The organism is Burkholderia territorii (genome assembly GCF_001718335.1).
GTDB lineage: Bacteria > Pseudomonadota > Gammaproteobacteria > Burkholderiales > Burkholderiaceae > Burkholderia > Burkholderia territorii.
The window spans coordinates 2164688-2393424 of the sequence record NZ_CP013366.1 but is presented as its reverse complement, the minus strand read 5'-3'; the positions used below and the strand labels follow the sequence as shown (position 1 = coordinate 2393424).

General features: G+C 66.2%; 201 protein-coding genes, 13 tRNA genes, 3 rRNA genes and 3 pseudogenes (2 of these 220 running past the window's edge). 147 read left to right on the top strand and 73 right to left on the bottom strand.

The window, feature by feature from the left end; genetic code table 11:
- From nuoH to WS51_RS21540, 14 genes are all read left to right on the top strand, one after another.
- Positions 1-692, top strand: partial view of an NADH-quinone oxidoreductase subunit NuoH gene (nuoH, locus tag WS51_RS21605; protein ID WP_059448007.1) — the 3' portion only. The gene continues 376 nt to the left of window position 1, outside the view; the window shows 692 of its 1068 coding nt (coding positions 377-1068); its start codon lies off the left edge, out of view; the stop codon is at positions 690-692.
- A gap of 15 nt (positions 693-707) precedes the next feature.
- Positions 708-1196, top strand: coding sequence for an NADH-quinone oxidoreductase subunit NuoI (nuoI, locus tag WS51_RS21600; protein WP_011885529.1), 489 nt, complete (start codon positions 708-710; stop codon positions 1194-1196).
- A gap of 114 nt (positions 1197-1310) precedes the next feature.
- Positions 1311-1961 carry an NADH-quinone oxidoreductase subunit J gene (locus tag WS51_RS21595; protein ID WP_059448006.1) on the top strand — a complete coding sequence of 217 codons (651 nt, stop codon included), beginning with the start codon at positions 1311-1313 and terminating at the stop codon, positions 1959-1961.
- Positions 1962-1979: 18 nt separating this feature from the next.
- Positions 1980-2285: an NADH-quinone oxidoreductase subunit NuoK gene (gene nuoK / locus WS51_RS21590; RefSeq protein WP_004185739.1), complete on the top strand. Its 306-nt coding sequence runs from the start codon at positions 1980-1982 to the stop codon at positions 2283-2285.
- A gap of 17 nt (positions 2286-2302) precedes the next feature.
- On the top strand, positions 2303-4357 hold the full coding sequence (nuoL, locus tag WS51_RS21585; RefSeq protein WP_059448005.1) for an NADH-quinone oxidoreductase subunit L: 2055 nt from the start codon (positions 2303-2305) through the stop codon (positions 4355-4357).
- 16 nt (positions 4358-4373) lie between these two features.
- Positions 4374-5864 carry an NADH-quinone oxidoreductase subunit M gene (locus tag WS51_RS21580; protein ID WP_059448004.1) on the top strand — a complete coding sequence of 497 codons (1491 nt, stop codon included), beginning with the start codon at positions 4374-4376 and terminating at the stop codon, positions 5862-5864.
- A 36-nt stretch (positions 5865-5900) separates the two neighbouring features.
- Complete coding sequence (nuoN, locus tag WS51_RS21575; RefSeq protein ID WP_174905840.1) at positions 5901-7355, top strand: NADH-quinone oxidoreductase subunit NuoN; 1455 nt, start codon at positions 5901-5903, stop codon at positions 7353-7355.
- Positions 7355-7651 carry a DUF2818 family protein gene (locus WS51_RS21570; protein WP_059448002.1) on the top strand — a complete coding sequence of 99 codons (297 nt, stop codon included), beginning with the start codon at positions 7355-7357 and terminating at the stop codon, positions 7649-7651. The genes nuoN and WS51_RS21570 overlap by 1 nt, the downstream gene beginning before the upstream one ends.
- A gap of 40 nt (positions 7652-7691) precedes the next feature.
- Positions 7692-8282: an NUDIX domain-containing protein gene (locus WS51_RS21565; RefSeq protein WP_059448001.1), complete on the top strand. Its 591-nt coding sequence runs from the start codon at positions 7692-7694 to the stop codon at positions 8280-8282.
- 136 nt (positions 8283-8418) lie between these two features.
- On the top strand, positions 8419-8841 hold the full coding sequence (locus tag WS51_RS21560) for a DUF1178 family protein (RefSeq protein ID WP_059448000.1): 423 nt from the start codon (positions 8419-8421) through the stop codon (positions 8839-8841).
- Positions 8842-8893: 52 nt separating this feature from the next.
- Entirely contained in the window at positions 8894-10090 is a 1197-nt protein-coding gene (locus WS51_RS21555; protein ID WP_059808471.1) for an acyl-CoA dehydrogenase family protein, read from the top strand.
- A gap of 19 nt (positions 10091-10109) precedes the next feature.
- Entirely contained in the window at positions 10110-11243 is a 1134-nt protein-coding gene (locus WS51_RS21550) for an acyl-CoA dehydrogenase family protein (protein ID WP_069229763.1), read from the top strand.
- Between the two features lie 34 nt (positions 11244-11277).
- Entirely contained in the window at positions 11278-11739 is a 462-nt protein-coding gene (locus WS51_RS21545) for a MaoC family dehydratase (RefSeq protein ID WP_059447997.1), read from the top strand.
- The gene (locus WS51_RS21540; protein WP_059447996.1) at positions 11736-12212 is read left to right on the top strand and encodes a MaoC family dehydratase; all 477 of its coding nucleotides are present in this window, start codon (positions 11736-11738) and stop codon (positions 12210-12212) included. Before WS51_RS21545 ends, WS51_RS21540 begins: the two co-directional genes overlap by 4 nt.
- Before the next feature lie 54 nt (positions 12213-12266).
- On the opposite strand, the gene WS51_RS21535 is transcribed toward WS51_RS21540, so the two are convergent.
- Both WS51_RS21535 and WS51_RS21530 read right to left on the bottom strand, forming a co-directional pair.
- Positions 12267-12959 (bottom strand): glutathione binding-like protein, encoded by a 693-nt coding sequence (locus WS51_RS21535; protein ID WP_059502762.1) that lies wholly within the window; start codon positions 12957-12959, stop codon positions 12267-12269.
- A 157-nt stretch (positions 12960-13116) separates the two neighbouring features.
- Positions 13117-13908, bottom strand: a complete 792-nt coding sequence (locus tag WS51_RS21530) for an oxepin-CoA hydrolase, alternative type (RefSeq protein WP_069229762.1) — start codon at positions 13906-13908, stop codon at positions 13117-13119.
- 211 nt (positions 13909-14119) lie between these two features.
- Between WS51_RS21530 and WS51_RS21525 the strand changes: the two genes are divergently transcribed.
- A complete protein-coding gene (locus WS51_RS21525; RefSeq protein WP_059502594.1) occupies positions 14120-14776 on the top strand; it encodes a glutathione S-transferase family protein in 657 nt (218 codons plus the stop codon).
- Positions 14777-14822: 46 nt separating this feature from the next.
- On the opposite strand, the gene WS51_RS21520 is transcribed toward WS51_RS21525, so the two are convergent.
- Complete coding sequence (locus WS51_RS21520) at positions 14823-15995, bottom strand: pyridoxal phosphate-dependent aminotransferase (protein WP_059868782.1); 1173 nt, start codon at positions 15993-15995, stop codon at positions 14823-14825.
- A gap of 32 nt (positions 15996-16027) precedes the next feature.
- Complete coding sequence (locus WS51_RS21515; protein WP_059447991.1) at positions 16028-16534, bottom strand: putative toxin-antitoxin system toxin component, PIN family; 507 nt, start codon at positions 16532-16534, stop codon at positions 16028-16030.
- 57 nt (positions 16535-16591) lie between these two features.
- Here WS51_RS21515 and yaaA point away from each other — a divergent pair, with 57 nt between their 5' ends.
- On the top strand, positions 16592-17374 hold the full coding sequence (gene yaaA / locus WS51_RS21510) for a peroxide stress protein YaaA (protein ID WP_069229761.1): 783 nt from the start codon (positions 16592-16594) through the stop codon (positions 17372-17374).
- Between the two features lie 88 nt (positions 17375-17462).
- Positions 17463-18617 (top strand): M14 family metallopeptidase, encoded by a 1155-nt coding sequence (locus tag WS51_RS21505; protein WP_059447989.1) that lies wholly within the window; start codon positions 17463-17465, stop codon positions 18615-18617.
- A gap of 81 nt (positions 18618-18698) precedes the next feature.
- Here the strand turns inward: WS51_RS21505 and WS51_RS21500 are convergent, their stop codons facing one another.
- The 4 genes from WS51_RS21500 to WS51_RS21485 form a co-directional block, all read right to left on the bottom strand.
- Positions 18699-19352, bottom strand: a complete 654-nt coding sequence (locus tag WS51_RS21500) for a BspC domain-containing protein (RefSeq protein WP_059447988.1) — start codon at positions 19350-19352, stop codon at positions 18699-18701.
- A gap of 136 nt (positions 19353-19488) precedes the next feature.
- Positions 19489-20163: an energy-coupling factor ABC transporter permease gene (locus WS51_RS21495; protein WP_059502585.1), complete on the bottom strand. Its 675-nt coding sequence runs from the start codon at positions 20161-20163 to the stop codon at positions 19489-19491.
- Between the two features lie 75 nt (positions 20164-20238).
- Positions 20239-21075, bottom strand: a complete 837-nt coding sequence (locus tag WS51_RS21490; protein ID WP_059846353.1) for a response regulator transcription factor — start codon at positions 21073-21075, stop codon at positions 20239-20241.
- Between the two features lie 210 nt (positions 21076-21285).
- On the bottom strand, positions 21286-22503 hold the full coding sequence (locus WS51_RS21485; RefSeq protein WP_059542496.1) for a DUF2863 family protein: 1218 nt from the start codon (positions 22501-22503) through the stop codon (positions 21286-21288).
- A 562-nt stretch (positions 22504-23065) separates the two neighbouring features.
- Here WS51_RS21485 and WS51_RS21480 point away from each other — a divergent pair.
- The 8 genes from WS51_RS21480 (at position 23066) to WS51_RS21450 (ending at position 29868) form a co-directional block, all read left to right on the top strand.
- Positions 23066-24598: ribosomal RNA gene (locus WS51_RS21480) — 16S ribosomal RNA — on the top strand.
- Between the two features lie 63 nt (positions 24599-24661).
- Positions 24662-24738, top strand: a tRNA-Ile gene (locus tag WS51_RS21475).
- Between the two features lie 40 nt (positions 24739-24778).
- Positions 24779-24854: transfer RNA gene (locus WS51_RS21470), tRNA-Ala, on the top strand.
- A 347-nt stretch (positions 24855-25201) separates the two neighbouring features.
- Positions 25202-28082 (top strand): 23S ribosomal RNA (locus WS51_RS21465).
- A gap of 133 nt (positions 28083-28215) precedes the next feature.
- A 5S ribosomal RNA gene (gene rrf, locus WS51_RS21460) occupies positions 28216-28328 on the top strand.
- The 16S, 23S and 5S rRNA genes sit together here with 2 tRNA genes alongside, the layout of an rRNA operon.
- 290 nt (positions 28329-28618) lie before the next feature.
- Positions 28619-29023 carry a Cu(I)-responsive transcriptional regulator gene (cueR, locus tag WS51_RS21455; protein ID WP_059506511.1) on the top strand — a complete coding sequence of 135 codons (405 nt, stop codon included), beginning with the start codon at positions 28619-28621 and terminating at the stop codon, positions 29021-29023.
- A 215-nt stretch (positions 29024-29238) separates the two neighbouring features.
- Complete coding sequence (locus WS51_RS31300) at positions 29239-29385, top strand: DUF3563 family protein (protein WP_081053322.1); 147 nt, start codon at positions 29239-29241, stop codon at positions 29383-29385.
- A 114-nt stretch (positions 29386-29499) separates the two neighbouring features.
- On the top strand, positions 29500-29868 hold the full coding sequence (locus tag WS51_RS21450; RefSeq protein ID WP_059543987.1) for a hypothetical protein: 369 nt from the start codon (positions 29500-29502) through the stop codon (positions 29866-29868).
- Between the two features lie 15 nt (positions 29869-29883).
- On the opposite strand, the gene WS51_RS21445 is transcribed toward WS51_RS21450, so the two are convergent.
- Both WS51_RS21445 and WS51_RS21440 read right to left on the bottom strand, forming a co-directional pair.
- Positions 29884-30729 (bottom strand): 23S rRNA (adenine(2030)-N(6))-methyltransferase RlmJ, encoded by an 846-nt coding sequence (locus WS51_RS21445; protein WP_069229760.1) that lies wholly within the window; start codon positions 30727-30729, stop codon positions 29884-29886.
- 111 nt (positions 30730-30840) lie between these two features.
- Positions 30841-31812 (bottom strand): potassium channel beta subunit family protein, encoded by a 972-nt coding sequence (locus WS51_RS21440; RefSeq protein ID WP_069229759.1) that lies wholly within the window; start codon positions 31810-31812, stop codon positions 30841-30843.
- Positions 31813-31972: 160 nt separating this feature from the next.
- Between WS51_RS21440 and WS51_RS21435 the strand changes: the two genes are divergently transcribed.
- Positions 31973-32761: a 3-hydroxybutyrate dehydrogenase gene (locus tag WS51_RS21435; RefSeq protein WP_059536022.1), complete on the top strand. Its 789-nt coding sequence runs from the start codon at positions 31973-31975 to the stop codon at positions 32759-32761.
- Between the two features lie 141 nt (positions 32762-32902).
- Here WS51_RS21435 and WS51_RS21430 read toward each other — a convergent pair whose 3' ends face one another.
- Positions 32903-34102 (bottom strand): amino acid aminotransferase, encoded by a 1200-nt coding sequence (locus WS51_RS21430; RefSeq protein WP_059771380.1) that lies wholly within the window; start codon positions 34100-34102, stop codon positions 32903-32905.
- Positions 34103-34352: 250 nt separating this feature from the next.
- On the opposite strand from WS51_RS21430, the gene uvrB reads away from it, so the two are divergent.
- From uvrB to WS51_RS21405, 5 genes are all read left to right on the top strand, one after another.
- Positions 34353-36443, top strand: a complete 2091-nt coding sequence (uvrB, locus tag WS51_RS21425) for an excinuclease ABC subunit UvrB (protein WP_069229758.1) — start codon at positions 34353-34355, stop codon at positions 36441-36443.
- Between the two features lie 218 nt (positions 36444-36661).
- The gene (locus WS51_RS21420; protein ID WP_059449465.1) at positions 36662-37213 is read left to right on the top strand and encodes an iron transporter; all 552 of its coding nucleotides are present in this window, start codon (positions 36662-36664) and stop codon (positions 37211-37213) included.
- Between the two features lie 55 nt (positions 37214-37268).
- On the top strand, positions 37269-37601 hold the full coding sequence (locus WS51_RS21415) for a cupredoxin domain-containing protein (protein ID WP_006760846.1): 333 nt from the start codon (positions 37269-37271) through the stop codon (positions 37599-37601).
- Positions 37602-37659: 58 nt separating this feature from the next.
- Positions 37660-38502, top strand: a complete 843-nt coding sequence (locus WS51_RS21410) for an FTR1 family iron permease (RefSeq protein WP_059501247.1) — start codon at positions 37660-37662, stop codon at positions 38500-38502.
- Complete coding sequence (locus WS51_RS21405; protein ID WP_059449468.1) at positions 38499-39896, top strand: 4Fe-4S binding protein; 1398 nt, start codon at positions 38499-38501, stop codon at positions 39894-39896. The genes WS51_RS21410 and WS51_RS21405 overlap by 4 nt, the downstream gene beginning before the upstream one ends.
- Before the next feature lie 286 nt (positions 39897-40182).
- On the opposite strand, the gene hemP is transcribed toward WS51_RS21405, so the two are convergent.
- The 3 genes from hemP to WS51_RS21390 all read right to left on the bottom strand — a co-directional run bounded on the left by hemP (position 40183) and on the right by WS51_RS21390 (position 42020).
- A complete protein-coding gene (gene hemP / locus WS51_RS21400) occupies positions 40183-40428 on the bottom strand; it encodes a hemin uptake protein HemP (protein ID WP_059449469.1) in 246 nt (81 codons plus the stop codon).
- A gap of 137 nt (positions 40429-40565) precedes the next feature.
- Positions 40566-41048 carry an SRPBCC family protein gene (locus WS51_RS21395; RefSeq protein ID WP_059449470.1) on the bottom strand — a complete coding sequence of 161 codons (483 nt, stop codon included), beginning with the start codon at positions 41046-41048 and terminating at the stop codon, positions 40566-40568.
- 99 nt (positions 41049-41147) lie between these two features.
- Positions 41148-42020, bottom strand: coding sequence for a pirin family protein (locus WS51_RS21390; protein ID WP_059545041.1), 873 nt, complete (start codon positions 42018-42020; stop codon positions 41148-41150).
- 122 nt (positions 42021-42142) lie between these two features.
- Here WS51_RS21390 and WS51_RS21385 point away from each other — a divergent pair, with 122 nt between their 5' ends.
- Positions 42143-43120, top strand: coding sequence for a LysR family transcriptional regulator (locus WS51_RS21385; protein WP_059449472.1), 978 nt, complete (start codon positions 42143-42145; stop codon positions 43118-43120).
- Between the two features lie 420 nt (positions 43121-43540).
- On the opposite strand, the gene WS51_RS21380 is transcribed toward WS51_RS21385, so the two are convergent.
- The 9 genes from WS51_RS21380 to WS51_RS21340 form a co-directional block, all read right to left on the bottom strand.
- Complete coding sequence (locus WS51_RS21380; RefSeq protein WP_069229757.1) at positions 43541-43969, bottom strand: ExbD/TolR family protein; 429 nt, start codon at positions 43967-43969, stop codon at positions 43541-43543.
- A gap of 13 nt (positions 43970-43982) precedes the next feature.
- Positions 43983-44714, bottom strand: coding sequence for a MotA/TolQ/ExbB proton channel family protein (locus WS51_RS21375; RefSeq protein WP_059449473.1), 732 nt, complete (start codon positions 44712-44714; stop codon positions 43983-43985).
- A 34-nt stretch (positions 44715-44748) separates the two neighbouring features.
- The gene (locus tag WS51_RS21370) at positions 44749-45480 is read right to left on the bottom strand and encodes an energy transducer TonB (RefSeq protein WP_059805408.1); all 732 of its coding nucleotides are present in this window, start codon (positions 45478-45480) and stop codon (positions 44749-44751) included.
- 218 nt (positions 45481-45698) lie between these two features.
- A complete protein-coding gene (locus WS51_RS21365) occupies positions 45699-45935 on the bottom strand; it encodes a (2Fe-2S)-binding protein (protein WP_011885486.1) in 237 nt (78 codons plus the stop codon).
- A gap of 150 nt (positions 45936-46085) precedes the next feature.
- On the bottom strand, positions 46086-46949 hold the full coding sequence (murI, locus tag WS51_RS21360) for a glutamate racemase (protein WP_069229756.1): 864 nt from the start codon (positions 46947-46949) through the stop codon (positions 46086-46088).
- A gap of 46 nt (positions 46950-46995) precedes the next feature.
- Positions 46996-47472: a bacterioferritin gene (gene bfr, locus WS51_RS21355; RefSeq protein ID WP_006482753.1), complete on the bottom strand. Its 477-nt coding sequence runs from the start codon at positions 47470-47472 to the stop codon at positions 46996-46998.
- A gap of 191 nt (positions 47473-47663) precedes the next feature.
- Positions 47664-49187: a fumarate hydratase gene (locus tag WS51_RS21350; protein ID WP_059449476.1), complete on the bottom strand. Its 1524-nt coding sequence runs from the start codon at positions 49185-49187 to the stop codon at positions 47664-47666.
- A gap of 34 nt (positions 49188-49221) precedes the next feature.
- Positions 49222-49824, bottom strand: a complete 603-nt coding sequence (locus tag WS51_RS21345; RefSeq protein WP_059449477.1) for a TIGR00645 family protein — start codon at positions 49822-49824, stop codon at positions 49222-49224.
- 113 nt (positions 49825-49937) lie between these two features.
- Positions 49938-50855, bottom strand: a complete 918-nt coding sequence (locus WS51_RS21340) for a DMT family transporter (RefSeq protein WP_060023329.1) — start codon at positions 50853-50855, stop codon at positions 49938-49940.
- Between the two features lie 315 nt (positions 50856-51170).
- On the opposite strand from WS51_RS21340, the gene acs reads away from it, so the two are divergent.
- The 3 genes from acs (at position 51171) to WS51_RS21325 (ending at position 55602) form a co-directional block, all read left to right on the top strand.
- Positions 51171-53153 (top strand): acetate--CoA ligase, encoded by a 1983-nt coding sequence (gene acs / locus WS51_RS21335; RefSeq protein ID WP_069229755.1) that lies wholly within the window; start codon positions 51171-51173, stop codon positions 53151-53153.
- Positions 53154-53238: 85 nt separating this feature from the next.
- Positions 53239-53583: a DUF4212 domain-containing protein gene (locus tag WS51_RS21330; protein ID WP_059546760.1), complete on the top strand. Its 345-nt coding sequence runs from the start codon at positions 53239-53241 to the stop codon at positions 53581-53583.
- 3 nt (positions 53584-53586) lie between these two features.
- Entirely contained in the window at positions 53587-55602 is a 2016-nt protein-coding gene (locus WS51_RS21325) for a sodium:solute symporter family protein (protein WP_069229754.1), read from the top strand.
- Between the two features lie 87 nt (positions 55603-55689).
- On the opposite strand, the gene WS51_RS21320 is transcribed toward WS51_RS21325, so the two are convergent.
- Positions 55690-55780, bottom strand: a tRNA-Ser gene (locus WS51_RS21320).
- A 222-nt stretch (positions 55781-56002) separates the two neighbouring features.
- Between WS51_RS21320 and WS51_RS21315 the strand changes: the two genes are divergently transcribed.
- The gene (locus tag WS51_RS21315) at positions 56003-56623 is read left to right on the top strand and encodes an HAD family hydrolase (RefSeq protein ID WP_069229753.1); all 621 of its coding nucleotides are present in this window, start codon (positions 56003-56005) and stop codon (positions 56621-56623) included.
- 52 nt (positions 56624-56675) lie between these two features.
- Here the strand turns inward: WS51_RS21315 and WS51_RS21310 are convergent, their stop codons facing one another.
- Positions 56676-57788 (bottom strand): fatty acid desaturase, encoded by a 1113-nt coding sequence (locus tag WS51_RS21310; protein WP_059769972.1) that lies wholly within the window; start codon positions 57786-57788, stop codon positions 56676-56678.
- A 222-nt stretch (positions 57789-58010) separates the two neighbouring features.
- On the opposite strand from WS51_RS21310, the gene WS51_RS21305 reads away from it, so the two are divergent.
- Positions 58011-59048, top strand: coding sequence for an AraC family transcriptional regulator (locus WS51_RS21305; RefSeq protein ID WP_059546754.1), 1038 nt, complete (start codon positions 58011-58013; stop codon positions 59046-59048).
- An 89-nt stretch (positions 59049-59137) separates the two neighbouring features.
- Here WS51_RS21305 and WS51_RS21300 read toward each other — a convergent pair whose 3' ends face one another.
- Both WS51_RS21300 and WS51_RS21295 read right to left on the bottom strand, forming a co-directional pair.
- The gene (locus WS51_RS21300; protein WP_069229752.1) at positions 59138-60187 is read right to left on the bottom strand and encodes a lactonase family protein; all 1050 of its coding nucleotides are present in this window, start codon (positions 60185-60187) and stop codon (positions 59138-59140) included.
- Entirely contained in the window at positions 60174-61535 is a 1362-nt protein-coding gene (locus WS51_RS21295; protein WP_069229751.1) for an MFS transporter, read from the bottom strand. The genes WS51_RS21300 and WS51_RS21295 overlap by 14 nt, the downstream gene beginning before the upstream one ends.
- Positions 61536-61861: 326 nt before the next feature.
- Between WS51_RS21295 and WS51_RS33040 the strand changes: the two genes are divergently transcribed.
- The 4 genes and pseudogenes from WS51_RS33040 to WS51_RS31270 all read left to right on the top strand — a co-directional run.
- The gene (locus WS51_RS33040) at positions 61862-61987 is read left to right on the top strand and encodes a hypothetical protein (protein ID WP_257785636.1); all 126 of its coding nucleotides are present in this window, start codon (positions 61862-61864) and stop codon (positions 61985-61987) included.
- Positions 61988-62126: 139 nt separating this feature from the next.
- Positions 62127-62579, top strand: a complete 453-nt coding sequence (locus tag WS51_RS32895) for an SDR family oxidoreductase (RefSeq protein WP_236872373.1) — start codon at positions 62127-62129, stop codon at positions 62577-62579.
- A gap of 16 nt (positions 62580-62595) precedes the next feature.
- Positions 62596-63582, top strand: a complete 987-nt coding sequence (locus WS51_RS21285) for an acetyltransferase (RefSeq protein ID WP_069230025.1) — start codon at positions 62596-62598, stop codon at positions 63580-63582.
- Positions 63583-63694: 112 nt separating this feature from the next.
- A pseudogene (locus tag WS51_RS31270) lies at positions 63695-63850 on the top strand (deoxyribodipyrimidine photo-lyase); the annotation flags it as partial.
- Between the two features lie 197 nt (positions 63851-64047).
- Here WS51_RS31270 and WS51_RS21280 read toward each other — a convergent pair.
- Both WS51_RS21280 and WS51_RS21270 read right to left on the bottom strand, forming a co-directional pair.
- On the bottom strand, positions 64048-65280 hold the full coding sequence (locus tag WS51_RS21280) for an MFS transporter (protein WP_060273360.1): 1233 nt from the start codon (positions 65278-65280) through the stop codon (positions 64048-64050).
- Between the two features lie 295 nt (positions 65281-65575).
- Positions 65576-66517, bottom strand: a complete 942-nt coding sequence (locus WS51_RS21270) for a LysR substrate-binding domain-containing protein (RefSeq protein ID WP_069229749.1) — start codon at positions 66515-66517, stop codon at positions 65576-65578.
- A gap of 121 nt (positions 66518-66638) precedes the next feature.
- Between WS51_RS21270 and WS51_RS21265 the strand changes: the two genes are divergently transcribed.
- Positions 66639-67682 carry an alpha/beta hydrolase family protein gene (locus tag WS51_RS21265; protein ID WP_069229748.1) on the top strand — a complete coding sequence of 348 codons (1044 nt, stop codon included), beginning with the start codon at positions 66639-66641 and terminating at the stop codon, positions 67680-67682.
- Between the two features lie 142 nt (positions 67683-67824).
- Positions 67825-68586, top strand: coding sequence for a 4'-phosphopantetheinyl transferase family protein (locus WS51_RS21260; RefSeq protein WP_059502971.1), 762 nt, complete (start codon positions 67825-67827; stop codon positions 68584-68586).
- A 21-nt stretch (positions 68587-68607) separates the two neighbouring features.
- On the opposite strand, the gene WS51_RS21255 is transcribed toward WS51_RS21260, so the two are convergent.
- Positions 68608-69528: a glutamate/aspartate ABC transporter substrate-binding protein gene (locus tag WS51_RS21255; protein ID WP_059846137.1), complete on the bottom strand. Its 921-nt coding sequence runs from the start codon at positions 69526-69528 to the stop codon at positions 68608-68610.
- A 225-nt stretch (positions 69529-69753) separates the two neighbouring features.
- On the opposite strand from WS51_RS21255, the gene hutH reads away from it, so the two are divergent.
- From hutH to WS51_RS21205, 10 genes are all read left to right on the top strand, one after another.
- Positions 69754-71277: a histidine ammonia-lyase gene (hutH, locus tag WS51_RS21250; RefSeq protein WP_059546725.1), complete on the top strand. Its 1524-nt coding sequence runs from the start codon at positions 69754-69756 to the stop codon at positions 71275-71277.
- 4 nt (positions 71278-71281) lie between these two features.
- Positions 71282-71977, top strand: a complete 696-nt coding sequence (gene hutC, locus WS51_RS21245; protein WP_044847652.1) for a histidine utilization repressor — start codon at positions 71282-71284, stop codon at positions 71975-71977.
- A 39-nt stretch (positions 71978-72016) separates the two neighbouring features.
- On the top strand, positions 72017-73705 hold the full coding sequence (gene hutU, locus WS51_RS21240) for a urocanate hydratase (protein WP_040144611.1): 1689 nt from the start codon (positions 72017-72019) through the stop codon (positions 73703-73705).
- A gap of 2 nt (positions 73706-73707) precedes the next feature.
- Positions 73708-74346, top strand: coding sequence for a HutD/Ves family protein (locus tag WS51_RS21235; RefSeq protein WP_069229747.1), 639 nt, complete (start codon positions 73708-73710; stop codon positions 74344-74346).
- Positions 74347-74350: 4 nt separating this feature from the next.
- Positions 74351-75577, top strand: coding sequence for an imidazolonepropionase (gene hutI, locus WS51_RS21230; protein WP_069229746.1), 1227 nt, complete (start codon positions 74351-74353; stop codon positions 75575-75577).
- 15 nt (positions 75578-75592) lie between these two features.
- Positions 75593-76969, top strand: a complete 1377-nt coding sequence (locus WS51_RS21225; protein WP_059452041.1) for a formimidoylglutamate deiminase — start codon at positions 75593-75595, stop codon at positions 76967-76969.
- A gap of 57 nt (positions 76970-77026) precedes the next feature.
- Positions 77027-77824 (top strand): N-formylglutamate deformylase, encoded by a 798-nt coding sequence (gene hutG, locus WS51_RS21220; RefSeq protein ID WP_059452040.1) that lies wholly within the window; start codon positions 77027-77029, stop codon positions 77822-77824.
- Between the two features lie 740 nt (positions 77825-78564).
- Entirely contained in the window at positions 78565-79371 is an 807-nt protein-coding gene (locus tag WS51_RS21215; protein WP_059769975.1) for a gamma-glutamyl-gamma-aminobutyrate hydrolase family protein, read from the top strand.
- 12 nt (positions 79372-79383) lie between these two features.
- Positions 79384-80721, top strand: coding sequence for a glutamine synthetase family protein (locus WS51_RS21210; protein WP_059790244.1), 1338 nt, complete (start codon positions 79384-79386; stop codon positions 80719-80721).
- Between the two features lie 38 nt (positions 80722-80759).
- Complete coding sequence (locus WS51_RS21205; RefSeq protein WP_069229745.1) at positions 80760-82166, top strand: aspartate aminotransferase family protein; 1407 nt, start codon at positions 80760-80762, stop codon at positions 82164-82166.
- 18 nt (positions 82167-82184) lie between these two features.
- Here WS51_RS21205 and cysC read toward each other — a convergent pair whose 3' ends face one another.
- From cysC to WS51_RS21190, 3 genes are all read right to left on the bottom strand, one after another.
- Complete coding sequence (cysC, locus tag WS51_RS21200; RefSeq protein ID WP_060271673.1) at positions 82185-82724, bottom strand: adenylyl-sulfate kinase; 540 nt, start codon at positions 82722-82724, stop codon at positions 82185-82187.
- A gap of 269 nt (positions 82725-82993) precedes the next feature.
- Positions 82994-83068 (bottom strand) — tRNA-Val (locus WS51_RS21195).
- An 83-nt stretch (positions 83069-83151) separates the two neighbouring features.
- The gene (locus WS51_RS21190) at positions 83152-83634 is read right to left on the bottom strand and encodes an Lrp/AsnC family transcriptional regulator (RefSeq protein ID WP_059451797.1); all 483 of its coding nucleotides are present in this window, start codon (positions 83632-83634) and stop codon (positions 83152-83154) included.
- 191 nt (positions 83635-83825) lie between these two features.
- On the opposite strand from WS51_RS21190, the gene WS51_RS21185 reads away from it, so the two are divergent.
- From WS51_RS21185 to WS51_RS21170, 4 genes are all read left to right on the top strand, one after another.
- The gene (locus WS51_RS21185; protein WP_069229744.1) at positions 83826-85040 is read left to right on the top strand and encodes an amino acid aminotransferase; all 1215 of its coding nucleotides are present in this window, start codon (positions 83826-83828) and stop codon (positions 85038-85040) included.
- A 30-nt stretch (positions 85041-85070) separates the two neighbouring features.
- On the top strand, positions 85071-85457 hold the full coding sequence (locus WS51_RS21180; RefSeq protein ID WP_059451796.1) for a RidA family protein: 387 nt from the start codon (positions 85071-85073) through the stop codon (positions 85455-85457).
- Positions 85458-85674: 217 nt separating this feature from the next.
- Positions 85675-86712 (top strand): porin, encoded by a 1038-nt coding sequence (locus WS51_RS21175; RefSeq protein WP_069230024.1) that lies wholly within the window; start codon positions 85675-85677, stop codon positions 86710-86712.
- A gap of 92 nt (positions 86713-86804) precedes the next feature.
- The gene (locus WS51_RS21170; RefSeq protein ID WP_069229743.1) at positions 86805-88223 is read left to right on the top strand and encodes an amino acid permease; all 1419 of its coding nucleotides are present in this window, start codon (positions 86805-86807) and stop codon (positions 88221-88223) included.
- A 36-nt stretch (positions 88224-88259) separates the two neighbouring features.
- On the opposite strand, the gene WS51_RS21165 is transcribed toward WS51_RS21170, so the two are convergent.
- Complete coding sequence (locus WS51_RS21165; protein ID WP_069229742.1) at positions 88260-89162, bottom strand: LysR family transcriptional regulator; 903 nt, start codon at positions 89160-89162, stop codon at positions 88260-88262.
- Between the two features lie 173 nt (positions 89163-89335).
- Here WS51_RS21165 and WS51_RS21160 point away from each other — a divergent pair, with 173 nt between their 5' ends.
- The 3 genes from WS51_RS21160 (at position 89336) to WS51_RS21150 (ending at position 93929) form a co-directional block, all read left to right on the top strand.
- Positions 89336-91090, top strand: coding sequence for an acyl-CoA dehydrogenase family protein (locus tag WS51_RS21160; RefSeq protein ID WP_069229741.1), 1755 nt, complete (start codon positions 89336-89338; stop codon positions 91088-91090).
- Complete coding sequence (locus WS51_RS21155; protein WP_069229740.1) at positions 91087-92325, top strand: CaiB/BaiF CoA transferase family protein; 1239 nt, start codon at positions 91087-91089, stop codon at positions 92323-92325. The genes WS51_RS21160 and WS51_RS21155 overlap by 4 nt, the downstream gene beginning before the upstream one ends.
- A gap of 191 nt (positions 92326-92516) precedes the next feature.
- Complete coding sequence (locus WS51_RS21150; RefSeq protein ID WP_059451790.1) at positions 92517-93929, top strand: MFS transporter; 1413 nt, start codon at positions 92517-92519, stop codon at positions 93927-93929.
- Positions 93930-94104: 175 nt separating this feature from the next.
- On the opposite strand, the gene WS51_RS21145 is transcribed toward WS51_RS21150, so the two are convergent.
- Positions 94105-94380, bottom strand: coding sequence for an oxidative damage protection protein (locus WS51_RS21145; protein ID WP_009692666.1), 276 nt, complete (start codon positions 94378-94380; stop codon positions 94105-94107).
- Between the two features lie 49 nt (positions 94381-94429).
- Positions 94430-95809, bottom strand: coding sequence for an amino-acid N-acetyltransferase (gene argA, locus WS51_RS21140; RefSeq protein WP_059503515.1), 1380 nt, complete (start codon positions 95807-95809; stop codon positions 94430-94432).
- A 23-nt stretch (positions 95810-95832) separates the two neighbouring features.
- Here argA and hrpA point away from each other — a divergent pair, with 23 nt between their 5' ends.
- The 5 genes from hrpA (at position 95833) to WS51_RS21115 (ending at position 103935) form a co-directional block, all read left to right on the top strand.
- On the top strand, positions 95833-100026 hold the full coding sequence (hrpA, locus tag WS51_RS21135) for an ATP-dependent RNA helicase HrpA (protein WP_069229739.1): 4194 nt from the start codon (positions 95833-95835) through the stop codon (positions 100024-100026).
- A gap of 177 nt (positions 100027-100203) precedes the next feature.
- Complete coding sequence (locus WS51_RS21130; RefSeq protein ID WP_059451787.1) at positions 100204-101193, top strand: YVTN family beta-propeller repeat protein; 990 nt, start codon at positions 100204-100206, stop codon at positions 101191-101193.
- A 16-nt stretch (positions 101194-101209) separates the two neighbouring features.
- A complete protein-coding gene (locus WS51_RS21125) occupies positions 101210-102184 on the top strand; it encodes a sterol desaturase family protein (protein WP_059451786.1) in 975 nt (324 codons plus the stop codon).
- 111 nt (positions 102185-102295) lie between these two features.
- A complete protein-coding gene (locus WS51_RS21120; RefSeq protein ID WP_059451785.1) occupies positions 102296-103123 on the top strand; it encodes an EI24 domain-containing protein in 828 nt (275 codons plus the stop codon).
- Positions 103120-103935, top strand: coding sequence for a competence/damage-inducible protein A (locus WS51_RS21115; protein WP_059451784.1), 816 nt, complete (start codon positions 103120-103122; stop codon positions 103933-103935). The genes WS51_RS21120 and WS51_RS21115 overlap by 4 nt, the downstream gene beginning before the upstream one ends.
- A gap of 137 nt (positions 103936-104072) precedes the next feature.
- Here the strand turns inward: WS51_RS21115 and WS51_RS21110 are convergent, their stop codons facing one another.
- On the bottom strand, positions 104073-104537 hold the full coding sequence (locus tag WS51_RS21110) for a rhodanese-like domain-containing protein (protein WP_059503511.1): 465 nt from the start codon (positions 104535-104537) through the stop codon (positions 104073-104075).
- Between the two features lie 406 nt (positions 104538-104943).
- Between WS51_RS21110 and glnA the strand changes: the two genes are divergently transcribed.
- The 4 genes from glnA to WS51_RS21090 all read left to right on the top strand — a co-directional run bounded on the left by glnA (position 104944) and on the right by WS51_RS21090 (position 111448).
- A complete protein-coding gene (gene glnA, locus WS51_RS21105) occupies positions 104944-106359 on the top strand; it encodes a type I glutamate--ammonia ligase (RefSeq protein WP_040144590.1) in 1416 nt (471 codons plus the stop codon).
- 160 nt (positions 106360-106519) lie between these two features.
- Positions 106520-107662, top strand: a complete 1143-nt coding sequence (glnL, locus tag WS51_RS21100) for a nitrogen regulation protein NR(II) (protein ID WP_059451782.1) — start codon at positions 106520-106522, stop codon at positions 107660-107662.
- A 46-nt stretch (positions 107663-107708) separates the two neighbouring features.
- Positions 107709-109241, top strand: coding sequence for a nitrogen regulation protein NR(I) (gene ntrC / locus WS51_RS21095; RefSeq protein WP_059770336.1), 1533 nt, complete (start codon positions 107709-107711; stop codon positions 109239-109241).
- Between the two features lie 80 nt (positions 109242-109321).
- Positions 109322-111448, top strand: coding sequence for a prolyl oligopeptidase family serine peptidase (locus WS51_RS21090; protein ID WP_069229738.1), 2127 nt, complete (start codon positions 109322-109324; stop codon positions 111446-111448).
- Between the two features lie 19 nt (positions 111449-111467).
- Here WS51_RS21090 and xth read toward each other — a convergent pair whose 3' ends face one another.
- Complete coding sequence (gene xth, locus WS51_RS21085) at positions 111468-112244, bottom strand: exodeoxyribonuclease III (RefSeq protein ID WP_187273190.1); 777 nt, start codon at positions 112242-112244, stop codon at positions 111468-111470.
- Positions 112245-112414: 170 nt separating this feature from the next.
- Between xth and WS51_RS21080 the strand changes: the two genes are divergently transcribed.
- Positions 112415-112491: transfer RNA gene (locus WS51_RS21080), tRNA-Met, on the top strand.
- Between the two features lie 82 nt (positions 112492-112573).
- On the opposite strand, the gene WS51_RS21075 is transcribed toward WS51_RS21080, so the two are convergent.
- Positions 112574-113266: an aspartate/glutamate racemase family protein gene (locus WS51_RS21075; RefSeq protein WP_059545781.1), complete on the bottom strand. Its 693-nt coding sequence runs from the start codon at positions 113264-113266 to the stop codon at positions 112574-112576.
- Positions 113267-113428: 162 nt separating this feature from the next.
- Here WS51_RS21075 and dinB point away from each other — a divergent pair, with 162 nt between their 5' ends.
- Positions 113429-114634: a DNA polymerase IV gene (gene dinB / locus WS51_RS21070; protein ID WP_059503501.1), complete on the top strand. Its 1206-nt coding sequence runs from the start codon at positions 113429-113431 to the stop codon at positions 114632-114634.
- Between the two features lie 66 nt (positions 114635-114700).
- On the opposite strand, the gene WS51_RS21065 is transcribed toward dinB, so the two are convergent.
- The 4 genes from WS51_RS21065 to fixL form a co-directional block, all read right to left on the bottom strand.
- Positions 114701-116788 carry a M3 family metallopeptidase gene (locus WS51_RS21065; RefSeq protein WP_059450469.1) on the bottom strand — a complete coding sequence of 696 codons (2088 nt, stop codon included), beginning with the start codon at positions 116786-116788 and terminating at the stop codon, positions 114701-114703.
- Positions 116789-117041: 253 nt separating this feature from the next.
- Complete coding sequence (gene folD, locus WS51_RS21060) at positions 117042-117899, bottom strand: bifunctional methylenetetrahydrofolate dehydrogenase/methenyltetrahydrofolate cyclohydrolase FolD (protein WP_060329705.1); 858 nt, start codon at positions 117897-117899, stop codon at positions 117042-117044.
- 231 nt (positions 117900-118130) lie between these two features.
- Positions 118131-118769, bottom strand: a complete 639-nt coding sequence (gene fixJ / locus WS51_RS21055) for an oxygen response regulator transcription factor FixJ (protein WP_006493245.1) — start codon at positions 118767-118769, stop codon at positions 118131-118133.
- Positions 118766-121282 carry an oxygen sensor histidine kinase FixL gene (gene fixL / locus WS51_RS21050; protein WP_059450467.1) on the bottom strand — a complete coding sequence of 839 codons (2517 nt, stop codon included), beginning with the start codon at positions 121280-121282 and terminating at the stop codon, positions 118766-118768. Before fixL ends, fixJ begins: the two co-directional genes overlap by 4 nt.
- Between fixL and WS51_RS33210 the strand changes: the two are divergent.
- The 4 genes and pseudogenes from WS51_RS33210 to lpdA form a co-directional block, all read left to right on the top strand.
- Positions 121202-121419, top strand: a pseudogene (locus WS51_RS33210) (hypothetical protein); the annotation flags it as partial. The gene fixL and the pseudogene WS51_RS33210 overlap by 81 nt on opposite strands.
- A gap of 136 nt (positions 121420-121555) precedes the next feature.
- The gene (aceE, locus tag WS51_RS21045; protein ID WP_059806843.1) at positions 121556-124252 is read left to right on the top strand and encodes a pyruvate dehydrogenase (acetyl-transferring), homodimeric type; all 2697 of its coding nucleotides are present in this window, start codon (positions 121556-121558) and stop codon (positions 124250-124252) included.
- Positions 124253-124321: 69 nt separating this feature from the next.
- Entirely contained in the window at positions 124322-125968 is a 1647-nt protein-coding gene (aceF, locus tag WS51_RS21040; protein ID WP_069229737.1) for a dihydrolipoyllysine-residue acetyltransferase, read from the top strand.
- Between the two features lie 311 nt (positions 125969-126279).
- A complete protein-coding gene (lpdA, locus tag WS51_RS21035; protein WP_069229736.1) occupies positions 126280-128049 on the top strand; it encodes a dihydrolipoyl dehydrogenase in 1770 nt (589 codons plus the stop codon).
- 220 nt (positions 128050-128269) lie between these two features.
- On the opposite strand, the gene WS51_RS21030 is transcribed toward lpdA, so the two are convergent.
- On the bottom strand, positions 128270-128836 hold the full coding sequence (locus tag WS51_RS21030) for a phasin family protein (protein WP_059450463.1): 567 nt from the start codon (positions 128834-128836) through the stop codon (positions 128270-128272).
- A 654-nt stretch (positions 128837-129490) separates the two neighbouring features.
- Here WS51_RS21030 and pbpG point away from each other — a divergent pair.
- On the top strand, positions 129491-130642 hold the full coding sequence (gene pbpG / locus WS51_RS21025; protein WP_059806837.1) for a D-alanyl-D-alanine endopeptidase: 1152 nt from the start codon (positions 129491-129493) through the stop codon (positions 130640-130642).
- A gap of 93 nt (positions 130643-130735) precedes the next feature.
- On the opposite strand, the gene WS51_RS21020 is transcribed toward pbpG, so the two are convergent.
- On the bottom strand, positions 130736-131545 hold the full coding sequence (locus tag WS51_RS21020) for an IclR family transcriptional regulator (RefSeq protein WP_059503553.1): 810 nt from the start codon (positions 131543-131545) through the stop codon (positions 130736-130738).
- A 182-nt stretch (positions 131546-131727) separates the two neighbouring features.
- Here WS51_RS21020 and WS51_RS21015 point away from each other — a divergent pair, with 182 nt between their 5' ends.
- From WS51_RS21015 to iscX, 12 genes are all read left to right on the top strand, one after another.
- Positions 131728-132450: a (Fe-S)-binding protein gene (locus WS51_RS21015; RefSeq protein ID WP_059450460.1), complete on the top strand. Its 723-nt coding sequence runs from the start codon at positions 131728-131730 to the stop codon at positions 132448-132450.
- 33 nt (positions 132451-132483) lie between these two features.
- Positions 132484-133896, top strand: a complete 1413-nt coding sequence (locus tag WS51_RS21010; RefSeq protein WP_069229735.1) for a lactate utilization protein B — start codon at positions 132484-132486, stop codon at positions 133894-133896.
- 127 nt (positions 133897-134023) lie between these two features.
- A complete protein-coding gene (locus tag WS51_RS21005) occupies positions 134024-134251 on the top strand; it encodes a hypothetical protein (protein WP_059800736.1) in 228 nt (75 codons plus the stop codon).
- A gap of 102 nt (positions 134252-134353) precedes the next feature.
- Positions 134354-134836 carry a low molecular weight protein-tyrosine-phosphatase gene (locus WS51_RS21000; RefSeq protein ID WP_059450457.1) on the top strand — a complete coding sequence of 161 codons (483 nt, stop codon included), beginning with the start codon at positions 134354-134356 and terminating at the stop codon, positions 134834-134836.
- Positions 134837-134952: 116 nt separating this feature from the next.
- The gene (iscR, locus tag WS51_RS20995; RefSeq protein WP_009691731.1) at positions 134953-135492 is read left to right on the top strand and encodes a Fe-S cluster assembly transcriptional regulator IscR; all 540 of its coding nucleotides are present in this window, start codon (positions 134953-134955) and stop codon (positions 135490-135492) included.
- 63 nt (positions 135493-135555) lie between these two features.
- The gene (locus WS51_RS20990; protein ID WP_059503485.1) at positions 135556-136779 is read left to right on the top strand and encodes an IscS subfamily cysteine desulfurase; all 1224 of its coding nucleotides are present in this window, start codon (positions 135556-135558) and stop codon (positions 136777-136779) included.
- A 68-nt stretch (positions 136780-136847) separates the two neighbouring features.
- Entirely contained in the window at positions 136848-137255 is a 408-nt protein-coding gene (gene iscU, locus WS51_RS20985) for a Fe-S cluster assembly scaffold IscU (protein WP_009691729.1), read from the top strand.
- A 64-nt stretch (positions 137256-137319) separates the two neighbouring features.
- On the top strand, positions 137320-137643 hold the full coding sequence (gene iscA / locus WS51_RS20980; RefSeq protein WP_011885413.1) for an iron-sulfur cluster assembly protein IscA: 324 nt from the start codon (positions 137320-137322) through the stop codon (positions 137641-137643).
- A gap of 94 nt (positions 137644-137737) precedes the next feature.
- A complete protein-coding gene (gene hscB, locus WS51_RS20975) occupies positions 137738-138265 on the top strand; it encodes a Fe-S protein assembly co-chaperone HscB (protein ID WP_059450473.1) in 528 nt (175 codons plus the stop codon).
- Between the two features lie 54 nt (positions 138266-138319).
- Entirely contained in the window at positions 138320-140188 is a 1869-nt protein-coding gene (hscA, locus tag WS51_RS20970; RefSeq protein WP_069229734.1) for a Fe-S protein assembly chaperone HscA, read from the top strand.
- 84 nt (positions 140189-140272) lie between these two features.
- Positions 140273-140614 carry an ISC system 2Fe-2S type ferredoxin gene (gene fdx / locus WS51_RS20965; RefSeq protein WP_057925227.1) on the top strand — a complete coding sequence of 114 codons (342 nt, stop codon included), beginning with the start codon at positions 140273-140275 and terminating at the stop codon, positions 140612-140614.
- Positions 140615-140658: 44 nt separating this feature from the next.
- The gene (gene iscX, locus WS51_RS20960) at positions 140659-140868 is read left to right on the top strand and encodes a Fe-S cluster assembly protein IscX (protein ID WP_040144569.1); all 210 of its coding nucleotides are present in this window, start codon (positions 140659-140661) and stop codon (positions 140866-140868) included.
- Between the two features lie 135 nt (positions 140869-141003).
- On the opposite strand, the gene WS51_RS20955 is transcribed toward iscX, so the two are convergent.
- From WS51_RS20955 to WS51_RS20940, 5 genes are all read right to left on the bottom strand, one after another.
- Positions 141004-141750, bottom strand: a complete 747-nt coding sequence (locus tag WS51_RS20955) for a glycine zipper 2TM domain-containing protein (protein WP_069229733.1) — start codon at positions 141748-141750, stop codon at positions 141004-141006.
- 346 nt (positions 141751-142096) lie between these two features.
- Positions 142097-143623, bottom strand: a complete 1527-nt coding sequence (lysS, locus tag WS51_RS20950) for a lysine--tRNA ligase (RefSeq protein ID WP_059450453.1) — start codon at positions 143621-143623, stop codon at positions 142097-142099.
- A 75-nt stretch (positions 143624-143698) separates the two neighbouring features.
- Positions 143699-144803 (bottom strand): peptide chain release factor 2 gene (gene prfB, locus WS51_RS31250; RefSeq protein WP_147956413.1). Its coding sequence is split into 2 segments (ribosomal slippage): positions 143699-144721 and positions 144723-144803, totalling 1104 coding nucleotides; the frame shifts between segments, so codons are not numbered across the junction.
- A gap of 139 nt (positions 144804-144942) precedes the next feature.
- Positions 144943-146640 carry a single-stranded-DNA-specific exonuclease RecJ gene (gene recJ / locus WS51_RS20945; RefSeq protein ID WP_059503483.1) on the bottom strand — a complete coding sequence of 566 codons (1698 nt, stop codon included), beginning with the start codon at positions 146638-146640 and terminating at the stop codon, positions 144943-144945.
- A 10-nt stretch (positions 146641-146650) separates the two neighbouring features.
- Positions 146651-147727, bottom strand: a complete 1077-nt coding sequence (locus tag WS51_RS20940) for a hypothetical protein (RefSeq protein ID WP_059503482.1) — start codon at positions 147725-147727, stop codon at positions 146651-146653.
- Positions 147728-147880: 153 nt separating this feature from the next.
- Here WS51_RS20940 and WS51_RS20935 point away from each other — a divergent pair, with 153 nt between their 5' ends.
- The 9 genes from WS51_RS20935 (at position 147881) to ftsB (ending at position 158939) form a co-directional block, all read left to right on the top strand.
- A complete protein-coding gene (locus WS51_RS20935; RefSeq protein WP_059450450.1) occupies positions 147881-149134 on the top strand; it encodes a lipoprotein-releasing ABC transporter permease subunit in 1254 nt (417 codons plus the stop codon).
- The gene (gene lolD / locus WS51_RS20930) at positions 149127-149885 is read left to right on the top strand and encodes a lipoprotein-releasing ABC transporter ATP-binding protein LolD (protein ID WP_081051465.1); all 759 of its coding nucleotides are present in this window, start codon (positions 149127-149129) and stop codon (positions 149883-149885) included. Before WS51_RS20935 ends, lolD begins: the two co-directional genes overlap by 8 nt.
- 61 nt (positions 149886-149946) lie before the next feature.
- A complete protein-coding gene (locus WS51_RS20925) occupies positions 149947-150735 on the top strand; it encodes a TatD family hydrolase (RefSeq protein WP_059450448.1) in 789 nt (262 codons plus the stop codon).
- A 54-nt stretch (positions 150736-150789) separates the two neighbouring features.
- Positions 150790-153279: a DNA internalization-related competence protein ComEC/Rec2 gene (locus WS51_RS20920; RefSeq protein WP_069229732.1), complete on the top strand. Its 2490-nt coding sequence runs from the start codon at positions 150790-150792 to the stop codon at positions 153277-153279.
- Between the two features lie 232 nt (positions 153280-153511).
- On the top strand, positions 153512-154357 hold the full coding sequence (locus WS51_RS20915) for an alpha/beta fold hydrolase (protein WP_069229731.1): 846 nt from the start codon (positions 153512-153514) through the stop codon (positions 154355-154357).
- 174 nt (positions 154358-154531) lie between these two features.
- The gene (locus WS51_RS20910; RefSeq protein ID WP_059503475.1) at positions 154532-156190 is read left to right on the top strand and encodes a CTP synthase; all 1659 of its coding nucleotides are present in this window, start codon (positions 154532-154534) and stop codon (positions 156188-156190) included.
- Positions 156187-157041, top strand: a complete 855-nt coding sequence (gene kdsA / locus WS51_RS20905; protein ID WP_040144558.1) for a 3-deoxy-8-phosphooctulonate synthase — start codon at positions 156187-156189, stop codon at positions 157039-157041. The genes WS51_RS20910 and kdsA overlap by 4 nt, the downstream gene beginning before the upstream one ends.
- Positions 157042-157147: 106 nt before the next feature.
- Positions 157148-158431 (top strand): phosphopyruvate hydratase, encoded by a 1284-nt coding sequence (gene eno / locus WS51_RS20900; RefSeq protein ID WP_011885396.1) that lies wholly within the window; start codon positions 157148-157150, stop codon positions 158429-158431.
- An 82-nt stretch (positions 158432-158513) separates the two neighbouring features.
- Positions 158514-158939 (top strand): cell division protein FtsB, encoded by a 426-nt coding sequence (gene ftsB, locus WS51_RS20895; RefSeq protein ID WP_069229730.1) that lies wholly within the window; start codon positions 158514-158516, stop codon positions 158937-158939.
- A gap of 103 nt (positions 158940-159042) precedes the next feature.
- Here ftsB and WS51_RS20890 read toward each other — a convergent pair whose 3' ends face one another.
- The 3 genes from WS51_RS20890 to WS51_RS20880 form a co-directional block, all read right to left on the bottom strand.
- Positions 159043-159402 carry a hypothetical protein gene (locus WS51_RS20890; protein WP_069229729.1) on the bottom strand — a complete coding sequence of 120 codons (360 nt, stop codon included), beginning with the start codon at positions 159400-159402 and terminating at the stop codon, positions 159043-159045.
- Positions 159403-159538: 136 nt separating this feature from the next.
- Positions 159539-160489 (bottom strand): Hsp33 family molecular chaperone HslO, encoded by a 951-nt coding sequence (hslO, locus tag WS51_RS20885; RefSeq protein ID WP_069229728.1) that lies wholly within the window; start codon positions 160487-160489, stop codon positions 159539-159541.
- Between the two features lie 25 nt (positions 160490-160514).
- Positions 160515-161039, bottom strand: coding sequence for a gamma carbonic anhydrase family protein (locus WS51_RS20880; RefSeq protein ID WP_059450440.1), 525 nt, complete (start codon positions 161037-161039; stop codon positions 160515-160517).
- A gap of 145 nt (positions 161040-161184) precedes the next feature.
- Between WS51_RS20880 and WS51_RS20875 the strand changes: the two genes are divergently transcribed.
- The 11 genes from WS51_RS20875 (at position 161185) to WS51_RS32590 (ending at position 170525) form a co-directional block, all read left to right on the top strand.
- Positions 161185-162042, top strand: coding sequence for a ferritin-like domain-containing protein (locus tag WS51_RS20875; protein ID WP_069229727.1), 858 nt, complete (start codon positions 161185-161187; stop codon positions 162040-162042).
- Between the two features lie 205 nt (positions 162043-162247).
- Positions 162248-163138 (top strand): alpha/beta fold hydrolase, encoded by an 891-nt coding sequence (locus tag WS51_RS20870; RefSeq protein WP_059545801.1) that lies wholly within the window; start codon positions 162248-162250, stop codon positions 163136-163138.
- An 81-nt stretch (positions 163139-163219) separates the two neighbouring features.
- A complete protein-coding gene (locus tag WS51_RS20865; protein WP_059450437.1) occupies positions 163220-164050 on the top strand; it encodes a 3',5'-nucleoside bisphosphate phosphatase in 831 nt (276 codons plus the stop codon).
- A 72-nt stretch (positions 164051-164122) separates the two neighbouring features.
- The gene (locus WS51_RS20860) at positions 164123-164755 is read left to right on the top strand and encodes an L-threonylcarbamoyladenylate synthase (protein ID WP_059450436.1); all 633 of its coding nucleotides are present in this window, start codon (positions 164123-164125) and stop codon (positions 164753-164755) included.
- Positions 164756-164800: 45 nt separating this feature from the next.
- The gene (locus WS51_RS20855) at positions 164801-165463 is read left to right on the top strand and encodes a site-2 protease family protein (protein WP_059450435.1); all 663 of its coding nucleotides are present in this window, start codon (positions 164801-164803) and stop codon (positions 165461-165463) included.
- 8 nt (positions 165464-165471) lie between these two features.
- Entirely contained in the window at positions 165472-166674 is a 1203-nt protein-coding gene (locus WS51_RS20850) for a tryptophan--tRNA ligase (protein WP_059450434.1), read from the top strand.
- A gap of 9 nt (positions 166675-166683) precedes the next feature.
- A complete protein-coding gene (locus WS51_RS20845) occupies positions 166684-167286 on the top strand; it encodes a class I SAM-dependent methyltransferase (protein ID WP_069229726.1) in 603 nt (200 codons plus the stop codon).
- Positions 167287-167333: 47 nt separating this feature from the next.
- On the top strand, positions 167334-168236 hold the full coding sequence (dapA, locus tag WS51_RS20840; protein ID WP_059450432.1) for a 4-hydroxy-tetrahydrodipicolinate synthase: 903 nt from the start codon (positions 167334-167336) through the stop codon (positions 168234-168236).
- Positions 168237-168347: 111 nt separating this feature from the next.
- Positions 168348-169493 (top strand): outer membrane protein assembly factor BamC, encoded by a 1146-nt coding sequence (gene bamC / locus WS51_RS20835; protein ID WP_059503465.1) that lies wholly within the window; start codon positions 168348-168350, stop codon positions 169491-169493.
- Positions 169494-169497: 4 nt separating this feature from the next.
- Positions 169498-170274 (top strand): MBL fold metallo-hydrolase, encoded by a 777-nt coding sequence (locus WS51_RS20830; RefSeq protein ID WP_059503463.1) that lies wholly within the window; start codon positions 169498-169500, stop codon positions 170272-170274.
- 113 nt (positions 170275-170387) lie between these two features.
- Positions 170388-170525: a hypothetical protein gene (locus tag WS51_RS32590; protein ID WP_167357976.1), complete on the top strand. Its 138-nt coding sequence runs from the start codon at positions 170388-170390 to the stop codon at positions 170523-170525.
- 65 nt (positions 170526-170590) lie between these two features.
- On the opposite strand, the gene WS51_RS33205 is transcribed toward WS51_RS32590, so the two are convergent.
- Both WS51_RS33205 and WS51_RS20825 read right to left on the bottom strand, forming a co-directional pair.
- The gene (locus WS51_RS33205; RefSeq protein WP_011657350.1) at positions 170591-170836 is read right to left on the bottom strand and encodes a hypothetical protein; all 246 of its coding nucleotides are present in this window, start codon (positions 170834-170836) and stop codon (positions 170591-170593) included.
- Between the two features lie 54 nt (positions 170837-170890).
- The gene (locus WS51_RS20825) at positions 170891-172111 is read right to left on the bottom strand and encodes a cupin domain-containing protein (protein WP_059503461.1); all 1221 of its coding nucleotides are present in this window, start codon (positions 172109-172111) and stop codon (positions 170891-170893) included.
- Between the two features lie 32 nt (positions 172112-172143).
- Here WS51_RS20825 and WS51_RS20820 point away from each other — a divergent pair, with 32 nt between their 5' ends.
- Entirely contained in the window at positions 172144-172704 is a 561-nt protein-coding gene (locus WS51_RS20820) for an FKBP-type peptidyl-prolyl cis-trans isomerase (RefSeq protein WP_069229725.1), read from the top strand.
- Here WS51_RS20820 and WS51_RS20815 read toward each other — a convergent pair.
- The 4 genes from WS51_RS20815 to WS51_RS20800 all read right to left on the bottom strand — a co-directional run bounded on the left by WS51_RS20815 (position 172684) and on the right by WS51_RS20800 (position 179759).
- On the bottom strand, positions 172684-173955 hold the full coding sequence (locus WS51_RS20815; RefSeq protein ID WP_069229724.1) for a hypothetical protein: 1272 nt from the start codon (positions 173953-173955) through the stop codon (positions 172684-172686). The two genes, WS51_RS20820 and WS51_RS20815, sit on opposite strands and share 21 nt — an antisense overlap.
- Positions 173936-176593 carry a DNA mismatch repair protein MutS gene (mutS, locus tag WS51_RS20810; RefSeq protein WP_069229723.1) on the bottom strand — a complete coding sequence of 886 codons (2658 nt, stop codon included), beginning with the start codon at positions 176591-176593 and terminating at the stop codon, positions 173936-173938. Before mutS ends, WS51_RS20815 begins: the two co-directional genes overlap by 20 nt.
- 628 nt (positions 176594-177221) lie before the next feature.
- Positions 177222-178844: an NAD(P)/FAD-dependent oxidoreductase gene (locus WS51_RS20805; protein WP_059770292.1), complete on the bottom strand. Its 1623-nt coding sequence runs from the start codon at positions 178842-178844 to the stop codon at positions 177222-177224.
- 111 nt (positions 178845-178955) lie between these two features.
- Positions 178956-179759, bottom strand: coding sequence for an inositol monophosphatase family protein (locus WS51_RS20800; protein WP_006751612.1), 804 nt, complete (start codon positions 179757-179759; stop codon positions 178956-178958).
- Positions 179760-180039: 280 nt separating this feature from the next.
- On the opposite strand from WS51_RS20800, the gene WS51_RS20795 reads away from it, so the two are divergent.
- Positions 180040-180864 (top strand): RNA methyltransferase, encoded by an 825-nt coding sequence (locus WS51_RS20795; RefSeq protein WP_069229722.1) that lies wholly within the window; start codon positions 180040-180042, stop codon positions 180862-180864.
- Positions 180865-181170: 306 nt separating this feature from the next.
- Complete coding sequence (cysE, locus tag WS51_RS20790; protein WP_059450419.1) at positions 181171-181944, top strand: serine O-acetyltransferase; 774 nt, start codon at positions 181171-181173, stop codon at positions 181942-181944.
- A 39-nt stretch (positions 181945-181983) separates the two neighbouring features.
- Here the strand turns inward: cysE and WS51_RS20785 are convergent, their stop codons facing one another.
- The 4 genes from WS51_RS20785 to WS51_RS20770 all read right to left on the bottom strand — a co-directional run bounded on the left by WS51_RS20785 (position 181984) and on the right by WS51_RS20770 (position 184730).
- Entirely contained in the window at positions 181984-182784 is an 801-nt protein-coding gene (locus tag WS51_RS20785; RefSeq protein WP_059450418.1) for a UDP-2,3-diacylglucosamine diphosphatase, read from the bottom strand.
- Between the two features lie 27 nt (positions 182785-182811).
- Positions 182812-183303, bottom strand: coding sequence for a peptidylprolyl isomerase (locus tag WS51_RS20780; RefSeq protein WP_059450417.1), 492 nt, complete (start codon positions 183301-183303; stop codon positions 182812-182814).
- Between the two features lie 88 nt (positions 183304-183391).
- Positions 183392-183967, bottom strand: coding sequence for a peptidylprolyl isomerase (locus WS51_RS20775; RefSeq protein WP_069229721.1), 576 nt, complete (start codon positions 183965-183967; stop codon positions 183392-183394).
- A gap of 40 nt (positions 183968-184007) precedes the next feature.
- A complete protein-coding gene (locus WS51_RS20770) occupies positions 184008-184730 on the bottom strand; it encodes a tetratricopeptide repeat protein (RefSeq protein WP_059503345.1) in 723 nt (240 codons plus the stop codon).
- A 234-nt stretch (positions 184731-184964) separates the two neighbouring features.
- Between WS51_RS20770 and cysS the strand changes: the two genes are divergently transcribed.
- From cysS to tilS, 4 genes are all read left to right on the top strand, one after another.
- Positions 184965-186362, top strand: coding sequence for a cysteine--tRNA ligase (cysS, locus tag WS51_RS20765; RefSeq protein ID WP_059450414.1), 1398 nt, complete (start codon positions 184965-184967; stop codon positions 186360-186362).
- A gap of 43 nt (positions 186363-186405) precedes the next feature.
- Complete coding sequence (locus WS51_RS20760) at positions 186406-187275, top strand: DNA-3-methyladenine glycosylase family protein (protein WP_059503341.1); 870 nt, start codon at positions 186406-186408, stop codon at positions 187273-187275.
- A 99-nt stretch (positions 187276-187374) separates the two neighbouring features.
- Entirely contained in the window at positions 187375-188346 is a 972-nt protein-coding gene (locus WS51_RS20755) for an acetyl-CoA carboxylase carboxyltransferase subunit alpha (protein ID WP_006478433.1), read from the top strand.
- 43 nt (positions 188347-188389) lie between these two features.
- Positions 188390-189796, top strand: coding sequence for a tRNA lysidine(34) synthetase TilS (tilS, locus tag WS51_RS20750; RefSeq protein ID WP_069229720.1), 1407 nt, complete (start codon positions 188390-188392; stop codon positions 189794-189796).
- Positions 189797-189928: 132 nt separating this feature from the next.
- Here the strand turns inward: tilS and WS51_RS33200 are convergent.
- Positions 189929-190166: pseudogene (locus WS51_RS33200) on the bottom strand (hypothetical protein); the annotation flags it as partial.
- Between WS51_RS33200 and WS51_RS20745 the strand changes: the two are divergent.
- From WS51_RS20745 to WS51_RS20680, 14 genes are all read left to right on the top strand, one after another.
- Positions 190149-191402 carry an aspartate kinase gene (locus WS51_RS20745; protein WP_069229719.1) on the top strand — a complete coding sequence of 418 codons (1254 nt, stop codon included), beginning with the start codon at positions 190149-190151 and terminating at the stop codon, positions 191400-191402. The pseudogene WS51_RS33200 and the gene WS51_RS20745 overlap by 18 nt on opposite strands.
- A gap of 110 nt (positions 191403-191512) precedes the next feature.
- A tRNA-Ser gene (locus tag WS51_RS20740) sits at positions 191513-191606 on the top strand.
- Positions 191607-191791: 185 nt separating this feature from the next.
- Positions 191792-193165, top strand: a complete 1374-nt coding sequence (locus tag WS51_RS20735; protein WP_069229718.1) for a glycosyltransferase family protein — start codon at positions 191792-191794, stop codon at positions 193163-193165.
- 449 nt (positions 193166-193614) lie between these two features.
- The gene (locus WS51_RS20730; RefSeq protein WP_069229717.1) at positions 193615-195141 is read left to right on the top strand and encodes a complex I subunit 4 family protein; all 1527 of its coding nucleotides are present in this window, start codon (positions 193615-193617) and stop codon (positions 195139-195141) included.
- Positions 195142-195423: 282 nt separating this feature from the next.
- Positions 195424-196311, top strand: coding sequence for a ubiquinol oxidase subunit II (gene cyoA / locus WS51_RS20725; RefSeq protein ID WP_059450408.1), 888 nt, complete (start codon positions 195424-195426; stop codon positions 196309-196311).
- A 3-nt stretch (positions 196312-196314) separates the two neighbouring features.
- Positions 196315-198321 (top strand): cytochrome o ubiquinol oxidase subunit I, encoded by a 2007-nt coding sequence (cyoB, locus tag WS51_RS20720; RefSeq protein WP_069229716.1) that lies wholly within the window; start codon positions 196315-196317, stop codon positions 198319-198321.
- The gene (cyoC, locus tag WS51_RS20715; protein WP_059450406.1) at positions 198321-198929 is read left to right on the top strand and encodes a cytochrome o ubiquinol oxidase subunit III; all 609 of its coding nucleotides are present in this window, start codon (positions 198321-198323) and stop codon (positions 198927-198929) included. Before cyoB ends, cyoC begins: the two co-directional genes overlap by 1 nt.
- Positions 198930-199262 carry a cytochrome o ubiquinol oxidase subunit IV gene (gene cyoD / locus WS51_RS20710; RefSeq protein WP_011352504.1) on the top strand — a complete coding sequence of 111 codons (333 nt, stop codon included), beginning with the start codon at positions 198930-198932 and terminating at the stop codon, positions 199260-199262. It begins immediately after the preceding gene.
- A 511-nt stretch (positions 199263-199773) separates the two neighbouring features.
- Complete coding sequence (locus WS51_RS20705; RefSeq protein ID WP_059450472.1) at positions 199774-200133, top strand: hypothetical protein; 360 nt, start codon at positions 199774-199776, stop codon at positions 200131-200133.
- A gap of 201 nt (positions 200134-200334) precedes the next feature.
- On the top strand, positions 200335-202197 hold the full coding sequence (locus WS51_RS20700) for an extracellular solute-binding protein (RefSeq protein WP_059503327.1): 1863 nt from the start codon (positions 200335-200337) through the stop codon (positions 202195-202197).
- A gap of 52 nt (positions 202198-202249) precedes the next feature.
- Positions 202250-203293 carry a microcin C ABC transporter permease YejB gene (locus WS51_RS20695; RefSeq protein WP_059503325.1) on the top strand — a complete coding sequence of 348 codons (1044 nt, stop codon included), beginning with the start codon at positions 202250-202252 and terminating at the stop codon, positions 203291-203293.
- Between the two features lie 75 nt (positions 203294-203368).
- Entirely contained in the window at positions 203369-204466 is a 1098-nt protein-coding gene (locus WS51_RS20690; protein ID WP_069229715.1) for an ABC transporter permease, read from the top strand.
- Positions 204463-206088, top strand: a complete 1626-nt coding sequence (locus tag WS51_RS20685; RefSeq protein WP_059846082.1) for an ABC transporter ATP-binding protein — start codon at positions 204463-204465, stop codon at positions 206086-206088. The genes WS51_RS20690 and WS51_RS20685 overlap by 4 nt, the downstream gene beginning before the upstream one ends.
- 128 nt (positions 206089-206216) lie before the next feature.
- Complete coding sequence (locus tag WS51_RS20680) at positions 206217-206891, top strand: C40 family peptidase (protein WP_059450400.1); 675 nt, start codon at positions 206217-206219, stop codon at positions 206889-206891.
- A 142-nt stretch (positions 206892-207033) separates the two neighbouring features.
- Here WS51_RS20680 and WS51_RS20675 read toward each other — a convergent pair whose 3' ends face one another.
- Complete coding sequence (locus tag WS51_RS20675; protein ID WP_059450399.1) at positions 207034-207960, bottom strand: patatin-like phospholipase family protein; 927 nt, start codon at positions 207958-207960, stop codon at positions 207034-207036.
- 279 nt (positions 207961-208239) lie between these two features.
- On the opposite strand from WS51_RS20675, the gene gltX reads away from it, so the two are divergent.
- From gltX to WS51_RS20630, 9 genes are all read left to right on the top strand, one after another.
- On the top strand, positions 208240-209649 hold the full coding sequence (gltX, locus tag WS51_RS20670) for a glutamate--tRNA ligase (RefSeq protein ID WP_059450398.1): 1410 nt from the start codon (positions 208240-208242) through the stop codon (positions 209647-209649).
- Between the two features lie 127 nt (positions 209650-209776).
- A tRNA-Ala gene (locus WS51_RS20665) sits at positions 209777-209852 on the top strand.
- Between the two features lie 140 nt (positions 209853-209992).
- Positions 209993-210068: transfer RNA gene (locus WS51_RS20660), tRNA-Glu, on the top strand.
- 83 nt (positions 210069-210151) lie between these two features.
- A tRNA-Asp gene (locus WS51_RS20655) sits at positions 210152-210228 on the top strand.
- A 63-nt stretch (positions 210229-210291) separates the two neighbouring features.
- Positions 210292-210367: transfer RNA gene (locus tag WS51_RS20650), tRNA-Glu, on the top strand.
- Between the two features lie 82 nt (positions 210368-210449).
- Positions 210450-210526 (top strand) — tRNA-Asp (locus tag WS51_RS20645).
- A 65-nt stretch (positions 210527-210591) separates the two neighbouring features.
- Positions 210592-210667 (top strand) — tRNA-Glu (locus WS51_RS20640).
- Between the two features lie 73 nt (positions 210668-210740).
- Positions 210741-210817 (top strand) — tRNA-Asp (locus WS51_RS20635).
- A 316-nt stretch (positions 210818-211133) separates the two neighbouring features.
- Positions 211134-211598: a GNAT family N-acetyltransferase gene (locus WS51_RS20630; protein WP_059503318.1), complete on the top strand. Its 465-nt coding sequence runs from the start codon at positions 211134-211136 to the stop codon at positions 211596-211598.
- Positions 211599-211637: 39 nt separating this feature from the next.
- Here the strand turns inward: WS51_RS20630 and WS51_RS20625 are convergent, their stop codons facing one another.
- The gene (locus tag WS51_RS20625; protein WP_069229714.1) at positions 211638-212516 is read right to left on the bottom strand and encodes an AraC family transcriptional regulator; all 879 of its coding nucleotides are present in this window, start codon (positions 212514-212516) and stop codon (positions 211638-211640) included.
- Between the two features lie 307 nt (positions 212517-212823).
- Here WS51_RS20625 and WS51_RS20620 point away from each other — a divergent pair, with 307 nt between their 5' ends.
- Positions 212824-213237, top strand: coding sequence for a gamma-glutamylcyclotransferase family protein (locus WS51_RS20620; RefSeq protein WP_069229713.1), 414 nt, complete (start codon positions 212824-212826; stop codon positions 213235-213237).
- Between the two features lie 118 nt (positions 213238-213355).
- Here the strand turns inward: WS51_RS20620 and aceB are convergent, their stop codons facing one another.
- Together aceB and WS51_RS20610 are read right to left on the bottom strand one after the other, a co-directional pair.
- On the bottom strand, positions 213356-214948 hold the full coding sequence (gene aceB, locus WS51_RS20615; RefSeq protein WP_069230023.1) for a malate synthase A: 1593 nt from the start codon (positions 214946-214948) through the stop codon (positions 213356-213358).
- Between the two features lie 67 nt (positions 214949-215015).
- Positions 215016-215777 (bottom strand): haloacid dehalogenase type II, encoded by a 762-nt coding sequence (locus WS51_RS20610; protein ID WP_059448366.1) that lies wholly within the window; start codon positions 215775-215777, stop codon positions 215016-215018.
- 154 nt (positions 215778-215931) lie between these two features.
- On the opposite strand from WS51_RS20610, the gene WS51_RS20605 reads away from it, so the two are divergent.
- Together WS51_RS20605 and WS51_RS20600 are read left to right on the top strand one after the other, a co-directional pair.
- Positions 215932-216837 carry a LysR family transcriptional regulator gene (locus tag WS51_RS20605; protein WP_059503313.1) on the top strand — a complete coding sequence of 302 codons (906 nt, stop codon included), beginning with the start codon at positions 215932-215934 and terminating at the stop codon, positions 216835-216837.
- A 159-nt stretch (positions 216838-216996) separates the two neighbouring features.
- The gene (locus WS51_RS20600) at positions 216997-217431 is read left to right on the top strand and encodes a universal stress protein (protein ID WP_059464423.1); all 435 of its coding nucleotides are present in this window, start codon (positions 216997-216999) and stop codon (positions 217429-217431) included.
- A 220-nt stretch (positions 217432-217651) separates the two neighbouring features.
- Here the strand turns inward: WS51_RS20600 and aceA are convergent, their stop codons facing one another.
- The 3 genes from aceA to WS51_RS20585 all read right to left on the bottom strand — a co-directional run bounded on the left by aceA (position 217652) and on the right by WS51_RS20585 (position 221506).
- Positions 217652-218959, bottom strand: a complete 1308-nt coding sequence (gene aceA / locus WS51_RS20595; RefSeq protein WP_059503311.1) for an isocitrate lyase — start codon at positions 218957-218959, stop codon at positions 217652-217654.
- A gap of 379 nt (positions 218960-219338) precedes the next feature.
- Entirely contained in the window at positions 219339-220877 is a 1539-nt protein-coding gene (locus WS51_RS20590; RefSeq protein ID WP_059503309.1) for a DEAD/DEAH box helicase, read from the bottom strand.
- Between the two features lie 359 nt (positions 220878-221236).
- A complete protein-coding gene (locus WS51_RS20585) occupies positions 221237-221506 on the bottom strand; it encodes an acyl-CoA-binding protein (protein WP_059503307.1) in 270 nt (89 codons plus the stop codon).
- A gap of 147 nt (positions 221507-221653) precedes the next feature.
- Here WS51_RS20585 and tsaB point away from each other — a divergent pair, with 147 nt between their 5' ends.
- The 4 genes from tsaB to WS51_RS20565 are packed head-to-tail and all read left to right on the top strand — an operon-like array spanning position 221654 to position 224901.
- Positions 221654-222421 carry a tRNA (adenosine(37)-N6)-threonylcarbamoyltransferase complex dimerization subunit type 1 TsaB gene (tsaB, locus tag WS51_RS20580; protein ID WP_069229712.1) on the top strand — a complete coding sequence of 256 codons (768 nt, stop codon included), beginning with the start codon at positions 221654-221656 and terminating at the stop codon, positions 222419-222421.
- A complete protein-coding gene (gene rimI, locus WS51_RS20575; protein ID WP_059448359.1) occupies positions 222418-222918 on the top strand; it encodes a ribosomal protein S18-alanine N-acetyltransferase in 501 nt (166 codons plus the stop codon). The genes tsaB and rimI overlap by 4 nt, the downstream gene beginning before the upstream one ends.
- Positions 222905-223945 (top strand): uracil-DNA glycosylase, encoded by a 1041-nt coding sequence (locus tag WS51_RS20570; RefSeq protein WP_069229711.1) that lies wholly within the window; start codon positions 222905-222907, stop codon positions 223943-223945. The genes rimI and WS51_RS20570 overlap by 14 nt, the downstream gene beginning before the upstream one ends.
- Complete coding sequence (locus WS51_RS20565; RefSeq protein ID WP_069229710.1) at positions 223942-224901, top strand: DUF1853 family protein; 960 nt, start codon at positions 223942-223944, stop codon at positions 224899-224901. The genes WS51_RS20570 and WS51_RS20565 overlap by 4 nt, the downstream gene beginning before the upstream one ends.
- Before the next feature lie 17 nt (positions 224902-224918).
- Here WS51_RS20565 and thiD read toward each other — a convergent pair whose 3' ends face one another.
- Together thiD and lplT are read right to left on the bottom strand one after the other, a co-directional pair.
- Positions 224919-225728, bottom strand: a complete 810-nt coding sequence (gene thiD, locus WS51_RS20560; protein ID WP_069229709.1) for a bifunctional hydroxymethylpyrimidine kinase/phosphomethylpyrimidine kinase — start codon at positions 225726-225728, stop codon at positions 224919-224921.
- Positions 225729-225786: 58 nt separating this feature from the next.
- Complete coding sequence (lplT, locus tag WS51_RS20555; RefSeq protein ID WP_059846072.1) at positions 225787-227094, bottom strand: lysophospholipid transporter LplT; 1308 nt, start codon at positions 227092-227094, stop codon at positions 225787-225789.
- 218 nt (positions 227095-227312) lie between these two features.
- On the opposite strand from lplT, the gene alr reads away from it, so the two are divergent.
- Positions 227313-228383, top strand: coding sequence for an alanine racemase (alr, locus tag WS51_RS20550; protein WP_059448354.1), 1071 nt, complete (start codon positions 227313-227315; stop codon positions 228381-228383).
- Between the two features lie 11 nt (positions 228384-228394).
- On the top strand, positions 228395-228737 hold the beginning of the coding sequence (radA, locus tag WS51_RS20545) for a DNA repair protein RadA (protein WP_044847946.1). It continues 1034 nt past the right edge of the window; the window shows 343 of its 1377 coding nt (coding positions 1-343); its start codon is at positions 228395-228397; the stop codon falls past the right edge of the window.

Here is a 228737-nt window from a genome sequence, read left to right as displayed (position 1 = left end):
TGCTGTATGCAATGGCGATTTCGTCGATCGGCGTGTATGCGGTGATTCTCGCCGGCTGGGCGTCGAACTCGAAGTACGCGTTCCTCGGCGCGATGCGTGCCGCGGCACAGATGGTCTCGTACGAAATCTCGATGGGCTTTGCGCTCGTGCTCGTGCTGATGACGGCCGGCAGCCTGAACCTGTCGGAAATCGTCGGCTCGCAGCAGCACGGCTTCTTCGCCGGCCACGGCGTGAACTTCCTGTCGTGGAACTGGCTGCCGCTGCTGCCGGCGTTCGTCGTCTACTTCGTGTCCGGCATCGCCGAAACGAACCGCCACCCGTTCGACGTGGTGGAAGGGGAGTCGGAGATCGTCGCGGGTCACATGATCGATTACTCGGGCATGGCGTTCGCGCTGTTCTTCCTCGCCGAGTACATCAACATGATCGTGATCTCGGCGCTGGCCGCGACGCTGTTCCTCGGCGGCTGGGACGCACCGTTTGAATTCCTGTCGTTCATTCCGGGCATCTTCTGGCTGGTGCTGAAGGTATTCGCGCTGCTGTCGGTGTTCATCTGGGTGCGCGCGACGTTCCCGCGCTACCGGTACGACCAGATCATGCGTCTGGGCTGGAAGGTATTCCTGCCCGTCACGGTGATCTGGGTGGTCGTGGTCGGCTTCTGGATGATGTCGCCGCTGAACATCTGGGTGAAGTAAAGATCGGACGAAATCATGACGGCAATCCAACACTTCTTTAAGACCTTCTTCCTGACGGAACTGCTGAAGGGGCTCGCGCTGACCGGTCGTTACACGTTCCGGCGCAAGTTCACCGTGCAGTTCCCGGAAGAGAAGACCCCGATTTCGCCGCGTTTCCGCGGGCTGCACGCGCTGCGCCGCTATGAAAACGGCGAAGAGCGCTGCATCGCGTGCAAGCTCTGCGAGGCCGTGTGCCCCGCGATGGCGATCACGATCGAATCGGAAACGCGCGCGGACAACACGCGCCGCACGACGCGCTACGACATCGACCTGACGAAGTGCATCTTTTGCGGTTTCTGCGAAGAGAGCTGCCCGGTCGATTCGATCGTCGAGACGCAGATTCTCGAGTACCACGGCGAAAAGCGCGGCGACCTGTATTTCACGAAGGAAATGCTGCTCGCGGTGGGCGATCGCTACGAGAAGGACATCGCCGCGGCGAAGGCCGCCGACGCGCCGTATCGTTGATTGTGTTTGCAGTGCCGGCCCGGCATCAACGGGCCGAGCCGCCGCGACGGGTGCGGCACGCGAGAGCGTCCCGCAAGCCGCGCCTGACTATGGCCTAACGATGAACCGGTAATCATGGAATTCACGACCGTACTGTTCTACATCTTCGCGCTGCTCCTGGTGGTATCAGGGCTGAAGGTGATCACTTCGCGCAACCCGGTGGCGTCTGCGCTTTTCCTTGTGCTGGCGTTCTTCAACGCTGCCGCGATCTGGATGCTGCTGGAGGCGGAGTTCCTCGCGATCCTGCTGGTGCTGGTGTACGTGGGCGCCGTGATGGTGCTGTTCCTGTTCGTCGTGATGATGCTGGACATCAACATCGATTACCTGCGCCGCGACTTCAAGCGCTTCGTGCCGATGGCGACCGTCGTCGGCGCGATCATCGTGGTCGAGACCGCGCTGATCCTGTGGCGCGGCTACGGCGACACGAACACGGTGCACGCAATGGCGACGGGCGCGATGGCCGACTGGTCGAACACGCGACTGATCGGCAAGGTGATCTACACCGACTACATCTTCGCGTTTGAAATCGCCGGCCTGGTGCTGCTGGTCGCGATCATTGCCGCGATCGGGCTGACCGAGCGCAAGGGCAAGGACAGCAAGCGCCAGCGCGTGTCGGATCAGGTCAAGGTGCGCCGCGGCGACCGCGTGCGCCTCGTGAAGATGGAAGCGGACAAGCCGCAGCCGGAAACGGCGCAGAGCGAAGCCGGTACGAGCACCAACGGCTAAGCGGAGGAAAGGAAAACCATGCTGACTCTTGCTCATTACCTCGTGCTCGGCGCGATCCTCTTTGCGATCGCGATCGTCGGGATCTTCCTGAACCGCCGCAACATCATCATCATCCTGATGGCGATCGAACTGATGCTGCTGGCGGTGAACACCAACTTCGTCGCGTTCTCGCACTATCTCGGCGACGTGCACGGCCAGATCTTCGTGTTCTTCGTGCTGACCGTCGCCGCAGCGGAAGCCGCGATCGGTCTCGCGATTCTGGTGACCCTGTTCCGTAAGCTCGACACGATCAATGTCGAGGATCTCGATCAGCTCAAAGGTTAATTTCAGGCAACGCTGTTATGTCAACGACACTCAATGAAAACCTGCTGCTGGCGATTCCGCTCGCTCCGCTGGCCGGCTCGCTGATTGCGGGGCTGTTCGGGAACGCAGTGGGGCGCAAGGGCGCACACCGGATCACGATCCTCGGCGTATTGATCGCGTTCCTCCTGTCGGCGAAAGTCTTCGTCGACGTGATGGGCGGCGCGAGCTTCAATGCGACCGTCTACGAATGGATGAACGTCGGCTCGCTGAAGCTCGAAGTCGGCTTCCTCGTCGATTCGCTGACCGCGATGATGATGGTCGTCGTGACCTTCGTCTCGCTGATGGTGCACGTGTACACGATCGGCTACATGTCGGAAGAAGACGGCTACCAGCGCTTCTTCTCGTACATCTCGCTGTTCACGTTCTCGATGCTGATGCTCGTGATGAGCAACAACTTCCTGCAGCTGTTCTTCGGCTGGGAAGCGGTGGGTCTGGTGTCGTACCTGCTGATCGGCTTCTACTTCACGCGTGAGAGCGCGATCTACGCGAACATGAAGGCGTTCCTCGTGAACCGCGTGGGCGACTTCGGCTTCCTGCTGGGCATCGGCCTGCTGCTGGCGTTCGCGGGTTCGATGAACTACGGCGAAGTGTTCGCGAAGCGTGCCGAGCTCGCAAGCCTGCACTTCCCGGGCACCGACTGGGGCTTGCTGACCGTCGCCTGTATCTGCCTGTTCATCGGCGCGATGGGTAAATCGGCGCAGTTCCCGCTGCACGTGTGGCTGCCCGACTCGATGGAAGGCCCGACCCCGATCTCCGCGCTGATTCACGCGGCAACGATGGTGACGGCCGGCATCTTCATGGTGTCGCGCATGTCGCCGCTGTTCGAGCTGTCGGATACCGCGCTGTCGTTCATCACGGTGATCGGTGCGATCACGGCGCTGTTCATGGGCTTCCTCGGGATCGTCCAGAACGACATCAAGCGTGTCGTCGCGTATTCGACGCTGTCGCAGCTCGGCTACATGACCGTCGCGCTCGGCGTGTCCGCTTACCCGGTCGCCGTGTTCCACCTGATGACGCACGCGTTCTTCAAGGCGCTGCTGTTCCTCGGCGCCGGTTCGGTGATCATCGGCATGCACCACGACCAGGACATGCGCAACATGGGCGGCCTGCGCAAGTACATGCCGATCACGTGGATCACATCGCTCGTCGGTTCGCTCGCGCTGATCGGCACGCCGTTCTTCTCGGGCTTCTACTCGAAGGACTCGATCATCGACGCGGTGAAGCTGTCGCACCTGCCGGGTTCGGGCTTCGCGTACTTCGCGGTCGTCGCGAGCGTGTTCGTCACGGCGCTGTACTCGTTCCGCATGTACTTCCTGGTGTTCCACGGCGAAGAGCGCTTCCGCAAGCCGAAGCATCCGGAATCGCCGATGGGCATGGCGGCCGCGCACGGTCACGACGATCACGGCCATGGCCACGGTCATGACGACCACGCGCACGAGCCGCACGAGACCCCGTGGGTCGTGTGGGTGCCGCTGGTCCTGCTGGCCATTCCGTCGGTGATCATCGGCGCGATCGCGATCGGCCCGATGCTGTTCGGCGACTTCTTCCAGCACGGCGTCGCATTCGACAAGGTGATCTTCATCGGCGAAAACCATCCGGCGCTGGCCGAGATGGCCGAAGAGTTCCACGGCTGGGTGGGCATGGGCCTGCACTCGGTGTCGGGCCTGCCGGTGTGGCTGGCGCTCGCCGGTGTCGTCGTCGCGTGGTTCCTGTACCTGAAGCGTCCGGAGCTGCCGGCGTCGATCCGCCGCGCGTTCGGTCCGATCTACACGCTGCTCGACAACAAGTACTACATGGACAAGATCAACGAAGTGGTGTTCGCCCGTGGTTCGGTGGCGATCGGCCGCGGCCTGTGGAAGGAAGGCGACGTCGTCGTGATCGACGGCCTCGTCAACGGCAGCGCCCGGTTCATCGGCTGGTTCGCCGGCGTGATCCGCTTCCTCCAATCCGGTTACATCTATCACTACGCGTTCGCCATGATCATCGGCATGCTGGGGCTCCTGACCCTGTTTGTAACGCTCGGCGGCAAATAAGGCGGGGGGACAACTAATGCACGCTTTTCCGATTCTCAGTACCGCGATCTGGTTGCCGATCGTTTTCGGCCTCCTCGTGCTCGCGGTGGGTAACGACAAAAATCCGGGGACGGCCCGCTGGGTCGCGCTGATCGGTTCGCTGCTCGGTCTCGCGGTCACGATCCCGCTGATCACGGGCTTCGACTCGAGCACGGCTGCGCTGCAGTTCGTCGAGAAGTCGACCTGGATCGAACGCTTCGACATTGCATATCACCTCGGCGTCGACGGCATCTCGATGTGGTTCGTCGTGCTGACCGCACTGATCACCGTGATCGTCGTGATCGCCGCATGGGAAGTGATCACCGAGAACGTCGCGCAGTACCTCGCGGCGTTCCTGATCCTGTCCGGGATCATGATCGGCGTGTTCTCGGCGGCCGACGGCCTGCTGTTCTACGTGTTCTTCGAGGCGACCCTGATTCCGATGTACATCATCATCGGCGTGTGGGGCGGCCCGAACCGCGTGTATGCGGCATTCAAGTTCTTCCTGTACACGCTGGCCGGCTCGCTGCTGATGCTGGTCGCGCTGATCTATCTGTACACGCAGACGCATTCGTTCGATCTGGCGACGTGGCAGAACGCGAAGATCGCAATGACGCCGCAGATCATGCTGTTCATCGCATTCTTCCTCGCATTCGCGGTGAAGGTGCCGATGTGGCCGGTGCACACCTGGCTGCCGGACGCGCACGTGGAAGCGCCGACGGGCGGCTCGGTCGTGCTGGCGGCGATCATGCTGAAGCTCGGCGCGTACGGTTTCCTGCGTTTCTCGCTGCCGATCACGCCTGACGCGAGCCACTTCCTGGCACCGGTCGTGATCACGCTGTCGCTGATCGCGGTGATCTACATCGGCCTCGTCGCGATGGTGCAGGCCGACATGAAGAAGCTGGTCGCGTATTCGTCGATCGCGCACATGGGCTTCGTCACGCTCGGCTTCTTCATCTTCAACCAGCTCGGCGTCGAAGGCGCGATCGTCCAGATGATCTCGCACGGCTTCGTGTCGGGCGCGATGTTCCTGTGCATCGGCGTGCTGTACGACCGCGTGCACTCGCGCCAGATCGCCGATTACGGCGGCGTCGTGAACGTGATGCCGAAGTTCGCGGCATTCGCGATGCTGTTCTCGATGGCCAACTGCGGCCTGCCGGGTACGTCGGGTTTCGTCGGCGAGTTCATGGTGATTCTCGCGGCCGTCCAGTACAACTTCTGGATCGCGTTCGGCGCGGCATTCACGCTGATCCTCGGCGCTGCCTACACGCTGTGGATGTACAAGCGCGTGTACTTCGGCGCGGTGGCGAACGATCACGTTGCCAAGCTGAAGGACATCGGCCGTCGCGAATTCACGATGCTGGCCGTGCTCGCCGCGTTCACGCTGCTGATGGGCCTGTATCCGAAGCCTTTCACCGACGTGATGCACGTTTCCGTGGAAAACCTCCTCTCCCACGTCGCGCAGTCGAAGCTGCCGCTGGCCCAGTAATCGCGAGCGGAGGAAATCAAGATCATGAACGCACCTATGAATGTCCTGTTGCCTGACGCGCTGGTGATGGTCGCCATCGTCGTCGCATGGCTGAACGACACCTTTACCGGTGCCGCCGGCCGCCGCCTGACCTATCTGATCGCGGTGGTTTCGTCGATCGTCGCCGGCGTGTGGTTCGCGGTTCAGGCGCTGGACCCGCAGCAGTATTACTTCTTCTCGCGGATGGTCGTCGTCGACTCGTTCGCGAGCATGATGAAGGCCGTCGTGTCGCTCGGCTTCGCGGTCTCGCTCGTCTATTCGCGCAAGTACCTCGAAGACCGCGACATGTTCCGCGGCGACGTGTTCCTGCTGGGCATGTTCTCGCTGCTCGGTCAGCTGGTGATGGTGTCGGGCAACAACTTCCTGACGCTGTATCTCGGCCTCGAACTGATGTCGCTGTCGCTGTATGCCGTCATCGCGCTGCGCCGCGATGCCGCACAGTCGAGCGAAGCCGCGATGAAGTACTACGTGCTGGGCGCGCTCGCGTCGGGCTTCGTGCTGTACGGCATCTCGATGCTCTACGGCGCGACCGGCTCGCTCGAGCTGGGCGAGGTGTACAAGGCGGTCGGCGGCAACACCGATGCGGCCGTCCTGATGTTCGGCGTGATCTTCATCGTCGCCGGTATCGCATTCAAGCTCGGCGCCGTGCCGTTCCACATGTGGGTGCCGGACGTCTACCAGGGCGCACCGACCGCGATGACGCTGTTCGTCGGCGGCGGCCCGAAGGTTGCCGCGTTCGCGTGGGGCTTGCGCTTCCTGGTGATGGGCCTGCTGCCGCTCGCACAGAACTGGCAGACCGCGCTCGTGATCCTCGCCGCGCTGTCGCTGATCGTCGGTAACATTACCGGTATCGTCCAGCGCAACATCAAGCGGATGCTCGCATACTCGGCGATCTCGAACATGGGCTTCGTCCTGCTTGGCCTGCTCGCCGGCATCGTGAAGGGCGACGCGACCGCACCGGCGAACGCGTACAGCTCGGCGATGTTCTACGCGATCGTCTACCTGATCACGACGCTCGGCTCGTTCGGCGTGGTGATGCTGCTCGCACGCCGCGATTTCGAAGCCGAAACGATCGACGACTTCAAGGGCCTCAACAAGCGCAGCCCGGTGTTCGCGTTCGTGATGATGGTCATGATGTTCTCGCTGGCCGGTATTCCGCCGACCGTCGGCTTCTACGCGAAGCTTGCGGTGCTCGAGGCGACCGTCAACGCAGGGCTCACGTGGCTGGCCGTGCTGGCCGTGATCACGTCGCTGTTCGGCGCGTTCTACTACCTGCGCATCGTCAAGCTCATGTACTTCGATGCACCGCAGGATGCGACCCCGGTCACCGGCGATTTCTGCAAGCGCACGATCCTCGTGCTGAACGGTATCGCAGTTGTCGTGCTCGGCCTGATCCCGAGCCCGCTGCTGACGGCCTGCCTGCAGGCAATTCGTCACACGCTGCCGCTGTAATGTCGGCAGCCGGCTGGTTTATCGTGCTGTTGGCGCTTGCGGGCGCCAACGTGCCGTTCCTGAACCAACGCCTCTTCGCCGTCGTGCCGATCGGTGCGACGAAGAAGAATGCGTGGGTTCGGATCGGCGAGCTGATCGTGCTGTATTTCGTCGTCGGCGCACTCGGCTTCTGGCTCGAATCGCGCGCCGGCAACCGCTTCGAACAAGGCTGGCAGTTCTACGCGATCACGTTCAGTCTCTTCGTCGTGTTCGCGTTTCCCGGCTTCACGTTCCAGTATCTCGTCAAACGACGCTGACGGCTCCGGCCGTCGCGTGCTCATTCCTCCGGAGCTGCCGATGGCCGAACTACCCAATCACGACGCCGCACTGACCGAAACCTGCCTCGAGAGCGAGGCGATTTTCGACGGCGCGTTCCTCAAGCTGAAGCGCGATACCGTCCGCTTGCCCGATGGCAAGCAGGCCACGCGCGAATACGTCCAGCACCCCGGCGCGGTGATGGTGATCCCGCTGTTCGACGACGGCCGCGTGCTGATGGAAAGCCAGTATCGCTATCCGATCGGCAAGGTCATGGCCGAATTCCCGGCCGGCAAGCTCGATCCGAACGAGGGCGCGCTTGCTTGCGCGGTGCGCGAATTGCGCGAGGAAACCGGCTATACGGCGCGCGAATACGTGTTCCTGGCGCGGATTCACCCGATCATTTCCTATTCGACCGAATTCATCGACCTGTATCTCGCGCGTGGGCTGACCGCCGGCGAGCGCAAGCTCGACGAAGGCGAGTTCCTCGAAACCTTCACGGCGACGCTGCCCGACCTGCAGGAGTGGGTGCGCACGGGCCAGATCACCGACGTGAAGACGATCATCGGCGCGATGTGGCTCGACAAGGTTTTGTCCGGCACCTGGCCGCTCGGCCCGGTCGAGAAGCCCTGACGGCGCGTCAGCGGCGGGTGGAGCGCCGCGTTACAATCCTGTGACGCGGCCGCTGTCCGGCCGCGCGATCCTGGTTTAGCACGATCGTTCACAAAAGCGCGTTTTGCGCTACACTCGCCACACGCCCTGATTCAGCATGAAGGTCCTCGATTTACAGTGCCCGCACGGTCATCGGTTCGAAGGCTGGTTCGCTTCCGCCGATGAGTTCGAAGCGCAGTTGTCCCGCAATCTGGTCGAATGTCCGGTGTGCGGGACGACCGAGATCACCCGGATGCCGTCGGCGCCGCGCCTGAACCTGTCGGGTGCGACGCAGGCGCAGCCGGCCGATCCGCGTGCGTTGCAGGCGCAGGTGATGCGCGCACTGCGCGAGGTGCTGGAGAAGACCGAGAACGTGGGCGAGCGCTTCGCCGAGGAAGCGCGGCGCATCCATTACAACGAGGCGCCGGCGCGGAGCATTCGTGGCGTCACGACGCCGGAGGATGCGCAATCCTTGGTCGAAGAAGGCATCGACGTGATGCCGCTGCCGATTCCTGCCGCGCTGAAAGAACCGCTGCAATGACGTACGCAGTGTGTCCTGGGCCGGGGACGGCCGCGGCCAGGAGACACTGCGCATGGATCTGGATTATTCCCCCGCCGACGACGCATTCCGCGCCGACGTCCGCGCCTGGCTCGAGGCCAATCTGCCTCACGCACTGCGCGCCAAGGTACTCGATCACAAACGACTCGACCGCGAGGATTTCGCGAGCTGGCACCGGATTCTCGGCCAGCGTGGCTGGTCCGCACCCGCGTGGCCGCCCGAATATGGCGGTCCGGGCTGGAACGCGACGCAGCGTCACATCTGGGATGAGGAGTGCGCACGCATCGGCGCGCCGACCGTGCTGCCGTTCGGCGTATCGATGGTCGCGCCGGTGCTGATGAAATACGGCAGCGAAGCGCAGAAGCGCCACTATCTGCCGCGCATTCTCGACGGCACCGACTGGTGGTGCCAGGGCTATTCGGAGCCGGGCTCCGGGTCGGATCTCGCATCGCTTCGCACCCGCGCCGAACGTCACGGCGACCACTACGTCGTCAACGGCCAGAAGACATGGACCACGCTCGGCCAGTACGCGGACATGATGTTTTGTCTCGTACGCACCGATCCCGCGGCGAAGAAGCAGGAGGGCATCTCGTTCCTGCTGATCGACATGAAGACGCCCGGCATCACGGTGCGCCCGATCATCACGCTCGACGAGGATCACGAAGTCAACGAAGTGTTCTTCGAGGACGTCAAGGTGCCCGTCGAGAATCTCGTCGGCGATGAAAACCGCGGCTGGACTTACGCGAAATATCTGTTGGGCCACGAGCGCACCGGCATCGCGCGCGTCGGCGCGTCGAAGCGCGAGCTCGCATTCCTGAAGCGCGTGGCGTCGAACCAGCGCAAGAACGGCAAGCCACTGCTCGCCGATCCCGTGTTCGCCGCGAAGGTCGCGGCGCTCGAAGTCGAGCTGATGGCGCTCGAGGTGACGGTGCTGCGTGTCGTGAGCCGCGAGACGAGCGGCAAGGGGCCGGGCCCGGAGGCATCGATGCTGAAGATCAAGGGCACCGAGGTGCAGCAGGCGCTCACCGAGCTGATGTTCGAGGCGATCGGGCCGCTCGCAGCGCCGTTCGACGTGCCTTTCCTCGAGGGCGAGCGCGAACACAGCTGCGCGGGCGACGACGATGCCGCGCCGCTCGCCGCCTACTATTTCAACTACCGGAAGACGTCGATCTACGGCGGTTCGAACGAGATTCAGAAGAACATCATCGCGCAGATGATCCTGGGGCTGTGATCAGGGAACGGAGACAACCATGGATTTCAGCTTTACCGACGAGCAGCAACAGTTTGCCGACGCGCTGCGCCGTTATCTCGGCGAGCAATACGGTTTCGACGCGCGCCAGGCCATCGTGCGAAGCGATGCCGGCGTGTCGGACACGCAATGGAGCGCATTCGCGGAGCTGGGCCTGACCGCGCTGCCGGTGCCCGATGCACAGGGCGGTTTCGGTGGCGGCCCGGTCGACATGCTGGTCGCGATGCAGGAGCTCGGCCGCTCGCTCGTGGTCGAGCCATACTGGGCGACGGCGGTCGGCATCGAGGCACTGCGTGTCGCCGGTTCGGGCACGGGCGACGATGCCGCGTTGCTGGAAGCGGTCGCCCAAGGGCAGAAGCGCCTGGCCGTGGCATTCCACGAACCGCGGGCACGCTACGACCTGTACGAACTCGACACGCACGCGCGCAATCAGGGCGGCACGTATCGGCTGACCGGGACCAAATCGGTCGTTCAGCACGGCGCCCAGGCGCATGCGTGGATCATGCCCGCGCGTGTCGATGGCGGCGGCATCGGCCTGTTCGTCGTCGAGCGCGATGCGCCGGGAGCGAAGGTCGTCGACTACCGGACGATCGACGGCCAGCGCGCCGCGACGATCGAGCTGCACGACACGCCCGCACGCCAGTTGACGGGCGGCGCACGCGATGCGGCCGCACTCGAGCAGATCGCCGATTACGCGACCTTCCTGCTCTGCGCGGAAGCCGTCGGCGCGCTCGACGAGCTGAATCGCGCGACGGTCGAATACACGAAGACGCGCGAACAGTTCGGTGTGCCAATTGCACGTTTCCAGGCGCTGCAGCACCGGATGGTCGACATGCTGATTCACGCGGAGCAGGCGCGCTCGCTGACTTACCTGGCTGCGGTGCGTTACGCGAGCGGCGACGCCGATGCGCGCCGCAAGGCAGTGTCGGCCGCGAAGGCGCGGGTCGGCGCGGCAGCGCGCTTCGTCGGCCAGCAGGCGGTGCAACTGCACGGCGGCATGGGCGTGACCAACGAGGTCGCCGCCGCACACCTGTTCAAGCGGCTGTCGATCATCGAGACGACACTCGGCGACACCGATCATCATCTTGCGCGCATCGCGGCACTGCCGGAATTCGCGCTGACCGACGCAGCATGACGGCGGCGCGTGCGCGCGCCATGGGAGACAGACAGTGGGTATCAGTTACGAAGATCTGGAAGTCGGCAGTACGACCGAAATCGGCCGCTATACGTTCGAATCGGACGACATCAAGGCGTTCGCGCAACGCTACGATCCGCAACCGTTCCACCTCGACGAAGCGGCCGGCAAGGCATCGCCGTTCGGTGGCCTGGTGGCAAGCGGCTGGCATACGTGTTCGGTATTCATGAGCCTGCTCGTCAAGAAGCTGGGACCGGATTCGACCAGCATGGGTTCGCCCGGAATCGACTCGATCCGCTGGCTCAAGCCCGTGCGCGCGGGCGACACGATCACGATGTACCAGAAGATCCACGACAAGCGCGTATCGGAGAGCAAGCCCGATCGCGGCATCGTGTCGACCGAGTGGATCGGCGTCAACGGCGCCGGCGACACGGTGATCACCGTGCATACCAAGGTGATCTTCGGCCTGCGTCATCCGCAAGGAGCGGGCGCATGACGGACGTGACACTGCCGCTGATCGCGTCGGCGCAGGCGCTGCACGAGCGTGTTGGCGCGGAGCCGCTGGCGAGCGGCTGGGTCGAGATCGACCAGCGCCGCGTCGATGGTTTTGCCGACGCCACCGGCGATCATCAGTGGATTCACGTCGATCCCGAACGGGCGCGGCGCGAGTCGCCGTTCGGCGGCCCGATCGCGCACGGATTCCTGACGCTGTCGCTGATTCCCGCGCTGATGACCGACGCGATGCGCTTCGAGCAGAAGATGGGCGTGAACTACGGACTGAACCGCGTGCGGTTCCTGAAGCCGGTGCCGGTCGGTGCGCGCGTGCGTGCGCTGTTCGCGGTGAAGGAGGCGGCAGAGGCCGCGCGGAGCGGCGTGCAGGTGACGTGGTCGGTGTCGATTCAGGTCGAGCGTCCGGACGTGCCGTTGCTCGTTTGCGCGGCGGAATTCATTACGCTGCATTACTTCTGACGATGCGCGCGGCGGCATCGACGGATGCCGCCGCGTCGCACGCTGCGTGCTTCGTCAGTGCTTCGCGTATTGCGTCGCGCCGAACAGCATCTCGCGGGCCTTGTCGTCCTGCAGCGGTTTGCGCAGCGACGCGAGTACCTCGACGCCGCGCTGCACGGCTGCACGCGCGGCAATCGTTTCGTGCCAGCGCTTCACGTTCGGCAGCTCGTCGAGCACGATGCCCTGGTTCTGCCACGAGCGCGTCCACGGGAACGTCGCGATGTCCGCGATCGTGTACGTGTCGCCGGCGAGATATTCGGATTCGCCGAGGCGCTTTTCCATCACGTTGTACAGGCGCTTCGCTTCGTTCGTGTAGCGATTGACCGCATAGTCGATCTTCTCCGGCGCATACAGCCGGAAGTGATGCGCCTGCCCGAGCATCGGGCCGACGCCGCCCATCTGGAACATCAGCCATTCGAGTGTCGCATAGCGCTCGGCCGGCTCGGTCGGCAGGAATTGACCGGTCTTTTCCGCCAGATACACGAGGATCGCGCCCGATTCGAACAGCGAGATCGGCTTGCCGCCGGGGCCGTCCGCGTCGACGATCGCGGGGATCTTGTTGTTCGGGCTGATTTTCAGGAATTCGGGCTTGAACTGGTCGCCCGCACCGATATCGACCGGATGCGCACGATACGCGAGGCCCGTTTCCTCGAGCATGATGTGTACCTTGTGGCCGTTCGGGGTCGCCCAGCTGTAGACGTCGATCATCGTCAACTCCTTTGTTGCATGCGCGAAAACGGCGCCGGCGGGGCGCCGCGACAGGCGGTCATTAGAGCATGGATCGATGCGGGCTGCAGGCGACGGAAACGGGCAGCGTGCGCGTGCGCGTCGTCGCAACGGCGCAAGCGCCGCTGCGGCGTGCAGCTCAGCGCTTGTAGCGCGGCTGGCGTTTCTCGAGGAATGCGGTAATGCCTTCCAATGCATCCGCATGATGCAGCGACGCGACGAAGTGATCGCGCTCGGTGCCCAGATGTGCATCGAGCGGCTGTGCGGTCGCATCGTCGAGCAGCGACTTGATGCGCGTGAGCGCATTCGGCGAGATGCCGGCAAGCGAGTCGGCCCACGCGAGCGCGTCGGATAGCGCGGCACCGGGCGCGGCGAGCCGATTGACGACACCGAGCGCATGCAGGCGCTCGGTCGCGACGGGCTTGCCCTCGAACAGGATTTCGGCGGCAAGCGCCCGCGGCAGTGCGCGCGCGAGGAACCACGAGCCGCCGCCGTCGGGCGTGAGGCCGACGCGTGCATACGACATGACGAACTTCGCGTCGTGCGCGGCAACGATCAGGTCGCATGCGAGCGCGAGCGAAAAGCCCGCGCCGGCCGCCGCACCTTCGACGGCCGCGATCACGGGCTTGGTCGTTTCGCGGATCGCCGTGATCCATGCGGCGAGCTGATCGATGCTGTCGGCCTGGTAGGACGGGTCCTTCGAGCGGTTCTCGAGCAGCCGGTTCAGGTTGCCACCCGCGCAAAAGAAACGATCGGCGCCCGTAAGCACGACCGCGCGAATGGCGGGATCGCGCTCGGCGGTGGCGAGCGCTTCGACGCCGGCCGCATACATGTCGGGATGCAGCGCGTTGCGCGCGCCGGGATTGGACAGCGTGAGGACGAGCGTCGATTCGCTCTCGAGCGGACGCGAGGCCAGCAGTTCAGCACTCATGCGAGTGTGTCTCCATCGGATGGCGAGGCTGCGGCACCGCGCGCTACGCGGGCGCACGCGCATACCCGTGAGGATGCTGCCGCAGCGGATGCATTGTTGTCGTGACGGACGCGAAACTGCTTTAGACTAGCACGAACGTGCTTTTCAGCGCGACGCATCCCGATGCGGCCGGCGTCGGCTCGGCCGTGCTTCAGCAACGAAGGAGACTCCGATGCTACAGCTGTGCGGTATTCCGTTGTCCAACTATTACAACAAGGTGAAGTTCGTTCTGCTCGAACACGGCATCCCGTTCGAGGAGTCGGCATGCAGCCTGCCGATCTGCGATCCCGCACTGCTCGCCGATTCGCCGCTCGGCAAGATTCCGTTCCTGAAGACGGAAGAGGGTGCGCTGTTCGAATCCCAGGTGATCGTCGAGTATCTCGCCGCACGTTATCCCGACAAGGCGATTTTCCCTGCCGGACCGTTCGCAGCAGCGAAGGTGCGCGAACTCGTCGAGACGCTCGAGCTGTATCTCGAATGGACCGCGCGCGAGGTCTATACGGAGGCGTTTTTCGGCGGCAAGGTCAGCGACGGCATGAAGGCGCATGTCGAAAAGCGCCTGCCGCGCGCGATCGACGCGTTCAAGCAGATGACGCGGTTCTCGCCCTACGTGCTCGGCGACACGTTCAGTCTTGCGGACATTGCCGCGGCGATCCATCTGCCGGTGATCGGAATGGCGACGAAGGCCGTCTTCGGCCGCGATTTCCTGCTCGATGCCGGCATCGACTGGAAGGCGCACGCGAAGCTGGTCGGCGAGCGGCCGGCCGCGCAGCGCGTGGCGGCCGATCGCAAGGCCTATGTCGAGGCGACGAGCGCCGCACGTTCGTAAGCACGGGCGCGGGCGCGGTGCCGCACCGCGCCCGCCCATCCACGAATTACAGGCGTGCGAGCCGTTCGAGCGCGGATGCGAGCGTGCTTTCCTGTTTCGCGAAGCAGAAGCGCACGACGCCCGATTCGTGCGGCTCGTGATAGAACGCCGACACCGGAATTGCCGCCACGCCGATCTCCGACGTGAGCCACTTCGAGAATTCCGCTTCGGGCAGATCGCTGATCGCCGAATAGTCGACGCACTGGAAGTACGTGCCGGGGCACGGCAGCAGCTTGAAGCGCGTGCGCTCGAGGCCGGCGCGGAAGAAGTCGCGCTTCTTCTGGTAAAAGTCGGGCAGCGTGAGGTACGGTGCCGGATCGCGCAGGTAGTCGGCGAGCCCGATCTGCATCGGCGTGTTCACCGTGAACACGTTGAACTGATGGACCTTGCGAAACTCCGCGGTCAGTGCGGCAGGCGCCGCGACATAGCCGACCTTCCAGCCCGTCACATGGTAGGTCTTCCCGAAGCTCGACACGATGAAGCTGCGCGCGGCCAGTTCCGGGTAGCGCGCGACGCTTTCATGCCGCGCGCCGTCGTAGACCATGTGTTCGTACACTTCATCCGACAGGATCAGCACGTTGGTGCCGCGCACGATCTCCTCGAGCTTGCGCATGTCGGCCTCGCGCCACACGGTGCCGGTCGGGTTGTGCGGCGTGTTGATCATGATCAACCGCGTTTTCGGCGTGATCGCCGCGGCCAGGCGATCGAACGGAATCGTGTAGTCGGGCGCGTCCAGCGTAACGAACACGGGCTTGCCGCCCGCGAGCTCGATCGACGGCAGATAGCTGTCGTAGGTCGGCTCGATGACGATGACTTCGTCGCCCGGATGGACCGCGCACAGGATCGCCGTCAGCAGCGCCTGCGTCGCGCCGGCCGTGACCGTGATCTCGGTGGCCGGGTCGTAGCGTCGGCCGTAGACCTGCGCGATCTTGTCGGCGATCGCGTCGCGCAACGGCGCGACGCCGGCCATCGGCGGATACTGGTTGTGACCGTTGCGCATCGCGGCCGCGACCGCGTCGACGATGCGCGGGTCGCAGTCGAAATCCGGGAAGCCTTGGCCGAGGTTCACGGCGCCTTTCTCGGCGGCGAGCGCGCTCATGACCGTGAAGATCGTCGTGCCGACGTTCGGCAGGCGCGAGGGGAAAACGGGAGTCGTAGGCATGTCGGAAGGAGCGTTCATCGATACGGTCGCAAGCGGTGGCGCCGGGCTCGTCAGGCCGGCGTGGTAGTGGTGGCGGTGACGGCCAACGCGGCATCGAGCGCGCAGGCTTCGGTAAATGGCGCGGGCTGCGCGATCCGGAAGCCGAAGTCGCGCGCGGTGCGCTTTGCGAGCTTGAGCAGCGCGCGATCTTTCGACACGAGCCAGTCGGCCTGCGCGGCGCGCGCGAGCTCGAGAAACTTCTGGTCGTCGCGGTCCTTGCACTTCGGCAGGGGTGGCGCGCCGGCATCCACGGGCGGCGGCTCGACGAGGCTCGTCAGGCGTGCGACGGTCGCGAGCGCTTCGGCCTTGTCGATCGCGCGCGCCTGAAACTGCGGATAATCGAGCACGAGTTCGAGTTCGTTCAGGCAGCGGCCGTCGATGACGGCGGCCAGCGTGCCGCGTTCGAGCGCGGCCCGGATCGGGCGCGTGGCGGGGTCGTCGAATACGAGTATGTCGATCCAGACGTTCGAGTCGAGCACGACGCGATGTGCGGCATGCGGGGCGAGGGAGCGGGTCATTCGTTACAATCGGTGGTTTTCGTCTGACCGCAAGGCACGGCGTGCCAGCGAGCCTCTATGATAATCGTTCTCTCCCCAGCCAAATCCCTCGACTACGATACGCCCGCCCACGTTCCGTCTTACACGAAGCCTGCATTCATCGACGAAGCGTCGGAACTGATCGACGGCCTGCGCAAGTTGTCGCCGCAGGACATCTCGACGCTGATGGACATCTCCGACCCGCTCGCCCGGCTGAACTTCCAGCGCTATGCGGATTGGTCGCCCGTCTTCACGACGGCCAACGCGAAGCAGGCGGTGCTCGCGTTCAACGGCGACGTGTACGAAGGGTTCGATGCCAAATCGCTGTCGGCCGCCGATCTCGACTATGCGCAGCAGCACGTGCGCGTGCTCTCTGGCCTCTACGGGCTGCTGCGTCCGCTCGATCTGCTGCAGCCGTACCGGCTCGAGATGGGGACCCGTTTCGCGAACGCGCGCGGCAAGGATCTGTATGCGTTCTGGGGCGACCGGATCACGCGGGCGCTGAACGAGCAGCTCGAGACGCGCAGCGGCGCGGCGCGCGTGCTGATCAACTGCGCGTCGACCGAGTACTTCAAGTCGGTCAAGCCGAAAGTGCTGGCCGCGCCGATCGTCACGCCGGTGTTCGAGGACTGGAAGGGCGGCCGCTACAAGATCATCAGCTTCCATGCGAAGCGTGCCCGTGGGCTGATGGCGCGCTACATTGTCGAGAACCGCATCGCTGAACCGGCGGCGCTGAAGGATTTCGCGGTGGAAGGCTACAAGTTCGATGCCGCTGCGTCGAACGATTCGACTTACGTATATCGCCGGCGAATCGGCGAGTGACCAAGCCGGCCGTTCACGAGACGGCCGGCGCATGCATGAGGCCGGACACGCGGCACACCGCCGGTTCCGGTCGACAGTGGAGAGATAGATGACCCTTTCGATCACCAGCAATTTCGACGCGGGCGCCATCGATGTCGTGTCGTGCGACAGCCCCGATGCGATCCGGCTGCGCGTACGCGGCGACAACCGTTCGGAATTCGCCCAATGGTTCTACTTCCGGCTGACCGGCGCACGCGGTGAGCGGTGCGTGATGTCGTTCGAGAATGCGGCCGAATGTGCGTATCCGTCGGGATGGCGCAACTACAGCGCGGTCGCGAGCTACGATCGCGTCGACTGGTTCCGCGTGCCGACGACGTTCGACGGTAAGACGATGACCATCGACCATACGCCCGAGTTCGACAGCATCTACTACGCGTATTTCGAGCCATATTCCGAAGAGCGCCATGCCGCGTTCCTCGGCGCGGTCCAGCAATTGCCGCAGGCGAGCGTCGTAGAGCTCGGCCGTACCGTCGAAGGCCGGCCGATGTCGCTGCTGACGCTCGGTACGCCGGAGGTCGACGGCGCACCGAAGAAGAAGGTATGGGTCATCGCGCGCCAGCACCCGGGCGAGACGATGGCCGAGTGGTTCGTCGAGGGGCTCGTCAAGCGACTGGCCGGTTGGGGCGACTGGGCAGGCGATCCGGTGGCGCGCAAGTTGTACGACCGCGCGACGTTCTACATCGTCCCGAACATGAATCCGGACGGCAGCGTGCACGGCAACCTGCGCACCAACGCGGCGGGCGCGAACCTGAACCGCGAGTGGATGGCGCCCGATGCCGAGCGCAGCCCCGAAGTGCTGGCCGTGCGCGATGCGATCCATGCGATCGGCTGCGACATGTTCTTCGACATTCACGGTGACGAGGATCTGCCGTACGTGTTCGTCGCGGGTTCGGAAATGCTGCCGAGCTTCACGGAGCAGCAGGGCAAGGAGCAGGCCGCATTCATCGATGCGTTCAAGGTCGCGAGCCCGGATTTCCAGACCGAGCATGGTTATGCGGCGAGCAAGTACAAGGAAGACGCGCTCAAGCTCGCGTCGAAGTACATCGGCCATCGGTTCGGTTGCTTGTCGCTGACGCTCGAGATGCCGTTCAAGGACAATGCGAACCTTCCGGACGAGCGGGTCGGCTGGAACGGCGAGCGCAGCGCCGCGCTCGGCGCGGCGATGCTGGCGGCAATCCTGGTGCACGTCGAGACGTTCGCGTAAGCGTTCCGACGTCGATATGAAAAAGCCGGCGCATCGTGCGATGCGCCGGCTTTTTTGCTTTCGTCGTTGCTGCTCCGCGGATCAGGACTTCTTCGCGGTTTTCTTCTTCACGGCTTTCTTCTGGCCGCTTGATTTCTGCGTTGCGACGGCTTTCTTGCCGGTGCGGCCGGATGCCTTGGCCTTGCCCTTGCCGCGGTGCGACTTGCCCTTGAACTTCTTCGTCGACGACGACGGACGCTCGACACGCGGCTTCAGTGGCGGCACCGGATCGTTCCAGCTGAACGCAAGCATTTGCTGCCCGACATAGCCGCATCGGAACTTCAGCGGTGTCGGGTCGCTGCCGTCGCTGTGGACGCCGAGGCCGTCAACGGTGACGATGTTGTCGACCTTCACGCGCTGCTTGCCCTGATCGAACGAATCGTTCCATGGCGTGATCGTCGCGTTGCCGCTTTCGAACGCGTTCGGCGCGAAGTCGACGCGATCGAAGGCCGTCGACGTGCTGGCGATGAAGCTGCCGTGCGCCGCACAATCGGCGACGATCGGATCCGCATGCATCTCGTTGACGAATTTGTTGATCAGTTCGGAGCGCTGGTCGAGGAGGTCGGCGAATACCGGTGCCGGAAGCGCAAGCGACAGGCCCGCGACACAGGCTGCCAGCTTGCCGAACGCCCGGAAAATCCGAAGCGAGGCAGGTGAGCTGTCCATCTGGTTATTGGTGAGGAGCGAATGAGACATCGGGCACGTATAGATGCCCGATGAAGAACAGGAGTTCAATCTTAGCGTAAAAAAGTTGCGTGGCAGTAGATGTCGCACTCTCCCGCACTGCGCAAGCGGATCGTCACATGCGTCGCTTGCACCGGGGCCGGCATGTTCAGGCGCGCGGGCCTCCGAGGCGATAGCGCCGAACGTCGAACGTCGTGACCCACGCCGGACGATAGATGGCGATGAGCGCGGTGGCCATGCCCGTGAACCACGCTTCGCCGAGCGCGAGCAGCGCAGTGTTGAGCAGATAGCCTGCGGGAATGACGACGGGCACGCCGTCCGCGAGAGCAAGCTGGACACCGGCCGCGGCTGCGGCGACTGCGATGATCGCGATGGCCGGTGACAGGAATCCCTGGCCGGTGATGAACGACGCGAGATTGTGCGGGAGCCACGCGATCGCGGCGCGTTGCAGTAACGCAGATACGGCGACCGGGAGCGCGCCGTAGATGAGGTAGGTGACGCCGATGCCCTGCCACGGCGCATCGAAGACGACCGCGGCGACGGCCGTGACGGCACCCATCGCGATCAGCGCAAGCGTCCAGTCGAACAGCGTGACGAGCAGTGTCGCGCCGAGCAGGTGCATGACGATGCCGTCGTCGAGCCACGCATTCGAGGCCCAGAGCACCGTGATCGCTGTGACGAGCGCGAGCCAAACGTGCTGGAGCGTTGCATCCTGGAGGCGGACGAAGGGCCGATTCCAGAGCGCGAGCGCGAGCAGCGCCACGGCGGCGATCCAGCCACCGACGCCAACCCAGAGCGGAAGCGGTGTGAAAAGAAAACCCATGCGTTCATATTACTCGTTGAGCATCAAACGTGGGAATTCGCACATGTCGGCCGTCGCAATATCGACACTGTCCGATCAGCGCTCGCGCCGAAATCGCGCTGGCGGTTCGGCCGCGAGCGGCAGATCCCGCGTGCCGGTGTTCGCGGCGGGCAGCGGATATGGGCGGTCGTTCCGTTGTGTACGCAGCGGAACCGGGCCGCGTTCGCCGATGACCGGTTTGCTCGCATGGTCTCGGTTCGCCAGCAACACTTCGAGATGCGGCGACAGCCACCCGTTGTAGATCGCGACGGCGGCGGCGCGGTTCGCCGCGCCTAGTTGCTGAAAGATGCTGGCGAGGTGGATCTTCACGGTGCCTTCGCTGATGCCGAGCGTGCGAGCGATCATCTTGTTGGTGCTGCCCATATGGACGAAGCGCATGATCTGCGCCTGCCTCGGTGACAGGAGGCTACTTGGCGGGCGGCGCGGCAGCGATCCGGCGAGCGTCTGGAAATGGGCGTCCTGGCGAACCGCGGCAGCGGAGGGCAGCAGGCTCAGTGCGATGGGCGGGATGTAATGGCCGCCCAGCAGAACCATTTCGAGCGCCCGCACGATCAGGTGCGGCCGCGTGGAGTGCGGAATCACACCCGCGACGCCATAGTTGTAGAAGCGCTGGATGGCTTCCGGCGTGGATTCGTCTATCAGTAACGCGGCCGGCGTCGGCGAGCAGGCGCTGCAGAGCGCCTGGAGTTCGCAGTGACGGTGTACGTCCAGCCAGTTGATGGCAACGAGGTCGAAGCGCTGGGTGCGCAGCAGCCGGCGCGCCTGGAAACCATCGGGCGCATCGTTGATGCTGGCGTGACGGTCGATCTGCCGTAGCAGAGCCTTCAGTCCGTCACGCCGTTCGGCGTCTGAGTTCAGCACCAGGAACCGCATATTCAACCTCCGTAAGGTGAGTCATTGAGCTGCCGTTGGCATGTGTTTGATCCGATAATGACAAAAACCTTACACGAAGTCTGCTTGGCTGAACGGCTTAGGAGAAGTCTGAAATTTCGTTTGACCGAGATGCGGACGAGAAAAAAGCCGCTCCGGCAGGAACCGGGAGCGGCTTCGTCGGGCAGGCTCTGGGGGCCTGCCGCGTGTCCATCAGTGGAAGTGCGGCTGGGCCGGCGATGCATCTTCCGGCATTTCCGCGTGGACGATCTCGCCGAGCGGATCGGCATAGAGCGGCACGCCGCAGTCGTCGCAGTATTCCGGCTCGAAGCGGCCTGCGTGCCTGCGGACGTCGGTTACGCCGCATTCCTTCAGCAGACTCACGATCTCCTCGAGCGGCCCCTCGATCGGTGCTTCGCCTTCGAGCGTCGCGCTATCGATCGACACGTCGCCGTTTTCACGACCGTAGAGCGGCCACACGACGCCATAAATCACATCGTTGCTGGCGCGTCGCGTGAACCCGACGCGATACTCGTCGATCCGTCGCTCGCCGAAGCCCGCGACCACGGCGCGCAGCTCTTGCGGTGCTGCACCAAGTGTGTCGAAAAGGTAACGAATGGCCGTTCGGACCGTGTGCGGACGGATGCGTTCGTCCGCATCGCGGCAGGCCGAATAGTACGCGTCCGGAAGCAGGCATTCGAATTCGCAACCAGGGAGCGCAACCGACAGGTTCGGCCCGCCTTGGGCGGCCCATTGCTCGAGACACTGGCCGCGTTCGATCCGGTTGCCGTGCTCCTCTTCCTGCCAGCGGAACAGTGGTGCGCCGGCAGGAGCGGCGACGACGGCGAGCAGGAAGCGTGGGTCGGCCAGGATCGGCGAGGTTTCGGGCAAATCGCCGAAGCCGAGCTTGGCGGCGTGCTGGCCGAGTGCGGCGTGCGCGAGCTGCTGGGCGAGCCGGTAGGTCTCGACGTGGTGGCGCGGCAGTTGGTCGATGCTGTACAGGAACGGGGCCAGCCCGACCAGCGTACCGGTCGCGAGTACGTGTGCCTGCAGGTGCGTGCGCAATGCGTCGGCGACGTCGGCTTTCAGCGGGCCTGACGGAATCATGTAGCGCGTCCACGCAAGCACGGGCACGGCGACGAGCAGCGCGTCATACGGCTGGCCGTCGTGCTCGATCACCATCGACTCACTATGCGTCTCCGCCATGTCGGCGAGCGCGCCGTAGGCGTCGGGGTGGTTCTGCTGCAGATGGTCGAGTGCTGCGTCGAGCGTGGTCTGGTTGCCGTTGCGGACAATCTTGGCGAGTAGCGCATCGAGCTTCGCTTCCCAGAAGCGATCCTCGATGCGGCTGCCAGAGGCGAAGAGCGCAAGCGACAGGCCGACCAGTTTGTCGGCGTCGGGGGGGAGGCGTTTGGCGATTCGCTGGCGCATATTAAATACGTATAGAAAGAGGCGAAGAACCTCACATTCTAGTCCGTTCTTTGCGCGATAAGCGGTCTCGTGCTCTGGCAGGGCCGGGAGGCCGAATCGGTAGGGAAGAAGAAAAATCCATCAAACCCTTGCGCGATTGCCGTGAGGTGCATAGAATCACGCCTCTTTCGCGCTAACGGCAACGCGGCGCGGAGGAAGAAGGGAAGCGGTGCGGTTGGGCTGGCTGTAGAACCCCCGACGCACACGAAGTTGAACCCCGGTCGTCGCAACGAAGCAGTTCAAAAAGTTGTTGACGAACCGAGAAACGCGGTTCATAATCTCGCTTCTCTGCTGCTGAAAACGCAGCGCTGCTGAGAAACTCCAGGTTTCCCGCAGAAATGCTCTTTAAAAATTAACAGCCGATAAGTGTGGGCGCTTGATGGTAGCGAGCTGATCCTCGGATCAGATAGCAAAAGTATCAAGAGTCTCACACTAAAGTAAGTCAGGTTTATGAAGTGATTCATATTCCTGTCAGCTTTGAGTGAGCGACCGGTTCGAAAGAACCGAAAACAGTAACAGGTTTGAACTGAAGAGTTTGATCCTGGCTCAGATTGAACGCTGGCGGCATGCCTTACACATGCAAGTCGAACGGCAGCACGGGTGCTTGCACCTGGTGGCGAGTGGCGAACGGGTGAGTAATACATCGGAACATGTCCTGTAGTGGGGGATAGCCCGGCGAAAGCCGGATTAATACCGCATACGATCTACGGATGAAAGCGGGGGACCTTCGGGCCTCGCGCTATAGGGTTGGCCGATGGCTGATTAGCTAGTTGGTGGGGTAAAGGCCTACCAAGGCGACGATCAGTAGCTGGTCTGAGAGGACGACCAGCCACACTGGGACTGAGACACGGCCCAGACTCCTACGGGAGGCAGCAGTGGGGAATTTTGGACAATGGGCGAAAGCCTGATCCAGCAATGCCGCGTGTGTGAAGAAGGCCTTCGGGTTGTAAAGCACTTTTGTCCGGAAAGAAATCCTTGGCTCTAATACAGTCGGGGGATGACGGTACCGGAAGAATAAGCACCGGCTAACTACGTGCCAGCAGCCGCGGTAATACGTAGGGTGCAAGCGTTAATCGGAATTACTGGGCGTAAAGCGTGCGCAGGCGGTTTGCTAAGACCGATGTGAAATCCCCGGGCTCAACCTGGGAACTGCATTGGTGACTGGCAGGCTAGAGTATGGCAGAGGGGGGTAGAATTCCACGTGTAGCAGTGAAATGCGTAGAGATGTGGAGGAATACCGATGGCGAAGGCAGCCCCCTGGGCCAATACTGACGCTCATGCACGAAAGCGTGGGGAGCAAACAGGATTAGATACCCTGGTAGTCCACGCCCTAAACGATGTCAACTAGTTGTTGGGGATTCATTTCCTTAGTAACGTAGCTAACGCGTGAAGTTGACCGCCTGGGGAGTACGGTCGCAAGATTAAAACTCAAAGGAATTGACGGGGACCCGCACAAGCGGTGGATGATGTGGATTAATTCGATGCAACGCGAAAAACCTTACCTACCCTTGACATGGTCGGAATCCTGCTGAGAGGCGGGAGTGCTCGAAAGAGAACCGGCGCACAGGTGCTGCATGGCTGTCGTCAGCTCGTGTCGTGAGATGTTGGGTTAAGTCCCGCAACGAGCGCAACCCTTGTCCTTAGTTGCTACGCAAGAGCACTCTAAGGAGACTGCCGGTGACAAACCGGAGGAAGGTGGGGATGACGTCAAGTCCTCATGGCCCTTATGGGTAGGGCTTCACACGTCATACAATGGTCGGAACAGAGGGTTGCCAACCCGCGAGGGGGAGCTAATCCCAGAAAACCGATCGTAGTCCGGATTGCACTCTGCAACTCGAGTGCATGAAGCTGGAATCGCTAGTAATCGCGGATCAGCATGCCGCGGTGAATACGTTCCCGGGTCTTGTACACACCGCCCGTCACACCATGGGAGTGGGTTTTACCAGAAGTGGCTAGTCTAACCGCAAGGAGGACGGTCACCACGGTAGGATTCATGACTGGGGTGAAGTCGTAACAAGGTAGCCGTATCGGAAGGTGCGGCTGGATCACCTCCTTTCCAGAGCTATCTCGCAAAGTTGAGCGCTCACGCTTATCGGCTGTAAATTAAAGACAGACTCAGGGGTCTGTAGCTCAGTCGGTTAGAGCACCGTCTTGATAAGGCGGGGGTCGTTGGTTCGAATCCAACCAGACCCACCATTGTCTGGCGGTAGTACACCTGAGGGTATCTGTACTCAATGGGGGCATAGCTCAGCTGGGAGAGCACCTGCTTTGCAAGCAGGGGGTCGTCGGTTCGATCCCGTCTGCCTCCACCAATTGCGATGATCGTTAGCGCTTTAGCGCTTACGAGCATCTCACTCCCGAAGGGAGCCCCAATGGATAATGTTTGATTGGGTTCGAGAGAACGAATCGAATCTTACCCATTGGCGATTGAGCCAGTCAGAGCGGTACGAAAGTATCGGCTGTCGTTCTTTAACAATCTGGAAGAAGTAAGTAATTTGGATAGCGGAAGCGTCTTGAGATGGACGTGGAAACTATCCGGGTTGTGATTGTATCGATGTATCTCAAGATGATTCGAACTTCATTGTTCGACTCAATTGGAATACGGCACAACGCGAGAACTCAACCTGTAGCGACTGTCGAAGAGACAGACTCGTTATAGGGTCAAGCGAACAAGTGCATGTGGTGGATGCCTTGGCGATCACAGGCGATGAAGGACGCGGTAGCCTGCGAAAAGCCCCGGGGAGCTGGCAAACAAGCTTTGATCCGGGGATGTCCGAATGGGGAAACCCACTCCGTATGGAGTATCCATGGCTGAATACATAGGCCATGCGAAGCGAACGCGGTGAACTGAAACATCTAAGTAACCGCAGGAAAAGAAATCAACCGAGATTCCCAAAGTAGTGGCGAGCGAAATGGGATGAGCCTTGCACTCTTTATTTGTATTGTTAGCCGAACGCTCTGGAAAGTGCGGCCATAGCAGGTGATAGCCCTGTAGGCGAAAACAGTATGAAAGAACTAGGTGTGCGACAAGTAGGGCGGGACACGTGAAATCCTGTCTGAAGATGGGGGGACCATCCTCCAAGGCTAAATACTCGTGATCGACCGATAGTGAACCAGTACCGTGAGGGAAAGGCGAAAAGAACCCCGGGAGGGGAGTGAAATAGATCCTGAAACCGCATGCATACAAACAGTCGGAGCCTCGTAAGGGGTGACGGCGTACCTTTTGTATAATGGGTCAGCGACTTACGTTCAGTAGCAAGCTTAACCGTATAGGGCAGGCGTAGCGAAAGCGAGTCCGAATAGGGCGTTCAGTTGCTGGGCGTAGACCCGAAACCAGGTGATCTATCCATGGCCAGGATGAAGGTGCGGTAACACGTACTGGAGGTCCGAACCCACTAACGTTGAAAAGTTAGGGGATGAGCTGTGGATAGGGGTGAAAGGCTAAACAAACCTGGAAATAGCTGGTTCTCTCCGAAAACTATTTAGGTAGTGCCTCGTGTCTCACCTTCGGGGGTAGAGCACTGTCATGGTTGGGGGGTCTATTGCAGATTACCCCGCCATAGCAAACTCCGAATACCGAAGAGTGCAATCACGGGAGACAGACATCGGGTGCTAACGTCCGGTGTCAAGAGGGAAACAACCCAGACCGCCAGCTAAGGTCCCCAAATATAGCTAAGTGGGAAACGAAGTGGGAAGGCTAAAACAGTCAGGAGGTTGGCTTAGAAGCAGCCACCCTTTAAAGAAAGCGTAATAGCTCACTGATCGAGTCGTCCTGCGCGGAAGATGTAACGGGGCTAAGCTATATACCGAAGCTGCGGATGCGTGCTTGCACGCATGGTAGGAGAGCGTTCCGTAAGCCTGCGAAGGTGCCTTGTAAAGGGTGCTGGAGGTATCGGAAGTGCGAATGCTGACATGAGTAGCGATAAAGGGGGTGAAAGGCCCCCTCGCCGTAAGCCCAAGGTTTCCTACGCAACGTTCATCGGCGTAGGGTGAGTCGGCCCCTAAGGCGAGGCAGAAATGCGTAGCTGATGGGAAGCAGGTCAATATTCCTGCACCATTGTTAGATGCGATGGGGGGACGGATCGCGGAAGGTTGTCCGGGTGTTGGAAGTCCCGGTCGCTGCATTGGAGAAGGCGCTTAGGCAAATCCGGGCGCGTAATTCAAGGGTGTGGCGCGAGCTCCTTCGGGAGCGAAGCAATTGGAAGTGGTTCCAAGAAAAGCCTCTAAGCTTCAGTCTAACGATGACCGTACCGCAAACCGACACAGGTGGGCGAGATGAGTATTCTAAGGCGCTTGAGAGAACTCGGGAGAAGGAACTCGGCAAATTGGTACCGTAACTTCGGGATAAGGTACGCCCTTGTAGCTTGACTGGCCTGCGCCAGGAGGGTGAAGGGGTTGCAATAAACTGGTGGCTGCGACTGTTTAATAAAAACACAGCACTCTGCAAACACGAAAGTGGACGTATAGGGTGTGACGCCTGCCCGGTGCCGGAAGATTAAATGATGGGGTGCAAGCTCTTGATTGAAGTCCCGGTAAACGGCGGCCGTAACTATAACGGTCCTAAGGTAGCGAAATTCCTTGTCGGGTAAGTTCCGACCTGCACGAATGGCGTAACGATGGCCACACTGTCTCCTCCCGAGACTCAGCGAAGTTGAAGTGTTTGTGATGATGCAATCTACCCGCGGCTAGACGGAAAGACCCCATGAACCTTTACTGTAGCTTTGCATTGGACTTTGAACCGATCTGTGTAGGATAGGTGGGAGGCTATGAAACCGGAACGCTAGTTTCGGTGGAGCCGTCCTTGAAATACCACCCTGGTTTGTTTGAGGTTCTAACCTTGGCCCGTGATCCGGGTCGGGGACAGTGCATGGTAGGCAGTTTGACTGGGGCGGTCTCCTCCCAAAGCGTAACGGAGGAGTACGAAGGTACGCTAGGTACGGTCGGAAATCGTGCTGATAGTGCAATGGCATAAGCGTGCTTAACTGCGAGACCGACAAGTCGAGCAGGTGCGAAAGCAGGTCATAGTGATCCGGTGGTTCTGTATGGAAGGGCCATCGCTCAACGGATAAAAGGTACTCTGGGGATAACAGGCTGATACCGCCCAAGAGTTCATATCGACGGCGGTGTTTGGCACCTCGATGTCGGCTCATCTCATCCTGGGGCTGTAGCCGGTCCCAAGGGTATGGCTGTTCGCCATTTAAAGAGGTACGTGAGCTGGGTTTAAAACGTCGTGAGACAGTTTGGTCCCTATCTGCCGTGGGCGTTGGATATTTGAAGGGGGCTGCTCCTAGTACGAGAGGACCGGAGTGGACGAACCTCTGGTGTACCGGTTGTCACGCCAGTGGCATCGCCGGGTAGCTATGTTCGGAAGAGATAACCGCTGAAAGCATCTAAGCGGGAAACTCGCCTTAAGATGAGATATCCCCGGGGACTAGATCCCCTTGAAGGGTCGTTCGAGACCAGGACGTTGATAGGTCGGGTGTGTAAGCGCAGTAATGCGTTCAGCTAACCGATACTAATTGCCCGTAAGGCTTGATCCTATAACAAGTCTGTCTCGCGCCAAGATGAGCGCGTCGGACAAGTTGGATTCTCGTGTGTGATACACACAACTCAAGATTACTGCTTCTTCCAAGATTGGTTCTGTTGGCCACGCCAGCAGGACAACCCCCTTTGCCTGATGACCATAGCGAGTCGGTCCCACCCCTTCCCATCCCGAACAGGACCGTGAAACGACTCTACGCCGATGATAGTGCGGATTCCCGTGTGAAAGTAGGTAATCGTCAGGCTCCCTAAGCCAGAAACCCCCGCCCGACCAGGCGGGGGTTTTTGCATTTGAGCGGCGCAAACAGGCGAGACGGCAACGAACCGTCCATGTCTTGCACACTGCATGCTGTCTCGAGTCCGCAGACCCACCGCAATCTTTCTCAATAAACTCATTCGAATTGGCGTCGATTCCGCCGTCAGCGCTCGCGCCGGAACGAGGCCTCGCGATTTGATACGATCGAAGTGTCGTCGATGGCTGCTTGCCTCGGCGTTCATATCAGATGTGGTGCTTGATGGAGAGCGAGGGCAGGGAATGAATATCGGCGACGCGTCGCGCGAATCCGGCGTCAGCGCAAAAATGATCCGGTACTACGAACAGGTCGGGCTTCTTGCGCCGAGCAAGCGTAGCGACGCCGGATACCGGATCTACGGATCGGACGAAGTCCACATCCTGCGTTTCATCCGCCAGGCGCGGCGGCTGGGATTTCTCGTCGAGGATATCCGCAAGCTGCTAATGCTGTGGCAGGACCGCTCCCGCGCCAGCGTCGAGGTGAAGTCGATCGCCCTCGAACATGTGGCCGAACTCGACAAGCGCATCGCTGAATTGAGCGACATGCGCAACACGCTCGCCGATCTCGCCGCGCACTGCCATGGTGACGATCGGCCTGAATGCCCGATTTTGGCGCGCTTGGCCGAACCGGTCGATGAACCAGATTAGTGCATGCCCTCCAGGTCGAAAGTGCCCTGCGATTCAATTCTCATAAAAATCAATGGGTTAACGCGGATGCTTCATAAGCCATTCCAAAACGGAATGGAGTCCATGCACGCATTTCACTAGCATCTTGGTGCGGCATCGCTATAATTCGGGATAACCCTATACGGGAAATCCCTGAATCTCGATTCGCCAGGGGTCCCCCTTCCTTGGAGAACATCATGATCGCCTACATCGTTGAAAAGCTGAGCAACTGGTTCGAATCCGCAGAACGTGAACGCCGTGAGGCATACCTGGCCTCGTCGTCGGACATCGTCCAGCTCGAGAGCCGCATCCGTTCGCTCGAAACCAACGGCTACTCGCTGTAATCCGAGTCACCGTCAGGTGCCGTGTGGCACCGAACGAAAAGCAAGCCCCGTATTGACGGGGCTTTGTTTTTTTGTGCGGTTGATCTGGCGAAATAGTCCGCGCGGCGCTATGGTATGGGCCTGTTTTTCAACCGGAAGAATACGACCATGCGCTTGCGTCTCGATGTGCGTCACGTTTTCCGCGCGCGTCTCGTTCTGGGGGCCGTCGTGCTCGCTCACGGCGTGGCGGCCGGTGCGGCGACGTCGTCCAAACCGCTGATTCTCGATACGCAACGCGGGATTCAGGATGGCAAGGGCGGCCTGGTGTTGCAGACGGCTCCGTTATCGTCCGAGCCGATCGTCGAGCCGGCAGGCATGAGAGCGCCAGTCGGGCAGGGATCGAATTCATCGATCCCGCTGTTTGTCGCGCCGTATATCAATGTACCGGGCTGGGGCGCGTCGCCGGCCAATCAGCCGCGACCTACGCCGAGACCGCAACCTTAACGTCAGGACGTCCGTTCAGTTCCCGCGATGCTCGATCTGGCACCGGGCGCCGCTATCCTGTCCCAGGTGTTCGACGAGATAGGGCAGCGCTTCATTCATGCTCTGCGCGAGCCTGTACGGCGGATTCAGAATGAACATTCCGCTGCCGTAAAGGCCCAGGCCGTCTGCCGGCGGATTCGATACCGTCAGCGTCAGATGCAGCCAGTTGTTCGGCTGCAGGCGCTTGAGCTGTTCCGGAAAACGCTGCGACTCCGCCCTCGCGACCTGCGGATACCAGATCGCATAACACCCGGTCGCGAAACGCTTCAGGCATTCCGTTACGCAAGTCACCGTGCGCGCGTAGTCCTTCTTGTCCTCATAGGACGGATCGATCAGCACGAGTGCACGGCGCGGCGGGGGCGGCAGCAGCGCCTTGATGCCCTCGAAGCCGTCGCCGGCAAAAATCATCGCGCGGCGCCCCGCGTCGCGAAAGTTGTGACGCAGCACGTCGATTTCCGTCGTGTGCATTTCGAACAGGCGCATCCGGTCCTGCTCGCGCATCGATCGCCATGCGAGATACGGGGAGCCCGGGTAGTAGCGCAACTCGCCATCGTCGTTCAGCGCACGCACCTCATCGACGTAATCACCGAGCACCTCGGGCAGGTCCTTCTCGTTCCACAGCGGCCCGATCCCGGTGTCGAACTCTCCGGTCTTCGCGGCATAACCGTCGCGCAGCGAATACACGCCGGCGCCGGCGTGCGTGTCGATGTACCAGTACGACTTGTCCTTCTTGTTCAGGTAGCGCAGCAGTTGGACGACGACGGCGTGCTTGAGCACGTCCGCGTGGTTGCCTGCATGAAAACCGTGACGATAACTGAGCATGGCTGGCTGCCTGAAACGAAGGATGAATCGATGAAAACGGACGATCGCGCGTGGCCGGCGGGCCGCGCACCGATGCGGCCGCGTATTGTACGCGAGTGGGCATGAGTCGCCTTACTCATATGCGTCGCCGACGGCTTCCTCGATACGCTGCTTGACCTCCGGCGTCAGCTTCGGGGCAACGTCCAGCGCGCGCATGTTGTCGTCGATCTGCTCGATCCGCGACGCGCCCGTAATGACAGAACTCACGCGCGGATTCGCGAGCACCCATGCGATCGCGAGCTGGGCGGTGCTGCAGCCAAGCTCGGCCGCGATCGCGCCGAGCCGCTCGACCACGTCGTTGCTGGCCGGATCCGTCAGCCGCGCGCGCAACCAGTCGTAGCCCGGCAGTTGCGCGCGGCTGCCCGGCGGTACGCCGTTGCGGTACTTGCCGGTGAGCAGCCCCGATGCCAGCGGGCTCCAGGTCGTCAGGCCGAGGCCGTAGTCGTCATACAGGCGCGCGTATTCCTGCTCGACGCGGGTGCGGTGGAACAGGTTGTACTGCGGCTGCTCGACGACCGGCTTGTGCAGATGGTGCCGCTCGGCAATTTCGTACGCGGCGCGGATCTCGTCGGCGCTCCATTCGGACGTGCCCCAGTACAGCGCCTTGCCGCGTACGATCATGTCGCTCATCGCCCAGACGGTCTCCTCGATCGGCGTGTTCGGATCGGGGCGATGGCAGTACACGAGGTCGACGTAGTCGAGCTGCAGCCGCCGCAGCGAGCCGTCGATCGCATTCAGCAGATATTTCCGGTTCAGCGTGTGGTACTGGTTCGGCGCTTCCGCGAGCCCCCAAAAGAACTTCGTGGACACGAGGTAGCTCACGCGCGGCCAGCCGAGCGACTTGAGCGCGTGGCCCATGATTTCCTCGGATTTACCACCCGCGTAGACCTCGGCGTTGTCGAAGAAATTGACGCCCGCATCGCGGGCCGCTGCAAGGCACTCGCGGGCAACCCGCTGATCGACCTGGTTGCCGTAGGTGACCCACGAGCCGAGCGAAAGCTCGCTGATCTGCAGGCCGGAGCGGCCTAGCCGTCGATAGTGCATGAGAATCTCCGCAACTCGGAACCGACCTTTAGCTTAGACGTTTTGCGCGCGAACGGCGGGGCCGATCGTGCACAATAGCGGCTGGCCCGTCCGCATGACCGCAATGAAAGCGGATGCAGCGGGGCGCGCTTTTTCGATCCGATAACGGAAGGAGACGGACATGGCAGCAGATCTGAGCGGCAAGACCGCAGTCGTCACGGGCGCCGCGAGCGGCATCGGCAAGGAAATCGCACTGGAGCTCGCGAAGGCGGGCGCCGCCGTCGCGATCGCCGACCTGAACCAGGACGGCGCAAACGCGGTTGCCGACGAGATCAACAAGGCGGGCGGCAAGGCGATCGGCGTCGCGATGGACGTGACGAGCGAGGAAGCGGTCAACAGCGGTATCGACAAGGTGGCCGAAACGTTCGGCTCGGTCGACATCCTCGTATCGAACGCGGGCATCCAGATCGTCAATCCGATCGAGAACTATTCGTTCTCCGACTGGAAGAAGATGCAGGCGATCCACGTCGACGGCGCGTTCCTGACGACCAAGGCCGCGCTCAAGCATATGTACAAGGACGATCGCGGCGGCGTCGTGATCTACATGGGTTCGGTGCACTCGCACGAAGCGTCGCCGCTGAAGTCGGCGTACGTGACGGCCAAGCACGGGCTGCTCGGCCTCGCGCGCGTGCTGGCGAAGGAAGGCGCGAAGCACAACGTGCGCTCGCACGTCGTGTGTCCGGGCTTCGTGCGCACGCCGCTGGTCGACAAGCAGATTCCGGAGCAGGCGAAGGAGCTCGGGATCAGCGAAGAGGAAGTGGTGAAGAAGGTGATGCTCGGCAACACGGTCGACGGCGTGTTCACGACGGTGCAGGACGTCGCGCAGACGGTGCTGTTCCTGTCGGCGTTCCCGAGCGCCGCGCTCACGGGCCAGTCGGTCGTCGTCAGCCACGGGTGGTTCATGCAGTAACGGTAACGGCCGTCGGTTCGGGCAGCAGCGCCGTTCGTGCTGCAGCCCGCCTTTGCCGGCAGTGTAGCGGCATGAAAAAACGCGCTCCGGGGAGCGCGTTTTTTGTTTCGGCACGGCGGGCTGCTGCCCGCCGACGCCGGCTTACTTCAGCACCGCTGCGATCGCATTGGCGACCGCATCGAGGTTGCGCGTGTTCAGCGCGGCAACGCAGATTCGGCCGGTGCCGACCGCGTAGATGCCGAATTCTTCACGCAGGCGATCGACTTGTGCCGAGGTCAGGCCCGAATACGAGAACATCCCGCGCTGCGCGTTGATGAAGCTGAAGTCGCGATCGATGCCGCTCGCCTTCAGGCGCTCGACCAGGCCGTTGCGCATCGCGCGGATACGGTCGCGCATTTCGCCGAGTTCCTGCACCCACGAAGCGTGCAGTTCCGGCGACGCGAGCACGGCCGCGACGACGGCGCCGCCATGGGTCGGCGGGTTCGAGTAGTTCGTGCGGATCACGCGCTTCAGTTGCGACAGCACGCGCGTCGCTTCGTCCTTGCTCGACGTGATGATCGACAGCGCGCCGACGCGCTCGCCGTACAGCGAGAACGACTTCGAGAACGACGACGACACGAACGCATTCAGATCGGCAGCGGCAAACAAGCGCACGGCGGCGGCATCGGCCTCGATGTTCTCGCCGAAACCCTGGTATGCGATGTCGAGGAACGGCACGAGGTTGCGCGCCTTGACGACGTCGACGACCTGTTGCCATTGCGCTTCGGTCAGGTCCACGCCGGTCGGGTTGTGGCAGCACGCGTGCAGCACGACGATCGTACCTGCCGCATAGCCGTTCAGCGCCGACAGCATGCCTTCGAAGTTCACGCCGTTGGTGGCGGCGTCGTAGTACGGATAGGCGACGACTTCGAAGCCGGCCGCCTCGAACAGTGCGCGGTGGTTTTCCCAGCTCGGATCGCTGATCGCGACCTTCACGTTCGGGTTCACGGTGCGCAGGAAATCGGCGCCGATCTTCAGCGCGCCCGTGCCGCCCAGCGCCTGCGCCGTGACCACGCGGCCCGCGGCGATCAGCGGCGAATCGTTGCCGAGCAGCAGCTTCTGCACCGCGGCGTCGTACGCGGCGATCCCGTCGATCGGCAGGTAGCCGCGCGGCAGGCCGGCGTCGACACGCGCCTTTTCCGCGTCGCGAACGGCGCGCAGCAGCGGAATCTTGCCTTCTTCGTTCGTGTACACGCCGACGCCGAGGTTGACCTTGGTCGGGCGCGTATCGGCGTTGAAGGCTTCGTTCAGGCCCAGGATCGGGTCGCGGGGAGCAAGCTGGACAGCGGAGAAGAGCGACATGATGATTCGGCAGTAGTAAAAAGAGGGTCAGGCTTCCAACCGGCGGGGCGGGCGCAGCGAACCGCGCGCCGACGGGCACGGCGCCGGAAAGCGCAGCAGCCTGACATTGTAGCGAATTCACGCTGCCCGGGGCGGCGATCGCGCGGCGAATTGCAATTCGGGAAGGCTGCCGCGCGTCAGGAGCCGTCAGCGGTTCGCAACGCCGCGAAGCGCTAGAATGTTTTTTTTGCTCTCGCTCCGGCCGCCCTCCATGTCCGCACATCCCGCCGAAGTCGGCGACGCACTCGACGAGTCGAAATTCGTGACCTTCGAAGGGTCGCCGTTCCAGTTGTACCAGCCGTATCCGCCTGCCGGCGACCAGCCGAGCGCGATCGACACGCTCGTCGAAGGCGTCAACGACGGCCTCGCATTCCAGACGCTGCTCGGCGTAACCGGTTCGGGCAAGACCTTCACGATGGCGAACACGATCGCGCGGCTCGGCCGCCCGGCAATCGTGTTCGCGCCGAACAAGACGCTCGCGGCGCAGCTCTACGCGGAATTCCGCGAGTTCTTCCCGCGCAACGCGGTCGAGTACTTCGTGTCGTACTACGACTATTACCAGCCGGAAGCGTACGTGCCGCAGCGCGACCTGTTCATCGAGAAGGATTCGTCGATCAACGAGCACATCGAGCAGATGCGGCTGTCGGCGACGAAGAGCCTGATGGAGCGCCGCGACGTGGTGATCGTCGCGACGGTGTCGGCGATCTACGGTATCGGCAACCCGTCCGAATACCACCAGATGATCCTGACGCTGCGCACCGGCGACAAACTCGGCCAGCGCGACGTGATCGCGCGGCTGATCGCGATGCAGTACTCGCGCAACGAACAGGACTTCCAGCGCGGCACGTTCCGCGTGCGCGGCGACACGATCGACATCTTCCCGGCCGAACACGCGGAGCTGGCCGTGCGCGTCGAACTGTTCGACGACGAGGTCGAGACGCTTCAGCTGTTCGACCCGCTGACCGGGCGCGTGCGGCAGAAGATTCCGCGCTTCACCGTGTATCCGTCGTCGCACTACGTGACGCCGCGCGACACCGTGATGCGCGCGGTCGAGACGATCAAGGAGGAATTGCGCGAGCGCCTCGAGTTCTTCCATCGCGACGGCAAGCTCGTCGAGGCGCAGCGCCTCGAGCAGCGCACGCGCTTCGATCTGGAGATGCTGCAGGAGCTCGGCTTCTGCAAGGGCATCGAGAACTACTCGCGACACTTCTCGGGCGCCGCGCCGGGCGAGCCGCCGCCGACGCTCGTCGACTACCTGCCGCCCGATGCGCTGATGCTGCTCGACGAATCGCACGTGCTGATCGGCCAGCTGAACGGCATGTACAACGGCGACCGCGCCCGCAAGGAAAACCTCGTCAACTATGGTTTCCGGTTGCCGTCGGCACTGGACAACCGGCCGCTCAAGTTCCCGGAGTTCGAGCGCAAGATGCGCCAGGTGGTGTTCGTGTCGGCGACGCCGGCCGACTACGAGCAGCGCGTGACAGGGCAGATCGCCGAGCAGGTCGTGCGGCCGACCGGGCTCGTCGATCCGGAGATCGAAGTGCGCCCGGCGAGCTCGCAGGTCGACGACGTGCTGACCGAGATCAACGCGCGCGTGAGTGCCGGCGAGCGCGTGCTCATCACCGTGCTGACGAAGCGGATGGCCGAGCAGTTGACCGAGTTTCTGGCCGACCACGGTGTCAAGGTGCGCTACCTGCACAGCGACATCGACACGGTGGAGCGGGTCGAGATCATCCGCGACCTGCGGCTCGGCACGTTCGACGTGCTGGTCGGGATCAACCTGCTGCGCGAAGGCCTCGACATTCCGGAGGTGTCGCTCGTCGCGATTCTCGACGCCGACAAGGAAGGCTTCCTGCGCGCCGAGCGCTCGCTGATCCAGACGATCGGCCGCGCGGCACGCAACGTGAACGGCAAGGCGATTCTCTACGCCGACACGATGACCGAATCGATGAAGCGCGCGATCGGCGAGACCGAGCGGCGCCGCGCGAAACAGATCGCGTACAACGAGAAGATGGGCATCACGCCGCGCGGCGTCGTGAAGCGCATCAAGGACATCATCGACGGCGTCTACAACGCCGACGACGCACGCGCCGAGCTGAAGGAAGCGCAGCAGCGTGCGAAGTTCGAGGACATGTCGGAAAAGCAGATCGCGAAAGAGATCAAGCGTCTCGAGAAGCAGATGGCCGACTATGCGAAGAACCTCGAGTTCGAAAAGGCCGCGGCCACGCGCGACCAGCTTGCGCTGCTGCGAGAACGCGTGTTCGGCGCGAACGTGGGCGACCACGTCAACGGCGGCCGGTAAATCTTTCCCAACATCGCTGAAACCTTCCGGTAACACCGTTGTAAGCCTTGTCGTATCAGGGGTTTACACGGTGTCTCGTTTGTTCCGAAGCCGGTTCGGTGCTAAACTCGCAAGTATTGAGAATAGTTCGCATTAACGTTATTCGTTGCGTTAGTGTTTCCGGCGCGCGGTCCTGGCGGGCGGCGGGCAAGTCACCAGACAAATAACAAGGAGTGTCCATGTTGGGTTCTTCGTTCATCCGCACGTCGGTTGCGGTAGCGGCGGCGCTTGCCGCGATGTCGGCCTCGGCGGCCGAATATCCGATCGGCAAGCAGCAGATCCAGGGCGGCATGGAAATCGGCGCGGTGTACCTGCAGCCGATCACGATGGATCCGGAAGGGATGATGCGCAAGGCGTCGGATTCCGATATCCACCTCGAGGCGGACATCCACGCGGTCAAGAACAACCCGACGGGTTTCGCGGAAGGCGACTGGATGCCGTACCTGCAGGTCACGTACAAGCTGACGAAGCAGGGCGACGCGAAGTGGAAGGCCGAAGGCGACCTGATGGGCATGGTTGCGAGCGACGGCCCGCACTATGGCGACAACGTGAAACTGGCCGGCCCGGGCAAGTATCACCTGACGATGACCGTCAAGCCGCCGATGCAGTCGGGGCACATGGCGTTCGGCCGTCACGTCGACAAGGAAACGGGCGTGGGCCCGTGGTTCAAACCCATCACCCTCGAATACGACTTCCCGTTCGCCGGCATCGGCAAGAAGGGCGGGTACTGATCGGTGTCATCACGGACGGCGTGCCTCGGCACGCCGTCGGCGTAGAGAACCCAGAATGAAATTTCCCCAGAAAATCGTTGCCGCGGCCGCCGCGCTGTGGCTTGCCGGTGCGGCGCACGCCGCCGACCTGCCGACGTTCAAGCTCGAGATGACGGACGGCAAGCTGAATCCAGCCCGCATCGAAGTGCCGGCCGGCCAGCGCTTCAAGATCGAGATCAGGAATACCGGCAAGGGCGCCGCCGAATTCGAGAGCGTGCAGTTGCGCAAGGAGAAGGTGCTTGCGCCGGGCGCCGATTCGTTCGTGGTCGTCGCCCCGCTGTCGCCGGGCGAATACAAGTTTTTCGACGATTTCCACCAGCAGGCGCAGGGCGTGATCGTCGCGAAGTAATGCGTTTTATCTGCGTGCGGGCGCACGCGTGTCTTGCCCCGCGCGTCAGGAGGATTCAATGGGTCAGATCTTGTTCATCGTATGGCGGGAGAGCGTCGAAGCGCTGCTCGTCGTCGGCATCCTCTATGCATGGCTGAAGAACGGCGACGACGACGCGCGCCGCGGCCTGCCCTTTCTGTGGACGGGCGTGGCAGTCGGCCTGCTGATGGCGATCGGTCTCGGCGCCGCGCTGGTCGGCTTTACCGAAGTGTTGTCCGGCGATGCGCAGGACTATTTCCAGACCGCGATGGTGCTGATCGCGTGCGTGCTGATCGTGCAGATGGTGCTGTGGATGCGCCGGCACGGCCGCACGCTCAAGCGTGACATGGAGCAGTCGCTGCAGCAGAGCACGCGCGACTCGAACTGGTGGGGCGTCGCCGTGCTGGTCGCGCTCGCGATCGCTCGCGAAGGCAGCGAAACGGTGATCTTCCTGTACGGCCTCGGCTTCGGTCAGTCGGGGCATGTGGACGGCAGTCAGATGCTCGCGGTCGTGATCGGCCTGGGCCTCGCGTTCCTGACGTTCTATCTGCTGCAACTCGGCGGCAAGTACTTCTCTTGGCGGCATTTCTTCCGCGTCACCGAAGTGATGCTGCTGTTCCTCGGCGCGGGCCTGTTCCAGACCGGTGTCGACAAGCTGATCGACAAGGAAATCCTGCCGCTCGGCATTTCGCAGGTCTGGGATACGTCGGCGATTCTCGACGACTCCGGCACGTTCGGCTCGCTCGTCGCGACGCTGACGGGCTACCGGGCGCATCCGGCACTGACCAATCTGATCGCCTATGCGGTGTACTGGGCGGTGGTCTGGCTGCTGATGAAGCGCGCGAGCCGTCGTCCCGCCGTTCCTGCGGGTCGCGCGGCATGAGCGTGGTCGCCGCAGCCAAGCCGGGCTGGCTCGCGCAGGCCGGCCAGTGGATGCAGCGCCACGGCGCAGTGATCCGCGGTATCCAGTGGGCCGTCGTCGCGGTCTATGCGTTCCTGATCATCGTGCCGGCGGTGTTGCCGCTGCCCGACGATTCCGCGCATCTGTGGAGCAACCTCACACTGATCGCGCAGTTCGTGTTCTGGGGCATCTGGTGGCCGTTCGTGCTGCTGTCGATGGTGATGCTCGGCCGCGTCTGGTGCGGCGTGCTGTGTCCGGAGGGCGCGCTGACCGAATTTGCAAGCAAGTTCGGCCGCGGCCGCGCGATTCCGCGCTGGATGCGGTGGGGCGGTTGGCCGTTCGTCGCATTCGGGCTCACGACGATCTACGGGCAGATGGTGAGCGTGTACCAGTACCCGCTCGCGGTGCTGTTCGTGCTCGGCGGCTCGACCGTCGGCGCGATCGTGATCGGCGTCCTTTACGGGCGCGAGAAACGCGTGTGGTGCAAGTACCTGTGCCCGGTCAACGGTGTATTCGGGTTGCTCGCGCGGCTCGCGCCGATGCGTTACAAGGTCGACGAGGATGCGTGGCGTCGCTCGTACAAGAACGGCGAGCACGGGCATCGCGTGATTCCGATCAATTGCGCGCCGCTCGTGCCGTTGCGCAACATGAAGGGCGCTGCCGCATGCCATATGTGCGGCCGTTGCAGCGGGCACCGCGACGCGATCGCGCTGTCGTGGCGCTCGCCGTCGGACGAGGTCGTGAGCCTCGGCGCGCAACAGGCAAATCCGTGGGACACGGCGCTGATCCTCTACGGGCTGCTGGGCGTCGCGATCGGTGCGTTCCACTGGACGGTCAGCCCGTGGTTCGTGCAGATCAAGCAATGGCTCGCGGGCTGGCTGATCGATCACGACATCACGTGGCCGCTCGAGACGAATGCACCGTGGTTCCTGCTCACGCACTATCCCGATCGCAACGACGTGTTCTCGTGGCTCGACGGCGGGCTGATCGTCAGCTACATCGTCGGCACGGGGCTCGTGTACGGCACCGCGCTGCTCGTGCTGCTGGCCGGCGCAACGCTGATGCTCGGCCGTTTCGACCGCGTGCGTCTTCATCATCTCGCGCAGGCGCTGATCCCGATCGCGGGAGCCGGCGTGTTCCTCGGGCTGTCGGCGACGACGCTGTCGCTGCTGCGGGCCGAGCACGTGCCGCTCGGCTGGGCGAGCGACGTTCGCATCGCGATTCTGGTCGGCGCGAACGTATGGAGCGGCTGGCTCGCGTGGAAGGTGACGGGGCGCTATGCGGCTTGGCCGCGCCGACTGGCGGCATTCGCGTGGTTCGCGGCTGCCCTGGCAGTGATCGACAGCGCGTGGTGGCTGATGTTCTGGGGATTCTGACGCGGTCTGGGCGGCCTTCCAGCCAGGCTGCGGAACACGCCGAAGCTGCAGCGCCGACAGCCGCGACGTCTTTGTTTTTGCATCCAGACGCCCAATAAAAAAGCGACACGTCGAAGGACGTGTCGCTTTTTTTCTTCCGGGTGCGAGAACCAAAAAAAGTGGCTTGGCTTGCTGCAACGGCTGCTTGAGTGTGTTTGCACGAAGGGGTCTAGATCTCGCGTGCAAGCCGTTACGCTGGCTACTGCCCAACACCTCTCAGGGAGGTGGTCCCCACAATACTCTGTCGTTACTTCGTCAGGATCAGTTTGCCGAGCCGCGTGGCACGCAACTGATACGTCTCTCCGTTGTGCGCGATGCTGATGTGGCTGTGGCCTTGCAGCAGCGCATCGCTGCTGAGGGTCCGGGTGCCGCCATCGCGGGTGTCGGCAGGTTTCGCCGGCGTCGTGACCGCTGCCGTTTTCTGGCGGTTGGCGCTCGCGGTGCCGGTCGTGCGGCGCAAGGTCAGCGTGGTCGGGCGCGTGGTGTCGGTCATTCGGTTGATCGGTGACTGTCGATACGATGGAATGAATTCTAAATGATAACTATTCCCATTTACAAAAACTCTTTATCGATCGTTGTGACAAATCCGATAGTCTGAATCAAAGGGCGGCCCGCAGGCCGCCGCCAGCGTCAGTGGAGCGGGTCGGGGTCCTTGCGGCCCTGTGCGTATTCGCGAATCAGCCGCACCGTGTCGATGTCGGACGTGCGATACGCTTCCTTGACGATGCCGTGCGTCTGGCGCGCTTCCTCGCTGTCGTCCGTGACGGTCAGCGTCGTGCGGTATTCGAAGCGCAGGAACAACTCGTGATCGTCGCGCTCCTCGATCGTCATCGTCAGCGAGCCGCCGATTTCGCCGCTCGCTGCATGGATGTCGTAGCGCACTTGCTGGTTCGGGATGAACGTCACGCGGTCGCGCACGGTTGCATGCCCGTAGTGCAGCTCGCGTTCGAGCGTGGTGTCGGTCCGTTCATGGACGACACAGCTGTCGAGGCCGATCACGAACAGCTGCGGCTGTTCGGCGCGCAGCACGAGGCCTTCCCAGAGTTGGTCGCGGGTGAGGGACGGCACGGCCGGATCGTCGGAGTTGATCTGGATCAGATGTTCGAAGTTCAAGGGGACGAGTTCCTTCTGGTGGCGGGCGGCCACGTGGTTCAAGAAGTTATTGTGACGCAAAACCGGCGGCTTCGCGGCACCTGCGGCCCCGATCGGACGTCACGCGTCGATGCAGCCCATGCGGCCCGTCTGGTAGTCGACGACGGCCTGCCGGATCTCTTCCTCGGTATTCATCACGAACGGGCCATAGCGGACGATCGGCTCGTTGAGCGGCACGCCGCCGATCAGCAGCAGGTCGAGCGGCGTGTCGCCGGCCTCGAACGTCACGGCGTCGCCGTCGTCGCCGTAGACGATCATGCGCCGCGCATCGATTTGCTGCCTGTCGGGCCCGTAGCGGCCGGTTCCGTCGAGCGGGTAGGCGAACACGCGATAACCTGCCGGCACCGGCTGCGTGACCGTTGCGCCCGGCCGCAGCATGAAATGCTGGTAGAGGATCGGCGTGCGCGTCTCGATTGCCGCGCGCACGCCGAACGCTTCGCCGGCGATCACGCGGACCTGCGCGCGGCCGTCGGGCGACGTCGCGCTCGGGATGCGCTCGGCCGGGATCTCCTGGTAGCGTGGTGCGATCAGCTTGTCGCGCCGCGGCAGATTGACCCACAGCTGAAAGCCGTGCGAGCGGCCACCGGCCTGCGCGAATTCGGGATCCGGCATTTCGCTGTGGACGACGCCGGCGCCGGCCGTCATCCACTGCACGTCGCCCGGGCCGAGCGTGCCGGCATGGCCGGCCGAGTCGCGATGGCGAAAGTGCCCGTCGAGCACGTAGGTGACCGTCTCGAAGCCGCGATGCGGGTGGGCGGGCGCACCCTTGGCTTCGCCAGGGGCATAGTCGACGGGACCCATTTCATCGAGCAGCAGGAACGGATCGAAATCCATCAGCAGCCGTGTCGGAAACGGGCGGTGAACCACGAAGCCGCCGCCTTCGGTCGTGCGAAGTGCCGGGTACGTGCGGTCAAGCGAGCGAGCGGTCGTCATGCAGAAGCCCTCGATGTCATCGGAATAGCGTCATTTTTGAAACATAGCGCTATTATATTGGGCGTTTTACGGTCCGATTTGCGGCGGTTCGCAATGGATTGTTCTGAAATTGGAACGATGACATGAACATCGATGCACACAACCTGAACGACCTCATGTACTTTTCGCAGGTCGTCGAACACGGCGGATTTTCGGCTGCGGAACGCGTGCTGGGGATCTCGAAATCGCGTTTGTCGCGGCGACTGACCGAACTCGAAGCGGCGCTCGGCGTGCGCCTGCTGCAGCGCTCGACGCGCAAGCTCGCGCTGACCGAGGCGGGGGAACTGTTCTACCAGCATTGCCAGGCGATGCTCGCCGAAGCACAGGCGGCGATGAACGCCGTCCAGCAGTTGCGCGCGTCGCCGCGCGGCTCGGTGCGCGTGAGCGTGCCGGTCACGTTGTCGCAGACGATGCTGTCGCGCATCCTCCCCGAATTCCTGCACCGCTATCCCGAGGTGAAGGTGCATATCCGTGTGACGAATCGCGTGATCGACCTCTTCGAGGATTCGATCGACGTGGCGTTGCGTGTGCGTTCGGAGCCGCCGCAGAACGCGAACATCGTGGTGCGGCCGCTGTGGCGCACCGAGCAGATGCTGGTCGGCGCGCCGAGCCTGCTGAACCAGAATGCGCCGCCGCTCGTGCCGGACGATCTGGCGCACTTCGAGACGCTCGATACGCCGAGCGTCGATGGGCGGCACGTGTTCAACCTGATCGCGCCGGACGGCACGCGGCACTTGCACGAGCACGATCCGCGGCTGGTGACGGCCGATCTGATGACGATCCGCGAGGCCGTGCTCGACGGCCTCGGCATCGCGGCGCTGCCCGAAATGATGTATGGCAACGCGCTGCGCGCGGGGCAGTTGTCGCCGGTGATGCCGGGGTGGACCCTTCCGGTGCCGCAGCTCTATGCGGTGTTCGTGTCGCGGCAGGGCATGCCGCCCGCGGTGCGCGCATTCGTCGACTACCTGGTCGAGAAACTCGACCACGGCGAATACAAACAGCCGGGGTGCCCCGAGCGCGCGAAGCAGGAAGCGGCGACGATCGATGCTTCGGGCACCTGAATGCAAGATGCCCGTCGTGGCAAATTTGTTTTGTCATTGAAGCGCGGCCGGCAATCGCAAGTTTCAATCGCGCGGACCTTGAATGCGCACGCGGGCAGGCCTATATTGAAATCCCATTTCGCGAAGGAAGTTCTGAGCGGAATCAGGTGGCCGCATATGTTGCGAGCCAGATAGGGCAGAACGCGCAGTCCGTGCAGACCACGGTAGCCGCATTTGCGTTGCTCGAGGCGCAACCGATACCGCCGAAGAGCCCGCCGCCCGAAGGCGCCCGCGTGCGCATGAAAAAAGGCCTTCATCTGGCGATGAAGGCCTTTTACTTTGGGTGCTACCGGCGAGGTGCGGCCGGCTAGGTGCGGCCGGCTAGGTGCTACCGGCGAGGCGCGGCCGGCGAGGTGCGGCCGGTGAGACAACGCGCGTGCGTTACTTCGCCTTCGCGGTCGGCTCCGTCACGAAGCCGAGCTTCGTCAGGCCGCCGGCCTGCGCATCGGACATCACTTCGGCCACACGCTCATACGCGACCTTGCGGTCGGCGCGCAGGTGCAACTCCGGTTGCGGTTGATGCTGTGCCGCCTCGGCGATGTGCGCCTGCAACTGCTCGCGCGTGACCGTCTGGTCGTTCCACAGGATCGTGCCGTTGCCCTGGATCGCGACGTCGACCGTCTCCGGCTTTTCGTCGACGGGCTGGCTGCTTGCGTGCGGCAGGTCGATCTTCACCGCGTGCTGCATCGCCGGAATCGTCACGAGGAAAATGATCAGGAGTACGAGCATGACGTCGACGAGCGGCGTCATGTTGATCTCGCTCATCACGCCATCGTCGTCGTCATCGCTGAAGCCGGTGTTCATTGCCATGGTTCACCCCGTCTCAGCTGGCGCGCGAGGCAAGGCGCAGGCCGTCGCGGGCCGACGACGACGCGAGGCGCGCACCCGTCACGAAGTAGGCGTGCAGGCCGTGCGCGAAGCGGCGCAGCTTGCTGACGACACCCTTGTTCGCACGGGTCAGCGCGTTGTAGCCGAGCACTGCCGGAATCGCGACGAACAACCCGAAGGCCGTCATGATCAGCGACTCGCCGACCGGGCCCGCGACCTGGTCGATCGACGTCTGGCCGGTTGCGCCGATCGCGAGCAGTGCGTGGTAGATGCCCCAGACCGTGCCGAACAGGCCGACGAACGGCGCCGTGCTGCCGATCGACGCCAGAATCGCAAGGCCGGCCTGCATGCGCGAGATGCCTTCGTCCATCGTGTCCTTCAGGCAGCGCGTGACCCAGTCCGACACGTCCATGCGGTCGTGCAGGTGCGGTTGCGTCTGATGGTGGTGATCGGCGGCTTCCTTGCCCGACAGCGCGAGCGCGAGGAACGGGTTGTCGCTCGGCGTCGATGCGGCGAGCCCGAGCTTCTTGATGCCGTCGTCGAAATCGTCCGAATGCCAGAATGCCTGCTCGGCATTCTTCGTGAGACGGTTCAGGCGAACCACGTTCCAGCCCTTGACGATGATCACGATCCACGACAGGACCGACATCACGAGCAGCGTGATCGCGATGGCGCGCGTGACGAAATCACCTTGCGCCCAGACGTGCGCGATACCGTAGCTTTGCATGTTTGTTTCCTTTGAATCTTCCGAATGAGGCAGGTTAATCGTCGAGCGTGAAGTTGAACGGCAGCGTATGGGCGGCGCGAATCGCTTGCCCGTTCTCGAGGTACGGCGGGCAGGTGCTGGCGCGTGTCGCCTCCAGCGCTGCCTCGTCGAGGCGCGGGTAACCGCTGCTCTTTTGCAACTCGACGCTTTCGATCTTCCCCGTCAAGCCGATGACGAAGTGAACATACGCCGTGCCCGTTTCGCCGCGGCGACGCGACATCGACGGATAGGTCGGCTTCACGAAACTGCACTTGAGCGCCGACACGTTCTTCGGCGCGCTGACCTGCATCGTCTCACGGGCCGGGCCGGGCGCGGCCGCCGGTGCAGCGGGGGCGGCCGCGGGCGCGGTGGGCGCGGGTGCCGGATCGGCTGCCGGGGCGGGCGTCGGAGACGGTGATTGTGCGACCGGCTGAGGCGTCGGCTTGACTGCTTTCTGTACCGGTTTCGGTTCGACCTTCGGCTTCACGCGCGGCGTGGGCTTGGGCGGCGCGGGTTGTGCGGCCGATTCGACCGCGACCGGCTGCGCGGGCGGCGCAGGCGCGATGAGCTGCGCGGTGATCGACTGGACTTCGACCGTTTTCGGCGGCGGCGCGTTGCGATGAAGCCACGCGGCCGTCAGCATGATCGCATGTGCGGCAAGCACACCGACCGCGACGGTGATGACCCGGGGATTCATACGTGAGACAGCCGGCAGGACGCCGGCAGGAGCGGATTGCGAAGCCTGCATGTTAGCTTGAAAGTACGACGTCGCACCCGGGGCGCGGCGGGTGAATCGGTGTTACTTGCGGAAGATCAGCAGCGAAATGCACACGGTGGTCACGAATCCGATCAGCAATTCCATGACAGGCTCCTTGGCAGGTAAGCCGCTGGCTCGCGCGAAAGGTGGCTTGCTGACGGACGGACATCAAATGCGGCCGCAGCCGCAACGGGTACGCTCGGTGCCGCTCAGGCGGCCTTGCGGTCGTAGAACGTCACCGGAATCGGATGAGCGTGATGCTCGACGCCGCACCGGCTCGCGCAGACGCCTTGCTCGGCCATCAGGTCGCGCACGGACTCCTCGCACTTGCCGCAGCACGTAGCCACGCCGAGTTCGAACTGGAGCTCGTCGAAAGAGCTCACGCCTTCGGCCAGGGACGCGCGAATCTTGCGATCGGATACAGACTTGCACACGCAGACGATCATGATGAGTTGCGATAGCTAACGTTAATGCGAATTATTATCATTAAATTTGCGAACGTTGACAAGCCTGGGTGCGGCTTTTTTTAAGGCCATCAGACCCTTGTAACGACAGGCGGCGCGGGAGAGGGCGAACCGGCGGCGTGCCGGCCCGCGTCAGAAGGTCGCGCAGGCGTGCGCGTTCGGCGAGGAAATGGTGACGGATTCGACGGGCGCGTCGAGGCCGAGCAGCGACGACGCAAGTGCGCGCAATTGCAGCCCGTCGCTGGTCGAGCAGAAGCGGGGCGGCGCGGCACGTGTGCCGGCCGGCGCGCGCAGGCCGCGTTCGTCGAGCACCCGCGCGAGCTGCCGGGCGATGGCATCGCTCGTGTCGACGATCGTCAGACGGTCGCCGACAAGCTCACGAATCGTTTCCGTGAAGAACGGGTAGTGCGTGCAGCCGAGCACGAGCGTATCGGCGCCTTCGTCGAGCATCGGCTGCAGGTAACGCTCGAGCAGCGCGCGCAACGCGGGCGAGTTCGTGTCGCCGCGCTCGATCGCTTCGACGAGCCCGTGGCCAGGCTGGCAGATGAAGCGCCGGCCGGCGCCGTAGCGGTCGAGCAGCGCCTGGAAGCGCGGGCTGTTCAGCGTCGATTGCGTGGCAAGGACGCCCGCGACACCGGTCGCGGACAGCGCGGCGGCCGGCTTGATGCCCGGCTCGACACCCACGAGCGGGATCGCCAGGCGCTCGCGAATGGCCGCGATCGCCCGCGCCGTTGCGGTGTTGCACGCGATCACGAGCGCTTTCGCGCCTTCGCGGGCGAGCCACTCGCCGATGGCCAGCGTGCGCTCCGTAATGAATGCCTCGTCGCGCGGACCATAAGGCGCATGCTGCGAGTCGGCGACGTAGACGAACGACTCGCCGGGCAGGTGCGCGCGCACGGCGCGCAGCACCGACAGGCCGCCGAGCCCCGAATCGAAGATGCCGACGGGGGCGTCGGGGCGGACCCGGGAAGCGGCTGGCTGGTTCGTCGTCGTCATGCGGAATGCGAGGTGGCGATCGTGGCGGGCGTGGCTAGCGTGGCGCTTACTCGGGCGAACCCATCATCGTCTGCTGGTAGTTCTGCAGGCCGACCTTGCCGATCAGGTCGATCTGCGTTTCCAGCCAGTCGATGTGCTCCTCGGTGTCGTCGAGGATCTTTTCGAAGATTTCGCGCGACACGTAGTCACGCACCGATTCGCAGTATGCGATCGCTTCCTTGCACGTGGACTGCGAGATCTGCTCGAGCTTCAGGTCGCACTTCAGGATCTCTTCGGTTTCCTCGCCGACCAGCAGCTTGTGCAGGTCCTGCAGGTTCGGCAGGCCGTCGAGCATGAACACGCGCTCGATCAGCCAGTCGGCGTGCTTCATTTCGCCGATCGATTCGTCGTATTCGTGCTTGCCGAGCTTGTCAAGGCCCCAGTGCTTGTACATGCGCGCATGCAGGAAGTACTGGTTGATCGCCGTGAGTTCGTTCTTCAGTTGGGCGTTCAGGTATTCGATGACTTTCTTGTCGCCTTGCATGGCTGTTCCTTGTTCAATGGGGCTTCAGAAACCGAACGATAATCGCTCGAACGAGAAAAGCCAAGCCTCGAAGCCTTGCCGGGCCTGCCTTTCGCGGGTAATGAGAATCAGCGCCGGATAAGGGGCCGCGCGCAATAACGAGAATGAGAAGTAAAAAGGCCGGACATCCGTCCGGCCTTTCGTCGCCGTGCTTAAGCGGTTGCGACCGGGATCTTGCCGATCTTCGCCTGCCACTCCTTCGGACCGGTCTGATGCACCGACGTGCCCGACGAATCGACGGCCACCGTCACCGGCATGTCCTGCACGTCGAATTCGTAGATCGCTTCCATGCCGAGGTCTTCGAATGCGAGCACCTTCGCGCCGCGAATCGCCTTCGACACGAGGTAGGCCGCACCGCCGACCGCCATCAGGTACGCCGCCTTGTGCTTCTTGATCGCATCGATCGCGACCGGGCCGCGTTCGGCCTTGCCGACCATCGAGATCAGACCCGTCTGAGCGAGCATCATCTCGGTGAACTTGTCCATCCGCGTGGCCGTCGTCGGGCCTGCCGGGCCGACCACTTCGTCACGCACCGGATCGACCGGGCCGACGTAGTAGATCACGCGGTTCGTGAAGTCCACCGGCAGCTTCTCGCCCTTCGCGAGCATGTCGGCGATGCGCTTGTGCGCCGCGTCGCGGCCCGTGAGCATCTTGCCCGACAGCAGCAGCGTCTGGCCCGGCGTCCAGCTCGCGACTTCTTCCGGCGTCAGCGTGTTCAGGTCGACGCGCTTGCTGGTTTCCGTATTCGGCTCCCACTGGACCTTCGGCCACGCGTCGAGCGACGGTGCCTCGAGCTTCGCGGGGCCCGAGCCGTCGAGCACGAAGTGCGCGTGGCGCGTGGCCGCGCAGTTCGGGATCAGGGCGACCGGCTTCGACGCCGCGTGCGTCGGCGCAGCCATGATCTTCACGTCGAGCACGGTCGCGAGGCCGCCGAGGCCCTGCGCGCCGATACCGAGCGCGTTGACCTTCTCGTGCAGTTCGACGCGCAGTTCCTCGATCCAGTCCTTCGGGCCGCGCGCGATGATTTCCTGGATGTCGATCGGCTCCATCAGCGATTCCTTCGCCATCAGCATCGCCTTTTCGGCCGTGCCGCCGATGCCGATCCCGAGCATGCCCGGCGGGCACCAGCCGGCGCCCATCGTCGGGACCGTCTTCAGCACCCAGTCGACGATCGAGTCGGACGGGTTCAGCATCACGAACTTCGACTTGTTCTCCGAGCCGCCGCCCTTCGCCGCAACCTGCACGTCGACCTTGTCGCCCGGCACGATCTCGTAGTGGATCACGGCCGGCGTGTTGTCCTTCGTGTTCTTGCGGGCGCCTTCCGGCGGATTGACGATCGATGCGCGCAGCACGTTGTCCGGGTGCGTGTAACCGCGGCGCACGCCTTCGTTGATCATGTCGGTGAGACCCATCGTCGCGCCGTCCCAGCGCACGTCCATGCCGACCTTCACGAAGATCGTGACGATGCCGGTGTCCTGGCAGATCGGGCGGCGGCCTTCCGCGCACATGCGGCTGTTCGTGAGGATCTGCGCGATCGCGTCCTTCGCGGCCGGGCTCTCTTCCAGCTCGTACGCGCGGCCGAGCGCCTGGATGTAGTCGAGCGGATGGTAGTAGCTGATGTACTGCAGCGAATCCGCGATGCTCTGGATCAGGTCTTCCTGTTTGATGACGGTCATGGCTGAGACTCTGTGAGGACTGTGGGGAATACGTTTATGCGTTGGCCGCTTCGGCCGATGCGCGGGACACGGCCGGGGCGGGCGCATGCGGCTCGTGGAAATGGGCCGGGTGCGTGTGGGTCGTCAGGCGGTCGACCCACGCCATCACGAGCGCCGACACGAGGAACGACACGTGGATGATCACTTGCCACATGATCGCGTGCGTCGTGTGCTGGTCCGGGTTGATGAAGGTCTTCAGCAGGTGGATCGACGAAATGCTGATCAGCGCCATCGACAGCTTGACCTTCAGCACGCCCGCGTTCACGTGGTCGAGCCACTCGGGCTCGTCGGGATGGCCCTCGATGCCGAGGCGCGACACGAAGGTTTCGTAGCCGCCGACGATCACCATGATCAGCAGGTTCGAGATCATCACGACGTCGATCAGGCCGAGCACCGCGAGCATCACGCTGATCTCGTCGAGGGCGGTCGCGTGCGACAGCAGGTGCCAGACTTCCTTCAGGAACAGGAACACATAGACGGCCTGCGCGACGATCAGGCCCAGATACAGCGGAACCTGGAGCCAGCGGCTCATGAAGATCAGTGCGGGCAGCGGGCGCAGGGGACGACGGGTGGAGCCGGGCGAATGCGGGGCAGACATGGTGGAGAGTCGGCGCTGGGCGCGGGTATCGAGGGTAATCTTGAAAAAGGCGCGCTATTGTAACGCGTCGGCCGGCGCGACTGCAGCGACGCGCCGGGGCTGCCGGGGACGGATCAGGACGCCGTGGCTGCCACGCGCTTCACGCGCAGGCTCGCGAGCACGATGCCGGTGACGACGCAGGCGAGCGCGATGCCGTGCGCGAAAGTGGGACGTTCGCCGAGGAACGCGATGCCGTACGCGGCGGCCGCGACCGGCAGCACCGCGCTGAACACGCCGGCGAGGCTGCCCGGCACGTGCCGGATGCCTTTCATCCACAGCCAGAACGAGAAGATGCTGGCCGACAGCCCGTACCAGACGACGAGCGCCCACGTACCGGCCGGCACGCTCGCGTAATCGAAATGCCACATCGCCGTCGCGCCGAGCGGCAGCATCAGGCACAGGCCGAACAGGTGCGTGTACGCGCAGATGTCGATCGGCGCGAGCGTCTGCGTGAGCCGGCGCGACAGGATCACGTAGATCGATTCGCAGCATACCGCGCCGAGGATCAGCAGGTTGCCGGTCAGCGAGCCGGCCGCTGCGCCGCCGGCGCCGTGCGCGGATGCACTGCCTGCACTGCCGTTGGCGAGGTTGATCGTCACGACGCCGGCGATTGCGAGCGCGATCGACACGAGCGCACGGCCGTTCGGTTTTTCACGCAGGATCAGCCACGCGAACAGCGCGACGATCGCCGGGATCGTGCTCGTGATCACGCCGGCGGCGACCGCGCTCGTGCGCTGCACGCCGTTGAGCATCAACAGCGTGAACATGAAGGTGCCGAAGAACGCCTGCAGGAACAGGTTCAGCCATTCCGCGCGCCGCACCGCGCGCATCTTCACCGGGCTGAACAGCGGCCACAGCACGGCGATCGCGATCACGAAGCGCAGCGTGGCGAGGATGGCGACCGGGACGAAGACGACGATGGACTTGCCGATACCGACGTTGCTGCCGACAAACAGCATCGACAGGATGAGGAAGAGGGCGTAGCGATTCAAGCTGGAATCCGGGAGGCGAGTTCAGTTAGGATTGTAGGGTCGCGGTTGTAACAGCGTAAAGCAGACCGCAAGGCGGCGCCGCCCGGCGTGCGAAACGGCGATGCCGCGTAAGTGACGGGTAAGTTCGAGCGCTTATCGTGGATATCGCCGAGCCGCACGTCCGCCGTCATGTGACGTGGTGCGGCGCAGCATCGCGTGCAGCCTCCGGGCCGCGCGCGGGTGAGTGGGAGACAGCGGCGCGCAAGCGCCGGCCAAGACGCGGCGCGCATGATCGCGCCGCCATGCAGAGGATTCATGTTCACCAAGGGGTAGTCGATGTCTGCGATTGAATCGGTTCTTCACGAAACCCGTCAGTTTGCGCCGCCCGAGGCGCTCGAGAAGGCGGCGACCATTTCCGGCATGCCGGCCTACCGCGCGCTGGCCGCCGAGGCCGAGCGGGATTACGAAGGCTTCTGGGCACGCCTCGCGCGCGAGGGCCTGACCTGGCACAAGCCGTTCACCAAGGTGCTCGACGAGAGCAATGCGCCGTTCTACAAGTGGTTCGACGACGGCGAGCTCAACGCGTCGTACAACTGCCTCGACCGTCACGTCGAAGCCGGCAACGGCGAACGCGTCGCGATCATCTTCGAGGCCGACGACGGCACCGTCACCCGCGTCACCTACGCCGATCTGCTCGCGCGCGTGTCGCGCTTCGCGAATGCGCTGAAGAAACGCGGCATCGGCAAGGGCGATCGCGTCGTCATCTACATTCCGATGTCGATCGAGGGCATCGTCGCGATGCAGGCCTGCGCGCGCATCGGCGCCACGCACTCGGTCGTGTTCGGCGGCTTCTCCGCGAAGTCGCTCAACGAGCGGCTCGTCGACGTCGGCGCGGTCGCGCTCATCACCGCCGACGAACAGGCGCGCGGCGGCAAGACGCTGCCGCTCAAGAGCATCGCCGACGAGGCGCTCGCGATGGGCGGCTGCGAGGCCGTGAAGAGCGTGATCGTCTACCGCCGCACCGGCGGCAAGATCGACTGGCACGCCGGGCGCGACCTGTGGATGCACGAGATCGCCGACGGCGAGTCCGACACGTGTGCTCCGGAATGGGTCGGCGCCGAGCATCCGCTGTTCATCCTCTATACGTCGGGCTCGACCGGCAAGCCCAAGGGCGTGCAGCACAGCACCGGCGGCTACCTGCTGTGGGCCGCGCAGACGATGAAGTGGACCTTCGACTGGAAGCCCGCCGACGTGTTCTGGTGCACGGCCGACATCGGCTGGGTCACTGGCCACACGTACATCACCTACGGCCCGCTCGCGTGCGGCGGCACGCAGGTCGTGTTCGAAGGCGTGCCGACCTATCCAGACGCCGGCCGCTTCTGGAAGATGATCGACGCTCACAAGGTCACGGTGTTCTACACCGCGCCGACCGCGATCCGCTCGCTGATCAAGGCCGCGGAAGCCGACGACCACGTCCATCCGAAGAGCTACGACCTGTCGAGCCTGCGCATCATCGGCACGGTCGGCGAGCCGATCAATCCGGAAGCGTGGATGTGGTACCACAAGCACGTCGGCCAGGAGCGCTGCCCGATCGTCGACACGTGGTGGCAGACCGAAACCGGCGGCCACATGATCACCCCGCTGCCGGGCGCGACGCCGACGGTGCCGGGTTCGTGCACGCTGCCGCTGCCGGGCATCATGGCCGCGGTGGTCGACGAAACGGGCCAGGACGTGCCGAACGGGCAAGGCGGCATTCTCGTCGTCAAGCGTCCGTGGCCGGCGATGATCCGCACGATCTGGGGCGACCCGGAGCGCTTCAGGAAGAGCTATTACCCGGAGGAACTCGGCGGGCGGCTGTACCTCGCCGGCGACGGCACGGTGCGCGACAAGGACACCGGCTACTTCACGATCATGGGCCGCATCGACGACGTGCTGAACGTGTCGGGCCACCGGCTCGGGACGATGGAGATCGAGTCGGCGCTGGTGTCGCACGAGCTGGTGGCGGAAGCGGCGGTGGTCGGCCGCCCGGACGACACGACGGGCGAGGCGGTGGTCGCGTTCGTGGTGCTCAAGCGTTCGCGTCCGGAAGGCGAGGAGGCCGCGGCGCTGGCCAAGACGCTGCGCGACTGGGTGGGCAAGCAGATCGGTCCGATCGCGAAGCCGAAGGACATCCGCTTCGGCGACAACCTGCCGAAGACGCGCTCGGGCAAGATCATGCGGCGCCTGCTGCGCTCGCTCGCGAAGGGCGAGGCGATCACGCAGGACACCTCCACGCTCGAGAACCCGGCGATCCTCGAGCAGCTGGCCGAAGTGCGCTGATCGCACCGGTTGCGCACGTTGCGCGCACGAGCCCCTGCGCGGCAATCCCGATTGCCCGTGCAGGGGCTTTTTGCTAAATAACGGCATGACCGTTTCATCCCGTCCGGCGCCTGCCGCGCCGCCGCCCGTTCCCGAGCTGCTCGCGCGTGCCCATGCGCGCTATTGGCGTTTCAACGTCGTGTTGATCGTCGTGCTGATGGCAATCGGCTTCACGGTGTCGTTCGTCGTGCCGTTCTTCGCTCCCGCGCTCGCCGGCATTCGCTTCGCCGGTTTCAGCCTCCCGTTCTATATCGGCGCGCAGGGTGCGATTCTCGTGTATCTCGTGCTGATCGTCGTGTACATCGGCCTGATGCAGCGCGCCGACCGCGTGCTGCGGCGCGCGTACGACGACCATGCGGCGCAGGCCGCCGATGCGCACCATGCGCGCTGATCCATGCTGACGCATCGACTGATTCGCGCATACGCGCTTTACACGCTCGGTTTTCTCGGGTTCGTGCTGCTGTTGTGGCGGATCGAGCGTGCGACCGGCTCCGGCGTGTGGATCGGCTACGTGTTCCTGTTCGTGCCGATTGCCGTGTATGCGGTGATCGGGCTGCTGTCGCGCACGTCCGATCTGGTCGAATACTACGTCGCCGGGCGGCGCGTGCCGTCCGCGTTCAACGGGATGGCGACGGCGGCCGACTGGCTGTCGGCGGCGTCGTTCATCGGGTTGGCCGGCTCGCTGTACGCAACCGGCTACGATGCGCTCGCGTACGTGATGGGATGGACCGGCGGATTCTGCCTCGTCGCGTTCCTGCTCGCGCCGTACGTGCGCAAGCTCGCGCGCTACACGATTCCCGATTTTCTCGGCACGCGCTTTTCCAGCACCGCCGTGCGTGCGCTCGCGGCCGGCGCGGCGATCCTGTGCTCGTTCGTTTATCTGGTCGCGCAGATCCAGGGCATCGGGCTGATCGCGACGCGCTTCATCGGCGTCGACTTCGCGATCGGAATCTTCTGCGGGCTCGCGGGCATTCTCGTGTGCTCGTTTCTCGGCGGGATGCGCGCGGTCACGTGGACGCAGGTCGCGCAGTACATCATCCTGATCAGCGCGATCCTGATTCCCGTGTCGCTGATCGCGATGAAGAACGGGCTCGGGCCGGTGCCGCAGTTCAATTACGGCAAGCTGATGGAGCGCGTGGCGGCGCGCGAGGCACAGGTGCGCGACGCAGCCGAGGAGCAGCAGGTGCGCGATGCGTATCGCCGGCAGGCCGCGGTCGTGCAGACGCAGCTCGATCGTTTGCCCGAGTCGTATGCGGATGCGCGCCGCCGGCTCGTCGACCAGCTTGCGGACTTGCGGCGCCACAACGGGCCGCTGCGCGAGATCAATCAGCGCGAGCGCGAACTGGCCGACTTCCCGCGCGACGCGACGGCGGCGCGCGTGATGTGGACCCAGGCACGCGACGACCTGCTGGCACGCGCCGAGCCGCCCGTGCCGATGCACGAGCCGTTTCCCGCGGCGAACGACGACGAGCGCAAGCCGCGCGAGCGCAATTTCCTCGCGCTGCTGCTGTGCCTGTCGCTCGGCACCGCGAGCCTGCCGCACATCCTGACGCGCTACAACACGACGACATCGGTGGCATCCGCGCGGCGTTCGGTCGGCTGGACGCTGTTCTTCATCGCGCTGTTCTACCTGAGCGTGCCGGTGCTCGCGGTGTTGATCAAGTACGAAATCCTCACCAATCTCGTCGGGCGGCCGATCGCCGAATTGCCCGCGTGGGTCACGCAGTGGCATCACTTCGAACCGGACCTGATCAGCGTCGTCGAGGTGATTCGCGACGGCATCGTGCACTGGTCGGAGATCCAGATGCAGCCGGACATGGTCGTGCTGGCCGCGCCGGAGATCGCAGGGCTGCCGTACGTCGTGTCGGGGCTGATCGCGGCCGGTGCGCTGGCCGCTGCGCTATCGACGGCGGACGGGTTGCTGCTGACGATCGCGAATGCGCTGTCGCACGACGTGTATTACTGCATGGTCGCGCCGGATGCGTCGAGCCAGCGGCGCGTGACGATCTCGAAGGTGTTGCTGCTGGGCGTTGCGCTGTTCGCGTCGTATGTCGCGTCGCTCAATACGGGGAAGATTCTGTTCCTGGTCGGGGCGGCGTTTTCGCTCGCGGCATCCAGTTTCTTTCCGGTGCTCGTGCTTGGGGTGTTCTGGAAACGCACGACGACGCGCGGTGCGATTGCCGGGATGCTGACGGGGCTCGCGGTGTGTGTGTATTACATCGTGTCGACGTATCCGTTCTTCACGCAGCTGACCGGGTTCGCCGGGCGGACGTGGTTCGGGATCGAGCCGATCAGCTCGGGCGTGTTCGGCGTGCCAGCGGGATTCGCGGTGGCGATCGCGGTGAGTCTGCTCGATCGGCAGCCGGATGAATATACGCAGGCGTTGGTGGATTACATTCGGCATCCGTGAGAGCGGGGGCTCGGGATGCGGGAGATCGCGGTGGGAAAAAGAAAAGCCCCTTGATTTCTCAGCGGAATCAAGGGGCTTCACGTGTCCTGGCGGAGAGAGGGGGATTCGAACCCCCGATAGGCGATTAACCTATACACGCTTTCCAGGCGTGCGACTTAAACCACTCATCCATCTCTCCGGAAGACCGAGAGTATAGCAAACTCTGGCGGCGGATCGCCACTCCCTTTGGCGATCAGTGGAAATCGGCGGCAAGCCGCCGACCGCGGCGCGCGCGACGGCGCTGCCCTGCCCGGATTGCGGCGGCACAGAAGAGCCGTGCCGCCATTCACGCCCGTGCCCGGACGCACGGCCGCGCGAGTCTGCTATCTTCCCGGGCATCTCAGCGCTTTCCCGCCTCTCCATGACCGACCGCATCGTCGCCGCATTCGATTTCGACGGCACCATCACGACCACCGACAGCTTCCGTCATTTCGTCCGCTACGCGGTCGGCACGCCGCGTTTCGCATGGGCCGGCCTACGCGCGCTGCCGTGGCTCGTCGCGATGAAGGTCGGCCTGTTGTCGCGCGGCGATGCGAAGGCGAAGTTCGCGTGGTTCGCACTCGGGCCGATCCGCGAAGACGCGCTGGACGCGCTTGCACGCAGCTTCGTCGACGGCTACCTGCCGAACCTCGTGCGCCCGGACATGCTGGAACGGGTGCGCGAACATCAGGCGCGCGGGCATGAAGTCGTGCTGGTGAGCGCGTCGCCGTCGCTGTATCTGGAGAAGTGGGCGCGTACGGTCGGCATCGATACGGTGCTCGCGACGCGCCTCGCGTTCGAGCGCGGCACGTTCACCGGACGGCTGAACGGCGAGAACTGCTGGGGCCCGCAGAAGGTCGTGCGCCTGCGCGGCTGGTGGGGCAACCGGCTGCCCGCGAAACTGTTCGCGTACGGCGACAGCCGCGGCGACAAGGAAATGGCCGAACTCGCGAACTGGGCGTGGATCCGCGGGCACGGGCCGATGCCGCCGATCGGCGACTGAAGGGCCGACAGACCGGCGGAGCCACCACGGCGGGCAACGCCGCGCGCCGCCGTTACGCGTCGGCCGGCTGCGTGCTTCGCACCCCGCGCACCGGACGATACGCGCCCCAGCGATTCGCACGCTTGAACGTGCCCACGTCGTTGAACCGCACGCCGACTTCACGCAGCGCCTTGTGCGCGGTGCGCGCGGTCAACTGCCGAATGTAGAACGGATCGCGCACCACGAAGTGATGGATCGCATGCGTGCTGCCGAAGTTGAAGCAGAACAGCTGGAACGGCAGCATCCACCATGGATTGAGCACCTGCGTCTGCTGGATCACGTTGCGCGAATCGATGTCGCCGAAGTAATGCATGTTCGAGCTGACGAAGTTGATGCAGAAGCTGCGCACGAAATTCGGCCCGAGCCACACGACCGCGAGAAAATCGACGACGTGCATCGTGCGCGCGACGACGGCCGGCACGCTCACCGCATAACCGAACGCATGCAGCGCGAACAGCCCGGCGTGGTAGACGATGAACGCATGCCACAGCGCGTAATACGCGTGACCGATCGGCATGTAGGACGACACCTGCTCGATGCGCAGTTGCGCGCGCTCGGCCGCATCCTGCACTGGCTGCGCGGCCACGTACTGCCGGACCTTGCGGCGCATCGCGTCCGGCCGCAGCACGACGGCGAGCATGCCGTCCGCGATCATCAACAGGCGCTTCACGCCCCAGCGTTCGCCGTTGGTGATGCCGAATTCCTCGAGATCCGACTCGCCTCCCGACACCTTGTGGTGATGCAGGTGCATGCGGCGGCGCGTCCACGGATTGATCGTGCCCGGCCGCGTGAGCCAGCACAGCGCCATCATCAGGTGATAGGCCCACGGCGTCTTCTTGAAGTACATCAGGTGGATCAGGTCGTGCTCGAGTTCGTGGATCAGCGACGTGACGAATGCGGCGAGCGGCAGCGCGACGTACCACGCGATCGCGCCGCGCGCATACAGCCACGCGATCGCAAGCATCGCGCTCACCGACACGGCCATCACGGTCGCGCCGACGAGGTTCTGGTTGTCGAGCAGCGGAAAGCGCGCGCGGATCGCGTCGCTCGCGGCGTTGACCTCGCGGCGGACGTACGCGACCTTGTCTGCGTCATGTCGAAAGACGGTTCGTGCGGGTTGGCTCATCGAGCGGAATCCGTGCGGAAAGGGTGGGGCGCAATGCCGATGTGGAAAGCATAGGCGTGCGCTGCCATGCGCGCGAGGGCCGCTGGTGCCAAACATGGTGTCATTTCGGGCCACGATGACCGACGGGCTGTCGCCGTCGTGCGCCGCCGCTAGAGGCATGCCGCGGTGTCATTGCGGGCCAGCGACGCTACAATCCGCCGAAACCGCTCCGGAGTCCGCCGCATGGCCCTGTCCGTTCCGGATGCCGCGCGCCAGTTGAACAAGGCGACGGTATCGTCCGCGTATGCGCTGTTCATGCTGATGCTCGCCGAGGAGCGCGGCATCGACGGCGGCCGGATTCTCGCCGGCTCAGGCGTCGAGCGCGACTGGCTCGCCCGGCCCGATGCACGCATCACGCCGCTGCAGCAGGCCACGATCGTGTTCAACCTGCTCGATGCGACGAACGATCCGTCGATCGCGATCGAGATCGGCCTGCGCAGCAGTCTCACGAAATCCGGACTGATCGGCTTCGGGCTGATGAGTTGCGCGACGCTCGGCGAAGCGATCGCGCTCGGCATCCGCTATCTGCCGACGCGCGTGCCGTTCTTCTCGGTGCGGCTCGTGCAGCTCGACGGGATCGTCGACATCGACGTGCTCGAGGCGTTTGCGCTCGGCCGGCTGCGCCAGTTCGCGGTGGAAAATTTCCTGGTCGAGACGGCGATCCTGTTCAACTCGCTGCTCGATCCCGCGCCGGGGCGCACGCTGCAGTCGCGCGCGGAGCTGCATTTCGAATGGCCGGAACCGCCGTGGTTCGAGCGCTATCGCGCGCGGCTGCCGCGCTGTCATTTCAACGCGAGCGCGAACCGTATCCGCTGCGACGCCGCGCTGCTCGACGAGCCGATCGGCACCGCGAACGCGCAGACCGCGCAGATGATCGTCCAGCAATGCGAGGCCGAGCTCGCGCGGCTCGGCTATGCGGAAAGCATCGTCGAGCGCGTGCGCAACCTGCTGATCTGCGGCGACGCCGGTTATCCGTCGGTGGACGACGTCGCGCGCGAGCTGCACGTGTCGGCGCGCACGCTCAAGCGCAAGCTTGCGGAATTCGGTGCGACCTATTCGGCGCTGCTCGACGAGATCCGGCTGCGCGATGCGCTCCGGTTGCTCGAGGGCACGCGTTTGCCGATCGACGAGATCGCGGCGCGGGTCGGCTATACCGACCGCGCCAATTTCACGCGTGCGTTCAAGCGCTGGACCGGCGTCGCGCCGAGCGAGCGGCGCTGACGGCGTGCCGGGCGGCGCGGGCCGATGTCGGTCGTGCGCGCGGCATCGATCAATCAATGGATCGTGCCATCCATCGGTCATTCAATCCGTCAGATGATCGCGACCCAGTTCGCGCCGCGACCGCCGGCCACACGCGCGCGCAACGACAACGCGCCGTCATCTGGCGCGATCGCGTAGACCGCCACGTATTCCGACTGCTCGCCGCATGCGACGAGCCAGCGCCCCGACGGATCGATCGCGAAGCCGCGCGGCTGCGTTTCGATGGCCGTCGCGTGCGCGGGTTCGAAGGTGCCGTCCGCATCGCGGCGATAGCAGAGCAACTGGCTCGACGTGCGTTCGCTGACGTACGCGAAACGCTCGTCCGGCGTCAGATGGAGATCGGCGGCCCACGCGGCTGGCACGGTCGGCGCGGGCGGGCGTGCATGGCCTTGCGCGAGATCGACAACGGCCGGGTGGCGCGCGCTGACCTGCGCGTTGCCGAGGCGGCCGCTGTCGGGCTCTCTCGAGAAGGTGGCGAGCGTGGCCTGGAATTCGCTGACCGCGACGAGCGTGTGGCCGTCGCGCGCGAAGCGCAAGTGACGCGGGCCGAAGCCGCCCGGCACGCGCGTTTCGCCGTGCTCGAGCACGCGCAGGCCGTCTGCATCCTCGACCAGCGCGAACGTGAAGATTCGGTCCGAGCCGAGCGAGCTCACGTACGCGAACCGATTGTCCGGCGACACGACAACGGCATGTGCGTTCGCGATGCCGTGCGCGACTTGCAGCGGCGCGCCGTCGCCGTCGCGCACGCGAGCGGCGTCGTAGAGGCTCAGCGAGTTGCCGCCATACGATGCGCCGAGCAGCCAGCGGCTGCCGCGATCGAGCGACAGATAGGCGAGGCTCGCGTCGATCGCGGTTGCGCCGATGCGGGCGAGCGCACCGGTGGTCGTCGCGACACGGAATGCGACGATCGTCGGCGTTTCGCCGCGCGTCGCGACGTACAACCGCGCGCGATCGGCCTGCACGGCGATCGGCATCGCGACGTCGCCGGCCGGGTAGCGGGCGAGCGGCGCGAGCGCGCCGTCGGACGCGAGCGAGAACGTGGCGAGGTCGCCGTCGACGGCATTCGAGACGACGACGGTCAGGCGGTCAGTGTTCGGCATGGCGGAGCATCGAGGTGTTCGTGAAGGACTCGTCGGCGGGCAGCCCGCGCGGCGGATCGCTGCGCCGGTGCGTGCGGGCGAACAGCGCGGCAACCGCGGCGACGACGGACGCGATCGCGAGCGCATACAGGCCGCCCGTGATCGAACCCGTATGTTGCTTCAGATAGCCGAAGGCCGTCGGTGCGACGAAGCCGCCGAGGTTGCCGATCGAATTGATCAATGCGATCACGGCCGCGGCCACGCGGGTGTCGAGATAGCCCTGCGGGATCGGCCAGAACAGCGACGACGCGGCCTTGAAGCCGAGCGCGGCGAAGCAGATCGATGCGAACGACCAGACCGGATCGCGCGACGTCGACGCGAACAGCCCGCACGCGGCGAGCACGAGCGCGAACGACAGCCAGCGCTGCGGATGCTTCCACTTCGCGGACAGCACCGCGAAGCCGTACATCGCGCCGATCGCGATCATCCACGGAATCATGTTGTAGAGACCGACCTGGAAATCGGTGAGGCCGCCCATCTTGCGGATGATGGTCGGCAGCCAGAAGGTGGCCGCGTAGATCGTGAGCTGGATCGAGAAATACAGGAAGCAGAACAGCACGATCTGCGGATCGCGCAGCAGCGTGGCGGCCGATACGTGCACCTTCGAGCGCACGTCGCGGGTCGCGCGTTCTTCGTCGAGCGCGTTCTGGAGCGCCGCGCGTTCGTCGGCGGTGAGCCATGTCGCGTCGCGGATGTGCGACTTCAGCAGCAGCCAGCTCGCGCCGCACAGCGCGACCGAGAACATCCCTTCGATCAGGAACATCCACTGCCAGCCCTGCAGGCCGAAGCCGTGGATCGACAGCAGCGCGCCGGTCACGGGCCCGGACAGCACCGACGCGAACGCGGAGCCGCCGAGAAAGATCGCCATCGCCTTGCCGCGCTCCTGCGGCGGCAGCCATTGCGACAGGTACAGCACGACGCCGGGGAAGAAACCGGCCTCGGCCGCGCCGAGCAGGAAGCGCAGCACGTAGAACGACGTGTCGTTCCACACGAACGCCATCGCGGCGGCGACGATGCCCCACGTCGCCATGATCCGTGCAAGCCAGATGCGCGCGCCGTAGCGTTGCATCAGCAGGTTCGACGGCACTTCGAACAGCGCGTAGCCGACGAAGAACAGGCCGGCACCGAGTCCGTACGCGGCCGCGCCGATACCGATCGACGCCTCGAGGTGGCGATCGACGAAGCCGACGTTGACGCGGTCGATGTAGTTCGCGATGAACATGATCAGCACGAGCGGCAGCACGTGCCATTTCACTTTCGAGACGGCGGACGCGAGCGGGTCGCGGCCGGGCAGGGCAGGTGTGGCCAAGGGAGTCTCCGGTCGGGCGGCGGACGGGGCGATGGCCCGCGTCGGCGTCGAGGGTGGCGATTTTTGTAGTACGTCGTCGTATGACATGGTACGCGTTAGATTTGCGTATGACGTCGCGGGTTTACCCGGAATTTCGTCAAATATCTGCGGGCGTCATGAGGATGTTGTTCGTCGCATCACATCAGATGACATATGACATAAAGCACGCACGGCGCTGGCGGGCGGCCGGCTGACGGCGCCCGCGAGGCCCAAGACAACCAGGCGAAAAAACACGTTGCTGAAGGACAAGAGCGTCGTGATTTCCAGGATCGGGGGCGGGGCTCGGCGTGAAGCTCGCGGTCGAGGCGGCACGCGAGGGTGCGCGCGGCGTGGTCGTCGCGGCACGCACGATGGAAAAGCTCGACGATGCGCAAGCCGGATCCGCGCACTCGGCGTCGCGTGCGAAATGCTGAAGGTGCGAACCGACATCGCCCGGCGCGCGCAATGCCGGCGGCTCGCAACGCAGGCGATCGAGCGTTTCGGCCACTGTGCATTCGTGCACGGCACGTTTCCGGAGGCGGTCGACGAAGCCGACTCGCCGGCTGGCGCGCGGTGTTCGGCACCAACGTGTTCGGCACGATGACGCTCGCACCGAAATTCGTCCCGCACATGAAGCGGCACAAGCGCGGCGCAATCGTGACGATCGATACGCAGGCGGCCCGCAAGCCGTTTGCAGGGCAATCCGGCTACGCTGTATCGAAGCGTGTGCTCGCGGTTACGGCAAAATACCTTGCACGCGCGCTCGGCGTGCACGGGATTCGCGCGAACGGCATTCACATGAGCTGGATGCGAGACGTGCCGCCGCGGACGCATTTGCGGCCGGCGGCCGCCGAGTACGGAGTGACGCAAGACGAGACCATCGTGCCGATCGCGTCGAACATAGCGCTCGCGAAGCTGCCGGCCGACGACGACTGCGCGCGTGCCGCGCTGTTCGTCGCATCGGATGACGCGAACGCGGTGACCGGCGCGACGCTGCACGCGAACGGCGGCGACTTCATGCCCTGAGGAAAAGAGACGGATGATGCAGGAACGGGAACCCTACCGCGGACGACATTTCTTCGCGTTCAACGGCGACGCGGACGGTCTGTGCGCGCTGCAGCAACTGCGGCTCGCGGAGGGCGAGCGCGGCACGCTCGTGACCGGCGTGAAGCGCGACATCCGGCTGCTCGAGCGAATCGACGCGCGGGCCGGCGATCGCGTGACCGTGCTTGACGTGTCGCACGACCAGAATCGCGACGCCTGCGCGCGGCTGCTGCGCGCAGGCGCGGCGGTCCGCTACTTCGACCATCACTTCGCGGGCGAGCTGCCGGGCGATCCGCGTTTCGACGCGTACATCGACACGTCCGCCGACATCTGCACGAGCGCGCTCGTGAACCGCCATCTCGGCGGCCGTCATGTGCGGTGGGCGATCGTCGCGGCGTTCGGCGACGAACTGCCGGCGCTCGGCGACGCGCTCGCGCGCGAATACGGGCTCGACGACGTCGAGCGCCGCACGCTCGCCGAACTCGGGCTCTACCTGAACTACAACGCCTACGGCGAGTGCGTCGGCGATCTCCATTTCGATCCGGCGGTGCTGGCCGATGCGATGCTGCCGTGTGCGGACCCGCTCGACTTCGTGCGCGACACGCCGGTGTTCGCCGCGCTGCGCGACGGCTATCGCGACGACATGGCGCGGGCCTGCGCGCTCGCGCCCCTGCGCGACGTGCCCGGCGCGACACTGATCAGGATGCCGGATCATCCATGGGCGCGGCGCGCGACGGGGATGCTCGCGAACGAGCGGATGCGCAATGCGCCGCATGCGGCGCTCGCGGTGCTGTCGCCGCGTGCGCAGGGCGGGCTCGTCGTCAGCGTGCGCGTGCCCGACGGCCGGCCGATCGGCGCCGACGAATTCTGCCGCGGTTTTCCGACCGGCGGCGGGCGCAAGCGCGCGGGCGGCATCAATCATCTGCCGGAAACCGAGTTCGACGCCTTCGCCGAGCGTTTCGAGGCGGCCTTCCGTCTCGACTGAACGCCACAGGCCCGCAACGCCGGACGCGTACCGTGCGGTGATCCCGTGCCGCGCGCATCGATCGGACTCGGCTACGCGGCAATACCGTTCGCTTTTCCGTTTCCTGACCGAGGTGCCCGCGAAGTCGTCCGTTGCTCCTGCCGTCGTATGGTTCCGCGACGATCTGCGCGTGACCGACCAGCCAGCGCTCACGCGCGCGGTCGCGTCGGGCGGGCCGCTCGTGTGGGTGTACGTCGACGACACGCGCGCAGGTGCCGCGCATGCGCTGGCCACGCTGCCGAAGGGTCGACAGGTGTCACCCGGCGTCACCAGCCGCGGCCGCCGCTCCACGCGCGCGGTGCGGCTTGCCGTATCAGTTGCAGAACGCGACGTGCTCGAGCAGTGCAAGCGCGACGCCCGAGTCGAAGTAGGCCGCACCGCACCACGCGACGAACGCGAGCACGCCGACGGCCAGCGCCACGCGCATCATGCCCACGCGGCCTTGCCCGGCACCGGGCGCGCGATGCGCGCGTCGTCGATCGGCAGGTGCAGCACCGCGGCGAGCACGCCGAGCGCGATCGAGCCGATCCACAGCGGCAGATACGAATGCGTCGCGTCGTAGACGAGCGCACCGAGCCAAACGCCGAAGAAGCTGCCGAGTTGGTGCCCGAAGAAGACGAAGCCGAACAGCGTCGCGATGTAGCGCACGCCGAACACCTGCGAGATCACGCCGTTGGTCAACGGCACGGTGCCGAGCCACGTGAAGCCCATCACCGCCGCGAACACGTAGACGCTCGCGGGCGACAACGGCGCCGCGACGAATGCGGCCATCGCCAACGCGCGGACGAGGTACAGCACCGACAGCACGTACTTGCGCCGCAGCAGGCCGCCGAGATGGCCGCATGCATAGGTGCCGGCCACGTTGGTCAATGCGATCAGCGCGAGCGCGACGCTGGCGTGGCGCGCCGGCAGGCCGTGATCGAGCAGATAGGCGGGCAGGTGGGTCGCGATGAACGCGAGCTGGAACCCGCACGCGAAGAATCCCGCGTTCAGCAGCCAGAAGCCGCGATGCGCGAACGCTTCGCGCACCGCCGCGCCGATCGACTGGTCGGGGCCGTCGGCGCGGCTCGCGGCGTGCGCGGGCCGGTCGCGCACCAGCACGGCGAGCGGCGCGAGCAGCGCGGCGACGAGCGCGAGCGCGACGAATGCATGCTGCCAGCCGATGCCGCCGATCAGCACCTGTGCGACCGGCACCATGCAGAACTGGCCGAGCCCGCCGATCGCGCCCGCGACACCGAGTGCCCAGCCGCGCCGCTCGGGCGGGAACAGCCGGCTCAGCGCGCCGTAGATCGATGCGAAGGCCGAGCCCGACAGCGCGATGCCGATGACGAGCCCCGCGCCGAGCGTAAACACGCCGGCCGACGCGGCGAACGCCATCGTGGCGAGCCCGGCTGCATACAACAGCATGCCGGCGACGATCACGCGCACCGAGCCGAACCGGTCGGCGATCATCCCGGTAAACGGTTGCGCGATGCCCCATATCAGGTTCTGCAGCGCGAGCGCGAGCCCGAACGCTTCGCGCGACCAGCCGTGGTCGAGCGTGACGGGGGCGAGGAACAGCCCCTGCACGTGGCGGATGCCGAGGGCGGCGCCCATGATCAGGCCGCCCGCCAGCACCGGCAGCCAGCGGCGCCGGGTGTCTCGTTCGATCGGGGTCATGCGGGTCTCCGGATGAATGCGCGCGGCGCGACGCCGCGTTCGATCCGATTAGACGATTCCGTCGCGGCACGCTCAAGCAATCATTCGGTCGCGTTCGCATGCGTGTGGGGAATGCGAGGCGGTTCGGACGCGGGGCCGGTCGCGAAGGCGGAACGGGCCGGATCCGTGGAGTCGCTGCGACGCACCGCACACTGCCGATGCAGCGCAGCGGCCATCGGCGCCGCGCCTGCGGCTGCGCGCGTATGGCGCGCAATGCCGCACCGCCATCGGCTCGATGCGGACACGCGCTCGCGGCTTACCGCCGTGCCGCGTCGTACGCGCGCATTGCCGCGTCGCATTCGGCCGCTTCCGCGAGAATCCAGTCGCGCACGTCGGCGACTTCGCGGCGCGGGGCGGGATCGTGCCGGAACAGCCAGTAGCCGTACGCGTCCGACAACGCCTGCGAATGCGGGCCGAGCACCGCGAGCCGGCCGTCCGCGAGCATCGGCGCGACGAGCGCGAGCCTGCCGAGCGCGACACCCTGGCCGGCGATCGCGGCGTGGATCACCTGATCGTACTGGTTGAAGCGCAGCACGCCCTTCGGCCGCGCATCGCCGAGCCCGGCCGCGTGCAGGTACGTACGCCACTGCAGTTGCGTTTGCGGCGGGCCGTCGAACTCGAGCAGCACGTGCTCGGCGATCGCGGCCGCGTCGGTCACGGGCCGCGCGGCCAGCGCCGGGTGCGCGACCGGCACGACGACCTCGTCGAACAGGTGCAGCGCGCCGGCGGGCGCACGCTCGCGCGGGCAATAGCGGATGCCGAGGTCGATGCCTTCCGCACGCAAATCGAGTACCTTGTCGTTCGCGGCCACGCGCAAGTCGACGTCGGGCACGCGCGCCTGCAGGCGCCCGAGCCGCGGCAGCAGCCACAGCGCGGTCACGCCGATGCTCGCGGTGATCGTGACGGGCTGGCGCTCGCGCGTGGTGGCGAGCGACGCGACGGTGTCCTGCAGGCTCAGCAGCGCGGCGTCGGCGGCGCGAAACAGCCGCTCGCCTTCCGGCGTGAACGCGATCTTGCGATAGCCGCGCCGCAGCAGCGTGACGCCGAGATGCGCCTCGAGCGCATGCACCTGGCGGCTGACCGCCGACTGCGTGACGCACAGGTCCTGCGCGGCGAGCGTGATGCTCATGCGGCGGCCGACGGCGACGAAGCCGCGCACGAGATCCAGCGACGGGAGACGGACGAGCGGCGTTGACATGCGTATGGCTCATGCGAACGGAGCAGCAAGATTGGTTGAGAACGCCGGGCGCGTCAAGTTCAATGGAGACTGGCCGACCAGCGGCGGGCGCCGCGTGATGCGGCGCCGCACAGGAGACGGGATGACGATTTCGAATGAAGCAGCCGGCACGGATCGGGCAGCGTCGCGCGCGACGGACACGTTGCCGCCGGAGCCCGTGACGCTGACCGCGGCCGACGGTTATGTGCTGCGCGGCTACGTGTGGCGGCATCGCGGCAGCGGCGCCGCGCGGCCCGTGACGGTCGTCAATTGCGCGACGTCGGTGCGCTGCGACTACTACTTCCGCTTCGCGGCCTGGCTTTTCGCACACGGGCGCGACGTGCTCGTCTACGACTATCGCGGGATCGGCGGATCGCGCCCCGCGCGGCTCGCGAAGCTGCGTGCGAACTGGCTCGACTGGGGGCGGCTCGATTGCGAGGCCGCGCTGCAGTACGCGCGCGACGCGTTTCCCGGCCAGCCGCTCGACGTCGTCGCGCACAGCATCGGCGGCTGCCTGCTCGGGCTCGCGGCGTCGAACGCGTACGTGCGCCACGCGGTGACCGTCGGCGCGCAATATGCGTACTGGCGCGACTATCGGCAGCAAGAGCGGTGGCGCATGTGGTGGAAGTGGCATGTGGCAATGCCGGCGCTTGCGGCCGTGTTCGGCTACGTGCCCGCGAAACGGCTCGGCTGGATGGAGGACACGCCGCGCGGCGTCGCGTTGTCGTGGGTGCGCGCGCAAGCGCGCTTCGAGGACGCGTACACGCACGGCCCGCTCGCCGAACCCGCGGCGAGCCGCGCCTCACTGCCGGCGCGCTTTGCGCGGCTGCCGGCGCGGATGCTCGCGATCGGCCTCGACGACGACGGGTTCGGCACGGTCGAAGCGATCGAGCGGCTGGCCGGCTACTACACGGGCAGCGACGTCACGCATCTGCGGATCGCGCCGCGCGACATCGGCGTCGACGCAATCGGTCACTTCGCGTTCTTCCACAGCCGCTTCACCGACACACTGTGGCCCGTCGCGTTGTCGTGGCTGCAACACGGCGCGCTGCCGGCCGATGCGCCGGGCCGCGTGCACGCGCACCGTCCGGCGCAGCGTGCGCGGCCGGCGGACGGCAGCGTGCCGGATGCCGTCGCGCACGGGTGAGCGCGCACGCGGGCACGCCGTCGCGTCGATCGGGCGGCCGCGCCGGCTGCCGCTGACGACGAACGCGTTCGCAATGCATCGGCGTGTGCGTCGCGCGATCGATTAACATCGGATGTTTCGTTCGACTGGCTGCCCGTTGCCGATGTCCATTCCGCCCGATTCCGCGAAGTCCGCCGACCTGTCCCGCGCGTGGCAAATGCACCTGCTCGACGTGCCGGCTGCCGCGTCGCGTGCCGGCGTGCAGGTCGCGCGCATCGATTTCGACTGGCACGTGCCGCTCGCATCGCCTGCCTATGCGGCTCTGAGCGACGCCGAGCGCGCGCGCGCCGCGCGCTACCTGCGGCACGAGGATGCAGTGCGCAGCGCCGCGACGCGCGCCGCGCTGCGCGACGTGCTAGGCGCGGCGCTCGACGTGGCGCCGAAGGACATCGTGATCGTCGTCGACGAAGCGGGGCGGCCGTCGCTCGACGCCGCGCATCGCGCATCGCTCGATTTCAACGTGTCGCATGCGGGCGATCACGCGCTGATCGCATGGACGCCGGCGGGCCGTGTCGGCGTCGATATCGAAAGCTGCAATCGATCCACCGACTGGCGTGCGCTGACGCGCGAAGTATGCGCGAGCGCCGAGGCCGCGTATCTCGACAGCCTGCCGCTCGCCGCGCGTGCCGACGCGTTCATGCGCATCTGGTCCGCGAAGGAGGCGTTGCTGAAGGCGCTCGGCACCGGCATCGTCGGCGGGCTGCGCGCGTTCGCGGTCGTGCCGCCGCGCGATGCGCAGACACACGATACGCCTGCGACGACGATCGTCGAGCCGGCCGCGCCGGCGGCCGGCGTGGCCGCGTTCGATGCGGGCTGGCTCGACGCGGCGCCCGGCTACGCGGCGTGCGTCGCGTGGGCACGCTGAACCCGCTTCGGCACACGACGCTCACTCGAGCGGCACGTCGTTCGGCGCCGCGTAGCGCGCCTTGATCACATCGCTCATCGGGAAGTCGAACGCAAGGCCTTTCGGCGGCACCGGCTTCATGAACCACTTGTCGTACAGCGCGTTGATCTCGCCGCTCTTCATCAGCTGCACGAGCACGCCGTCGACGAGCGCCTTGAACTGCGGATCGTCCTTGCGCAGCATGAACCCGTACGCTTCCGACGATTGCGGCGTGCCGACGATCGTCCACTCGGCCGGCTTCGCCGCGAGCTGGCGCACGCCGGCGAGCAGCACGTCGTCCATCATGTAGGCGGCCGCGCGGCCCGATTCGAGCGTGAGGCGTCCTTCGCCGTAGTCCTTCGCGCTGATGATCTGCATGTTCATCTTCTTCTCCTCGTTCATCTTGCGCAGCAGGCGTTCGGACGTCGTGCCCTGGTTCGTCACGACCGTCTTGCCGGCGAGATCGGGGAAGTCGCGGATGCCCGAGCTCGTGCGCGTGAGCAGGCGCGTCGTCGCGACGAAGAAGGTCGTCGAGAACGCGACCTGCGCGTGACGCGCGGCGAGGTTGGTGGTGACCCCGCATTCGAGATCGACCGTGCCGTTCTGCACCAGCGGAATGCGGTTTTGCGACGTGACCGGGATGAAGCGCACCTGCAGGTCCGGCTTGCCGGTGCGCGCCTTCACGGCGGCGATCACGCGATCGCACAGATCCTGCGAGAAGCCGATCACCTTGCCGTTCGTGTCGACGTAGGAGAACGGCACCGACGTTTCGCGGTGGCCGATCGAGATCAGGCCTCCTTGCCGGATTTTCTCGAGCGTGCCGGACAGCGGTTCCGCGGCGAGCGACGCGCCGCACGCGAGCGCGCACGCGGTGAGGAGCAGGCTGCGGCCGAGGCGGGCGGTCAACCGGGGCGGGCGAGTCATGGCGGATCTCCGTGGCGGGTCATGAGGAAGTGTTGATCCGTATGTTGCCAAATACAAAATAATTGCAACATATGTTAACTACGGAGTCCGCGGAGCCGGCCCGGCGGGCCGCGCCGGACATCAGGGAAACTCCCGAGTCGAAATCGTGAAAAACGGGGTTGTCTAGACAAGTTGCGATGGCTACACTTCAATCCATCCCGAACTTGTCTAGACAGGATTGCTCACATGATTACGTTGACCCCCGGCCACCTGACCCTCCCGCAACTGCGCAAGATCGCTCGCGAATCCGTGCAGCTCCAGCTCGACCCGGCGAGCTTCGCGAAGATCGACGCAGGCGCGAAGGCCGTCGCCGACATCGCGGCGAAGGGCGAGCCGGCATACGGCATCAACACGGGCTTCGGCCGCCTGGCCAGCACGCACATCCCGCACGACCAGCTCGAACTGCTGCAGAAGAACCTGGTGCTGTCGCACGCGGTCGGCGTCGGCGAGCCGATGGCGCGCTCGTCGGTGCGCCTGCTGATGGCGCTGAAGCTGTCGAGCCTCGGCCGCGGCCACTCGGGCATCCGCCGCGAGGTGATGGACGCGCTGATCACGCTGTTCAACGCCGACGTGCTGCCGCTGATCCCGGTGAAGGGCTCGGTCGGCGCATCGGGCGACCTCGCGCCGCTCGCGCACATGTCGGCCGTGCTGCTGGGCGTCGGTGAAGTGTTCATCCGCGGCGAGCGCGCCAGCGCGCTCGACGGTCTGCGCGTCGCGGGCCTTGCGCCGCTCACGCTGCAGGCGAAGGAAGGCCTCGCGCTGCTGAACGGCACGCAAGCTTCGACGGCGCTCGCGCTCGACAACATGTTCGCGATCGAAGACCTGTACCGCACCGCGCTCGTCGCCGGTGCGCTGTCGGTCGACGCCGCAGCCGGCTCGGTGAAGCCGTTCGATGCGCGCATCCACGAACTGCGCGGCCACCAGGGCCAGATCGATGCGGCCGCGTCGTACCGCGAGCTGCTCGAAGGTTCGCCGATCAACCAGTCGCACCGCGACTGCGACAAGGTGCAGGATCCGTACAGCCTGCGCTGCCAGCCGCAGGTGATGGGCGCGTGCCTGGACCAGATGCGTCATGCGGCCGACGTGCTGCTGGTCGAAGCGAACGCCGTGTCGGACAACCCGCTGATCTTCCCGGATACCGGCGAAGTGCTGTCGGGCGGCAACTTCCACGCGGAACCCGTCGCGTTCGCGGCCGACAACCTCGCGCTCGCCGCGTCGGAAATCGGTGCGCTGTCCGAACGTCGCATCGCGCTGCTGATCGACGCGACGCTGTCGGGCCTGCCCCCGTTCCTGGTGAAGGACGGCGGCGTGAACTCGGGCTTCATGATCGCGCACGTGACGGCCGCGGCCCTCGCATCGGAAAACAAGACGCTCGCGCACCCGGCATCGGTCGACTCGCTGCCGACCTCGGCGAACCAGGAAGACCACGTGTCGATGGCGACGTTCGCGGCACGCAAGCTCGCCGACATCGCGGACAACACGAAGCACATCCTCGCGATCGAACTGCTGGCCGCCGCGCAAGGCGTCGACCTGCGCGCGCCGCACCACACGAGCCCGAAGCTCGCGCCGGTGATGGAAACGATCCGCAGCAAGGTCGCGCACTACGAACTCGACCACTACTTCGCGCCGGATATCGCGGTGATCGCGAAGCTCGTCGGCGAGCGAGCGTTCGCGAAGGTCGCGCCGTTCTCGTTCGCGTCGGAACAGTAAGCCCATGAGCGCGCCGGTCTACCAGGAGATCAAGGATTTCATCCTGGGCCGCATTCACGCCGGCGAGTGGGCGGAGGGCGACCAGGTGCCCTCCGAGAACGAACTGGCCCGCGAGTTCAAGGTCGCGCGCATGACCGTCAACCGCGCGCTGCGCGAGTTGACGGCCGAGCAGGTGCTCACGCGCATGAAGGGCGCCGGCACCTACGTCGCGCGGCCGAAGTACGAGTCGACGCTCGTCGCGATCCGCAGCATCTCGGAGGAGGTCGACGCGCGCGGGCATGCGTACCGCGCCAGCGTGCTCGGCCTCGAGACGATCCGCGCCGACGAGGCGCTCGCCGACGAGATGCAGATGGCCGTGCGCGCGAAGCTGTTTTATTCGCAGGTGTTGCACTTCGAGAATGACGAACCCGTCCAGCTCGAAGAGCGGTGGGTGAATCCGGCCGTCGCGCCGGATTATGCCGAGCAGGATTTCACGAACACGACGCCGAACCTCTACCTGATGCGCGCGGCACCGCTGCAGCGCGTCGAGTACCGGATCGAAGCGGCGGCCCCGGCGCCCGAGCGGCGCGAGCAGCTGCGGATGGACGACGTCGAGCCGTGTCTGGTTTTACATCGGCGTACCTGGTCGCAGGGCGTCGTCGCCTCGGTGGCGAATTTGTGGCACCCCGGCAGCCGTTATCGCTTCACCGGGCATTTCTGATTCCTATTTGATATTCACTTTCCCTCGGGAGCAGCCGTCATGAACCATCCGAAACACATCGATCCCCGTCTCGATCCGACGCGCACGATCCGCGCGCCGCGCGGCAGCGAGAAGGTCTGCAAGACGTGGCTGGCCGAAGCCGCCTACCGGATGATCCAGAACAACCTGGATCCGGAAGTCGCCGAGCATCCGCACGCGCTCGTCGTGTACGGCGGCATCGGCCGTGCGGCGCGCAACTGGGAATGCTACGACCAGATCCTCGCGTCGCTGAAGGATCTCGAGGAAAACGAAACGCTGCTGATCCAGTCGGGCAAGCCGGTCGGTGTGTTCCGCACGCACAAGGATGCGCCGCGCGTGCTGCTTGCGAACTCGAACCTGGTGCCGCACTGGGCGACCTGGGATCACTTCCACGAGCTCGACCGCAAGGGCCTGATGATGTATGGCCAGATGACGGCCGGCAGCTGGATCTACATCGGCAGCCAGGGCATCGTTCAGGGCACCTACGAAACGTTCTTCTCGGTCGCGAACCAGCACTTCAACGGCGATCCGTCGGGCCGCTGGATCCTGACGGGCGGTCTCGGCGGCATGGGCGGTGCGCAGCCGCTGGCGGCGACGATGGCCGGCTTCTCGATGATCGCGGTCGAATGCGACGAGACGCGCATCGACTTCCGGCTGAAGACGCGCTACGTCGACAAGAAGGCGACGACGCTCGACGAAGCGCTCGGCATGATCGACGAAGCGAAGCGCACCGGCAAGCCGGTGTCGGTCGGCCTGCTCGGCAACGCGGCCGACGTGTTCGCGGAACTCGTCCAGCGCGGCATCACGCCGGACTGCGTGACCGACCAGACGAGCGCGCACGATCCGATCAACGGCTACCTGCCGCAAGGCTGGACCGTCGCGCAATGGCGCGAAGCGCAGAAGGTCGATCCGCAGAGCATCGTGAAGGTCGCGAAGCAGTCGATGGCCGTCCAGGTGCGCGCGATGCTCACGCTGCAGGAACGCGGCGCGGCCACGCTCGACTACGGCAACAACATCCGCCAGATGGCGCTGGAGATGGGCGTCGAGAACGCCTTCGACTTCCCGGGCTTCGTGCCGGCCTATATCCGCCCGCTGTTCTGCGAAGGCAAGGGCCCGTTCCGCTGGGTCGCGCTGTCGGGGGATCCGGAAGACATCTACAAGACCGACCAGAAGGTGAAGGAGCTTATCCCCGACGATCCGCACCTGCACAACTGGCTCGACATGGCACGTGAGCGCATCGCGTTCCAGGGCCTGCCGGCACGGATCTGCTGGGTCGGCGTGAAGGATCGCTATCGCCTCGGCCAGGCATTCAACGAGATGGTGAAGAACGGCGAACTGAAGGCCCCGATCGTGATCGGCCGCGACCACCTCGACACCGGTTCGGTCGCGAGCCCGAACCGCGAGACGGAATCGATGAAGGACGGCTCGGACGCCGTCAGCGACTGGCCGCTGCTGAACGCGCTGCTGAACACGGCAGGCGGCGCATCGTGGGTGTCGCTGCACCACGGCGGCGGCGTCGGCATGGGCTTCTCGCAGCACTCGGGCGTCGTGATCGTCGCCGACGGTACCGCCGATGCGCACGAGCGTCTTGGCCGCGTGCTGCTGAACGATCCGGCGACGGGCGTGATGCGCCATGCGGATGCCGGCTACGAACTCGCGCAGCAGACGGCCCGCGAAGCCGGCCTGAAGCTGCCGATGCTCGGCCGCTGAGCATGACGGCGCTCGACCAGGCGCCGGTGCACGCAACGATGATCCGCGCCGCGGATCTCGTTGCGTCGCCGTGGAAGAACGGCGGCGGCGTGACGCGCGAAATCGCGGCATGCTTCCCCGCAGCGACTGATGCCGCAGCGCCGGCGGGCGCCTCGCTCGATACGTTCGCGTGGCGCGTGAGCGTCGCGGACGTCGGCGCGCCCGGCCCGTTCTCGCGTTTCGACGGCGTCGACCGCACGCTCGTGCTGCTGTCCGGCGCGGGCATGACGCTGGAGGAGACGGGCGGCGCGCGCCATGTGCTCGACACGCCGCTCGCCCGTGCGGATTTCGCCGGCGAAACGGCGATCGACGCGACGCTGCACGACGGCGCGACGCGCGACTTCAACCTGATGACGCGCCGCTCGGCCGCGCGCGGGACGCTGCACGTATGGCGGGCGGGCACGCACCGTGTCGAGCGCGCCGATACCGTGCTGCTGTTTTGCGCGACGGGCGCCGTCGGCATCGAGATCGGCGGCGCGCACCACGCACTGCAGGAAATGGACACGCTGCGGCTCGACGGGCCGCAGCGTGCGTTTGACGTCGTCGTGAGCGGAGGCGGCGCGCTGCTGGCCGTGTCGCTCACCGTCGGCGAACGAGACTGAACGCATGAAACCGAGAGTCTGGCATCACCTGAGGCTGTGTCCGCACGGCCATCCCGACGAAACGATCGACGACGCGGCGATTGCCGTCGACGAAACCGGCACGATCGTGTGGCTCGGCGCGTTTTCCGCGTTGCCGCACGGTTATGCGCACTGGCACAGGGAGGACCTGCACGGCGCGTGGGTGACGCCGGGCCTCGTCGACTGCCATACGCACCTCGTGTACGGCGGCACGCGCGCCGACGAGTTCGCGCAGCGCCTGGCCGGCGTCAGCTACGAGGAAATCGCGCGGCAGGGCGGCGGGATCGTGTCGACGGTGCGCGCGACGCGCGCGGCCGACGAGACGGCGCTGTTCGTGCAGGCCGCCGCACGCCTGCAGCCGTTGCTCGCCGAAGGCGTGAGCGCGATCGAGATCAAGTCGGGCTACGGGCTCGACCTCGCGAGCGAGCGCAAGATGCTGCGCGTCGCGCGCCAGCTCGGCGAGCGCTTCCCGGTCACGGTCTACACCACGTTCCTCGGCGCGCACGCGCTGCCGCCGGAATACGCGGGCCGCGCGGACGAATACATCGACGAAGTGTGCGAGCGGATGCTGCCGGCACTCGCCGACGAAGGCCTCGTCGACGCGGTCGACGTGTTCTGCGAACGCATCGGCTTCTCGCTCGCGCAGACCGAGCGCGTGTTCGAAGCCGCGACGAAGCGCGGCCTGCCGGTGAAGCTGCACGCGGAGCAATTGTCGAACGCGGGCGGCACCGCGCTTGCCGCGCGTTATCGCGCGCTGTCCGCCGACCACCTCGAATTTCTCGACGAAGCCGGGATCGAGGCGATGAAGGCGGCCGGCACGGTCGCCGTGCTGTTGCCCGGCGCGTATTACTTCATTCGCGAAACGCAATTGCCGCCGATCGAGCTGCTGCGCAAGCACGGCGTGCCGATCGCGCTCGCGACCGATCACAACCCCGGCACGTCGCCGCTCGAATCGTTGCTGCTGACGATGAACATGGGCTGCACGCTGTTCCGCATGACGGTACCCGAGGTGCTGCAAGGCGTGACGCGCCATGCGGCCGCGGCACTCGGCCGCGCGGATCGGCACGGCGCGCTCGAGACCGGTCGGCAGGCGGATTTCGCGGTCTGGTCGGTCGGCTCGCTGTCGGAGCTCGCCTACTGGATCGGCCGGCCGCTCTGCGAGCAGGTCGTGCACGGCGGGACGACGGTGTTTCGCCGGATGAACGGCGAGTAACAGACGAGACTCACGATGACCGAAATGACGCTGTTCGCGGACCATGCCTGGCTGCCCGATGGCTGGCGCCGCAACGTGCTGCTGCGCTGGGACGCGGCCGGCACGCTGACCGAGGTGACGCCCGACGCCGACGCGCCGGCCGGCGTCGCGCGCGCGGCCGGGCCCGTGCTGCCCGGCATGCCGAACCTGCATTCGCACGCGTTCCAGCGCGCGATGGCGGGGCTCACCGAATACCGCGCGAATCCTGCCGACAGCTTCTGGAGCTGGCGCGACCTGATGTACCGCTTCGCGCTGAAGATCACGCCCGACGCGCTCGCGGCGATCGCGCGCTGGCTGTACGTCGAGATGCTCAAGTGCGGCTACACGTCGGTGTGCGAATTCCACTACGTGCATCACGCGCAGGACGGCTCGCGCTATCCGCAGATCGCGGAACTCGGCACGCGCGTGATCGACGCGGCCCGCGCGGCCGGCATCGGCATCACGATGCTGCCCGTGTCGTACCAGTTCGCCGGCTTCGGCAACAAGCCGCCGCGCGACGACCAGCGCCGCTTCATCAACACGCCGGACGGCCTGCTCGAACTGCTCGACGCGATGCGCCGCGTCGCGCCCGAGCACGGCGGCCTGCGCTACGGCGTCGCGCCGCACTCGTTGCGCGCGGTGTCCGAGAACGGATTGCGCGTGCTGCTCGGCGGGCTGCCCGACGATGCGCCCGTGCATATCCATATCGCCGAACAGACCGCCGAGGTCGACGATTGCGTGCGTGCTTACGGCGCGCGGCCCGTGCAATGGCTGCTCGATCGCTTCGACGTCGATGCGCGCTGGTGCCTCGTGCATGCGACGCACGTCGATGCGGCCGAAACTGCCGCGCTCGCGAAGCGCCGCGCGGTGGCCGGCCTGTGCCTGACCACCGAGGCGAACCTCGGCGACGGCGTGTTCCCGGCCGTCGACTATCTCGCGCAGGGCGGCGTGATCGGCGTCGGCTCCGACAGCCATGCGTCCGTCGACTGGCGCTCGGAGTTGCGTCTGCTCGAATACGGGCAGCGGCTCGTGCATCGCGCGCGCAACGTGCTCGCAAGCGACACGCAGGCTCGTGTCGCCGACCGGCTGTTCGACGCGTCGCTCGCGGGCGGCGCGCAGGCCAGCGGCCGGCGCATCGGCGCGCTGCGCGAAGGCTGCCGCGCCGACTGGCTCGTGCTCGATCCCGATCATCCGGCGATCGCCGAACATGACAGCACGGCATGGCTGTCGGGCGCGGTGTTCGCCGAGCACGGCGACACGCCGGTGCTCGACGTCTACACTGGCGGCGAGCGCGTCGTGAGCGGCCGCCGCCATCGCGACGAAGCCGTCGCGTATGCCGACTATCGCGCCGCGCTGGCGCAACTGCTGCGCTGAACGCGCGGCCCCGGCGCGCCGCGTGCGCGCGCCGGCAGACTCTTACGGTGATGCGACATGACTGAACAACCGGCTGTTTTCACGCTGAAGCAGGGCACGCTGCCGCTGCTGATCTCGATTCCGCACGCAGGCACCCACATTCCCGACGACATCGCGGCCACGATGACGCCCGACGCGCGCTTCGTCGACGATTGCGACTGGCACCTGGAGCGGTTGTATGGTTTCGCGGCGACGCTCGGCGCGTCGATCCTCGTGCCGTCGCACGCGCGTTACGTGGTCGACCTGAACCGCCCGCCCGACAACGAGAACCTGTACCCGGGGCAGGACACGACCGGGCTCGTGCCGGTCGACACGTTCGACAAGACGCCGCTGTATCCGGCGAACGCGTTGCCCGGCAACGACGAGATCATGCGCCGCCGCGACCGCTACTGGCGCCCGTATCACGACGCACTGCAAGGCGAGATCGCGCGGTTGAAGCGCGAGCACGGCCGCGTGCTCGTGTGGGAAGCGCATTCGATCCGCTCGCACGTGCCGCGCTTCTTTGAAGGCCGCCTGCCGGACTTCAACTTCGGCACGTCGGGCGGCGCGAGCGCGGCGCCCGGCCTGGCCGAGGCGCTGGCCGAATGCGTGATCGCGCACGGCGGCTATACGGCCGTCGCGAACGGGCGTTTCAAGGGCGGCTACATCACGCGTCACTACGGCGTGCCCGCGACCGGCGTCGAGGCCGTGCAGCTCGAGCTGTCGCAGATCACCTACATGGAAGAGACGCGTCCGTACGCGTACGACGAGGCGCGGGCGGCCCGCATCGTGCCGCTGCTGCAGACGCTCGTCGAAACGGCGCTCGCGCACCGCTGAACCGCCGGCGCGTGCTGCGTGCGGCGGCGCGGCGCTACCTCGCGCTTGCGGCCCGCCGGAAGGCACGGCGCGCGCCGACGCAGCGCACAAAACGGCATCGACCGCCCGGGTCGATGCCGTTTTTTTCATCCGATCGAATGTCGGGATCGACACCTGAAAATTTGACGCAATTTTTAGGTGATATAAGCTGAATGTCAGGAAGTCGTCACGCGCGCCGGCCGCGACGGCGTCGATCAGCGCCGCACTGCGCCGGAACCCGCTGCGTGGCAGCTTGCCGACGTGCCGCCGCGCGGCGTTGCCGCCTTCCGTTTCATCGCGACACGTGACCTGCCTTCATCAGTCAGTCGAGTACGATCGTGAAAGCCGCCAGCCCTTCGATACGCCGGACCCGAAGTCCGTCGGCGGGCGCGTCGCCTCAGGCCGGGCCGATCCGGCATGCTGATCGCGGCACGCGCACCGCCCTCATACGCGAGCCTCGTTTCTTCGCCGTGCCCCATTGCGGCTTGCGCCGCTTCAACCTCGTGACCGCGCACGTGTTCAGCGCGGTGCAGTGCGACGGCAGCGCTTCATTGTTGCCCTAGCGTCCGTTTCCGCTTTCGCATCGGGTCGCAACGCCCGTTGCCGTGCCGTTCGCGCGCCACGGCACGGTGCACGCACGCGCACGCGCGCGGGCGGCGCGACCGCGCATTGCGATCGTCCCGCCCGTGCGCACGCGTCGCACGTTCACCGTGGAGGCGATCATGCGACCGCGCCCGTTCGTAGCCGTCACCGCCGACCGTGTCATGCGCGGCGCCCATCCGAACCACACGGCCGGCGAGAAGTATCTCGTCGCGGTGGTCGACGGTGCCGGCGCGCTCGCCTTCGTGCTGCCCGCGCTCGGCGCGCGCCAGCCGGTCGACGCGATCGTCGCGTCCATCGACGGGCTGTTGCTGACCGGCAGCTATTCGAACGTCGAGCCGCATCACTACGGCGGCCCGGCGAGCATGCCGGACACACTGCACGACCCCGCGCGCGATGCGACCGCGCTGCCGCTGATCCGCGCGGCGATCGACGCGGGTGTGCCCGTGCTCGCGATCTGTCGCGGCATGCAGGAGCTGAACGTCGCGTACGGCGGCACGCTGCATCAACGGCTCCATGCGAGCGCGGGTTTCCACGATCATCGCGAGCGCGACGGCGATCCGCTCGAGCGGCAGTACGGCCCCGCGCATCGCGTGCAGCTCGCGCCGGGCGGCCTGTTGCAACGGGTCGCGCGCGGCGCGCACGACGCGATGGTCAATTCGCTGCACGACCAGGGCATCGCACGGCTCGGTGCGGGGCTCGCGGTCGAAGCGAGCGCGCCCGACGGGCTCGTCGAAGCCGTCAGCGTGCGCGGCGCGCGCGCATTCGCGCTCGGCGTGCAGTGGCATCCCGAATGGCGCCATGCGGAACAGCCGCTGTCGCGCGACATCTTCGCGGCATTCGGCGCGGCGTGCCGCGCGCGCATGACACACCGCATTCATGCGGCCGGCGGCGCCATGCCGTCGCCGGCCGCATCCGACATCGACTGAACGAGGCCGATCATGCAACCCGAACTGAGCGAATTCCTGAGGCAGCACCGCATCACCGAAGTCGAGGCGATCATTCCCGACATGGCCGGCATCGCGCGCGGCAAGATCATTCCGCGCAACAAATTCGAGTCCGGCGAGTCGATGCGGCTGCCGCAGGCCGTGATGGTGCAGACCGTCACCGGCGACTATCCGGAGGACGGTTCGCTGACCGGCGTGACCGACCCCGACATGGTGTGCGTGCCCGATCCGTCGACGATCTGCCTGATTCCGTGGGCCGTCGATCCGACCGCGCAGGTGATTCACGACTGCGTGCATTTCGACGGTTCTCCGGTCGAGATTTCGCCGCGCTACGTGCTGCGCCGCGTGCTCGACCTGTACAAGGCGAAAGGCTGGAAGCCGGTCGTCGCGCCGGAGCTCGAGTTCTACCTGGTCGACATGAACGCCGACCCGGATCTGCCGTTGCGTCCGCCGGTCGGGCGCACGGGCCGCGCGGAGACGGGCCGTCAGTCGTATTCGATCGAGGCCGTCAATGAATTCGATCCGCTGTTCGAGGACATCTACGAATATTGCGAGATGCAGGGCCTCGACATCGAGACGCTGATCCACGAGGTTGGCGCCGCGCAGATGGAGATCAACTTCGTGCACGGCGACGCGCTGTCGCTCGCCGACCAGGTGTTCCTGTTCAAGCGCACGGTGCGCGAGGCGGCACTGCGGCACAACATGTACGCGACGTTCATGGCCAAGCCGATGGAAAACGAGCCGGGCTCCGCGATGCATATCCACCAGAGCCTCGCCGATGCGCGCACCGGCCACAACCTGTTCGCCGACGAGGGCGGCGTGGCGTCGCCGATGTTCCAAAGCTATCTCGCGGGGCTTCAGAAATACACGCCCGCGCTGATGCCGATCTTCGCGCCGTACATCAACTCGTACCGTCGGCTGTCGCGCTTCATGGCCGCGCCGATCAACGTGCAGTGGGGCTACGACAACCGCACGGTCGGCTTCCGCATCCCGCAGTCGACGCCGGTCGCGCGGCGCATCGAAAACCGGATTCCGGGCGTCGACTGCAACCCGTACCTCGCATTCGCGGCGACGCTCGCGGCCGGGTATCTCGGGCTGACGCAGCAGCTCGCGCCGACCGAACCGATCGCGTCCGACGGCTACGACCTGCCGTATCAGCTGCCGCGCAATCTCGAGGAAGGCATCTCGCTGATGGCAGCGTGCACGCCGCTCGCCGGCATTCTCGGCGACAAGTTCGTGAAGGCGTATCTGGCGCTGAAGGAAACCGAATACGAAGCGTTCTTCCGCGTGATCAGCTCGTGGGAACGCCGCCATCTGCTGCTGCACGTGTAAGCGTGCGCACAACCGCACGACGGAAATACGGAGGCAACATGACCGAACGAAGCGAAGCCGCACCGCGCACGACGCACGCGCGCTCGAGCGCCGAATACCGCGCGCTCGACGCCGCGCACCACATCCACCCGTTCTCCGACATGGGCGCGCTCAATCGTGCGGGCAGCCGCGTGATCGTGAAGGCCGACGGCGTCTATCTGTGGGACTCCGACGGCAACAAGATCATCGACGGGATGGCCGGCCTCTGGTGCGTGAACGTGGGCTACGGCCGCAAGGCGCTCGCCGATGCCGCGTATCGCCAGATCCAGGAACTGCCGTTCTACAACACGTTCTTCAAGACGACGCACCCGCCGGTGATCGAACTGTCGGCGATGCTCGCCGAAGTCACGCCGGCCGGCTTCAACCATTTCTTCTATTGCAACAGCGGCTCGGAAGGCAACGACACCGTGCTGCGACTCGTGCATCAGTACTGGCGCGTGCAGGGCAAGCCGCAGAAGAAATACGTGATCTCGCGCAAAAACGGCTATCACGGCTCGACGATCGCCGGCGGCACGCTCGGCGGGATGGGCTACATGCACGAGCAGATGCCGTCGAAGGTCGAGCACATCGTGCACATCGACCAGCCGTATTTCTTCGGCGAAGCGCAGGCCGGCGAGACGCCTGAGGCGTTCGGCCTCGCGCGTGCGCAGCAGCTCGAGGCGAAGATTCTCGAGCTCGGCGCGGAGAACGTCGCCGCGTTCATCGGCGAGCCGTTCCAGGGCGCGGGCGGCGTGATCTTCCCGCCGTCGACGTACTGGCCGGAAATCCAGCGCATCTGCCGCAAGTACGACATCCTGCTGGTGGCCGACGAAGTGATCGGTGGCTTCGGCCGCACCGGCGAATGGTTCGCGCACCAGCACTTCGGCTTCGAGCCGGACCTCATCACGATGGCCAAGGGCCTGACGTCGGGCTACGTGCCGATGGGCGCGGTGGGCATCCACGAGCGCGTCGCGCGCCCGATCATCGACAACGGCGAATTCAATCACGGACTCACGTACTCGGGCCATCCGGTCGCGGCGGCGGTGGCGGTCGCGAACCTGAAGCTGCTGCGCGACGAAGGCATCGTCGAGCGCGTGAAGCGTGATATCGGGCCGTATTTCCAGCGTCGGCTGCGCGAAGCGCTCGGCGATCATCCGATCGTCGGCGAGATCGCCGGGGCCGGGCTGGTCGCCGGCGTCCAGCTCGCGCGCGATCGCGAACGGCGCGAGCGGTTCGATGGCAGCGTCGATATCGGCACGATCTGCCGCGACTTCTGCTTCAACGGCAACCTGATCATGCGTGCGACGGGCGACCGGATGCTGTTGTCGCCGCCGCTGGTGATCCGGGAGGCGGAGGTCGACGAGATCGTCGACAAGGCGAAGCGCGCGTTTGACGCGACGGCGGAACGAGTCGGACGGTTGAAGTAAACGAAAGCCGCGCCCGGATCACGCGTGATCGAAGCGCTCGTGATCAAACTCGATGATGCGCGCGACGCATGCGGAGATGGACATCGTTGCGGTCTCGACGATGAGGTCGGGCGTATCAGGAACCTCGTAAGGATCGGAGATGCCGGTGAACTGACGCGTCTGGCCGGTCACGGCTTTCGCATACAAGCGTTTTGGATCGCGCGCGGAGCAGGTCGCGATATCGGTCTTCAGATAGATTTCGACGAACCGCTCGTCGCCGATGGTTTTGCGCGCCAGTTGCCGGTCGGCGGCATACGGGGAAATCAGTGCGACGATAACCGTGATCCCCTGATTGTTCAGCAGCTTGGCGATTTCGGCTGTGCGCCGACAATTTTCGGCTCGATCCTCGCGTCTGAATCCGAGATCGTGCGAGACGCCGGAGCGCAATTCGTCGCCGTCGAGAATGCAGACAGGAAGGTTGCGCGCGCGCAGACGTGCGGCGATCTCACGCGAGAGCGTGGACTTGCCGGCGCCGCTTAGGCCCGTCAACCAGAGTGTGTGTGAATTCGGCAATGTCATGGGTATGTCGTGACGATTTGAGTCCGCCACGCAATTGGCGTCGCGATCCCCGCTCGCCTTGATTGAATTTGGAAGTCGGTTCGGTTCGGCCGTCATTCCGGGTGATTCTAGTCAGCCGTTATCTGTTCACCCATTACCAGTCCATTACCGATTGTTACGACATAACCGATGGCGACGACTGGTATCTCGAGTTTGCCGCTTGGCGCGGATATGCGCGGCCGCAAAAACGAAAAGGGCCTGCGTCGTGAGACGCAGGCCCTTGAATTCTTTGGTGGGCGGTACTGGGATCGAACCAGTGACCCCTGCCGTGTGAAGGCAGTGCTCTACCGCTGAGCTAACCGCCCAAAGAAGCTGAAATTATGTCAGAGCTTTTTCGGTTCGTAAAGCACTTTCTTCAAATATTTTTCAGACCGGTGCAGGAAGTTCGTCAGCTGCCCGTCGACGGCTCGACGAGATCGAGGATCGAACCGTCGCGCTTGAGCGTCGCGAGCACGATGCTCGAATTGATCGACATCACGCCCGTCGCGCGGTGCAGGCGGTTGATCACGAAGTCGGAGTAGTGATCGAGGTCGCGCGCGCGCACCGTGAGCACGTAATTGGAGCCGCCCGTCACGATCTGCGCGGCGATGACTTCCGGCCATTCCTGGATCGCCTCGACGAAGCGGTCGTGCCATTCGGGCACGTCCGGCCGCATCGACACATGCACGAGCGCCTCGAACGCGACGCCGACCTTCTTCGGCTCGATCGTGCAGCGGTAGCCCGAAATGGCGCCGCGCTCCTCCAGCAACTTCACGCGCCGCAGGCACGCGGACGGCGACAGCGCGACCGCGTTCGCGAGGTCCTGATTGCTGATGCGCCCATCCCGCTCGAGATGCCGGAGGATCCGCATGTCGGTTCGATCCAGATTCATTTCGCAGAATCCCGTAATTTTTGAGATGACAGTCGCAGACTCTACTGCAAAGGACGCGATTCGTCATCGAAAAGTGAAGCTCATTCTATTTCGTCCTCGATAACATGCGCCCCATGCCTCGACCGCACGGCCTGACGCGCCGTCACGCCGCCGGCCGACCCGCCGCCTTCAACTTCTACCGTCATTCCGTCATGTACGAACACGTTCCCGCCTATCCGGGCGACCCGATCCTGTCGCTGTTCCAGGCGTTCCAGCAGGATGCCCATCCGCACAAGGTCAATCTCAGCATCGGGCTCTACTACGACGATGCGGGCCGCATTCCCGTGCTGGAGAGCACGCGTCTCGCGGCCGAGCGCGTGCGCGAAGCCGGTGCGCCGCATACGTATCTGCCGATGGAAGGGCTCGCCGCGTATCGGCAGGGCGTGCAGCGCCTCGTGTTCGGCGCAGATTGCGCGGCGCTCGCGCAAGGGCGGATCGCGACGCTGCAGACGCTCGGCGGCTCGGGTGCGCTGCGGCTCGGCGCGGAGTTCGTGAAGCGCTATTTTCCCGACAGCGCGATCTGGATCAGCGATCCGACGTGGGACAACCATCGCGTGATCTTCGCGGCGGCCGGCCTCGACGTGCACACGTATCCGTACTACGACGAAGCGCGCAACGACCTGCGCGTCGACGCGATGCTCGCGGCGCTCGACGCGCTGCCCGCGCGCAGCGTCGTGCTGCTGCAGCCGTGCTGCCACAACCCGACGGGCCTCGACCTCGGCCGCGACGCATGGCGCGCGGTGATCGACGTGCTCGCGCGCCGCGGGCTGATTCCGTTCCTCGACATGGCGTACCAGGGTTTCGGCGACGGCCTCGACGACGACGCATGGGCCGTGCGCGCGATCGTCGAAGCGGGACTGCCGGCGATCGTCGGCAACTCGTTCTCGAAGAACTTCTCGCTGTACGGCGAGCGCGTCGGCGGCCTGTCGATCGTCTGCGGGAGCGCGGGCGAAGCGGCGACGGTGCTGAGCCAGTTGCAGGCCGGCGTGCGCCGCACCTATTCGAGCCCGCCGCTGTTCGGCGCGCAGCTGGTGTCGGCCGTGCTGAACGACGACGTCCTGCGTGCGTGTTGGGAAGACGAGGTAGCCGAAGTGCGCACGCGCATCAAGCGCATGCGCGGCGCGCTGAAGGCGCGACTCGACGCACGCCTGCCGGTGCCCGCGTTCGATGCACTCGTCACGCAGCGCGGCATGTTCAGCTACACCGGCATCGCCGCGACCGACGTGGACCGGCTGCGCGCGTCGCACGGCGTCTACCTGCTGCGCTCGGGCCGCATGTGCGTCGCGGGCCTGAACGACGCGAACGTCGATCATGTCGCGAACGCGATCGCCGACGTGCTCGGCAACAAGTCGCGCCAGGCCGCCTGAGCGGCCGATTCCGAACCGAAGGAGCACACGATGGCAGATACGATCCCGGTCGACTTGCCCCAGCTAGCGCAGCCGTTCTCGTGGGCGACCCGCGCGGGCGGGCTGATGTTTACCGGCCACGGGCCGGTCGATGCGTGCGGCGCGATCGCCGGCGACACGATGGCCGAGCAGGCGCGCATCACGCTCGGCAATCTCGCGAAGGCCGTCGCGGCGGCCGGCGCGACGATGGACGACGTCGCGCAGGTGCTCGTGTACCTGTCCGACGTGAAGGCGATGCCCGAATTCGACGCCGAATACCGGCGCCACTTCCGCGAACCGTACCCGAACCGCACGTGCGTGGGCGTGCAGGGCTTCGCGCATCCGGACATGCGCGTCGAACTCGTCGCGTACGTCGCGCTGCCGGCGGCACGCGGTTAAGGCCTGTCCACGCTAATAACGGGCCAGCCCCACGAATGAATTTTTCAAAACAGGGGACCGTGCGTTATTAGCGTGAACAGGCCCCGGCCGGCACCCGACTTCGCGACTATTGCAGCACCCGCGATTACCGAGAAGTACCAACACCCCGACGAACACAACAATTCAGACAAGGATGGAGACGAAGATGAAGCACATTACTCGATTCGCACTGCCGACGATGGCGGGCCTGCTCGACGCGAGCGGCACGATGGCGCAGAGCAGCGTGACGCTGTACGGCATCGTCGACCAGAGCATTCGCTACACGACGCATGCGAACGCATCGAACGACGCCAGCGTGCAGATGACCAACGGCGCGATCACCAACAGCCGCTGGGGCCTGAAGGGCAGCGAAGCGCTCGGTGGCGGGCTGCAGGCGATCTTCCGGCTCGAGAGCGGCTTCGAGCCGCAGAACGGGCAACTCGACGGCGCGCTGTTCGGCCGCTACGCGTATGTCGGCCTCGCGAGCGACTGGGGCACCGTGAAGCTCGGCCGGCAGGCAACCGAGGCGTTCAACCTGTTCGGCGATCTCGATCCGCTGACGGTTGGCAACTACACGGCCAACATGTGGCCGTATTTCCTCACGCAGGGCCGCGCGAGCAACGTGGTCAGCTACGACGGCACGTTCGGCGGGCTGAACGTCGGCGCGAGCTACGGGTTTGGCGGTGTAGCGGGCAGCCTCGGCGCGAATGCGTACTGGGGCACGCGCGTGTCGTACACGCTCGGCGGCCTGATGGTCGGCGCGACGTACCAGCAGGTACGCGACCTGACGAGCCGCGCGCAGCAGGCATGGGGCGCGGGCGCGCGTTACGCGTTCGGCGCGGCGACGCTGTACGCCGGCTATCTCGGCGGCATCGACCGCACGGGCATGCTGGACCAACAGCTGCTGAACGCGCCGGGCCGCGACGTAACCTACGGTTCGTTCGCCGACAATCCGCGCCGCGATGCGATCTTCTATACCGGCGCGAGCGTGCAGGTCACGCCGGCGGTATCGGTGACGGGCGTCGCGTATTACGACGACATCCGCAACGTCAACGGCATCGCGGGCAACGGCGGGAAGCGCTATACGGGCGTGCTCGAGGCCGAGTACGCGCTGTCGAAGGCCACGCAGGTCTACGCGACGGTCGACTACAACCGCGTGACCGGCGGCGCGTTCACCGAAATGCCCGGACGCGGCAACCAGACGGGTATCGCGGCCGGCCTGCGCCACCTGTTCTGAGCACGCGGCGCGCGGTGGCCGGTGCGGTCCGGCACCGGTCCGTGCGCCGTCGACGTTTCGACCGGACACACGTTTTCGAACGAGGTCATTCGATGCAATCAGAAGGGCAATTCCAGCACATCGCGGCGCGCGAGCACGGTCTGCGCCGCACGCTTTCCGCACGGCAGATGGCGATGATCGCGATCGGCGGCGCGATCGGCACGGGTCTGTTTCTCGGCAGCGGGTTCGCGATCGGCTTCGCCGGCCCGAGCGTGCTCGTCAGCTATGCGATCGGCGCGTTCATCTCGCTGCTGCTGATGGGCTGTCTCGCCGAGATGACGGTCGCGCACCCGACCTCCGGGTCGTTCGGCGCGTACGCCGAACATTACGTGAGCCCGTGGGCCGGGTTCCTCGTGCGCTATGCGTACTGGGCGTGCATCGTGCTCGCGGTCGGCACCGAAGTCACCGCGATCGCGCTGTACATGAAGTACTGGTTCCCGGGCGTGCCGGGCTGGCTGTGGATCGTCGCTTTCTCCGCGCTGCTCGTGTTCGTCAACGCGCGCAGCGTCGATGTGTTCGGCGCGGTCGAGTACGGCTTCTCGGTCGTGAAGATCGCGGCGATCGTCGGCTTCATCGTGCTGGGCGCGTACGTCGTGTTCGGCAATCCGGCGCTGGTCGGCGACGGCGCGGCCGGTGCGGGCTTCCACCATTACACCGCGCATGGCGGCTTCTTTCCGAAGGGGATGTGGGGGATGTGGGTCGCGGTGATCGTGTCGATCTTCAGCTACCTGAGCATCGAGATGATCGCGGTCGCCGCGGGCGAAGCCGAAGATCCCGAGCGTGCGGTGACGCGCGCGTTCCGCTCGACGATCGTGCGGCTCGTGCTGTTCTATCTCGTCACGCTCGCGCTGATGCTGGCGATCGTGCCGTGGACGGCAGCGGGGCGCGACGAGAGCCCGTTCGTGAAGGTGATGGAAGCGATCCACCTGCCGGGCGCGGCCGGGCTGATCAATTTCGTCGTGCTGATCGCCGCGTTGTCGGCGATGAACAGCCAGCTCTACATCACGACGCGGATGATGTTCAGCCTGTCGCGCGCGGGTTACGCGCCGAAGGCGCTCGGCGAGGTGAATGCGCGCGGTGTGCCGTTCGGCGCGCTGATGCTGTCGACGCTCGGCATCGCGCTCGCGACGGTCCTGAGCGTGCTGTATCCGGACGCGTCGTTCACGATCATGATGGCGGTGTCGATGTTCGGTGCGCTGTTCACATGGATGATGATCTTCGTCACGCATTACTTCTTCCGGCGTCGGCGCGCGGCGCTCGGGCTGCCGGCGCCCGCGTTCCGGATGCGCGGCTTTCCGCTGCTGACGCTGCTCGGCGCCGCGCTGATGCTGGCGGTAATGGTGACGACGTACTTCACGGCCGAATTCCACATGACGCTGATCTTCGGCATTCCGTTCCTGTTCGCGTTGTCGGTGGTGTATGCGGTGTGGTACCGGCGCACGCAGCCGGCGCTGCAGCCCGAAGCGAAATAGCGCGGAAGTATCGGCGCGCGGCAACGGCGCGCCGGCTCAGCCCGCGAGCGCGGGCAGCGCGTCGATCGACGCACGCACGTAGTCCGCGAAGCGCAGCGCGACCGGTTCGGCGGTGCCGCTGCGCTTGAGCTCCAGCGTGCGCGATTCGAGCGACGCATCCTTCAGCGGCCGGAACGCGAGCCGGTCGCTCTTCACCTGCTGCAGCACGCGCGGCACGAGTGCAATGCCCATCCCGAACTCGATCATCGACAGGATCGTCTGCCACAGCCGCGCCTCGTGGCGGATCAGCGGGCTGAATCCGGCGTTCACGCATTGCGCGATGATCAGGTCGTGGTAGTGCGGTGCCGCGTCGCGCGGAAACAGGATGAACGGCTCCGTGGCCAGCGCGGCGAGCGCGACCTGCCGGCGCCGTGCGAGCGGATGCGCGGCCGGCAGGCAACAGACGAACGGTTCGGCATAGACGGGCGTCGATTCGACCTCGGGCGGGCAATGGCCCCAGTGCGCATAGCCGAGATCGATCTGGCCGCGCTGGATCGCCTGCACCTGCGCCTGCGTGTTCATCTCGCTCAGCACGATCTCGACGGCCGGATAGTCGACCTCGAAACGCCGCACCGCGTCGGGCAGCCCGCGATACAGCATCGAATGGACGAAGCCGATCCGCAGCCGCCCCGCGAGGCCGGACGCCGAGCGCACGGTGAGCCGCTCCGCCTCGGCCGCCTGCAGCAGCAGCCGGCGCGCCTCGCCGAGCAGCACCGCGCCCGCATTGGTCAGCGCGACCGTCTTGTTGGTGCGGGAAAAGAGCTGCACGCCGAGCGCATCCTCGAACTTGCGGATATCGAAGCTCAGCGCCGGCTGCGAGATGAACAGGCGCTTCGCCGCCCGCCCGAAATGCAGTTCCTCGGCGACCGCCACAAAGTAGCGCAACTGCCTCAGTTCCATGCTGTCTCCTTAGCAAATCGGCATCGATAAGCGTCGTCTATCGTACCGGATAAATCCTGTATTGGACGCTTATCGATCGCGCGCCTATGCTCTGTCGAACGCCTGGCACCAGCCGGCCGCGCCGCCACGGCGCGGGCACCGGCCGGTAGCCGGGCCACCATGGAGACACACGCATGAACGACACCGCCTGCACGCCGGACACCGGCGCGGCCAACAACATCCCCGATAGCCGGGGCATCAATTTCTTCACGACCGATCCCGATCTCGGCGCGTTGCTCAAGCTGCATCTCGGCGCGGCCGGATACGCGGAACTCGAACCGCAACTTCGCGCGCTCGGCGCGCGTGTCTCCGGCGAACTTGACGCGTGGGCGTCGCGCGCGGACAAGCATCCGCCCGTGCTCGAGCATCGCAACCGGCGCGGCGAAGCCGTGCAGCGGATCGACAAGGACCCCGCGTATGTCGCGCTCGAACGCGTTGCCTATTCGGAACTCGGGCTCGCGGCGCTGAGCCACCAGCCGGACGCGGCGGCGCCGCTCGTCAAGTACGCGCTGACGTTCCTGTTCGTGCAGGCGGAATTCGGGCTGTGCTGCCCGGTCAGCATGACCGATTCGCTGACGCGCACGCTGCGCCGTTTCGGCGACCCGGTGCTCGTCGAGCGCTATCTGCCGATGCTCGCGTCACGCGATTTCGACACGCTGTTCCAGGGCGCGATGTTCATGACGGAGCAGGCGGCCGGCTCCGACGTCGGCCGCATCGCGACGCGCGCGGCGCGCGAAACCGATGCGCAGGGCGGGACGGTGTGGCGCCTGTACGGCGACAAGTGGTTCTGCTCGAACGCGGACGCCGACCTTGCGATGGTCCTCGCGCGGCCCGACGGCGCGCCTGACGGCATCAAGGGCCTCGCGCTGTTCCTGCTGCCGAAGACACTGCCGGACGGCACGCGCAACCGCTACCGGATCGTGCGGCTGAAGGACAAGCTCGGCAGCCGTTCGATGGCGAGCGGCGAGATCGCGCTCGAAGGCGCGCAGGCCTGGCTGATCGGCGAGATCGGCCGTGGCTTTCACCAGATGGCCGACATGATCAACATGTCGCGGTTGTCGAACGGCGTGCGCGCGGCGGGCCTGATGCGGCGCGCGCTGAACGAGTCGCTGCACGTGGCGGCGCATCGCGCCGCATTCGGCCGCAAGCTGATCGACATGCCGCTGATGCAGCGCCAGTTGATGAAGATGCTGCTGCCCGCCGAGGCCGCACGCTCGATGTTCATGCAGATCGCGCTGCTGCTGCCGCTGGCGGATGCGGGCGATGCGCAGGCCGCGCGCTGCGTGCGCATCCTGACGCCGCTGATCAAGTTCCGCGCGTGCCGCGATGCGCGCCGCGTGACGGGCGACGCGATGGAAGTGCGCGGCGGCACCGGCTACATCGAGGAGTGGAGCGATGCGCGCCTCGTGCGCGACGCGCATCTCGGCTCGATCTGGGAGGGCACCAGCAACATCGTCGCGCTCGACGTCGCGCGCGCCGCGCAGCGCGAGCAGGCGCTCGACGCGCTGCGCACGTTCCTCGGCGACCGGCTCGGCGCGGCGCCGCTGCCCGACGCGAGCCGCGCGGCGCTGCGGCGCATTCTCGCGCGCGCGTGCGATGCGCTTGCACGGGTCGCCGCGCAAGGCGACGACGCGTGCGTGCGGCAGGCCGCGTCGGCGCTGTACTACGCGAGCGCAGCCGTGCTAATGGCGTGCGAGGGCGCACGGCTCGCGCCCGATTACCGGCGCCTCGCGCTCGCGCACCTCGTCGTGCGCCACAAGCTGCTGCCGGTCGACCCGCTCGCACCGGCGTCGCGCGACGACGAGGCGGCCGCGTTCGATGCGCTGCTGCGCGGCGCGCCGGTGCCGCTCGACATGGCACTCGACCTGCTGCCGGAGGTCGAACGATGAACGCAGCGGAAGCGATCCATTCGTCGAAAGCGACGACCTCGGCACGCGGCGCACTCGACGGGCTGAAGGTCGTCGACCTGAGCCGCGTGCTCGGCGGCCCGTACTGCACGCAGGCGCTCGCCGACCACGGCGCGACGGTGATCAAGATCGAACCGCCGGACGGCGACGAAACGCGCGGCTGGGGGCCGCCGTTCCTCGGCGACACCGCTTGGTACTTCATGGGCGTGAACCGCAACAAGGAGGGGCTCGCGCTCGACCTGTCCCGCGACGAAGGGCGCGCGATCCTGTGGCGCCTGCTCGAAGACGCCGACGTGCTCGTCGAGAACTTCAAGCCCGGCACGCTCGCGCGCTGGGGGATGGACTATGCGCGCGACCTGCGGCCGCGTTTCCCGCGCCTGATCCACTGCGCGGTGACGGGCTTCGGCGAGGACGGCCCGCTCGGCGGGCTGCCCGGCTACGACGCGGTGATTCAGGCGATGGCCGGGCTGATGAGCGTCAACGGCGAGCGCGATGGCGATGCGATGCGCATCGGGTTGCCGATCGTCGACATGGTCACCGGGCTCAACGCGCTTGCCGGCATCCTGCTCGCGCTCGCGGAGCGCGAAAGAAGCGGGCAGGGGCAGTCGATCGACATCGCGCTGTACGACTGCGGCGTGTCGCTGCTGCATCCGCACCTGCCGAACTTCTTTGGCTCGGGGCGCGTGCCCGAACGCAGCGGCAATGCGCATCCGAACATCGCGCCGTACGACAGCTATCGCACGGCGACGGCGCCGATCTTCCTCGCGGTCGGCAACGATCGGCAGTTCGCGCGCCTCGTCGCGCATCTCGGCGCGCCGGCGCTCGCGGGCGATCCGCGCTTCGCCGACAACCGCAGCCGCTGCGCGCACCGGCCCGAACTGAAGGCCGAGCTCGAGACGCGGCTCGCGGCCCATCCGTGCGAGCCGCTGGCGCGCGAGCTGATGGCCGCGGGCGTGCCGTGCGGGCCGGTGCGCACGGTCGCCGACGTCGCACGAGATCCGCATGCGCTGCACCGAGCGTTGTTCGTCGAGATCGGCGCATATCGCGGCACCGCATCGCCGGTGAAGCTGTCGCGTACGCCGGCGACCTACCGTTGTCCGCCGCCCGCGCTCGGCCGCGACACGCGCGCGGTGCTCGACCGCCTCGGCATCGATCCCGCGCTCCAGCAACGACTGCTCGACGCCGGCGTGCTGAAGGTCGCGCCGGATCCGGTGTGACCGGCGCAGGCGGCCGGCACGCGATCATCCTCGGCTAACGCGTCGCAGGCAAACGCAGCGCAAGTCAATGTAAGTCGAAGCAAAGCAACTCAAGGCAACGTCAAGCAACACCGCCAGCCGGCGGCGCAAGGCCGGCCATCCGGCAAGGCGCGCGACAGTCGCGCCGCCGATTCACAAAACTGGAGACATCGATGAGCCGTCCGCAATCCCCGTCCGCCGCGCAGCCGCGGCCCGGCCGTGCCGCCGTCGCGGCATTCGTCGGCACCACGATCGAGTGGTACGACTTCTACATCTACGGCACCGCCGCCGCGCTCGTGTTCGGCAAGGTGTTCTTCGCGAGCACGATGGATCCGGGCGTCGCGACGCTGCTCGCATTCGTCACGTTCTGGGCCGGCTTCGCCGCGCGGCCGCTTGGCGGAATCGTATTCGGCCATCTCGGCGATCGCGTCGGCCGAAAGACCGCGCTCGTGATCACGCTGGTGATGATGGGACTTGCCACGACGGGCATCGGCCTGTTGCCCGGCTATGCATCGATCGGCGTGTGGGCGCCCGCGGGCCTCGTCATGCTGCGCGTGCTGCAGGGCATCGCGGTCGGCGGCGAGTGGGGCGGTGCGGTGCTGATCGCGAGCGAGAACGCGCCGAAGCATCGCAGCATCCTCTATGCGGCGTTCGCGCAGCAAGGCTCGCCCACCGGCAATTTGCTCGCCACCGCGGCCTTCTTCGCGCTGAGCACGCTGCCGACGCCGTCGTTCCTGACCTGGGGCTGGCGCATTCCGTTCCTGCTGTCGGCGGTGCTCGTGATCATCGGAATGGTGATCCGCCTGCGGCTCGAGGAATCGATCGACATGCAGCGCGTGCTGGCGCACAAGCGCACGGTGAAGCTGCCGCTGCGCGACGTCGTGCGTGACCACTGGCTCGTCGTGCTGCTCGCGGCCGGCACGCTGCCGGTGATCAACGTCACGTATTTCCGCAGCACGTTCGCGCTGTCGTGGGCGACCAAGGAGCTCGGCTATGCGCAGGGCACGTTCCTCGGCATCCTGTCGATCTCGCTCGTCGTGCAGTTCCTGATGCAGCCGGTCGGCGCATGGTTCGTGTCGAAGGTCGACATGCGGCGCGCGATGTGCTGGATCCTGATTCCCGAGATCGTGCTGATGCCGGTGATGTTCCATGCGCTCGCGACGCGCTCGTACTGGGTCGCCGTCGCGGGGATGTGCATCTCGACGATCCCGTCGGCGATGTTCTACGGCGCGGTCGGCGGCGTGCTCGCGCGCGTGTTTCCGGCCAACATCCGCTATACGGGCCTGTCGCTCGCTTACCAGCTGAGTGCGCTCGTCGTCGGCGGCGGCACGCCGGTGCTCGCGCAGGCGATCCTGAACGCGACCGGCAGCATCGTCGGCGTCGCGATCGCATCGGGCCTGTACGCGCTCGTGTCGCTCGCGTGCATGCTCGCGTTGCTCAATCGCACCGGCTATCGCGCGGACGAGCTGTCGACGGCCGAGCGCAGCGATGCGGCCGAATGGCGTGCCGACGGCGCGAGCGCTGAATCTCCCGGCGGCGAGCGCGCGCAGGCGGGCGAGCGCGCTGCGTTGAAACCGGCCGGTTGAATCCGCCGGGCCGGCGCGACCCGGCCGCTCGGCGACTGCGCACGCGCCGACCAAATCGCCTACGCGCGATTGCGCGTTCCCAAAAGCAAACGGCACCGTGCGATACACGGTGCCGTTTGCGTTGCTTCGCGTGGCGCAGGCGCTCGCGCTGCCCGCCTGCGCGATTCGACGCGCTTCAGCCTTCCGTCGGCGGCACGTAGCCGGACGCCTGGTCCGCGCCTTCGCCGAAGAAGTACTTCTCGGTCTGCTTCATCAGATACTGGCGCGCGCGCGGGTCGGCCATGTTCAGGCGGTTCTCGTTGATCAGCATCGTTTGCTGCTTGAGCCAGCCTTGCCACGCTTCCTTAGACACGCTTTCGTAGATGCGCTTGCCGAGTTCGCCCGGCAGCGGCGGGAAATCGAGACCTTCGGCTTCCTTGCCGAGCTTCGCGCATTGGATCATTCGAGCCATCGTGTACTTCTCCTGTAATCGGACTGGGGGAGGGCAGTCGTGCCTGCGCTCAGAGCTGCTTCATCAGCACGAGCGACTTGCGCTGCCAGTTGTAGAGCTTGCGGCGGTCTTCCGGCAGGTCGTCGACGCTGACCTTGACGAAGCCGCGCTTGAGGAACCAGTGCTCGGTGCGCGTCGTGAGCACGAAGATGTGCGTGAGGCCGCGCGCGCGGGCGCGCTGCTCGATGCGCTTGAGCAGGCGTTCGCCGTCGCCCGAGCCCTGCGCTTCGGGCGCGACCGTCAGGCACGCCATCTCGCCGATCTTCTCCTGCTGGTACGGATACAGCGCCGCGCAGCCGAACAGCACGCCATCGTGCTCGATCACCGAGAAGTGGTCGATGTCGCGTTCGATCTGGTGGCGGCCGCGCCGCACCAGCGTGCCGTCCGACTCGAGCGGCTCGATCAGCGACAGGATGCCGCCGACGTCGTCCGGCGTCGCTTCGCGCAGGCTTTCGAGGTTCTCGTACGAGATCATCGTGCCGACGCCGTCGTGCAGGAACAGTTCGAGCAGCATGCTGCCGTCGAGCGACTGCGGAATCAGGTGGGCGCGGGTCACGCCGCCGCGGCACGCGCGGATCGAGTGCTTGAGGAAGAACGCGTCGTCGCCCTGGATGTTGCCGGAATCGAGCAGCTCGGCGGCGGCATCGAGCGACATTTCACGCACCAGCTCGCCTTCGTCGTCGACGATGCCCGGCGCTTCGGTCAGGAAGATGATCTTGTCGGCGCGCAGCGCGATCGCGGCGGCCGACGCGACGTCTTCCATCGACAGGTTGAACGCCTCGCCGGTCGGCGAGAAGCCGAGCGGCGACAGCAGCACGAGCTTGCGGCTCGCGAGCGAATGACGGATCGATTCGGCGTCGATCTTGCGCACGATGCCCGTGTGCGCGAAATCGACCCCGTCGAGGATCCCCACCGGCCGTGCGGTCACGAAGTTGCCGGACACGACGCTGATGTGCGCGTGCGCCATCGGCGAGTTCGGCAGACCCTGGCTGATCGCCGCCTCGATGTCGAGACGCACTTCGCCGGCCGCTTCCTTCGCGGATTCGAGCGCGCGCGCATCGGTGATGCGCAGCCCGTGCGAAAACTCGGATTCGACACCATGCAGGCTCAGCTGCTCCTCGACCTGCGGCCGCGAGCCGTGCACGAGCACGATCTGGATGCCCATCGCCTGCAGCAGTGCGATGTCGGACACGAGCGCATTCAGCAGCCCCTGCTGCACCACCTCGCCGCCGAACCCCACGACGAACGTGCTGTTGCGGAACTTGTGGATGTAGGGCGCGACGGAGCGCATCCAGTCGACGAACTGCGCGTGGCTGACGGCCGAATCGTCGGCGGCCGGCGGCGTCGCGGTGCCGGTCTGGGCGGGTGGGAGGTCGGTTTGGGAATTCATGGGCGGGATTATAATGCGCCCCCATGTCGAATGTACCTAAAAGTCCCGCGGCGACGCGGGCAAACGCGCCGTCGGCGAAGCACCCGGATGGTGCGGCCGATGCGCGTCAGCAGCAGGGCCAGCCGCCGCGCGGGCCGCAACAGCAGGCCGGCAAGCCGCCGCGCGGGCCGCGCGGCGACGAGCCGCGCCGCGAGCCGGGCCAGCCGGCCGCGAAGGGTGCGCCGCAGGCCGCAGGCGAGCGCGGGCCGCGCCGCGAACGTCCGCCGCGCGCCGCCGTCGCGCCCAATCCCGTTCCGCCGATCACGTACCCCGAAAGCCTGCCCGTGTCGGGCAAGCGCGACGAAATCGCGCGCGCGATCGCCGGTCATCAGGTCGTCATCGTCTGCGGTGAAACGGGTTCGGGCAAGACGACCCAGCTGCCGAAGATCTGTCTCGATCTCGGCCGTGGCCTCGGCGCCGGCGGCACGGGCCTGATCGGCCATACGCAGCCACGGCGCCTGGCGGCGTCGTCGACGGGCCGGCGCATCGCCGAGGAGCTCGGCACGCCGTTCGGCGAAGTGGTCGGCTACAAGGTGCGCTTCACCGACAATCTCGCGCCCGGCGCGTCCGTCAAGCTGATGACGGACGGCATCCTGCTCGCCGAGACGCAGACCGACCCGTTGCTGAAGGCGTACGACACGCTGATCATCGACGAGGCGCACGAGCGCAGCCTGAACATCGACTTCCTGCTCGGCTACCTGAAGGAGATCCTGCCGAGGCGGCCGGACCTGAAGCTGATCGTCACGTCCGCGACGATCGACGCCGATCGCTTCGCGCGCCATTTCGGCACCGACGCGCGCCCGGCGCCCGTGATCGAGGTGAGCGGGCGGCTGTACCCGGTCGAGATGCGCTACCGCCCGGTGGCCGAGGATCGGCCGGCCGTGAAGAACGCCGAAGGCACGGGCGGCCGCGATCGCGTGAAGACCGCGCGCGAGGCCGAGCGCGACCTGATGGACGCGATCGTCGATGCGGTCGACGAACTGTGCCGCGAAGGCCCCGGCGACGTGCTGGTGTTCCTGCCCGGCGAGCGCGAGATTCGCGAGGCGGCCGAGGCGCTGCGCAAGCATCATCCGCCGCATACCGAGATCCTGCCGCTGTTCGCGCGGCTGTCGGCCGCCGACCAGGACAAGGTGTTCAAGGCGTCGAACGCACGCCGCATCGTGCTCGCGACCAACGTGGCCGAAACGTCGCTGACGGTGCCGGGCATCCGCTACGTCGTCGACACCGGCCTCGCGCGCGTGAAGCGCTATTCGTACCGCAACAAGGTCGAGCAGCTGCAGGTCGAGCCGATCTCGCAGGCCGCCGCGAACCAGCGCGCGGGCCGCTGCGGCCGGGTGGCCGACGGCGTGTGCATCCGCTTGTACGAGGAAAGCGACTACCAGGCGCGCGCGCGCTTCACCGATCCGGAGATCCTGCGCTCGTCGCTCGCGTCGGTGATCCTGCGGATGAAGTCGCTGCACCTGACCGCGATCGAGTCGTTTCCGTTCCTCGAGCCGCCGCCGGGCCGCGCGATCGCCGACGGCTACCAGTTGCTCAACGAGCTCGGCGCGGTCGACGACGACAACGCGCTGACGCCGCTCGGCCGCGAACTCGCGCGCCTGCCGCTCGATCCGCGCGTGGGCCGGATGATTCTCGCCGCGCGCGACCAACAGTCGCTGCGCGAGGTGCTGATCATCGCGAGCGCGCTGTCCGTGCAGGATCCGCGCGACCGGCCGATCGACGCGCAGGAGCAGGCCGACCAGGCGCACCGCCGGTTCGCCGACGAACGCTCGGAATTCCTGCAGTGGCTGAAGATCTGGGCGTGGTTCGAGGAAGCCGTTGCGCACAAGAAGTCGAACCGCCAGCTGGTCGATGCGTGCCGGCAGAACTTCCTGTCGCATCTGCGGCTGCGCGAATGGCGCGATGTCCATTCGCAGCTGCTGACGGTCGTGCGCGAGCACGGCTGGCGGCTCAACGAGGTCGAGGCGACCTACGAGCAGATTCATCTGGCCCTGTTGACGGGCCTGCTCGGCAACCTCGGCATGAAGGCCGACGACGATCCGCACTATCTCGGCGCGCGCGGGATCAAGTTCTACCTGTGGCCTGGCTCGGCGCTCGCGAAGAAGGCCGGCCGCTGGGTGATGGCGGCCGAACTCGTCGAGACGAGCCGGCTGTATGCGCGCTGTCTCGCGAAGATCGAGCCGGAGTGGGTCGAGAAGATCGGCGCGCACCTGCTGAAGAAATCGCTGTCGGAGCCGCATTGGGAAAAGCGTCCCGCGCAGGTCAGCGCGTTCGAGCGCGCGACGCTGTACGGGCTGCCGATCTACCACCGCCGGCGCGTCGCGTTCGGCAAGCAGGATCCGGCGCGGGCGCGCGAGCTGTTCATTCGCGGCGCGCTGGTCGAAGGCGAGTTCGACACGAAGCTGCCGTTCTTCGCGCACAACCGCAAGCTGCTCGCCGACATCGAGCAGCTCGAGCACAAGTCGCGCCGCCAGGACGTGCTGGTCGACGACGAGCTGATCTACGCGTACTACGACCAGGCGATTCCCGAGGGCATTCACACGGGCGCCGCGTTCGAGCGCTGGTATCGCGACGAGGTGAAGAAGGGCGGCCAGGCGGAGGAGAAGCAGCGCCTGCTGTACCTGTCGCGCGACGACCTGATGCGCCACGAGGCGGCCGGCGTGACGACCGAGCTGTTCCCGAAGCGCGCGACGATGGCCGGCGTCGAGATGGCGCTCACGTACCATTTCGAGCCCGGCACGCCGCGCGACGGCGTGACGCTCGCGGTGCCGCTCTACGCGCTGAACCAGGTCGACGCGCGCCGTTGCGAATGGCTCGTGCCGGGGATGCTGAAGGAAAAGGTGCAGCTGCTGCTGAAGTCGCTGCCGCAGAAGCTGCGCCGCCACTGCGTGCCGCTGCCCGAATACGCGGCGGGCTTCGTCGAGCGCACGGGCCGCGAGCGCTTCGGCGCGGGCGGCCTCGTCGAGGCGCTGATCGCCGACGTGCGCGGCGAAACCCAGGTCGCGATGAAGACGGCCGACTTCAAGCTCGAGACGCTGCCCGCGCATCTGTTCATGAACTTCAAGGTGATCGACGAGCACGGCCGCCAGCTCGCGATGGGGCGCAATCTCGCGCAACTGCGCCAGGAGCTCGGCGCGCAGGCGCAGCAGCAGTTCCAGAAGATCGCGGCGGCATCGACGATCGCACCGGGCGGCGAAGCGGGCGACGGCGATGCGCACGACGCGCCGGCGCCCGGCGCGGCGCCGGGTTCGGCGGCGAAGGGCGGCAAGCCGGCCAGGGGCGCGGCGCCGCACACGGCCGCGCCTGCGGAGGCCGGTGCGACCGCGCTGTACGAGAACCTGACGACGTGGAACTTCGGCAAGCTTCCGGAGCTGCTCGAGATTCGCCGCCGAGGCCAGACGCTGTACGGCTACCCGGCGCTGGTCGATCGCGGCACGCATTGCGACGTCGAGGTGTTCGACTCGCCGGAGGAGGCCGCGCGAATCCACCGGGCCGGTTTGCGGCGGCTGTTCGCGCTGCAGCTCAAGGAGCCGATCAAGTTCCTCGAGAAGAACCTGCCGGGGCTGCGCGAGATGGCGATGCAGTACATGTCGCTCGGCACGCAGGACGAGCTGCGCGACCAGCTGATCGACACGGCGCTCGACCGCGCGTGCCTGCAGGACCCGCTGCCCGACGACGACGCGAGCTTCCACGCGCGCCGCGACGAGGGCAGGAGCCGCCTGAACCTGCTCGCGCAGGAGATCGCGCGGCTCGTCGGGCAGATCCTCGCCGAGTATGCGGGGCTTGCGAAGAAGCTCGCGCAGGCGAAGCCGTTCGCGCAGGCGCACGCCGACCTGCAGCAGCAGCTCGGTGCGCTGGTCGGCAAGCGCTTCGTGATCGACACGCCTTACGCGCAGCTTGCACATTTCCCGCGCTACCTGAAGGGCATCGCGCTGCGCATCGACAAGCTCAAGGCCGACCCGGCGCGCGACGCGAAGCAGTCCGCCGAACTGCTGCCGCTCGTCCAGCAGTATCAGCGCGCGGTGTCGCAGCGCGGCGGCGTCGCCGACCCGCGTCTCGCGGAATTCCGCTGGCTGCTGGAGGAGCTGCGAATTTCGCTGTTCGCGCAGGAACTGCGCACGCCGATGCCTGTCTCTGTCAAGCGTCTGCACAAGGTGTGGGAGTCGATGCAGCGCTAGCGCGACGGCGGCAGGCCGGGCCCGCCGGTTGTCGGCCCCGGCCGTCCGGCCGCGCTGGCCGCGGCCGGCTGCAAGGCTCCGGCGGCGTGCGGCGAAGTGGCGCAACGCGGGCTTTCGTCAACCGGCGGGGCTGGCCGAACGTTTTACAATGACTGCTGTTCCACGACGTGAGTCTTCATGCGCACTTTCCTTTCCTTCGGCCGCACGCTTGCGCTGGCCGCCGCCGTGCTGGCGCCCGCCGCACACGCGAATAACGTGATCATCCTCAATTCGGCCGAAGCGACGCTTTCCCTGATCGATCAGCAGACCCGCGAAGTCGTGTCGACGATGCCGACCGGCAAGGAGCCGCACCATCTGATGGCGACGCCCGACAATTCGTCGCTGATCGTCGCAAATTCGGTCTCGAACAGCCTGATGTTCCTCGATCCGAAGACGGGCAAGCTGCAGCGCACCGTGGAGGGGATCGACGATCCGTACCAGCTCGGCTTCTCGCCCGATCGCAAGTGGTTCGCGGCGGCCGGGCTGCGGCTCGACCGCGTCGACATCTACAGCTACGACGGCCATGACGTGCATCTGGCCAAGCGCGTGCCGCTCGCGGTGATGCCGAGCCACCTCGCGTTCACGAAGGACAGCAAGACGCTGCTCGTATCGCTGCAGGTGTCCGGCGAGATCGCGGCGATCGATCTGCCGACGCAGACGGTCAAGTGGAAGATGAAGGTCGGCAAGGTGCCGGCGGGCCTGTGGCTCACGCCGGACGACAAGTTCCTGCTGGTCGGCATGACCGGCGCGGATTACGTCGCGGTGGTCGACTGGCGCAACCAGAAGGTCGTCAAGCAGATCCATACGGGCAACGGCGCGCACAACTTCCGCTCGCTGGCCGACGGCACGCATGTCGCGGTCACCAACCGGGTCGCGAACACGATCAGCATCATCGACGAGAACACGCTCACCAACGTCGGCGACATCACCGGCCTGCTGCCGGGCCCGGACGACATGGAGCTGTCCGCCGACAAGAAGACGCTCTGGGTGACGTTCCGCTTCGCGAAGAAGGTCGGTATCATCGATCTCGCATCGCGCAAGCTGGTGCAGACGATCGCCGTCGGCCGTTCGCCGCACGGCATCTACTTCTACGACCGCGCGCCGTGGAAGGCTGCGAACGGCGCGTGACCGACGGAGGCAAGCGATGCTGCACCTGATCGATGCGTTCGTGTCGGACATCCAGACCTGGCTGTACGTCGACGTCGTGCAGCCGCTCCTCTTCAAGTTCAACCTGATGGGCTATGACGAGGACACCTACGACGCGCTGTACTGGGTGATCATCGGCGCGCTGCAGATGGTGCTGATGTTCGCGCTGCTGCGCCCGCTCGAGGCGCTGCTGCCGGTCGAGCGCTGGCAGAACCGCCGCGCGGTGCGGGTCGACGTGATCTACACGGCGATCTCGAAACTCGGCATCTACACGCTGTTCTTCTTCTTCGCGCTGCAGCCGGTGTTCGACGGCTTCCAGGCGTGGCTGCGCCTGCACGGCATCGCGAACATCAACCTCGACTATCTGTGGCCGGGCGTGACCTCGCGGCCGATCGTTGCGTTTGCGATCTACCTCGTCGTGCTCGACTTCGCCGGCTACTGGTATCACCGCTGGCAGCACAAGTTCGGCATCTGGTGGGAGCTGCACGCGGTGCATCACAGCCAGCGGCAGATGTCGCTGTGGTGCGACGACCGCAACCACCTGCTCGACAACGTGATCCAGTCGTGCTTCTTCGCGACGATCGCGCTCGTGATCGGCGTGACGCCGTCGCAGTTCGTCGTGCTGACCGCGGTCACGAACTTCGTGCAGAGCATCCAGCATACGAATGCGCGGCTGTCGTTCGGATGGCTCGGCGAGCGCCTGCTCGTGAGCCCGACTTTCCACCGGCGCCATCACGCGGTCGGCTACGGCCACGAAGGCACCAAGTACGGCTGCAACTTCGGCGTGCTGTTTCCGTGGTGGGACATGATGTTCGGCACCGCGTCGTGGAACCGCACGGTCGAGCCGACCGGCATCCGCGAGCAGGTCGAAGGCGTGTCCTACGGCGACGGCTTCTGGGCGCAGCACGGCCTCGCGTTCGTGCGCATCTTCCGGCGCCTCGTCCCCGCGAAGCGCGGCGCGGCGTCGGCCTGACCCCGTCGCTCTCCCGTTGAACGGTTCTCCCGCACGGCCCGCATGCGCTTTGGCGCACGCGGGCCGTGTGGTTTATCCTTTCCCCGTTTTTCTTCGTCGAGACAGGTTCGCATGAACGATTTGCTGCGCTCTTTCGTCCGGGCCTTCGTCAGCGCGCTGCACCCGCGCATGCTGTGGCTCACCCTGATGCCGTTCGTCGTCTCGGCGCTGCTGTGGGGCGTCGTGTTGTGGTTCTCGTGGCAGACGCTGATCGACGCCGCGCGCGGCGCGCTCGACGGCTTCGTGCTCACGGCCGTGCTGTACCGCATGTTCGACGCGATCGGGATGTCGCAGCTGCATGCGGTCGTCGCGCCGTTCGTCGTCGTGTCGCTCGCGATTCCGCTGATCGTGCTGACCGTGCTGCTGCTGATCGCGACGATCTCGATGCCGGTCGTGATCAAGCACCTGTCGAACCGGCAGTTCGCCGCGCTGGAGGCGAAGCGGGGCGGCACGTTCTTCGGCAGCGTGTTCAATTCGCTCGGCGCGGCCGTGGTCGGCGTCGTGCTGCTCGTCGTCACGATTCCGCTGTGGCTGATTCCGCCGTTCTTCGCGCTGCTGCCGCCCGTGATCTGGGGCTGGCTGACCTACCGGGTGATGACCTACGACGCGCTCGCGCAGCACGCGAGCCGCGACGAGCGCCGTGCGCTGGTGCGGCAGCATCGCTGGCCGCTGATCGGCATCGGCGTCGCGACCGGGCTGCTCGGCACCGTGCCGACCTTCGTATGGGTGTCGTCGGTCTGGATGATGGTGCTGTTTCCGTTCGTGGCGGCGGCCATGATCTGGGTTTACGCTTTCATCCTCGTTTTTTCGGCGCTGTGGTTCGGGCACTATTGCCTGCGCGCGCTGGACGACCTGCGCGCGGGTTCGCGCGCCACCGCAATCGACATGGGGCAGGCATGAGCATCGGCATCATCATCATCGGCGACGAGATCCTTTCGGGCCGTCGGCAGGACAAGCACCTGGCCAAGGTCATCGAGTTGCTCGGCGCGCGCGGCCTCGCGCTCGACTGGGCCGAATACGTCGGCGACGATCCGGCGCGCATCACCGCGACGCTCGCGCGCGCGATCGCGTCGGGCGACATCGTGTTCTCCACGGGCGGCATCGGCGCGACGCCGGACGACCACACGCGCCAGTGCGCGGCCGCCGCGCTAGGCGTGCCGCTCGAGCTGCACCCGGAAGCGAAGGCGCTGATCGCGGAGCGCATCCGCGAGACGCACGCCGATCCGGCCACGCCGGTCGATTTCGAATCGCCGGAAAACCGGCATCGCTTCAACATGGGCGTGTTCCCGGCGGGCGCGACGATCATCCCGAACGGCTACAACCGGATTCCCGGCTTCTCGGTCGGCGATCTCCATTTCGTGCCGGGCTTCCCGGTGATGGCGTGGCCGATGATCGAATGGGTGCTCGACACGAAATACCGGCATCTGCATCACGCGACGCCGCACGCGGAGCGCTCGCTGTACGTGTTCGAACTGCCGGAATCGACGCTCACGCCGCTGATGGAGAAGATCGAGCGCGATTTCCCGGGCGTGCGCGTGTTCAGCCTGCCGAGCGTCGGCGATGCCGAGCGCGGCGGGATCTATGCGCGGCGGCATATCGATCTCGGCGTGAAGGGCGAGCCGGAGGCGGTGGCGGCCGCGTTCGTGAAGCTGCGCGAAGGCGTGCACCTGCTCGGCGGCGACGTGGTCGAACCGGACGTGCCGCGCGCCTGAGGGCCGCGTACCGGTCACCCATGCGGGCGGCGCGAAGGCCGCCCAAAAACCGCGGGCCGCGCAACGCGGCCCGTCATCGGGATGTCATCGCCCGGCTCGACGATGTCGCAGTCGGGCGTGCCCAAGCGAGTGCGCCGTCAGGCGCCGATCCACGGCAGTTTCCGGAAGCACCAGCCGTCGACCGTCTTGCGGTGGCCTTCGGCATCCTTGCCGCCCTCGAAGCCTTCGAGCAGGTCGAACGCCTTCGTGAAGCCGGCCTGCGCCGACGCGACGGCGGCGAGCTTCGAGCGCGCGGCGCTGCGGCACAGAAACAGGATGGGCGTATCGGTCGGGAGGGCCGCTTTCAGTTGATCGACGAATTCGGCATTCGGCACGCCGCCCGGATAGCGCGTCCATTCGAGGTGCAGGTACTGGCCGTCGCCGACGAGCGGGCGGCCGACCCAGTCGAGCTCGGCACGCGTGCGCACGTCGACGAGGCGTGCCGACGGGTCGAGCTGCAGCAGTTCGAATGCCTCGACCGGCAGCAATGCGCCGGCGTAGTGGAGCGCACCCTGGGCGCGGCGTTCTTCGGCCTTCGCGTAAAGCTGGTCGAGCGTACTCATGGCAGGAGGTCTCCGTATCGGTCAAACGATCATTCTAGCGCGGCGGCGCCGCGCGGATGTCTACGTGCCGGCCGCCGCACGCACCGCCCACACATTCACCAAAAAAGTGCAGAATGGCACGCATGCACCAGAATGATTCCGCTGCGTCGGCGCACTACGCGGTTTGCACTATATAAGTGCAGTCGCCAGGCCGGCGATGCGGCCCTCAGCCCCGGAATCGCGCACCCGGGCCCTGCCGTGGCGCGGGCTGGCGCGATTCATGTCGCTTCCGCGCAAGGTTGGCACGGTTGCTGCTATATAGAATTCGGTCCACCCGGGGCGCGCTGCGCCAAAGCCAGACCCCGGGCAGCTCGATAAACGAGGCGGTTCCCAGTCCGCCGGAATTGTTCAATCAGGAGAAGAGGTTATGAGTAAAACCGTCGCCGACGTCATGCAGCTCGTGAAGGACGAGGACGTCAAGTTCGTCGATTTCCGCTTCACGGATACGCGCGGCAAGGAACAGCACGTGTCGGTGCCGGTTTCGGCGTTTGACGAAGACAAGTTCGAAAGCGGCCATGCATTCGACGGCTCGTCGATCGCCGGCTGGAAGGGCATCGAGGCGTCGGACATGCTGCTCATGCCGGATCCGAGCGCAGCGTTCATCGACCCGTTCTACGAAGAGTCGACCCTCGTGCTGACCTGCGACGTGGTCGAGCCGGCCGACGGCAAGGGCTACGAGCGCGACCCGCGTTCGCTCGCGAAGCGCGGCGAAGCGTACCTGAAGAGCACGGGCCTGGGCGACACCGCCTACTTCGGTCCGGAGCCGGAATTCTTCATTTTCGACTCGGTCCAGTGGAACACGGACATGTCGGGCTGCTTCGTGAAGATCAACTCCGAAGAAGCGCCGTGGTCGGCAGGCAAGGAATTCGAAGGCGGCAACACGGGCCACCGTCCGGGCACGAAGGGCGGCTACTTCCCGGTCGCGCCGGTCGACACGTTCCAGGACATGCGTTCGGAAATGTGCCTGCTGCTCGAACAGCTCGGCATTCCGGTCGAAGTGCACCACCACGAAGTGGCGGGCCAGGGCCAGAACGAAATCGGCACGAAGTTCTCGACGCTCGTGCAGCGCGCCGACTGGACGCAATGGTCGAAGTACATCATCCACAACGTCGCGCACTCGTACGGCAAGACGGCAACGTTCATGCCGAAGCCGGTCGTGGGCGACAACGGTTCGGGCATGCACGTTCACCAGTCGATCTGGAAGGACGGCCAGAACCTGTTCGCGGGCAACGGCTACGCCGGCCTGTCGGAATTCGCGCTGTTCTACATCGGCGGCATCATCAAGCACGCACGTGCGCTGAACGCGATCACGAACCCGACGACGAACTCGTACAAGCGTCTGGTTCCGCACTTCGAGGCACCGGTCAAGCTCGCTTACTCGGCGCGCAACCGTTCGGCATCGATCCGCATTCCGCACGTGTCGAACCCGAAGGGCCGCCGCATCGAAACGCGCTTCCCGGACCCGATGGCCAACCCGTACCTGTGCTTCACCGCGCTGATGATGGCCGGCCTCGACGGCGTGCAGAACAAGATCCACCCGGGCGAAGCCGCGGACAAGAACCTGTACGACCTGCCGCCGGAAGAGGATGCAAAGATCCCGACCGTCTGCGCCGGCCTCGACCAGGCACTGGAAGCGCTCGACAAGGATCGCGAGTTCCTGACGCGCGGTGGCGTGTTCACCGACGGCATGATCGATGCGTACCTCGCGCTCAAGGAGCAGGAGCTGGCGAAGTTCCGCATGACGACGCATCCGATCGAGTTCGAGATGTACTACTCGCTGTAATCGGCGATGGCGCTTCGATTCAGCGCCGTCATGCCGGTTGGTTCCCGTCGCGCGGCTTGCGGCGGGAGCTGCGGAGTCTGAAAGGGGCGGCGTCCAGCCGTCCCTTTTTTGTTCCGAGCATTTCCATTTTCCGACCCGGTGAGGCGCGACGATACGCACGATGGCTCTGAAGAATCTGATCAAGGCGAGGACGGGGCAGCCCGAGCGACTGACGGACGACGAGCGGCTCGCGCGCTCGGGCCTGCTTGCGGGGCTCGAGGCACTGCCGACGGTCGTGCTCGTGCTCGACCGCAAGACGCTGCGGGTCGCGTTCGCGAACCCGTCCGCGGAGGCGATGCTCGACATCTCGCGCCGGCAGCTCGCGCAGCGGCCGTGGGGCGAGATTTTCCCGAACGCGAACGAGCTCGCGTCGACGCTCACCGCGATCGGCGAGGAGCGCTTTCACGCGACGCATCTCGATACCGTGCTCGACCGGCCCGGCCGCGAGCCGCTGCACGTGCACGCGATCGTCGGTTTCCTCGAGACGGCTCCCGATTTCGTGCTCGTCGAGCTGTTCGAGAACGAGCGGCAGTCGCGCACCGATCGCGAGGAGCGCATCCACGACCTGACCGCGGTCAACAAGCAACTGATCCGCAACCTCGCGCACGAGATCAAGAACCCGCTCGGCGGCATTCGCGGCGCAGCCCAGCTGCTCGAATTCGAACTGAGCGAGCGCGAGCGCGGCGAGTTGCGCGAATACACGCAGGTGATCATCAAGGAGTCCGACCGCCTGCAGACGCTCGTCGATCGATTGCTGGAGCCGCACCGGCATCCGCACATCGTCGGCGACGTGAACATTCACGAAGTATGCGAACGCGTGCGCGCGGTGATGCTCGCGGAATTTCCGCGCGGGCTCACGATCGAGCGCGACTACGACGTGAGCGTGCCGGACCTGCGCGGCGACAAGGAGCAACTGATCCAGGCGCTGCTGAACATCGTGCGCAACGCCGCGCAGGCGCTGCGCGAACGGATCGCGCAGGGCGACGCGAAGATCGAGCTGCGCACGCGCATCGCGCGCAAGGTGACGATCGCGAAGCGCCTGTACAGGCTGGCACTGGACTTGCACGTGGTCGACAACGGGCCCGGCATTCCGGAGGAGATCCGCGACCGGATCTTCTACCCGCTCGTGTCCGGGCGCGACGACGGCAGCGGCCTGGGCCTCACGCTCGCGCAGACGTTCGTGCAGCAGCACGACGGGATGATCGAGGTCGAGAGCCGGCCCGGCCGTACCGAATTTCAGATCCTGCTGCCGCTCGATCACTGAGCGACGGCATGGCGATTCACCGGATTCACCCATACCTGACCGACCTATGAAGCCGATCTGGATAGTAGACGACGACCAATCGATCCGCTGGGTGCTCGAAAAGGCACTCGCCCGGGACAGCTTCGCGACCAAGAGCTTCGCGAACGTGCGCGACGCGCTGGCCGCGCTCGACCACGAGACGCCGCAGGTGCTCGTATCCGACATCCGGATGCCGGGCGGCTCCGGCCTCGAGCTGTTGCAGGCGATGCACGAGCGCTTGCCGGGCCTGCCCGTCATCATCATGACGGCGTTCTCCGATCTCGACAGCGCCGTCGCGGCGTTCCAGGGCGGCGCGTTCGAATATCTCGCGAAGCCGTTCGACGTCGACAAGGCCGTCGAGCTGATTCGCCGCGCGGTCGAGGAAAGCCTGCGCGGGGGCGCGCCGCAGGACGAGCGCGTCGCCGAGGCGCCCGAGATGCTCGGCCAGGCGCCCGCGATGCAGGACATGTTTCGCGCGATCGGCCGCTTGTCGCATTCGGCCGCGACCGTGCTGATCACCGGCGAATCGGGCACCGGCAAGGAACTCGTCGCGCGCGCGCTGCACCGTCACAGCCCGCGGGCGAACGGCCCGTTCATCGCGCTGAACACCGCGGCGATTCCGAAGGACCTGCTGGAGTCCGAACTGTTCGGCCATGAGCGCGGCGCGTTCACCGGCGCACAGACCACGCGCCAGGGCCGCTTCGAGCAGGCCGAGAACGGCACGCTGTTTCTCGACGAAATCGGCGACATGCCGTTCGATCTGCAGACGCGCCTGTTGCGCGTGCTGTCGGACGGCCAGTTCTATCGGGTCGGCGGCCACAACCCGCTGCGCGCGAACGTGCGCGTGATCGCCGCGACGCACCAGAATCTGGAGGCGCGCGTGCGGCAGGGGCTGTTCCGCGAGGACCTTTACCACCGGCTCAACGTGATCCGGCTCCGGCTGCCGCCGCTGCGCGAACGCAGCGAGGACATCGCGCTGCTCACGCGTCACTTCCTGCAGAAGAGCGCGCGCGATCTCGGCGTCGAGCCGAAGCGCGTGTCGGACGAAGCGCTCGCGTATCTGACGTCGCTGCCGTTTCCCGGCAACGTGCGGCAGCTCGAGAACCTCGCGAACTGGCTGACCGTGATGGCGCCCGCGCAGACGGTCGAGATCAAGGACCTGCCGCCCGACCTCGTGCCGGCAGGCACGCCGGTGGCCGCGACGGCCGACGGCGCGGATGCGCACGGCGGCGTGAGCGGGAGCGGCGGTGCGGGCGACGCGGCGCGCGCGTCGCTCGCGGGCGGTGTCGTGCCGTTGACGGCGGCACCCGTCGCGGCGGCGCCGAACGGTGCGCCGGCCGGCTATCCGATGTGGGAAAGCGGGCTGCGCACCGAAGTCGCGCGGCTGCTGCGCGAGAACTCCGCCGACGTGATGGACGAACTCGCGCGCCGCTTCGAGGCGGCCGTGATCCGCGAGGCGCTCGACTTCACGCGCGGCCGCAAGGTCGAGGCGGCGGAGCGGCTCGGCATCGGCCGCAATACGATCACGCGCAAGATCCAGGAACTGCATCTGGAGCCGTAAGCAACCGTCGCGGCATGCGCGCGCGTCGCGCATGCCGCGATCGGACATAATCGCGGTTTGCCGTCACGTGCGCGTCCGTCATGTCCGATTCCTTCCGCTGGCCCGCCGGGGCCGATCCCTTCCGTTTTCTCGAAGCGCTTGACAGCAAGCGCGCCCGCGCGTGGGTCGACGAGCAGAATGCGCGCACGCGCGCCGCGCTGCGCGACGACGATGCGTATCGCGCGCTGACCGTGCGGCTCGCGCAAGCGTATCTGCCACGCGAACGCCCGGTGATTCCCACCCGCTGGCGCGACTGGGCGTACGACCTGTGGCAGGACGATCTTCATCCGAAGGGGCTGTGGCGCCGCGCGCGCTGGGATGACTGGCGTGCCGGCCGGCCCGAGTGGGAAACGCTGCTCGACGTCGACGCGCTCGGTGCGCAAGAGGGCGAGTCATGGGTGTTCGAGCAGGATGCGATCCTGTACCCGGACGGCGATCGCGCGCTGCTGTCGCTGTCGCCGGGCGGGGCAGATGCCGTCGTCGTGCGCGAGTTCGATCTCGTGCAGCGTCGCTTCGTCGACGGCGGTTTCACGATCGACGAGCCGGGGCATCACACGGTCGGCTGGATCGATCGCGATACCGTGTACGTGAGCTGGGATCGCGGCGAAGCGCATGCGACCGCGGCCGGCTATCCGTACGACGCGCGCCGCTGGGTGCGCGGCACGCCGCTCGCCGACGCGCCGGTCGTGTTTCGCGGCGAACCCGACGACATCAGCGCGGGCGCGTGGTTTGATCCGATCGACGGCCGTCACGTCGCGTGGCGCAGCGTGGATTTCTTCGACGCACACGCGTATCGGCTGACCGACGCGGGCGAGTGGGCGCGCTACGACGTGCCGACGCATGTCGAAGTCGGTTTCTGGGAAGGCTGGCTCGTGCTGGAGCCGCGGCTCGACTGGGAGTGCGGCGGCGTGCGTCACGCGGGCGGCTCGCTGCTCGCGATCCGCGAGCAGGCGTTTCTGGCAGGCTCGCGCGAGCTCACGACGCTGTTCGCGCCGCGGCCGTCGACCTCCGCCTGCACGTGGACGCACACGCGCACGATGCTGATCGCGAGCTGGCTCGACGACGTGCACAACCGCACGATGCTGTGGCAGCCGCGCCAGCGCGAGGATGGCGCATGGACGTGGGACGCGCGGCCGTTCGACTGGCCGGGCGATGCGCAGATCGACGTCGAGCCGGTCGAGGCGACGCTGAACGACGACGTGTACGTGGACGTCGATACCTATCTCGATCCGCCCGAATGCTGGCTCGCCGATCTGTCCGATCGCGCGGCCGACGCGCCGTCGCGCCGCGTGCTGCTCGATCGGCCGCCGGTGCGGTTCGATGCGGCCGGGCTCGTCGTGCGTCGCGCGAATGCCCGTTCGCGCGACGGCACGGTGGTGCCGTACACGCTGATCGGGCCGCGTGATGCGCTCGACGCACTCGATGCGCCCGATCGTGCCGACGGCCGCGCCCGCGTTGCGCGGCCATGCCTGCTGTCAGGCTATGGCGGTTTCGCGATTCCGAACCTGCCGGGCTACAGCGATGCACTGGGCATCGCATGGCTCGAACGCGGCGGCGTCGCGGCGTTCGCGCACATCCGCGGTGGCGGAGAATTCGGACCGGCCTGGCATGTCGACGCGCAGCGCGAACATCGGCAGCGCTCGTTCGACGACTTCATCGCGGTGGCCGAGGACCTGATCCGCACCGGCGTGACGACGGCCGCGCAACTCGGCATCGAGGGCGGCAGCAATGGCGGGCTGCTGGTCGGTGCATGCATGGTGCAGCGTCCGGAGCTGTTCGGCGCGGTGCTGTGCCGCGTGCCGCTGCTCGACATGCGACGCTATCCGAAGCTGCACGCGGGCGCCGCGTGGCTCGACGAGTACGGCGATCCCGAGGATCCGCGCGAGGGCGCGGCACTCGCCGCATACTCGCCGTATCACCGCGTGCGCGAAGGTACCGCGTATCCGCCACTGCTGCTGACGACGTCGACGCGCGACGACCGCGTGCATCCGGCGCATGCACGCAAGATGGCCGCGCGCATGCATGCGCTCGGACACGAACGGGTGTGGTACTGGGAGAACACCGACGGCGGCCACGGCAGCGCCGACGATCTGGAGCGCGCCGAATCCGATGCGGCGGAATTCGGCTTCCTGTGGGCTCACCTCGGGCCCGCGCCCGCGCGAGGTTGAGCGCGGGCGCGAACGGCGCTCAGCCGACGATCGCGACGACGGGCGTGTGATCGGACGGCTGGTCCCACGTGCGCGGCACGCGGTCGACTTCGCACGACGTGCAGGTGGCGGCGAGCGCCGGCGACAGCAGCACGTGGTCGATGCGCAGGCCCGCGTTGCGGCGAAACGCGAACATCCGGTAGTCCCACCACGTGAAGGTCTTCTCCGGCTGTTCGAAACGGCGGAATGCATCGACGAAGCCGAGTTCGATCAGCTTCGCGAAATGCGCCCGCTCCTGCGGCGACACGAGGTTCTGGCCTTCCCATTTCGCCGGGTCGTGCACGTCGCGGTCTTCCGGCGCGATGTTGTAGTCGCCGAGCAGCGCAAGCTTCGGGTAGCGCTGCATCTCGGTGCTCAGCCACGCATGCAGCGCGTCGAGCCATTGCATCTTGTAGACGAACTTGTCGGAGTCGGGCGCCTGGCCGTTCGGGAAATAGGCGGACACGATCCGCACGCCTTCGACGGTCACGGCGACCACGCGCTGCTGCGGATCGTCGAAGCCGGGGATGTTGCGCACGACGTCCGATTCGTCGACGGCGAGCGTGTCGCGCACGAGGATCGCGACGCCGTTGTAGGTCTTCTGGCCCGTGAACCAGCTGCGGTAGCCGGCGGCCTCGAGATCGGCGCGCGGATACTTCTCGTCGGGCAGCTTCAGCTCCTGCAGGCACAGCACGTCGGTCCCGCTTTGCGCGAGCCAGTCGAGCACGTGCTGCTTGCGGACGTTGAGCGAGTTGACGTTCCAGGTGGCGATTTTCATGAACGGGAATGCGTGCGGGATGAATGCGAAGGCCGCCATCTTACCGCGAGCAAGGGGCGCGAACGCGCGCGACACGTGGCGCGACGTATCGGCTTATCGATGACCTGCAAAGAAATTGTGACAAAAGTGTTGACGTGAGTGCTTCATCACCCTATAATTTATTTCTCTGACGCGGGGTGGAGCAGTCTGGCAGCTCGTCGGGCTCATAACCCGAAGGTCGTAGGTTCAAATCCTACCCCCGCAACCAAGCACACCAGACGATGTGCAGCGCAAGTGACCGATGCGCGCTTCGTCGACGGAAACCCGGCCCTGCGCCGGGTTTTTTGTTTTCAGCCCGCCGCCCATTCGACCGCCGCCTTCGCATGCAGCGCGGTCGTATCGAACACCGGCAGCGGCGAATCGTCCGCGCCGATCAGCAGCGTGATTTCCGTGCAGCCGAGTATCACCGCCTGCGCGCCGCGTTTCGCCAGTTCATCGATGATCGCCACGTAGGTCGCGCGCGACCCGGCGTCGATTACGCCATGACACAGCTCGTCGTAGATGATCCGGTGCACGTCGCCGCGCGCGGATTCGTCCGGCACCAGCACGTCGAGGCCGAATCTGTCGCGCAGGCGCTCCGCGTAGAACGGCAGCTCCATCGTGTAGCGCGTGCCGAGCAGCGCGACGCGCTCGACGCCGGCTGCACGCAGCGCGGCGCCGGTCGGGTCGGCAATGTGCAGGAACGGCAGCGCGACGGCGGCCTCGATCGCGCCGTGCACGCGATGCATCGTGTTGGTCGTCAGCACGACGAGATCGGCGCCGGCCGCTTCGAGCCGGCGCGCGGCATCGGCCATCCGTTCGCCGAGTGCGGCCCAGTCCTGTGCGCGCTGCAGCGCTTCGATCTCCGCGAAATCCACCGTGACCAGCACGCTCTTCGCGTTGTGATGGCCGCCGTGCAGCGCTTTCGAATGGCGATTGATCATCCGGTAGTACTCCGCCGACGATTCCCAGCTCATCCCGCCGATCAGTCCGATCGTTTTCATGCGTCACCGTATGTGTCGTATCTCGTGACGGATGAGTATAGGGGCCGGCCCGCGCGCGCGGCGATACGCTTCGTGCGAAGCGGGCCGGTACAACGCTGTCGCCGGCGGCTGGCCGCGCGGGACGCAGCCGGTGGGCAGCACGCGACAGTTGAAACGGGCACTGTGTTTTTGTACAGTATCGGCACCGTGAATCCGACCATCATCCCGCCTGCCGATCCGCGCGTGCCGCCACCCGGCGACACGCCGTCGCGCGTGCGCAAGATCATCCATTGCGACTGCGACTGCTTTTACGCATCGGTCGAGATGCGCGACGACCCGTCGCTGCGCAACCGGCCGATCGCGGTCGGCGGCCGGCCCGACCAGCGTGGCGTGATTGCGACCTGCAACTACGAGGCGAGGCGCTACGGCGTGCATTCGGCGATGTCGTCGGCGCTGGCGATGCGCAAGTGCCCGGAGCTGCTGATCCTGCCGTCGGCGATGGACAAGTACCGCGCGGCGTCGCGGCAGATCATGGCGATTTATCGCGACTACACGCGTGACGTCGAGCCGCTGTCGCTCGACGAGGCGTACCTCGACGTCAGCGGTTCCGAACTGTGCCAGGGCAGCGCGACGCTGATTGCACGGGAGATTCGCCAGCGCGTGTACGACACGGTCGGCGTGACGGTGTCGGCCGGTGTCGCGCCGAACAAGTTCATCGCGAAGATCGCGTCCGACTGGAACAAGCCCGACGGCCTGTTCGTCGTTCGCCCGCATGAGGTCGATGCGTTCGTCGCGGCGTTGCCGGTGCGCAAGCTGCACGGCGTCGGCCAGGTGACGGCCGCGCGGCTCGACCGGCTCGGCATCCAGACCTGCGCGCAGTTGCGCGACTGGTCGCTGATCGACCTGCATCGCGAGTTCGGTGCATTCGGCCGGCGGCTGTACCAGCTGGCACGCGGAATCGACGAGCGGCCGGTGCGGGCCGATCAGGAGCGCAAGTCGGTCAGCGTCGAGACGACCTACGTGACCGACCTGACGACGCTCGAGCAATGCGCGGACGAGATTCGCCGCCTCGTCGTGCAGCTCGACGCGCGGATCGCGCGCGCGGGCGCGGCCCGCATGATCCGCAAGCTGTACGTGAAGATCCGCTTCGCCGATTTCCAGCGTACGACGGTCGAGTGCGTGGCCGACGCGACCAACGCGCAGACGGCCGTTACGCTGCTCGCGAAAGGGCTGCAGCGGCGCGCGCAGGCCGTGCGGCTGCTCGGTGTCGGCGTGCGCATCGACGAAGACACGGCCGAGCGTCACGGACAGTTTTCGCTGTTCGACGACGAGGCCGGCCGCAATGTCGCCGACACGAACGAAGCGGGCGGCGAAACGCCCGCATCATGAAAAAAGGCACCGCCTCGGCGGTGCCTTGCGATGCTGCCGGACGAGCCGGGCAGGGCGCGCAATGGCTCAGTGCGCGGGCGAAGCCATCCCGTTGTGGCGCAGCAGCGCGTCGATCTCCGGCTCGCGGCCGCGGAATGCCTTGAACGAATCCATCGCCGGCCGGCTGCCGCCGACCTCGAGGATCTCGCGGCGATAGCGCGTGCCGGTGGCCGCGTCGAGCACGCTGCCGCTTGCGGCGGCCGCTTCCTCGAATGCCGCGTACGCGTCGGCGGACAGCACCTCGGCCCACTTGTAGCTGTAATAGCCTGCCGCATAGCCGCCGGCGAAGATGTGGCTGAACGTGTTGGGCCAGCGCGAGAACGCCGCCTGCGGGATCACGTGGTAGCGCTCGTTGATCTCGCGCGCGAACGCGTTCACGCCGGTCGCACCGGCCGGATCGAAGTCGACGTGCAGCAGCATGTCGAACATCGAGAACACGATCTGGCGCAGCGTGCCGAGGCCGCTCTGGAAGTTCTTCGCGGCGATCATCTTGTCGAACAGCTCGCGCGGCAGCGCGGCGCCCGTGTCGACGTGCGACGACATCGACGACAGCACGTCCCATTCCCAGCAGAAGTTTTCCATGAACTGCGACGGCAGCTCGACCGCGTCCCATTCGACGCCGTTGATGCCCGACACGCCGAGCTCGTCGACGCGCGTGAGCATGTGATGCAGCCCGTGGCCGAATTCATGGAACAGCGTGATGACTTCGTCGTGCGTGAAGCACGCGGGCTTGCCGCCGACCGGCGCCGAGAAGTTGCAGGTCAGGTACGCGACCGGCGTCTGCACGGCGTTGCCGCGCTTCGCGCGCGCACGCGCATCGTCCATCCACGCACCGCCGCGCTTGCCTTCGCGCGCATACAGGTCGAGATAGAACTGCGCGACGAGCGAGCCGTCGCGGTTCTCCACGCGGAAGAAGCGCACGTCCTTGTGCCACACCGGTGCGTCGTCCGGCTTGATCCGCACGCCGAACAGCGTTTCGGTGACGTTGAACAGGCCCTTCAGCACGGCCGGCTCCGGGAAGTATTGCTTCACCTCGTTTTCCGAGAACGCGTAGCGCTGCTGGCGCAGCCGCTCGGCCGCGAACGCGACGTCCCACGGTGCGAGCTCGGTCAGGCCGAGTTCCTTCGCGGCGAACGCGCGCAGTTCGTCCCAGTCCTTTTCGGCATGCGGCCGCGCGCGCGTCGCGAGATCCTCGAGGAATGCGATCACCTGCTGCGGCGATTCGGCCATTTTCGGCGCGAGCGACACTTCGGCGAAGTTGCGGTAGCCGAGCATCTGCGCTTCTTCGCGGCGCAGCTTCAGTTCGTCGGCGACGATCGCCGTGTTGTCCCACTCGGCCTTGCCGCCGCCGTACTGCGGGCCGAGTTCCGATGCGCGCGTTGCATACGCGCGGTACAGCGTCTCGCGCATCGCGCGGTTCTCGGCATACTGCAGCACCGGGAAGTAGGACGGGAAGTGCAACGTGAACTTCCAGCCTTCCTTGCCTTCCTTCTGCGCGGCTTCGCGCGCCGCTTCGATCGCGTCGCCCGGCAGGCCGGCGAGCTCGGCTTCGTCGTGCGCGTAATACGCGTACGCGTTGGTCGCGTCGAGCACGTGGTCGGAGAACGCCTTCGACAGCGCGGCCTGCTGCTCCTGCAGCTCCGCGAAGCGCGGCTTCTGGTCCTCGGGCAGCTCGGCGCCCGACAGCCGGAAATCGCGCAGCGCGTTGTCGAGGATCTTCTTGCGCTCGGCGGACAGCGTCGCGTATTCGGCGCTCGCGGCGATCGCCTTGTACTTCTCGTACAGCGCGAGGTTCTGGCCGACGCTCGACCAGAACTCGGTCACGCGCGGCAGGTTTTCGCCGTAGGCGGCGCGCAGCTCCGGCGTATCGGCGACCGCGTTCAGGTGGCCGACCACGCCCCACGCGCGCCCGAGCGGCTCCGTCGCCTGCTCGACCGTCTCGACGATCGCGGCCCATGTCGCCGGCGTCGCGGGCGCACTCGCGGTGTCGACCGCGCGGTTGGCGGCTTCGAGCAGCGTGTCGAGCGCGGGCGTCACGTGTTCCGGGCGAATCTCGCCGAAGCGGGGCAGGCCGGAGAAATCGAGGAGCGGATTGGTGTTGGCGCTGGCGGACATTAAGACTCCCTGTCTGTTGCCGGATGAACCGGGATGAAAAGGGTGAGGCGCGATGCGGCGGCGCCCGATACCGACATTATTGGGGCGCATCGCGCGCTTTCCAATCGTTAGTTTCTAACGACGCGATTGGCGGCGCGCGGTGCGGGGTCGGATACGGGGGAATTCGATGCTACGGCGCGGCCGCGGCGGGCGGCCGGCAAGAAACCGGCGCACGAACGCGCGCCGGCTGGACGGGCAGGGCGATCGGCGGCGATCAGGCTGCCGCGGCGGCGCGCTCGGCGGCTTCGATCGTGTTGATCAGCAGCATCGTGATGGTCATCGGGCCGACGCCGCCCGGCACCGGCGTGATGTGGCCGGCGACTTCCTTCACGCCGGAGAAGTCGACGTCGCCGCACAGCTTGCCCGCGTCGTCGCGGTTCATGCCGACGTCGATCACCGTCGCGCCGGGCTTGACCATGTCGGCCGTCAGGATGTTGCGCTTGCCGACCGCGGCGACCACGACGTCGGCCTGGCGCGTGTGCGCGGCGAGATCGCGCGTCTTGCTGTGGCAGATCGTAACGGTCGCGCCGGCTTCGAGCAGCAGCATCGCCATCGGCTTGCCGACGATGTTCGAGCGGCCGATCACGACGGCGTTCGCGCCCTGCAGCGGGATGTCGTGCGCTTCGAACATCTTCATCACGCCGTACGGCGTGCACGGGCGGAACAGCGGCTTGCCCGTCATCAGCGCGCCGGCATTCGCGACGTGGAAGCCGTCGACGTCCTTCTCCGGCGCGATCGCCTCGATCACCTTGTGGCTGTCGATATGCTTCGGCAGCGGCAGCTGGACCAGGATGCCGTGGATCTTCGGATCGCGGTTCAGTTCGTCGATGCGTGCAAGCAGGTCGGCTTCCGACAGGGTGTCCGGGTACGCATCCTTCAGCGAGAAGAAACCGTTGTCCTCGCACGCCTTGATCTTGTTGCGCACGTAGACTTCGCTCGCCGGGTTCGCGCCGACGAGGATCACCGCGAGACCGGGCTGGTGGCCGCGTGCGGTCAGGGCGGCGGCGCGTTCGGCGGCCTGCGCGCGCAAGGTCTTCGAGAGGGCGTTGCCGTCGATGAGGAGGGCTGTCATGGTGGTGGTCCTGCCGGGAAGTTGGAATGCGGGCGTGCGGCGCGCGAAGCGCCGCAGCAAAGCACGCAATTATACCGGTCGCCTGCCGTCGTCCGACAGCGAATACAAGGAAAGCGTCATGGCGGCGGTGCCGGCGCCCCGGGAGGTGGCGCCGGGCCGTGCCGCGCGGCGGGCCCGCATCGCGGCACGGAGGTGCGGCCGGGCAGGGCTGCCCGGAGCCGCGCGCAACGTTCAGGCCTGCTTCTTCGACAGCGCGAGGCGCAGCAGATCGGCGACCGTGTTGACGTTGAGCTTTTCCATGATGTTCGCGCGGTGCGCTTCGACCGTCTTGATGCTGATCCCGAGATCGTCGGCGATCTGCTTGTTCAGGCGACCCGCGATGATCCGCTCGAGCACCTGCTGTTCGCGCGCGGTCAGCTTCGACAGGCGCTCGCTGGCGGCGCGCTGTTCCTGGACGCTCTTGCTTTCGCTTCGGGCCTTGTCGAGCATCCGCTCGACGAGCTTGCGCAACTCGGCCTCGTCGAACGGTTTCTCGATAAAGTCCATCGCACCCTTTTTCATCGTCGATACCGCCATCGGCACGTCGCCGTGGCCCGTGACGAAGATGATCGGCAGCGCGGCGTTGTCCGCGATCAGCCGTTCCTGCAGCTCGAGGCCGCTCATGCCCGACATCCGCACGTCGAGGATCAGGCACGCGATCTGGCCGGCCTGCTGCGCCGGCTGATAGGCATCGAGGAACTGCTCGGCGCTCGAGAAGCATTGCACGCGATAGCCGTTCGCCTCCAGCAGCCAGCGCAGCGAATCCCGTACGGCCTCGTCGTCGTCGACGACGAAGACAGTTTCCTGAGTAGTGGTGACAGGGCTATTCATAGTTCTCCCGTAACGGTATGTGATGCCGATGCCTCGCGCCCCCCTTGGCCGAGATCAGCGGGTTCCCCAATGGGCAGGCTGCAGTGGAATGTCGCGCCGGAAATGCGGCCGTCCGGTTCGACATTGTTCACCACCCACAGACGCCCCCGATGCGATTCGATGATCGAACGGCAGATGTTCAGCCCCATGCCCATGCCGTCGGACTTGGTGCTGTAAAACGGTTCGAACAGGCGTTCGGCGGTCGCTTCGTCCACGCCGGGCCCCTGGTCGATCACGCGGATGTCGACGAAACCCGCGTCGATGTCGGCGACGACGCGGATCACGCCGTCCGCCGACGCCGGCTTCACGTCGGCCATCGCCTCGGCCGCGTTCTTCATCAGGTTCACGAGCACCTGCTCGATCAGCACGGGGTCGACATAAATAATAGGCATTCTTGCGAGGATTTCCGTGACGATCCGGATCCTGCGCTTCCTGGCCTCGATTTCGGCGAGCCCGACCGCGTCGGCGACGATGTCCGCGACGCGCGCCGGCTGGCGCTTCGGCTCGCTCCGCTTCACGAATTCGCGGATCCGCTTGACGATCATCCCGGCGCGCAACGCCTGCTGCGCGGTCTTTTCCAGCGCGGGCTGCAGCGTCTCCGGCGTGCCGCGGCCGCTCTTCACGAGCGCGAGCGTGCCCGAGCAATAGTTGTTGATCGCCGCGAGCGGCTGATTCAATTCGTGAGCAATCGACGACGCCATTTCGCCCATCGTCATCAATCGGCTCGTGAACTGCAGCTTCTCTTCCTGCTGGTGCGCGAGTTCCTGCGCCTTCTTGCGGGTCGTGATGTCGGTCGCGATCTGCATCTGCGCGAGGTGGCCGTCCACCCACTGGATGTACTGGCGGCGCACCTCGAACCACTTCTGGATGCTCTCGACGTACACCTCCTGCGCGTCGGCCGTGCTGCTCGTCAGTGCGGCCGCCGGCAGGCCCGCGAACGCGTCGACCATGTCGATCGAGTCGGACGATGCCTGCGCGCGGTCGAAGCCGCCGCCGGACAGCTCCAGGTGGCCGTCGGGGCGAATCCCGAACAGGTGGCGGTAGTAGCGGTTCGCGAACAGCAGCTCGGCTTCGTCGGCGGCCAGCACCGACACCGCGGCGTCGAGGCTTTCGAGCACCGTCGTGAAGCGCTCGTGCGCGGCCGCGAGTTCCTCGCGTGCGCGCTTCGGCTCGGTGATGTCGGTCATCGACGACATCCAGCCGGTCTGGCGGCCCGAGCTGTCGATCAGCGGCGACACGTAGAGGCGTGCATGGAACAGGGTGCCGTTCTTGCGCCGCACGCGCAGCTCGAAGCCCGAGCTCGGCGCCTTGCCGCGCAGCGTCATGTCGAGCTGGCGCTGCATTTCCGGGTAGGCGTCGCGCGGCCAGTACGGGAAGGGTGCGACCTTGCCGACGAGATCGGTTTCGTCCCAGCCGGTCATCCGGCAGAACGCGGGGTTCACGTGCGTGATGCGGCCGTGCATGTCGAGCACGCGCATGCCGATCAGCACCGAGTTTTCCATCGCGCGGCGGAAGAACGCTTCGGCGTACAGCGCCTGCTGCGCCTCGAAGCGCTGGCGCGTGTGCTTCCACAGGCTCCAGAGGCTCCACAGCACGAAGCACGACAGCCCGGCGACCAGCCAGACGAGCGTGTTGTTGGTCAGGTTCGTGAGCTGCGGGAACGCGTACACGCGCACGGTCAGGCCCTGGCCGGGCGGATCGAGCGGCAGGTCGTAGTGGGAGTCGCGCGGCAGGCGCGGGCGCGTCGACGTGGACGAGAGCTCGCGGTTGTTCGAGTCGGTGATCGAGATCTTGTACTTCGACGACAGCTCCTGCGGGATGTCGTGCTTGAGGATCCCTTCGACCGAGAATACCGCGGCGATCGAGCCGAGATATTCGCGGTCGCCGCGCATCACGGGCGTCTGCAGCGTGATGAAGCCGTTGCCGAAGTCGTCGTAGATCAGCGGCGAGTAAGCCTGGCGGCGCGTGCTGCGCGCTTCGTCGTACGCGCCGCGCACGGCGTCCTGCATCTGCGCGTCGCCGGGCTTCGCGAGCCGCTGGCCGAGCAGCGGCGGGTGCACGGTCGGCCATCGCTGCACGCCGGGCGAGGTGTACCAGTTCAGATAGAGGATTTCCGGATGAGTCTGCATCACGTCCGCGACGGCCATCTGGAATGCGTTCTGGTCGAGGCGGCCGGACGCGAGATCGCGCGACAGCGCCTGCAACTGTTCCTGCGCCCCCGTCATCGACAGGCGGATCTGCTGCTGCGCCCACGCGACGTTACGGAACAGCGTGTCTTCCTGCTGCTGCTGTTCGCGGCGATTGAGGCTCCATAGAATCAGGCTCATCACCACGAGGAACACGAGGATCGACAGCAGCGGCGTCAGCAAATAGGAGTTGGACCACCACGGTCCGTGGTGCCAGCGGGACGGCTGCGACTCCGCCGGCGGGCCCGACGGTCGCGCCGAGCGTGCGAAAAGCCGATCGGTCAACATGGCAGGATTGTAGCGCAGCGCAATACATGGAAAACCCATACCGGATATGTTGAACGGAAACGGATTTGTGTCCGCGGCGCGTGCCGCGGAGGCCGGCAGCGAGGGTGCAGCGCAGCAATATTCCGCATTACGAGAAAAGATCTCATAATTCGAAAATTTTGTTGCGCGTGGCCGTTCACGCTCATTACAATCCGTCGGAGCTTGCCCGCAGCCGGCCGCGTCGCGTCGTCTGCATGAGAGCGATCCTCACATTCCAGGACCCAGGAGACGAGAATGTCCGCTGTACCGAACGAAGTGATGAAATATGTCGCCGCCGATCGTGACGACGACCCGCAAGAAACCGTTGAGTGGCTCGAGTCGCTCGACGGCGTGATCTCCTCCGTGGGCACCGGCCGCGCGCACTACCTGATCGAAAAGCAGATCGAATTCGCCCGCATGCACGGCGAACACCTGCCGTTCTCCGCCAATACCCCGTACATCAATACGATCCCGGTCGAAGCCCAGGCGAAGATCCCGGGCGACCAGGACATCGAGCACCGCATCCGTTCGTACACGCGCTGGAACGCGCTCGCGATGGTGCTGCGCGCAGGCAAGGACACGAACGTCGGCGGCCACATCGCGTCGTTCGCGTCGGCCGCGACGCTCTATGACGTCGGCTACAACCACTTCTGGCACGCGGCGTCCGACCAGCACGGCGGCGACCTCGTGTTCGTGCAGGGCCACTCGTCGCCGGGCGTGTACTCGCGCGCATTCCTGCTCGGCCGCCTGTCGGAAGAGCAGCTCGACAACTTCCGTCAGGAAGTCGACGGCAAGGGCATCTCGTCGTACCCGCACCCGTGGCTGATGCCGGACTTCTGGCAGTTCCCGACCGTGTCGATGGGTCTCGGCCCGATCATGGCGATCTACCAGGCCCGCTTCATGAAGTACCTGGAATCGCGCGGCATCGCGAAGACGGCCGGCCGCAAGGTCTGGGCGTTCCTCGGCGACGGCGAGACGGACGAGCCGGAATCGCTCGGGGCAATCGGCATGGCGAGCCGCGAGAAGCTCGACAACCTCGTGTTCGTGATCAACTGCAACCTGCAGCGTCTCGACGGCCCGGTGCGCGGCAACGGCAAGATCATCCAGGAACTGGAATCGGAATTCCGCGGCGCCGGCTGGAACGTGATCAAGGTCATCTGGGGCAGCCGCTGGGATGCGCTGTTCGCGCGCGACAAGACCGGCGCGCTGATGCGCCGCATGATGGAAGTCGTCGACGGCGAATACCAGACGTACAAGTCGGAGTCGGGCGCGTTCGTTCGCGAACACTTCTTCAACACGCCCGAGCTGAAGGCGCTCGTCGCCGACTGGTCGGACGACGACATCTGGGCGCTGAACCGTGGCGGCCACGATCCGCACAAGATCTACGCGGCATTCCACGAAGCGACCAACACGAAGGGCGCGCCGACCGTCATCCTCGCGAAGACCATCAAGGGCTACGGGATGGGCGAGTCGGGCCAGGCGATGAACATCACGCACCAGCAGAAGAAGCTGCCGGTCGAGCAACTGAAGAAGTTCCGTGACCAGTTCCGCCTGCCGATCACCGACGAGCAGATCGCCGACGTGCCGTACCTGAAGTTCGAGGAAGGCTCGAAGGAACTCGAATACATGCGCCAGAAGCGCATGGACCTCGGCGGCTACCTGCCGCATCGCCGCCAGAAGGCCACGTCGCTGCCGGTGCCGGCGCTCGACGCGTTCGAGCCGCTGCTGAAGGGCACGGGCGAAGGCCGCGAGATCTCGACGACGATGGCGTTCGTGCGGATCCTGAACATCCTGCTGAAGGACAAGGCACTCGGCAAGCGTGTCGTGCCGATCGTCCCGGACGAATCGCGTACGTTCGGCATGGAAGGCCTGTTCCGCCAGATCGGCATCTGGAACCAGGAAGGCCAGAAGTACGTGCCGGAAGATTCCGACCAGCTGATGTTCTACAAGGAATCGGAAACCGGCCAGATCCTGCAGGAAGGCATCAACGAAGCGGGCGGCATGTGCGACTGGATCGCGGCGGCGACGTCGTATTCGACGCACGGCGAGATCATGGTGCCGTTCTACATCTTCTATTCGATGTTCGGCTTCCAGCGCATCGGCGACCTGGCATGGGCGGCGGGCGACATGCGCTCGCGCGGCTTCCTGCTCGGCGGCACCGCGGGCCGCACGACGCTGAACGGTGAAGGCCTGCAGCACGAAGACGGCCACTCGCTGCTGTGGGCGGCATCGGTGCCGAACTGCGTGAGCTACGACCCGACGTTCGGCTACGAACTCGCGGTGATCGTCCAGGACGGTCTGCGCCGCATGGTGCAGGACCAGGAAGACGTGTACTACTACATCACGGTGATGAACGAGAACTACGAGCACCCGGCGATTCCGCAGGGCGAGCACGTGGCGGCCGACATCATCAAGGGCATGTACGCGTTCAAGAAGGCCGACGCCGACGCGAAGGCGCCGCGCGTGCAACTGCTCGGTGCCGGCACGATCTTCAACGAAGTGATCGCTGCGGCCGACCTGCTGAAGAACGACTGGGGCGTCGCGGCCGATCTGTGGAGCGTGCCGAGCTTCACCGAACTCGCGCGCGAAGGCCATGACGTCGAGCGCTGGAACCTGCTCCATCCGACCGAGGAGCGTCGCCTGTCGCACGTGCAGAAGTGCCTGAAGGACACGCAGGGTCCGGTCATCGCATCGACCGACTACGTGCGCGCGCTGGTCGACCAGATCCGCGGCCAGATCGATCGCCGCTTCGTCGTGCTGGGCACGGACGGCTTCGGTCGTTCGGATACCCGCGAGAAGCTGCGTCACTTCTTCGAAGTCGACCGTCACTGGGTCACCGTCGCCGCGCTGAACGCGCTGGCCGACGAAGGCACGATCGAGCGCAAGGTGGTCGCGGACGCGATTGCCAAGTACAACCTCGATCCGTCGAAGCCCAACCCGATGACCGTTTAACGCACACCGCCGTGTGATGCCGCGCGCCGCTTCCGGGAGGGGCGCGCGCGGCCATGGAGACAGAAAAAGATGAGTCAAGCGATCGAAGTGAAGGTGCCGGATATCGGCGATTACAAGGACGTGCCCGTCATCGAGGTGCTCGTGAAGGCGGGCGACACGGTCGAGCCCGAGCAGTCGCTCGTCACGCTCGAGTCGGACAAGGCAACGATGGACGTGCCGAGCCCGGCCGCCGGCACGGTCAAGGAAGTGAAGGTCAAGGTGGGCGATTCCGTGTCGGAAGGCTCGCTGATCGTCCTGCTCGAAGGCGGCGCCGCGGCGCAGGCGAACGGCGCGGCCGCGCCGGCGGCAGCACCGGCTCCGGCAGCGGCACCGGCCGCGGCAGCGCCGGCTGCCGCTCCCGCTGCTGCGGGCGGCACGCTCGAGGTGAAGGTGCCCGACATCGGCGACTACAAGGACGTCCCGGTGATCGAGATCGGCGTGAAGGTCGGCGACACGGTCGAGAAGGAGCAGTCGCTCGTCACGCTCGAGTCGGACAAGGCGACGATGGACGTGCCGAGCCCGGCCGCCGGCGTCGTGAAGGAAATCAAGGTCAAGGTGGGCGATTCGGTGTCGGAAGGTACGCTGATCGTGCTGCTCGACGCCGCCGGCGCAGCGCCTGCCGCCGCGCCGCAGGCGAGCGCACCGGCACCTGCACCGGCCGCTGCCGCGCCGGCTCCGGCCGCCGCACCGGCGCCCGCGAAGGCTGCGCCGGCTCCGGCTGCCGCTGCGCCGGCCGCCGCGCCGTCGGGCGAGTACCGCGCGAGCCACGCATCGCCGTCCGTGCGCAAGTTCGCACGCGAACTCGGCGTCGACGTCGCACGCGTGCAGGGCAGCGGTCCGAAGGGCCGCATCACGAAGGAAGACGTCACGAGCTTCGTGAAGGGCGCGATGACGGGCCAGCGCGCGGCACCGGCCGCGGCAGCCGCGCCGGCTGCCGGCGGCGAGCTGAACCTGCTGCCGTGGCCGAAGGTCGACTTCTCGAAGTTCGGCCCGTTCGAGGCGAAGCCGCTGTCGCGCATCAAGAAGATCTCGGGCGCGAACCTGCATCGCAACTGGGTGATGATCCCGCACGTCACGAACAACGACGAAGCGGACATCACCGAGCTCGAAGCGCTGCGCGTGCAACTGAACAAGGAGCACGAGAAGGCGGGCGTGAAATTCACGATGCTCGCATTCGTGATCAAGGCGGTCGTCGCGGCGCTGAAGAAGTTCCCGACCTTCAATGCGAGCCTCGACGGCGACAACCTGGTGTTCAAGCAGTACTACCACATCGGTTTCGCCGCGGACACGCCGAACGGTCTCGTCGTGCCGGTGATTCGCGACGCGGACAAGAAGGGCCTCGTCGACATCGCGAAGGAAATGGCCGAGCTGTCGAAGGCCGCGCGCGACGGCAAGCTCAAGCCCGACCAGATGCAGGGCGGCTGCTTCTCGATCTCGTCGCTCGGCGGGATCGGCGGCACCCACTTCACGCCGATCATCAACGCGCCGGAAGTCGCGATCCTCGGGTTGTCGCGCGGCCAGATGAAGCCGGTGTGGGACGGCAAGCAGTTCGTGCCGCGTCTGACGCTGCCGCTGTCGCTGTCGTATGACCATCGTGTCATCGATGGCGCGGAAGCCGCGCGGTTCAACGCGTATCTCGGCGCGTTGCTGGCCGATTTCCGTCGCATCATTCTTTGATGAGATGAGGGGCTCGCCGGGGCGTGGTTTTTTGTGTCGGTTTTCCACGCCCTTGTCGTTGAACCTGTTTTGCCTACGGTCTGCTGGCGTCGCCCCTGCGCGGGGCGGCGGTCACTTTTCTTTGTCCCACAGGGACTACCTTCGGGTCGTCTTCCAAAGAAAAGTAACCAAAAGAAAGGCGCGTCCTTGGGCGGACGGCAAAGGTGGTCCTGCCCGACGTCGCGTTCTCTTGTCAGGCCGCATGTAGTCAGGTTCCGTCATTCCGCCAGTCCCTCCCTCTCTCTCTGCAGCCAATCAAGAAGGAGACAGCAATGAGTCTCATCGAAGTCAAGGTTCCGGATATCGGCGATTTCAGCGGCGTCGATGTCATCGAAGTCAACGTCAAACCCGGCGACGTGATCGAAACAGAGCAAACGCTCATCACGCTCGAATCCGATAAAGCCTCCATGGAAGTGCCCAGCGACGTCGCCGGCACCGTGAAGGAAATCAAGATCAAGGCCGGCGACAAAGTCTCGCAAGGCACCGTCATCGCCATCGTCGAAGCATCGGCAGGCGCCGCCGCACCCGCACCTGCGAAGGCCCCCGAAGCACCGAAGCCCGCAGCAGCTGCACCGGCTCCGGCCGCCACACCGGCACCCGCGCCGCAAGCAGGCAGCTACAGCGGCGCCGCCGACATCGAGTGCGACATGCTCGTGCTCGGCGCCGGCCCCGGCGGCTACTCGGCCGCATTCCGCGCCGCCGACCTCGGCATGAAGACGGTGCTGGTCGAACGCTACTCGACACTCGGCGGCGTGTGCCTGAACGTCGGCTGCATTCCGTCGAAGGCGCTGCTGCACACGGCGCTCGTCGTCGAGGAAGCCGAAGCGCTCGCGGCGCACGGCATCTCGTTCGGCAAACCGCAGGTCGACCTCGACAAGCTGCGCGACTTCAAGGGCGGCGTCGTCAAGAAGCTGACGACGGGCCTCGCCGGCATGGCGAAGGCGCGCAAGGTCGAAGTCGTGACCGGCGTCGGCGCGTTCGTCGATCCGTATCACATGGAAGTGCAGGGCGAGAACGGCAAGAAGGTCGTCAAGTTCAAGCAGGCGATCATCGCCGCGGGCTCGCAGGCGGTGAAGCTGCCGTTCATGCCGGAAGACCCGCGCGTCGTCGATTCGACGGGCGCACTCGAACTGCGCCAGTTGCCCAAGCGCATGCTCGTGATCGGTGGCGGCATCATCGGCCTCGAAATGGCGACGGTGTACTCGACGCTCGGCGCGGAAATCGACGTCGTCGAAATGATGGACGGCCTGATGATGGGCGCAGACCGCGATCTCGTGAAGGTCTGGGAAAAGTACAACGCGAAGCGCTTCGGCAACGTGATGCTGAAGACCAAGACGGTCGGCGCCGAAGCGAAGGAAGACGGCATCTACGTGAAATTCGAGGGCGAGAAGGCGCCGGCGGAAGCGCAGCGCTACGACCTCGTGCTCGTCGCGGTGGGCCGCAGCCCGAACGGCAAGAAGATCGGTGCCGACAAGGCCGGTGTCGCCGTCACGGATCGCGGCTTCATCGACGTCGACAAGCAGATGCGCACGAACGTCCCGCACATCTTCGCGATCGGCGACATCGTCGGCCAGCCGATGCTCGCGCACAAGGCCGTGCATGAAGGCCACGTCGCAGCGGAAGCCGCGCACGGCGAGAAGGCGTACTTCGACGCGCTGCAGATCCCGTCGGTGGCGTACACGGATCCGGAAGTGGCCTGGGCCGGCAAGACGGAAGACCAGTGCAAGGCCGAAGGCATCAAGTACGGCAAGGCCGTGTTCCCGTGGGCCGCTTCGGGCCGCGCGATCGCGAACGGCCGCGACGAAGGCTTCACGAAGCTGATCTTCGACGAGGAAACCCATCGCGTGATCGGTGGCGGCATCGTCGGCCTGAACGCGGGCGACCTGATCAGCGAAGTCTGCCTCGCCGTCGAGATGGGCGCGGACGCGGAAGACATCGGCAAGACGATCCATCCGCACCCGACGCTCGGCGAATCGGTCGGCATGGCCGCCGAGCTGTACGAAGGCGTGTGCACGGACCTGCCGCCGCAACGCAAGAAGTAACGCGACCGGCATGGCCGGCGTTGCGCCGGCCACAAAAAACGCCTCTGCCCGGATATCCGGACAGAGGCGTTTTCTTTTGCCCGCAGCCGACGGCAGTACGCAATCCGGGGCGCGTCAGCGCACATCGACGCACTCGCGACGGCCGGGCGGATGGCCGAATTCCTGGCGCCGGAACAAAAAAAGCCGCGCAGTGCGCGGCTTTCTCAGGAGCAGGGGACGCTTACGCGGCCGGCTTGCTCGAACGGCGCGATGCAGCAGCGCTCGCGGCCTTCGTCGCGACAGCGGCAGCCGCGTTGAAGTTCGTTTCGGCGATCTCGACGGCTTGCTTGGCAGCCTTCTGGACCGTTTCGTACGTCGTGTTCGCCGCGTTCAGTGCCGACTTCAGTGCGGCGACAGCCGTTTCCGAACCGGCCGGCGCGTTCTTCGCGACGTTGTCGACGAGCGCCTGGACCTTCTTGTTCTGCTCTTCGAATTGCGCTTCGGCAACCTTCGCGAACTCGGCTTGCGTCGACGACGCGATTTCATACAGATGGCGGCTGTACGACAGCACCTTCTCCGCGACCGGCTGCGACAGGCTCGCTTGCAGCGCGATCAGTTCCTGTGCGTCCTTCACCGACAGCAGACGCTGCGCATTTTCCTGGCTTTCCGCCAGCGACGACTTCACGACCTGCAGGTTGAGTTCGATCAGCTTTTCGACGCCTTCGAACGCCTTGGTCGTCAGACCGAACAGGCTCTCGAGGTTGGCTTTCTGGGCGGCGGCGATTTGCTCGGGGGTCAGCAAGGACATGTCAAGCTCCTGAAAAGCGATCGCGTCGATCGCAGGGTAAGGGGCACTACACTGGGGAACCTCGGATGCGCGTGCTTTGTGCAACGCAGCAATGAGGCCTATTTTAGGGCAGAGAAAGCGCTTGTCAAGTACTTTTTGTGCATTGCACAATCGCGACAAATTATCAATAAAACAACGAGTTATCGTGACCGGTCCGGAATCGGTTTCAGACGGGTTCCCACATGGTGCGCATGCTGCCGCGCCACGCACGGCGCACCATGATCATGCACAGGTAAACCTGACAGGCGTGTGGAACGTTATGCTTCTGTTCCTGTCGAAAAGCGCGCCGTTTCAATGCGCGTGCCGTGGCGACGTGCCGCCGCCGCGGTCGACACCGGTGCCGCTGGCACACCGAGCGCCGGGTACGTACTTTCCCCGCTTTAATTCGTCGCCAAAGTGACGTTATCTCAATTAACCGTGTGGTAATCGGGAGACGGGTGCTGTCGGGCAGCGCATCTCATCGATTTTTTCGATGGGAGCGGGAGGGTTGATCGACTCGTCGTTGGTCAATTCTTACATTCCGGTTTAACGACGATCGGTAAGTGCCTAATATTGCTCTTTTTTTCAGCTTTAACTACACTTGCGGAAACTCCCGCCCGCTTTGTCCAGACCCCAATGAAAGCCGAATCGTTTTCACCGCGCAGATTGTTGCAGAGCATGACGCTCGGCACGGCTGTGTCGGTCGCCGTCGCCTTGCTGGCGACCGCTGCGTCCGTCGCACCCGCTGACGCCTTTGCCGCCACTGCGAAGACCCACCAGGCCGCCAAGAAAGCCGCTTCCACTTCTTCGACGAAGAAGAAGGCGGTGAAGGCCGCCTCCGCGAAATCCGCCAACGTCGCGTCGGCCGATGCGCCGAAGGCAACGCGCAAGCGCGCGACGCTCGCGTCGAACGTGCGCGGCCACCACGGGGCGGTGCGCAAGGTCGCGTTCCAGCCGCGTCGCCCGACGGTCGGCCAGGCGTTCGGCCTGCACGATACGCCGGACGCACTGGCGCTGCGCTCGAGCGTTGCATACGTCGTCGACCAGAACACCGGCGAGCCGCTGTTCGACAAGAATTCGCACGCCGTCGTGCCGATCGCGTCGATCTCGAAGCTGATGACGGCGATGGTCGTGCTCGACTCGAAGGCGCCGATGACCGATCAGCTCGAAGTCACCGACGAAGACCGCGACTACGAGAAGGGCACGGGCTCGCGCCTGTCGGTCGGCTCGGTCCTGTCGCGCGAGGACATGCTGCACATCGCGCTGATGGCATCGGAAAACCGTGCCGCTGCCGCGCTGTCGCGCTACTACCCGGGCGGCCGTCCGGCGTTCATCGCCGCGATGAACGCGAAGGCGAAGGCGCTCGGCATGAACGACACGCACTTCGAGAATTCGACGGGCCTGTCGAGCTCGAACGTGTCGAGCGCACGCGACCTCGTGAAAATGGTCAATGCGGCGTACCAATACCCGATGATTCGCCAGTTCTCGACCGACCGTACGTACGACGTCAACACGGGCAAGCGCAACCTGGTCTACAACAGCACGAACGCGCTGATCCGCGGCAACGGCTCGTGGGACATCGGCTTGCAGAAGACGGGCTTCATCAACGAGGCGGGCGAGTGTCTCGTGATGCAGGCGACGATCCATGGCCGGCCGATGGTGATGGTGCTGCTCGATTCGTTCGGCAAGTACTCGCGCTTCGCCGACGCCGCGCGCCTGCGCAACTGGCTCGACGCCGGCGGCGGCGAGCGCCTGACGGCGGCCAACACGGCGAGCGGCGGCACCTGATCGCGCCACGGCGGTTCGCCGCCGTACCGTCGCTGCAAAGAAAAAGCCCCGCAATCGCGGGGCTTTTTTCGTCCGGCTGCCGTGCGGCACGGGTCATGCGTGCCGTTGCAGGCCTTCCGCGTCCTTCGCGGGCTCCGGGCGGTAGCCGAGCGATTCCGAGATGGTCAGCGCAGTGCGGCTCAACTGGCCGAGCCACGCATCCTGCAGGCGATCGGCCGGTGCCGACAGCGACAGGCCCGCGACGAGCTTGCCCGAGTCGTCGTAGATGCCGGCCGCGATGCAGCGCACGCCCAGCTCCAGTTCCTCGTTGTCGCGCGCGCACGATTGCTGGCGCACGAGCGTCAGTTCACGCTCGAGCTTCGCGAGGTCGGTAATGCTGTTCTGCGTGTGGCCGGACAGCCCGGTGCGCGTCGCGTAGGCGCGCACGCGCGACGTTTCGTCGACCGCGAGAAACAGCTTGCCGACCGACGTCAGGTGCAGCGGTGCGCGGCCGCCGATCGCGCGCACGACCTGCATGCCGGAGCGTTCCGAATACGCGCGCTCGATATAGACGATTTCGTCGCCCTGGCGTACCGACAGGTTCACGGTCTGGCCGGTCAGGCGGTGCAGCTCGCGCATCGGCATCAGCGCGGCGTCGCGTACCGACAGTCGCGCCTTCACGAGGTTGCCGAGTTCGAGCAGCCGCATGCCGAGCCGGTAGGTGCCGGGGTCGGAGCGGTCGACGAGGCGACAGGTGACCATGTCGTTGAGGATACGGTGCGCGGTCGACGGATGCAGATCGGTGCGCTGCGCAAGCTCCTTCAGGCTGACGGGGTCGCTGTGCGCGGCGAGCGCGTCCAGCAACCGCATCATGCGTTCGATCACCTGGATCGACGTTTTGGAATCCGGGGTGGGTTGGCTCATGTCGGGGGAGAATCGGTTGACGCATCAAGCGGTGTTGCGTCGATTGTATCTCGTATCGTGAAAAAAGCGAACGCCGTTCGAGGAAGTCCTCGCTTCCCGCCGGGCGCTCTCTAGCGCGCGCCGGCGTTTGTCTTGTCGGCCAAACGGCGGATAATGAGAGCCGTTTTCTCGAAGGAGCGCGTATGCGAGTCGGTTTGTTCGTGACCTGCCTGGTCGACCTGATGCGTCCGGAAATCGGTTTCTCGGCGCTGAAACTGATTCGCGATGCCGGCTACGAGGTGTTCGTGCCGCCCGCGCAAACCTGCTGCGGGCAGCCGGCCTACAACTCGGGCGACCGTGCGCTCGCACGCGATCTCGCCGAAAAGACGCTGCGCGAGTTCGAGCAGTTCGACTACGTCGTCGTGCCGTCGGGCTCGTGTGGCGGCATGATCCGCGCGCATTACGGCGACTTGTTCCGCGACGACCCCGAACTGATGGGGCGCTATGTGCGATTTCAGCAGAAGGTCCATGAGCTGACCGATTTCCTCGCGAACGTCGCGAAGGTGACGCTCGCGCCCGGTGAATTCACGGGGCCCGTCACCTATCACGACTCGTGCTCGGGCCTGCGCGAGCTCGGCGTGAAGGCGCAGCCGCGCGCGCTGCTCGCGCAGCGCGGCGTGGCCGTGACCGAGATGAAGGACTGCGAGCACTGCTGCGGCTTCGGCGGCACGTTCGCGGTCAAGTACGGCGATATTTCGGCGGCCATTGCCGACGAGAAGTGCGCGAACGTGCGCGCGTCCGGCGCCGGTGCGGTCGTGCTCGGCGATCTCGGCTGCATGCTGAACATCGAAGGGCGGTTGCGCCGCACCGGCGACCGCGAAACGCGCGTGCTGCACGTCGCGCAGGTGCTGGCGGGCGACGTCTGACGCCCGGGTCCGCTCACTTTTCCGGATACCGCGATGCAAGTCCAATCGATGCATTTCAAGGCGCGTGCCGGCCAGAAGCTGGCCGACCAGCGCCTGCAGCAGAATCTGAAGAAGCTGTCGACGAAGTTCGTGTCCGCACGTGCCGACGCGATGACGGCGATCGACTTCCCGGCCACGCGCGCCGCGCTGAAGGCGCGGCGCAACCGGGCGCTGGAGAACCTCGACGTGTGGCTCGAGGCATTCGAGCGCGAGGCGACGCGGCGCGGCACGACCGTGCTGTTCGCGGAAACCACTGCCGACGCCGCGCGGCTCGTTGCCGACATCGCGCGACGCCACGACGTGAAGAAGGTCATCAAGACGAAGTCGATGGTGTCCGAGGAAATGCGCCTGAACGCGGTGCTCGCCGAGATGGGCGTGCAGTCGATCGAGACGGACCTCGGCGAATATATCCTGCAGATCAACGACAACGAGCCGCCGAGCCACATCATCGCGCCCGTCGTGCACAAGGACAAGGACGAGATCGCGGATCTGTTCGCGCGCACGCACCACCGCGAGCGGCTGACCGAGATCCCCGACATGACACGCGAGGCGCGCGAGGTGCTGCGCCCGCATTTCCTGTCGGCCGACATGGGCGTGACGGGCGGCAACTTCGTGATCGCCGAGACGGGGTCGGTCGCGGTCGTCACGAACGAAGGCAACGAAGGAATGTGCACGGTGATGCCGCGCGTGCATGTCGCGGTGACGGGCATCGAGAAGGTACTGCCTACGCTCGAGGATCTCGCGACCGCGATGCGCCTGCTGCCGCGCTCGGCGACCGGGCAGAAGACCTCGAACTATTTTTCGCTGCTCACCGGGCCACGCGGTCCCGGCGACGAGGATGGCCCGGAGCACAACTACGTGGTGCTCGTCGACGGCGGCCGCACAGGGCTGATCGGCGGGGAATTCCAGGAGATGCTGCGCTGCATCCGCTGCGGCGCGTGCATGAACCACTGCCCGGTATATCAGAAGGTTGGAGGGCACGCGTACGGATGGGTCTATCCCGGCCCGATGGGCTCGGTGCTGACGCCGAGCTACGTGGGAGTCGACAGGGCGCTCGATTTGCCGCAGGCCGCGACGCTGTGCGGCGAATGCGACAGCGTGTGTCCCGCCGGTATCCCGTTGTCGCACTTGCTGCGCACGCTGCGCGAGAAACAGGTCGAGCGGCATCTGCGGCCGTGGCGCGAGCGCGCAGCGCTTGCCGCCTGGGGCTTTTTCGCGCGCCGGCCGATGCTGTACGCGCTGACGACCAAGCTCGCGGTGCGCATCCTCGAGCGGTTGGGCGGCGATGGCGGCACGCTGCGGCGCTTGCCGATGATGGGCGGCTGGATGGATACGCGCGACATGCCGACGCCGACCGGCCGCACGTTCCGCGAACTGTACGCGGCTTCGCAAAGTCACCTCGGCTGACGACTGTTCATCGAGGGACAACAGTGCGTTCGCTATTCATGTATTTATCTCGATAGGTGTGGTCTATAGAATCCTGCCTGTAGTCCCCGGAATCGGGTTCCGGGGCATGAGGTCAAGGAGCCGCATCATGAGAAAGACAATATCGATGTACTGGCCGCTGGCAATCGTCGTCCCGCTCGCCGCGGTCGCTTATCTGCATGCGATGGCCGACGCGCCGTCGCGTGGCCCGATCGCCGTCCATCAGGCATCGGCCGAACTGGCGCGCGCGGTTTCGTTCGGGCTGGTCGGCGACGCGGTGCAGCCGTTGCCGGCCGCGTCCGGCGACGTCGTGCTCGCCGCACCGAAGGCGCTGTAATGCATGCCGCCGTCGCTTTGCGCGACGGCGCGATCCCGGGCGCCTTTGTATAATGGCGTGTTCTTCCCTCCACGCGGTTCACCGCGGCTTTCGGATAGTGCGATGACCCGCGTTGCGATCTGTTTCGTCTGTCTCGGCAATATCTGCCGTTCGCCCACGGCGGAAGGCGTGATGCGCCATCAGGTCGACGCGGCCGGGCTGGCCGACCGGATCGCGATCGATTCGGCAGGCACCGGCGACTGGCATGTCGGCGAGCCGCCCGACACGCGCGCGCAGGCGGCGGCCCGCACCCGCGGCTACGATCTGTCGGCGCTGCGGGCGCGTCAGGTCAGTGCGGCGGACTTCGAACGCTTCGATCTGCTGCTGGCGATGGACGAGGCCAATTTCGCGGAATTGCGGCGGCGCTGCCCGCCCGCGCATCGCGACAAGGTGCGGCTCCTGATGGAATTCGCACCGGGCGCGACCGAGACCGAAGTGGCCGACCCTTATTTCGGCGGCGCGCAGGGCTTCGAAACGGTGCTCGACCAGGTCGAGCGCGCGTGCGCGGGCCTGCTCGAAACGCTCCGGAGCGACGTCGCACGTTGAGCCAACGCGGTATTCAGCGATTTGCGAATACCCTGCCGAAGACATGGATACTTGACTAAAAACGTCAAATATTTATACTTGACCAAAATCGTCAAGATTGCAGTCCCCTAGACACCATGAGACTCACCACCAAAGGCCGTTTCGCCGTCACGGCGATGATTGACTTGGCACTGCGCCAGGAGCAGGGCCCGGTGACGCTTGCAGGCATCAGCCAGCGCCAGCGGATTTCGCTCTCGTATCTCGAACAGCTGTTCGGCAAGCTGCGCAGGCATGAAATCGTCGAATCCGTGCGCGGCCCGGGCGGCGGCTACAACCTCGCGCGCCGCGCGCAGGACGTCACCGTTGCCGACATCATCATCGCGGTCGATGAGCCGCTCGACGCCACGCAGTGCGGCGGCAAAGGCACGTGCGACGGCTCGAAGCAGCCCGACGGCCACTGCATGACGCACGAGCTGTGGTCGACCCTGAACCAGAAAATGGTCGAATACCTCGATTCGGTATCGCTGCAGGATCTCGTCGATCAGCAGCGTGCACGCGAGGGCGCACCCGCGGTGCTGCGCGACCGGCGCACGCCGGAGCCCGTCGCGGCGCCGGCCGAACCGGTGCGCACGATGCCGCTCGGTCCCAATTCGGTGTTCAACATCGCGAGTTCGTGAGCGCGAACGCGCCGCACACCCCATAACGCACATAGTCCCTGCACAGAATTCCCGGAGCGACAGATGACCCAAGAGACTCTCCACCTGCCCATCTACATGGATTACAGCGCGACGACGCCGGTCGACCCGCGCGTGGTCGACAAGATGGTGCCGTACCTGCGCGAGCAGTTCGGCAACCCGGCGTCGCGCAGCCACGCGTACGGCTGGGACGCGGAACGCGCGGTCGAGGAAGCGCGCGAGCAGGTGGCCGCGCTCGTGAACGCCGATCCGCGCGAGATCATCTGGACGTCCGGCGCGACGGAATCGGACAACCTCGCCATCAAGGGTGCCGCGAACTTCTACAAGGGCAAGGGCAAGCACATCGTCACGGTGAAGACCGAGCACAAGGCCGTGCTCGACACCTGCCGCGAGCTCGAGCGCGACGGCTTCGAAGTCACCTATCTCGACGTGAAGGAAGACGGCCTGATCGACCTCGACGTGTTCAAGGCCGCGCTGCGCCCGGACACGATCCTCGTGTCGGTGATGCACGTGAACAACGAGATCGGCGTGATCCAGGACATCGCGACGATCGGCGAGATCTGCCGTGAGAAGGGCATCATCTTCCACGTCGACGCCGCACAGTCGACCGGCAAGGTCGAGATCGACCTCGCGAAGCTGAAGGTCGACCTGATGTCGTTCTCGGCGCACAAGACCTACGGCCCGAAGGGCATCGGCGCGCTGTACGTGCGCCGCAAGCCGCGCGTGCGCATCGAAGCGCAGATGCACGGCGGCGGCCACGAGCGCGGGATGCGTTCGGGCACGCTGCCGACGCACCAGATCGTCGGCATGGGCGAAGCGTTCCGCATCGCGCGTGAGGAAATGGCGACCGAGAACGAACGCATCCGCATGCTGCGCGACAAGCTGCTGCGCGGCCTGTCGCAGATCGAGGAAACGTACGTGAACGGCGACATGGAGCACCGTGTCCCGCACAACCTGAACATCAGCTTCAATTTCGTCGAAGGCGAATCGCTGATCATGGCGATCAAGGACGTCGCGGTGTCGTCGGGCTCGGCGTGCACGTCGGCGTCGCTGGAGCCGTCGTACGTGCTGCGTGCGCTCGGCCGCAACGACGAACTGGCGCACAGCTCGATCCGCTTCACGGTCGGCCGCTTCACGACCGAGCAGGACGTCGACTTCGTGATCGACCTGCTGAACAGCAAGATCGCAAAGCTGCGCGAACTGTCGCCGCTCTGGGAAATGCACCAGGAAGGTATCGATCTGTCGACGATCGAATGGGCCGCACACTGAACGCGGCATTGAATACATTCGCGGGCGGATTTGCGCACGCAGACGTAACGAGTCAAGGAGTCTGAGTCATGTCATACAGCAACAAGGTTCTGGATCACTACGAAAACCCGCGTAACGTCGGTTCGTTCGCGAAGGACGACGACGCGGTGGGCACCGGCATGGTCGGCGCGCCGGCCTGCGGCGACGTGATGAAGCTGCAGATCCGCGTCGGCGCGGACGGCGTGATCGAAGACGCGAAGTTCAAGACGTACGGCTGCGGTTCGGCGATCGCGTCGAGCTCGCTCGTGACCGAATGGGTGAAGGGCAAGACGCTCGACGAGGCGCTGTCGATCAAGAACACGCAGATCGCCGAAGAGCTGGCGCTGCCGCCGGTGAAGATTCACTGCTCGATTCTCGCGGAAGACGCGATCAAGGCAGCCGTGGCCGACTACAAGAAGCGCCACGACACCAAGGAAGGCGATCAGGCAGCGGCCTGAGCGGCATCGAGCGGCTTGTGAAGGATCGCGGCGGGCCCGGACGGCACGCCGCGGCAAGGACATCATGGCAATTACACTGACCGAAAAAGCAGCACAGCACGTCCAGAAATACCTCGTCCGTCGCGGCAAGGGTGTGGGCCTGCGGCTTGGCGTTCGCACGACCGGGTGCTCGGGGCTCGCGTACAAGCTCGAGTATGTCGACGAGCTGGCCCCCGAGGATCAGGTGTTCGAGAGCCATGGCGTGAAGGTGGTCGTCGATCCGAAGAGCCTCGCGTACATCGACGGCACCGAGCTCGACTTCGCGCGCGAAGGCCTGAACGAGGGGTTCAAGTTCAACAACCCGAACGTGAAGGACGAGTGCGGCTGCGGCGAATCCTTCCGCGTGTGACGCGGGTTTCCGCGCGATGCGGGCAAGAGGCGGCACGAGCCGCCTTTTTAATGTGCGGCGCGTGCCGCGCGACGAATCGGAATTGAACGCGACGATGGTTTCGCTGAAAGACAGCCACTTCGACCTGTTTCACCTGCCGGCGCAATTCGCGCTCGACGAGGCGGCGCTCGACAGCGCGTATCGCACGGTGCAGACGCAGGTGCATCCGGACCGCTTCGCGGCGGCCGGCGACGCGCAAAAGCGCATCGCGATGCAATGGGCGACCCGTGCGAACGAAGCGTATCGCACGCTGCGCGACCCGCTGAAACGCGCAACCTATCTGCTGTCGCTGCGCGGCGTCGACATCGGTGCCGAAAACAACACCGCGATGGAGCCGGCGTTCCTGATGCAGCAGATGGAGTGGCGCGAAGGCATCGAGGATGCCGCGGCTGCCCGCAACGTCGACGCGCTCGATGCGCTGCTCGCCGAGTTGCGCGACGAAAAGCGCGTGCGCCTCGAGCGCCTCGGCACGCTGCTCGACAGCGGAGCCGACCAGGCCGCCGCCGAAGCCGTGCGCCAGCTGATGTTCATCGAACGGGTCGCGTCGGAAGTGGGCGCGCAGATCGAGCGCCTCGAAACTTAACCGCGTGCCTCGCGGCACGCGCAGCAAACGGGCCGAGCGCCCGAACGAACCAAGATGGCTTTACTGCAAATTTCCGAACCGGGCATGGCGCCGGCGCCGCACCAGCGGCGACTCGCTGTCGGGATCGATCTCGGCACGACGAACTCGCTCGTCGCGGCCGTGCGCAACAGCGTGCCCGAAGTGCTGCCGGACGAGGCGGGCCGCGTGCTGCTGCCGTCGGTGGTCCGTTATCTGGAGAAGGGCGGCCGCCGCATCGGTCATGAAGCGAAGGAGCAGGCCGCGACCGATCCGCGCAACACGATCGTGTCGGTCAAACGCTTCATGGGCCGTGGCAAGGCTGAGGTCGAAGGCGCGGCGAATGCGCCTTACGAATTCGTCGATGCGCCGGGCATGGTGCAGATCCGCACGATCGACGGCGTGAAGAGCCCGGTCGAAGTGTCGGCCGAGATTCTCGCGACGCTGCGTTACCGCGCGGAAGACACGCTCGGCGACGAACTGGTCGGCGCGGTCATCACCGTGCCCGCGTATTTCGACGATGCGCAGCGCCAGGCGACGAAGGACGCCGCGCGTCTCGCGGGCTTGAACGTGCTGCGCCTGCTGAACGAACCGACTGCGGCCGCGATCGCCTACGGTCTCGACAACGCGGCCGAAGGCCTCTATGCGGTGTACGACCTCGGCGGCGGCACGTTCGACCTGTCGATCCTGAAACTGACGAAAGGCGTGTTCGAAGTGCTGGCCGCGGGCGGCGATTCCGCGCTCGGCGGCGACGATTTCGACCACGCGCTGTTCGGCCACGTGCTCGCACAGGCCGGCATCGATGCGAAGGCGCTGGCGCCCGAGGACGTGCGCCTGCTGCTCGATCGCGTGCGCGTGCTGAAGGAAGCGCTGTCGTCGGCGCCGCAGGCGTCGCTCGACGTGACGTTGTCGACAGGCGCGCACCTCGTGCAGACGATTTCGCACGACACGTTCGCCGCGCTCGTCGAGCCGCTCGTGCAGCGCACGCTGACGCCGACCCGCAAGGCATTGCGCGATGCGCAGGTCACGCCGGCCGACATCAAGGGCGTCGTGCTCGTCGGCGGCGCGACGCGCATGCCGGTGATCCGCGACGCGGTCGCGAAGTATTTCGGCCAGCCGCCGCTCGTCAATCTCGATCCGGACCAGGTCGTCGCGCTCGGCGCGGCGATCCAGGCCGATCTGCTCGCCGGCAATCGCGGCAGCGGCGACGACTGGCTGCTGCTCGACGTGATCCCGCTGTCGCTCGGGGTCGAGACGATGGGCGGTCTCGTCGAGAAGATCATTCCGCGCAATTCGACGATTCCGATCGCGCGTGCGCAGGAATTCACGACCTTCAAGGACGGCCAGACCGCGATGGCGATCCACGTCGTGCAAGGCGAGCGCGAGCTCGTTGCCGACTGCCGGTCGCTCGCGCGCTTCGAGCTGCGCGGCATCCCGCCGATGACGGCCGGCGCGGCGCGCATCCGTGTGACGTACCAGGTCGATGCGGACGGGCTGTTGTCGGTGTTCGCGCGCGAGCAGCACTCGGGCGTCGAGGCATCGGTCGTCGTGAAGCCGTCGTATGGCCTTGCCGACGACGACATCGCAAAGGTGCTCGAGGACAGCTTCAAGACCGCCGAAATCGACATGCGCGCACGCGCGCTGCGCGAAGCGCAGGTCGAGGCCGAACGGATGATCGAGGCGACGCAGGCGGCGCTGGCCGCCGACGGCGAGCTGCTCGACGACGCCGAACGCGCGCAGATCGACGCGCTCGTCGCGGCGCTGCGCACGGTCGCGCAGGGCGACGACACGGACGCGATCGAAGCGGCGACCAAGATGCTGGCCGACGGCACCGACGAATTCGCGGCGCGCCGGATGGACAAGAGCATCAAGCGCGCGCTGTCGGGCCGACGCCTCGACGAGATCTGAACGAATTGCACGCGGGCCGGCGACGGCCCGCGCGATATTGAACCGTGCGGCGCCAGCCGCCGCACCCTGACTGACGGAACGGACATGCCTCAACTGGTGGTGCTGCCTCACGTCGAACTGTGCCCGGACGGCGCAGTGATCGACGCGACGCCCGGCAAGAGTATTTGCGACAACCTGCTCGACAACGGGATCGAGATCGAGCACGCGTGCGAGAAGTCGTGCGCATGCACGACCTGCCACGTGGTGATTCGCGAGGGCTTCAACGATCTCGAGCCGTCCGACGAGGACGAAGACGACCTGCTCGACAAGGCATGGGGCCTCGAGCCGACGTCGCGCCTGTCGTGCCAGGCAATCGTGAAGGAGGATTCCGACCTGGTGGTGGAGATCCCGAAGTACTCGATCAACCACGCGAAGGAAAATCACTGACGATTCGGCGGGGCGGACTCGCCGCGTACACGGGAGAGCAGGCCATGAAGTGGACCGATTCGCGCGAAATCGCCATCGCGCTGGCAGACAAGCATCCGGACGTCGATCCGCAGCGGATCAATTTCGTCGACCTGCGCCAATGGGTCATCGAACTGGACGGCTTCACCGACGACCCGGCTCATTCGGGCGAGAAGATCCTCGAAGCGATCCAGGCGCACTGGATCGATGAATCGGACTTCGACGACGAAGACTGACGCTCGGGCCGGGGGCCGCACCAACGCGGTGGCCCGGCAGCAAAAACCTCGCGCAAAAGGAAAAGGCTCGTGATGCTTCACGAGCCTTTTTCATTTCCGGCGCGGCGCCGGGGCCGCCCGGCGACGCGTAAGACTTTAAGCGCCGACCAGCGTGCCGTTCTCGATCCGCACGCGCTGGCCCTGGCCGAACGGCGGCGGGTTGTGGTACGTGAACGTGCGCGTCGCGCCGCTTTCCATCTGGACCTGCACCTGATAGTCGGTTTCCGCGCGCACCTGCTTCTCGACCTGGTTGCCGGCGAGACCGCCGCCGAGCGCGCCGATGATCGTCATCGCGGTGCGGCCGTTGCCATGACCGAACTGGTTGCCGAGCAGGCCGCCGGCCGCTGCGCCGCCAACCGCGCCGATCCCCGAGCTCTGGCCCGGCGTACGCGTCTGGGTGATCGCGACGACTGTCCCGCAAGTCTGGCAATAAGCCGGCTGCGCGGGCGCGGACGGCTGCTGCGCGTATTGCGGCGGTTGCGGCGCGGGCGTGTGGCGCCGGTGCGTGGCTGCGGGGCGCGGCGCGGGCTTCGATTCCGCCTGGACTGCCGCGGCCTTCTCGGCCGCCGCCTTCTGCCGCGCGGCATCTTCGGCTGCGGCCTGTTGCTGCGCTTGCGCGGCGAGCGCCGCGCTGGCCGCCGCAGCCGTATCGACGGCCGGCTGCGACGCGATCAGCGCGGCCTGGGTCTGGCCATTCTGCGCGTTGTTGCTGTTGGCCTTCGGGAGGATGCCCGTGATCGCGGCGGTGGCTGCGAGGCTCGCGACGATGACGGCGCCTGCCGCGGTCGCGATGAGCGGGTGAAGGCGTTGCTTTTGCGGCGTGGTTTGATTCTGGTTGTCCATTTTGTTCTCCGGTGTCGACCCGGCTTCGCATGTCTGCACTCGCCGGATCCCACGCTCGGGAGCGAGCAGACTTGGCGTTCCGGCGCCGCGTTCTGGTCCCGTGGTCATGCGTGGTGACGCAACAGGAGTGTCGTCCACGGGCGAGGCGCGCACCGTATCAAGGTGTAACGAATTGCAGCGGGGAGCCGGCGGGCGTTACAGGGAAAACCCGGAGGATGCCGTCGCGACGAGGGGATAAATCGGGGAAGGATCGAAAACCGGCGAACGCCGGCAGGCGGGATTTACGCGTGGTTACAAAGCTGACGCGTGCGCGCCGCAGGGCACGGCGCACACGCGGGCTCGGCCGTCAGTCCTCGCGGCGCAGGTGCGGGAACAGCAGCACGTCGCGGATCGTCGGGCTGTCGGTGAGCAGCATCACGAGACGGTCGATGCCGATCCCGCAGCCACCCGTCGGCGGCATCCCGTGTTCGAGCGCGCGGATGTAGTCGGCGTCGAAGAACATCGCTTCCTCGTCGCCCGCATCCTTCTGCTCGACCTGCTTCTTGAAGCGCGCGGCCTGGTCTTCCGGATCGTTCAGCTCGGAGAAGCCGTTCGCGATTTCGCGGCCGGTCATGAACAGCTCGAAACGCTCGGTGATGCCCGGCACCGTATCCGATGCGCGCGCGAGCGGCGACACTTCGACCGGGTAGTCGATGATGTAGGTCGGCTCCCACAGCTGCGATTCGGCGGTTTCCTCGAACAGCGCGAGCTGCAGCGCGCCGATGCCGGCGTTCAGGAAGGCCGGCTGCGACACGTCCACGCCGAGGCGCTTCAGTTCGGAGCGCAGGAACGCGTCGTCCGACAGCTGGCCGTCGGTGTACTGCGGTGCGTACTTCTGGATCGCCTGCGTGATTGTCAGGCGGTGGAACGGCTTCGCGAGGTCGAGCTCGCGGCCCTGGTACTGGATCGTCGCGGTGCCGAGCGCATCGATCGCCGCCTGGCGGATCAGCTGTTCGGTGAAGTCCATCAGCCAGCGGTAGTCGGTGTACGCGGCGTAGAACTCCATCATCGTGAATTCCGGGTTGTGACGCGGCGACACGCCTTCATTCCGGAAGTTGCGGTTGATCTCGAACACGCGTTCGAAGCCGCCGACGATCAGGCGCTTCAGGTACAGCTCCGGCGCGATGCGCAGGAACATCTGCATGTCGAGCGCGTTGTGATGCGTGACGAACGGCTTGGCCGCCGCGCCGCCCGGGATCGGGTGCAGCATCGGCGTTTCGACTTCCATGAAGTCGGCGTTGTCCATGAACTTGCGGATCGACGCGATGGTCTTGGTGCGCGCGCGGAACGTGTCGCGCGTTTCCGGCGTGACGATCAGGTCGACGTAGCGCTGGCGATAGCGCATTTCCTGGTCCGCCAGGCCGTGGAACTTGTCCGGCAGCGGGCGCAGCGCCTTCGACAGCAGGCGCAGTTCCTTGCACTGGACCGACAGCTCGCCCTTGTTGGTGCGGAACAGCACGCCGCGTGCGGCGACGATGTCGCCGAGGTCCCACTTCTTGAATGCGTCGTAGGTTTCCGCGCCGACGTCGTTCGGCGTCACGAAGAACTGGATCTGGCCCGAACCGTCCTGCACCGTCGCGAAGCTCGCCTTGCCCATCACGCGCTTGAGCATCATGCGGCCGGCGACCGCCACCTCGACCGGATTCGCCTCGAGCGCGGCCTTGTCCGAGTCGGCGAAGTCCGCCTGGAGATTGGCGGCGTGATGCGTCGGCCGGAAATCGTTCGGATAGGCGACGCCTTGCTCGCGCAACGCGCGCAGCTTCTCGCGGCGCTCGGCGATGATCTGGTTTTCGTCCGCCGCGACGGCGGGCTGCGTTTGGGTCGGTTCGGTCATGATGGTCGGAATTCGGAGTGGGTGCGGCAACGCAACGGGAAGGGCGGCGCGACCGGAGAGGCCGCGCCGCGGCGCTTACACGCCCTGTTTGAGGCTCGCGCTGATGAAGTCGTCGAGATCGCCGTCGAGTACGGCCTTCGTGTTGCTCATTTCGACGTTCGTACGGAGGTCCTTCACGCGGCTCTGGTCGAGCACGTACGAGCGGATCTGGTGACCCCAGCCCACATCGGTCTTGCTCGACTCGAGCTTGTCCTGCTCGGCCTGGCGCTTGCGCATTTCGGCTTCGTACAGGCGCGACTTCAGCATGGCCATCGCTTCGGCGCGGTTGCGGTGCTGCGAGCGGTCGTTCTGGCACTGCACGACGATGCCGGTCGGCATGTGCGTGATACGCACGGCCGAGTCGGTCTTGTTGATGTGCTGGCCGCCCGCGCCCGATGCGCGGTACGTGTCGATGCGCAGGTCGGCCGGGTTGACCTCGACTTCGATCGAGTCGTCGATTTCCGGATACACGAACACCGACGAGAACGACGTGTGGCGGCCGCCCGACGAGTCGAACGGCGACTTGCGCACGAGACGGTGAATGCCGGTTTCGGTGCGCAGGAAGCCGTATGCGTATTCGCCCGACACCTTGATCGTCGCGTTCTTGATGCCCGCGACGTCGCCGTCGGATTCTTCGAGCACTTCGGCCTTGAAGCCCTTGCGCTCGCAGTAGCGCAGGTACTGGCGCAGCAGCATCGACGCCCAGTCGCACGCTTCGGTGCCGCCGGCGCCGGCCTGGATGTCGATGAAGCAGTTGTTCGGGTCGGCCGGGTTCGAGAACATCCGGCGGAATTCGATGTCGCCGACGCGTGCTTCGAGCTTCTTCGCGTCTTCCTCGGAGGCGACGAGGGTGTCTTCGTCGCCTTCCTCGCGTGCGAGTTCGAACAGGTCGAGTGCGTCGCGCAGGTCGCTATCGAGCGCCGTCAGCGTCGTGACGACGCCTTCGAGCAGCTTCTTCTCGCGGCCGAGTGCCTGGGCGTTCTTCGAATCGTTCCAGACGTTCGGGTCTTCGAGTTCCTTGTTGACTTCGTTCAGACGCGCAGCTTTGGCGTCGTAGTCAAAGATACCCCCGAAGCTCGCCCGCGCGCGTGCGCAGGTCGAGCAGGGAGCTTTCGATCGCGTTGAGACGTTCCGCTTCCATGATCGTTCGCTTTTCTTGCTTCGTAAAAAAGCGGAATTATAGCCGATCGGCGGGCTTACCCGGTGACGCGGAACGTGCTTGCATGCGCGCCGCGGCCCCGTTCGGCGCGGCGCGCATGCGGCCCGCGAGCGGCGGAGTCTCAGCCGGCTGCGTGTTCGACGATCAGCTGGACACGCGTCACGCCGTTCCACGTGTCGGCCACGAGGCGGTATGCGATCAGCGCGCTCGCCGGCAGCGGCTCGGTGTGGTTGAACCAGATCGCGTTGAAGCGCTGGCGGCCTCGCGCCAGTTGCAGCTTCAGGTGCTTTTCCTTCACGAGCGACTGCGACACGACGTCGAATTCACCGGAGAAAAGCGGGGCCGGGAAGCCCTGGCCCCAGACGGCTTCGTCGAGCAGCCCGACGAACTGCGGCGTGAAATACGCGTCCTCGAGCTCGCCGTCGGTCTCGATCACGCGTGCCAGCGCGTCGTCGGACAGCCACTCGCGCGCGACGGCCTCGAACGCGGCCGCGAAGCGCGGCACGTTGTCGGTGTCGAGCGTGAGGCCGGCCGCCATCGCGTGGCCGCCGAACGCGACGATCAGGTCGGGCTCGCGCTTCGATACCAGATCGAGCGCATCGCGCAGGTGGAAGCCGGGGATCGAGCGGCCCGAACCCTTGACCCGCGTGCCGGCTTCGTCCGCATGCGCGAACGTGAACGACGGGCGGTGGAATTTCTCCTTGAGCCGCCCGGCGACGATGCCGATCACGCCCTGGTGCCACTCGGGGTTGAACAGCGTGATCGTGCATGCGTCGGCCGGATCGACGTCGGCGAGATCGGCGAGCGCCTGCTGCTGCATGCCGGCCTCGATCTCGCGGCGTTCGCGGTTCATCGTGTCCAGCTGCTGGGCGAGGTCCCACGCGCGGCCGATGTCGTCGGTGATCAGGCACTCGATGCCGAGCGACATGTCCGAGAGCCGCCCGGCCGCGTTCAGGCGCGGGCCGAGGCCGAAGCCGAGATCGAAGCCCGACGCGGTGCGTGCGTCGCGGCCGGCCGCGCGAAACAGCGCGGCGATGCCGGGCTGCATGCGGCCGTTGCGGATGCGCTGCAGCCCCTGCGCGACGAGCACGCGGTTGTTGCCGTCGAGCCGCACCACGTCGGCGACCGTGCCGAGCGCGACGAGGTCGAGCAGCCCGTCGAGGCGCGGTTCGGCCTCCTTGCTCGCGAACGCGCCGCGGCGTCGCAGCTCGGCGCGCAGCGCGAGCAGCACGTAGAACATCACGCCCACGCCGGCGATATGCTTGCTCGGGAATCCGCAGCCGGGCTGGTTCGGGTTGACGATCGCGCGCGCGGCGGGCAGCGCGTCGCCGGGCAGATGGTGGTCGGTGACGAGCACGTCGATGCCGCGCGCGTTCGCGGCTTCGACGCCCGCGACGCTCGCGATCCCGTTGTCGACGGTGATCAGCAGGTCGGGCTTGCGCGCGGCCGCGAGCTCGACGATCTCGGGCGTGAGCCCGTAGCCGTATTCGAAGCGGTTCGGCACCAGGTAGTCGATCTGCGCGCCGAACATCCGCAGGCCGCGCACCGCCACCGCGCAGGCGGTCGCGCCGTCGCAGTCGTAGTCGGCGACGACCAGCAGTCGCCGCTTGTCGGCGATCGCGTCGGCGAGCAGCGCCGCGGCGTTAGCGCAGCCTTTCAGTTCGGAGGGCGGAACGAGGCGCGCGAGCGCCGTCTCGATGTCGGTCGGGGACTGCACGCCGCGCGCCGCATACAGGCGCGCGAGGACGGGGTGCAGGCCGTGGCGGGCGAGCGCTTCGGCGTCGGCGGGCGCGACGGGGCGGGTAACGATCCGGGTCATACAGGTCGGGTTATTCGAACAGGGATGCCAGCGCGCGGCGGCGCCAGAACTTGCGCAGGTCGCCGCGCGTGGCGTGCAGCGTCACCGAGCTGGTGTCGCCGCACAGCGTGAAGTCGACGCCGGCCAGCTCGCCGTTGTGCAGCGCGGCCAGCGCGGGCGCGAACCAGTCGCGCTCGAGCGCGGCGAGCGCATCGTGCCAGCGCGCCCAGTCCTGTTCGATGAACGGTGCGGACAGCGCCGGCAGCTCGACGAGCGTCGCGCCGGGGCCGCCGGGCAGTGCGCCGAATGCGGCCGGCACGGCGCCGGCTTCGGCCTGCGCGGCGCGCGCGAGACCGAGTGCCGCGGGCGATGCGGACAGCACGCGAGCGAACGGCTTGTCGACCGGCTTCAGCGTGCCTTGCGCATGGAACCAGATCGAATTGACGGCGGGCAGGCCGCGCGCTTCGCGCGCTTCGTTGACCGGATGCTGGAACCACGCCATCTGCACTTCGTTCTGCAGCTTCATCCACATCCGCGAGCGTTCGCCCGTGTGCGCCTCGTGCGGCAGCCAGATCTCGATGTTGCGGCCGCTCGCGCGCAGCGGCGCCGCGCCGGCGAGGCGGGCGAGCTGCTCGCTGGACAGGTACCAGCGTGCCGGCTGCGGCGCCTCCAGTCGCACGCCGAGCTCCTCGATCAGCGGGCGCGCGACCGCCAGCAACGCGGCGGCGTCGCCGTCGTCGAGCGCGAGGCTCGCCGGATCGACGAGCACGAGGTGATCGTGCGCGATTTCGACGTGGACGGGCTCGACGCACGCCCAGGCGTGGGTGCCCGGGTCGCCGCCGTCGGCCAGCAGCATGTAGGGCGCGAGCGGTGCTTCGTCGGCGGCGTTGCCCTGGGTCGCGCCGAACTGGCGGGCCAGCCAGCGCTCGTGCGGCAGCGTGCGCTGGAAGTCCTCGCCGGCCACGCGCTCGACGAGGCTCGCGCGCGCGAGCAACTTTTCGAGCGCGGGGCTGTCCAGCGTGTGCAGGGACGAGGCCGCATCGGCCGCCGACGGCAGCGCGAACGGAACGAGAAAATGGAGGCGTCGGTCGTGCATGATGGTGCGCATTGTATGGCAAACTGCGCGCGTGATCGGGCCGGCGGACGGCCCGATTGCGTCCGGCGACCGATTTTTCGGCCGTGCGCCGGGCGGCCGTCCGCCGCCGGACGGCGCTCCGGCCGCGGGCGGCCATCCCCGCCGTAACCAGCAGAAAGGATTCGCTTGAAACTTCCGTACGAATGGCAGATCGGCTGGCGCTACACGCGCGCCGGCAAACGCACGACCGGCAACGGCTTCATTTCCTTCATCGCACTGGTATCGATGCTCGGGATCGCGCTCGGCGTCGCGGCGCTGATCGTCGTGCTGTCCGTGATGAACGGCTTCCAGAAGGAGGTGCGCGACCGCATGTTGTCGGTGCTTGCGCACGTCGAAGTGTTCTCGCCGACCGGCTCGATGCCGGACTGGCAACTGACCGCGCAGGAAGCGCGCCGCAATCCGTCGGTGATCGGCGCGGCGCCTTACGTCGAGGCCCAGGCGCTGCTCACGCGCCAGGACGCGGTGAGCGGCGTAATGCTGCGCGGCATCGAGCCGTCGCTCGAGCCGCAGGTGTCGGACATCGGCAAGGACATGAAGGCGGGCCAGCTCTCGGCGCTCGTGCCCGGCCAGTTCGGCATCGTGCTCGGCGATGCGCTCGCCGGTAACCTCGGCGTGACGGTCGGCGACAAGATCACGCTCGTCGCGCCCGAAGGCACGATCACGCCGGCCGGGATGATGCCGCGGCTCAAGCAGTTCACGGTGGTCGGCGTGTTCGAGTCCGGCCACTACGAATACGACAGCACGCTCGCGATGATCGACATCCGCGACGCGCAGGCGCTGTTCCGGATGTCCGCGCCGACCGGCGTGCGATTGCGCCTCACCGACATGCAGAAGGCGCCGCAGGTCGCGCTCGAGCTGTCGCATACGCTGTCGGGCAGCCTGTATATCCGCGACTGGACCCAGCAGAACAAGACCTGGTTCTCGGCCGTGCAGATCGAGAAACGGATGATGTTCATCATCCTCACGCTGATCATCGCGGTGGCCGCGTTCAACCTCGTGTCGTCGCTCGTGATGACGGTGACCAACAAGCAGGCCGACATCGCGATCCTGCGCACGCTCGGCGCGCAGCCGGGCTCGATCATGAAGATCTTCGTCGTGCAGGGCGTGACGATCGGCTTCGTCGGCACCGCGTCGGGCGTCGCGCTCGGCTGCCTGATCGCGTGGAGCATTCCGTGGCTGATCCCGATGATCGAGCATCTGTTCGGCGTGCAGTTCCTGCCGCCGTCGGTGTACTTCATCAGCGAGCTGCCCTCCGAGCTCGTCGCCGGCGACGTCGTCAAGATCGGGCTGATCGCGTTCGCGCTGTCGGCCGTCGCGACGCTCTATCCGAGCTGGCGCGGCGCGAAGGTGAAGCCGGCGGAGGCGCTGCGCTATGAATGACCGCGCGACCGCATTCGCGGATTCACGACAACCCATCAGACAGGATTCGGCAGGTATGCAGGAATACGTGCTTCAGGCGCGCGGGATCACGAAGGCGTTCGTGCAGGGCGGCTTCAACGTGCAGGTGCTCAACAACACCGAGCTGACGGTGCGGCGCGGCGAGAAGCTCGCGGTCGTCGGTGCGTCGGGCTCCGGCAAGAGCACGCTGCTGCACGTGCTGGGCGGCCTCGACGAACCGAGCGCGGGCGAGGTGTCGCTGCTCGGCAAGCCGTTTACGCAACTCGCCGAGCGCGAGCGCAACGAGCTGCGCAACCGCGCGCTCGGCTTCGTCTACCAGTTTCACCATCTGCTGCCGGAGTTCACCGCGCTCGACAACGTCGCGATGCCGCTGCGCATCCGTCGGATGACGACCGAGGACGCACGCGCGCAGGCACAGGCGATGCTCGAACGCGTCGGTCTCGGCCCGCGTGCGAAGCATCGGCCGGGCGAGCTGTCGGGCGGCGAGCGGCAACGCGTGGCGATCGCGCGCGCGCTGGTGACGAAACCCGCGTGCGTACTCGCCGACGAGCCGACCGGCAACCTCGACGGCACGACCGCCGACACGGTGTTCAACCTGATGCTCGAACTGTCCGAGACGCTTGAGACGAGCTTCGTGATCGTCACGCACGATCCCGAGCTGGCGGCGCGCTGCGACCGCATCATGCGGCTGCGTGACGGCGTGCTGCACGAGGAGCCGGCGCTGCCGGTATGAACGAACGCGCCGCCGTGCCCGGCGATTTCCGGCACGGCGGCGACGGCGCAGGAAAGCCGCCATGTGGATCGATACGCATTGCCATCTCGATGCCGCCGAGTTCGACGCCGACCGCGACGCCGTCGCGCATGCGGCGCGCGCGGCGGGCGTGTCGCGCATCGTGATCCCGAGCATCGGGCGCGACAATTTCACGACCGTGCGCGAACTGGCACAGCGCACGCCGGGTGCGGCCTATGCGCTCGGTATCCATCCGATGTATACGCCGCATGCGCGCGACGAGGATCTCGACCGCTTGCGCATGGAGATCGAGGCGAGCCTCGATGATCCGCGCTTCGTCGCGATCGGCGAGATCGGTCTCGACTACTTCGTGCCCGGCCTGGACGAGGACCGGCAGCAATTCTTCTATCAGGGGCAGCTCAAGCTCGCGCGCGAATTCGACCTGCCGGTGCTGTGCCACGTGCGCAAGTCGCAGGACCGCGTGCTCGCGGGGCTGCGCCGCTTCGGCGTGCGGCGTGGCATCGCGCATGCGTTCAACGGCAGTTTCCAGCAGGCCGACGCGTATCTCGCACAGGGGCTGCATCTCGGTTTCGGCGGCAACGTGACGTTCGGACGCGCGTTGCAGATTCGTCGGCTCGCCGCGCAGTTGCCGCTCGATGCGATCGTCGTCGAGACGGACGCGCCCGACATCGCACCCGAATGGGCGTACAAGTCCCGCAACGCGCCCGACCAGGTGCCGCGCATCGGCGCCGTGCTCGCCGAGCTGCGCGGGATCGACGCGCACGCGCTGTCCCTATCCACAACGGCTAACGCGCTCGCCGCGCTGCCGCGCCTCGCACTTTCGTCCGCATAATCGTTGCCCGAAGGCGCCGCATCGACGGCGGCGCCAGGTCGACGAGGAGGTGCGATGCGCGTGTGGTGGATCGCGTTCGCGCTCGGCGTCGTCGTGCTGCAGCGGCAGGCGGCGTTGCCGGGCATGAGCGCCTGGATTGGCGGGGCGATCATGCTGGCCGGCTGCGGCGCGTTGCTCGGATGGTGCGCGCGGCGCCGCAGGACTCGCGCGCTCGTCGCGCTTCGGTGGATGCTCTGCGCCTGCGCCGCCTGCGCGATCGGATTCGGCTATGCGGCCGCACGCGCCGAATGGCGGTTGCGTGACAACCTGCCCGTCGAGTGGGAAGGGCGCGACATCATCGTCACGGGTGTGATCAGCGGGTTGCCGGTGATCGACGACACCGGCGCGCGACTGCTGCTGGCCGTCGAATCGAACGATGCGGGGCTGGCCCATTTCCCTCCGGTCGTCCGGTTGTCGTGGCGCACATACGGCGCGCGCGCCGCACGCGACGCGGTGCCCGATTTGCGCGCCGCGCAGCGCTGGCGTCTAGTCGTGCGACTGAAGCGCCCTCATGCCGAGGCGAATCCCGGCGTGCGCGACAGCGAGGCGACGTGGCTCGCCGCGGGCATTCGTGCGATCGGGTACGTGGTCGCGCCCGGGCGGGCGGAACTGCTCGATGCGCGTGCATCGGGATGGCGCGCGTCGATCGACCGGCTGCGCGATGCATTGCGCAACGGCATCGGTGACGCGCTGGGTAGAGACGCGCGCCATCGCGGCATCGTGACCGCGCTCGCGGTCGGTGATCAATCCGCCATCGACGATGACGACTGGCGCGTGCTGCGCAATACGGGCACGAGTCATCTGGTCGCGATTTCGGGCCTGCACGTCGGGCTCGTCGGCGCAATTGCCGGCGGGATCGTATCGTGGGTCTGGCGGCGTCTGCGCTGGCGCGGGCATGCCGCGGTGCTCGCGATGCCGGCACCTTATGTGACTTCGGTGGCGGCGCTGACGGCCGCCGCCGGCTATGCGGCGCTTGCCGGTTTCAACGTGCCGGCGCAGCGTGCATGGTGGATGATCGCGGCCGCGGCGGCCGCCCATCTTGCCGGACGTAGCGTGCCGACGTCCGCCGTGTTGTGCACGGCGCTCGGCGGCGTGCTGCTTGTCGATCCGTGGGCCGTGGTATCGGCCGGGTTCTGGCTGTCTTTTGGCGCGGTCGCCGTGATCCTGATGGCCGTGGCGGGCTGGCGCGCGATGCGCGACTTCGATGGCGGTGACGACCGCGGGACGGACGATGACGCCGCCATCGAGCACTGGCACCGCCGGCGCGCGTGGTGCAGGCGGGCCGGGCGCCGTATCGCGGAGGCGACGCGCGTGCAGTACGCGGTGACGATCGGTCTCGCGCCGCTCACGGCCGCATGGTTCGCCCAGATTTCGGTATCGGGTCCGTTCGGCAATGCGCTTGCGATTCCGTGGGTCAGCGCCGTCGTGACGCCGATCGTGCTCGCCGGCATCGGGTTGCCCGCGCCGTTGGACGCGTATGCGTTCCGGCTCGCGCATGCGGCGCTCGAACCGATGATGGCGCTGCTGCGGCACCTCGCCGACTGGCCGGCCGGTGTGTTGTGGTTGCGCATGCCCGACTGGCCGGCGCTGACGCTCGCATGCGTGGGCGTCGCGTGGGTCCTGATGCCGCGCGGCTGGCCGCTGCGCTGGGCGGCGCCGATGACATGGTTGCCGCTGGTCGCGCCGGCACCCGATGCGCCGCCGCCCGGCGGCTTCCGGCTGACCGTGCTCGATGTCGGGCAGGGCGCGTCGGTGCTCGTGGAGACCGCGCGCCGGACCTTGCTGTTCGATGCGGGGCCTGGGGCCGAGTCGACCCATGCCGGTGCGCGGATCGTCGCGCCGGCATTGCGCGCACGCGGGATCCGGACGATCGATTCGCTCGTGCTGAGTCATGCGGATGCCGATCACTCGGGCGGCGCGGCGGCCGTCTACGGGGCCGCCGAGGTCCGCCAGCTGCTTGCCGGCATCGCGCCGCAGCACCGGCTGTGGCGTGACGCGCAGGCGGCCGGCGTGGCCGATCGGCTGCCGTGCGCGAGCGGGCAGCGATGGACCTGGGACGGCGTCGCATTCACGATGTTGTGGCCGGCGCGCGCTGCCGGTGCCGGTCACTCGAACGAACGATCGTGCGTGCTGCGCATCGACGCGGGCGACACGTCGGCGCTGTTGACGGGCGACATCGACGCACGCGCCGAGCGCCGGCTGGTGCAGGATGCGCGCGACGCGCTGGCCGCGCAGATCCTCGTCGTGCCGCACCACGGCAGCCGCACGTCGTCGGTCGAGCCTTTCCTCGATTCGGTCGGGCCGCGCGTCGCGGTATTTCCTGTAGGCTATCGCAATCGATTCGGGCATCCGCACCGGACGGTCCTCGCGCGTTACGAAATGCGCGGGATCCCGCTGCCGCGCACGGATCGCGACGGGGCCGTGAGGTTCGACGTCGCCCCGGGCGGCGGTTATGCGTTCGAGCGCCATCGCGATGTGCGGCGGCGGTACTGGATGGACCGGTGAGCGGCGCGATGGCGCGGATCAAGAAAGAGAAGGCAGGAGCAGCGCTGAAGCGCCCAACTGCAGTCAACCGCGGAGCATGCGACCGGAGCAAGCGCTGAAGCGCCAACTCCAGTCGGCTGCGAAGCATGGGACTGGAGTAAGCGCTAAAGCGCCAACTCCAGTCGACCGCGAAGCATGGGACTGGAGTAAGCGCTAAAGCGCCAACTCCAGTCGACAAAGGAGACATCGGCGTTTGAAGGACATCCTCCATTTCTCGCATGCGAACGGTTTTCCGGCATCGACGTACCGGACGATCTTCGCCGAGCTGGCAGACGACTACGAGCTGCGCTACATCGAGCGCATCGGCCACGATCGCCGCTACCCGGTGACGCGTGACTGGCCGCATCTCGTCGAGCAACTGCTCGACGACATCGGCAGCCGCTACGAGCGCCCGGTCTGGCTCGTCGGCCATTCGCTCGGCGGCTACCTGTCGCTGATGGCCGCTCTGAAGAAGCCGCACTGGGTGCGCGGCGTGGTGATGATCGATTCGCCGATCATCGCGGGATGGCGCGCCGGCGCATTGCGCGCGAGCCAATGGGCGGGGCTCGACGAGCGGCTGTCGCCGGCGGCCGCGACGCGCAAGCGGCGTACGCGCTGGGCGAGCCGCGACGAGGCCTGGCGGCACTTCCACGAGAAACCCGCATTCGCGCGCTGGGACGAGCGGATGCTGTCCGACTACATCGACTACGGCATTCCGCAGGTGGGCGCCGACGGCGAACGCGTACTCGCGTTCGACCGGCAGGTCGAATACCTGATCTACCGGACACTCCCGCATACGCTCGGTCCGCGGCTCGCGCACGGCGCGCCCGTGCCGCTCGGCTTTCTTGCCGGCGCGCGCTCGCGCGAGGTGCGGCAGGTCGGGCTCGATGCGACGCGTCGCGCGGCGCGCGGGCGCATCGAATGGCTCGAAGGCAGTCATCTGTTCCCGATGGAGCGGCCGATCGAGACGGCCCGCGCATTGCAGCGGATGCTGAATTCGCTGAGAGCGGCGGAGGGCGGCGTGCCGCGCGACAGCGCGGCGCTCGCGAAAAGCGCCTGAGGCACCGGTCCGGTGCGCCGCGCCGGCGTGCGCGGTCGCGCCGACCGGCCGGCCGCTTCGCCCCGGCGCGCACGGCTGGCGCGGCACAGCACGAAAGGGCGGGATCATCGCGTCAATTGCTGAGAGAAGGGCGGGCTTTACGGTATAATCCGTTTTTCCCGCGAGCATTCAGCGATGACCAAATATGTTTTCGTCACCGGCGGCGTAGTTTCTTCCCTCGGCAAGGGTATTGCCGCCGCCTCCCTCGCCGCGATCCTCGAATCGCGCGGTCTGAAAGTCACCCTCCTCAAACTCGATCCCTACATCAACGTCGACCCCGGCACGATGAGCCCGTTCCAGCACGGCGAAGTGTTCGTGACGGAAGACGGAGCGGAGACCGACCTCGACCTCGGCCACTATGAGCGCTTCATCAGCACCAAGATGCGCAAGGCCAACAACTTCACGACCGGCCAGATCTACGAATCGGTGATCCGCAAGGAACGCCGCGGCGACTATCTCGGCAAGACCGTGCAGGTGATCCCGCACATCACGAACGAAATCCAGGCGTTCATCGAGCGCGGGGCGGCATCGGCCACCTGCGGCGAGCCCGACGTCGCGATCGTCGAGATCGGCGGCACGGTCGGCGACATCGAATCGCTGCCGTTCCTCGAGGCCGCGCGCCAGATGAGCCTGCGCCTCGGCCGCAACAGCGCGTGCTTCGTGCACCTGACGCTCGTGCCGTACGTCGCGACGGCCGGCGAGCTGAAGACGAAGCCGACCCAGCACAGCGTGCAGAAGCTGCGCGAGATCGGCATCCTGCCGCACGTGCTGCTGTGCCGCGCGGATCGCCGCATCCCCGACGACGAATCGAAGAAGATCTCGATGTTCTCGAACGTGCCGGAAGACGCCGTGATCTCGGTGTGGGACGCCGACAGCATCTACAAGATTCCGCAGATGCTGCACGACCAGGGCCTCGACCGGATCATCTGCGAGGAACTGAAGCTGTCGCCGAAGGACGCCGACCTGAGCATGTGGTCGACGCTCGTCGAGAAGCTGGAAAACCCGAAGCACGAAGTCACGATCGGCATGGTCGGCAAGTATGTCGACCTGACCGAGTCGTACAAGTCGCTGATCGAGGCGCTGCGCCACGCATCGCTGCACACGTCGACCAAGGTCAACATCGAGTACATCGACTCGGAAGAGATCGAGACGAACGGTGTCGACAGCCTGAAGCATCTCGACGCCGTGCTGGTGCCGGGCGGTTTCGGCCGCCGCGGCACGGAAGGCAAGATCGCCGCGATCCGCTATGCGCGCGAGTCGAAGGTCCCGTACCTCGGCATCTGCCTGGGCATGCAGCTCGCGGTGATCGAATTCGCACGCGACGTCGTCGGCCTGAAGCAGGCGAACAGCACGGAATTCGATCCGGACACGCCGGAACGCGTGGTCGCGCTGATCACCGAGTGGTACGACCGCGAAGGCAAGGTCGAAACGCGCACCGAGGAATCCGATCTCGGCGGCACGATGCGCCTCGGCTCGCAACGTTGCCCGATCAAGCCCGGCACGATGGCCGAAGAGATCTATGGCAAGGACGTGAACGAGCGCCATCGCCACCGTTATGAAGTCAATAACCGCTTCGTGCCCCAGCTCGAAGCCGGCGGCCTTATCATCAGCGCCCGTACCCCGAGCGAGGATCTGCCGGAAATGATGGAGCTGCCGCGTTCGATGCACCCGTGGTTCGTCGGCGTCCAGTTCCACCCGGAATTCACGTCCACGCCGCGTGACGGTCATCCCCTCTTCAAGTCGTTCGTCGAAGCCGCGCTCGCCAACAAGCAGGCGCGTGGAGTGCAAGCATGAAGCTGTGCGATTTCGAGGTCGGTCTCGACCAGCCTTTCTTCCTGATCGCGGGTACCTGCGTCGTCGAGTCGGAGCAAATGACGATCGACACGGCGGGCCGCCTGAAGGAAATCTGCGAGAAGCTGAACGTTCCGTTCATTTACAAGTCGTCCTACGACAAGGCGAATCGCAGCTCGGGCAAGTCGTTTCGCGGCCTCGGAATGGACGAGGGGCTGCGGATCCTCGGCGAGGTGAAGCGCCAGCTCGGCCTGCCGGTGCTGACCGACGTGCACTCGATCGACGAGATCGAGCAGGTCGCGTCGGTCGTCGACGTGCTGCAGACGCCCGCGTTCCTGTGCCGCCAGACCGACTTCATCCATGCGTGCGCGCGCTCGGGCAAGCCCGTCAACATCAAGAAGGGCCAGTTCCTCGCGCCGCACGACATGAAGAACGTGATCGACAAGGCGCGCGACGCGGCGCGTGAAGCCGGTCTGTCGGAAGACCGCTTCATGGCATGCGAGCGCGGCGTCTCGTTCGGCTACAACAACCTCGTGTCCGACATGCGTTCGCTCGCGATCATGCGCGAGACGGGCGCACCGGTCGTGTTCGACGCGACGCACTCGGTGCAGTTGCCGGGCGGGCAGGGCACGAGCTCGGGCGGCCAGCGCGAGTTCGTGCCGGTGCTCGCGCGTGCCGCGGTGGCGACGGGTGTTGCGGGCCTGTTCATGGAAACGCATCCGAATCCGGCCGAAGCGAAGTCGGACGGCCCGAACGCGGTGCCGCTGAACCGGATGGGCGCGCTGCTGGAGACGCTCGTCACGCTCGACCAGGCGGTGAAGCGCAATCCGTTCCTGGAAAACGATTTCAACTAAAGACCGAATGAACCTTGCGGCGGCTTCGCGCGTCAGTAGCGTAGGCAGTTTCGGTGCGCGTGCCGTCGCAGTTTGAAGAATCCATCGTCATTCTCAGAGGAAACCCATGAGTGCAATCGTAGATATCATCGGACGCGAGATTCTGGATTCGCGCGGCAACCCCACGGTCGAATGCGACGTGCTGCTCGAATCGGGCACGATGGGCCGCGCGGCGGTGCCGTCGGGCGCGTCGACCGGCTCGCGTGAAGCGATCGAGCTGCGCGACGGCGAAGCCGGCCGCTACAACGGCAAGGGCGTGCTGAAGGCCGTCGAGCACATCAACACCGAAATCTCCGAAGCCATCATGGGCCTCGACGCGTCGGAACAGGCGTTCCTCGACAAGACGCTGCTCGAGCTGGACGGCACCGACAACAAGTCGCGCCTCGGCGCGAACGCGATGCTGGCCGTATCGATGGCCGTCGCGAAGGCAGCGGCTGAAGAAGCCGGCCTGCCGCTGTACCGCTACTTCGGCGGCTCGGGCGCGATGCAGTTGCCGGTTCCGATGATGAACATCGTCAACGGCGGCGCGCACGCGAACAACAGCCTCGACATCCAGGAATTCATGATCGTCCCGGTGAGCCAGCCGACGTTCCGTGAAGCCCTGCGTTGCGGCGCGGAAGTGTTCCACGCACTGAAGAAGATCCTGAGCGACCGCGGCATGAGCACGGCAGTCGGCGACGAAGGCGGCTTCGCGCCGAACTTCGGCAGCAACGACGAGTGCCTGTCGACGATCCTGCAGGCGATCGAGAAGGCCGGCTACCGCGCGGGCGAAGACGTGCTGCTCGCGCTCGACTGCGCGGCATCCGAGTTCTACCACGACGGCAAGTACCAGCTCGCGGGCGAAGGTCTGCAACTGTCGTCGGCCGAATTCACCGACTACCTCGCGACGCTCGCCGACAAGTTCCCGATCGTGTCGATCGAGGACGGCATGCATGAAGGCGACTGGGACGGCTGGAAGCTGCTGACCGAGCGCCTCGGCAAGAAGGTTCAGCTCGTCGGCGACGACCTGTTCGTCACGAACACACGCATCCTGAAGGAAGGCATCGAGAAGGGCATCGCGAACTCGATCCTCATCAAGATCAACCAGATCGGTACGCTGACCGAAACGTTCGCGGCAATCGAAATGGCGAAGCGCGCCGGCTACACGGCCGTGATCTCGCACCGCTCGGGCGAAACCGAAGATTCGACGATCGCGGACATCGCGGTCGGCCTGAACGCCGGTCAGATCAAGACGGGTTCGCTGTCGCGCAGCGATCGCATCTCGAAGTACAACCAGCTGCTGCGCATCGAGGAAGACCTCGGCGATATCGCGAGCTACCCGGGCAAATCGGCTTTCTATAACCTGCGCTAACGCGCTACTATCGGGTTCGTCATCTCGACGCCGCTCTGTGCATGTCGCGCGGAGCGGCGCTTCTTATATCTGCGTCTCCTACATGCGGCTTGTCACTGTCGTCCTGATTGCGTTGCTGGCGCTCATTCAGTACCCCCTATGGTGGGGACACGGCGGCTGGTTGCGGGTGCACGAATTGCGCCAGCAGCTCGGCGACCAACTGCAGAAGAATGCGGACGAGAAGCTGCGCAATGAACGGATCGCGGGCGAAGTGCAGGATCTGCAGACCGGTACCGCGGCGATCGAGGAGCGTGCGCGCTACGAGATGGGCATGGTGAAGGACGGCGAGGTATTCGTGCAGTTCGTGTCGCCGAATGCGCCGGCCGCGCCGCTGAACAACACGCCTTCGAGCACGTCGACACGCGGTACGGTGTCCGCGGCGCCCGTGCGTGTCGTGCCGAACCCGCAATCGATCGCGAAGCCGTCGCGGCATCATGGCGGCGAGAAGGGCAAGGCCGCGCATCACTGAGCGCGGGAGTCCGAACCATTGAAAAAGCGCGGGAAATACCGCGCTTTTTTATTTCCTGTCGGTCGTCAATCGAGCCGGTCGGGCCAGTCGATGCGATCGCGCATCACCACCACCAGCCCGGATACCCGTAGCCATAGCCGATCCCGGTGCCCCACCGGTTTCCCCAGCCGCCGCCGTAATAGCCGCCGTAGACCGTCACGGGGGGCGGCGAGTAGTACGACCACGCGCGCGCGGCGGCTTCGGCGGCCATCGCATCGTTCTGCTCGCGTAGCACCTGCCGGTCGATTTCGTCGTAGCGTTTGCGCTCCGCACTCGACAGTGCGGGCGGCTGGCCGCCCGATGCGCCCGGTTCGGGCAGGCGGCTCAGGATCGTCGACGAAGGCGGCTGCACCGCGCAGCCGGCGAGGGCCAGCGTGCCGGCTGCGGCACTGGTCAGGACGAAGGTGCGAAACGGGCGATTCATGTGTTTCTCCAGCAGCGCGCCGACAGCGGAAAGCGGCTCGCGCCGAAGGCGTGACCTCCGGCGCCGGGCCGTGCGCGCGACGCTCGTGCGTCATTATGCGCCCGCGCGCGCATGACGAGCACGGGCGCGCCGCGCCTCAGTGGCGCTGGTCGGTCGCGGGCGTGATGCCGGCCGCGAGCTCCGGCGCGGCGAACAGTTGCGCAACGTCGACCGGATCGAACTCGTAGCGCTGATTGCAGAACTCGCAATGGATCTCGACGTGACCGCGCTCGACGATCACGCTGTCGACTTCCTCGCGACCGAGCATGCGCAGCATCGCGCCGACCTTCTCGCGCGAGCACGAACACTGGAAGCGCGTGCCGGCCGGGTCGAAGTGCTGCACGTTTTCCTGCCAGAAGAGCCGGCGGAACACGACTTCCGGTTCGACCTCGAGCAGTTCCTTCGCGGACAGCGTGCCGCCAAGCGTGCAGACGCGCTCCCACGTGTCGGCGTCGGTCTCGGCGTTGCGCGGCACGATGCCGCCGTCGCCCGGCAGTTTCTGCAGCAGCATGCCGACCGCGCGGTCGCGATCGGCCGCGAGCCACAGCCGCGTGTCGAGCTGCTCCGAGTGGTGCATGTAATGCTCGAGCACTTGCGACACCGATTCGAGCGGACCGTCGATGCCGTTCAGCGGCACGATGCCCTGATAAGGCTGCTGGCCCGGCAACTTCTCGGCCGGGTCGAGCGTGATCACGCAGCGGCCGTGGCCGCTCGCGTTGACGAGCGACGCGAATTGCATGTCGTCGCCGATCGTCTGCGCGGCGTCGCCGGCGAACTTGGCCGTCGCGCGCATCGACAGGTCCGAGCTGCACTGGACGACCAGCATCTGGACCGGCCCGTCGCCGAAGATCTGCATGATCAGGGTGCCGTGAAATTTCAGGTTCGCGGACAGCAGCGCGCACGCGGCCATCATCTCGCCGAGCACCGTGCGCACCGGGGCAGGATAGTCACGGCGGGAAAGCACCTCGTGCCACGTGTTGCGCAGCGACACGATTTCGCCGCGCACGGGTGCCGAATTGAACATGAATTTCTGTAACTGGTCGCTCACTCTTGTTCCTTGAAATCCGCGCGAATCAGCCGATCCGCACGAGTTGCTCCTTGAAATGCGCGCGTCGTTCGACGTACGTCTTCGCATTTGCGCGCAGCCGCGCGATGTCGTCTGCCGACAGCTCGCGCACGACTTTCGCCGGGGCGCCGAGAATCAGCGAATTGTCCGGGAACGTCTTGCCTTCCGTCACGACCGCGCCCGCACCAACCAGACAGTTGCGGCCGATCACCGCTCCATTCAAGACCACCGCCTGAATCCCGATCAGCGAACCTTCGCCGATCGTGCACCCGTGCAGCATCGCCTGATGCCCGATCGTCACGTTTTCGGCAATCGTCAGAGGAAAGCCGGGGTCAGTATGCAAGACTGCGCCCTCCTGGACGTTGCTGCCGGCACCGACCGTGATCGTCTCGTTGTCGCCGCGAATCGTCGCGCCGAACCATACGCTCGCGTTTTCCTCGAGCACGACCTTGCCGATGATGGCCGCCGTGTCGGCGACGAATACGCTTTCGTGGATCGTCGGGGCCGTTTCGCCCAGTTTGTAGATCGTCACGGAGTCTCCTGGTCTCTTCGATGATGGGCGCAGGTAGAATGGCGCGTCTGGCGTGCCGGGCGCATTGCGTGACGGCACAAACGCATATTGTAAACCGTCGCGTGCATGCGCTCTCGCGATGCGCGCGGACGGTGCCCCCGTTTCGATGAACATGGAGCCTTCTTCCTTGATGGCTGCGCCGCACTGCGTGCGCAGCGGCGCGCTCGACGCGCTGCGGATGTCCGAGCCGGCCGCGAAAGCCGCGCGCGTCCGCGCGCTGCATCACGCGCTGCTGGCCGGGCAGGCCGCGATCGCGCCGACGCTCGATCTGGACGAACCGGCCGACTTGCCGGGCCGTCCGGCGCGCCCGCCGCTCGTCGAGCCGCGCCAGCTCGAGCGGCGCAGCATGCGCTCGCCCGAGGGGCGCGCAGTGCTGCTGCACGCGCTCGCGCATATCGAATTCAACGCGATCAACCTCGCGCTCGACGCCGTGTGGCGCTTCGCCGCGATGCCCGACGCATTCTATGCGGACTGGCTGAAGGTCGCGGCCGAGGAGGCCCATCACTTCATGCTGCTGTCGGAGCGGCTTGCCGAATTCGGGCATGCGTACGGTGATTTTCCCGCGCACAACGGGCTGTGGGAGATGTGCGAGCGGACCAAGGCCGATGTGCTTGCGCGGATGGCTCTCGTGCCGCGCACGCTCGAGGCGCGCGGGCTCGACGCATCGCCGCCGATCCGGGCGCGCCTCGTCCAGGCGGGCGACTGCGCGTCCGCGGCGATCCTCGACGTGATCCTGCGCGACGAGATCGGCCATGTCGCGATCGGGAACCGCTGGTTCCGGTATCTGTGCGACCAGGCCGGCCGCGATCCGGTGCCGGCATACCGCGAGCTCGCCGCGCAGTATCACGCGCCACGGTTGCGCGGCCCGTTCAATTTCGACGCGCGTCGCACCGCCGGATTCGAGCAGGCGGAGCTCGACGAGCTCGCCGCGCAGGATGCGGCGCCCGGCAAGGCGGCGGGTTAGGGCGTCCGAAGGGCGCCGCGGGCTTGCAGCGCGCGGGCGGAGGCTGCCGCGGCGCAGGCCTCGCGCATCGGGGCGGCGGCATGTCGGCGGAGCCCGGCGTGCCGATTCCACCCGCCATCGCTAGAGAGCGGCCTCGACTGCCGGGCGCCGGAACGGCAGCGCGATCGTTATAATCGAACGACCATTCTTTTTTCTGGCGGCTTCAATGAGTGCATCGAGTTCTGTTTCCGATTTCGTCACGGTGCGCGGCGTCAAGCTGCATGTGCGGCGCTGGGGCCGGCCCGATGCGCCGACGCTGTTCATGCTGCACGGCTGGATGGACGTCGCGGCATCGTTCCAGTTCGTCGTCGACGCGCTCGCGGGCGACTGGCAGGTGATCGCGCCGGATGCGCGCGGCTTCGGCCTGTCCGACTGGCCGGTCGCGCGGCAGGGCGGCGGTCATTACTGGTTCCACGAGTACCTGGGCGATCTCGATGCGCTCGTCGATCACTATGCGCCCACCGGCGAAGTCAATCTGGTCGGGCACAGCATGGGGGCGAACGTCGTATGCCTGTACGCGGGCGCGCGCCCGGAGCGGGTGCGGCGCGTGGTCGACCTCGAAGGGTTCGGGCTTGCCCCGGCGCGGGCCGAGCAGGCGCCGCGCCGGCTGCGCGGCTGGCTCGACGAGTTGCGCGAGCCGCCCGTGCTGCGCCCGTATGCGTCGCTCGACGACGTGGCCGCCCGGCTGATCAAGACCAATCCGCGGCTCGATCCGCGCCGCGCCGCGTTCCTCGCCGCGCACTGGTCGAAGCGTGGCGACGACGGCCTCTACCACCTGCTGGCGGACCCCGCGCACAAGATGGCGGGCCCGCAGCTGTACCGGCTCGACGAGGTGATGGCGGTCTGGAAGCAGGTGCGCGCGAAGGTGCTGCATGTCGAGGCCGTCAATTCGCCGACGCTCGCGTATCTCGCCGGCGACATCCCGCTGCCGGAGTTCAAGGCGCGCTTCGACGCGTTTGCCGACTGGCGCGAGAAGCTCGTCGAGGATGCCGGCCACATGGTTCATCACGACCAGCCGGAGCAGATCGCGGCGCTGATCGAGGCGTTCTGCGCGTAGGCCGGCGCCGGGGCGGCGGATCGGGCGGGCGGCGCAATTGCCGCATTGCAGTAGAATGAAGCTTCACCTGCCATGCCGACAATGAACGCTGATCTCCACTGCCATTCGAATGTTTCCGACGGGTTGCTGTCGCCTGCCGACGTCGCGCGCCGCGCCCATGCCGGCGGCGTGACCCTGTGGGCGCTGACCGACCACGACGAGATCGGCGGTCAGGCGGCGGCACGCAGCGAAGCGGAGGCGCTCGGGATGCGCTACCTGAGCGGCGTCGAGATTTCGGTCACGTGGGCGTCGCGCACCGTGCATATCGTCGGGCTGAACATCGATCCGTCGAACCCGACGCTCGTCGACGGTCTGTACCGCACGCGTCATGGCCGCGCCGCTCGTGCGCGGGCGATTGCCGCGCAACTCGAGACGCTCGGCATTCCCGGCGCGTACGAAGGCGCGCTGAAGTACGTATCGAATCCGGACCTGATCTCGCGCACTCACTTCGCGCGCTTCCTGGTCGAGAACGGCCATGCGGAATCGACCTCCGACGTGTTCGACCGCCTGCTCGGCGACGGCAAGCCCGGGTTCGTGCCGCACCGCTGGGCGACGCTGTCCGACGCCGTGACATGGATTCGCGCGGCGGGCGGCGAGGCCGTGGTCGCGCATCCGGGCCGCTATCGCTACACACCGGTCGAATTCGATGCGTTCTTCGGCGAATTCATCGATCTCGGCGGCCGCGCGATCGAGGTCATCACGGGCAGCCATACGCCCGACCAGTACCGCGAATACGCGGACGTCGCGCGCCGCTTCGGTTTCGAAGCATCGTGCGGCTCGGATTTCCATGCGCCGGGCGAGGGCCGTATCGAGCTCGGCAGCCTGCCGCCGTTGCCGTCCGACCTGAAACCGCTCTGGGAGCGCTGGCTCTGACGTAGCGCGGCCGCTCGCCGCCGGCGCTGCCGCCGAGGCGCGCATCCGACTTCTCCCTCTTTACGTGTCCCCATGTCCCAGTTCTTCAGGATTCATCCGGATAATCCGCAGCCGCGCCTGATCAAGCAGGCCGCGGACATCGTCAGCAAGGGCGGTGTGATCGCAATGCCCACCGATTCGAGCTACGCGCTCGCGTGCCACCTCGACGACAAGGACGCGGTCGAACGCGTGCGCCGCATCCGTGGCCTCGACGAGAAGCAGCACCTGTCGCTGCTCGTGCGCGACCTGTCGGAACTGGCCAACTTCGCGATGGTGGACAACCGTCAGTACCGGCAGATCAAGTCGGTGACGCCGGGCCCGTACGTGTTCATCCTGCAGGCGACGAAGGAGGTGCCGCGCCGGCTGTCGCACCCTTCGCGCAAGACGATCGGGTTGCGCGTGCCCGATCACGCGATCACGCTCGCGCTGCTCGAATCGCTCGGCCAGCCGCTGCTCGGCACGACGCTGATCCTGCCGCCCGACGACGAGCCGCTCAACGATCCCGACGAGATTCGCGCGCGGCTCGAGAAGCAGGTGGATCTCGTGATCGACGGCGGCGCTTGTCCGCGCGAGCCGTCGACGGTGATCGACCTGACGGGCGACGAGCCGCAACTCGTGCGCGCGGGGCGCGGCGCACTCGAACCGTTCGGCCTTTCGGCCGCGTAAGCGCCATTCATTTTTGCGCGAGTGCGCTTGTTACAATAACGCGATATGGATGCTTCCCTGATACAGACCATTGCCGTCTACGCGCTGCCCGTGATCTTCGCGATCACGCTGCACGAGGCCGCGCACGGCTATGCCGCGCGCCTGCTCGGCGACAACACCGCCTACATGATGGGGCGCGTGTCGTTCAATCCGATGCGCCACATCGATCCGCTCGGCACGATTGCGATCCCGCTCGCCATGTATTTCCTGACGGGCGGCGCGTTCCTGTTCGGCTACGCGAAGCCGGTGCCGGTATCGTTCGGCAATTTGCGCAACCCGCGCTGGGGCAGCCTTTGGGTATCGCTCGCCGGCCCGGCCTGCAACTTCGTGCAGGCGCTGATCTGGGGCGTGCTCACCATCGTGCTGGCCGCTGCCGGCATCGACGAACCGTTCTTCACGCGGATGGCCTACGCAGGTGTCAGCGCGAACCTGGTGCTCGGCGTGCTGAACCTGTTTCCGCTGCCGCCGCTCGACGGCGGCCGCATCCTGGCGGCGCTGCTGCCGCCGAAGCAATCGATCGCGCTGTCGCGCATCGAGCCGTACGGTTTCATCATCGTCCTCGTGCTGGTCATGACGGGCGTGCTGACGAATTTCTGGCTGCGTCCGCTCGTGAACGCCGCGGCCGGCGTGCTGAGCGCCATCCTGTCTCCCTTCGCCTCGCTTTTCTAACGACAATCATGTTCCCAGATCGTATTTTCTCCGGCATGCGACCCACCGGGTCGCTGCACCTCGGCCACTACCACGGCGTGCTGAAAAACTGGGTGAAGCTGCAGTCCGAGTACCCGTGCTTCTTCTGCGTGGTCGACTGGCATGCGCTGACGACGCACTACGAAACGCCCGAGGTCATCGAGAAGAACGTGTGGGACGTGCTGATCGACTGGCTCGCGTCCGGCATCGATCCCGCGCAGGCGACGCTGTTCATCCAGAGCAAGGTGCCCGAGCATGCGGAACTCGCGCTGCTGCTCGGCATGAGCACGCCGCTCGGCTGGCTCGAACGTGTGCCGACCTACAAGGAGCAGATGGAGAAGCTGAAGGACAAGGACCTGTCGACCTACGGCTTCCTCGGCTACCCGGTGCTGATGGCGGCCGACATCCTCCTGTATCGCGGCTCGCTCGTGCCGGTCGGCGAAGACCAGGTGCCGCACGTCGAGATGACGCGCGAGATCGCGCGCCGCTTCAACTACCTGTACGGCCGCGAGCCGGGCTTCGAGGAGAAGGCGCTCGAAGCCGCGAAGAAGCTCGGCGGCAAGCGCGCGAAGCTTTATCACGAGCTGCGCAATGCGTACCAGCAGGAAGGCGACGACGAGGCGCTCGAACAGGCGCGCGCGATGCTGCAGGAGTCGCAGAGCCTGTCGATGAGCGACCGCGAGCGCCTGTTCGGCTATCTCGAAGGCGCGCGCAAGATCATCCTGGTCGAGCCGCAGGCGCTGTTGACGGAAGCGTCCCGGATGCCGGGCCTCGACGGCCAGAAGATGTCGAAGTCGTACGGCAACACGATCGGCCTGCGCGAGGACGCGGAGACGATCACGAAGAAGGTCCGCACGATGCCGACCGACCCGGCGCGCGTGCGCCGCACCGATCCGGGCGATCCCGACAAGTGCCCGGTGTGGCAGCTGCACCAGGTCTACACGGACGAAACGACGCACCAGTGGGTGCAGAGCGGCTGCCGCTCGGCAGGCATCGGTTGCCTCGACTGCAAGCAGCCGGTCGTCGAAGGGATTCTGCGCGAGCAGCAACCGATGCTCGAGCGCGCGCAGAAGTACATGGACGATCCGTCGCTGCTGCGCGCGATCGTCGCGGACGGCTGCGACAAGGCGCGCAAGCACGCGGTCGAGACGATGCGCGACGTGCGCGAGGCGATGGGCCTGTCGTACACCTGAGCCGACGGCATGCGTGAACCCGTCATTGCCGCCGCGGGCGGTCACGTCGCCCAGACCGAACCGTCGCGCTGGGTCGCCCGCTGGTCGCCGCTCGTCCCGGCCGGTGGGGCGGTGCTCGACGTCGCGGCGGGCGGCGGCCGCCATGCGCGCTGGTTTGCATCGCGCGGGCATCCGGTCGTCGCGCTCGATCGCGATGCTGCGGCGCTGGCCGCATTGCGCGCCATTCCGGGCGTCGACGCGCGTGACGCCGATCTCGAGGGTGCCCCTTGGCCGCTGCCGGCCGGTGCGTCGTTCGCGGCGGTGGTCGTCACCCATTATCTGCATCGCCCGCTCTGGCCCCAACTGCTCGACGCGGTGGCGCCAGGCGGCGTGCTGATCTACGAAACCTTCGCGCAAGGAAACGAAACGGTCGGCAAGCCGTCCAATCCGGCATTCCTGCTCGCGCCGGGCGAGCTGCTGGGCGCGGTGCGCGGCGCGCTGCGGGTGGTCGCGTACGAGGACGGATTCGTCGCCGCGCCGCGCGAAGCGTTCGTGCAGCGCATCTGCGCGGTACGCGAGCACGCGACCCCGACGGCGGGGGCGGGAATTCCACGTTACGAACTGCCCGGCTAATCCGCTACAATCTCAACGTTTACCGGTACATCAATCAATCGCGTTTCATGGCTAACGGCACCCAAGACGGCATTCAAATCCGCGGCAGCATCCCCGCGATCGTCACCCCGATGCTCGAAGACGGCAGTCTCGACCTGCCGGCGTTTCGCAAACTGATCGACTGGCACATCGCGGAAGGCACCGACGCACTCGTCGTGGTCGGCACGAGCGGCGAGTCGGCAACGCTCAACGTCGAAGAGCACATCCTGATGATCCGCACGGCGGTCGAGCATGCGGCGAAGCGCATCCCGATCATCGCGGGCGCGGGCGGCAATTCGACCGCGGAGGCGATCGAGCTGACGAAGCACGCGAAGGCCGTCGGCGCCGACGCGACGCTGCAGGTCGTGCCGTACTACAACAAGCCCACGCAGGAAGGGATGTACCGGCACTTCAAGACGATCGCCGAGGCGGTCGACCTGCCCGTGATCCTGTACAACGTGCCCGGCCGGACGGTCGCGGACATGGCGCACGAGACGACGCTGCGCCTCGCGCAGGTGCCCGGCATCATCGGCTTGAAGGACGCAACCGGCAACATCGACCGCGCCGCGCACCTGATCAAGGCCGCGCCGAAGCATTTCGCGATCTACAGCGGCGACGATCCGACCGCGATCGCGCTGATGCTGCTCGGCGGCCACGGCAACATCTCGGTGACGGCGAACGTCGCGCCGCGCGCGATGAGCGACCTGTGCCGCGCGGCACTGGCCGGCGACGTCGCAACGGCGCGCGAACTGCACATGAAGCTGCTGTCGCTGCACAAGAACCTGTTCGTCGAGGCGAACCCGATTCCGGTGAAGTGGGCGCTGCAGGCGATGGGCAAGATGCAGGGCGGCATCCGCCTGCCGCTCACGCCGCTCGACGAGCGCTGTCACGATGTCGTGCGTTCGGCCCTCGTCGAGGCCGGCGTCCTCTGATGCCCGGGCGGCCGCGTCCTGCGGCCGCCGGCTCGACTCCTCATCAACCCGCACCGGCCGGCTCCGTCCGGCGCCGCTCCTGACGAGCGTTCTAGCAAGACGAAGGATTTCATGAAACGTTTCGCCTTTTCCTCTCGCGCCATCCAGGTTTCGGTGGTGGCGCTGGCGCTGGGCGCGCTCGCCGGCTGCGATACGCTGAACGATTATCTGGCCCCTGACCGGGTCAACTACAAGGAAACGGGTTCGGCGCCGCCGCTCGCGGTGCCGAGCGACCTGAAGCCGGTGCCGACGACCCAGCAGTTCGTCGCGCCGCCGAGCAACGCCGGTCTCGGCACGCTGCCGCCGCGGGCGACGACCGCGGCCGGTAACGCAACCGACGGCGTCCCGAGCGCGCAGGATCCGCTCGGCATGCACATCGAACGCGACGGCGACCGCCGCTGGCTCGTCGTAGACGGGCGCACGCCCGAGCAGCTGTGGCCGATCCTGAAGGAATTCTGGCAGGAGAACGGCTTCTCGCTGAAGACCGACGCACCGTCGACCGGCATCATGGCCACCGACTGGGCGGAGAACCGCGCGAACATTCCCGACGACTGGTTCCGCCGCACGATCGGCAAGGTCATCGACTTCGCGTACTCGTCGGGCACGCGCGACCGTTTCCGCACGCTCGTGAACCGCACGCCGGACGGCAACACCGACATCTCGATCACGCACAGCGCGATGGAGGAAATGATGGTCGGCCCGCAGGGCGGCACGTCGTCGCGCTGGGAGGAGCGTCCGCGCAACCCGGTGCTCGAGGCCGTGTTCCTGTCGAAACTCATGCAGAAGTTCGGCCTGAGCGATGCGCAGGCCAAGCAACTGCTGACCGATGCGCGCCCGGCGACGGCGCCGGCGCAGGTCAGCGATACGAGCAGCGGCGCCGCGACGCTGCAACTGGCGGAATCGTTCGACCGTGCGTGGCTGCGCGTCGGTCTCGCGCTCGACCGCACCAACTTCGCGGTCGACAATCGCGATCGCGAAAAGGGCCTGTACACGGTCCGTTACGCGAACACGATGGAAGAGCTCAAGCGCGACGGGCTGTTCGGCAAGCTGTTCTACGGCGGCCCGTCGGCGGCCAAGCCGGGCAAGGAATACCTGGTCAACGTGCGCGCGCAGGGCAGTGGCGGCACGCAGGTCGCGGTGGTCGACGCGAACGGCAATGTCGATAACTCGTCGGACGCGCAGCGGATCATTTCGCTGCTGCACGCCCAGCTGAACTGATCGCGTGCGCTTCGCCAGCCTCGGTAGCGGCAGCGAAGGCAACGCGCTGGTCGTCGAGGTCTCGAGTGGCACGACGACCACCCGCGTGTTGCTCGACTGCGGTTTTTCCGCGAAGGAGGTCGAGCGCCGCCTCGGCCGCCTGAATCTCTGCATCGACGATCTCGATGCGATCCTCATCACCCACGAACACAGCGACCACGTCGGCAGCGCGCTCACGCTCGCACGGCGCGGGTCGCTGCCGCTCTACATGAGCTGGGGCACGGCGCGCGCGGTGGGCGCGGACGAAGCCGATGTCGACCTGCACGTGTTGTGGGGCGACGAGACGGCCGCGATTCGCGATCTGGCCGTGATGCCCTACACGGTGCCCCACGATGCGCGGGAACCGCTTCAGTTCGTCTTCATGGACGGTTGCCGCCGACTCGGCGTGCTGACCGACGTCGGGATGGCCACGCCGCATATCACGGCCGTTCTGAGCGGCTGTGACGCGCTGGTGCTCGAATCCAACCACGATACCGCGATGCTTGCAGGGAGCCGCTATCCGCAGTCGCTGAAGGCGCGGATCGGCGGCAACCATGGCCACCTGAGCAACGACGCCGCCGCGGGCATCCTCGCCTCGCTGGAGCGTAGCCGCCTCCAGCACTTGGTCGCGGCGCACCTGAGCCAGCAGAACAACCGGCCCGAACTGGCCCGCCAGGCGTTGGCCGGCGTGCTGGGGACGGACGGCGAGGATGTGGTCGTGGCCACGCAGGACGCGGGCTTCGACTGGCTGACGCTCGGCTGAGCGCACGCAGGAGGGCGGCTGGGAGGCGTCCGCGCCGGCCACCTGTCCGCCCAGATCCACAGAATCGACGGACGTAAAAAAACCGGCCCTTCGGGCCGGTTTTTTTTCAGCTGATGCTGAGGCTTACTGGCTTGCGCCCGAAGCCGGAGCAGCCGTCGCTGCCGAAGCAGCCGACGCCACAGCAGCAGCAGCGTCGCTCGCAGCAGCCGATGCCGACGAAGCAGCTGCCGAAGCGTCGCTCGCAGCGCTAGCGACTGCCGAAGCAGCCGACGAAGCAGCAGCCGATGCGTCGCTAGCAGCCGACGAAGCAGCTTGATCAGCGCTCTTGTTGCAAGCAGCCAGTGCAACAGCAGCCAACAGGGAAGCTACGAGGAGGGATTTCTTCATGATCACGTCCTTTTATGGTTAAAGGTAAGCAACAGCGCGAAACAATACCGGTAATGTGCTCCAACACCGACCTGGGCCGCTGGTGGAGACGCACTTCTAGAGCGTGAATCTTCCCTACGGCTTGGGCGGAAATTATATGCACTTTCCTATCGACCGTCGACAAATGCGGGGTCAATACGTTGTCTTTCCCATACAGAATTTGATCTGCACGGGCATACGGGGCGACTCACTAAATCCGGTTTCCGACCCGTATCCAGCCCGCACAATACCACTCGTGCAGCAAGGCTGTCATTGAGGGAACCCGGGATAGTGTTACAAACCGTTTCGCCTCCATGTGACGCAGATTCGCCAATTCGGGCAGCCATTCGCTGGCCTGCTCGAGTGGTTCTTCCTCGCCATTCACGAAGTACGAGCGCGCGTTATACATCAATGCGGTCCGTCTGTCGAGATATATGCCTCGGCGCGACGCCTGCGCGACGAACGCGGCCTCCGACATCGGGCGCGCCGGCGGCTCGAATACGACGTTCGATTTGGGTTCGCTCAGGTAGCAGCCGAGGAATTCGGCGATGTCGCGCTTGCGCCAGCGGATCGCATCGACGATCTCGGCGACGCGTTCGACCATCGCCGGCGGCAGTTGCGCAGGGGTGTCGACCGCCGGCTGCTTCGGGTCGCGATAAAGCGCGTCGCCGCGCTCGTCGCGCAGGCCGCCGCGTTCCGCGAGGTAGTACAGGAATTGCGCGCCCAGCTCGCCGGCGGATGGCGCCCGAAAGCCGATCGAGCAGGTCATGCATTCGCCTTCGGCCACGCCGTCGTGCGCGATGTGCGGCGGCAGGTACAGCATGTCGCCCGGCTCGAGTACCCATTCGTCGCTCGGCTCGAAATGCTCGAGGATCTTCAGCGGGACGCCTGGCTGCAGCGACAGGTCCTTCTGCGCGCCGATGCGCCAGCGGCGCCGGCCTTCGACCTGCAGCAGGAAGACGTCGTACGAGTCGAAGTGCGGGCCGACGCCGCCGCCATCGGTCGCGTACGAAATCATCAGGTCGTCGAGGCGTGCGTCCGGGATGAAGCGGAAGCGGTCGAGCAGCGCGCGCGCCGCGTCGACGTGCAGGTCGAGCCCTTGCACGAGCAAGGACCAGCCCTTGCGCGAAACGGCGGGCAGTGCGCCCGGTTCGAACGGACCGTGGGCCAGTTGCCACTTGTTACGAAAATGGGTGATCAGTCGCGATTCGGCGTCATAGTCGGCTGCCAGCTCGAACAATGCGTCGCGCGTGACGGGCGGCTTCACGCCGGGGATCGCCTGGCGGATCAGCAGCGGTTTCTTCTGCCAGTAGCGGCGCATGAATTGCGCCGGCGAGAGGCCGCCGAGCAGCGGCGTGGGAAGATCGGAGGGCGGCGCGCCGAGCGGGGCGGCAGCGGCATCCCGCGGTTCGGCTTGAGACCGGTTGCGCATCGTATAATGAGACTTGTATTTGGGAGAATTGGATGAAAATCGCAAAAAACACCGTCGTGTCGGTCGCTTACAAGCTGTCGGATGCGCAAGGCAATCTGATCGAGGAAAGCGACGAGCCGATGGTTTATCTGCACGGCGGCTATGATGGCACGTTCCCCAAGATCGAGGAACAGCTCGACGGCCAGGAGCCCGGTTACCAGGCGCAGATTCAGCTCGAGCCGCAGGACGCGTTCGGCGACTACGATCCCGAACTCGTGAAGATCGAGCCGCGCGATCGTTTTCCCGAGCCGATCGAAGTGGGCATGCAGTTCGAAGGCACGCCGGAAGACGGCGACGAGGAAGTGGATTCGCTGATCTACACGGTCACCGACATCGCCGAAGACAAGGTCGTGCTCGACGGCAACCACCCGCTCGCGGGCATGGCGCTGCGTTTCGCGCTGACGGTCAAGGACGTTCGCGAAGCGACCGAGGACGAGATCGAGCATGAGCACGCGCATGGCGCGGAAGGCCTCGAGATCGTCGACGAGGACGAAGACGAGGACGAAGACGAGGAAGAAGACGGCGACGCGCCGTCAGGGCGTACCCTGCACTGAGCTGGCAGGCTGGCCGGACGCCGGCCCTGAAGAAGGGGGCGGCGCGGGCCACGAAGCGCTGCCCGGCGTCGTGCCGTCGCCCTGCAACGGCGGCGCGACGGATGACGAGTCGGGCAGTGCCGGCAAGGCCGGGATCTCCGGCATTTGCGGCAGCGGGACCTCGTCGCGCGGCGCCGCCGGCAGTGCGGGCGGAGTCGGCAGATTCTTCGGGACGTCCTGCAGGCTCACGTTGAAGATCGTCTGCCGTGCCGGCGACACGTTGACCTTCACCCACTGATTCGCCGCATGACGCGGGCCGATCGCGACGCGCGTCACATTTCCCACCAGCACGCCATCGTCCGCATGCAGCGGGCGGTCGATCAGGAAGCCGTTCGCAAGCGGCTCGCTGCTCGCGTGCATCACGAGAATCGGGCCGCGGAATGTCGCCGCCGCCTTCACCAGCGTTCGTTTCAGTTCACGGAAGCCGTCGCGCACGCGCGGCCGGTTGAAACGCAACCACGCAAAGCGTTCGGCGCGTTCATAGCGATCGAACTGCGGATCGCCTTCGAATATCACCACCATCGCGCGCGCTTCGCGCCGCTTCGCATACTCGGCCGCGTGGTCGATCCAGAAGCCGTTCGCGATGATGCGATCCTCGAATTCGCCGTTTCTGCCGCCGGCGGTCAGATAGTGATTGTTCGGTGCCGGTACGTTCAGCGCGACGTAGACGACGTCGTCATGCAGCCAGCGTGCGTTTTCGCGATAAGGGCGGAACCGGGCGACTTCGCTTTCTCGGGTGATCTGCAGCGCACCGGGGTCGGGCAGCGCCGCGTCGGCCAGCAGCGTCTGACGCAGGAAGTCCAGGCGTTCGACCGGATCGTAGTTGCCGCCGGCCGCCGTGTTGCACGTGATCCAATCGTCGTGGCCGGGAATGAACACGAGCGGCGCGCGCGATGCGCCCAGGATCGCGCCGCGCTGCGTATACAGCGAGTCGCGGCACGCTTCCTTCGCGCCCTTGATGTTGCCTGCATAGACGACGAAGGCCACATTGCGCTCGCGCGCGATCGATTCGAACAGCCGTTGCGCGGCCGGCTCGTCGGCGCTCGCGTCGATCACGCCCGACACGACCGCGAACGAGTAGGGGGCGGCGCCGCGTTTGGGCGGCGCGGCCAGCGCGCCGGCCTGCGCCAGCGCCAGCACCCCCGCGGCCAGTGAGGCCGCGGCGCGGGCCGGCCAGCCCGGCGGGCGGCGTTTATGCGTGCCCGTCGGCATCGTGCGAGCGGACGAGCGTGCGCAGTTCGTACAGCAAGTCGAGCGCCTCGCGCGGCTTGAGGTCGTCGGGATCGACGCTGCGCAGCTTTTCAAGTGCCGGATGCGGGACGTCAGACGTGGCCGGCGCATCCGCGCATTCGAATTCGTCCGCCGTGGCCGACGGCGCGCTGAACAGGTCGAGCTGCGGCGTATGCTGCGTGGCCGATTGCTGTTCGAGATACGCGAGATGCTTGCGCGCGGCGCGGATCACCGGTGCCGGCACGCCTGCGAGCTGTGCGACCTGCAGCCCGTAGCTCTGGTTCGCCGGGCCTTCGTTGACCGAATGCAGGAACACGATGCCGTGGCCATGCTCGACGGCAGACAGATGGACGTTGGCCGCTTGCGGGAATTCGGCGGGCAGTTGCGTCAGCTCGAAGTAGTGCGTCGCGAACAGCGTGTAGCAGCCGTTGTGCGCGAGCAGATGACGCGCGATGGCCCATGCGAGCGCGAGGCCGTCGAACGTCGACGTGCCGCGGCCGATTTCGTCCATCAGCACGAGGCTCTGCGGTGTCGCGTCGTTCAGGATCGCAGCCGCTTCGGTCATCTCGACCATGAAGGTCGAGCGGCCGCCGGCGAGATCGTCGGCCGCGCCGATTCGCGTGAAGATCCGGTCGATCGGGCCGAAGCAGGCCGACTTCGCCGGCACGTAGCTGCCGACGTACGCCATCAGCGCGATCAGCGCCGTCTGTCGCATGAAGGTCGACTTACCGCCCATGTTCGGGCCGGTGATCAGCAGCAGTTTGCGTTCGGTGCCGAACCGGCAGTCGTTCGCGATGAACTGCTCGACCTGCGCTTCGACGACGGGGTGGCGGCCCTGTTCGATTTCGATGCCGACTTCGTCGGTGAAGGTGGGCGCGACCCAGTCGAGCGTGCGGGCGCGCTCGGCGAATGCGGCGAGCACGTCGAGCTCCGCGAGCGCCGACGCGACACGCTGGCACTCCGGGATGAACGGCAGCAGTGCCTGCAGCACCCCGTCGTACAGCGCGCGTTCGCGCGCCAGCGCGCGCTCCTGCGCGGACAGCGCCTTGTCCTCGAAGGTCTTCAGTTCGGGCGTGATGTAGCGCTCGGCATTTTTCAGCGTCTGGCGACGGCGATAGTCGTCGGGCACCTTGTCGGTCTGGCCGCGCGTGACCTCGATGTAGAAGCCATGCACCTTGTTGTATTCGACGCGCAGGTTCGCGATGCCCGTGCGCGTACGCTCGCGTGCCTCGAGATCGATCAGGAACTGCCCGCAGTTCTCTGAGATGTCGCGCAGCTCGTCGAGCTCCGCATCGTAGCCGCGTGCGATCACGCCGCCGTCGCGCACCATCGCGGCAGGCTCGGGGGCGATCGCGCTCGTCAGCAGGTCCAGACATTCGGCGGGCGGCGCGAGCGCCGCGTCGACGCGCGCGAGCGCATCCGCGTTCGCGACGATCGCGCTGATGCGTTCGCGCAGCGCGGGAAGTGCGGCGAACGTGTCACGCAGGCTCGACAGGTCGCGCGGGCGCGCGGACAGCAGCGCGAGACGCCCGGTGATCCGCTCGACGTCGGCGATCTGGCGCAGCGCGCTGCGCAGTGCGTCGAGGCTCGCGCTCGCGGGCGCATCGAGCAGTGCGCCGATTGCCTGCTGGCGTGACTGCGCGGCGACGGACGCGCGCGGCGGGTGATGCAGCCAATGACGCAGCAGACGGCTGCCCATCGTCGTGCAGCAGGTATCGAGCAGCGAGTACAGCGTGGGCGATTCGGTGCCGCGCAGCGTTTCGGTCAGTTCGAGGTTGCGGCGCGTCGCCGGATCGAGGCCGATATATTCCGTTTCGTTCTCGACCTTCAGGCTGCGCACGTGACGCAGTTGCTGGCCCTGCGTCGCGGCCGCGTACAGCAGCAGCGCGCCGGCGGCCCCGCATGCGCTCGTCAGCGAATGCGCGCCGAAGCCGTCGAGGCCGGCGACGTCGAGCTGGTCGCACAGGCGCTGCGTGCCGGCCGCGATGTCGAAATGCCATGCGGGCACGCGCTTGATCGCACCGGCGCCTGCGGGCACGGCGTCGGTTGTGCCATCCGCCGTCAGGATCTCGGCCGGCCGGATGCGTTCGAGCGCGGCGCCGAGCTGGTCGGGTTCGATTTCGGCGAGCCGCAGCGCACCGCTCGCGAGATTCAGCCACGCGAGGCCGATATTGACCGCGACGCCGCGCTTGTTGTGGCCGGTGCACATCGCGAGCAGGTAGACGTCGTTCTTGTCGGACAGCAGTGCCGCGTCGGTCAGCGTGCCGGGCGTGACGACGCGCACGACCTTGCGCTCCACCGGACCTTTCGACGTGGCGGGGTCGCCGATCTGCTCGCAGATCGCGACCGATTCGCCCATCTTCACGAGCTTCGCCAGATACTGTTCGACCGCGTGATGCGGGACGCCGGCCATCTTGATCGGCGTGCCGGCCGATGCGCCGCGTTGCGTGAGGGTCAGGTCGAGCAGGCGCGCCGCTTTCTCCGCATCCTCGAAGAACAGCTCGTAGAAGTCGCCCATCCGGTAGAAGACGAGCGTGTCGGGGTGATCGGCCTTGATGCGCAGGTACTGCTGCATCATCGGAGTGTGGCCAGCAAAGGCCTCGGGCGACAGCGTGGTCATAGATCCGGCGAAAGTTGTTGCTTGAGTTGCCCGAGTTTACCAGTGGCTCCGACGATTCCGGTCGAAGTTGGCCGATGGGCCAGTAGATCGCGCACAACGACTGCGTGTCAGGCGATGAATCCGGCTCCCACTGCTGGCCGGTCGGATGGTTTCAAGCGAAGCGTCGATGGCACGCTCGCTCGGCCTGCGACAACTGGCGAAATCACTCGCCTGTACGCAACGTGGCCTGTACGCAACGTGGTGAGAATCATCGATTCCGCCACGCGACGCCCAAGGGAAATCCTGCCACGCGCAGCGATCGATCTGTACAGTGATGATCCATCGGATCGGCACAGGTCTGGGCGTGGCTTTCCTTGTGCGCCAAGACTATCGGATCCTGCGGGGCAACAGCGAGATGCCCGCTTGCGAAAGCGGGCCGTCGATCGCTCATGCGATCGTCGAGCGTTGCCCAATGTGCCGACGACACGGTGTAACGCCGGTGACGGGTGCCAACATTCTCGTGAAGTCGCTCTGCGATCGCAGACGGTCGGCTCGATGCAGCGATTCGCGCCCGCCCCAGCGCAAGCATCGAAAGATGCCGGCTTCACCCGGCGCACGGACCTTCATGCGCCGGGCCCGCCCGTCAATATCAGGACGCGTGCCGCGACATCAGGTCGAGCGCCACCGCCTGCGCGACTTCGATGCCGTCGATCGCTGCCGAATAGATACCGCCCGCATACCCGGCGCCTTCGCCGGCCGGATACAGCCCTTCGACATTCACGCTCTGGTAATCGTCCTTGCGCCGGATCCGGATCGGCGACGACGTGCGCGTCTCCACGCCGGTGAGCACCGCATCGTGCATCGCGAAGCCGGCGATCTTCTTGTCGATTTGCGGCAGCGCTTCACGAATGGCCTCGATCACGTAGTCGGGCAGCGCGGTGCTGAGATCGGTCGGGCGCACGCCCGGCTTGTACGACGGCACCACGGAGCCGAGCGACGTCGACGGCCGGCCCGCGATGAAATCGCCGACCAGCTGGCCAGGCGCGCTGTAATCGCCGCCGCCCAGTTCGAACGCGCGTTCCTCCCATTTGCGCTGGAACGCGATGCCCGCGAGCGGACCGCCGGGATAGTCTTCCGGCGTGATGCCGACGACGATGCCCGCATTCGCGTTGCGCTCGGCGCGGGAATACTGGCTCATCCCGTTGGTGACCACGCGGCCCGGCTCCGAGGTCGCCGCGACCACCGTGCCGCCGGGGCACATGCAGAAGCTGTAGACTGCGCGTCCGTTGCTGCAGTGGTGAACCACCTTGTAGTCGGCCGCGCCAAGCTGCTTGTGGCCCGCGAACTTGCCGAAGCGGCTGCGATCGATCACCCCCTGCGGATGTTCGATCCGGAAACCGAGCGAGAACGGCTTCGCTTCGACGTACACGCCCCGGTCGTGCAGCATCTGGAACGTGTCGCGCGCGCTGTGGCCCACGGCCAGCACGACATGATCGCAGCGCAGCGTTTCGCCGTTCGACAGCTTCAGCGAGCGCACCTTGCCCTGGTCGATTTCGATGTCCTCGACCCGCGTTTCGAAGCGCACTTCACCGCCCAGTTCATGGATGGTCGCGCGCATCTTCTCCACCATGCTGACGAGGCGGAACGTGCCGATGTGCGGCCGGCTCAGGTACAGGATGTCTTCCGGCGCGCCGGCCTTGACGAATTCGTCGAGCACCTTGCGGCCGTAGTGGTGTGGGTCCTTGATCTGGCTGTAAAGCTTGCCGTCGGAAAACGTCCCGGCGCCGCCCTCGCCGAACTGCACGTTCGACTCGGGGTTGAGGATGCTCTTGCGCCACAGGCCGAAGGTGTCCTTGGTGCGCTCGCGCACGGCCTTGCCGCGCTCGAGGATGATGGGGCGAAATCCCATCTGCGCGAGGATCAGGCCGGCGAACAGCCCGCACGGGCCCATGCCGATGACGACCGGGCGCAGGAAGTTCGCGTGCTCGGGTGCCTTCGTGACGAAGTGATACGTCATGTCGGGCGTCACGCCGCAATGAGGGGTGCCGGCGAGTCGCGGAAGCACGGCCGCTTCGTCCTTGACCTCGACGTCGACGATATACGTGAGCTTGATGTCGGCACGCTTGCGCGCATCGTGCGCACGGCGGAACACCGTGTAACGGAGAAGCCCGTCTGCGGGCACGCCGAGCTCCGCGAGGCGCGCGCGGATCGCGGCTTCGAGAGCGCTCTCGGGGTGATCGAGCGGGAGTTTGAGTTCGCTGAGCCGTAACATGAGTATTCGGATACGGTCGCCACGAAGTCGCGGCGGTGTTGAAACAGGTGAGGGCGGCGCGCTGGCGGCAAGGATGCCGCGCCAGCCGCGCCGCGCGGGCGCGGCCCGGGCTTACTCCGCTGCCGGATGCACGCGGCTGTAGCGGTTCAGGATCGGGATCATCTGCGCGTAGATCTTCGGGTTCGCCGCGACGATCTCGTGACGATGCAGGAAGTCGGCGTCGCCCGTGTAGTTGCCGACGAGGCCGCCGGCTTCGGTGATCAGCAGGCTGCCCGCCGCCATGTCCCACACGTTGATGCCCTGCTCGAAGAACGCATCGAGACGACCGGCCGCGACGTTCGCGAGATCGAGCGCGGCCGCGCCCGGACGGCGCAGCCCCGTGCAGGCCTGCGTCATTTCGGTGAACAGGCGTGCATATGCGTCGAGGCCGTCCTTCTCGCGGAACGGGAAGCCGGTGCCGACCAGCGCGTCCGCCAGGCGGTCGCGGCGGCCGACGCGGATGCGACGATCGTTCAGGTACGCGCCGCGGCCGCGGGTGGCCGTAAACAGGTCGTTCTTGTTCGGATCGTAGACGACGGCCTGCGTGACGACGCCCTTGTGCTCGAGCGCGATCGACACGCAGTAGTACGGGAAGCCGTGGATGAAGTTGGTCGTGCCGTCGAGCGGATCGATGATCCACTTGAATTCGGATTCGTTCTCGGACTCGCCCGATTCCTCCGCGAGGATCGCGTGATCGGGGTAGGCGGTCTTCAGCGTCTCGATGATCGCCTCTTCGGCGGCCTTGTCCACTTCGGTGACGAAGTCGTTCTGCTGCTTCTTGCGGATCTCGATCAGGTCGAGGTCGAGGGACGCACGGTTGATGATCTGTCCGGCGCGGCGCGCAGCCTTGACAGCGATGTTGAGCATGGGATGCATGAGCCTGGATCCTGTAGCCGGCGGCACGGGCCGCCACGAAGTGGAACACACCGCCCGGAACGGTGCAAAGGTGCCGGGCGAGATGAGACGCGAATTGACAAAGAGCAGGGTACGACCCGCGCCGCACGGAATGCGACACGTAAGCGCATGATTTTACCCGATTTTCGAGCGTTTCAGGTGATCGGAATACGGGGAAACCCGCACTGGCCGTCCGGACGAGTGGGTTTGCCGGGGCGATGGCGATACCATACTGCCATTCTGATGAACCGAGTCGTATGTAGTGGAAACCCCGCAGAACCCCGCCGTGCCGTCCGAATCGGGCGCGGCCTCGTCCCTGCCGCCGTCCGGCGGCTTCACGTCTACCCGTTTCGTGCTCGTCGAGCCGAGCCATCCCGGCAATGTCGGGGCGGCTGCGCGCGCGCTGAAGACGATGGGTTTCTCGAGACTCGTGCTGGTCGCGCCGCGCGTGCCGCACGTGCAGAGCGACCCGGAGGCGATCGCGATGGCGAGCGGGGCGGATGACGTCCTTGCATCCGCGCATGTCGTGCCCACGCTCGGCGACGCGCTGTCCGGCGTTCACTGGTCGATCGCGCTGACCGCGCGCGTGCGCGAATACGGGCCGCCGCGCCTGGCGCCGCGCGCGGCCGCCGAACAGGCGCGCACGCAGGCCGGCGCCGGCGACATCGCGCTCGTGTTCGGCAACGAACGCACCGGCCTCGCGAACGAGCACGTCGAACAGTGCAGCGCGCTCGCGCACATCCCGGCGAATCCGGCCTACAGTTCGCTGAACCTTGCGCAGGCCGTGCAGGTGCTCGCTTATGAACTGCGTGTCGCGCTCCTCGAGCACGGCAATGAGCCGTCGCACCAGGCGCCGGCGGAGGCCGGCACGCTCGCGCAGAGCGACGAGATCGAGCGGATGTATGCGCACCTCGAAAACGCGCTGATCGCGCTCGATTTTCTCGATCCGCGCAACCCGAAGAAGCTGATGCCGCGGCTGCGGCGCCTGTTCGCACGCACCGGCCTCGAGCGCGAGGAAGTCAACATCCTGCGCGGCATCGCGAAGCACATTCTGCTGAAGTCCGGCACGCCGGAAGGCGACGCATAACCGGGCCGGCCCGCCGGCTGCTCGCACGCCGGGCGGCGGCTCTCCCGCGCGCGAACGCCGCATTGCATCGGCCGCTCGATGCCAGCGCCCCGGTTCGCGGCGATCTGGCGAATGGCGGCGTCGCCCCGTCGTGGCGGGCGTTCCCGACGAATACCCGCGCCGCCTGCGGGGGGAACGCGCGGCGCCGTGCGGCCGCGCGCGAGTGGCCCTACAATCGCCGAAACTCATAAGCAAATTACCCGGTGCGATAACGCGCGGCCCTTGCCGGCGGGGCGCGCCGGCCCTTTCTCAAGCCCAGACCAGATCATGTTCACTAGACTGCGCGAAGACGTTGCGACGATTCGCGAGCGGGATCCCGCCGCTCGCAGTGCCTGGGAAGTGCTGACCTGTTATCCGGGCTTGCACGCGCTCGTGCTGCATCGCTTCGCGCATGCATGCTGGCGCGCGAAACGCTACTGGCTCGCACGCTTCGCGTCGCAGGTCGGGCGTTTCCTGACGGGTATCGAAATTCACCCGGGCGCGACGATCGGCCGGCGCGTGTTCATCGATCACGGGATGGGCGTCGTGATCGGCGAAACCGCGATCGTCGGCGACGACTGCACGATCTATCAGGGCGTGACGCTCGGCGGCACGTCGCTCACGCGCGGCGCGAAGCGCCATCCGACGCTCGAGGCCGGCGTGATCGTCGGCGCGGGTGCGAAGGTGCTCGGCGGTTTTACCGTCGGCGCCGGCGCGAAGATCGGCTCGAACGCGGTCGTCGTGAAGCCGGTGCCGGCAGGTGGCACCGCGGTCGGCAACCCGGCGCGCATCGTGATGCCGGCGCAATCGAAGCCGCAGCCCGAGCGCGCCGCGTTCTGCGCGTACGGGATCACGCCGAACGCGGACGACCCGATGTCGCTCGCGATTCATGGCCTGATCGACCACGCGGCGAAGGAAAGCCGACGCGTGGACGAAATCGTTGCGGCGCTCGAGCAACTCGGCACGCACCTGGAAACGCTGCAGGGCGCGGACGCGGCGCGTCTGGACCTGCGTCGGTTGTCGGCGGTGCTGGAAGGCAAGGCGCTCGAGCGCCAGTCGTAACGCCGCGCATGCCGGCGGCTGCCGGCAGCGCCGATCGTGTCAGTCGAGCGGCATCGCGTGGATGCCTTCGGCGTCGACGCGCAGATAGCCGCCGCGCGGCGTGCCATGGTCGAGATCCCAGTCGGGCAGTACCCAGCGAATCCCGCCCGGTTCGACGTGGCGCGCGGGGCGATGCGTATGGCCGTGAATGATCACGCTCGCGCGGCTCTTGCGGAACAGCGCGGCGATGCCTTCACGCGTGACATCGTAGATCGCCGTGGCGGGGCGCATGCGGCCCGCTTCGCTGTTCGAGCGCATCCGTTGCGCGAGCGTGCGGCGCCAGCGGAACGGCCACGCGAGAAACAACGCCTGCGCGATGCCGTTGCGGGCGAACCGACGAAACATCTGGTAGCCGCGATCGGCGGTGCATTGCGCGTCGCCGTGCGCGAGCACGATGCGCTGGCCGAACGACGTGATCAACGCCGGGTCGGGCAGCAGCATTGCACCGGCCGCCTTCATGAAGCGCCGGCCGAGCAGGAAATCGCGATTGCCGTGCATCACGTAGAGTGCGATCCCGCGTTCCGAGAACGTATGCATCAGCGCGGCCATGCGCGCCGCGAACGGATCGTGGTCGAGCACGTCGTCGCCGATCCAGTATTCGAACAGGTCGCCGAGGATGAACACGGAATCGGCGCTGTCGGCCGTGTATTTCACGAAATGTTCGAACGCGGCGACCGTCTTCGGAATCGCCTCGCTCAAGTGCAGATCGGAGAGAAACAGGAACGGGCGTGCGGCTTGCGCGTATTCGCGCTCGCCCGGCACGCCCGCGGAGACGCTTCGCGGCGGACTCTCCTGCAACATCGAAGTGCCTCCGTAACGGACTATGCGTCAGACCACCACGGCCTTTTCGATCACGACGTCGTCGGTCGGGACGTCCTGGTGGAAGCCCGCGTTGCCCGTCTTGACGCCCTTGATCTTGTCGACCACGTCCTGGCCTTCGACGACCTTGCCGAACACGGCGTAGCCCCAGCCCTGCGGCGTCGGCGACGAGTGGTTCAGGAAGTCGTTGTCGTTCACGTTGATGAAGAACTGGGCGGTCGCCGAGTGCGGATCGTTCGTGCGCGCCATCGCGATCGTGTACGTGTCGTTCTTCAGGCCGTTGTTCGCTTCGTTGTCGATCGGCGCGTCGGTCGGCTTCTGCTTCAGGCCCGGCTCGAAGCCGCCGCCTTGAATCATGAAGCCGTTGATCACGCGGTGGAACACCGTGCCGTCATAGTGGCCCTTCTTCACGTAGTTGAGGAAGTTCTCGACCGTCTTCGGTGCCTTGGCGGCGTCCAGCTCGAGCTTGATGACGCCGTGGTTCGTGTGCAGTTCAACCATGATGAATTCCTTCGGTAAGGCGGTTTAAATGGCACGCGGCCGGTCGTGCGACGCGGCCGCGTGTGGCGCCGGACGTGCCGGCAGGTGCTTATTTCGAGACGATGCTGGCCGATTCGATCACGACCGGCTGGGCCGGCACGTCCTGCATCGGGCCGCGCGAGGTCGTCGCCACGCCTTCGATCTTCTTCACGACGTCGAGGCCCGACACGACCTTGCCGAACACCGCATAGCCGTTGCCGTCCGGGTTCGGGTAGTCGAGGCCGCTGTTGTCGACCGTGTTGATGAAGAACTGCGCGGTGGCCGAGTTCGGATCGCTGGTGCGTGCCATCGCGATCGTGCCGGTCAGGTTCTTCAGACCATTGCGGCTTTCGAGCGGAATCGGCACGCGCGTCGGCTTCTCCTCGAAGTTGGTCTTGTAGCCGCCGCCCTGGATCATGAAGCCCTTGATCACGCGATGGAAGATCGTGCCGTTGTACTGGCCGGCCTTCACGTAATCGAGGAAGTTGGCGACCGTCTTCGGCGCCTTTTCCGGATAGAGCTCGACGCGGATGTCGCCTTGCGAGGTCTTCAGCTGCACGACGGGGTGCGCGGTGGCCGATTGCGCGAACGCGGGCGCGGTCGCGAGAAGGGCGGCGCCGCCAAGCGCCAGCAACAGACGTTTCATTGCGATCCTCAGATTGGGAGGGAAGGAAGGTTGCGCCGCCTTACTGCGACGGCGCGACGTACGGCGCTGTCAGCGCACCGGACGGACCGTTGAACTGGAACGTCGGCGACATCGGCAGCGTGGTGGTGCTCACGTTCGCGGCGGCGCGATCGGTATACGCGCGCGTGGCCGGCGTGACGGCGCGTGCGTTCGCGGCCGCCTTCGGCGGCGACACGATCTTCTGCAGGTCGGCGAGACGCTGCGCGGTCGCGCCGCTCGTGCGGCCGAGCGATTGCGCGCGCTTGTACGATTCGGCCGCGAGACGCAGGTAAAGGTCGCCGAGGTTCTCGTACGCGAGCGAGTAGCTCGGGTTCGATTGCGTCGCGGTGACGAGCGCGCTGCGCGCTTCGTCGTAGCGGCCGTGCTTCGCGTAGAGCGCCGCGAGGTTGTTGTACGGTTCGGGCAGTTCGGGGTAGGCCTGCGTGATCGCGACGAACTGCTGGATCGCGTCGTCGTCGCGGTTCAGGCGGGCGAGCACGGTGCCGCGCTTGAACTGCGCTTGCAAGTCGTGCGGATTCGCCGCGATGCGCGCGTCGAGTTGCGCGAGCGCCTGTTTCCACTGCTTGCCGGCGATCGACGCATCGATTTCGGGCGTGCCGTCGGCGGTGGCCGGGGCCTTTTGCGCGTATGCCGCGGGAGCCGCGAAAAGCGTCAGTGCGACGCCCATGACGGCGGTCGCAACGAGGGTCGCAGCGCTCGGCGCGCGGCCGCGATGAGGTTTCATAGGCGTAAATCGGAATGTTATACTCCGAGCCATTCTAACAAAACGTCTGCGCGTTCCGGCGAGCCGCAGACAGTCTTTCTTTGCCTCTCGTGGCCGTCACCGCTGTGCTTGCAGCCTGACCGCCCCATGTGATACCGAGGACGCGCGGCGTCGTGCCGCGGCAGGTGGTCCGTCCGTTTCGCATGCTGGGCGAGCTTCGCCAGGGCGGTTTCCTTCGGCTCACGGTTCATCTCTATGGAATCACTGCGCATCTACAACACGCTCGCGCGTGACAAGCAAGTTTTCGTGCCGCGCCAGTCAGGCGAAGTGCGGATGTACGTATGCGGGATCACCGTCTACGACTATTGTCACGTGGGCCACGCGCGCATGCTGGTCGTGTTCGACCTCGTCCAGCGCTGGCTGCGTGCGATCGGCTATCGGGTCACGTACGTGCGCAACATCACCGACATCGACGACAAGATCATCCGCCGTGCGGTCGAGAACGGCGAAACGATCAAGTCGCTGACCGACCGGTTCATCGGCGCGATGCACGAGGATGAAGCGGCGCTCGGCATCCAGCGGCCGGACATCGAGCCGCGCGCGACGCAGTTCATTCCGCAGATGCTCGGGATGATCGAGCGACTGGAGGCGAACGGTTACGCGTACCAGGCGACCGACGGCGACGTCAATTATTCGGTGCGCAAGTTCGCGAACTACGGGAAGCTGTCGGGCAAGTCGCTCGACGATCTTCGCGCGGGCGAGCGCGTCGCCGCGAACGACGCGAAGGAAGACCCGCTCGATTTCGTGCTGTGGAAGCGTGCGAAGGCGGACGATCCGGAAGGCGCGTCGTGGGCATCGAAATACGGGATGGGCCGGCCGGGCTGGCACATCGAGTGCTCCGCGATGGGCTGCACGCTGCTGGGCGAGCATTTCGACATCCACGGCGGCGGCCAGGATCTGCAATTCCCGCACCACGAGAACGAGATCGCACAGAGCGAGGGCGCAACCGGCCAGACGTTCGTCAATTACTGGATGCACAACGGCTTCGTGCAGGTCGACAACGAGAAGATGTCGAAATCGCTCGGCAACTTCTTCACGATCCGCGAAGTGCTCGAGCGCTACGACGCCGAGGTCATGCGCTTCTTCATCGTGCGCACGCACTACCGGTCGCCGCTCAACTACAGCGACGTGCATCTCGACGATGCGCGCGCGTCGCTCACGCGTCTGTATACGGCGCTGAAGGATGTCGAACCCGACGCGCTCGCGCTCGACTGGAACGAACCGCATGCGCGGCGTTTCGCGGCCGCGATGAACGACGACATCAACACGCCGGTCGCGGTGGCGACGCTGTTCGAGCTGGCGGGTGAAGTCAACCGCACGCGCGATGCGGCGCTCGCGCGGCAACTGAAACAGCTGGCGGGCCTGCTGGGCCTGCTTGGCCGCGAACCGCGCGCGTTCCTGCAGCAGGGCACCGGTGCCGCGCAGGCGGGCGGGCTCGCAGCCGAAGAGATCGAAGCGAAGATCGCCGCGCGTGTCGCGGCGAAGCAAGCGAAGGACTATGCCGAAGCGGACCGGATTCGGGCGGAGCTGCTCGACGCCGGTATCGCACTTGAAGACAAACCGGGCGGATCGACCGAATGGCGTCGCGTATGAGCGCGGTGCGTTCCACTGACCGATCCGTCGGGTAGGAGGCAAGATGGCAACGGCCAGAAAAGCGCCGGTCAGGCGCGCGACTCCGCTCGCCGCGCGTCCGGCAGGCAAGCGCGCGCCGGCGGCGAAGGCGGATGCGACGCGCGCCGTGCCGAACGGCGCGCTCAACGGTCATGCGAAGCCCGCGCGCGGCAAGGGCGCGGACGCGACGCAACCGGAGGTCTCGATGGCGGCCGCCGACGCGGCACGCAAGGTGCGCGCCGCCGATCCGGCAGACGACGTCACCGAAGGCGCCGTGCGTCCCGCATACTGGGACAAGGCGTGCGCCGATCTCGTCAAGCGCGACCGCATCCTGAAAAAGCTGATCCCGAAGTTCGGCCCCGCACATCTCGTGAAGCGCGGCGACCCATTCGTCACGCTCGCGCGTTCGGTCGTCGGCCAGCAGATCTCGGTGCCGTCCGCGCAGGCGCTGTGGGCGCGCATCGAGGATGCGTGTCCGAAACTCGCGCCGCAGCCGGTGATCCGGCTCGGGGCGGACAAGCTGATCGCGTGCGGGCTGTCGAAGCGCAAGACCGAATACATTCTCGATCTCGCGCAACACTTCGTGTCCGGCGCGCTGCACGTCGACAAATGGATGTCGATGGACGACGAGGACGTGATCGCCGAACTCACGCAGATCCGCGGCATCAGCCGCTGGACGGCCGAGATGTTCCTGATCTTCAACCTGTCGCGGCCGGACGTGCTGCCGCTGGACGATCCGGGCCTGATCCGCGCGATCAGCGTCAATTACTTCAGCGGGGAGCCCGTCACGCGCAGCGAGGCGCGCGAGGTGGCCGCCAACTGGGAGCCGTGGCGTACCGTCGCGACCTGGTACATGTGGCGCAGCCTCGACACGCCGGACGCCGACGCCGATTGATGGCTATCGGGTTTTAAACATCAATAGTTGAGAGCCGGTTTTGCACGTCGCCCGCGCGGGTAGAATACGCGCTGCCGCAAGACCCAAGGATTCGAACACATGAAGACCACGTTTCTGGATTTCGAACAGCCGATCGCCGAACTCGAGGCCAAGATCGAAGAGCTGCGATTCGTGCAGGACGACTCGGCTGTCGATATTTCGGAAGAAATCGAGCGGCTGTCGAAGAAAAGCCAGCAACTGACGAAGGACCTGTACGCGAACCTGTCGCCGTGGCAGGTCTCGCAGATCGCGCGGCATCCGCAGCGTCCGTACACGCTCGATTACGTCGCGGAACTGTTTACCGATTTTCACGAGCTGCATGGCGACCGCGCATTCGCGGACGATCTTTCGATCGTCGGTGGTCTCGCGCGCTTCGGCGGCCATCCGTGCATGGTGATCGGCCATCAGAAGGGGCGCGACACGAAGGAACGCGCGGCGCGCAACTTCGGGATGCCGCGACCGGAAGGCTATCGCAAGGCCGAACGCCTGATGCGTCTCGCCGAGAAGTTCGGGCTGCCGATCTTCACGTTCGTCGACACGCCGGGCGCGTACCCGGGCATCGGCGCGGAAGAGCGCGGCCAATCGGAGGCGATCGGCCGCAACCTGTACGTGATGGCCGAGCTGAAGACGCCGATCATCACGACCGTGATCGGCGAGGGCGGTTCGGGCGGCGCGCTCGCGATCGCCGTGGCCGACACCGTGATGATGCTGCAGTTCTCGACCTATTCGGTGATCTCGCCGGAAGGCTGTGCGTCGATTCTGTGGAAGAGCGCCGCGAAGGCGCCCGAGGCAGCCGAAGCGCTGGGCCTCACCGCGCATCGCCTGAAGGCGCTCGGCCTGATCGACAAGATCATCAACGAGCCGCTCGGCGGCGCGCACCGCGATCCGAAGGGCATGGCAGCACTGCTGCGCCGTGCGCTCGCCGATTCGCTGCGCCAGTTCCAGGGCATGAGCATCGACGCGCTGCGCGAGCGCCGCTTCGAGCGCCTGATGGCCTACGGCAAGTTCAAGGAAACCACGCCCGGCGCATGACCGGCGTGTTCACATCGCGCGCCGTCCGGCGCGCGTCTGACTCGTGATCCCCTCGACCGAATTCTCCGCCGACCGCGCCGTTCTCGACGCGGTCGGCGTTGCGCTTGCCGATCTGCCGGCCGATGCGCGCATTGCGATCGCGTACAGCGGCGGCCTCGACTCGACCGTGCTGCTCGACGCGGCCGTGCGCGTGGCGGGTGCCGCCCGCTGCGTCGCGCTGCACGTGCATCATGGCCTGAGCGCGAATGCCGACGCATGGGTCGCCCATGCGCAGGAAGCAGCCGGGCGACTCGGCGTCGCGTTCGAAGCGGAGCGTGTCGACGTGCCGCGCGACAGCGGCCTCGGCGTCGAGGCGACCGCGCGCGAGCGCCGCTATGCGGCACTCGACGCGATGTGCGAACGTCACGGCGTCGCCGCGCTCTGGGTCGCGCAGCATGCGGACGACCAGGCGGAGACCGTGCTGCTGCAGTTGCTGCGCGGCGCGGGGATCGCGGGCCTGGCCGCGATGGCACCGCGTTATCGCCCTGACGGCGCGAGTGTCGAACGCGTGCGCCCGTTGCTGCGATTGTTGCGCGCGCAACTTGAGCGTTACGCGGCGCAGCGCGAGCTGACGTGGATCGAAGACGAATCGAACGGCGACACGCGCTATGCGCGCAATGCGCTGCGTCTCGACGTGCTGCCGGCGCTCGCCGTGCATTTTCCCGGTTTTCGCGATGCGCTGGGCCGGGCGGCCCAGCACGCGGCCGCCGCGCAACGGCTGCTCGACGATCTGGCCGAACTGGATTTCGCCTGCGCCGCGCGCGACGACGGCCGTGCGCTGTCGCGCGATGCGCTGGTGGCGTTCGACGACACGCGCGGCGCGAACCTGCTGCGTTTCTGGATGCGTCGGCTCGGCTTGCCCGGCGCATCGGCAGGCCGTCTCGCGAACATGATGCGGCAACTGCGCGCCGCGCACGATGCACATGCGCTGCGGGTCGATCATGCGGGGCAGTGTCTGCGGCTCTATCGCGACACCGTTTACTGGGAGGTGGGCGACAGCGCCGAGCCGGCCGACGACGGCACCGGAACGCCGCATCCCGAGTCCTCGCTCGCATGGGACGGCCAGGAAGTCTGGCACGTGCCGGCATGGCGCGGCACGTTCGTGTTCGCGCCGGCCGAAGCCGGCAGCGACGGTGCGGTGCCGGAGGCCCTGTTGCGAAGCGCGGTGCTCGCCGCGCGCGCGCGCTCGGGCGGCGAGCGGCTGCGCACGTGGCCAGGCGGTCCCGGCCGCACGCTGAAAAATCTGTTCCAGGAGCGCGGCGTGCCGGCCTGGCAGCGCGACGTGCCGCTGCTGTTCGCGGGCGAGCGGCTCGTCTACGTGCCGCGGCTCGGTGTGAATCATGGCGACGGGCTCACCGGCGACGGCGGGTGGCGCCGGATCGAATGGCGTCCCGACCTGCTGATCGCGTAGCGGCGGCACACGGTGGCACGCTTCCGGCGGCACGATCGCGCGCCGGTTTTCACCATTTGGTAAACAGCGCCGGAACGCCTGCCGAACCGGCGAGCGGCTTGTCAAGCGGGCCTCTATCGGGTACGCTCGGTCGTTTGCTCGGCTCGATTTTTGAGCGATTTGTGCAGGTTTTCCGCGTGACGTACCCGGTTTGCGCGGCCTGATCGGCCTTCCGGGCAAAATCCGTCACGCTTGCGTGTTGCGTCCCAGCCGTTCCCCTCGTCGTCCGTCCACAGCCACAAGCCGCGTGACCGAACGGCAACGCGGCCTGCCCAGCGCGCCCGTGCGGCTTCTCCTTCAGTTCAGAACGACAATGGCACTCATCGTACACAAATACGGCGGCACTTCGATGGGCTCGGTCGAGCGCATCAAGAACGTCGCGAAACGCGTCGCAAAATGGCATCAGGCCGGGCACCAGATGGTGGTCGTGCCGTCGGCGATGTCCGGCGAAACCAACCGTCTGCTCGGTCTCGCGAAAGAGATTTCGAGCCAGCCGAGCCCGCGTGAGCTCGACATGATCGCGTCGACCGGCGAGCAGGTCAGCGTCGGCCTGCTGTCGATCGCGCTGCAGGAAATCGGCGTCGAGGCCGTGAGCTATGCCGGCTGGCAAGTGCCGATCAAGACCGACAGCGCGTTCACGAAGGCGCGTATCCATTCGATCGACGACGAGCGCGTGAAGGCCGATCTCAACGCCGGCAAGGTCGTGATCATCACGGGCTTCCAGGGCGTCGATCCGGACGGCCACATCACGACGCTGGGCCGCGGCGGCTCGGACACGTCGGCAGTGGCGGTCGCGGCCGCGCTGGGCGCGGAAGAGTGCCTGATCTATACGGACGTCGACGGCGTCTACACGACCGACCCGCGCGTGGTGGAAGAGGCGCGGCGCCTCGATCGCGTGACGTTCGAGGAAATGCTGGAAATGGCCAGCCTCGGCTCGAAGGTCCTGCAGATCCGCTCGGTCGAATTCGCCGGCAAATACCAGGTGAAGACGCGCGTGCTGTCGAGCCTGACCGATCCGCTGATTGCGCTCGACGAAGAAATGCGCTCGGGCACCCTGATTACTTTTGAAGAAGACGAGACCATGGAAAAGGCAGTCATTTCCGGCATCGCGTTCCAGCGCGACGAAGCACGCATTGCGGTGATGGGTGTGCCCGACAAGCCGGGCATCGCGTATCAGATCCTCGGCCCGGTCGCCGACGCGAACGTCGACGTCGACATGATCATCCAGAACCAGAGCGTCGAAGGGAAGACGGACTTCACGTTCACGGTCGGCCGCGGCGACTACCAGAAGGCAATGGACGTCCTCACCAACCAGGTGCAAGGCCATGTGAGCGCCGAGCGCGTACAGGGCGACCCGAAGGTGTCGAAGGTGTCGGTCGTCGGCGTCGGCATGCGTTCGCACGTGGGCGTCGCGAGCAAGATGTTCCGCACGCTGTCGGAAGAGGGCATCAACATCCAGATGATCTCGACGTCCGAAATCAAGATTTCGGTGCTGATCGACGAGAAATACATGGAGCTGGCTGTCCGCGCGCTGCACAAGGCATTCGAACTCGACCAGGCGGCGTGAATTTTTTGTGATGCATTGAAGAAAATGCATCACGGAAATTGACGTACGGTTCGAAACCCTATATTATCTCGTTCTCGTCGCACTGCCTCCCTGGTGCGAGCGAAAGTTTGGGAGACGTGGCCGAGAGGTCGAAGGCACTCCCCTGCTAAGGGAGCATCTGGGCCAAAACCTGGATCGAGGGTTCGAATCCCTCCGTCTCCGCCAAAAGCGGTGACAAAGCCCCGCAAGTTCTCGGACTTGCGGGGCTTTTTCTTTTCCGCACGCGCTTCCGTGCGCGCCGCGCGGCGTCGCGCTTCGTCCGGACAGCCAATCAATGCTCGACTTGTGCGCCGCTCATGCGCTAAATAGGCGTATCGCCTCGCGCGGCTCAATCCGGAGCTCCTGCACGCATGCATTCCGTACTGACCATCCTTTCGCATCGACCCGTCGACGGGCTCGTCGACAATCACGAACGTTACGCGCGCGGCCGCGACTACCGGCACGCGATCGTCGACGGCACGCACGTGTACGGCGAGCGCCAGCAGGTGCTGCACAAGTATCACGCGATCATCGCGCAGCTCGTCGCGATGGAGCAGGGCGCGTTGCTGCTCGTGCTCGATCCGTTCTCGGTGGTGTTCGGCCAGCATGCGTTGCCGGATGTCGCGGGCGCTTATGACGCGATCGTCACGACGCAGACGCCCAAGTCGCCGTTGCCCGCCGCGAGCGGCATGATCTTTCGCAACGTGCCCGACGTGCGCGAATGCCTGCGCAAGCTGGTGGTCGAGCTCGGCAAGTGGGCGATGCGCCTGCCCGAGCGGCAGCACGCGTGCGAGGCGACGCTGCTGGCCGAGCACTTCCCGCCGCTGCCGTTCGACCAGCCGCTCGCGACTGGCTACTTTGCATCGGCCCAGACGGTGTGGGGCGACGGGCTCGCGATCGACGAGGTCGTCGGTGCGCATCCGCTCGTGGCGCACCACGCGCCCGAATGGCAACAGATCGACGGCGTATGGGCGCCGACGCCCGACTACGACTTTCGCTACGTGCTCGCACTCGTCGACGATGCGGCGCGCGTTCAACGGGGCGAGCACCCGCGCGCGATGGATGACTGGCGCGCCGCGCAGCAACGCACGCGCGAGCCGGCGCGCCACCTGAACCCGCATGCGGACATCGCGTTCGTGAGCCTGCACACGTCGCACATCGCCGGTTACGGCGATCTTCACGAAGAGAACTTCATCCGCTATTGCACGCGGCACGGTTATGCGTACCACGCGTATCGCGAACCGCCCGCGTTCCTGCCGGCCGGCGTCGATGCGAACTGGGCGAAGCTGCACCTGATTCGCGAACATCTGCCGGATCATGCGTTCGTGTTCTGGGTCGATGCGGACATCCTCGCGATCGATCAGCGGCAGACGGTCGACAGCGTGATCGACGGCCGCGATTTCGTGATCGGCACCGACCACACGGCCTGGGCGATCAACTCGTGCATGATCGGTGTGCGCAACGTCGCGCCGATGCGCGAACTGGTCGGGCGCATATGTGCGCGCATCGAGAGCTTCGACGATCGGTCGTCGGTTTACGCGAGCGGCGGCGACCAGCAGGCGATCTATGTCGAACTGCTGGAGGCGGGCATGATCGACGCGCGCTACATCGTCGATGCGATGTCGCTCGCGTCATCGCCGGTCTATGCGACACGCGACAGCCGCTTCGTCCATTTCCCCGCGCAACACAACCACTATCGAGCGGTGACGATGCGCGTATGGGACAAGCTGAGCCATCACCGCTGATGGAATGCGCCGCGAATTTCGACGTTCGCGAGCGCGGCGATCGTGGCTCGCGCGAATGAAAATGAAAGAATCGATGTAAGGATAGCGCCCATCTCATCCATCGTTCCCCGCATCCAGCGCTTGCACGCCAAAGAACCGGCCTTTGGAAAAAAATGCGGCGATGCACCGACTCACGCGATCGACATTGCGTCGTAATACAAAAAATTACTCATAAAAATCAGCGGACTATCGGCGCATCGCAAACCGCCGCTTTGCTGCGATGCAAAAAATAATCAACAGCCTTATGCTGGTTAACCCGATTGCGCTTGAGCGGCATCAACCTTCGCGCTGATTCCGCTTTACATTTTGCCAACATTGGCGATCCACGAAATCTATCTGTCGATTTGATTTCGTTCCTTTCGTCACGCCTGTTCCAAATGCAGCGCGCGACCTTCTCAAGGCCTGTTGACATGCATGATTTCCCCTTCCTGAGCCTGGCGATCTGGCTTCCGATCCTGTTCGGCGCGTGCCTGCTGCGCGCTGGTTCCGACCGTCATCCGCATCGCACGAGATTGATTGCGCTCGTCGGCGCACTCGCCGGGCTGGCCGCCGTCGTGCCGCTCGTCACCGGTTTCGATTCCCACTCCGCCGCGATGCAGTTTTCCGAGACGCGCAACTGGCTGGCGGCGTTCAACGCCGGCTGGCGCGTCGGGATCGACGGCGCGTCGCTGTGGCTCGTCGTGTTGACCGCCTTCACGACGCTCGTCGTCGTGATCGCGTCGTGGGAGTCGGTGACCGTGCGCGTCGCGCAGTACTACGCGTCGTTCCTGATCCTGTCGGGGCTGATGGTCGGCGTGTTCGTCGCGCAGGACGGGCTGCTGTTCTTCATCTTCTTCGAGGCGACGCTGATTCCGCTGTACCTGCTGATCGGCACGTGGGGCAGGGAGCAGCGCGTGTACGCGGCGGTGAAATTCTTCTTCATCTCGTTCGCCGGGTCGCTGCTGCTCTTGATGGCGATGCTGTACCTGTACGCGAAGTCTCATACGTTCGACATGAACGCATGGCGCACGCTGCAGCTCGGCTTCGCGCCGCAGTTGCTGGTGTTCCTCGGCTTCTTCGCCGCGTTCGCGGTCAAGGTGCCGATGTGGCCGGTGCATACGTGGCTGCGCGACGTCTACACGGACGGCCCGACCGGCGCGGCGCTGATGCTCGCGATGCTCAAGCTGGGCGGCTACGGCTTCCTGCGCTTCGCGCTGCCGATCACGCCGGACGCGAGCCACTTCTTCGCGCCGGCCGTGATCGCGCTGTCGCTGTTCACGATCGTCTATGCGAGCCTGATCGCGCTCGCGCAGACCGATCTCGGCAAGCTGCTCGCCTATTCGACGGTCGCACACATGGGGATCGTCACGCTCGGGCTGTTCCTGTTCAACCGGATCGGCGTCGAGGGCGCGATCGTGCAGCTCGTGTCGTACGGCTTCGTTGCGGGCGCGATGCTGCTTTGCGTGAGCGTGCTGGTCGATCGCACGAAACAGCGCGAGATTGCCGCGTACGGCGGCGTGGCGGGCGTGATGCCGCGCTTCGCGACGTTCGCGCTGCTGTTCGCGATGGCCAACGTCGGCCTGCCGGGCACGTCGGGATTCGTCGGCGAGTTCATGGTCATCATGGGCGCGATCCGCGTCAACTTCTGGATCGGTGCGATCGCGGCACTCACGCTGATTCTGAGCGCGTCGTACACGCTGTGGATGGTCAAGCGCGTCGTGTTCGGCAAGATCGCGAACGCGCGCATCGCGAAACTCGCCGATCTCAGCCGTCGCGAGATCGTGATGTTCGCGTCGCTCGCGCTGATCGTTCTGATGGTCGGCGTCGATCCGAAGCCGTTCACCGACGCGATCGACCCGACCGTCGCGCGGCTGATCGACGACGCCAGCCATTCGAAGCTGCCGGCCGGAGACGGCGACGCACCCGCACAGGCGTACATGGCAGCGACGCACGGCTGATCGCGCGAGGTCGCGCACGACGACCGCGCCGCACGACGGCGAGGTCGTTGCGCACACATCCATTCGGAGGACGGGCGCGGGCGGCGTCCGGCCCGCTGGCGCTCGCCCTCCGGCTGCGTGAAATTGCCCCGCGACAATCTGTCTCACAGCAGATTTTGCAATGATGATTTGCCGCATCCACCGGTTTTTCGTCGCGCCCGCGCGACGTATGATTCGGCCACTTTCGTGGATCGAATGCGCATCGGGCATACGCAACGGATTCAATGACCCTCGGGCTGTGTGATGAAAAGAAAAGCTTCAAGAGGCTGGACGGCGCTGATATCGATCGGCGCGGCGCTGAGCCTGTCAGGCTGTAATTTAGATGTACTAAATCCGAAAGGAAGCGTCGGCGCCGCTGAAAAGGCGCTGATCGCAACGTCGACGTGGGCGATGCTGATCGTCGTCGTGCCGGTGATCCTGCTCACGCTCTGGTTCGCGTGGCGCTACCGCGCGTCGAACCGCAACGCCGCCTACGCGCCGAACTGGTCGCACTCGACCGCGATCGAGGTCGTGATCTGGACGGTGCCGACGCTGATCATCCTGTTTCTCGGCGTGCTCACGTGGAAAACCACGCACGAGCTCGATCCGTACAAGCCGCTCGAGTCGTCGGTGAAGCCGATCGACGTCGAGGTCGTCGCGCTCGACTGGAAGTGGCTGTTCATCTATCCGGAGCTCGGCATCGCATCGGTGAACCAGCTCGCGATTCCGGTCGGCACGCCGGTGAACTTCCGCATCACGTCGGATTCGGTGATGAACTCGTTCTTCATTCCGCAGCTCGGCGGCCAGGTGTACGCGATGGCCGGCATGCAGACGCGCCTGCACCTGATCGCCGACGAAGCCGGCGACTACGCGGGCACCTCCGCCAACTTCAGCGGTCGCGGCTTCTCCGACATGAAGTTCCGCACGCTCGCCGAGCCGCGCGAGCAGTTCGACGCGTGGGTGCAGAAGGTGAAGGCCTCGCCCGACCGGCTCGACGCGACCGTGTACGGCACCGTCGCGCAGCCGAGCGAGAAGGCGCCCGTGCGTTACTTCTCGTCGGTCGATCCGCGGCTCTTCCACAACATCATCGCGAAATACAACGATGGCCACGTCCTCGACCTGAAGGACGCCGCCTGCGGCACGAAGGGGTAACGCATGTTCGGCAAACTCACACTATCGGCGATCCCGTTCGATCAGCCCATCATCATGGGGGCCGGTGCCTTCATGGGACTGGTCGTGCTGGGCATCCTCGCCGCGCTGACGATCACCGGCCGCTGGAAGTGGCTGTGGACGGAATGGCTGACGACGGTCGACCACAAGAAACTCGGCGTGATGTACATCATCGTCGCGCTGATCATGCTGCTGCGCGGCTTCGCCGACGCGATCATGATGCGCATGCAGCTCGCGCTCGCGTACAACGCGCCCGGCTACCTGCCGCCTCACCACTATGACCAGATCTTCACCGCGCACGGCGTGATCATGATCTTCTTCATGGCGATGGTGTTCATGGTCGGCCTGATGAACCTCGTCGTGCCGCTGCAGATCGGCGCGCGCGACGTCGCGTTTCCGTTCATCAACTCGCTGTCGTTCTGGATGACGGCAGTCAGCGCGATCCTGATCAACGTGTCGCTCGTGATCGGCGAGTTCGCGCAGACGGGCTGGCTCGCGTATCCGCCGCTGTCGGAGCTGCAGTTCAGTCCGGGGGTGGGGGTCGACTACTACCTGTGGGCGCTGCAGATCTCGGGGGTCGGCACGCTGCTGACCGGCGTGAACTTCTTCGTGACGATCATCAAGATGCGCGCGCCCGGCATGACGCTGATGAAGATGCCGGTGTTCACGTGGACGGCGCTCTGCACGAACGTGCTGATCATGGCGTCGTTCCCGATCCTGACCGCGACGCTCGCGCTGCTCGGTCTCGACCGTTACCTCGGCATGCACTTCTTCACGAACGAGGCGGGCGGCAACGCGATGTTGTACCTGAACCTGATCTGGGCGTGGGGCCATCCCGAGGTGTACATCCTGATCCTGCCGGCGTTCGGCATCTTCTCGGAAGTCATCGCGACGTTCTCGAAGAAGCCGCTGTTCGGCTACAAGACGATGGTGTATGCAACCTGCGCGATCATGGTGCTGTCGTTCCTCGTGTGGCTGCATCACTTCTTCACGATGGGTTCCGGTGCGAACGTGAATGCGTTCTTCGGGATCATGACGATGATCATCGCGATTCCGACCGGCGTGAAGGTGTTCAACTGGCTGTTTACGATGTATCGCGGCCGGATCGAATTCACGACGCCCGTGCTCTGGACGATCGGCTTCATGGTCACGTTCACGCTCGGCGGCATGACCGGCGTGATGATGGCGATCCCGGGCGCGGACTTCGTGCTGCACAACAGCCTGTTCCTGATCGCGCACTTCCACAACGTGATCATCGGCGGCGTGCTGTTCGGCTATCTCGCGGGCTTCAACTACTGGTTCCCGAAGGCGTTCGGCTTCAAGCTGAACGAGAAACTCGGCAAGGCCGCGTTCTGGTTCTGGCAGGTCGGCTTCTACGTCGCGTTCGTGCCGCTCTACGTGCTCGGCTTCATGGGCATGACGCGGCGACTGAACCACTACGACAATCCGGCGTGGCATCCGTGGCTGCTCGTGGCCGCATTCGGCGCCGTGCTGATCGCGATCGGCATCGCGTGCCAGCTGCTGCAACTGGTCGTCAGCATCCGCAACCGCAACCTGCCGGCATATCGCGACACCACGGGCGATCCGTGGGGCGGCCGCACGCTGGAATGGGCGACCTCGTCGCCGCCCGCCGAGTACAACTTCGCGGTGATCCCGCAAGTGCGCACGCTCGACGCGTATGCCGACATGAAGGCACGCGGCGACGGCCGGCCGAACCCGGCGACGATCCGCGATATCCACATGCCGTCGAACACGTGCGCGGGCCTCGTGGTCGCGGTCTTCAGCCTGGTGCTGGGCTTCGCGCTCGTGTGGCACATCTGGTGGGTGGCGATCGGCGGGCTGCTCGGCATCATCGCGACGCTCGTGGTCTACAGCTCGCGTGACAACGACGGCTACTACATCCCGGCGTCGAAGGTGCGCAGGATCGAAGAGAAGCAACCGGCGGCGCGCGTGGCCACGCGTGTCGACGACGTGGAACTGGAGGCCAACTGATGTTGCAGAAAACCTTGAGCGCAACCTTGCTCGAGCACGACGACCATCCGCCGTCGCACTCGGTGTTCGGCTTCTGGCTGTACCTGATGACCGACTGCGTGATCTTCGCGGCGCTGTTCGCGACGTTCGCGGTGCTCGGCAACCAGTACGCGGGCGGTCCGACCGCGAAGGACCTGTTCGACATTCCGGGCGTCGCGGTGGAAACCGCCGCGCTGCTGCTGTCGAGCATCACCTACGGCTTCGCGATGCTGGCCGCGTACAAGCAACGGCGCGGCGCGCTGCTCGCGTGGCTCGCGGTGACGTTCGTGCTCGGCGCGGCGTTCCTCGCGATGGAACTGCGCGAGTTCTCGCACCTGATCGCGCAAGGCGCGGGCCCGCAACGCAGCGCGTTCCTGTCGGCGTTCTTCACGCTGGTCGGCACGCACGGGCTGCACGTGACGGCCGGCCTCGTGTGGATGATCGTGCTCGCCGGGCAGATCGTATTGCGCGGCGGCGACCTGACCGATCGCGACCTGCGACGTCTGACGTGCCTGAGCCTCTTCTGGCACTTCCTCGACATCGTGTGGATCTGCGTGTTTTCCTTTGTCTATCTCGCGAGCGTGATCTAAATGGCTCATTCGCATTCGTCTCAACTCGAAGAAGGGCACGGCAGCGTCGGCGGCTATGTTGCCGGCTTCATCCTGTCGGTGCTGCTCACGGCAGCGTCGTTCGGCCTCGTGATGGGCGGCGTGCTGTCGCCGCACGCATCGCTGATCGCGCTGGCCGTGCTCGCGTTCGTGCAGATCGTCGTGCACCTCGTGTACTTCCTGCACATGAACGGTTCGTCCGGCCAGCGCTGGAACGTGATGGCGTTCAGCTACACCGTGCTGACCGCAGCGATCCTGATCGTCGGCACGCTGTGGGTGATGCACAACGTCAGCATGAACATGATGTCGCGCTGACCGGCATCGCGGCGCAGCGGACGATCTCCATGCGCAGTCATGCAGCAAAGGCGGCACACCAGTGCCGCCTTTTTTGTTTCGGCCGCGCGGTGAGGGTGGTTCTTCAGTGCGTGCTCGCGCTCAGGCTTGCGTCGGTCTTCAGCGCATGCACGAACGTATAGGCGCGCCCGAGCGAGAGTCGGACGAGTTTCAGCATCGGCGAGGTCTCCGCCGGCGCGGGGCGCCGGCCTGTCAGCGAGGTCCCGAAGCGTGGCGCGATCCCGCATCGGCTCGCGCAGTGTGCGTGGCGCCGCTTAACGTCGGGCGCGGGCCAGGATAGAGGATGTTTCAGGAAGGGCGGAACGATCCCGCGACCGGCGCAGGAGCGCCGCCCGGGCGCCAATTGTTACAAGACGTTAGCGGGCGCGTCCCGTGGCGATGCCGCGCATCAGTTCTTACAAACTTGAAATATGCGGCGACGGCGCTTGTCGCTATAGTCGAATCACACATGAAACAACTCGAAGAGGAATCCATGAAGACTTTGCGTGTTGCCTCGCTCTTGACCGGTATGACGGCCTTGCTCGTGTCGGGCGCAGCAATGGCGGGAGTCAATGTCGGGATCAACGTCGGCGTGCCGGCTCCGGTCTACGTCGCGCCCGCGCCCGTGTATGCGCCGCCGCCGCCGCCGGTCGTCTACCAGCCGGCGCCCGTGTATGCACCGGCGCCCGTCTACGCGCCGGCCCCGGCGATCGTGATCGGCTGGCACGGCGATCGTTACTGGGACGGCCGCCGCTACTGGGGCCGCGACGAGTGGTATCGCCATCACGGTCGCGGCTGGGGCGACCGCGATCACGGTCACTGGGACAACGGCCGCCACAACGGCTGGCGTTGACCGACATGCGACGCACGCATGCCGCGTGCGCGCACGAGATGAAGACCGCCCGCCGGGCGGTTTTCTTTTGCCTGCGCGGGCCGTGCCCGGCGGTCGCGATGCGCCGGCGCCACGCACGACGCGCTGCGGGCTGGCTCGACGTCGAATTGAATGGGTAGAATCGACCCACGTTCCATCCCTCAATCGACCGACAGGGCCTCTATGACGAAGGGTTCGCCCCGGGCCGCCATCGCGCGTGCGGTACGGGCCGCCGGCCGCACGGCGGCAGCATGGGCAATACAGGCGGTCCTCGCCGCGACGGCCGCGCATGCGGCCCATGCGATCGCGCAGTACGGCGAGCCGAAATATCCGCCGGGCTTCAAGCATTTCGACTACGTGAACCCGGACGCGCCGAAGGGCGGCACGCTCGTGCTTGCGAACCCGAACCGGCTGACGTCATTTGACAAGTTCAATCCGTTCACCATGCGCGGCAATCCCGCGCCGGGCATCGACATGCTGTTCGAGAGCCTCGCGACCGGCAGCATGGACGAACCGGCTTCCGCGTACGGGCTGCTCGCCGACGACATCGCCGTCGCGCCGGACCGCCGCTCGGTCACGTTTCACCTGAATCCGCGCGCGCGCTTCTCGAACGGCGATCCGGTCACCGCAGAAGATGTCCGGTTCTCGTTCGACACGCTCAAGAGCAAGCTCGCCGCACCGCAGTTCGGCGCATATTTCGCCGAAATCGCGAAGGCCGTGGTGGTCGACTCCGCGACCGTGCGCTTCGAATTCCGCAGCGCGAACCGCGAGCTGCCGCTGATCGCCGGCGGCGTGCCGGTGTTTTCGCGCAAGTGGGGGCTGCGCGCGGACGGTTCGCGCATTCCCTTCGACCAGCTCGCGTTCGAGCAGCCGATCGGCAGCGGCCCGTACCTGATCGAGCACTACGACAACGGCCGCACCATCACGTATCGGCGCAATCCTGCGTACTGGGGCGCCGATCTGCCGGTGCGCATCGGCACCGACAACTTCGAGCGGATCGTCTACAAGCTGTACGGCGACGGCGTCGCGCGGCTCGAGGCGTTCAAGGCCGGCGAGTACGACGTGCTGGTTGAATACATCGCGCGCAACTGGACGCGGCGCGACGTCGGCAAGCGGTTCGACAGCGGCGAGCTCGTCAAGCGCGAATTCCGCCAACACAATGGCGCGGGCATGCAGGGTTTCTTCATGAACCTGCGCCGCCCGCAGTTTCGCGACGTGCGCGTGCGCCAGGCGCTCGATCTCGCGTTCGACTTCGAATGGCTGAACCGCCAGTTGTTCTATAGCGCGTACACGCGTCTCGACAGCTATTTCGCCGATACCGACCTGCAGGCAACCGGCACACCGGGCCCGGGCGAGCTGAAATTGCTGGAGCCGTTGCGCGCGCAGCTCGACCCGGCCGTGTTCGGGCCGATGGTCACGCAGCCGAACACGAACCCGCCGGGCTCGCTGCGCGCGAACCTGCTGAAGGCGCGCGCGCTGCTCGCGCAGGCCGGCTGGACCTATCGCGACGGCGCGTTGCGCAATGCACAGGGCGAGCCGTTCACGTTCGAGATTCTCGACGATTCGGGCGCGGCGATGGAAGGCGTCGTGACCGCCTACCTGCGCAATCTCGCGAAGCTCGGCATCGACGCGCGTTATCGCACGGCCGATTTCGCGCTGCTGCAGAAGCGGCTCGACGCGTTCGACTACGACATGACGACGGTACGCCTGCCGGGCGTGCAGGTGCCGGGCGCCGAGCAGTTCTCGCGCTACGCCAGCAAGTTCGCCGACGAGCCCGGTTCCGACAACATCATCGGCCTGAAGTCGCCGGCCGTCGACACGCTGCTGCATGCACTCGGCACCGCGCAGACGCGCGAGGACCTGCTCGACGCGACGCACGCGCTCGATCGCGTGCTGATGCACGGCTACTACGCGGTTCCGCAGTGGTACAGCACGACGCACCGGATCGCGTACAAGCGCACGCTCGGCTATCCGCAGACGCTGCCGCTGTACTATTCGGCCGAGGGCTGGGTCGTGTCGACCTGGTGGGCCAAGCCCGATCACTGAAGCCTGCCGGCCCTTCGTTCAATCCAGCCTATCGATCGCGAGTCTACGCCCTATGTGGAGCTACATCCTCAAACGCGTGCTGCTGATGATCCCGACGCTCGTCGGCGTGCTCACGCTCACGTTCGCGGTGATCCAGTTCGTGCCCGGCGGCCCGGTCGAGCAGGCCGTGCAGGAACTGCGCAAGGGCGCAACCGAGCAGGGCGCGACGCCGTTCGGGATGCGCGCGCATACGGGCGTCGACGCGCAGCAGCTCGCGCAGCTCAAGGCGCTGTACGGTTTCGACAAGCCGCCGCTCGAGCGTTACTGGCTGATGCTCAAGCGCTTCGCCCGCTTCGATCTCGGTGACAGCTACTTCCGCCATCAGAGCGTGTGGTCGCTGATCGTGCAGAAGTTGCCGGTATCGATCAGCATCGGGTTGTGGACGTTCTTCGTCACCTATCTGATCTCCGTGCCGCTCGGCATCGCGAAGGCCGTGCGCAACGGCTCGCCGTTCGATGTCGCGACGAGCCTCGTCGTGCTGGTCGGCTATGCGATTCCGGGCTTCGTGCTCGGCGTGCTGCTGCTCGTGCTGTTCGGCGGCGGCTCGTTCTGGCAATTGTTCCCGCTGCGCGGGCTCACGTCGGACAACTTCGCGCAGCTGTCGCTCGCCGGCAAGGTGCTCGACTATCTGTGGCACATCGCGCTGCCGATCACGGCGTCGGTCGTCGGCAGCTTCGCGGTCGTCACGATGCTCACGAAGAACGCGTTCCTCGACGAGATCCGCAAGCAGTACGTGCTGACCGCGCGCGCGAAAGGGCTCGCCGAGCGCACGGTGCTGTGGAAGCACGTGTTCCGCAACGCGATGCTGCCGCTGATCGTCGGGTTTCCGGCCGCGTTCATCGGCGCATTCTTCACGGGCAGCCTGCTGATCGAGACGCTGTTCTCGCTCGACGGCCTCGGGCTGCTGTCATACGAGTCGGTCGTGCGGCGCGACTATCCGGTCGTGCTCGGCACGCTGTACCTGTTCACGCTGATCGGGCTCGCGACCAAGCTGATCTCCGACCTCTGCTACGTGTGGGTCGACCCGCGCATTCAATTCGACAATCTGGAGCGCTGACATGAAACCGTCCGCCAGCACGCCGCTTGCCGGCGCGCCCGTCCGCCTGTCCGCGCTCGCCGGGCGAGGTGCGCGATGAACCGGGCCGTCGTGTCGTCCCGCATCGACGCGGCGCGCGCGCGCGTGTCGCCGTCGCCCGCGCGCCGCGTGTGGCAGCGCTTTCGCCAGCAGCGCCTCGGCTACTGGAGCTTCGTGATCTTCGTCGTCGCATTCGCCGCGAGCGTCGCGGCGCCGCTATGGTCGAACGACAAGCCGCTCGTCGTGCGCTACGACAGCCAGACCTATTTCCCGATGTTCCACGCGTATCCGGAGACCACCTTCGGCGGCGACTTCCCGACACCGGCCGACTATCTCGATCCGTACGTGCGCAAGCGGCTCGAGGCGCCGGGCAACTTCGTCGTCTATCCGCCGAACCGCTATTACTACGACACGCTGAACTACTTCTCGAACGTGCCGAACCCGGCGCCGCCGTCGCGTGCGAACTTGCTCGGCACCGACGCACAGGGGCGCGACCTGCTCGCGCGGCTCGTGTACGGGTTCCGCGTATCGGTCGAGTTCGGGCTGATCCTGACCGCGATCGGCACACTGCTCGGGATCGCCGCGGGCGCGGTGCAGGGCTTCTTCGGCGGGCGCATCGACATCGTCGGGCAGCGCCTGATCGAGATCTGGAGTTCGCTGCCGGAGCTGTACCTGCTGATCATCTTTGCGTCGATCTTCGAGCCGAGCTTCCTGCTGCTGATCGTGCTGCTGTCGCTGTTCGGCTGGATCGGCCTGGCCGACTACGTGCGCGCCGAATTCCTGCGCAACCGCACGCAGGACTACGTGCGCGCGGCGCGCGCGATGGGACTCACGAACTGGCAAATCATCTGGCGCCACGTGCTGCCGAACAGCATGACGCCCGTGATCACGTTCCTGCCGTTCCGGATGAGCGGTGCGATCCTCGCGCTCACGAGCCTCGACTTCCTCGGCCTCGGCGTGCCGCCGCCGACACCGAGCCTCGGCGAGCTGCTCGCGCAGGGCAAGGGCAATCTCGATGCGTGGTGGATCTCGCTGTCGACGTTCGGCGTGCTGGTCGCGACGCTGCTGCTGCTGACGTTCATGGGCGACGCGCTGCGCAACGCGCTCGACACGCGGATCGCCGATTCCGTGCGTGCGGCGGGAGGGCAGCGATGAGCACGACTTGCGCATCTCCGCCGCCGGGCGAACCGCTGCTGTCGCTCGAGCACCTGCACGTGCGCTTCGGCGACACGGTGGCCGTCGACGACGTGACGCTCGCGATCGGTCGCGGCGAGCGCGTCGCGCTCGTCGGCGAATCGGGTTCGGGCAAGAGCGTGACCGCGCTGTCGATCCTGCGGCTGCTGCGCGACGCCGACGTGAGCGGCACGATCCGCTTCGCCGGGCAGGACCTCGCCGGCAAGAGCGAGCGCGAGATGCGCGGGCTGCGCGGCTCGGACATCGCGATGATCTTCCAGGAGCCGATGACGGCGCTCAACCCGCTGTACACGATCGGCGCGCAGATCGGCGAGACGATCGTGCTGCACGACGGCGTGACGGCGGGCGAGGCGCGCAAGCGCGCAATCGCGCTGCTTGCGCGCACCGGCATCGCCGAGCCGGAGAGGCGCGTCGACAGCTACCCGCACCAGTTGTCGGGCGGCCAGCGGCAGCGCGCGATGATCGCGATGGCGCTTGCATGCCGGCCGCGTCTCCTGCTCGCCGACGAGCCGACCACCGCGCTCGACGTGACGATCCGCGCGCAGATCGTCGACCTGCTGCTCGAGCTGCAGCGCGAGGAGGCCCAAAAGCGCGGGATGGCGATCCTGCTGATCACGCATGACCTGAATCTCGTGCGGCACTTCGCCGAGCGGGTCGCGGTCATGGAGCGCGGCAAGCTGGTCGAAAGCGGGCCGGTCGAGCGGATCTTCGCGGAGCCGGAGCATCCGTATACGCGGCGGCTGCTGAACAGCCGGCCGCAGCGCACGGTTGCGCCGGTGCTGCCGATCGCGCCCGTCGTGCTCGATGCGCGGCACGTCAGCGTGCAGTTCGCGCGCAAGCGGCCGGGCTTCGCGGGCTGGTTCGGCACGACGCCCGTGACGGCGGTCGCGGACGTGTCCGTGTCGGTGCGGCAGGGCGAGACGCTCGGAATCGTCGGCGAATCCGGCTCGGGGAAGTCGACGCTCGCGATGGCGCTGCTCGGGCTGCAAAGGACGGCGCACGGCGAGATCGAATTCCAGGGGCGGCCGCTGTCGACCTACCGCGGCCGCGAACAGACAGCGCTGCGCTCGAACATGCAGGTCGTCTTTCAGGATCCATTCAGCTCGCTGTCGCCGCGTCACACGATCGAGCGGATCGTCGGCGAGGGGCTCGAGCTGCATCGCCCGGAGCTGACGCCGGACGCGCGCCGCGCGAAGTCGCTGGCCGTGCTGCGCGAAGTCGGCCTCGACCGCACTGTGCTGCATCGCTATCCGCACGAATTCTCGGGCGGACAGCGCCAGCGGATCGCGATTGCACGCGCGCTCGTGCTGGAGCCGCGCATCCTCATCCTCGACGAACCGACTTCCGCGCTCGACGTGTCGATCCAGCAGCAGGTGCTGAAGCTGCTCGCGAATTTGCAACAGAAATACAACCTCGGGTATGTATTCATCAGCCACGATCTGGAGGTGATCGGCGCGATGGCGCATCGGGTGGCGGTGATGCAGGGCGGGGCCATCGTCGAGTCCGGGGAAGTAGCCGATATCTTCACGAACCCGTCACATCCTTACACACAAAAGCTGTTGAAAGCGGTCTGGAAAGCGTGATAGGCGTCCAATGGTATGACTATCTCGATTGTATTTTTTAATTTGTTTTGACAAACGATTACGCGCTGGCTAGTATCGACCGAAATTTTCCGCCAATCAGCTGATTTTTAAGCACATTCCATCGACCAATGCAGCATCGATCCCTGACCCAGGCATGCGCGCGTACCCTCGCCGGGCTGTTCATCGGCGCCCTGTTCGCAGCAGCTCCCGGCGCGTTCGCCGACGAAGTCAGCAGTTTTAACCAGAATGTCACGAATTCGACTCAAATCGGGTCGACTTCTTCCGTCCAGCAGGCCAGCGCGCAGCCGTCGAGCGGCGGCGCGAAGTCGTTCCTCGCCGGCATGGCCGGCAAGGCAGGCGACGTGGTCGTCGGCGCGCTGAACATGATCGGCGTGCGTTATCGCTGGGGCGGCAACTCGCCGGATTCCGGCCTCGACTGCAGCGGCTTCGTGCGCTACGTGTTCCAGGACACGCTCGGCATGTCGCTGCCGCGTCGCGCGGAAGAGATGAGCCGCGTCGGCGAGAAGGTCAGCATGAGCAACCTGAAGCCGGGCGACCTCGTGTTCTTCAACACGATGCGCCGCACGTTCTCGCACGTCGGCATCTACATCGGCGACAACAAGTTCGTGCATTCGCCGTCGACGGGCAGCACGGTTCGCGTGGACGATCTCGACAGCGGCTACTGGGAAAAGCGTTTCACCGGTGCGCGCCGGATCGAATCGACGTTCCCGATGAAGGCGGACGATCTGCGCCAGCGCGTGCGCGCGACGATCGGCGACGACGCGTCGAACGGCAGCAACTGACGCTCGCCGGCAATCGGCCGGATCACGAAAACCCTGTCACCGAAAGGCGGCAGGGTTTTTTGCTTTTGAGCTCCCGGGCGCGGCCGCTTGGCGCGCCGCCATCGCGGGCGGCCCGCTACGCGCGGGGCCGCGATGGGTCCGCTTATGCCGCTGCTGTCCCGCGTGCTGCGGCAAGCTTGCGCTGCAGCTCGGGCATGATGCGCGCGACTGCTTCCTCGCCCGCGAGGATGGCCGCGTTGCGCTGGTTGAAGTCGCTCCCGCCCATCGCGGCGAGATTCGGGCGGATCACGACGTCCGCGTATTTGTCGAGCTCGTAGGTCTTGATCGTCTGACCCATGATCGTGAAAGTCTGCAGCAGCATCTCGATCGGGTTGTTGGTCGCCGCGCCGTCCGGTCGCGACGAGATGTCGACCGCGATCACGAAGTTCGCGCCCATCTTGCGCGCGAACGACGCGGGCACCGGGCTCACGAGGCCGCCGTCGACATATTCGCGGTTGCCGATCTTCACGGGCTCGAACACCGACGGCACGCTGCACGACGCGCGCACGGCAAGCCCCGTATTGCCCTGCTGGAACAGGATCGGCTGGCCGTTCTGCAGGTCGGTGGCGACGACACCGAGCGGCTTCGCCATCTTTTCGATCGGCCGGTTGTTCAGCGTCTTGTTCAGGAAGTTCTGCAGCGCGATGCCTTGCAGCAGCCCGCGCGAGCGGAACGGCAGCGCCCAGTCGCTGATCGCGGCCTGGTCCATGTCGAGCGCGATCTTGTTGATCTGCAGCCCGTTCATTCCCGACGCGTACAGTGCCCCGACCACCGAGCCCGCGCTCGTGCCGGCGACGATCTCGATCGGGATGCCGCGCGCCTCCAGCGCCTTTAGCACGCCGATGTGCGAGAAGCCGCGGGCGGCGCCGCCGCCGAGCGCGATGCCGATCTTCACGGGCTTCTCGCGCGACTGCGCGGAATTCGCGGCGTTGTCGGGGCGGGACTTGTCGCCGAACGACGTGCAGGCGGCGAGGCTGGCGGATGCGCAGGCGATCGTGAAGTGACGGCGCGACAGGCGAGGGGACGACATCGAGTGGTTCTCCGGCGGCTTGGCGGCGGGCCGGGCGGCCCGCGGCGGCGATAGGTTCCGAGCGGCCGTGCGGCACAAACCGGCGGCCGGCGCGGCGCCGGCTGGCGGCCGCGGCGCGCACATCATAAAGCAAGCGGCGCGCTTGGCGCGAAGACCGGCGCGAGTATAATTCCGGCTTCTTTCCCGTTCCGGGCGCGGCCGGCCCCGTTGTTGTCCGGGCTGTCGCCGTCGATCCCGCGTCGAATCATTCATGCGCCCCAGGCGTTCGAGTTACCGTTTATGACCCGTCCTGTCCGTACCCGCTTCGCGCCGAGTCCCACCGGCTTCATCCACCTCGGCAACATCCGCTCCGCGCTCTATCCGTGGGCGTTCGCGCGCAAGATGAAAGGCACGTTCGTGCTGCGTATCGAGGATACCGACGTCGAACGCTCGTCGCAGGAAGCCGTCGATGCGATTCTCGAGGGGATGCAGTGGCTCGGCCTGGATTTCGACGAAGGCCCGATCTACCAGATGCAGCGGATGGACCGCTATCGCGAGGTGCTCGCGCAGATGCTCGAGCAAGGCCTTGCGTACCCGTGCTACATGTCCGCCGAGGAACTCGACGCGCTGCGCGAGCGCCAGCGCGCCGCCGGCCTCAAGCCGCGTTACGACGGCACGTGGCGTCCGGAGCCGGGCAAGGTGCTGCCCGAGCCGCCGGCCGGCGTGAAGCCCGTGCTGCGGTTCCGCAACCCGCTGACCGGCACGGTCGTGTGGGATGACGCGGTGAAGGGGCGTGTCGAAATCTCGAACGAGGAGCTCGACGACCTCGTGATCGCGCGTCCGGACGGCACGCCGATCTACAACTTCTGCGTGGTCGTGGACGACATGGACATGAACATCACGCACGTGATCCGTGGCGACGACCACGTGAACAACACGCCGCGCCAGATCAACATCCTGCGCGCGCTCGGCGGCGAGCCGCCCGTCTATGCGCATCTGCCGACCGTGCTGAACGAGCAGGGCGAGAAGATGAGCAAGCGGCATGGCGCGATGAGCGTGATGGCGTATCGCGATGCCGGCTTCCTGCCGGAGGCCGTCGTCAACTACCTCGCGCGTCTCGGCTGGTCGCACGGCGACGCGGAAATCTTCTCGCGCGAGCAGTTCGTCGAATGGTTCGACCTCGAGCATCTCGGCAAGTCGCCCGCGCAATACGATCACAGCAAGCTGAGCTGGCTGAACGCCCATTACATCAAGGAAGCGGACAACGCGCGCCTCGCCGCGCTGGCGAAACCGTTCCTCGACGCGCTGGGCATCGACGACGCGGCGATCGCGACGGGGCCCGCGCTCGACGCGGTGGTCGGCCTGATGAAGGATCGCGCGACGACGGTCAAGGAGATCGCCGAAGGTGCCGCGATGTTCTACCGCGTGCCGGCGCCGGACGCCGACGCGCTTGCGCAGCATGTGACCGACGCAGTGCGCCCGGCGCTGGCCGATCTCGTCGCCGCGCTGAAAGCGGCCGACTGGACGAAGGAGGCGGTGTCCGCCGCGTTGAAGGCAACGCTCGGCGCGCACAAGCTGAAGATGCCGCAGCTCGCGATGCCGGTGCGCCTGCTGGTGGCGGGCACGACGCATACGCCGTCGATCGATGCAGTGCTCGTGCTGTTCGGTCGCGACGTCGTGGTGTCGCGTATCGAGGGTGCGCTGGCCTGAGGCGAAGGCGAGAGCGAAGCCGCCGCACGTGACGTCACGGCGGCTTCGCAAAAAAATTCGCTCGAATCGCAAAAAGGGTATTTACAAGTTCAAATTCGGTCCATATAATCTCATTTCTGTTCTGCAAGGGGGTATAGCTCAGCTGGGAGAGCGCTTGCATGGCATGCAAGAGGTCAGCGGTTCGATCCCGCTTACCTCCACCATCAGAGCAGAATGGATTGATTTGCGAAGCAGTGGTGGTAGTAATAAATGCTTCACAAAATGATTTAAAGCAGTTAGAATTTCGGCCTTCGCTGTTGACGATGAGTGAATAGCGAAAGTCAGACAGATCTGAGAAGATTATGTCCCCTTCGTCTAGAGGCCTAGGACATCACCCTTTCACGGTGAGTACAGGGGTTCGAATCCCCTAGGGGACGCCAGATTCAGCGGCGTTTCGTAGTTGAAGTGTCGCGAGGCTTGCAGGAACGTAACCGACGTCCTGCAGGTAACGGTGCAGAAAGTTGGAGCGGTAGTTCAGTCGGTTAGAATACCGGCCTGTCACGCCGGGGGTCGCGGGTTCGAGTCCCGTCCGCTCCGCCAGAACGAAGCCCGTTCAAGACGTTTTTGAGCGGGCTTTTGTATTAAGGATGTAAGCAGTACGTTGTCCCCTTCGTCTAGAGGCCTAGGACATCACCCTTTCACGGTGAGTACAGGGGTTCGAATCCCCTAGGGGACGCCAGATTCAGCGGCGTTTCGTAGTCGAAGTGTCGCAACGCTTGCAGGAACGTGAACGAGTCCTGCGGGCGAGAGTGAAGAAAGCTGGAGCGGTAGTTCAGTTGGTTAGAATACCGGCCTGTCACGCCGGGGGTCGCGGGTTCGAGCCCCGTCCGCTCCGCCAGAACGAAGCCCGTTCAAGTGAACGTTTTGAACGGGCTTTTGCTTTAAGGATGTAAGCAGTACGTTGTCCCCTTCGTCTAGAGGCCTAGGACATCACCCTTTCACGGTGAGTACAGGGGTTCGAATCCCCTAGGGGACGCCAGATTTCGGCGTCGTTCGAACAAACGATGCGCCGGCAGGAAGTAACCGACGCCTGCCAGGCAAGAAGCAAGACTGGAGCGGTAGTTCAGTCGGTTAGAATACCGGCCTGTCACGCCGGGGGTCGCGGGTTCGAGTCCCGTCCGCTCCGCCAGAAAATGAAAAAGCCCGCCTTGCGCGGGCTTTTTCGTTTGCATCGTCGATCGCGCCCGCTCGCGGGCGTGTGACTGCGGAGCGGAGGAAGCCGCCTGCGCGGCTTCCGGCGGGACTCGAAGGGCTGCGCGTGCACGCGCAGCCGCGGCCTGCAGTCTGTAGGCGAGTCCCGTCCGCTCCGCCAGAAAATGAAAAAGCCCGCCTTGTGCGGGCTTTTTCGTTTGCATCGTCGATCCGTGCATCGCTACGAGAAATTCGCGATTGCATCCACCCGCGACTGCGCTATCGTGGCGGGATGCGTACTTGACCCCCGCGCGATGCTCGATCCGACCGACCTGCGTTTGCTGTATCAGCTCCGGCCAGCAGAGCCTGGCGATTTTCCGTTTGCCGAGGCGCTCACGCACGGCAACATGGGCGGCTATTACAAGCGCCATGGGCTCGTCTGGCGTAGCGACCTGTTCTATGCGAGCTGGCGCGAATCCGAGAACTTCATTCTGGAAGCCGATGGCGAGCGGATCGGCGTGCTACGCGTGACCGAGGAGGGCGACTCGCTGCACATCCGCGATGTGCAGATCGCCGCCGGCCATCGCGGGCAAGGTGCCGGCACCTACATGCTCGACATGTCGCACCGCTGGGCGCGCGCCCGCGGGCTGCGCGAACTTCAGTTGCGCGTATTCGTCGACAATCCGGCCGCGCGGCTCTATGAGCGCCTGGGATACCGCGTAACCGGGCCGCGGCTCGCTCAGCTCGGATCGATCCGTCACATGGTGCGCGCGGTTTGAACGCGTAACGGCACGAGGCCCGAGGCAACGCGACGACGGTCAGCGTGCGGTGCCGAACGCGTCGTCTTCCGGGATGTCGTCGGCGGCGACGTTGCCTTCCGCGCCGCGATGCTCGTAGCCGCGCAGCATGAACGCGCGCGGGCTCTCGCCGAACGCGCGCCGGAACATCGCCGAAAACGCGCTCTGGCTCTGGTAGCCGAGCTCGCGCGCGATATGCGATAGCGGACGCCCCTGGTTCAACAGCGGAATCGCGCGCGCGAGCAGCGCCTGCTGTCGCCACTGCGAAAAGCTTACGCCGAGGTCCTGCTTGAACAGCCGCGAAATCGTGCGCGTGCTCGCGCCGACCTCACTTGCCCAGTGTTCGAGCGATTCCGCGTGCGCCGGTTGCGCGAGCACCGACTCGCACAGCATGCGAAGCCGTTTTTCGTCGGGCATCGGCACCGCGAGCGGCAGCGGCTCGGCGCGGCGCAGTTCGTCGAGCACGAGCCCGCCCAGCAGCCGTTCGCGCTCGCCGCTCAGGTCGCGCGCATCGAGTGCGACGATCAGTTCACGCAGCAAGCCCGTCACTTCGACGACCCGGCATGCGTCGAGCCCGGCCGGTACGACCGACTCGTCGATATACAACGTGCGCAGATACGCTTCCTCGACGATCACGACTTCGTGCGTGACGTGCGGCGGTACCCAGATCGCCCGTGAAGGCGGCACCATCCAGGTCGTCCCGGTCGTCGCAACGCGCAGCACGCCGCGCGACGCATACGCAAGTTGCGCCCACGCGTGCGTATGCAGCGGGATCCGGCGGCCGGCATCGACCTGCCGCGCCCGGACGCGCATCGGATGGACGCGGGTCGGCGCGAACTCGGGCGGGATGTCGATGACATCGTACGGATTCGATGCGTCGGCTTGGGCTGGCAGATTCATGGACGATTCGGTCGGCGCGGCGGCGATGCCGTTATTCTAGAAGGCGCCGCGCTGGCGCATGCGGCGGTTTTTCGGCCGATGATGCACCGCTCAAATGAACTTTGTGTGGGGCCGCACGCATTCCGGCGGACGCAAGCCGCGTTCGGGCGAGCACGCCGCGTCGTGCCGAACAGAACCATCCGGCCGCCGGCGCGGTCTATCAATGCGGGCGCGTCCTCGCGCGAGCGGCGCGCCGGCGACGCCGGCCTTGGCGGCGCGACCGCGACGGCCCGGCACGGCAATACCTGAATAGAAGAGGAGAACCACGATGCGCTACGTATTCGTCTACGGCACGTTGAGAGCGGGAGAAGCCAACGACATCGGCCATGCGGCCGCGCGGCACGGTGTCGCCGCGCCGACGCTGCTCGGTGCGGCCGCGCTGCCGGGCGAACTGTACGATTTCGGCACGTATCCGGGCATGGTCGCCGCGCCGGCCGGCCAGTCGCTCGTATGGGGCGACGTCTACGAGATCGACGAGCAACTGGTGCCCGTGCTCGACGAGATCGAGCGCATCTACCCGGGCGTCGACACACTGTTCCGGCAGGAGCCGGTGACCGTCGAGCTTGGCGGTCGTACGTATGCGTGCGTCTTCTATCCGGTCGCCGCGGATGCGGTAGCCGGCCGTCCGCGCATTGCGTCGGGCGACTGGGTTCAGCACCGCCGAGAACGGGAAGCCGCCTGAGCGTCCGCGCGGCGAACGGCTCCACGGCAAAACGAAAAAGCGCCCCGCGGGGCGCTTTTTTCATGCCGCCGTGTCGGGCGACCGGCGGCGTGCGGAGTGGGCGATCCCGTCCGCGTCGTCAGATTTCCTCGTACAGCGGCAGCGTCAGGAATTCGGTGAAGCCTTCCGACGTCGACATCTGTTCGAAGATCGCCGCGGCGCGCTCGTACGGCTGCGTGTTGCCACCGACCGAGCGCTTCACGTTCTCGAGTTCGGCCTTCGCGAACTCGCGCACGAGCTCGGCGGTGACCTTGCGGCCGTCGTCGAGCACGCCCTTCGGCGAGCGGATCCACTGCCACACCTGCGAGCGGGAAATCTCGGCGGTGGCCGCGTCTTCCATCAGGTTGTGAATCGGCACGCAGCCGTTGCCGTCGAGCCAGGCGCCGAGATAATGGATGCCCACGTTGATGTTGTTGCGCAGGCCGGCTTCGGTGATCGGCGCTTCAGGCTGGAAGTCGAGCAGGTTCCGGCCTTCGATCTGGACGTCGTCGCGCTGCTTCGCGATCTGGTTCGGCTTGTCGCCGAGCACCTTGACGAATTCTTCCATCGCGATCGGCACGAGGCCCGGGTGCGCAACCCAGCCGCCGTCGTATCCGTCGGTCGCGTCGCGCTGCTTGTCCGAACGCACGCCGCCCATCGCCTTTTCGTTCGCTTCCGGATCGTTCTTGATCGGGATCAGCGCGCTCATTCCGCCGATCGCCGGCGCGTTGCGCTTGTGGCAGGTCTTCAGCAGCAGCAATGCATACGCCCGCATGAACGGCACCGTCATCGTGATCTTCGAGCGGTCGGCCAGGCAGAAGTCGCGGTCGTTCTTGAACTTCTTGATCGCCGAGAAGATGTAGTCCCAGCGGCCGGCGTTCAGGCCCGAGCTGTGTTCGCGCAGTTCGTACAGGATCTCGTCCATCTCGAACGCCGCGAGGATCGTCTCGATCAGCACCGTCGCGCGGATCGTGCCGCGCGGCACGCCGACCGCCTCCTGTGCGGCGACGAAGATGTCGTTCCACAGGCGCGCCTCGAGATGGCTTTCCATCTTCGGCAGGTAGAAGTACGGGCCCGAGCCGCGTGCGATCAGTTCCTTCGCGTTATGGAACAGGAACAACGCGAAATCGAAGATGCCGCCGGACACGCGCTGGCCATCGACCGTCACGTGCTTCTCGTCGAGGTGCCAGCCGCGCGGACGCACGATCAGCGTCGCGACCTTGTCGTTCAGCCGGTACGACTTGCCGTTCTGCTCGAGCGAGATGGTGCGGCGTACGGCGTCCTTCAGGTTGATCTGACCGTCGATCTGGTTCGTCCAGCTCGGTGCGTTCGAATCCTCGAAGTCCGTCATGTACGAATCGGCGCCCGAGTTCAGCGCGTTGATGATCATCTTGCGCTCGACGGGGCCGGTGATCTCGACACGGCGGCATTGCAGGTCGGCCGGCAGCGGCGCGACCTTCCAGTCGCCTTCGCGGATCGCCTTCGTTTCGGCGAGGAAATCGGGGCGCTCGCCGGCGTCGAGGCGCTTGGTGCGCTCGACGCGGGCCTGCAGCAGTGCCTGGCGGCGCGGCTCGAATGCGCGGTGCAGCGCCGCGACGAGTGCGAGCGCTTCAGGCGTCAGGATCGCTTCGTAACCCGGCTTGATTGCGCCGGTGATCGCCATGCCTTGCGGCAGCGTGATCGGGGTGCTCATGAGTCTCATCTCCTTGGTCGGTCAGTTGCGGTTTCGGTGAAGGGGGAAGGCGGCAGCGCCGCGAACGTCATGCGCCCGGGCCGGGGCGCGCGCGGTTCGCGGGTCTGCCGGACGGAGCCGGGGTGGCGAGGAATGCGAGCAGGTCGGCCATGCCGCTGCCGGTGCCGTCGGGCGGCACGCCGAGTTCCTCGGCGGGCGCGCCCGTGCGGTTGAGCCAGAATGTCGTGTAGCCGAACCAGGCGGCGCCCGCGACGTCCCAGGCGTTCGACGACACGAACACGATGTCGCGCGGGTTCGCGCCGAACGCGGCGGTGCCGAGCGCGTATGCGGCCGGGCTCGGCTTGTACGCACGCACCGCGTCGGCCGACAGCACGCGATCGAACAGGCCGGTCATGCCGGCGCTCTTGATCGCGATGTCGAGCATCTCGGGGTTGCCGTTCGACAGGATCGCGAGCGGCGGGCGCGGCTCGAGCGCGCGCAGCTTGCGCAGCGCGGGCACCGTGTCGGGGTAGGTGGACAGGCACGCGTACTCGTCCATCAGCCGCTTCTCGGCCGCGCTGTTCAGCGCGAGGCCGAGCACGCGCGCGGCGAAGCGCAGCGCGTCGAGCGTGATGTCGCGGAACGGGCGATAGCGGGCGCCGGACGGATCGGCGAGCGTGCGCAACTGCGAGTATTCGATTTGCTTGCGTCGCCAGAGCTGCGACAACCGGTCCCCGTGGCCCGGAAACATCTGCTCGGCCGCGGCCACGACCGCATGCACGTCGAACAACGTGCCGAATGCGTCGAAGAGAATTGCGTCGGGAGAGGAGAGTGTCGTTGTGGCCGACATAGCCTTGCGCTCCGGTTTCAGAGGTCGAGTCGATTCTATTCGTGATAACAGATGCTAAAAAAGAGGCTAATCATCACTTGATCTTTTACTTTCATATACATAATCTTGAGCGCTCAAGCGAATTGAAGGGCGGGAACTGCCGCCCTGGCGAGTCATGGACCGGTTCAAACAGATCGAAACGTTCGCCGCGGTCGCGGCGAAGGGCAGCCTGTCGGCGGCCGCACATGCCGAAGGCGTCGCGCCCGCGATCATCGGCCGCCGCCTCGACGCGCTCGAGGAGCGGCTCGGCGTCAAGCTGCTGGTGCGCACGACGCGCAAGCTCACGTTGACGTTCGAGGGTTCGGCTTTCCTCGAGGATTGCCAGCGGATCATCAACGACATGCAGAACGCCGAGGCGAGCGTGTCCGCCGGCGGCGTGAAGGCCAGCGGTCATCTGCGCATTTCCGCGCCGGCCGGTTTCGGCCGGCGCCACGTCGCGCCGCTCGTGCCCGAATTCAGCGGCGCGCACCCGGACGTGTCGGTCACGCTCGACCTGTCCGACCGCATGGTCGATCTCGTCAACGAAGGATTCGATTGCGCGGTGCGGCTCGGCGAGTTGCCGGATTCGTCGCTGGTGTCGCTCAAGCTCGGCGAGAACCGGCGCGTGTGCGTGGCGTCGCCCGCGTATCTCGCGCGGCGCGGCACGCCGGCCACACTCGCCGAGCTCGCGCGCCACAACTGCCTCGCACTCGCCGCGAACGCGAACCAGCAGCGCGGCTGGTCGTTTCAGGAGGATGGCAAGGTCGTGTCGATCCGCGTGAGCGGCACGATGGAATGCTCGGACGGCGCGGTGCTGCACGAGTGGTGTCTCGCCGGTTACGGCCTGGCATGGCGGTCGTGGTGGGAGGTCGGCGACGACATCGCGGCCGGGCGTCTCGTCAGCGTGCTCGATGCGTTCGCGGCACCGCCGATCGGCATCCATGCGGTGTTTCCGCAGCGCCGCCATCTGCCGCTGCGCGTGCGCCTGTTTCTCGACTACCTGAAACATACGTACGAGCGGCCCGGGTATTGGGGCGAGTAGGGCGCGCGCGTCCGCGCGTTTCCGATATGAGGGCGAACCCGCTGCCGGTGCCGACCGCCCGGTTTCGCGCACTACAATCGAAACTGGCATGCGCGATGCGCCGGGGCCGGCCCGCATGGGCTCGCGGCGCGCGCGATGCGACTGACGCAGGAGGGCGCGATGTTCCGGCACATCCTCGTTCCAACCGACGGTTCCGAGCTGTCGCAGAAGGCGATCGACGGCGCGATCGACCTGGCGCGCGCGGTCGGCGCGCAGGTCACGGCCTATGCGTGCCTGCCGCAGTATCCATACTCGCCGTTTTCCGAAGTGATCATCGAGCCGCCCGCCGATTTCCGGGCGCGCAGCGAGCGCGAGGCGCGCGCGCACCTGGACGACGTGCAGGCGGCCGCGAAGGCGGCCGGCGTCGCCTGCGACACCTGGACCAGCGTGCATCCGTCGCCGTATCTCGGCATCATCGAGGCGGCCGAACGCGGCGGCTGCGACGTGATCTTCATGGCGTCGCACGGGCGCCGCGGGCTCGGCAGCCTGCTGATCGGCAGCGAAACGCAGCGCGTGCTGACCCATACGAAAATTCCGGTGATCGTCTATCGGTAGTCGCGGCGCCGTGTATGGCCGCGCGGGCGGCGACATGGCAGCGCCGCTGAAAAAAGGCGCGCCGGACGAAGCCGGCGCGCATCGTTGCTGGCGGCCGCAGGCCGCGCGGCGGGTCGCACGGGTCACCGCGCGCCTGCCGTCTCCTCCCTGATTGTCGTTCGGTGCCGCCGATGCCGCGCCATCGTGTGACGAGCGGGCATCGGCGTGACGCTTTTTCGCGTTACGCGACCTTCTTGCCGTCGAAGAACTGTTCGTCTTCGGTCGAGCCGTGCAGCGCGGTCGTCGACGCTTCGCGCTCGACCGTCTGCGTGACCGCATCGAAGTAGCCGGTGCCGACTTCGCGCTGATGCTTGACGGCCGTGAAGCCCTTGTCCGCCGCCGCGAACTCGGCCTGCTGCAGTTCGACGAACGCGCTCATCTGCGTGCGCGCATAGCCGTGCGCGAGATTGAACATCGAGTAGTTCAGCGCATGGAAGCCGGCCAGCGTGATGAACTGGAACTTGTAGCCCATCGCGCCGAGTTCCTTCTGGAACTTCGCGATCGTCGCGTCGTCGAGATTCTTCTTCCAGTTGAACGACGGCGAGCAGTTGTACGACAGCATCTTGCCCGGGAACTGCTTGTGGATCGCTTCCGCGAATTTCTTCGCGTACTCGAGATCCGGCTTGCCCGTTTCGCACCAGACGAGATCGGCGTACGGTGCATACGCGAGGCCGCGCGAGATCGCCTGTTCGATGCCCGGCTTCGTGCGGAAGAAGCCTTCGACCGTGCGCTCGCCCGTCAGGAACGGTTGGTCGTTGTCGTCGATGTCGGACGTGATCAGATCGGCGGCTTCGGCGTCGGTGCGCGCGACCAGCACGGTCGGCGTGCCCATCACGTCGGCGGCGAGACGCGCGGCCGTGAGCTTCGCGACCGCTTCGCGTGTCGGCACGAGCACCTTGCCACCCATGTGGCCGCACTTTTTCACCGACGCGAGTTGGTCCTCGAAGTGGACGCCCGATGCGCCAGCCTCGATCATCGCCTTCATCAGTTCGAATGCGTTCAGCACGCCGCCGAAGCCAGCTTCCGCATCCGCGACGATCGGCGCGAAGAAATCGACGTAGCCTTCGTCGCCCGGGTTCTTGCCTTCCGACCACTGGATCTGGTCGGCACGCGTCAGCGTGTTGTTGATGCGCTTGACGACGAGCGGCACCGAATTCGCCGGGTACAGCGACTGGTCCGGGTACATTTCGCCCGCGACGTTCGCGTCGCCGGCCACCTGCCAGCCGGACAGGTAGATCGCCTTCAGGCCGGCCTTCACCTGCTGCATTGCCTGGTTGCCCGTCAGTGCGCCGAGTGCGTTGACGAACGGCTCTTCATTGATGAGGTTCCACAATTTTTCCGCGCCGCGCTTGGCCAGCGTGTGCTCGACGACGATCGAGCCGCGCAGGCGAACGACGTCCTCGGCCGTGTAGCTGCGCTTGATGCCCTTCCAGCGCGGATCGGTCTCCCATTGCTTTTGCAGTTCCTGTGCCTGTTGCTGTCGCGACATGATGAGCTCCTTGATGCGGTGTGTTGCCGAATCGGTCGAATCGAACGGTGCGGATGCCGTTGTCGAAACGGGGCGAGGCGCGTGCCGTTTCGCGAAGTCTTGTATAAGAGTCTAGGCAAACCGGCCGGAGCGAAACAGAGCTTGTTGCAGCGAATTCGAAACTTTTTAATCGTTATTAATCAATAGCTTGCTGTTTTTGTTTCGCAATAAGAAACGGCTTTTCCCATCTCGCAATTGCCAGGTTGTGCCGCGCAGCATGATTTTTTACGACGCAAAAAAATTTTCCACATCGTGAAATTTGGTACGGGACGAAAAAAAACCGGCGCGGATGCGCCGGTCTGCCGGATGAGCGGGGCGGCGCAGGGCCGCCCGGGCGTGCTTACGACGCCGAATTGCTGCGACGCGGGCCGCTGCTGCGCTGGCCATCGCGACGCGGGCCGCCGTCACGGCTGCCGCCCGGCTTGCCGCTCCAGCCGCCGCCATTGCCGCCGCCGTAGCTGCGGCCGTTGCCGCCATGACCGCCGCCCGGCTTGCCGCCGAAACGACGACCGCCGTTACCGCCGCCCGGACGGCCGCGGCCGCCCATGCCGCGATCGTTGCGCGGCGGAGCCTTGCGCGGCTCGAAGCCTTCGATCACGTTGACCGGCAGCGGCGAGCGCACGAAGCGCTCGATGCGCTTGAGCGCGCCCTGTTCGGCGTGATGCACGAGGCTCACGGCGGTGCCCGAGCGACCGGCACGGCCCGTACGGCCGATGCGGTGAACGTAGTCTTCCGCGAACTTCGGCAGGTCGTAGTTGAACACGTGCGTGATGCCCGGGATGTCGATGCCGCGCGCCGCGACGTCGGTCGCGACCAGCACGCGCACGCGGCGCTCGCGCAGCGCACGGATCGTGCGGTTACGCGCGCCCTGCGGCAGGTCGCCATGCAGCGCGGCCGACTGGAAGCCGGCGTCGGCAAGGCGGCCGGCGAGCTGGTCGGCGTCGATCTTGGTCGCCGTGAAGATGATCGCCTGGTCGAGCGCGTCGTCGCGCAGCAGGTGATCGAGCAGGCGATCCTTGTGATCGCGGTCGTCGACGTAGTGCACGGTCTGCGCGATGTTCGCGCGCGACTCGATCTTCGCCGTGATCTCGATGCGCTCCGGATCCTTCAGCAGGCGGCTCGTCAGCGAACCGATCTTGCCGTCGAGCGTGGCCGAGAACAGCATCGTCTGACGCGACTCGGGCGTCGCGGCGACGATCGTTTCGATGTCGTCGATGAAGCCCATGTCGAGCATGCGGTCGGCTTCGTCGAGCACGAGCATCTTCAGTTCGGACAGGTCGATGCGGCCGCGCTCGAGGTGGTCGAGCAGGCGACCCGGCGTGGCGACCAGGATCTCGGGGTTCTTCGCGAGCAGCATCAATTGCTGGCCGTAGGCGACGCCGCCGAGGATGCTGACGGTGCGCAGTCGCTTGAGATGCTTGCCGTAGGTCGACGCGGCCGTGGTGACCTGCATCGCGAGTTCGCGGGTCGGCGTCAACACGAGCAGGCCCGGACGGGCGACGGGTTGCGGGCGGCGCGCACGGCGGTCGCCCTGGTTCGGTTCGCGCGGCGCGCGCGGTTGCTGCGCCTGCGCCTTCTGAAGCTGCGCGAAACGTTCGATCGCGGGCAGCATGAATGCGGCCGTCTTGCCCGAACCGGTCGGGCTCGAAACCAGCAGGTCCCGGCCGGCGATGCCGGCCGGAATCGCGCGCTGCTGGACCGGCGTCGGCTTGGCGTAGCCGGCGGCCTGCAGCGCGGAGACGATCTCCGGCGACAGCCCGAGCGACGCGAAAGTCGGCTCGTCCGACGCCGGTTCGACCGCGGCCGGTGCGGCGGCGTCGAGACCGAGCGCCTGGTCGGCGATCGCGTTGAGCGGGCTGGTGTTGATGCTCGAAGTCATAACAATCCTTGAAACACAGTGGGTGAAACGTCGGCGCCAATCGCGCATACCCAAGTCGTCGGATTCAGCGAGCAAATCGGGAAACGGGTGCAATCCGCCGACCATTCGGCGGATGAGGCATTAGAAGCTGTTTTGGGTGCGGCGCGCTTCTGGAGCGGGGCCGCCAGCCTGATAAGTGACGACCGCGAGGGTCGAAGCAGGAGGGGACAGGTTCTAAACCGGATTGGAGCTTAACGCTACGAGGCGTCGTGCCGGAACGGCTTGCGAGCCGAGCGCGGGGATGACGCAGGCAGCATTATAAAGAGTTTTGCTGCGCTGCGCCACTGATTTGATTGTCTATTGCGGTGGCCGGCGGCAGGTCAGGACGCCGTGCCGTTCTTCAGCGATTCGACGAGCTCGATGTATTGCTGCTTCGCCGCGTCCTGCGACGTGCCTTTCAGCGCTTCCCACGCGTCGTACTTGTATTTGCCGACGATGTCGGTGAAGCCCGGCTTGTCGCCGTGCACGTCGCCGTCGGTCGCCTGCTTGAAGAGCGCGTACAGGCGCAGCAGCGTCAGGTTGCCCGGTCGCTCGGTCAGTTGCTTGACGTCGGCCTGGGCCTGGTCGAATTGGGCGGTGAGTTCGCTCATCGTGTGTCTCCGTAAGGGTTTCCAGTCGGGCGATCTTAACAAGCGCCGCGCCGCGCGGGGTCGAGCGATCCTTCCAAACCGCCGGCCGCGCGGCGCGCGCATCGCGGCCTGGTCGGATCGCCCGTCGGAGCGCGGTGCCGCATTACAATGTCGGCCATGACGCAAACAGTGCTCCTCGCCATCGATACGTCGACCGAATACTGCTCGGTCGTGCTGCTGCGCTCGGTTCTCGCCGATGACGCCGCTTCCCCCCCGCAAACCTGGGTCCGCCACGAACTGACGGGCGCCGTGTCGAGCACGCGCGTGCTGCCGGCGATCCAGGAGCTTTTCGCCGAATCGGGGCTCGCATTTGCCGATTGCGACGCGATCGCGTTCGGCGCGGGCCCCGGCTCGTTCACCGGGCTGCGTACCGCGACCGGCATTACCCAGGGTCTCGCGTTCGGGCGCGGGCTGCCGGTCGTGCCGGTCAGCACGCTGCTCGCGTGCGCCGAGCATGCGCGGCTGCGCGCGCCCGGCACGACGCGCGTGCTGGCCGCGCTCGATGCGCGGATGGACGAAGCGTACTGGGCCGACTTCGCGTGGGACGACCACGCGGGCGACTGGCGCACGCTGCACCCGGCGTCGCTCGACGCGCCCGGTGCCGTCGGCGTGCCGGACGCGCCGTTTACGCTCGCGGGCAACGCGGCGGCCGCATTCGGCGCGCAACTGCCGGCCGCGGCTGCCGCGGCCGTGATCGACGGCGACGCGCTGCCGCATGCGCTGGCGGTCGCGCATGCCGCGCTGCGGGCATTCCGTGCCGGCCGTACCGTGCCGGCCGACCAGGCTGCGCCGGAGTACGTGCGCGACAAGGTTGCGCAGACCACCGCGGAACGCACCGCGGCGCGCGCCGCGCAGACGGGCGGAGCGAAAGGATGACAGGCGTATTGTTGAGCGATCGTTATCTGGCGCCGATGACGGATACCGATCTCGACGAAGTCGTCGCGATCGAGCAGGCGGCGTACGAATTCCCGTGGAGCCGCGGCAATTTCGAGGATTCGCTGCGCAACGGCTATTTCGGCGTGTGCCTGCGGCACGTGACGGGCACGCTCGTCGGCTATTGCGTGCTGATGCCGGTGATCGACGAGATGCACCTGTTGAACCTGTGCGTCGCGCCGGCCGCCCAGCAGTCGGGCGCGGGCCTCGCGCTGCTGCGCGAAGCGGTGCGGATCTCGCGCGCCGAACGGCTCGACGGCGTGCTGCTCGAGGTGCGGCCGTCGAATCCGCGCGCGATCCATCTGTACGAGCGCTTCGGCTTCGTGACGATCGGCCGGCGCAAGAACTACTATCCGGCGCGGCATCGCGGCAGGGAAGACGCGATCGTGATGCGTCTGACGCTGAACAAGGACGAAGGGGACGCGCATGGCGTGGGCTGAAGCAGCGCTCGAGGAAATGGGGCTCGCGCAAATATGGGTGCGGCGCGGGCAGCGTGAGCAACGCGAAGAAGCGGGTGCAGCGCCGGCGGCCGCATCCGACGCGCGGGCCGACGCGCACGCCGTTGCGACCGCAACGGTCGCGGCAACGCCTGGGACGGTCGCGGAGCAGCGTCGCGACGCGCAGCCGCCGGCGACGCGCGCGTCCACACGTGACGATACGCCGCCGGCCGGTGCAGCCGCGCGCGATGCGGGACCGGCAGGCGAAGCCCGATCGGTCGCAGGTGTCGCGAGCGATGGCGAGCGCGCGTCCACCCGGCCCGCGCCGGCCGCAGACGACATGCCGCCCGTCACCGAAGACGATTTCGCGTGGTTCGACGCGGCGCCGTCCGGCGCTCCGCTGCCGACGGCCGAATCGCGTCCCGCCGCAGAGCCAGTGGCGATGCTCGACTGGGATGCGCTGGCCGCCCGCGTTGCCGGCTGCACGAGCTGCCGCCTGTGCGAGAAGCGCACCAATACCGTATTCGGTGTCGGCGATCGTGAGGCGGACTGGATGCTGATCGGCGAAGCGCCCGGCGAGAACGAGGACAAGCAGGGCGAGCCGTTCGTCGGCCAGGCCGGCAAGCTGCTCGACAACATGCTGCAGTCGCTCGCGCTCAAGCGCGGCGAGAACGTCTACATCGCGAACGTGATCAAGTGCAGGCCGCCCGGCAACCGCAATCCGGAGCCGGACGAGGTCGCGCGCTGCGAGCCTTACCTGCAGCGCCAGGTCGCGCTCGTGAAGCCGAAGCTGATCGTCGCGCTCGGCCGCTTCGCCGCGCAGACGCTGCTGAAGACGGACGCCAGCATTGCGTCGCTGCGCGGCCGCGTGCACGCGTACGAAGGCGTGCCGGTCATCGTCACCTATCATCCTGCGTACCTGCTGCGCAGCCTGCAGGACAAATCGAAGGCGTGGGCCGACCTGTGCCTGGCGCGCGATACGTTCCGGCAGGCGGAGAGTGCCGACGCGATCGGGCCGGCCGGACAATGACGCGCGGCGCGGCGTTCGCGTTCGTCGATGCGCTGCACGATGCCGCGGTTCGCGATCTGGGCTGGCTTCTCGCGAGCCCGAGCCTGCTCACGGCGGCCCCCGGCGCGCCGCTTGCGCATCCGTGGACGGACGCGGTCGAGCGGGTGGCCGTCGAAGCATGGCTCGTCGCGCTCGACGCCGCGCCGCAGCCGCTGCACCGCGCGCTGGACGCGCTGCGGCCCGTGCGACTCGGCCGCTATGCCGAATGCCTGCTCGAATATTTCCTCACGCACGGGCCGTCGCTGCGGCTCGTCGCGGCCAATCTGCCGCTGCGCAGCAACGGCAAGACGCTCGGCGAAGTCGATTTTCTCGTGGATGCGCCCGGCGGGCAGCGTCTGCACTGGGAACTCGCGGTGAAGTGCTATCTATGCGCGCCAGTGGACGGCGACGCATCGCTCGCGGATTTCGTCGGGCCGAATCTCGTCGACCGCCTCGACCGCAAGCGCAGCCGCTTGCTCGACCATCAATTGCGGTTGAGCGATCGCCACGGGTTCGCATTGCTCGGATACGGCGCGCCGTCCGATGCACAGATGTTCATCAAGGGCTGGCTGTTCTATCCGCACGGCGTGCCGCCGGCGCCGGTGGCCGCCGAAATCGCGGCCGATCATCCGCGCGGTTTCTGGCTCACGCATGCGCAGTGGCCGGCGTGGGCGGCCGCGCAGCCCGACGGTGCAGCCTGGAACGTGCTGCCGCGGCTGGCGTGGCTCGCGCCTCGGCGGGTGGCAGCCGACGCCGCGCCCGAACCGCTGGCGCAGTCGCACGCGCTGCCGTCCGTATTGACGGCGCGCCAGGCGCCTGCGCTGATCGGCGTGCATCGGCAGGATGGAGACGGCGTATGGCGCGAGACGGCGCGCGGCTTCATCGTCCCGGACGACTGGCCGGCGCGTGCGCGGGCATTCGCCGCGCAGGACCATTGACGCCGCGTCGGCGGCGCTTACCACCAGCGATGGAAGTGATGGACGGGCCCGACGCCGTGGCCGACGTCGAGCTGGCCGCTCGCGGCGATCGCGCCGCTCAGATAGGCCTTCGCTTCGCGTACCGCGCACTCGAGATCAGGTTGTTGCGGTAGCAGCGCGGCGATCGCCGACGACAGCGTGCAGCCGGTGCCGTGCGTGTTGCTGACCGGCACCCGCGCGCCGTCGAACCGCACCGTATGCGCCGCGTCGACGAGCCAGTCGGGGCTCGCGGCCGCGTCGGGCAGGTGGCCGCCCTTCATCAGCACGGCGCGCGCACCGGTCTGCAACAGCGCACGGCCTTGCCGGACCATCTCGTCCTCGGTCGTCGCGGGCGCATCGCCGAGCAGGGCGGCCGCTTCGGGCAGGTTCGGCGTGACGACGGTCGCAAGCGGCAGCAGCATGTCGCGCAACGCGTCGACCGCATCGGGCGCGAGCAGCGCGTGCGAACTCTTCGAGATCATCACCGTATCGAGCACGACGAAGCGCGGTGCGTGACGCCGCAGCGCGACGGCCACCGCGTGCACGATCGCCGCGTTCGCGAGCATGCCGATCTTGACGGCGTCGATGCGGATGTCGTCGAACACCGCGTCGAGCTGCGCGGTCACGAACGCGGCGTCCGGCGCGTGCACGCCGGTCACGCCGCGCGTGTTTTGCGCGGTCAGCGCGGTGATCACGCTCGCGCCGTACGCACCGAGCGCGGAGAACGTCTTGAGGTCGGCCTGGATGCCCGCGCCGCCGCCCGAGTCGGAGCCGGCGATCGTCAGGACGTTGGGTATCGGGTGCGTCATGATGGCAAGGCGCCGGTTCGAAGACCGGCGCCGACGGACGAAAACGGGAAGTGTAGCGTCAGTGCCGCGATTCGCCGATCAGCGCGACCGAGTCGAACTGACGCTGGTTCGCCTGATGGCGGCGCATCACGAGCCACATCGTCAGGCAGACGAACGTGCCGAACAGCACGATCACGACGCCGACCGGCACGTCGAGCCAGACCAGCACCGCATACAGGCACAGCATCACGAGCACCGAGAGATTCTCGTTGAAATTCTGCACCGCGATCGAGTGGCCGGCCGACAGCAACACGTGGCCGCGATGCTGCAGCAGTGCGTTCATCGGAACCACGAAGTAGCCGGACAGCGCGCCGACGCAGATCAGGAAGATGTACGCGACGATCAGGTACGCCGGCAGGCGCAGGTGGCCGAAGTGCACGGCCCAGTGCGACGGGAACAGGTCGCGCGTGTAGAACGCCATCAGCATGACGGCGATGCCCATGACGATGCCGACCGGCAGCACCGTGAGCGACTTCTTCAGCGGGATCCGCGCGGCGGCGGCGATCGCGCCGCCTGCGACGCCGACCGCGACCACGGCCTGCAGGATCGCGCCTTCGGACAGCGACATGTTGAGCGAGACTTCGGCCCACTTCAGCACGATGAACTGCAGCGTCGCGCCCGCGCCCCAGAACAGCGTCGTGACCGCGAGCGAAATCTGCCCGAGCTTGTCGCGCCAGAGCACCATGAAACAGTCGGCGAAGTCGGTGAGAAGCTTGACCGGGCCGCGCTCCTGCTTCGGGTAGCGCGCGCCCGTATCGGGGATCCGCAGGTTGAAGATGGCGGCGACCACGTAGATCGCCATGATGATCACCATCGCCGCTTCGGCGGGCGTGGCGATCCACGCTGGCGTGTGCGCGATCACGTGCGACGCGATGTGCGGACTGATCAGGGCACCGCCGAGCACGGTGCCGAGGATGATGGAGCTGACGGTCGTGCCTTCGATCCAGCCGTTCGCGGCGACAAGCCTGTCGGCCGGCAGCAGCTCGGTCAGAATGCCGTATTTCGCGGGCGAATACGCGGCGGCGCCGAACCCGACGATTCCGTACGCGATCAGCGGATGGGCGCCGAACAGCATGATCATGCAGCCGACCACCTTGATCGAGTTGGTGATGAACATCACGCGGCCCTTCGGGCGTGAATCGGCGAACGCACCGACATAGGCCGCCAGCACCACGTAGGACAACACGAAGAACAGCTTGAGCAGCGGTGTCATCCAGTTGGGGGCGTGGAGGTCTTTCAGCAGGGCGATGGCGGCGATGAGAAGCGCATTGTCGGCCAACGACGAGAAAAACTGCGCGGCCATGATGGTGTAAAAACCTTTTTTCATCTGATGCGATGCTTTCGTCGCTGCGGCAGGGCCGCGTAGGCCGCCTGGTATGCGATCGGCTTATTCCGTTCGAAATGGGTTGTGCGCACGGCTTTATAACACGAAAATACGGCAATTCGGACTAGCAAGATTCCCCGATCGTTCCGCAAATTGTCGGCTTCGGTGCTCAAAAGGCGCGGTAAGCTGATGATTCGCAAGCGTCTTTACGTAAATTTCCCATGCCGCGCCCGATCTCCGCCACCATCCATACCGCTGCTCTCGCGAACAATCTCTCCGTCGTCCGCCGATATGCCGGCCCCTCCAAGGTCTGGGCGGTCGTCAAGGCCAACGCGTACGGCCACGGTCTCGCGCGCGTGTTTCCCGGCCTGCGCGGCACCGACGGCTTCGGCCTGCTCGACCTCGACGAGGCCGTGAAGCTGCGCGAGCTCGGCTGGGCCGGCCCGATACTGCTGCTCGAAGGGTTCTTTCGCTCGACCGACATCGACGTGATCGACCGCTACAGCCTGACGACCACCGTCCACAACGACGAGCAGATGCGGATGCTGGAGACGGCGCGGTTGTCCAAGCCCGTCAACGTGCAGCTCAAGATGAACAGCGGGATGAACCGGCTCGGCTACGTGCCCGAGAAATACCGCGCCGCGTGGGAACGCGCCCGTGCGTGCCCCGGCATCGGCCAGATCACGTTGATGACCCATTTTTCGGATGCCGACAACGAGCGCGGCGTGGCCGAGCAGCTCGCGACGTTCGAGCGCGGTGCGGAAAACATTGCCGGTGCCCGCAGTCTCGCGAATTCGGCGGCGGTGCTGTGGCATCCGGATACGCATTTCGACTGGGTGCGGCCCGGGATCGTGCTGTACGGCGCATCGCCGTCGGGGCAGTCGGCCGATATTGCCGATACCGGATTGAAGCCCGCGATGACGCTCGCGTCCGAGCTGATCGCCGTGCAGACGATCGGGAAGGGGCAGGCGATCGGCTACGGCTCGACGTTCTCCGCGCCGGCGCCGATGCGCATCGGCGTCGTCGCGTGCGGCTATGCGGACGGCTATCCGCGCGTCGCGCCCGAAGGCACGCCGGTGATCGTCGACGGGATCCGCACGCGGATCGTCGGCCGCGTGTCGATGGACATGATTACCGTCGACCTGACGCCGTGCCCGCAAGCCGGCGTCGGCGCGCGGGTCGAGCTGTGGGGCAACGCACTGCCGATCGACGACGTCGCGCGCCATTGCGGGACGATCGGCTATGAACTGATGTGCGCGGTCGCGAGCCGCGTACCGGTGCGCGCGGAATAAGGGCAGCACGCGTGGCCAAACAGAAAACCGTCTACGTCTGCAGCGAGTGCGGCGGACAAACCCCGAAGTGGCAGGGGCAATGCCCGTCGTGCCAGGCCTGGAACACGCTCGTCGAATCGGTCGCCGAGTCGCCCGCCGCGCATCGCTTCCAGTCGCTCGCGAAGCGCGCGCCCGTGCAGCGGCTCGTCGACATCGAGGCGGCCGACGTGCCGCGCTTCTCCACCGGCATCGGCGAATTCGACCGCGTGCTGGGCGGCGGGTTGGTGCCGGGCGGCGTCGTGCTGATTGGCGGCGATCCGGGCATTGGCAAGTCGACGCTGTTGCTGCAGTCGCTCGCGGACATCGCCAGCGAGC

Coding starts and splice junctions, on each gene's coding strand:
- nuoI (WP_011885529.1), top strand. CDS start 708: ATGACGGCAATCCAACACTTCTTTAAGACCTTCTTCCTGACGGAACTG.
- WS51_RS21595 (WP_059448006.1), top strand. CDS start 1,311: ATGGAATTCACGACCGTACTGTTCTACATCTTCGCGCTGCTCCTGGTG.
- nuoK (WP_004185739.1), top strand. CDS start 1,980: ATGCTGACTCTTGCTCATTACCTCGTGCTCGGCGCGATCCTCTTTGCG.
- nuoL (WP_059448005.1), top strand. CDS start 2,303: ATGTCAACGACACTCAATGAAAACCTGCTGCTGGCGATTCCGCTCGCT.
- WS51_RS21580 (WP_059448004.1), top strand. CDS start 4,374: ATGCACGCTTTTCCGATTCTCAGTACCGCGATCTGGTTGCCGATCGTT.
- nuoN (WP_174905840.1), top strand. CDS start 5,901: ATGAATGTCCTGTTGCCTGACGCGCTGGTGATGGTCGCCATCGTCGTC.
- WS51_RS21570 (WP_059448002.1), top strand. CDS start 7,355: ATGTCGGCAGCCGGCTGGTTTATCGTGCTGTTGGCGCTTGCGGGCGCC.
- WS51_RS21565 (WP_059448001.1), top strand. CDS start 7,692: ATGGCCGAACTACCCAATCACGACGCCGCACTGACCGAAACCTGCCTC.
- WS51_RS21560 (WP_059448000.1), top strand. CDS start 8,419: ATGAAGGTCCTCGATTTACAGTGCCCGCACGGTCATCGGTTCGAAGGC.
- WS51_RS21555 (WP_059808471.1), top strand. CDS start 8,894: ATGGATCTGGATTATTCCCCCGCCGACGACGCATTCCGCGCCGACGTC.
- WS51_RS21550 (WP_069229763.1), top strand. CDS start 10,110: ATGGATTTCAGCTTTACCGACGAGCAGCAACAGTTTGCCGACGCGCTG.
- WS51_RS21540 (WP_059447996.1), top strand. CDS start 11,736: ATGACGGACGTGACACTGCCGCTGATCGCGTCGGCGCAGGCGCTGCAC.
- WS51_RS21535 (WP_059502762.1), bottom strand. CDS start 12,959: ATGATCGACGTCTACAGCTGGGCGACCCCGAACGGCCACAAGGTACAC.
- WS51_RS21530 (WP_069229762.1), bottom strand. CDS start 13,908: ATGAGTGCTGAACTGCTGGCCTCGCGTCCGCTCGAGAGCGAATCGACG.
- WS51_RS21525 (WP_059502594.1), top strand. CDS start 14,120: ATGCTACAGCTGTGCGGTATTCCGTTGTCCAACTATTACAACAAGGTG.
- WS51_RS21520 (WP_059868782.1), bottom strand. CDS start 15,995: ATGAACGCTCCTTCCGACATGCCTACGACTCCCGTTTTCCCCTCGCGC.
- WS51_RS21515 (WP_059447991.1), bottom strand. CDS start 16,534: ATGACCCGCTCCCTCGCCCCGCATGCCGCACATCGCGTCGTGCTCGAC.
- yaaA (WP_069229761.1), top strand. CDS start 16,592: ATGATAATCGTTCTCTCCCCAGCCAAATCCCTCGACTACGATACGCCC.
- WS51_RS21505 (WP_059447989.1), top strand. CDS start 17,463: ATGACCCTTTCGATCACCAGCAATTTCGACGCGGGCGCCATCGATGTC.
- WS51_RS21500 (WP_059447988.1), bottom strand. CDS start 19,352: ATGTCTCATTCGCTCCTCACCAATAACCAGATGGACAGCTCACCTGCC.
- WS51_RS21495 (WP_059502585.1), bottom strand. CDS start 20,163: ATGGGTTTTCTTTTCACACCGCTTCCGCTCTGGGTTGGCGTCGGTGGC.
- WS51_RS21490 (WP_059846353.1), bottom strand. CDS start 21,075: ATGCGGTTCCTGGTGCTGAACTCAGACGCCGAACGGCGTGACGGACTG.
- WS51_RS21485 (WP_059542496.1), bottom strand. CDS start 22,503: ATGCGCCAGCGAATCGCCAAACGCCTCCCCCCCGACGCCGACAAACTG.
- cueR (WP_059506511.1), top strand. CDS start 28,619: ATGAATATCGGCGACGCGTCGCGCGAATCCGGCGTCAGCGCAAAAATG.
- WS51_RS31300 (WP_081053322.1), top strand. CDS start 29,239: ATGATCGCCTACATCGTTGAAAAGCTGAGCAACTGGTTCGAATCCGCA.
- WS51_RS21450 (WP_059543987.1), top strand. CDS start 29,500: ATGGGCCTGTTTTTCAACCGGAAGAATACGACCATGCGCTTGCGTCTC.
- WS51_RS21445 (WP_069229760.1), bottom strand. CDS start 30,729: ATGCTCAGTTATCGTCACGGTTTTCATGCAGGCAACCACGCGGACGTG.
- WS51_RS21440 (WP_069229759.1), bottom strand. CDS start 31,812: ATGCACTATCGACGGCTAGGCCGCTCCGGCCTGCAGATCAGCGAGCTT.
- WS51_RS21435 (WP_059536022.1), top strand. CDS start 31,973: ATGGCAGCAGATCTGAGCGGCAAGACCGCAGTCGTCACGGGCGCCGCG.
- WS51_RS21430 (WP_059771380.1), bottom strand. CDS start 34,102: ATGTCGCTCTTCTCCGCTGTCCAGCTTGCTCCCCGCGACCCGATCCTG.
- uvrB (WP_069229758.1), top strand. CDS start 34,353: ATGTCCGCACATCCCGCCGAAGTCGGCGACGCACTCGACGAGTCGAAA.
- WS51_RS21420 (WP_059449465.1), top strand. CDS start 36,662: ATGTTGGGTTCTTCGTTCATCCGCACGTCGGTTGCGGTAGCGGCGGCG.
- WS51_RS21415 (WP_006760846.1), top strand. CDS start 37,269: ATGAAATTTCCCCAGAAAATCGTTGCCGCGGCCGCCGCGCTGTGGCTT.
- WS51_RS21410 (WP_059501247.1), top strand. CDS start 37,660: ATGGGTCAGATCTTGTTCATCGTATGGCGGGAGAGCGTCGAAGCGCTG.
- WS51_RS21405 (WP_059449468.1), top strand. CDS start 38,499: ATGAGCGTGGTCGCCGCAGCCAAGCCGGGCTGGCTCGCGCAGGCCGGC.
- hemP (WP_059449469.1), bottom strand. CDS start 40,428: ATGACCGACACCACGCGCCCGACCACGCTGACCTTGCGCCGCACGACC.
- WS51_RS21390 (WP_059545041.1), bottom strand. CDS start 42,020: ATGACGACCGCTCGCTCGCTTGACCGCACGTACCCGGCACTTCGCACG.
- WS51_RS21385 (WP_059449472.1), top strand. CDS start 42,143: ATGAACATCGATGCACACAACCTGAACGACCTCATGTACTTTTCGCAG.
- WS51_RS21380 (WP_069229757.1), bottom strand. CDS start 43,969: ATGGCAATGAACACCGGCTTCAGCGATGACGACGACGATGGCGTGATG.
- WS51_RS21375 (WP_059449473.1), bottom strand. CDS start 44,714: ATGCAAAGCTACGGTATCGCGCACGTCTGGGCGCAAGGTGATTTCGTC.
- WS51_RS21370 (WP_059805408.1), bottom strand. CDS start 45,480: ATGCAGGCTTCGCAATCCGCTCCTGCCGGCGTCCTGCCGGCTGTCTCA.
- WS51_RS21365 (WP_011885486.1), bottom strand. CDS start 45,935: ATGATCGTCTGCGTGTGCAAGTCTGTATCCGATCGCAAGATTCGCGCG.
- murI (WP_069229756.1), bottom strand. CDS start 46,949: ATGACGACGACGAACCAGCCAGCCGCTTCCCGGGTCCGCCCCGACGCC.
- bfr (WP_006482753.1), bottom strand. CDS start 47,472: ATGCAAGGCGACAAGAAAGTCATCGAATACCTGAACGCCCAACTGAAG.
- WS51_RS21350 (WP_059449476.1), bottom strand. CDS start 49,187: ATGACCGTCATCAAACAGGAAGACCTGATCCAGAGCATCGCGGATTCG.
- WS51_RS21345 (WP_059449477.1), bottom strand. CDS start 49,824: ATGTCTGCCCCGCATTCGCCCGGCTCCACCCGTCGTCCCCTGCGCCCG.
- acs (WP_069229755.1), top strand. CDS start 51,171: ATGTCTGCGATTGAATCGGTTCTTCACGAAACCCGTCAGTTTGCGCCG.
- WS51_RS21330 (WP_059546760.1), top strand. CDS start 53,239: ATGACCGTTTCATCCCGTCCGGCGCCTGCCGCGCCGCCGCCCGTTCCC.
- WS51_RS21325 (WP_069229754.1), top strand. CDS start 53,587: ATGCTGACGCATCGACTGATTCGCGCATACGCGCTTTACACGCTCGGT.
- WS51_RS21315 (WP_069229753.1), top strand. CDS start 56,003: ATGACCGACCGCATCGTCGCCGCATTCGATTTCGACGGCACCATCACG.
- WS51_RS21310 (WP_059769972.1), bottom strand. CDS start 57,788: ATGAGCCAACCCGCACGAACCGTCTTTCGACATGACGCAGACAAGGTC.
- WS51_RS21305 (WP_059546754.1), top strand. CDS start 58,011: ATGGCCCTGTCCGTTCCGGATGCCGCGCGCCAGTTGAACAAGGCGACG.
- WS51_RS21300 (WP_069229752.1), bottom strand. CDS start 60,187: ATGCCGAACACTGACCGCCTGACCGTCGTCGTCTCGAATGCCGTCGAC.
- WS51_RS21285 (WP_069230025.1), top strand. CDS start 62,596: ATGCAGGAACGGGAACCCTACCGCGGACGACATTTCTTCGCGTTCAAC.
- WS51_RS21280 (WP_060273360.1), bottom strand. CDS start 65,280: ATGACCCCGATCGAACGAGACACCCGGCGCCGCTGGCTGCCGGTGCTG.
- WS51_RS21270 (WP_069229749.1), bottom strand. CDS start 66,517: ATGTCAACGCCGCTCGTCCGTCTCCCGTCGCTGGATCTCGTGCGCGGC.
- WS51_RS21265 (WP_069229748.1), top strand. CDS start 66,639: ATGACGATTTCGAATGAAGCAGCCGGCACGGATCGGGCAGCGTCGCGC.
- WS51_RS21260 (WP_059502971.1), top strand. CDS start 67,825: ATGTCCATTCCGCCCGATTCCGCGAAGTCCGCCGACCTGTCCCGCGCG.
- WS51_RS21255 (WP_059846137.1), bottom strand. CDS start 69,528: ATGACTCGCCCGCCCCGGTTGACCGCCCGCCTCGGCCGCAGCCTGCTC.
- hutH (WP_059546725.1), top strand. CDS start 69,754: ATGATTACGTTGACCCCCGGCCACCTGACCCTCCCGCAACTGCGCAAG.
- hutC (WP_044847652.1), top strand. CDS start 71,282: ATGAGCGCGCCGGTCTACCAGGAGATCAAGGATTTCATCCTGGGCCGC.
- hutU (WP_040144611.1), top strand. CDS start 72,017: ATGAACCATCCGAAACACATCGATCCCCGTCTCGATCCGACGCGCACG.
- WS51_RS21235 (WP_069229747.1), top strand. CDS start 73,708: ATGACGGCGCTCGACCAGGCGCCGGTGCACGCAACGATGATCCGCGCC.
- hutI (WP_069229746.1), top strand. CDS start 74,351: ATGAAACCGAGAGTCTGGCATCACCTGAGGCTGTGTCCGCACGGCCAT.
- WS51_RS21225 (WP_059452041.1), top strand. CDS start 75,593: ATGACCGAAATGACGCTGTTCGCGGACCATGCCTGGCTGCCCGATGGC.
- hutG (WP_059452040.1), top strand. CDS start 77,027: ATGACTGAACAACCGGCTGTTTTCACGCTGAAGCAGGGCACGCTGCCG.
- WS51_RS21215 (WP_059769975.1), top strand. CDS start 78,565: ATGCGACCGCGCCCGTTCGTAGCCGTCACCGCCGACCGTGTCATGCGC.
- WS51_RS21210 (WP_059790244.1), top strand. CDS start 79,384: ATGCAACCCGAACTGAGCGAATTCCTGAGGCAGCACCGCATCACCGAA.
- WS51_RS21205 (WP_069229745.1), top strand. CDS start 80,760: ATGACCGAACGAAGCGAAGCCGCACCGCGCACGACGCACGCGCGCTCG.
- cysC (WP_060271673.1), bottom strand. CDS start 82,724: ATGACATTGCCGAATTCACACACACTCTGGTTGACGGGCCTAAGCGGC.
- WS51_RS21190 (WP_059451797.1), bottom strand. CDS start 83,634: ATGAATCTGGATCGAACCGACATGCGGATCCTCCGGCATCTCGAGCGG.
- WS51_RS21185 (WP_069229744.1), top strand. CDS start 83,826: ATGTACGAACACGTTCCCGCCTATCCGGGCGACCCGATCCTGTCGCTG.
- WS51_RS21180 (WP_059451796.1), top strand. CDS start 85,071: ATGGCAGATACGATCCCGGTCGACTTGCCCCAGCTAGCGCAGCCGTTC.
- WS51_RS21175 (WP_069230024.1), top strand. CDS start 85,675: ATGGCGGGCCTGCTCGACGCGAGCGGCACGATGGCGCAGAGCAGCGTG.
- WS51_RS21170 (WP_069229743.1), top strand. CDS start 86,805: ATGCAATCAGAAGGGCAATTCCAGCACATCGCGGCGCGCGAGCACGGT.
- WS51_RS21165 (WP_069229742.1), bottom strand. CDS start 89,162: ATGGAACTGAGGCAGTTGCGCTACTTTGTGGCGGTCGCCGAGGAACTG.
- WS51_RS21160 (WP_069229741.1), top strand. CDS start 89,336: ATGAACGACACCGCCTGCACGCCGGACACCGGCGCGGCCAACAACATC.
- WS51_RS21155 (WP_069229740.1), top strand. CDS start 91,087: ATGAACGCAGCGGAAGCGATCCATTCGTCGAAAGCGACGACCTCGGCA.
- WS51_RS21150 (WP_059451790.1), top strand. CDS start 92,517: ATGAGCCGTCCGCAATCCCCGTCCGCCGCGCAGCCGCGGCCCGGCCGT.
- WS51_RS21145 (WP_009692666.1), bottom strand. CDS start 94,380: ATGGCTCGAATGATCCAATGCGCGAAGCTCGGCAAGGAAGCCGAAGGT.
- argA (WP_059503515.1), bottom strand. CDS start 95,809: ATGAATTCCCAAACCGACCTCCCACCCGCCCAGACCGGCACCGCGACG.
- hrpA (WP_069229739.1), top strand. CDS start 95,833: ATGTCGAATGTACCTAAAAGTCCCGCGGCGACGCGGGCAAACGCGCCG.
- WS51_RS21130 (WP_059451787.1), top strand. CDS start 100,204: ATGCGCACTTTCCTTTCCTTCGGCCGCACGCTTGCGCTGGCCGCCGCC.
- WS51_RS21125 (WP_059451786.1), top strand. CDS start 101,210: ATGCTGCACCTGATCGATGCGTTCGTGTCGGACATCCAGACCTGGCTG.
- WS51_RS21120 (WP_059451785.1), top strand. CDS start 102,296: ATGAACGATTTGCTGCGCTCTTTCGTCCGGGCCTTCGTCAGCGCGCTG.
- WS51_RS21115 (WP_059451784.1), top strand. CDS start 103,120: ATGAGCATCGGCATCATCATCATCGGCGACGAGATCCTTTCGGGCCGT.
- WS51_RS21110 (WP_059503511.1), bottom strand. CDS start 104,537: ATGAGTACGCTCGACCAGCTTTACGCGAAGGCCGAAGAACGCCGCGCC.
- glnA (WP_040144590.1), top strand. CDS start 104,944: ATGAGTAAAACCGTCGCCGACGTCATGCAGCTCGTGAAGGACGAGGAC.
- glnL (WP_059451782.1), top strand. CDS start 106,520: ATGGCTCTGAAGAATCTGATCAAGGCGAGGACGGGGCAGCCCGAGCGA.
- ntrC (WP_059770336.1), top strand. CDS start 107,709: ATGAAGCCGATCTGGATAGTAGACGACGACCAATCGATCCGCTGGGTG.
- WS51_RS21090 (WP_069229738.1), top strand. CDS start 109,322: ATGTCCGATTCCTTCCGCTGGCCCGCCGGGGCCGATCCCTTCCGTTTT.
- xth (WP_187273190.1), bottom strand. CDS start 112,244: ATGAAAATCGCCACCTGGAACGTCAACTCGCTCAACGTCCGCAAGCAG.
- WS51_RS21075 (WP_059545781.1), bottom strand. CDS start 113,266: ATGAAAACGATCGGACTGATCGGCGGGATGAGCTGGGAATCGTCGGCG.
- WS51_RS21065 (WP_059450469.1), bottom strand. CDS start 116,788: ATGTCCGCCAGCGCCAACACCAATCCGCTCCTCGATTTCTCCGGCCTG.
- folD (WP_060329705.1), bottom strand. CDS start 117,899: ATGACAGCCCTCCTCATCGACGGCAACGCCCTCTCGAAGACCTTGCGC.
- fixJ (WP_006493245.1), bottom strand. CDS start 118,769: ATGAATAGCCCTGTCACCACTACTCAGGAAACTGTCTTCGTCGTCGAC.
- fixL (WP_059450467.1), bottom strand. CDS start 121,282: ATGTTGACCGATCGGCTTTTCGCACGCTCGGCGCGACCGTCGGGCCCG.
- aceE (WP_059806843.1), top strand. CDS start 121,556: ATGTCCGCTGTACCGAACGAAGTGATGAAATATGTCGCCGCCGATCGT.
- aceF (WP_069229737.1), top strand. CDS start 124,322: ATGAGTCAAGCGATCGAAGTGAAGGTGCCGGATATCGGCGATTACAAG.
- lpdA (WP_069229736.1), top strand. CDS start 126,280: ATGAGTCTCATCGAAGTCAAGGTTCCGGATATCGGCGATTTCAGCGGC.
- WS51_RS21030 (WP_059450463.1), bottom strand. CDS start 128,836: ATGTCCTTGCTGACCCCCGAGCAAATCGCCGCCGCCCAGAAAGCCAAC.
- pbpG (WP_059806837.1), top strand. CDS start 129,491: ATGAAAGCCGAATCGTTTTCACCGCGCAGATTGTTGCAGAGCATGACG.
- WS51_RS21020 (WP_059503553.1), bottom strand. CDS start 131,545: ATGAGCCAACCCACCCCGGATTCCAAAACGTCGATCCAGGTGATCGAA.
- WS51_RS21015 (WP_059450460.1), top strand. CDS start 131,728: ATGCGAGTCGGTTTGTTCGTGACCTGCCTGGTCGACCTGATGCGTCCG.
- WS51_RS21010 (WP_069229735.1), top strand. CDS start 132,484: ATGCAAGTCCAATCGATGCATTTCAAGGCGCGTGCCGGCCAGAAGCTG.
- WS51_RS21005 (WP_059800736.1), top strand. CDS start 134,024: ATGAGAAAGACAATATCGATGTACTGGCCGCTGGCAATCGTCGTCCCG.
- WS51_RS21000 (WP_059450457.1), top strand. CDS start 134,354: ATGACCCGCGTTGCGATCTGTTTCGTCTGTCTCGGCAATATCTGCCGT.
- iscR (WP_009691731.1), top strand. CDS start 134,953: ATGAGACTCACCACCAAAGGCCGTTTCGCCGTCACGGCGATGATTGAC.
- WS51_RS20990 (WP_059503485.1), top strand. CDS start 135,556: ATGACCCAAGAGACTCTCCACCTGCCCATCTACATGGATTACAGCGCG.
- iscU (WP_009691729.1), top strand. CDS start 136,848: ATGTCATACAGCAACAAGGTTCTGGATCACTACGAAAACCCGCGTAAC.
- iscA (WP_011885413.1), top strand. CDS start 137,320: ATGGCAATTACACTGACCGAAAAAGCAGCACAGCACGTCCAGAAATAC.
- hscB (WP_059450473.1), top strand. CDS start 137,738: ATGGTTTCGCTGAAAGACAGCCACTTCGACCTGTTTCACCTGCCGGCG.
- hscA (WP_069229734.1), top strand. CDS start 138,320: ATGGCTTTACTGCAAATTTCCGAACCGGGCATGGCGCCGGCGCCGCAC.
- fdx (WP_057925227.1), top strand. CDS start 140,273: ATGCCTCAACTGGTGGTGCTGCCTCACGTCGAACTGTGCCCGGACGGC.
- iscX (WP_040144569.1), top strand. CDS start 140,659: ATGAAGTGGACCGATTCGCGCGAAATCGCCATCGCGCTGGCAGACAAG.
- WS51_RS20955 (WP_069229733.1), bottom strand. CDS start 141,750: ATGGACAACCAGAATCAAACCACGCCGCAAAAGCAACGCCTTCACCCG.
- lysS (WP_059450453.1), bottom strand. CDS start 143,623: ATGACCGAACCGACCCAAACGCAGCCCGCCGTCGCGGCGGACGAAAAC.
- recJ (WP_059503483.1), bottom strand. CDS start 146,640: ATGACCCGGATCGTTACCCGCCCCGTCGCGCCCGCCGACGCCGAAGCG.
- WS51_RS20940 (WP_059503482.1), bottom strand. CDS start 147,727: ATGCGCACCATCATGCACGACCGACGCCTCCATTTTCTCGTTCCGTTC.
- lolD (WP_081051465.1), top strand. CDS start 149,127: ATGAATGACCGCGCGACCGCATTCGCGGATTCACGACAACCCATCAGA.
- WS51_RS20925 (WP_059450448.1), top strand. CDS start 149,947: ATGTGGATCGATACGCATTGCCATCTCGATGCCGCCGAGTTCGACGCC.
- WS51_RS20920 (WP_069229732.1), top strand. CDS start 150,790: ATGCGCGTGTGGTGGATCGCGTTCGCGCTCGGCGTCGTCGTGCTGCAG.
- WS51_RS20910 (WP_059503475.1), top strand. CDS start 154,532: ATGACCAAATATGTTTTCGTCACCGGCGGCGTAGTTTCTTCCCTCGGC.
- kdsA (WP_040144558.1), top strand. CDS start 156,187: ATGAAGCTGTGCGATTTCGAGGTCGGTCTCGACCAGCCTTTCTTCCTG.
- eno (WP_011885396.1), top strand. CDS start 157,148: ATGAGTGCAATCGTAGATATCATCGGACGCGAGATTCTGGATTCGCGC.
- ftsB (WP_069229730.1), top strand. CDS start 158,514: ATGCGGCTTGTCACTGTCGTCCTGATTGCGTTGCTGGCGCTCATTCAG.
- WS51_RS20890 (WP_069229729.1), bottom strand. CDS start 159,402: ATGAATCGCCCGTTTCGCACCTTCGTCCTGACCAGTGCCGCAGCCGGC.
- WS51_RS20875 (WP_069229727.1), top strand. CDS start 161,185: ATGAACATGGAGCCTTCTTCCTTGATGGCTGCGCCGCACTGCGTGCGC.
- WS51_RS20870 (WP_059545801.1), top strand. CDS start 162,248: ATGAGTGCATCGAGTTCTGTTTCCGATTTCGTCACGGTGCGCGGCGTC.
- WS51_RS20865 (WP_059450437.1), top strand. CDS start 163,220: ATGAACGCTGATCTCCACTGCCATTCGAATGTTTCCGACGGGTTGCTG.
- WS51_RS20860 (WP_059450436.1), top strand. CDS start 164,123: ATGTCCCAGTTCTTCAGGATTCATCCGGATAATCCGCAGCCGCGCCTG.
- WS51_RS20855 (WP_059450435.1), top strand. CDS start 164,801: ATGGATGCTTCCCTGATACAGACCATTGCCGTCTACGCGCTGCCCGTG.
- WS51_RS20850 (WP_059450434.1), top strand. CDS start 165,472: ATGTTCCCAGATCGTATTTTCTCCGGCATGCGACCCACCGGGTCGCTG.
- WS51_RS20845 (WP_069229726.1), top strand. CDS start 166,684: ATGCGTGAACCCGTCATTGCCGCCGCGGGCGGTCACGTCGCCCAGACC.
- dapA (WP_059450432.1), top strand. CDS start 167,334: ATGGCTAACGGCACCCAAGACGGCATTCAAATCCGCGGCAGCATCCCC.
- bamC (WP_059503465.1), top strand. CDS start 168,348: ATGAAACGTTTCGCCTTTTCCTCTCGCGCCATCCAGGTTTCGGTGGTG.
- WS51_RS32590 (WP_167357976.1), top strand. CDS start 170,388: ATGCTGAGGCTTACTGGCTTGCGCCCGAAGCCGGAGCAGCCGTCGCTG.
- WS51_RS20825 (WP_059503461.1), bottom strand. CDS start 172,111: ATGCGCAACCGGTCTCAAGCCGAACCGCGGGATGCCGCTGCCGCCCCG.
- WS51_RS20820 (WP_069229725.1), top strand. CDS start 172,144: ATGAAAATCGCAAAAAACACCGTCGTGTCGGTCGCTTACAAGCTGTCG.
- WS51_RS20815 (WP_069229724.1), bottom strand. CDS start 173,955: ATGCCGACGGGCACGCATAAACGCCGCCCGCCGGGCTGGCCGGCCCGC.
- mutS (WP_069229723.1), bottom strand. CDS start 176,593: ATGACCACGCTGTCGCCCGAGGCCTTTGCTGGCCACACTCCGATGATG.
- WS51_RS20805 (WP_059770292.1), bottom strand. CDS start 178,844: ATGTTACGGCTCAGCGAACTCAAACTCCCGCTCGATCACCCCGAGAGC.
- WS51_RS20800 (WP_006751612.1), bottom strand. CDS start 179,759: ATGCATCCCATGCTCAACATCGCTGTCAAGGCTGCGCGCCGCGCCGGA.
- cysE (WP_059450419.1), top strand. CDS start 181,171: ATGTTCACTAGACTGCGCGAAGACGTTGCGACGATTCGCGAGCGGGAT.
- WS51_RS20785 (WP_059450418.1), bottom strand. CDS start 182,784: ATGTTGCAGGAGAGTCCGCCGCGAAGCGTCTCCGCGGGCGTGCCGGGC.
- WS51_RS20780 (WP_059450417.1), bottom strand. CDS start 183,303: ATGGTTGAACTGCACACGAACCACGGCGTCATCAAGCTCGAGCTGGAC.
- WS51_RS20775 (WP_069229721.1), bottom strand. CDS start 183,967: ATGAAACGTCTGTTGCTGGCGCTTGGCGGCGCCGCCCTTCTCGCGACC.
- WS51_RS20770 (WP_059503345.1), bottom strand. CDS start 184,730: ATGAAACCTCATCGCGGCCGCGCGCCGAGCGCTGCGACCCTCGTTGCG.
- cysS (WP_059450414.1), top strand. CDS start 184,965: ATGGAATCACTGCGCATCTACAACACGCTCGCGCGTGACAAGCAAGTT.
- WS51_RS20760 (WP_059503341.1), top strand. CDS start 186,406: ATGGCAACGGCCAGAAAAGCGCCGGTCAGGCGCGCGACTCCGCTCGCC.
- WS51_RS20755 (WP_006478433.1), top strand. CDS start 187,375: ATGAAGACCACGTTTCTGGATTTCGAACAGCCGATCGCCGAACTCGAG.
- WS51_RS20745 (WP_069229719.1), top strand. CDS start 190,149: ATGGCACTCATCGTACACAAATACGGCGGCACTTCGATGGGCTCGGTC.
- WS51_RS20735 (WP_069229718.1), top strand. CDS start 191,792: ATGCATTCCGTACTGACCATCCTTTCGCATCGACCCGTCGACGGGCTC.
- WS51_RS20730 (WP_069229717.1), top strand. CDS start 193,615: ATGCATGATTTCCCCTTCCTGAGCCTGGCGATCTGGCTTCCGATCCTG.
- cyoA (WP_059450408.1), top strand. CDS start 195,424: ATGAAAAGAAAAGCTTCAAGAGGCTGGACGGCGCTGATATCGATCGGC.
- cyoB (WP_069229716.1), top strand. CDS start 196,315: ATGTTCGGCAAACTCACACTATCGGCGATCCCGTTCGATCAGCCCATC.
- cyoC (WP_059450406.1), top strand. CDS start 198,321: ATGTTGCAGAAAACCTTGAGCGCAACCTTGCTCGAGCACGACGACCAT.
- cyoD (WP_011352504.1), top strand. CDS start 198,930: ATGGCTCATTCGCATTCGTCTCAACTCGAAGAAGGGCACGGCAGCGTC.
- WS51_RS20705 (WP_059450472.1), top strand. CDS start 199,774: ATGAAGACTTTGCGTGTTGCCTCGCTCTTGACCGGTATGACGGCCTTG.
- WS51_RS20700 (WP_059503327.1), top strand. CDS start 200,335: ATGACGAAGGGTTCGCCCCGGGCCGCCATCGCGCGTGCGGTACGGGCC.
- WS51_RS20695 (WP_059503325.1), top strand. CDS start 202,250: ATGTGGAGCTACATCCTCAAACGCGTGCTGCTGATGATCCCGACGCTC.
- WS51_RS20690 (WP_069229715.1), top strand. CDS start 203,369: ATGAACCGGGCCGTCGTGTCGTCCCGCATCGACGCGGCGCGCGCGCGC.
- WS51_RS20685 (WP_059846082.1), top strand. CDS start 204,463: ATGAGCACGACTTGCGCATCTCCGCCGCCGGGCGAACCGCTGCTGTCG.
- WS51_RS20680 (WP_059450400.1), top strand. CDS start 206,217: ATGCAGCATCGATCCCTGACCCAGGCATGCGCGCGTACCCTCGCCGGG.
- WS51_RS20675 (WP_059450399.1), bottom strand. CDS start 207,960: ATGTCGTCCCCTCGCCTGTCGCGCCGTCACTTCACGATCGCCTGCGCA.
- gltX (WP_059450398.1), top strand. CDS start 208,240: ATGACCCGTCCTGTCCGTACCCGCTTCGCGCCGAGTCCCACCGGCTTC.
- WS51_RS20630 (WP_059503318.1), top strand. CDS start 211,134: ATGCTCGATCCGACCGACCTGCGTTTGCTGTATCAGCTCCGGCCAGCA.
- WS51_RS20625 (WP_069229714.1), bottom strand. CDS start 212,516: ATGAATCTGCCAGCCCAAGCCGACGCATCGAATCCGTACGATGTCATC.
- WS51_RS20620 (WP_069229713.1), top strand. CDS start 212,824: ATGCGCTACGTATTCGTCTACGGCACGTTGAGAGCGGGAGAAGCCAAC.
- aceB (WP_069230023.1), bottom strand. CDS start 214,948: ATGAGCACCCCGATCACGCTGCCGCAAGGCATGGCGATCACCGGCGCA.
- WS51_RS20610 (WP_059448366.1), bottom strand. CDS start 215,777: ATGTCGGCCACAACGACACTCTCCTCTCCCGACGCAATTCTCTTCGAC.
- WS51_RS20605 (WP_059503313.1), top strand. CDS start 215,932: ATGGACCGGTTCAAACAGATCGAAACGTTCGCCGCGGTCGCGGCGAAG.
- WS51_RS20600 (WP_059464423.1), top strand. CDS start 216,997: ATGTTCCGGCACATCCTCGTTCCAACCGACGGTTCCGAGCTGTCGCAG.
- aceA (WP_059503311.1), bottom strand. CDS start 218,959: ATGTCGCGACAGCAACAGGCACAGGAACTGCAAAAGCAATGGGAGACC.
- WS51_RS20590 (WP_059503309.1), bottom strand. CDS start 220,877: ATGACTTCGAGCATCAACACCAGCCCGCTCAACGCGATCGCCGACCAG.
- WS51_RS20585 (WP_059503307.1), bottom strand. CDS start 221,506: ATGAGCGAACTCACCGCCCAATTCGACCAGGCCCAGGCCGACGTCAAG.
- tsaB (WP_069229712.1), top strand. CDS start 221,654: ATGTCGGCCATGACGCAAACAGTGCTCCTCGCCATCGATACGTCGACC.
- rimI (WP_059448359.1), top strand. CDS start 222,418: ATGACAGGCGTATTGTTGAGCGATCGTTATCTGGCGCCGATGACGGAT.
- WS51_RS20570 (WP_069229711.1), top strand. CDS start 222,905: ATGGCGTGGGCTGAAGCAGCGCTCGAGGAAATGGGGCTCGCGCAAATA.
- WS51_RS20565 (WP_069229710.1), top strand. CDS start 223,942: ATGACGCGCGGCGCGGCGTTCGCGTTCGTCGATGCGCTGCACGATGCC.
- thiD (WP_069229709.1), bottom strand. CDS start 225,728: ATGACGCACCCGATACCCAACGTCCTGACGATCGCCGGCTCCGACTCG.
- lplT (WP_059846072.1), bottom strand. CDS start 227,094: ATGAAAAAAGGTTTTTACACCATCATGGCCGCGCAGTTTTTCTCGTCG.
- alr (WP_059448354.1), top strand. CDS start 227,313: ATGCCGCGCCCGATCTCCGCCACCATCCATACCGCTGCTCTCGCGAAC.